This window comes from Acidobacteriota bacterium, from assembly GCA_016716715.1.
Lineage (GTDB): Bacteria > Acidobacteriota > Thermoanaerobaculia > UBA5066 > UBA5066 > Fen-183.
Map to the genome: position 1 here is coordinate 171951 of JADJVE010000019.1, position 212566 is coordinate 384516.

Consider the following 212566-nt stretch of genomic DNA (forward strand, 5'->3'; position numbering starts at 1 on the left):
TCGCGCGCGCGGCCCGGGCGGCGGTGCGCCGCCTGTCGGGAGGGGCATCGTGAGGCTGCCGAAGGGCTTCCGGGCGTCCGGCGTGTACGCGGGCGTCCGAAAGAAACCTCTGGCCGACGTCGCGCTCCTCGTGGCCGAAGAGGGCGCGAACGCCGCGGCCCTCTTCACGAAGAACCTCTTTCAGGCCGCGCCCGTCGTGCTCGGAAAGGCGGACCTTGCGGCCAGCGGCGGGCGCGTGCGCGCGGTCGTCGTCAACGCGGGCTGCGCGAACGCCGTCACGGGGAAGGCCGGCATGGCGGCCGCGCGCCGCGTGCGCGACGCGGCCGCGGGTCTGCTCGGCGTCCGGAAGAGGGAAGTTCTCGTTTCCTCCACGGGCGTCATCGGCGTCGTCCTGCCGGACGCGAAGGTCCGTGCGGCGCTGCCCGGCGCGATCGCGGGCCTCTCGGCCCGGGGCGTGGACGCCGCGTCGCGCGCGATCCTGACGACGGACGTCGGCCCGAAGGTTGCGCGCGCCACGTTCACGTGGAGGGGCCGGCAGTGCTCCGTCGTCGGGATCGCGAAGGGCGCCGGGATGATCCACCCGAACATGGCGACGATGCTCGCGTTCGTCCTGACGGACGCGCCGGCGACGCCGGCCTACCTGAAGGCCGTCCTGACGCACGCCGCGGACCGGAGCTTCCACGCGATCTCCGTCGACGGCGACACCTCGACGAACGACACGGTGCTCCTCATGGCGTCCGGCTCGATGGGCGGGCCGGAGATGACGTCCGCGAAGGACGTCGCGCCTCTCCGCGCGGCCGTCACGGAGGTCTGCCGGAAGCTCGCGTGGCTCATGGTGCGCGACGGCGAGGGGGCGACGCGCGTCCTCGACGTCTCGATCACCGGCGCGCGCACGGAGGCCGACGCGAAGGCGGCGGCGCACGCCGTCGCGACGTCGCCGCTCGTGAAGACGGCCCTGAACGGCGGCGACCCGAACTGGGGCCGCATCCTCGCGGCCGTCGGGCGCAGCGGCGCGCGGTTCTCGGCCTCGAAGGTGTCTCTGAGGCTCGGACGCCTCGTCCTCGTCGACCGCGGCCTTCCAGTGGCGTACCGGGAGAAGGACGCCGCGAAAGTGTTCGCGAGAGAGCGCGTCCCCGTCGTGGTCGACCTCGGCGCCGGGAAGGCCTCGGCCTTCAAGCTCGCCTCGGACCTCGGCCACGCCTACGTGTCCTGCAACGCGGACTACCGGAGCTGACGTCCCGACCGGAAAGCGTGGGCAGGAGGGCTCCGACGACACTATCTTGTGGTGTGGTGAAGCGGCCGATGAAGACGCGCAGGCTCCTTGCCGCGTCCTGGATCGCTCTCGTGCTTTCGATCGCGAGAGGCGCGTGCGCCCAAGGGACCGAGCTGCCTATCAGGTCTCTCGCTGCCTCGTTATCCGGTGGTCTACGCCGGAACCGCCGGAGGGGGCCTTCTTCGCTCAGGCGATCGAGGAGTCACCTGGGCGCGGTTGAACGAGGCCGCCTGCTCCGGGGGTGTCGTGAGCGACGTCGCCCTGAGCGAAGACCGGAAGAACGTGTTCGTGTCCTGCGGGGACTTCGAGGTTTTCTCGTTTGACGGAACTGGCTGGACGGTCGTAGCGGCGGGAGTGCCCAACCAGCCGGTCGATCCGGGACCCGGCCGGCCGCGGCTCCACGACGATCCCCTGAGCGACGAAAAACCCACGTATCTGACGGGGTCTTCGGGCTTCAGCTACGACGCCTACCTCGAGTACTCCTGGATTCGCACGGGGTCGACGCTCGCCGCGGGTGGCCCGTACCGATTCGGTGCTCTCCTTCCGGTACGCCTCCTCGCGCCGTCTTCGGAGTTCTCGCCTTGGGCGATCTGGACGCGCCGTAGTTCGTCGACACCCGCCCAAACGGACGTTTTGCGGAGTCTTGCGCGCCAGCATTCGGTTCTCCGTCCCCAACGTCGCGGACGAGGAGCGCATTGGGTCGATCCCCGACGACGCCGTGGTCGCTCTCGCGCGGGAGCGAGGCCGACCGGAGCGGCTCGTCGCGGGCGGCCGCGTGGGTGCCTGGATTTCTGCGGGCGAGGGACGATCCTGGACGCTCGGCCTCGCGGGCGCCGTCACGGCCGTTGCCGTCGACCGGACGGCGCCGGGCAGGTATGCCGTCGCAGGCACCGGGTTGCGCTGGACGACCGACGCCGGCGCGACATGGCGCGACGTCTCACCCGCGCCGACGGGGGTGACGGCACTGGCTTTCGACGAGGCGGAGCCGACACTCCTGTGGATCGGGCGCTCGGACGGAGGGGTGTCGTCCGTCCGCTTGCTTTCGGCACCCACGAGCGTCGCCGGCCGCCCGACGGTCATGTCCGTCAAGGAGGAATCCGGGGTCCTGACGGTCCGGTTCACGGCCCGCTCCGACGATACCTACCCGTTGCGATTGCGGGTCGAGCGCCGGCCGTATGGCACGGGAGACTTCACGCCCGTCGGGACGATCTCTCTCTTCGATCCTTTCGACCCGAAGCCGGATCCGCCGCGGGCGGGAGTTCTGCGGGATCCGGGTGCCCCGACTGACGTGTCCCTCGGTTACCGCGTCGTCGCGATTTCCTCGGTGGGTGCTGAGTCTCCTTCGGACGAGTTCTTCGCGGTTCTTCCGACCACCGAGCCGCTCCCTCCAAGCGGGCTCGAATCCGCACCCGTCGGTCCCGGCTTCCGCCTCCGGTGGTCCGACGTCAGCGGACGCGAACAGGGATACCTCGTGGAGTTCCTGGCGCAGGACGGGAGTTTCCGCCCATGGGCGGTAGTCCCTGCGAATACGACGTCGTATGGGGTGGAAGCGAGCCCGCTCTCGTCCGGCTTCTACCGGGTATCGTCGTTCAACGCCCGGGGACGTCTCGACCCCACGCCTCCGAGTGTGGCGGGCGGAACACCGCCTCCGGCTCCGGCTCTGGACGGCTACGGCGGCGCGAACGCGAACTTCCTTCGTGTTGCGCAACAGAGCGTCTATATCGACGGGGGCGTGCTCGAGAGGTCGATCGACGACGGGCCGTTCGTCGCGATCGCGGCTTTGCCGCCCGCCCGCTCCTCGACGTACTCGGACAGCTCGCTTTCTCCGGACCATGACGTCGTCTATCGCGCTCGCTTCACGAATCTCGCGGGCCCCGGTCCGTATTCGGCGCCGCTCTCTCTCGGAACCTTCAACACCGAGCCCGACCTCGTGCCGGGTTTTCAGGCGACGTACGTTCCGGGGGCGGCACTGGAGCCCGGCGTCCTTTCCACCACGTGGGGAAACGTGAGAAGGGAAGACGCCTTCGAGGTCTTCTGCCACGGGGCGCGGGATCCCATCGGGTCGTCTCCGATTGCCTGGGCGCCTCGCAACGCGACGGGCACCTCGGTGCCGGTGTTCTTCGATGGCGACTACGTGCTCTGGGTCCGCGCGCGGAACACGGCGGGCTATGCGGATTCAGCGGACTTCCGGCTGCGCGCCTTCGCCGAATGGGACGAGGCGCTCGCTCCGACACCCTACGCCCCCGGCTTCGCGTTGAACCTGACGCCGGTGATCGTGAGCGCTCCGGGCCCGAACGGCGCGTTCTTCTCGACCGCCGTGGCCGCGGCCGGTGGGATCACGCGGAGCCCTCGCATTCTCGACATGGGGTCCGATTCGCTTCTCACGAGCACGCGGCTCACGGGCCCTGGGGATGTCGTCTCGGAGCTGCGAAAGGACCATCCCGGCCTTGCGCCGGGGACGTTCGCCGGCGGGATGATCTCTTACGTCGCGTCCGGCTTCGGCGTAAATCAGATCCGCGTGACGACCCCGGTCGCGAACGGCGATCGTGTCGGACAGCCGGGCGTCGTTTTCAACTCGGTCCCTGTTCACCGGCTCGAGGGTTCGGCCGTCGTCCTCCCGGGTCTCCGGCAGGACGCTGCTTTCCGTTCGAACGTGGCCCTCGTGCATCCCGGCCTCACGGACGACCCGCTGGTCCTGCGCATCACGGCGGTCGACGGGGCCACGGGGCATCGGGTCGCGCTTCCCGACGTCACGCTCCGCCGGGCCGAGTGGAGGCAGATCCCTTCGGTGCTTGCGGCCGCGGGCTTTCCGGCTCCTGCGCAGGGATGGGTTCGCGTCGAGCGGAGCGAAGGAACGAGCCGCTTCTACGCATACGGCGTCGTGAACGAGGCGACGACCTCGGACGGGGGATTTGTCGCGCCTGCGGCGGAGGCGGGGCCGGCGGGCGTTTCCGCGACGGTCGTTCCGCTCGTCCTGGAAACCGGCGAGCACGACACGGAGATCTCGCTCGCGAACAGCGGCGATGCCCCGGTCGATCTCACCCTCGAATTCAGGCAGTCGATCCCGGAGCTGGCGACGTTCTCGACCAGGGTCGCGGTGCCGGCGGGTCGCCAGGTCTTCCTTCCGGATTTCGTGGACACGCTTCGTCGAAACGGCGCAACTCTCGGTGTGCGCGCCGCGCTCAGCCGCTATGGGAGCGTCCGAGTGCGTCGCGCCGACGGCAGGCCGATTACAGGGTTGGCTGCGTCTGCGCGCCTCGCGACGCGGGACGGCCGGTTCGGGACTTTCGTGGGGGGATTTCCCGAGGGCACGGGAACCGAGGGTGTCGTCATCGACGGGCAGACCTCCCGGCCGGACGGCACGACGCTCGTCTCGTACGTGCCGATCACGGCCGCGACGACAGGCGACGCCTTCGTGTTGAACGCGGGGCCCGACACTGTCTCCGTTTGCCCGTCGTTTCGAAGCGTCTATCTGACGACGGTGCTGCCGTGCTCGGCGGACAGGGTCCGGGCGCTCGCACCCGGGGCCTTGCTTCGGCTCGAGGCCTCGCACGAGACCGCGGGCGTCGATAGGGCGACTTTCGTTGTCGAAAGGCTCACCGGGACCGGGCCTCTCTACGCGTTCGGTCTCCTGACGGACTTCGTCACGCGTGATCCGGGCTTCTGGGAGGGCAGCGGCCGCTGAACCCAAAAGAAAAAGGCCCGCGGTTTCCCGCGGGCCCGAGGCTTCCGGGATCGGGACCGGCTCTACTTCGCGGCCGCGGCCGGGGCCGCCGGGGGAGCGGCGGGAGTCACGCCCAGGGCGGCCATCGTCTCCGTGACCTTCGCCTTGACGGCGTTCGCCTTCGCGACGGCGTCCGTCAGGGTGCCGGCCTTGAAGGTCGCGATGGCGTCGTCCGTCGCCTTCTGGATGTCGGCGAGCGTCGTCTTGGCCGCTTCGAGCTTCGCCTTGTCCATGTCCTTCGGGAGCTTCTTCATCGCGGAAAGCGCCGCGATCTTGTCCTTCACCTGCTGAATCATCGGACCCACGGAGGCCGAGAGGTCGTTGAACGACTTCGTGAGCTCGTCCTTCTTGGCGGCGGCGGCGGCGGCGGCTTCCTTGGCCTTGGCCGGAATCGCGGTGGCGGCCTCGAGGGCCATCTTGTAGTCACCCTTGTCGAAGGCCTCGCGGGCCGACGTGAGCGATGCCATCAGGGTCTTGGCCTGATCGGGCGCGTACTTGGCGGCCTCGGCCTTCACGCCGTCGACGGCGGTCTGGGCGGCGGTGAGCGCCGCCTCGGCGGGGCCCTTCTGGCTGCATGCGACGAGCGCGACGCAGCAGAGGACGAGGGCGGTCATCTTCAGGACGTTCTTCATTCGGCTTCCTCCAGTTCCTTTCGTGTGTGAAACGCCGCGGGATTCGCCCGCGGCGGGGTTCAGCGGGTGGCGGGTGCGGGCGCCGTCACGGCGGCGGCGGCGGGGTCGACGGCCCGGACCGGAAACGGCGACCTGGACTGGGCCGTGGCGATGTTCGCGCTGAGCGCCTCGGCGTCCTTCTTCCAGAGTCCGTGGATCACGACCGGCGGAGAGCCTCCCGTCGTGTCGATGACGACGTCGGCGAAGACCGGGCCGGACTTCACCTTCACGGAGGCGATCTGCCGCAGAGTGATCGAGTTTTCCGTGTGCCCGAGGAAGCGCGGGTTGTAGTTCGACACGCGGTCCGCGAAGACGGCGACCTGGACCGGGAACACCCTGTTTCCGGACGTGAAACGCGACGCGCGCACGACGGGCGCCTCGGAAGTGAAGTTGCGGTTGTAGAGCCAGAGAACGGCGGCGCAGAGGACGGCGGCCGCCACGAGAATCCCGATCGTCCAGCGCCCCGCTTTGCGGAGGAACGAGCCGCGGGCGGGAGGAGTTGGAGAGGTTTGCTTCGGAGAGTCGGGCACGAACGCGGATCATAGCGCGTGCGCGTAATCGAGACGCTTGACGGCGTCTCGATTTACGCCTATCTTGCGTCGACGAGAGGATTCGGAGAGAGAAAGAGGATTTTCTTTGAAGGTGAAGAGGGCCGGGCGCGGCCATCGCTCTGCCGGCAGCCCGCTGGGCATCCGAACGCATTACTCTCTAAGAAAATAAGGCAAAATGGCTTTGGAGCCGAATAAATTATGGCGCTGACGCTCACTCCAAGACAAAAAGAAATAGCCGACTTCATCCGTCGTTACCGGTCCAAGCACGGGGTTTCGCCCACGCAGCGCGAGATCTGCGAGGAGTTCGGTTACTCCTCTTTCGGCACCCTCCAGAAGCACATCCGGCTGCTTCTCGAGAAGGGCGTGCTCGTACGCGACTGGAACAAGCGGCGCTCCCTGGCGCTCGCCGAAGAGGACCGTCATGTGGGCGCCGTCGAGATCCCGCTCGCGGGCCGCATCGCCGCCGGCCAGCCCATCGAGGTCGAGCCCGAGGGCGAGTCCGTCGCCGTGCCGGAGGCGCTCACGCGCAAGGGCCAGAACTACGTCCTCAGGGTGAGCGGCCATTCCATGATCGACGACGGCATCCACGACGGCGACTTCGTCGTCGTGAACCGCCGCGAGAAGGCCGCGAACGGCGAGATGGTCGCGGCGCTCGTGAACGGCGAGGCGACGCTCAAGCGCATCTACAACGAGGGCGACGGCCGCATCCGGCTGCAGCCCGCGAACGACCGCATGGCGCCGATCTACGCGGCCGAGGGAGACGTCAAAGTGCAGGGCGTCGTCGTCGGGTTGATGAGGAAGTACTGAAGCTCCGACGCCTGCACATCCCGGGCGGCCTGACGGTCGCGTGCCTCGACGCGGGCGCCTCCCGCCCCGGCGGGCCGCCGCCGCTCGTGCTCCTGCACGGCATCGGCGCCGACCACGGCGAGTGGGCGCTGTCGCTCGCGCTGCTCGCGCGGAAAAGGCGCGTCCTCGCGTTCGACCTCCTCGGCCACGGGAAGAGCGACAAACCCGCCGGCTCCGGAGTGGTCTACCGCGTGCGATTCCTTGCGGAGGCGGTCCGCGGCGGCATCGAGGCGCTGCCGGACGCGCCCGAGCGCGTCGATCTCCTCGGCCATTCGCTCGGCGGCGCCGTGGCGCTGGACGTCGTGCGCCGGCACCCGCGCCTCGTCCGCCGGCTCGTTCTCGTGGATGCGCTGGGCCTTCCGGTGGCCCGGTCGATCGACCCCCTCGCGGCGTCGCTCTCCTTCGTGCCCGGTACGTACGAAGACTCGCGTCGCCTCCTGGCGACCAGCGTCAACAACCGCTTCCTCTCGCACCCGCTCGTCGCTCTTGCTGCGGCCGTCTACAAGGGGCGCCGTCGGAACCGGCCGCAGCTCCTGAAGCTCGCCGCCTCGCTCGCGGCGGGGGAGGACGCCTTCACGCCGCGCGACCTCGCGCGCATCCCTCACGAAACGCTCGTCCTCTGGGGCGACCGGGACCGCATCTTCCCGCTTGCGGCAGGCCGGGCGATCGCCCGGGCGATCCCGAACGCCCGCCTCGAGGTCATGCCGGGGTGCGGCCACGTCCCGCCGACCGAGCGGCCCGTGGCCTTCGCGCGCAGGGTCGTCGCCTTCCTCGACGCCAGATCCCGCACATAATCCCCCCATGCGCACGACACGCTTCACGGTCGCCATGCCGCGGCCCGAAACCCATCTCTACGAGATCACGATGGAGATCGACCCGCGGGGCGCGACGACTCTCGATCTCGTCCTCCCCGTCTGGACACCGGGTTCTTATCTCGTCAGGGAGTTTTCAAGGCACATAAGAGATTTTTCTGCGAAAGGGAAGAGGGGCCGCCCCCTTTCCGCCCTGAAAGTGGAGAAGAACCGCTGGCGCGTTTCTTTACCTTCTAAGAAATCCGAATCCCCCGGTCTCCTCTCCATCAGGTATCGCGTTTATGCCCACGAGCTGACCGTGAGGACGTCGCATCTCGACGCGTCGCACGGCTACGGGAACGGCGCGAACCTGTTCTTCTACGTCGAGGGCCGGAAGGACGAGCCCATGGAGGTCGCGTTCCGCCTCCCTCGCGGCTGGAAGACCTCCATGGCGCTGCCCGCGCGCGGCGGCGTCTTCCGCGCCGCGTCGTACGACGAGCTCGTGGACTCGCCGTTCGAATGCGGGACGCACCGCACGTTCGACTTCCGCGTGAAGGGCGTCCCGCATACGCTCGCGATCTGGGGGGCCGGCAACGAGGACGCACCCCGCCTCGTGAAGGACCTGAAGAAGCTCGTCGCGGAAGCGGCGTCCATCTTCGGCGGCCTTCCGTACGAGCGATACCTCTTCCTCGCGCATCTCGCGCCGGGCGCCCGCGGCGGCCTCGAGCACCGGGCCTCGCAGTCCGTCGCGATCGACCCGTGGGCGTTCAAGCCGGCAAAGGCGTACCGCGACACGCTGCTTCTCTTCTCGCACGAGCTCTTCCACGCCTGGAACGTCAAGCGCATCCGGCCGGAGGCCCTCGGACCGTTCGATTACACGAAGGAAGTCCACACACGAAGGACCTCTGGGCCATGGAGGGCGTCACCTCGTACTACGAGGTCCTCCTCGCCGTGCGCGCCGGCCTCCTGACGCCCGCGCAGGGCTTCGAGGAGTGGGCGACGTCGTGGACGGGCCACCTCGAAACGCCGGGCCGCGCGGTGCAGAGCGCCGAGATGGCCTCCTTCGACACGTGGATCCGCTTCTACCGCCCGGACGAGAACTCAGTGAACGTGGCGGAGAGCTACTACCGCCGCGGCCAGCTTCTCGGCCTCGGACTCGACCTCACGATCCGCGGCGCGACCGCGGGCCGGCGGGGCCTGGACGACGTCATGAGGCTCCTGTGGCGCCGCTGGGGCGCAAAGGGGAAGGGCTATCCGGAGGGCGCCGTCGAGGACGCCGCGGTGCGCGTGCTGGCGTCGCGGGCGAAGGCTCGCCGCTTCTTCGACCGGTACGTGCGCGGCACGGAGACGCCCGACCTCGCGAGGCTGCTGCCCGCGGCGGGTCTCGAGCTGAAGCTCGTCCCGGAGGCCGAGGAGGGCGTGACCGAAGAGAGCCCCGTGAAGACGCGGGGGGACTTCGGGTGGAAGACGAAAACGGAGAACGGCAGGCTCCTCGTCGCCGAGGTCCGCGAGGGCGGCGCCGCGATGCGCGCCGGCATGAGCGCGGCGGACGAGATCGTGGCGATCGACGGGGTGCGGGCGTCGGAGGATTTCCTTCGAAGAAAGGCGATCGAGGCCGGGCCCGGTGCGCGGATCCGGATCACCGTGTTCCGGCGCGAACGCCTCCGGGAGCTCGGGCTCGTCCTCGGGACGCGGAAGGCGGGCGTCTGGAGGGTCCGGCCGGTCCCCAAGGCGCCGGCAGCCGCAAAGAGGCTCGCGCGGCGCTGGCTGCGTGTGCCCGTGAGCGGCTGATCCTCCGTCAGCGCTTGAAGAAGCCCTGCGGGTTCCCGGGCGTCGCGGCCACGGCGGACTGTCCGCCCGTGCCGAGGAGCCTCTGGTTCAGGTCCCGGATGCGGTCGTTGAGCTGGGCGACCTTGTTCGCCATCTCCTGACGCTGGCGCTCGGCGTCCGCGCGCAGCCTCTGGATCTCGCTCTCGGCTTCCGCGCCCATCTGGGCCTTCGCCTGGACCTGGCGCTCGCGCTCCTCGATGTCGTGTTCGAGGGCGGCGATGACCTCGTCCTTCTCCGTGACGCGCTGCCGCCACTTTTCTTCCTGCTCTTCGTACAGGCGCTTGATGTCCATGAGCTCGGTGATCGCGGAGAAGTCGTTTGCGGACGCCATGATTCCTCCTCGGCCGCGCTCCTCGATCTTCGGAAAGAGCTTCCGGAGCTTGAGGGACAGGTCTTCGGGGTCGGTGGTGAGCTTCATCGCCGCGTCGACGTCGATCGCGCCGTTCACGAGAAGCGCGATGAGCGACTGGTTCATCGACTGCATCTTGAAATAGGCGACGCTGGACTCGATCTCCTCGAGAATCTCCTTCGTCTCGCCCAGCTCGATCTGCTTGGCGATCTTGGGGGAGGCCACGAGGACCTCGACGACGGGGATCAGGCCCTTGCCGTCGACCCGCTCGATGAGCTGCATCGAGACGATCGCGCGCAGGACGAGCGCGAGCTGGCGCCGCACCTGGTTCTGCTGCGACGGCGGGCAGGAGTCCATGATGCGGTCGATCGTCTGCGCGGCGCTGTTCGTGTGGAGCGTCGAAAAGACGAGGTGGCCCGTCTCGGCCGCCGTGATCGCGGTCGACATCGTCTCCCAGTCGCGCATCTCGCCGACCATGATCACGTCGGGGTCCTGCCGCATCACGTTCTTGAGCGCTTCCTGGAAGGAAATGGTGTCGGTTCCCATCTCGCGCTGCGAGACGGAGGCCATGTTGTCCTGGAAGAGGTACTCGATCGGGTCCTCGATCGTCACGATGTGGACCGGGTGGCGCTCGGTGATGAGCTTCACGAGCGCCGCGAGCGTCGTCGACTTGCCCGAGCCCGTAGGCCCGGTCACGAGAACGAGTCCGGCCGGAAGGTCCGCGAACGTTTCGAGGGCGTCCGGGAGGTTGAGGGCGGAGACCTGCGGGATCTGGAACGGAATGCGGCGGAACACGGCCGTCCACGTTCCGCGCTGGAGGTAGATGTTCCCGCGGAAGCGGGCGACGCCCGTGATCCCGTAGCCGATGTCGACGGCGTAGTTCTGCTGCAGCTTGTCCCGCTGGTAGGGCGTCAGGATCGGGAGGACCATGTCCTCGATCTCTTTCGGCTGCAGCGGGTCGGTCTTGAGGGGGACGAGCCGCCCGTTCACGCGCAGAAGGGGCGGCCGGCCGGGCTTCAGGTGAAGGTCCGACGCCTCTTTCTTCGTGACGAACTTCAGAAGCTCGGTCAGGTCCATCGTTTGGATGTCCTCTGAGGGGACTCTTTAGGGTACCAGCCGGGGCGTGTGTTTTCCAACTCCGGCGCGCGCGAGGAGCCACGCCCGTGCGGCCCGGGTGCCGCGGATCTCGCCCGATGCAAGGGCGAGATCCAGCTCGGAGAGCGCCCGGCCCAGTTCCGGGCCCTCGGCGAGGGAAAGGGCGCTTCGGATTTCTTCGAGTTGAAGAGGGCGCTCCGGCTTGAGGATCCGGCGGAGCGCGGCGGGTCGGCGCGCAATGCGCCGGGCCGCGCGCGCCAGGTCTCGCGTGCGCGCATCCCCGGCCGCGAGGAGGAAGAGAAGAGATTCTTCTGAGAATGGGGAAGAGTGCCGCAGCAGCACGGCCACGTCGCGGCGCGTGACGGGCGCGCGCCCTTTTCGCCGCAGCGGGAGCGAGAAGAGCCGGCTCGCCAACCTCTGCTCCTCCCGGCCGGTCTTCCACTTTCCAAGAAGATCTTCTGCTCTCTTCGGACCCATCGGCATCAGGAGAAGTGCGCGGGCTATGCGAGGGTCCAGAGCTCTTCAACCGGGCGACGAGAGAGATCCCGCGCCGCATGCGCGGCGCGCTGCTTCGAATGAGGGTTTGCAGGGCGCCGACCCTCTCGAGGAAGCGCAGCGCCCGCTCACGGTCCTTCGGCGGCGCCGCGAGGAGCTTGTCCATCTCGACGAGCCGCCTCTCCTCCGAAACCACTCGAAGAAATCTCCCGGCTTTCTTCACCTCCGGAAGCGCCGAAGGAGCGACGCGAAACCCGGGCAGCTGCGCGAGGAAGCGCGCGGCCCTGAGCACCCTCAACGGATCCTCCAGGAGGACGCCCGGCCGCGGCGGCCGCAAAATCCTCCTTCGAAGGTCTTCCGACGCACCCGGTGCTTCGACGAGTGTCCCGCCGGGCAGCTCGAACGCGATCGCGTTGACGGTGAAGTCGCGGCGGAGGAGGTCGCCTTCCGACCCGCCCTCCTCTTCCCACACGTCGATCTCGCGCCCGCGGAAGGGGACCTTGAGAATCCGCCGGGGCGCCGCTCCGACGGCGACGACCCGCGTGCCGGCGCGCGCCGCGAGACGCGCCGCGAACGGCGCCGCGCAGCCCGGCGCGGCGGTGAGGTCGAGGTCGCCGCCCGGGCGTCCCATCAACGCGTCGCGCACGGCCCCGCCGACGGCTCGCACGTGCTCGTTCGGATGCGCGCAGGAAGCCGCGAGGGCGAGGTCCGGCCGCAGAGCGAGGCGCCGCCAGGCGCGCGCGGTCTCGTCCGTCACGCGTTCGGCCCGGCCGCGTCCGGCGCCGGGAGCGTCCACGCCACGCTTTTCACGTTCGATCCGTCCGGCTCGGCGTGAGCCGTCAGCTCCGCGGCCATCGCGTCGGCGAGCCGGCGCGCGACCGACAGCCCGAACTCGCCGGCGCCCCGCGCCGAACCCACGTCGTCGTAGAGGTGGGCCGCCTTCTCGGGCGTGAGAGTCGGCGCGCGGTCGACGACCCTGACGAACGCGCGGCCGTCGGCCGCGGATGCGAGGAGCCGGACCTCGGGGCCGCCGCGGGGCGATCGGCGAAGCGAGTGGTCGACGAGGTTCGTGACGAGCCGCTCGACTTTTTCGCGGTCGCCCGGGACCTTCGGAAGCCCTTTCGGAATCTCGACGGAGAACCGCACGCCGCGCTTGAAGGCGGCGGCCGAGAGCGCGGGAGCAAGGCCGCGCAGGACTTCCGCGAGGTCCAGCTCGGCGAGCCGGAGCGTCGAGCGCGCGCGCCCGCTGACGGCCGCGTCGAGGACGTCGGCGATGAGGCGCTCGAGGCGTGTGAGGCTCTCGGACGCGGTCTTGAGGAGCTGGGTCGGGCGCTCGGGAAGGTCTTCGGCGAGGTCGCTCAGGACGACCTCGAGGTAACTCTGTGCGATCGCGAGCGGCGTGCGCAGCTCGTGGGCCGCGGCGGTCCAGAACCGCGCGCGCACGACGTCGCCCTCCCGCACGCTGTGCTGCAGGGCCTCGAGCTGGCGTCCCGTCTCGTCCGCATCGTGCTGGAGCGCCTGCTCGCGCGCCTCGCGGGCGTCCTCGTGTCGCCGGTCGCGGAGCGTGATCGTCGACCACCCGGCCTTGCCGGCGGTCTCGTCGGGCGTGGGAATCGAGAGGACCTCGACCGGGATCGTCTCGCCCGCGGCCGTCACGAGGCGCGCGCGCGTCGTCGCGACCGGCGTGCCGGGCTGCGGCGTCAGCGTCGTGAAGGCGTCTTCCGGCGCGAGGGGACGGAGCAAGGAGCGGATGTCGAGCCCCACGAGCTCGGATTCCAGCCGGCGCGTCATCGCGCAGAACGGCGGGTTCACGAGGAGGATCTCCCCGGACGGGCCGACCATCGCGGTCGCGTCCGGGATTCCCGTGAGGATGCGCTGGACCGTCCGCATCCGCTTGCGGTCGGGGCCTTTCTCCAGCGGCTCGGACGGGCGCGCGGCAGCGAGCGACGCATGGAGGATGCGCGCGGTGGCGGCGAGAAGCGCAACGTCGACGAGGCCGAACGGCGTGCCCTCGCGGACGGCGTGGAGGTACAGGTCGCTCCCGTCGCCGGGGACGAGCTGGCAGAGGAGAGAGCGATTCGCCTGCCCTGCGAGGTACGGGGTGGCGGCCTCCATCAGAGGGTCCCGCTCGATCTCCTCCACGAGGACGGCGCCCGACCGGGCGGCGGCCGCGCGGAGCTCGGGGTAGCGGACGATCTCGACCCTGCGCCCGACGACGCCGGGGCCGAGACTGGATCCCTCCACCGCGGCCTCGGCCGAGCCGGCCTTCCAGCGGTAGAGCGTCACGCGCGAGGCGTCGAGCGCGAGCGCGAGCGACCGAAGCGCGTGCTCGACGAAGCTGGGGGCGCCGTCGGCGACCTGCTCCCAGAGGTCGAGGAGGCCGGTGAGCTGGACACGCGAGAGGAGGAGCGCAGGCGCCGGGTCGTCGGAGCCGCTGCCGAGCGCGGCGGTCGCGCGGCTCCACGGGCCGCGCGCGATCGTCTCGAGCGCGGCGGGGCGGTGGGGGAGGCCCTCTTCTTCGAGGACGAAGATCGGCGGCGGCGAGGCAGAGTCGGGCAGCTTCGCAAGGAGCGCGGCCGCGTCCGCGACGGTGCCGGGCGGGACGACGAGGACGACCTCGGGCTGCGACGCCGCCGCGAGGGACACCGCTTCCTCGACGGTGCTCGCGACGAGCACGTCGCTGCCCGCTCGCTCGAGCGGGGCGCGCACGGATTCCGGGACTCCGCCTCCCGGACGGAACAGGAGGAAGGGCCGCATGGATCGTCTCGACTGCACGGTACGGGCGGGCGCCGCGCGCGTCAAGACGGCTGCTAGAATTTCACGGTGAAGATCGACGCGGCGCTCGTGTCGCGCGTGGCGTCCCTCGCCGCGCTCGAGTTGACCGACGCCGAGCGCGACGCCCTCGCGGGGCAGCTCACGCGCATCGTCGAGCACTTCGAGGCCCTCCGCGCCGTTCCGGAGGAGCTTCTCGCGGCCGAGCCCCCGCTGCCGCCGTCTCCTCTCCGGGCCGACGAGGCCAGGGACGGCTCGCCGGGCGCGCTCGTGGAGACGAACGCGCCCGAGTTCGCGCACGGTCACTTCGTCGTTCCGCGGGCCGTCTCGAGGGACTCGTGAGGGAGGACGCCGCCGGGCTCCTGGACGGCCCGTTCTCCGCGCTCGCGGAGGCCGTGTCGTCGGGACGCGTGGCGGCGCGGGACGTCGCCGAGGCGTCCCTCGCGCGCGCCGCGAAGGCGCGCGACCTCTACGGCGCGTTCCTCTCGATCGACGAAGCCGCGACCTTGCGCCAGGCCGAAGCCGTGGACCGGCGGGTCGCAGCCGGCGAGCGCCTCGCGCTCGCGGGCGTGCCGCTCGCGGTCAAGGACAACATCAACGTCGCCGGCCGCGCATCGACGGCGGGCTCGCGCTTCCTCGCGGGATTCGTCGCGCCGGACGACGCGACCTGCGTGGCGCGACTCGTCGCCGCAGGCGCGGTCGTCGTCGGCAAGACGAACTGCGACGAGTTCGGGATGGGCTCGTCGAACGAGAACTCCGCATACGGCCCGGTGCGCAACCCGTGGGACCCGTCGCGCGTGCCGGGAGGGTCGTCCGGAGGCTCGGCGGCTGCGGTCGCGGCGCGCGCGGTGCCCCTCGCGATCGGAACCGACACGGGCGGCTCCGTCCGCCAGCCGGCCGCGCTCTGCGGACTCGTGGGCTGGAAGCCGACCTACGGGCGCGTCTCGCGTTACGGCCTGATCGCGTTCGCGTCGTCGTTCGACCAGGCGGGCGCGCTCGCCCGGAACGTCCGAGACGCCGCGCGCGCGTTCACGGTCATGGCGGGTGTGGACCCGAAAGACGCGACGTCGCTCGCGACGCCGGTTCCGGACGCCGAGACGGGCCTCGAGTCGGGCGTGAAAGGCCGCAGGATCGGGCTCCTCGCCGAGGCGGAATCCGCGGAGGGGGGCCTGCACCCGGCGGTCGCGGAGACGTTCGCACGCACGGCCGAGGCGCTGCGCGCGGCCGGCGCTGCCGTCACCCGCGTTTCGGTGCCGCGCGCGGCGTTCGCCGTGCCCGTGTACTACCTCACGGCCACCGCCGAAGCGTCCTCGAACCTCGCGCGCTTCGACGGGGCCCGCTTCGGCGTCCGCGCGGGCGACGAGTCGCTCGCCGTGATGTACCGCGGCTCGCGCTCGGCGGGCTTCGGGCCCGAGGTGAAGCGGCGCATCCTGCTCGGGACGTTCGCGCTCTCCTCCGGCTACCACGACGCCTACTACGGCCGCGCCCAGAAGGTGCGCGCCCTTCTCTCGCGCGACTTCGCGGCGGCGTTCCGCGAGGTGGACGCGATCCTCTGCCCGACGTCGCCCGAGCCGGCGTTTCCGCTCGGCGCCAAGACCCAAGACCCGCTCGCGATGTACCTCGCGGACGTCTTCACGGTGCCGCCGAGTCTCGCGGGGCTCCCCGCGGTGTCCGTGCCGGCGGGCTTCTCGGCCGAGGGCCTGCCCGTCGGAATGCAGTTCGTCGGCCCCGCCGACGCCGAGCCTCTTCTCTTCGCGCTCTCGCGCGTCGTCGAGGCGGCGCTCGGGGCCGGAGACCGGCGTCCCCCGGGCGCGCTGAGTTGAGCGGCCGGCGGGCGTTCGCCGCCGCGGCCGCCGCCGCGCTCCTCCTGCAGGCCGTCCCGTCCCTATCCGCGGCTGCGCCGCGGCGCGTCGAGGTCTCGCGGGACTTCGCCGTCGAGCTCAAGGACGGGGCGATCACGGTCGAGGCGCGGCCGCTCGAGGGCGAGACGCCGATCCAGTTCGCGCGCCGCCTCGCGAAGGACGACGCGACCGCGCAACGCATTCTCGCGCTGCCCGGCGCGCTCGCGGGCCGCGGGGCGACGCTCTCGTGGGGCGCGCTCTCGCTCGAGAGCCGGCGCGCCGCCGTCCAGGCCCTTTTTCCCTCGGACGTCCGTGCGACGGCCGGCTGGCTCCACATCGCGGTCGAGGAGGAGAGCCTCGCGTCGCTCGCCGAGTGGTTCGCGGGTGACGCGGCGCGCGCGGCGGACCTCGCGAGGGAGAACGCGTTCGCCGGCGGCGTCGTGCCGCCCGGCGCGACCGTGAAAATCCCCGCGGAGTTTCTCGTCCCGCCGTTCCGCGACGCCGAGCCGATTCCGGAAACCGAGCCGCCGAACCTCGTCTTCGGCCAGGACGAAAAGGGCCGTTACGCCACGTACCGGCTCCGCAAGGGCGAAGCCCTCTACTCGGCCGTCGTCGTGCGTTTCACGGGCCGCCTCGACGCGGCGGACGTGAACGACCTCGCGGCGAAGCTCGCGGAGCGCTCCGGCATCGCGGACGTCCACGCGATTCCCGTCGGGTATCCCGTGAAGATCCCGGTCGAGTTTCTCTCCGACGAGTTCCTCCCGAAGGACGACCCCCGGTCCGTGGAACGGGCGCGCGAGAAGGCCGAGACCGCGCAGTTCTCGCGGCCCGGGGTCGCGCGCGGGCTCGCGGGCGTGCGCGTGATCCTCGACGCGGGCCACGGCGGGCGCGACACGGGCACGCTGCACGGCGGCGTCTGGGAGTCGACGTACGTCTACGACGTCGCCTGCCGCCTCCGGAAGCTCCTCGCCGAGCGCACGCGCGCCGACGTGGTCATGACGACGAAGGATGGCTCGATTGGCTGGACGGTGCCCAACCAGGACCGGCTGCGCCCGCGTCGCGAGCAGGTGCTCCTCACGCAGCCGCCGTACGGCCTCGCCGACCCCGCGGTCGGCGTGAACCTGCGCTGGTACCTCGCGAACAGCCTCCTCAAGCGGCCCGCGGCCGACGGGACGAAGGTCGCTCCGGAGAAGACCGTCTTCCTTTCGATCCACGCCGACTCGCTCCACCCGTCCGTGCGCGGCGCGATGATCTACGTGCCCGGCGAGCGCTACCTGCGCGACCGGTACGGCAAGTCGGGGGCGGTGTACGCCGCGTACCGCGAGGTGAAGGAGGAGCCCGTCGTCTCCTTCAACAAGAAAGAGCGCGTCGCCTCCGAAGGCGCCTCGACGGCGCTCGCCGAGGGCCTCGTCACTGCGCTGCGCGACGGTGGGCTGCCCGTGCACAGCTTCTCGCCTGTGCGCACGCACGTGATTCGCTCGGGGCGCGAGTGGGTGCCGGCGGTGCTGCGCTACAACCGCGTCCCGAATCGCGCGCTCGTCGAGGTCGCGAACCTGGGCAACGAAGAGGACCGCGCGCTCATCGTGACGAAGGCGTTCCGCGAGCAGCTCGCCGAGTCGCTCGCGTCCGGCCTCGTCGCGTTCTTCGGCGGCCCGCCGCCCGAGGTCTACGGGCCGGTGCCGCGGCCGGTCACGATGCGGGCGGCGCCCGTGCCGACGCCGAGGCCGAAGCCCGCGCCGACGCCGAAGCCGAGGAAGAACGCCCGAAAGCGCTAGCCGGCGAATCCCGACGCCGTGAGGAGACTCTCGACCTCGGCCGGTGTCGCGCCGAGTTTCGGCGCGGCCCGGCGGAGGTCGTCGGCCTCGACGGGGAACCAGTTGCGGCGGGACGTGTCGCCGAGGCCGGCGACGTCGAAGGGCGCGATCGTGCGCGCGACGTCTTCGATGAGGCGCGCGCGGGCGTCCGGATCGAGCGGCTGGCGGGCCGCGTCGCAGATTCGGCGGAGGGCGGGCCCGTAGGCGGGATTCCTCGTCAGCAGGAACGAATTCGCGAGGTGCACTTTCCCGAGGCGCCGCGCGGATTCCGAGAAGCTCGCCGCCGCGAAGTAGAGCTTCGTGAGCTCCACGAAGAGCGGGAAGTCGTCGAACGTCGCGTAGAGGGCGCCGACGAGGCGCGCGGCCGCATCGGCCTCGGCGAGCGTGGCCTCGCCGTAGTCCGCGACGCGTTCTCCGAAGCGCGGCGTGCCCCAGTCTCCTGCGAGCGCGAGGCCGAGACGCTGGATGCCCAGGAGCGCGAGCGGGAAACCCATCGAGAGGATCGGGTCGGCGAACGCGGCGGCCGACGGCAGCAGGGCCCACCCGTCGCCGGCGGCCCGCGCGCGCCGGAACCCGAGACGGGGCGCGTGGACGAACGGAAGCGCGGCTCGGGCCTCCACGAACTGGGAGCGGACGCTGGGAAAGCGCGCCAGCAGGCGCTGCCAGGCGGGCTCGCCCTCCTCGAGGCGCAGGTCGCGCGCGAGGTCGTCCTCGGCCGCGACGCCGGCGCTCGTGATCCCGTTCGAGAAGCGCAGCACCCAGATCCAGCCGCCGCGGAAGACGTGGTGGACCGCCGCGTCGTCGACGGGGTAGGGCGGAGCGGCGAACCCCGCGAAATCCCGCATCGCGTCCAGCCGCTTGACGTCCGTGAAGTGCGTGAACAGCCCCTGCGTCGCCGGCAGGCCAGCCGGCGGGGCGTCCCCGCAGCTCAGCGCCGCGGAGAGGGCCGTGTCGCGGCCCGAGGCGTCGACGAGGAAGCGCGCGCGAATCGAGAACGGCTCGCCGAGCCGGTCGCCCTCGAGCCGCCAGCCGTCTGCCTCGCGCGAGACGGCCGCGAGGCGCGACCGGTCGCGGTACGCCGCGCCCTCGGCCTCGGCCTCGCGCACGAGGAACTGGTCGAAGTCCGGCCGGTACCAGTGCGTGTCCGCGACGGCGTCGTTCGGGCTCGCGGCGACGAGGAGCTGGTCGCTCCGGTCGGGGGCGCCGCCGAAGCGCTGCCCCTCCTCGTGCAGGTAGAACGTGAAGCCTCGCTTGAGGCCGCAGCCGATCTCCGGGTAGGTGCGGCGCCAGGTCCCCCACGTCGTGAGAGGCAGGAGGCGGGGCAGCTCGAAGCGTGCCGCGATCTCCTCGAGGAGGAGATTCGCGAGCGGGGAAGACGACTCGCCGATCGCGAAGCGCGGGTGAGCCCCTTTCTCGAGGAGCACCACCGACCGCCCCGCGCGTCGCGCGACGAGCGCGAAGAGCGAGCCGGCGAACCCCGACCCCACGACCGCGACGTCGAAGGCTTCGTTCACGAGCAAGTGGGACAAGAGGGGAGAGGAGAAAGAGGACGAGGACGAGGACGAGGAAGAGGAAGATTTCTTTGAAAGGTGTTCATGGCGCGAAGGCGCTCGATGCGGGCGGCTGCACAGCATGCAGGCGCCGGGAGCGCGTCCGCATTCCACAGGTCGGCGAGAACCATTCCCCGCGCGCCGGCCGCGCGGCCCTTTCCCTCTTCACCTTCTAAGAAATCTTCCAGCGCCATTTCGAGATCGCGAAGAGTCGGAGGCGTGAAATCGCCGGTTCGCTGAAGTTCTTCCAGCGTCCCGTTGCCCATCCGCGTCGGAATGAGCGAGACGATCTCCGCGCCCGCCCGGAACGAGACGTCGATACTCGCGCGCGTCGCCGCCCCCCACTCTTCCTTTCTAAGAAAAGGAACTCCAAGCAGGACGAAGCTGCGCACCGGGATGCCGTGCGAGACGAGACGGCGGGTGCACGTCTCGAATTCGCCGACTGTCATCCGCTTGTTGAGCTTCTCGAGCGCCTGTTCGTTCGCCGTCTCGAGCCCGACAGCTACCTCGAGCTGGGGCCCCGCGAGGAGGTCGCGGAAGCGCAGGACGTTGTCGCCGACGAGGTCCGGGTGGCACTCGACGACGACGCGCTCAAAGCCGCGGACGAGCTCCGCGATCGCGGCATGGTCCTCCACGGGGATCGCCGCGCGGTCGAAGAAGCTCCCCGCGTTGTAGAGCTTGATCCGGCGCGCCGCGGGAAGCCGTTCGAGCGCCCACCGGATCTGCTCGGGGACCGCGCCCTGCGGCGTCGGGCCGTCGAGCGTGTTCTTCCAGAGGTCGCACATCGTGCAGCGGTACGCGCACTCCTTGTTCGTCAGGAAGATCGTCGCAACCGGCACCGGCACCCCGGGGGCTGCGGGCTCCTCCTCCACGAAGAAGCCGTACGGACGGTGGGCGTCGACGGCGTTCTTCTTCGGCCGGCTCACGCGGCTCCCGCGAACGCCTCGATCAGGGCGCGGCGGTAGCGGGCCTCGCCGTGCGGAAAACGCTGCGCGTGGACGGCCGCGCCGCCGGCGCCGTGCTGGAAGCGGCGCTTCGGGAATACGGGCATAGGCAGCCCCGTGACGGCCGCGACGCCTCGCGCGACGATCTCGCCCTTCAGCGCGTAGAGCTTCTCGACGCTGCCCCGCGTGAGGTCCGCGAACGGGATCCCTTCCGCCACCGCGACGACGCGCGGGCGCGTGAACGGACTGAAGCCCGTGAAGCCGAAGAGCCGGAGAGGCGCGTACGTGCGCGCGTAGGAGCGGCTCTGCCCGCCCGTGTAGGTCTGCGAGTGCTTGAGCGACCCCACGCCCCAGCCTTCCTGGTACAGCATGAGGTTGTTCACGACGCTCCGGATCGTGAGCTCGGGGTTCTCCTCGATCGGGTAGTCCTTGAGGTTCTCGTCGCCGCCGTCGCCGTCGAGGAGGTGCGTCCATTCGGGGTAGCGCGCGCGGATTCCGGAGAGGAGCGCGATCGCCATCGTCGCGGACTCGACGTCGAGCGGCTTGTAGTCCTCGATGACGCGGACCGCTTCGAAGGGATCCAGCGAGGCGGCGTCGGCCTCGACCGGCTCGAGGAAGAAGCCCATGTCGAGCGCGTCGAGAAACGCACGGGCCTGCGCGAGATCGGGCCCCTCGCCGAGCGTGAGCGTGAACGCCTTGAGGCGCGCCGGGCTCATGCCGAGCTTTCTGAGAACGTGATGGGTCACGAGGAAGACGGCGCCGCTGTCGATTCCGCCCGAGAAGCAGACTCCGAGCGGCGCGTTCGCGGGCACGCGCTCGATCCAGCCCGCGATCTCGTCCGCGAGCGCCGAGACGTAGAGGCGGCCGATCGCGTCGAGGTCGCCCGGCAGGGCGTTGCGCTCGGGCGTGAAGGTCCGCACGTAGGACGGCTCGGGATCCGGGCAGCCGACGAGGCGCACGGTCGCGAGGTGGTGGGCCGGGACCATCCGGGTGTAGCTCGGGTGGAACTGGTCCGCGTGGCCGTGCTCGCCGAGCCAGCGCTGGATGGCGTCGATCCGGTCCGCGACGACGAGGACGGGGCCCGCGGCCTCCTTGGCGAGGAAGTAGCGCAGCGGCCGGTCCATCGAGCGCGCGAGGCGAACGGCGATTCCGTCCACGCCGACGAGCGCATACGAGCCGTCGAGGGCGGCCACACCCTCGGCGTCCCCCCGGGCGACGCGCGCGCGGGCGTCCTCGAGGGACGTTCCGCGGAGGGACGTGAGCGTGGGATCGGTCAGATCGACGACCTTGGCGACGGGCTGGGACATCGAGCCTCCTCGGCGGCTGATCCTAAGCCCTCGGCTGCTATATTCCGGGGCGTTATGCTCGAAGTTCAGGGACTTTCAAAATCGTTTTACGGGACGCCCGCCGTCGAGGACGTGAGCTTCCGCGTCGAGACGGGCGAGATCCTCGGTTTCCTCGGCCCGAACGGCGCCGGGAAGACGACCACGATGCGCATGATCACGGGCTTCCTGCCGCCCACGGCGGGGCGCGTGCTCCTCGCGGACGTGGACGTCACGGAGAAGCCGCTCGAGGCCAAGCGCGAGCTCGGCTATCTGCCGGAAACGCTCGCGCTGTACCCGGAGATGCGCGTGAGGGAGTACGTCGCGTTCCGCGCCGCGCTCTGCGGCGTGCCGTCCGCCCGGCGGAAGGCGCGCGTGGACGAGGCGATCCAGAAGTGCTTCGTGGACGACGTCGCGTCGAAACCCATCGGCAACCTCTCGAAGGGCTACCGGCAGCGCGTCGGACTCGCGGGCGCGCTCGTCCACGGGCCGAAGGTCCTCGTCCTCGACGAGCCCACCGTCGGCCTCGACCCGCGGCAGATCGTCAAGGTGCGCGACCTGATCCGCGACCTGAGGAAGGACCACACGATCCTCCTGTCGACGCACATCCTTCCCGAGGTCGAGGTCCTCTGCGACCGCGTCCTCATCATCGACCGCGGACGGATCGTCGCCGCCGGCACGCCCGACACGCTCCGCCACGACCTGTCGCAGGCGCCGGCCGTCACGCTCGTGCTCAAGGGCGAGGTTTCCGAGGCCGACGCGGTCCTGCGCCAGCTCCCGGGCGTCACGCGCGCGGCGCGCATCGGCGCGGGCGGCGAGACGCGCGTCTCGCTCGCGGGCGCCCCGGGTTCCGACCTGCGCGAGAGCGTCTTCCGCGAGGTCCTGACGCGCGGCTGGACGCTTCTCGAGCTCACGCCGCGCCAGGCTTCGCTCGAGGACGTCTTCGTGCGCCTCGTGTCGCGCGACAACACCGAGGAAGACACGCTGCCGGGAGTCGATTCGAGCAACGACACGCCGGCCCTCGGAACGGAGGCCCCCCAGTGAGCGCGCTCAAGGCGTTCTTCGCGATCGTGAAGCGGGAGTTCTTCTCCTACTTCGTCTCGCCCCTCGCCTACGTCGTGCTGACGGCGTTCCTGCTCATCCAGGGCTACACGTTCTACCTGATCGTCCTCGCCCTGAACCAGCCGGAAACGCCGCGGACGGCGCTCATGTCGCTCTTCTTCACGAGCGTCTTTTACTGGATCTTCATGATGCTGATCTCGTCCGTCATCGCGATGCGCCTCCTCTCCGAGGAGCGCAAGACGGGCTCGATCGAAGCGCTTCTGACCGCGCCCGTCTCCGAGGCGACCGTCGTCGCCGGCAAGTTCGCGGCCGGCTGGTGCTTCTTCCTCTTCCTGTGGCTCCCGACGGTCCTCTACCCGGTCCTCCTCTCGCGGTTCGGGACGCTCGACTGGGGCCCGATCGCGTCCGGCTATCTCGGGATCGCGCTCGTCGGCGCGCTGTTCATCTCCGCGGGCACGTTCGCGTCGGCCCTGACGAAGAACCAGATCGTCGCGGCGATCGTCGGGTTCGTCTTCATCCTCGGCGTCTTCATCGTCGGCGTCTTCCGGGACTTCGTCATGGACCCGGCCTGGCGCGACGCCCTGTCGTACCTGAACCTCCTCGAGCACATGGACGACTTCTCGCGCGGGATCGTCGACACCCGCCGCCTTCTCTACGTCGCCTCGACCGTCTTCTTCTTCCTTTTCCTCTCGACGCGCGCCCTCGAAGCGAACAAGGGGCGCTGACATGACGACCGTGACGCCCTCCACCCGCAACACGTTCCGCGCGACGCTCGCGCTCTCCGTCGTCCTCGGGCTCGGGATCCTCGTCCTGGTGAATTACATCGGCTCGCGCCGCTACGCGCGCTTCGACTGGACGACGAGCGGGCTCTATTCCCTCTCGGAGAAGACGCGCAACGTCCTCAGGGACCTCAAGACGCCCGTCCAGGTCACGGTCTTCATGACGCCCGGGACGCCGCTCTACCCGGAGGTCGACGAGCTCCTCAAGCGCTACAAGGCCGCCGCGCCGATGCTCACGGTCGAGACGCTCGACCCGACGCGCAATCTCGTGCGGGCCAAGCAGCTCGTCGACGAATTCGGCGTCAAGAGCAGCACGGTCGTCTTCCGATCCGGAGACCGGAAGAAGTACGTCTCGGGGGAGCAGCTCGCCGAGCTGGACTACTCGCGCGCCCGGATGGGCGGAGAGCCCGGGATCAAGGCGTTCAAGGGCGAGCAGGAATTCACGTCCGCGATCCTCGCCGTCACGCAGCAGAAGACCCCGAAGGTCGTCTTCACGACGGGCCACGGCGAGCGGCGCTTCGACTCGCCGCGCGCCAAGGACGGATTCTCCGAGGCCGCCGAGTCCCTCAAGAACGACAACTGCACCGTGGAGGAGTGGGCGTCGCTGGGCGCCGCCGACGTCCCCGCGGGCACGGACCTCGTGGTCGTCGCGGGGCCGCGCACCGCGTTCACCGAGCCCGAGCGAGCCGCGCTCAAGCGGTACCTCGACGCCGGCGGGCGCGCGCTTTTCATGCTGGACGTCGAGCTGACGCCCGGGAGCCCGGCCCTCTCCGACTTCGGCCTCAACCCGCTCCTCGGCACGATGGGCCTGACGCTCGACGGCGACGTCGTTCTCGACCCGAAGAACGCGCTCCCTCTCATGGGGCCCGAGACGGTGTTCGCGAAGTCGTTCCGCCCGCACCCCGTGACGCGGCTCCTGACCGGCTCGGCCGTCGTCTTTCCGCTCGCGCGCTCCGTGAGCGTGGCCGCGGCGCCCGCTCCCGGCTGGACGGCGACGCCGCTCGTCGAGACGTCCGCCGACGGCTGGGGCGAGACGGACATTCGGGAGCTCCAGAAGACGGGCCGGCCCGCGAAGGACGAGAAGGACGTGAAGGGGCCCGTGTGCCTCGTCGCGGCCGCCGAGTCGTCCGGCGCGGCGGCCGGGCAGGAAACGAAGAGGCGCGCCCGTGTCGTCGTCTTCGGGGATTCGGACTGGGTTTCGAACGGCGGCATCGCGAACGCCGCGAACCGCCTTCTCCTGACGTCGGCCGCGAACTGGGCGCTCGAGCGCGAGGCGCTCGTGGCGATCCCGCCGAAGAACGCCGACCAGGTCGCCGTCACCCTCTCGAAACGGGACGTCGGGCTCATCGCCTTCTTCGTCCTTCTCCTCCTGCCCGCGGCCGCGGTCGGGCTGGGTCTCGCGATCTGGGTGCGGAGGCGCCGCTAGTCCCATGTCGACGCGGAAACTGCTCGTCCTGACCGGGATCTTCGTCGCTCTGCTCGCGTTCGTCGTCTTCTTCGAGAGCAAGCAGCCGACGTCCACCGAGCGCGCAAAGGCGGCGAAGCGCCTCGCGGACTTCAAGGCCGAGGACGTCGTCTCCGTGACGCTCGAGCGGCCGGACCTCCCGAAGGTGGAGCTCGTGCGAAAGGAGAAGGGGCGCTGGACGGTCGCGAACGCCCCGGCGTCCCCGGCGGACGGGTTCGGCGCCGACGCCCTCGTCTCGGACCTGGGCCGGCTCGAGGTCGTCGGCGAGACGCGCACGGCGTTCGACCCGAAGGAGCTGGGCCTCGACGCCCCGAAGGCCAAGGCGACGCTCGTGTTCCTCGACAAGTCGACGAAGGTCTTCTCCTTCGGCGCCCCGATTCCGGGCACCGACGCCGTGGCCGCCGCGGCCGGGCCCGTCTTCGGCGCGGTGAAGCAGGCGCCGCTGGCGGCCCTCACGAAGCCGGTGGACGAGTACCGCAGCAAGCAGCTCTTCGACGTCGCCGTCGGCGACGTCACGCGCGTGAGCGTGACGCGTGGCCCGAACACGGTCGTCGTGGCGCGCAGCGCGAAGGCGGCTTCGGGCGCGCCGGGCGCGTGGCGGCTCGAGAAACCGGTCGCGGACCTCGCCTCCGACTCGTTCGTCGATCGCCTCCTCGGCGACCTCGCGGGCGCACGGGTGCTGGAGTTTCCGTCGCTCGCCGACGCGGACCTCCCGCGCGTGGGCCTCGCTCCGGCCGTCGCGACCGTGGTGCTCGAGAAGGGGGCCGAGAAAGTGGCGACGATCGGCTTCGGCGCCGAGAAGGCCGAGGGGTCGGGCGGAAGGATGTACGCGAAGGTCGGCTCCCTCGCCGTCGTGATCGACGACCGGGTCCGCGAGGACCTCGACAAGGAGCTCTCGGCCTACCGCGAGAGCCGCGTGGCGCCCGTGGACACGTTCACGCTCCGGAAGGTCGCGTTCTCCGCCGACGATCTGCGCGCGGGGGCCGACAGGGTCGACGGGGCGTGGCGATCGGCGGGCAAACCCGTGACGGCGCTCCACGCCGAGGGCCTTGCGGCCGTGCTCGGCCGGGCCGAGGGCCGCGGCTTCGTGCCGGCAAAACCGGGGAAGCCCGCGCCCGAGAAGGCGCTCGCGACGGTCGACCTCGCGGGAGAGGCGGAAGGCACGGCGCGGACCGCGACGTTCTTCGCGGCGCCCGCCGGATCGGCCGCGGGCCTCGTGGCCGTCCATGTGACCGGCCGCCCGGAGCGCATTCTCGTCGAGAAGACCGTGCTCGAGGAGATCCGCCGCGAGGCGGCCGCGCTGAGGGACGAAGCCGAAGGGAAGTCGAAGGAAACGAAGAAGGTGCGGGCGCCAGCGCCCGAGCCGACCGCGGCCCCAGGCGGGCTCGTGCGGCCCCCGCCCGTCCGGTAGCGGTCAGCCCTTCTTCGGCGTGCCGGGCGACGACCGCGTGCCCGTCATCGTCATGCTGGCGGACGACTTCGACGCGCTGCCGCCGTCTTCGCGGCGGTACCCCATGGCCTTGGCCCGTTCGTCCGCCGCCTTCTCGAGCGAGGCGAGGCGCTGCAGCCGTTCGGTTTCCTTGGCTTTCTCCATCTGCTCGGTCTTCTTCTTCGCCGAGCCGAGCAGCGAGCTCGCCGCGAGGACGAACTTGAGGTGGAGCTGGCCCGTGAACTTCGCGTTCTCGCCGAAGGCGCCGACGAACGAGGAGCCGCCGAGGCGCGCCTCGGTGAAGTCGGCGCCTCCGATGTTGGCCTGCTTGAACTGGGCGCCGTCGAGCTTGGCGCCGACGAGCTGGGCGAAGCGGAGGTCGCTCGCGGAGAAGTCGGCGTTCTCGGCCTCGATGCCGAACAGGTTCGCGCCCGACAGGTTGGCGCCGACGGCGTTCGCTTCCGAGAGGCGCCCCCTCTTCAGGTTCGCCTTCCGGAGGTTCGCGCGCGCGACCTTCGCTTTCGGGAGGATGCAGCCCTCGAGGTTCGCTTCCTGGAGGTCCGCCCCGGAAAGGTCCGCCTCGGTGAAGTTCGAGCCCCGCAGGTTCGCCCGGGCCCCGAGAGCCTCGATGAGCCGCGCTCCCGTGAAGTTCACGAGCTTCATCCGCGGGGCGCGGAGGTCCATCTTGTCGAGGAAGGCGCCCGTCAGGTCGGTCTCCTCCATCTGCGCGTTCACGAACAACGCGTTCCTCATGTCCGCACGGTGGGCGCTCGTCTTGCGCATGACGGCGTCGGTGAAGTTCGAGGCCTGGAGCACCGAGCGCTCGAAGTCGGCCTCGGAGACGTCCGCCCCGGTGAAATCGGTCCCCGAGAGGTCGGAGCCGCGGAAGACCGTCCGCTGGAGTTTCGCGCCCTTGAAGGACGTGCCCGTGAGCCTCGCGTCGCGGAAAAACGCGAGCGTGAGGTTCGCCTTGTCGAAGTTGCCCTTCCGGTACGTGACGCCGTCGAAGACCGCCTGCGTGAGGTCGCAGCCCTCGAAGACGCACCGGTCGATGCCGGCGCCGCGGAAGTTCGCGTAGAGAAGGCGGCCGTAGGAGAAATCCGTCGCCGTGAAGTCCGTGCCGTCGAGCTTGGCGCCCGTGAAGTCCGCCGCTTTCATGACGGCCTCGCGGACGGTGGCGCTGCGGAGCGTCGTGTTCCGGAAGATGGCCCCGACGAAGGAGACCCGGTCGAGAAGAAGGTAGTCGAGGTCCGTGTCGGAAAGGTCGGCGCGGTCCAGCTTCGACCCGTTGAACGAGGCGCCTGTCACGTGGACGCGCATGAGGTTGGCGCCCTCGAGATTGCACCCGTCCAGGCGCGATCGCGACAGGTCGGCGCCCGAGAGGTTCTTCCCGGAGAGGTCGACTCCGGAGAGGCGCATGTCCGTGAAATCAGGGGTGAAGGAGGGGCGTGCGGCACGCCACTCGTTCCATTCCGGCGTCTGCAGCAGCTCGAGGTGTTCGGGATTCACGCACCGTAGTCTATCGAAGCCTGCTAGATTTGCTCCATGGCCGAAACACCGGTCCGGGGTCCGGAGCGTCTGAGACGCGCGCTCCTCGGCGGATATCCGCTCCTGTACGTCGTTTCGTGGGAAGAGCAGCGCGTCGAGCGCGCCGTCCAGGCGCTCGCCCAGAAGTTCTACGAGAAGCCCGTGCCTTACTCGGTGTGGACCTGCGTGGACGGCCTCGTGAGCGGCTCCGAGCGGCGGCCCGACACGGCGGACCCCATCAAGGCCCTCGACGCGATCCTCGCGGACCCCAGTCCCGGGTTCATCCTCATGAAGGACCTCACGGCCCACCTCGTCCGTCCCGAGGTCATCCGCCGGCTCCGGGACGCCTACCGGGCGCTCCGGGGGCGGGGCCGGTTTCTCATCCTCGTGTCGCCCCGGCTCGTCGTCCCCGACGACCTCCGCAAGGAGATTTACGTCCTCGACTACGACCTGCCCGACGAGACCGAGATCCTCGTTCTCCTCGGGCAACTCGGAAAGCGCTTCTTCGGCGAGAAGGGCCTCGCCGAGGCCGACGCGAAGAAGCTCGCCATGGCGCTCAAGGGGCTGACCTCCGACGAGACGGAGCACGTCGTCTCCAAGGTGTTCTCGCGGCGCCAGGTGTTCGACGACGTCGGGTACTTCGAGGTCCTCGCGGAGAAGGAGCAGGCGACGCGGAAGGACGGCGTCCTCGAGTTCGTGCCGCCGCGCTTCTCCCTCGCCGACATCGGCGGGCTCGAGAACCTCAAGGAATGGCTCATCAAGCGGAAGAACCTGTTCACGAAGGAAGCGCTCGACGCCGGCATGCCGGTTCCGAAGGGCATCCTCATGATGGGGATGTCGGGCTGCGGCAAGTCGCTCTCCGTCAAGGCGATCTCCGCGCTCTGGAACCTCCCGCTGTTCCGCCTCGACATGAACCTCGTCTTCGGGACCGACAACCCCGAGCAGACTTTCGAGCGCGCGCTCAGGACGGTCGAGTCCCTCTCGCCGGCGCTCCTGTGGATCGACGAGATCGAGATGGCCATCACGGGCGGGCGCGAGGCGGGCCAGGGCGACGCCTCGCTCGGGCGCATCTTCTCGACGTTTCTGACCTGGATGCAGGAAAAGCAGGGCCTCGTCTTCGTCGCGGCGACCGCGAACCGGATCCACCTGCTTCCGGCCGAGGTCATCCGCAAGGGCCGCTTCGACCAGGTCTTCTTCGTCGACCTGCCGAACGAGAACGAGCGCAAGCAGATCTTCAACGTGCACGTGAAGAAGGTCGGCGGGGACCCCAGCCTCTTCGACGTCGTGTTCCTCGCGAAGGCCACGAAGGGGTTCGTCGGGTCGGAGATCGAGGCCCTCGTGCAGGCCGCCGCGATCGAGGCCTACAACCAGGGCCGCAAGCTCTCCGAGGACGACCTTTCCAAGATGATCACGGACACGGTCCCGCTCTCGCGGACCATGGACGAGCAGATCAAGGCGATCAAGAGCTGGGCGCACGACCGGGCGATGCCGGCGTCGAAGGCCTGACCCAACGAAGAAGAAGTCCGCGAGGAGAAGTAGCTCAGCGCAGCGGCGGGGGCGGGGGAGAGCCCGCCTCCGGCGCCACGACGACGGCCGTCCCGTAGCAGAGCACCTCGGTGACGCCCTGCATGACCTCCGTCGCGTCGTAGCGCACGCCGACGACCGCGTTCGCGCCGACGTCCCGGGCGTGCGCGAGCATCATGTCGAAGGCCTCGGTGCGGGTCTTCTCGCAGAGCTCCGTGAAGAGCGAGATGTTCCCCCCGACGAGCGTCTGGAGCGACCCGCCGATCGTCCCGAAGATCGAGCGCGAGCGCACGGTGATCCCGCGCACGACGCCGAGCGTGCGCGCGATGCGGTAGCCGTCGAGCGTGAACGTGGTCGTGGTCATCGGGCTGGTCATGGCGGCCTCCTCAAGTCAGTTCCAACGGGGGTCTCCTGCCGGACGCCGGAACGGGGAAAGAAAGTCCAGGCGCCGCTGGACGCCCTCGATGTGCGCGAGCGTCCACTCGTAGCGCTCCTCGAGCCGATCCATCGCGAGGAGCTGATACGCCTCCTCCGGCTCGAGCCCGAGACGTCCGATCGCCTCGTTGACGAGGCCCTCGTCCGAGAGGCGCACGGGAAGCTCCCGGGCCGCCGCCCGGCCGACTCCGTCCGCGAGGCGCCGCAGGCGGTCCGCGAGCGCTCGCCGGAGGTCCCGCGGTGTCCGGCCGGCGCCGTCGGCCGGGGGCAGCGGGGCGATCGCGATCGGCGTGATCTCGGCGATGCGGTACGGCGTATCGGTGGGCGGTTCGGAGTCGATCCGGTAACGGAACGCGCCGCGGAGGAGGATGTTCGAGCGGCCGTCTTCCAGCGGCTCGTGGTGAACGACCTCTCCCGCACAGCCGATGGAATACACGGCGGGGCGCTCACCGGCGCCGGAGTCGCCGGGCTTGAGAAGCTGCATGCCGATCAGCCGGTCCGAATCGAGCGCGTCCGCCAGCATCCGGCGGTAGCGGGGCTCGAAGACGTGCAGCGGGATCGTCGTCCCGGGCAGGAGGACGACGTTCGGGAGCGGGAAGAGGCGGACGAGGCGGCGCCCGGACATGTCGTGAATGATGCATCCGAAGGGGTTCGTCGCGCGCGGGCCGTGCTATCTTCCGCGCCCATGGCGAACAAGGACGACCGCTACCCGGAAAACGCACCTGGCAAGTTCTACGTGGACACCCAGTGCATCGACTGCGACGTGTGCCGCGTTACGGCCCCGAACAACTTCACCCGGGAGGAAGAGAAGGGCTACTCGTACGTCAACAAGGCGGCCTCGACGCCCGAGGAAGAGGCCCAGTGCCAGGAGGCGATGGACTCCTGCCCGGTTGAGGCCATTGGGAACGATGGCGAATAGGGAAGAAGAGAAGAGGAAGATTTCTTAGAAGGTTAAGAGGGAGAGCCCGCCGTAAGGGCTCTCCTCGCGTGGTAGCTCGACCTGACGAGCGGCCCCGACTCGACGACGCCGAACCCCATCTCCTCGCCCTCTCTCCGGATCTCGTCGAACTCCTGCGGCGTGTAGTACCGCTCGATGGGCAGCCTTCGCGCGTGCGGCTGGAGGTACTGGCCCACCGTCACGACGTCGACGCCGCAGGCGCGTAGATCGCGGAGAGTCTCAGAGAGCTCCTCTCTCGACTCGCCCAGACCCACCATGACCCCGCTCTTAACTTTCAAAGAAATCTTCTCTTTCTCCTTCTTCTTTTCATCTCTTCTCTTCGCGGCGCGAGCCAGCAGCTCGAGCGACCGGGCGTAGATCGCATCGGGCCGGACGCGGCGGTAGAGGCGCTCGACGGTTTCGGTGTTGTGGTTGAGAACCTCCGGCGCCTCGTCGAGGACGGTCGCGAGCGCGGCGGCGCTGCCGAGAAAGTCCGGGACGAGGACCTCGACCGTCACGCCGGGCGCGAGCGCGCGAACGGCGCGGATCGTCGCCGCGAAGTGGGCGGCGCCCCCGTCTGGCAGCTCGTCGCGGTTCACGGATGTCACGACGGCGTGCGCGACGCCGAGCGTCCGCACGGCCTCGGCGACGTGTCGCGGCTCCTCGGGGTCGAGGGGCCGGCCGAGGCCCTGCGTCACCGCGCAGAAGCCGCAGTGCCGCGTGCAGACGTCGCCCATCAGCATGAAGGTGGCCGTCCGCTCCACGCTCCAGCACTCGAAGATGTTCGGGCAGCGGGCCTCCTGGCAGACCGTGTTGAGGCTCTTGTCTTCGACGAGGCGGGCGATCTCGGACTCGGACCCGCCCGCCGGCACGCGCACCTTCAACCACTCGGGCCGCGGCGTGACGCCGTACCGGGGACGTGTGTCCGCACTCACCGGCCGAGTGTACCGGGACGGGATAGGATGAGCCGAGACGTCATCTCAGTAACGAAGGAGGCCCCCATGGTGTCCATCGCCTCGCTCTGGCTGCCCATCCTGCTCTCCGCCGTCGCCGTGTTCGTCGTGAGCTCGCTCATCCACATGTTCCTCGGCTACCACTCCGCCGACTACCGAAGGCTGCCGGCCGAGGACGAGTTCATGGCGGCGGTCCGAAAGCTCGACATCTCGCCCGGCGACTACATGGTGCCGTGTCCCACGAGTCATGCCGCATTCAAGGAGCCGGCCTTCCAGGAGAAGTTCAAGGCCGGACCCCGCGCGATGATGACGGTTCTCGGCCCGTACGCGGGAATGGGCGGGCAGCTCCTGCAGTGGTTCCTGTACGCGGTCCTCATCAGCATCACCGCGGCTTACATCTCGGGGCGCGCCCTGGGCCCCGGCGCGCACTACATGAAGGTGTTCCGTTTCGCGGGCGCAACCGCGTTCTACGGCTACGCGCTCGCCCACATTCAGGCGTCGATCTGGTACAAGAAGTCGTGGGGGACGACGTTCCGAAACGTCCTCGACGGACTGATCTACGGCCTCGTGACGGCCGGCTTCTTCGGGTGGCTCTGGCCCCGCTAGAGGCCGGTCAACCAGTCGCCCGTCTCCCTCTCGAAGACCTCGGCGAAGTGAGACACGAACCGGCGCGCCACCGCGTCGAGCGGCGGCGGCGGCGCGCCGGAAGTCTTCGCGAGGGACGTCACGCCGCCGTCCGCGATGCCGCAAGGCACGAACAGGGAAAACCGCGCGAGGTCGGTCGAGACGTTCAGCGCGACGCCGTGCGTCGTGATCCAGCGCGAGAGGTGGACGCCGATGGCGGCGAGCTTGTCGTTGCCCACCCACACCGACGCCCATCGCTCCGGCGCGGGGCTGCGCGCCGCCTCGACGCCGAAGTCGCGCGCCGTGCGGATCAGGACCTCCTCGAGATCCCGCACGTACCGGCGCACGTCCTGCCGGTCGGGGGAGAGGTCGAGGATGGGATACGCGACGAGCTGGCCCGGCCCGTGGAACGTGAGCTTGCCGCCGCGGTCGGCGACGCGGAGCGCGATGCCCTTCTGCCGGAGGAAGTCCTCCGAGACGAGAAGCTCTCCGAGGCCCGCGTTGCGGCCCACCGTGACGACGTCCGCGTGCTCGAGGAGGAAGAGCGCCTCGGGCCCGCCCGCCTTCACGCGCTCGGCGGCCCGCTTCTGCAGCGCGAAGGCCGCGTCCCACGAGATGCGTCCCTCGGCGAGCAGCGAGACGACGTCTGTCCGGCGCATGGCGCATGCTACTGCGCGCCGGCGTGACTCCGGTCACGGGTTGCGTCGGATCCCGGGACCGCGGGCTGGCGCTCCCGCAGCGCCGGACCTAATTTATCCGGGACGACTCGGAGGTTTCCCATGAAGAGACTCCACTGTCTGGCGATCCTCGCGGTGTTTACTCTCGCCTCCGCGGCGCCGCGCCTCGCGGCGCAGGAGCAGGCCCGGGAGCCCGAGCCGTCGGCGCGCCTCTCGCCTCTCGCGGGGCGCACGCCGCTGATCTACGCGAGTCCGATTCACGGAGGCTGCTACGTCGCGGCTCCGGGGCAGTGCAAGATTCACGTCGAGCCGTTCACGATCGACATCGCCGCGGGCAAGAAGCTGGTGTTCTTCCAGTTGATCACGGTCCGGGGCGGCACGGGCGCTCAGACAGTCATTTACGACTGGCGCCCCGACCAGTCGAACCCCGTGCCGTACACCGGCACCGCGTACACGCCCTCCCTCGTGACGCAGGACTTCGCCGCAACGTGCGGGGCCAGCTACATGGTGAGCCTGCAGGGCCGGGACAGCGGCGACACCAGCGCCTACAACCTCGGGCTCACCGGGCAGTTCACGTGCCCGAGCGCCGCGCCCTGACGCCGATGACGAGGGCCCGTCCCGCGCTTTCCGCCGTGCTTGCGGCCGCTCTCGCGGCGGCGGCCGGCGCCGCGCGCGGCGTCGAGCCGGCTCCCGCAGTGCGCACGCCGCTGATCTTCGCGAGCCCGATCCACGCAGGCTGCAAGACATTCAACGCGCGGACCTGCCAGATCGTGGTCGAGCCGCTCGTCATCAACATCGCCGCCGGGCAGCGCCTGACGGCCTACCGGATTCTCGTCGACGGATCCATCGTCTACGACTGGCAGGCTGACCAGTCGAATCCCCCGGCCGGTCCGACGTATGCGCCGAGCCGCGTCGCGTGGGGCTTCGGCGTGCGGTGCGGCACGAGCCACACCGTGAACCTCCAGGGCCGCGACACCGGCGACTCGGGGTTCCTCAGCCTCGGTCTGACGTCCGCCATCACGTGCCCCGCACCCGTCCTTCAGCTGACGTTCTACGCGCTGCCGCCCTGCCGGGTCGTCGACACGCGGAACGCCGCCGGACCTGACGCCGGAGCGCCCGCGCTCGCGGCGGGAGAGTCGCGCGTCATCGGAACGGCGCAGAAGTGCCGCGTTCCGGCGACGGCCGCGGCGCTCTCGGTGAACGTGACCGTCACGGGGTCCGCGGCGGCCGGCCACTTCACGCTCTACGCGGCCGACGGGACGCTTCCCGTCGCGAGCCAGCTGAGCTTTGCGGCGGGGCAGACGCGCGCGGCTTCGACCATCGTTCCACTGGCCCTCGACGCGACGGGCTTCCGGGTGCAGAACGCCTCGGCGGGCTCCGCGCACGTCATCGTCGACGTGAACGGGTACTTCGAGTAGCGGCGACTACTCCAGCTCGGGCCAGGTCCCCTGTTCGAGCGTCGACTTCACGACGTTCACGAACGCGTCGCCCTCGGAGCCGTCGATCAGGCGGTGGTCGAACGTGAGAGCGACGTAGCCCATCGTCTTGATCGCGAGCGAGTCGGAGCCGTCCGGCATCTCGACGACCTTGGCGCGCTTCTCGATCGTGCCGACGCCCATGATCGCGACCTGGGGCTGGTTGATGACGGGCGTGGCGAACAGCGACCCGAAGGACCCGTGGTTCGTGACCGTGAACGTCCCGCCCGCGACCTCGTCCGGGAGGAGCTTCTTCGCGCGCGCGCGCGACGCAAGGTCGTTCGCGGCGCGCGCAAGGCCCACGAGCGAGAGGTCGTCCGCGCGGCGGATGACCGGGACGATGAGGCCCCAGTCGAGCGCGACGGCGATCCCGAGGTTCACTTCCTTGTGGAACACGACGTCGTCGCCCACGATCGAGGCGTTCACGAGCGGGCGCGCCTTCAGCGCCGCGATCGCCGCGCGGAGGATGAACGGCAGGTACGTCAGCTTCGTGCCGTACTGCTCCTCGAAGCGGCCCTTCACGCGGTTGCGGAGCTTCGCGATCCCCGAGTAGTCGACCTCGAAGACCGTCGTGACGTGCGCGGAGGTCTGCTTGGACTCGACCATGCGCTGGGCGATCTTCTTGCGCATCGGCGTCATGGGCTCGATCGAGACGTTGCCGCCCGGGAACGCGAGCGTGGACGCCGGCCGCGCCGCGAGCGGCGCTTCGACGGGACGCGCCGCGAGGGGAGCGGGACCGGGAGCGGGGGAAGGAGACGAAGAGGGGATCCTTTGAGAAGGCGCGGGGGCGGGCGCGGCGACGGGGGCCGGCGATGCCGCGGCAGGCGTGCCGCCCGCCAGGAACGCCTCGATGTCCTGCTTCGTCACGCGGCCCGAGATCCCCGTGCCGGGGATCTGCGAGATGTCGACGCCCTTGTCCTCCGCGATCGCGCGGACGACGGGCGAGGAGCGCCGCTTGAGCAGCTCTTCCTTCGACTCGCCGGGCTGGGGGGGCGCGATGGGAGCCGGGGGATATGAGGGAGAGGGGGCTGAAGAGGGTGATTTCTCAGAAGGCGCGGGAGCGGGCGCAGCAGCCTGGTAGGCCGGCGCCGCGGAGGGAGCCTGCTGCTGAACCTTCGAAGAATCTTCTCTTTGTCTTTCTTCCACTGCCGGCGCAGCCGGCGGTGCAGAAGGCGCGGGTGCGGCTGCCGCAGCCTCTCCCGTTTCCGCGAGCAGCGCCACGACGGTATTGATCGGCACCGTCTGTCCCTCAGGCACGAGGATCTCGAGGAGAGTGCCGGATGCGGGCGCGGGGATCTCGGCGTCGACTTTGTCGGTCGAGATTTCGAAGAGGGGTTCGTCGCGCTTGACCGCGTCGCCGGTCTTCTTGAGCCACTTGGTGAGCGTTCCCTCGGCGATCGACTCGCCCATCTGCGGCATGATGACGTTCGTCGGCATGTTGGTCTCCTCGAGTCAGTAGCGCGCCAGGTGCCGCGCGGCGGCCAGCAGGGTCTTCGCGTTGGGGAGGAACGCCTCCTCCAGAGGTGGAGAGTACGGCACCGGCGTGTCCGGCGCCGTCACGCGCAGGATCGGAGCGTCCAGCCATTCGAACGCCTTCTCCGTGATCGTCGCGGAGATCTCGGCGCCGATCCCCGCGGTTCGCGTGTCCTCGTGGAGGATCAGGCACTTGCCGGTCTTCTTCACGGAGGTCAGGACGGCGTCCTCGTCCCACGGCATCAGCGTGCGCAGGTCGAGGATCTCGGGCGAGATGCCGTCCACCTCGAGCGCGGGAGCGGCTTCGAGCGCCGTCCAGAGCATCGCGCCGTACGTCACGATCGTGAGGTCCGTCCCGGGACGCCGGACGGCGGCCTTGCCGAGCGTCCCGGCATCCTCGCCGGGGACGAGCCGGTCGCGCACGCGACGATAGAGGAACTTGTGCTCGAGGAAGATGACCGGGTCGTCGTCGCGGATCGAGGCCTTGAGGAGTCCGCGCGCGTCGGCGGCGGTCGCCGGCGCGACGACCTTCAGTCCCGGCGTCTTGACGAAGTACATCTCGGGCGACTGCGAGTGGTACGGCCCGCCGTGGACGCCCGCGCCCGAGGGGCCGCGCACGACGAGCGGGACGCCGATCCCGGTCCGGTAGCGGTTCTTCGCGGCGAAGTTCGTGAGGAGGTCGAACGCGCGCGAGATGAAGTCGATGAACTGCATCTCGGCGACCGGCCGGAGCCCGCGCATCGCGGCGCCGATGGCGGCGCCGACGATCGCCTCCTCGGCGAGCGGCGTGTCCAGGACGCGCGCGGGGCCGAAGCGCTCGAGGAGCCCCTCGGTCGCCTTGAATGCGCCGCCGTAAACGCCGACGTCCTCGCCGAGGACGAACACGCGCTCGTCGCGCTCCATCTCCTCGAAGAGGGCCTGCCGGATCGCGTCGAGGTACGTGGTCTCGACGCCGGAGCCGTCGCCGGTGAGCGTGTACGTGACGCCGCCTCGCGCGACGCGCGGGTCGGCCATCAGAGGCCTCCCGTGAAGACGCCCGCGCGGGCCCGCTCGCCGATCGACTCGTCGGCCCAGACTCCCCGGAAGGCGAGCGACGGGTCGGGGAAGGGCGACGCCTCCGCGAACGCGACGTCCGCGTCGAGCGAGCGCTCGATCTCCTCGTGCGCGGCGCGCAGGTCGGCGGCGGACGCGTTTCCGGACTCGACGAGGAACCTCTCGAGCCGCGGGAGCGGGTCCTTCTCCCGCCACTCGGCGAGCTCCTTCGGGTCGACGTAGGCCTGCGCGTCGTGCTCGGCGTGGCCCTTCATCCGGTACGTCTTGCACTCGAGGAGCGTCGGCCCGCCGCCCGCGCGGGCGCGCTCGACGGCCGCGCGCGTGACTTCGTGGACCGCGATCGCGTCGTTGCCGTCGACGACTTCGCCACGGATGCCGTAACCGACGGCCTTGTCCGCAAGCGTCCTGGCGGCGCACTGCTTCTCGAAGGGCGTGGAGTACGCCCATCCGTTGAACTCGACGACGAGGACGAGCGGCAGCTTCTGGACCGCCGCGAAGTTGATTCCCTCGTGGAAGGCGCCCACGGACGTTCCGCCGTCGCCGAGGTACGTCATCCCGACGACGCGGTTTCCCTTCATCCGCTCGGCGAGGAGCATCCCGGAGACCACCGGGACGAGCGTCCCAAGCATCGCGATGGGGGAATAGACGCCCTTCTCAGGAACGGAGAAGTGCAGGTTCGCGTCCTTGCCGAGGGAGGGCGACGTCGCGCGCGCGAGGTACTGCGTGAGGACGTCGCGGGCTGGAATCCCGCGCGCGAGAACCGAGCCGAGGTTGCGGATGAGCGGAGCGAGGAGGTCGCCAGGCTCCAGGGCGAACGCTGTCGCCACCGACGTCGCCTCCTGCCCGAGCGAGCGGTACAGCCCTCCGACGACCTTGCCCTGCCGATAGAGGTTCACCAAGCGCTCCTCGAGCAGCCGGTTCAGCAGCATCGTGCGGTAGAGGTCCTTCAGGCGCTCGGGGGAGAGGGACGTCGTCATTTTTCCTGGGGTCGCCGCGGAGGCGCAGCGGGGACGGTGATTATCGAAGGCGCTGCCGGGGGGGTCAAACGGGCAGATTCACGACCTGGGCGCTCAGGGACCACGACCTTTCGCGCCGGGACCAGAGATTGACCTTGCGCTGCCGCCTTTGCGGCTTAGATTGATTCTCGGTACAGATGAGAAATCAGCCCCGTGACGGGGCACAGGAGGTCCCGATGAGCGCCCCCCGGGCACCCCAGCTCTCCGCCGTCGTCGAATATCCGGTGGCCCGGCTTCTTTCTGCTCTGGTTCTTGTGGCCCTCGTCGGTGTGGTGACGGCCTTTCCTGCCGCCGCCGCGAGCCAGAGCGGGTTCGCCCGATTCGACGGAATCGCGGGCGACGGGGGCGATGCGCAGCATCAGGGCTGGTTCCAGTCGGCAAGCATCGAGTTCGCAGGCTTCGCGAGCGGCCGGTCGATTCCAGCCGGGGGCGGGACCTTCTCGTTCGGTCTCGCCCGCGACGGCGCGGGCTTCGCGTCGCTCGTCCGGGCGTGCATCGGCCAGCAACGGATTCCGAAGGCCGAGGTTGCGATCGGCCCCGATCGCTACGAGCTCTCCGGCGTCACCGTGGAGATGGTCAGTGTCGGGACCAAGGGCAGCTCGAGATCCGCGGCCGGGCCGATCGTCGTTTCGGTGCGATATCAGTCGATGCGCGATCTGCGGATGTCCGTGCCGGGTACCGGGGTCGTCGCGCCGAAGAAATGACACTTCCCCTGGATTGAAACTCGATCAAGGAGGACCCATGCGAAAGTCCGCTTTTCTGGTCATCGGCCTCGTTCTTGCCGCCGCCCTCGCCGCGCCGGCCTTCGGGGCCCCCATCTACATGCAGTACGAGGGTGTTCCGGGCGAGGCGTCGGCGTCGGGACACGACAAGTGGATCGAGATAAGCTCGATTCAGTGGGCACCGCCGCCGCCCGCCGTCCCGCGGGCGCCGGCGCCGGCCGGGGTGGCCGTCGGGGGTCCCGGCAGACTCTCCCTCGTGAAGAGAACCGACAAGGCGTCGCCGCTCCTGAGCAAGGCGGCCGCCACCGGAAAGCTCGTGCCGGCGGTCCAGATCGACGTCCCGAAGACCAGCGGCGGGGGCTCGAACGCCTACCTGCGCTACGAGCTGAAGAACGTCATGGTCAGCTCATTCAGTGTGGGTTCCGGTGGCGCCGGCGGCGCGGCCCCGACGGAATCGCTGTCGCTCAACTTCACCAAGATCGAGTTCAGGTACGACGAGCAGAAGGTCCCGCCGAAGGTCTTGGCCCCTTACAAGGCTTCCACCGTGAAGCAGTGAGTGTCCGATCGGAGGGCGACGAAGAGGACGCATGGGAATGACTTTGCTTCGACGGATTCTGGCGCTTGGGCTACTGGCCGGCCTGGTCGCCGGTCCGCCGGCCGCCGCTGCGGGCCGGAACGGCTTCATCCGGTTCGAGGGGATCGCCGGCGACGGCGGTGGTGCGACGCATCCCGGGTGGTTCTCCTCGCAGTTCCTCGATGTCGCGGGCCTCGGGGGCGGGGCCAGCGCCGGCAAGGGCGGGGGAGGGACCGGGTCGGTCTGGCTCGCGGGCGGAGGCCCCGGCTTCGAAGCGCTCGTGCGCGCGTGCCTTTCCCACAGGAACTTCGCCTCGGCCGAGGTCGCCTTCGGGCCGGACACGTACGTCCTCGAGGGCGTGGCCCTGGACGGGATCCAGCTCTACGGGGGAGGCGTGGCTTCGGGCGCGTCGGCGGGCAAGGGCGCGATCTTCGTCTCCTTTCGCTTCACGTCGCTCCGCGACCCGCGCGCGCCTGCGAAGCCGGGCGCGACGACGCGCGCGGGAAACCTCGGCACCCTCGCCGCCGCTCCGCTCCTGGTCGTACCGACGCCCACGCCACCGCGCCCGAAGTGAGGCCGCCCCGGGCCGAACGCTTCTTGACACGCGGACCCGCGTCCGCCTACGCTCCGCGCCGATGAACGCAGCCGTCAACTCCCGAAAGCGGATGACCGCGATGAAGACGACGCCGCCGTGCGGCGGGCGATGGAGCGTTCTGTAGATCGCGGAATTGCGGCGATCACCAGAAGACACCAGGGCCCGCCGGAAACGGCGGGCCTTTTCGTTTCGAAGGAGCCTTTCATGTCACGACCCGATTCCCGCATCCCCGTGGCCGTCCTCGGCGCGACCGGCGCCGTGGGGCAGCGCCTCGTTTCCTTGCTCGAAGGGCACCCGCAGTTCGTCCTCGCCGAGGTCGCCGCTTCCGAGCGGTCCGCGGGGAAGACATACGCCGAGGCGACGCGCTGGATCCTTCCGGGCGACATTCCGAAGGAAGCGCGCAGCCTCGTCGTGACGCAGGTGGACGTCGACTTTGCCTCGCCGGTGCTCCTCTCGGGCCTCGACGCGGCCGTCGCCGACACGATCGAGCCTCTGCAGGCGGGACGCGGCAAGCTCGTCGTCTCCAACACGAAGTCGTTCCGGATGCGGCCCGACGTGCCGCTCGTGATTCCCGAGGTGAACGCGGACCACCTCGCCCTCCTCGACGGTCAGCCGACGCGCGCGTCCGGCGGCGGCATCGTGACGAACCCGAACTGCTCGGTCGTGGGGCTCGCGATGGCGCTCGCGCCGCTGCACCGCGCGTTCGGCATCGAGGCCGTCGCCGTCACGACGCTGCAGGCGCTTTCGGGCGCGGGCTACCCGGGCGTCCCGTCGCTGGACTCGAACGCGAACGTGATCCCGTTCATCGACGGCGAGGAGGAGAAGATCGAGCGCGAGCCGAAGAAGATCCTCGGGCGGCTCGAGGGCGGGCGCGTCGTGGACGCGGACTTCCCGATCAGCGTCTCCGTGAACCGCGTGCCCGTGCGCGACGGCCACACGGAGTCGGTCTTCCTCAAGCTCAGGGCGAAGGCGTCCGTGCTGGACGTGAGGGCCGCCCTCGAGGAGTTCTCGGGCGAGCCGCAGCGGCTGAAGCTCCCTTCGGCGCCGGCGCGGCCCATCGTCGTGCGCGACGAGCGCGACCGGCCGCAGCCGATCCGCGACGTAGAGGCCGGACGCGGGATGACCGTGACGGTCGGACGCCTGCGGCCCGACCCCTTCTACGACGTGCGCTTCACCCTGCTCGTCCACAACACGGTCCGCGGCGCGGCGGGCGCGGCGCTCCTGAACGCCGAGCTCCTCCTGGCGCAGGGCCGCCTCGCGGCGCGAACGGCGGCGCGGTGATCATTTGACCGACGTCCTCAAGTTCGGCGGGACCTCGGTCGGAACGGCCGAACGAATCCGGGACGTCGCACGCCTCGTGGCGGGTCGCGGGGGAGATCCGTGCGTCGTCGTCGTCTCGGCGATGGGCGGGGTCACGGACGAATTGGTCGGATTGAAGATTGCTTCGAATGAAAAGGAGCGAGCGGGCGCCGAGGCCGCACTCGAGTCCCTCGCTCGCCGCCATGGCGCGGCGCTCGAAGGGCTCGGTCTGCCCGAGGAGGAAGCCTCGGCCTGCGCCGCCTCGGTCGACGAGGAACTGCGTCGCGCGCGCGTGCTTTCCACCGGGATTTCACTACTCGAAGAGATCTCTCCTCGAACCTCGGATGCGCTTCTGAGCGTGGGTGAGTTGATCTCCTCCCGCCTCGTCGCCGCGGCGCTGCACGCCGCGGGCGCCTCGGCGGTGTGGGTGGATCCGCGGGAGATCCTCGTGACAGACGCGAGCCACGGTGCCGCCCTGCCCGACGAACAGGCGACGGCGGGGCGCGTCGCCGCCCGGGTGCTGCCGGAGCTGGAGAGGGGCCACATCGTGGTCACGGGCGGCTTCGTAGGGGCGACACCGGACGGCGTCACGACGACGCTCGGGCGCGGAGGCTCGGACTACTCGGCGGCGCTCTTCGGAGCGGCGCTGAAAGATGCGGGCCGTGACGTCGGTGCGATCGAGATCTGGACCGACGTGGACGGCATCCTCACGGCCGACCCGCGCGTCGTCCCCGGCGCGCGCCTCGTGCCCGAGGTGAGCTCGGCCGAGGCGGCCGAGCTCGCGTTCTTCGGCGCGAAAGTCCTGCACCCCGCGACGATCCGCCCGGCCGTGGCGCGGGGGATCCCCGTCGCGGTGAAGAACTCGTTCCGTCCGGACGCGGCCGGAACGGTCGTGAGACGGGACGCTCCGGGCGCGGGGGTGCGCGCACTCGCGATGCGCTCGGGCGTCGCCGCCGTCTTCGTCGGAAATCCGCGCATGCTCCTCGCACACGGCTACGCGGCGCGGGTCTTCTCCGTCTTCGAGAAGCACGCCGTTCCCGTCGACGTCATCGCGACGAGCGAGGTCTCCATCTCGATCACGGTGGACGCGAAGGCGCCGCTTTCGGCCGTCGTGAAGGACCTCTCCGCGTTCGCGGAGGTGTCGGTGCTGCCGGGCCTCGCCGTCGTGTCCGTCGTCGGGAAGGCGCTGCGCACCACGGCCGGTATCGCCCGGCGCGTGTTTCAGGCACTTGGAGACGTGAACGTCTTCCTCATCTCGCAGGGCGCCTCCGACACGAACGTGACTTTCGTCGTCGCCTCGGGCGACGCCCCGGAAGCGCTGAGGCGCCTCCACCGGGAGTTCTTCGAATGAAGGCGCTCATCGTCGGATACGGGAAGATGGGAAAGGCGATCGAGGCTGTGCTTCTCCAACGCGGGCACACGGTCGTTGGGAGACTCGGAGGAAGAGAAGAGAAAGAGGAAGATTTCTTAGAAGGTAATAGAGCGGCGGGCGTCGCCGCAGCCGAATGCGACCTGGCGTTCGAGTTCACCACGCCGGAGGCCGCGCCGCGCCTGGTTCCTCTCTTACTTTCAAAGAAAATCCCTGTTCTTTCCGGCACGACAGGATGGGACGTCGGTGCGGCGATGCGCCAAGCGGTGGAGGAGGGCGTTCCCTTCCTCCACTCCGCGAACTTCTCCATCGGCGTCGCTGCGATGCGTCGCGGCGCCGCGGCGCTCGCGGCGGCGCTCGCGCCGTTTCGCGAGTTCCACCCCGGCCTCGTCGAGCGGCACCACTCGGCCAAGAGGGACGCTCCTTCGGGAACGGCGAAGGCGCTCGCGGTCGACGTCGCGCACGCGTCGGGCCGCCGCGACCTGCCGATCGTGTCGTTGCGCCAGGGCGGCGTCCCGGGAGAGCACACGCTCTACTTCGAGGGCGAGGACGAGACGGTGGAGCTCGTCCATCGCGCGCGCTCGCGGGCGATCTTTGCCCAGGGTGCCGTGCGCGCGGCGGAATGGATGCTCAAGTCCCGCCGGACGGGCCCGATCTCCTTCGACGACTTCTTCAACGACGCAAGCACCGGGAGCCATCGAGGAGACCCTTCATGACGAGGACGCCGCCGCCGCCGCTCTCTTCACCTTCAAAGAATCCGAATCCCAATCCCCCGTGTCCTTTCTCCGGCGTCTACACCGCCCTCGTGACTCCGTTCAAGGACGACGGCGCGCTCGACGAGCCGGGCCTGCGCCGCCTCGTCCGAAGGCAGATCGCGGGCGGTGTCGCGGGGCTCGTCCCGTGCGGCACGACGGGCGAGGCGGTGACGCTCGACGTCGACGAGCACGAGCGCGTCGTCGCGATCACGGTCGAGGAGGCGCGCGCGGCCGTGCGTCCGGTGCAGGTGATCGCGGGCTGCGGATCGAACGACACGCGAGAGGCGCAGCGTCTCGCGGCGCGCTGCCGGGCGGCGGGCGCCGACGCGCTGCTCGTCGTGACGCCCTACTACAACAAGCCGACGCCGCGCGGCCTCGTCGCCCACTTCTCCGCCGTTGCGGACGCGGGCCAGATCCCTGTCGTCCTCTACAACGTGCCGGGGCGCACCGGCCTCAACATGCTCCCGGACACCGTGCTCGAGCTCGCGCGGGATCCGCGCATCGCGGGCGTGAAGGAAGCTTCGGGGAGCCTCGACCAGGCTTGCGAGATCCTGCGCGCGCGCCCGGCCGGGTTCGCGGTTCTGTCGGGCGAGGACTCGCTGGCTCTCCCGATCGTGGCTTGCGGGGGCGACGGCGTGATCGCGGTCGTTTCGAACGAGGCGCCGGCCCTTCTCGTCGAGCTGGTGGCCGCCGCGCTCGCGGGCGACCGGGCGCGCGCCGCCGCGCTGCAGGCGCGCATGCTTCCTCTCATGAAGGCGAACTTCCGCGAGTCGAACCCGATCCCGGTCAAGTGGGCTTTGGAGCGGCTCGGGCTCGCGGGCGGGGCCCTCCGGCTTCCTCTCGTGCCGCTTTCGCCCGCGCATTTCGGACCGATGGAAATGGCCTTGAAGGCCGCCGGCCTCCTGGACGACGCCGGCCGGCCGCTCGAGGCGGTGGCCGCATGACGCGCGAGGACGTCTTCGCGCTGCTCGACGCCCTCGAGCGCGGGGACGTGCGGGCGGCCTCGCCCGGGGCGGACGGGTTCTGGTCCGCAAACGCCTCCGTCAAGGATGGCATTCTTGCGGCCTTCCGGCTCGGCATCGAGGAGCCGTCCAGCGCCGGACCCCTCCACTTCCGCGATCGCGACACGCTTCCGCCGCGCGCCCCGCTGCCCGAGGGCGTGCGCGTCGTGCCGGGCGGGACCGCGCTGAGGCGCGGCGCGTTCCTCGCGCGGGGCGTCGTCGTGATGCCGCCGGCGTACGTAAACGTCGGCGCATACGTGGACGAGGGCTCGATGATCGACAGCCACGCGCTCGTCGGCTCCTGCGCGCAGGTCGGCAAGCGCGTGCATCTCTCTGCGGCCGCGCAGGTGGGCGGCGTCCTCGAGCCTGCGGGAGCCGTGCCTGTCGTCCTCGAGGACGAGGTCTTCGTGGGCGGAGGGGCGGGCGTCTACGAGGGCGTGTGCGTGCGGAGGCGGGCCGTACTCGCGGCGGGCGTGATCCTCACGGCGTCGAGCGTCCTCTTCGACCTCGTGCACGAGAAGGAATACCGATCGACGCCCGAGCGCCCGCTCGTCGTGCCGGAAGGGGCGGTCGTCGTCATGGGCGCGCGCCCCGCGCCTGGTGCGTGGGGCAAGTGCCACGGGCTGTCGCTCGCGGCGCCGGTGATCGTGAAGTATCGCGACGCGAAGACGGACGCGCGGACGGTGCTGGAAAGCGCTCTGCGATGAAGGAAAGAGAAGAGAAGAGAAGAGAAGAGAAAGACTTCTTAGAAGGTGAATAGGGATTCAGGCGACTCGGTTCTTCTGCGGGCGGCGGCTCGCTTCGGGACGCCGGTGTACCTGTACGACTTCGACGTGATCGAGGCGCGCGTTCGTGCGCTCCAGCGCGCCCTCGGCCCGCGCTTCACCCTCGCCTATGCGGTCAAGGCCAACCCTTCGCTCGGGGTTCTTCACTTTCTAAGAAGATTCGGTCTCTCTTCGGACGTTGCGTCGAAGGGGGAGCTGGAAGTCGCGATCCGGGGCGGATTCTCACCTTCGAAGATTCTCGCGACCGGCCCCGCGAAGTCCGACGACGATCTCGAAGCGCTCGCGAAGGCGCGCGTCTCGATCATTCACGCCGAGGGGGAGTGGGAGCTCGAGCAACTGGAGAAAATCGGCAGACGCCTGAAGAGGCGGGTCCCCGTCGGCCTTCGCCTGAATCCGCCCTGGGGGATTGCCGAGAAGAAAGTCATCATCGGTGGCCCCGGGGCGAAGAAGTTCGGCGTCGACATTCGGACCGCCGAGAAGATTCTTCGAGCGAAAGAGAAATTCCCCCACCTCGACATTTGCGGGTTCCAGGTCTTCAACGCGTCCAACGTCCTGGACGCGCGCCTGCTCGTCGAGAACACTCGACACGTCCTGGATCTCGCTCTTTCACTTTCTAAGAAATATTCGATCTTTCTTAGCTCCGTGGATTTTGGCGGTGGCTTCGGCGTGCCCTACGCCGACGGAGAAAGACCGTTGGATCTCGGATTTCTTGGAAAGGGGTTGAGTCGGGTTGCGAGGGAGGCGCGCGCGAGCGGGCTGCTCGACTCCACCCGCCTCGTGTTCGAGCCCGGGAGGTTCCTGGTCGCCGAGGCGGGCACGTACGTCGTTCGGGTCCTCGGCACGAAGCGCACCCTCGGCGTCGACTACGTCCTCGTGGACGGCGGTGTCCACCACTTCCTCCGCCCGATCCTCCTCGGCAGCCCTCACCGCGTACGGCTCCTGCAGGCGCGGGGCAGCGGCCGCACCCGCCGCTCTTCACCTTCAAAGAAATCCCTCGTTCTTTCCGGCCCCCTCTGCACCTCTCTCGACGTGCTCCACCCGGCCGCAAGGCTGCCGATGCCCGAGCGTGGCGATCTCCTCGCGTTCGAGAATGCCGGAGCCTACGGGTACACGGAGTCGATGCCGCTCTTCCTGTCACACGAGTGGCCCGCCGAGGTAGGCGTGCGAAAGAACCGGCTTGCGCTGCTTCGGCGTCCGCCGCGCGTCGCCGAGCTGCAGGCCCGGCAGAAGACGCCCTTCTGAGGCCTCGCGCCCCGGGGGGATAATCGCCTCCCTCATGGACGTCCGCGCACTCGGGAAGAACGGCCCCGTCGTCTCGGCGATGGGTCTCGGCTGCATGGGAATGTCCGAGTTCTACGGGACCCGGGACGACGACGAGTCGATCCTCACGATCCACGCGGCTCTCGACGCCGGCGTCGATTTCCTCGACACGGCCGACATGTACGGCCCCTACACGAACGAGACGCTCGTCGGCAAGGCCCTCGCGGACCGGCCCGGGCGGGCCGTCCTCGCGACGAAGTTCGGAATCGTGCGCGACGCCGCCGACCCGGCGAAGCGCGGCGTCTGCGGGCGGCCCGACTACGTCCGGTCGTCCTGCGAGGGAAGCCTGAAGCGCCTCGGCGTCGAGACGATCGACCTTTATTACCTCCACCGCGTCGACCCGGCGACGCCGATCGAGGACACGGTCGGCGCGATGGCGAGCCTCGTGAAAGAGGGAAAGGTCCGCTGGCTCGGCCTGTCGGAAGCCTCTCCCGACACGCTTCTCCGGGCCAGCAAGGTCCACCCGATCGCGGCGCTTCAGAGCGAGTACTCGCTCTTCACGCGCGACGCGGAGGCGGCCGTCCTGCCGGCGTGCCGAGAGCTCGGAATCGGGTTCGTCGCCTACAGCCCGCTCGCTCGCGGGTTCCTGACAGGCAAGTACCGGAGCCTCGCCGATTTTCCCGAAGGCGACTACCGCCGCGTGGCGCCGCGCTTCGCCGGCGAGAACTTCGCGAAAAACCTCGCGCTCGTCGCGAGGGTCGCCGACCTCGCGCGCCGCCGGAAGGCGACGCCCGCGCAGATCGCGCTCGCCTGGGTGCTTTCGCGCGGCGCCGACGTTGTCCCGATCGTGGGGACGAAGAATCGCGAGCGCCTGGAGGAAAATCTCAACGCGACGGACCTCGTGCTCCGGCCGGCCGACCTCGCGGAGCTCGACGCGGCCTTCCCGCCCGGAGCGGCGGCAGGGGAGCGCTACCCGGCGGCCGCCATGGCGACGGTCGGCCGCTGAGTCTCCTTCGCGCCCCGCGCCCGATAGAATCGCCGGCATGAGCGTCAAGGGTTCCGAAAGTCCCGCCCTCCCCCTGACCCCCGAGCAGGAGCGTATCCGCGTCGCGAAGGAGGCCTGGCGGCAGAAGGCCGCCTCCGCGTTCGCGAAGACGCCCGCGTGGCGGAAGGACTTCACGACCGTCTCGTCGGCCGAGGTGAACACCCTCGCGACGCCCGACGATCTCGGCGGCTTCGACTACGACCGCGACCTCGGCTGGCCCGGCGAGTTCCCGTACACGCGCGGCGTGCAGCCCACGATGTACCGCGGCAAGCCGTGGACGATTCGGCAGTTCGCGGGCTTCGGCACGGCGAAGCAGACGAACGAGCGCTTCAAGCAGCTTCTCGCGCACGGCCAGACCGGCCTCTCGACGGCGTTTCACCTCCCGACGCTCTACGGCTACGACTCCGACCACCCGATGTCGGCCGGCGAGGTGGGAAAGTGCGGGGTCGCGATCGACACGCTTCGCGACTTCGAGGCGCTGTTCGACGGGATCGACCTCGGCGCCGTGACGACGTCCATGACGATCAATTCCACCGCTCCCATCGCCCTTGCGATGTACCTCGCCGTTGCCGAGAAGCACGGGACGCCGTGGTCGAAGGTCGGCGGAACGCTCCAGAACGACATCCTCAAGGAATACATCGCGCAGAAGGAGTACATCTTCCCGCCGCGGCCCTCGATGCGGCTCGTGACGGACCAGTTCGCGTTCTGCGCGAAGCACGTCCCGCGCTGGAACACGGTGTCGATCTCGGGGTATCACATCCGGGAGGCCGGCTCGACCGCGCTCCAGGAGCTTGCCTTCACGCTTCGCGACGGGATGGAGTACGTGAAGTACGGCGTCGACGCGGGTCTCGACGTCGACGACTTCGCGCCGCGACTCTCCTTCTTCTTCAACGCGCACAACGACTTCTTCGAAGAAATCGCGAAGTACCGCGCGGCGCGGCGGATCTGGGCGAAGGTCATGCGCGACCGCTACGGCGCGAAGAAGGCCGAGAGCTGGAAGATGCGCTTCCACTCGCAGACGGCCGGCGTCACGCTGACGGCGCAGCAGCCCTACAACAACGTCGCGCGCGTCGCGATCCAGTCCCTCGCGGCCGTCCTCGGCGGGACCAACTCCCTTCACGCGAACGCGCTCGACGAGACGCTCGCGCTCCCGACGGAGTTCGCCGCGAAGATCGCGGTCCGGACGCAGCAGGTCATTCTCCACGAGACGGGAGTCGTCAACACGATCGACCCGCTCGGCGGCTCGTATTTCGTCGAGGAGCTCACGAACCGCATGGAAGCGGGAGCCTTCGACTACTTCCGGCGGATCGACGCCTTCGGCGGGATGGTCGAGGCCATCGAGGCCGGCTTCCCGCAGAGGGAGATCATGGACGCCGCCTACCGGTTCCAGCGCGCGTACGACGCGAAGGACAAGGTCATGGTCGGCGCGAATGCGTTCACCGAGTCCCTTCCGGAGGACGAGGTGTCGACCCTCGTGATCTCCGAGGAGACGGCCGCGGAGCAGGTGGGCTCCCTGAACGAGGTCCGGCGGACGCGCGACTCGCGGACGGCGATGCGGACGCTCGCCGACCTGAAGGCGGCCTGCGCGAGCGGGGCCAACGTCATGCCGCCGCTCGTGGAGGCCGTGAAAGCCTACGCGACGGTCGGGGAGATCTCGGACGTCATGCGCGAGGTGTTCGCCACCTACGAAGAGCCGGCAGTCTTCTGAGGACGGGAATGCGGCCCGGTTCTTGCGGGTTAGACTCCTCGATGATGCCTGTTCGACGCGCCACCACGATCGTCGCCTTCCTGCTCGCCGCGTTAGCGGCCCTCCCGGCGCGTGCCCAGACGTCCGGACCTGCCCTCACGCCGAAGGAGGCGAAGCGCAAGGAAGCGGCCGAGCACTACATGCGGGCGCGGCTCTTCGCCCAGGACACCGAGTTCGAGCAGGCCGTCAAGGAGTTCCGCAAGGCGGTCGACCTCGACCCCGAGGACGGCGCTCTCCGCCGCGAGTACGGCGAGCTCCTGCGGGACATCCCGATCTACCCCGAGGCGGAGCGCGAGGCGCGCAAGGCCGTCGAGCTGTCGCCCGGGAGCGCCGGAGCCCATCGCCTGCTGGGGCAGGTGCTGCTCGCGACCGCGAAGGACAAGCCGCGCGTCGAGGAGGCCGCCGTCGAGCTCAGGAAGGCGGCGGAGCTCGGGCCGCCGGACCCGCAGGGGGCGATGGCCCTCGCGCAGGCGTCCATCCGGCTCGACAAGCCCCAGGACGCGGTCGCCGCGCTGGAGCCCGTCGTGGACCGGGCGCCCGGCCCGTCGTTTCTCCTCGTCTACGGCGAGGCGCTGGAGCGGGACGGCCAGTTCGAGAAGGCCGAGGACGTCTACCGTTCCCTGCTCCGGATGGACCCCGCCAACCGCGCGGCGTCGCTCGGCCTCCTCCGCGTGTACGACCGCTCGAAGCAGTTCGACAAGGAAGCCGCGCTCCTCGAGTCGTTCATGAAGGGCCAGCCCGGGAATCTCGCGGCCAAGACGCAGTACGCCACCGTGCTCCTCCGCGCGAGGCGCTTCCCCGAGTCGAGGAAGGCTTTCGAGCAGGTCCTCGCAGCCGACCCCGGCAACCGCGACGCCCTGAGGATGTACGCGGCCCTCCTCTCCGAGACGCGCGAGACGGAGAAGGCCGACGAGATCCTCCGGAAGCTCCAGTCCCTCGAACCCGACGACCCCGAGGTTTCCTACCGCCGCGCCATGAACTTCCTCGAGGCGCGCCGCCTCGCCGAGGCCGAACAGGTGCTCGAGGATCTCAAGAAGACGCTCGCGACGAAGAAGACGGACGGATCCGAGGCGGGTCAGATCGACGGCCAGCTCGCGTACATCGCCTATCTCAGGAAGGACTACGCGCGCGCAACGTCGCTCCTGACGCCCCGGCTCAAGGACGGCGACGGCGTCAACCCGCAGGCCTTCAACCTTCTCGAGCAGATCGCGCGCGACCAGGAAGACTGGGCCGGCGGCCTGCGCATCGCGCGCGAGGCGCACGCGGGGACCGGAAAGAAGACGCCGAACGTCCGCGCGACCTACGCGGAGTTCCTCATCCGCTCGTCCGCGGCCGGCGAGAAGGCCGAGGGCGAGAAAATCCTCGCCACCCTCGCCGCCGAGGACAAGCCCGGCGTCCTCGCGGCCGCCGACGCCTGGCAGCGGCTGGACCAGTACGGGCGAGCCGCCGACGCCGCCCGCGTCGGGCTCGAGCGCGCTCCGGACGACCCCGAGCTCCTGTTCCGGCTCGCCGCGTCGCTGGAACGCGACAAGAAGATCGGCGAGTCCGAGGCCGCGTTCGAGAAGCTCCTCAAGGTCAAGCCCGATCACGCGCCGGGGATGAACTACCTCGGCTACATGTGGGCCGACCGCGGCGAGAACCTGCAACGCGCGCTGGAGCTCATCCGCAAGGCGGTCGACCTCGAGCCCTCGAACGGGGCATACCTCGATTCGCTCGGCTGGGTCTACTACCGCCTCGACAAGCTCGACAAGGCGGAGGAGAACCTCGTCGCCGCCGCGACGCTGAACCCGGACGACGCGACCGTCGAGGAGCACCTCGGCGACCTCTGGAACAGGAAGGGCGACCTCAGGAAGGGCCGCGAGAGCTGGAAGCGCGCGCTCACGCTCAAGCCGGAGCCCGACGTCAAGCGCCGCCTCGAAGAGAAGCTCCGGAAGACCGACAGCCTCGACGCGAAGAAGTGAATGCGAGCACCCGTCCGCTGCGGGCTGCCGGGTCGGCTCTCGTTTCGCTTGTTCTCTTCTTAGAAGGTGCATGCAGCAGCGGGGCGCCGGCCTCTGTTTCGAGTGGCGCCAGCGCTGCGTATGAGGCGAACCGCGCGAAGGCATGGGATTCCTCCCGCCGCTTCAAGGCCCTTTTCAAGGCGGAGGTTTCTCCGAAGGCCGGCGCGATCGGCCGCGGATACCTTTCCGTATGGTGGGACGGCGCCTCCGGCTCGCTGGAATGGCGCGCATCCGCGCCGATCGCGGGAGGAGGAAGAGGGGGATCGCTTAGAAAGGGAAGAGGGGAAGCCGGCGCGGAGCCGGACTCGTCGCCTCTTCCCGGCCGACGCCGCCGCCGACCTCATCGCCTGCATCCTCGGCACGCCGGACGCACCTCCGTCGCCCTCTTCCGTCCTCGACGATCGGGGTAACGTCGTCCAGATGCGCTTTCCGAACGGCGAGGTCGTGACGTTTCAGCCCGGCGCGGGGGTGCCCCGCCGCATCGAGGCAAACGGGCCGGACGGCCGGGCCGTGCTGACGCTCGAGAGCTACGGCCCGTGGCCCTCGGGCGAAGAGGTCCCGCCGCTGTGAGCGACGCGGCCGAAGCCCTCCGCGTCACGTCGTTCGCGAAGATCAACCGCGATCTGCGCGTCCTCGGAAAGCGCAAGGACGGGTTTCATGAGCTGGACACCGTGTTCCAGACGGTCGACCTTTCGGAGGAGATAGATTTCTTAGAAGGTGAAGAGGGGAGCGGTGCGCAGGGGATCGTCTCGCTGACGGTCGATGGCGCCGACCTGCCGGCCGACGAGAGTAATCTGATCCTGCGAGCGGCGGCGGCCCTCGCGAGCCACACCGGCACTCGCCGCGGGGCCCGCATTCACCTTTCAAAGAAAATCCCCATCGGCGGTGGGCTTGGCGGAGGCAGTTCGAACGCCGCTGCGACGTTGAGGGGCCTGTCCGCGCTCTGGAATCTGGACCTCCCCGCGGCCGATCTGCAGTCTCTGGCCGCCTCGCTCGGGTCCGACGTCCCCTTCTTTCTCCTCGGCGGCCGAGCCCGCGGCCGAAGCCGGGGAGAGGTCGTGACACCCCTCCCGGACGGTCCCCAGGAGTGGGTCCTCCTCGTCTTTCCGCCCTTTTCCCTTTCCACGGCAGAGGTTTACGGGCGTCTCAAGGCCCGGTCCTTGACGGGAAGTCCTTCTGCCACTAAAGTTTCCGGCTCCGGGACCGGTGGCGGACCGGAGCGGAACGATCTCGAGCAGGCGGCGGAATCCCTCCGGGGGGAATTGCGCCGCATCCGGTCCGCGCTCGCGGGAGCCGGTGCGCGGAGCGCCCGGCTTTCCGGGAGCGGCTCGACGGTTTTCGGGACGTTTGGGACGAAAGAAGAGGCCTCGCGGGCGATGACGTCGCTCGAGGGGCTCGGAAACGAGACGAAGGCGAGGATGGCGATCGTGAAGACCGTTTCCCGGGCCGAGTTCGCGCGCCGCGCGGCTCCGGTCCGGATTGCGCAACGCGGATGAGAGCCGCCTGCGCGAGAATCCACGTGAGGCTTCCGGATGGGGAGTCGACAAGTGGTAAGTCAGCGGTCTTTGGAACCGCCTACCGGAGGTTCGAATCCTCCCTCCCCAGCCAACTCTCCTGAACGACGATGGAACGATTCGCATACGGTGACCTGAAGGTTTTCGGCGGCCGGGCCCACCCGGCGTTGACGGGCGAGATCTGCCGCAACCTCGGGCGCGAGGCGGGCCGCGTCACGCTCTACAACTTCTCGGACGGCGAGAACTACTGCCAGATCGACGAGAACGTGCGCGGCGCGGACGTCTTCATCGTTCAGCCCACGGGCCCCCCGGCGAACCACAACATCATGGAACTCCTGATCATGCTCGACGCCTTCAAGCGCTCCTCGGCGTCGCGCGTGACGGCCGTGCTCCCGTACTACGGGTACGCGCGGCAGGACCGCAAGGACAAGCCCCGCGTCCCGATCACGGCGAAGCTCACGGCCGACCTCATCACGGCAGCGGGCGCCGACCGCGCGCTCTGCATCGACCTCCACGCCGCGCAGATCCAGGGCTTCTTCAACATCCCGGTCGACCACCTCTTCGCGGCCCCGGTCCTCCTCGACGCGATCCGCGACTCCAGCCTCGACCCGCTCACGGTCGTCTCGCCCGACGCCGGCGGCGTCGAGCGCGCCCGCGCGTTCGCCAAGCGGCTCGGCGCCGGCCTCGCGATCGTCGACAAGCGGCGCAAGGGGAAGAACGAGGTCGAGGTCCTGCACGTCATCGGCGACGTCAAGGACCGCAACGTCATCGTCGTCGACGACATCATCGACACGGCCGGGACGCTCATCAACACCGTCATCGCCCTGAAGGACTCCGGCGCGCGCCGCATCTTCGCGGGCTGCGTCCACGCCGTCCTCTCCGGCCCCGCAATCGACCGCATCAACGGCAGCCCGATCGAGCGCATCTTCTGCGCGAACACGCTTCCGCTCGACGAGAAGCTCGCCCGCTGCCCGCTCCTGACGCCGCTCTCGATCGCCCCGCTCCTCGCCGAGGCGATCCAGCGCATCCACCAGGGAGCCTCCGTCAGCTCGTTGTTCGTCTAGACCCGCCACCAGGCCGGACCGCGCGCCCGGGGAATTCCCTCCGGACCGTGCGCCCGAAGAAAGGAAACATGCTCCAGGAAAACATCGTCGTCGAAGTCGAAAAGAGGGACGTCACCGGCAAGAACGCCGCGAACCGCCTCCGGGCCGCCGACCTCATCCCCGCCGTGCTCTACGGCGGCGGCAAGGGGATGGACACCTGGTCGCTCCAGGTCCCGCGCAAGACCCTCGCCACCCTCCTCAACAAGGGCCTGCACGGCAACGCGATCTTCAAGCTTCAGCTGAAGGGCACGGACCAGCAGCGCCACGTGATGATCCGCGACCTCGCGCTCGACCCGATCACCCGCTCGATGCTGCACGTGGACTTCGTCCGCGTCCTCCTCGACCGGAAGCTCCGCGTCAAGAGCGACGTCGAGGTCGTCGGGATCGCGGCGGGCGTCAAGGAAGGCGGCATCCTGAACATCGTCACGCACGAGATCCTCATCGAGTGCCTCCCGGCCGACATCCCGGAGTCGATCAAGGTCGACGTCTCCGAGATGAAGATCCACGACTCGTTCCGTGTCTCCGACCTCAAGGCCGGCGACAAGATCAAGGTCCTCGAGAAGGCGGACCGCGTCCTCGCGCACGTCGGCGTGCCGAAGGCCGAGGAAGTCGTCGCCGCCGTCGCCGCCGTTCCGGGCGCCGAGGGCGCCGCCGCCACGTCCACCGAGCCCGAGGTGATCAAGAAGGGCAAGAAGGACGAGGAGGGCGCCGAGCCCGCCGCCGGCGGAGCGAAGGCCGCTCCGGCTCCGAAGGCCGAGAAAAAGGACAAGAAATAAGCACGGACGGCCTCTTCCTCGTGGTGGGACTCGGCAACCCCGGCGACCGGTATTCCGGGACGCGTCACAACGTCGGCTTCGACGTCGTGCACGCGTTCGCCCAGAAGGCCGCCGGCGGCCCCCCGCGCCTCGACCGCCTCGACTGCCGCGCGCTCACCGGGCGCGTCCGGGTGGGGGACCGCCCGGTGCTCGTCGCAAGGCCCCAGACGTACATGAACGCGTCGGGGGAGTCGGTCAAGGGCCTCGCCGCCAAGTACGACGTCCCGCTCGACGGCCTCGTCGTCGTCTCGGACGACGCGGCGCTGCCGGTCGGGGCGATCCGAATCCGGCGGTCGGGCTCCTCGGGCGGCCAGAAGGGCCTGCAGTCCGTCATCGAGTGCTTCGGCACGAATGAGTTTCCGCGCCTGCGCCTCGGTGTGCGCGGCGACAACTTTCAGCCGGGGGAGCCGCTCGACACGTACGTCCTGTCCCGTTTCGCGAAGAAGGAGCGCCCCGCCATCGACGCCGCGATCGCGACCGCGTGCGACGCGCTCGCCGTCATCGTCACCGACGGCCTCGACGCCGCCATGAACCGTTTCAACCGTTTGCCCGAGGAATCGTCCCCGGCGAACTGATCGTCAACCTTGGCTCGGCACCGGACCCAAGGTCCACAGCCGCGCCTCGCGACGGGCGAGCCCGCCGCGATCCAGAAGGAGGAAAACCCGTGGCCACCCCGAATACGCAACGACAGTACGACATGGTCTTCCTGGTCGTCCCCGAAAAGGACGAGGCCGGCGCCCAGGGCGTCGTCGAGGAATTCCGCAAACTCCTCGTCGAACTCGGCGCCACGATCGAGAAGGACGAGACGATGGGCCGCCGCCGCCTCGCCTACACGATCAAGAAGAAGAACGAGGCGACGTACCACAACTTCCTGTTCCGCGGCTCGTCCGCCTGCGTCGCCGAGGTCCAGCGCAAGCTGCGCCTCTCGGAGGACGTCCTCCGCTACCTGACCGTCCGCATCGACGAAGAGGTCAAGCACGGCCTCAAGGTCGCCCGCAACACGAAGCCGCGCCGCCCGCGCCCCGAGATGTCGGACGCGCCGATGTCCGCCCCCGCCGCCCCCGCAGCCCCCGCTCCTCCCGCCGCCCCCGAGGCCGCGGAAGGGCGCGAGTAGGAGTCCGCCATGGCCGCACCCGTTCGCAAGCCCGCCAAGAAGAAGTTCTTCGTCCGCCGCAAGCGCGTCTGCAAGTTCACCGTCGAGAAGATCGGTTACATCGACTTCAAGGACGTGAAGACTCTCGCGGGGTTCGTCCCCGAGCGCGCCAAGATCCTCCCGCGCCGCATCAGCGGGACCTCCGCCTTCTACCAGCGCAAGCTCGCCACGGCGATCAAGCGCGCGCGGTACCTGGCGCTGCTCCCGTACGTGTCTGATTAGGAAAGCGTTCTCCGCCTTCTGGGCGGCGCTGGCCGCGGCCGTGACCGCGGCGGCGCCGCCCTTCGGCGTCTTCCTGCTGCCGTTCGCGGCGGGGCGCCTCGGCGTCGCCTCGCTCTCCACGGAGCGCCTCGCCTGGGGCTTTCTGCTGCCCGCGTGCGCGCCGCCCCTCGCGCTCGTCCTCGGCGCGATCCTCGCTCCCGGCGCTGCGGGGCCGGCGTTCGTGATCGCCGCGGCGTTCGTGTCCCTGCCCGCGGCCGCGCTCTACGTCACGGGGCAGGGCGGCTTTCGCCGCGACCGCGCGCTCCTCGTCGTCTTCGCCGTGACCGGAATCGGCGCCCTCGCGGCGCTGCTCGGCGCGGACGTCGCGACGGGGCGGGATCCGGGCGAGGTGGCGGCGGCCCGGTGGGCGGCCGCAGTCCCCGAGATGCTCGAGACGTACCGGTCCAGTGGGTGGGGAGAGTCCTCCCTCGCCACCGTCGCGCGGCTGTTCGAGATCCTCCGGGTGGCCCTGCGCGACCAGCTCCCGGGCATCGTCCTCGCGATCGCGATGGGGCACGCGGCGATCGTCGTGTACGGGTTCGCCCGGGCTTCCGGCATCGCCGGGGCCGACTGGATCGAGCCCTCCTTCAGCCGATTCCGGACCCCGCTCGCCGCCGCCGCCCTGTTCGTGCCGGCCGGCCTTCTCGCCGCGCTCGGGGGCCCGGACCTGCGCCGGCCGGCCGTGGACGTCCTGCTGCCGCTCGCCGTCTTGTTTTTTCTGCGTGGTCTGGCCATAATCCGCGCTCTTCTCGACAGGGGAAGAGCCGGCCTTCTGGGCCGGGCGCTCGTTTACGCGCTGGTCTTTCAGATGCCGTTTCCCTTCCTTCTGGCGCTCGGGGGCCTGTTCGACGAGTTCGTCGACGTCCGGGCGCGGCTCGACCGGATTCCTCCGGCCGAGGCTGGGCCGCCCGACTTCTGAGACCGGTGAAAATTCTCGAAAGAACTTTAGGAGTCCCGCGATGAAACTCGTACTGACCGACGACGTTAAGGGTCTTGGGCACCGGGGCGACGTCGTGACCGTCGCCGCCGGATACGGCCGCAACTTCCTGCTCCCGAAGACGCTCGCCTACCCGGCCACGCCCGGAAACATCAAGCGCCTCGAGCAGGAGAAGAAGCGCTACGACGTCCGTGTCGCGAAGGAAAAGGAACAGGCCGAGGCCGTCGCCAAGGGCGTCGAGGGGACGAAGATCGTCCTCCACAAGAAGGCGGGCGAGGGCGACCACCTCTACGGCTCGGTCACCGCATCGGACATCGCCGACGGGCTCGCCGCCAAGGGCGTCACGATCGACAAGCGGCGCGTCGAGCTCGAGGAGCCCATCAAGCGCCTCGGCACGCACACCGTGCACGTCAAGATCCACAAGGACGTGACGGTCGCCGTCATCGTCGAGGTCCTTCCGCTCTCCCAGTAGGCCGAACCTCCGGACGAAGACCGAAGAGCCGGGCGCGAGCCCGGCTCTTTTGCTTTCCGCTCCTCCCCCTCCCGTACAATCGAGACACGCTCTCATGACGATCGCTTCTGGAACCCGTCTCGGGCCGTACGAGATCCTCGCCCCGCTCGGCGCGGGAGGGATGGGAGAGGTCTACCGGGCGAGGGACCCGCGCCTGAACCGCGAGGTCGCGGTAAAGATATTGCCGGGAGATTTCTTAGAAGGTGAAGAGAGGCGGGCGCGCTTCGAGCGGGAGGCGAGCCTTCTTGCGAGCCTGAACCACCCCGGGATCGCCGCCATCTATTCCTTCGAAGAAATCCCCTCTTCCTCTTCTTCTTCCTCCTCGCAGCCCATTCTCGTCATGGAGCTGCTCGAGGGCGAGACGCTGCGCGCGCGCCTCGCCGGCGGCGCGCTGCCCGTGCGGAAGGCGGTCGACTACGCGGCTCAGATCGCTCGCGGCCTCGCGGCCGCGCACGAAAAGGGCGTCGTCCACCGCGACCTCAAGCCCGAGAACCTGTTCGTCACGAAGGACGGCCGGGTCAAGATCCTCGACTTCGGCCTCGCGAAGCTCGTGGGGCCGGGAACGGGCAGCGGCAGCACGAATCTCCCGACGCAGTCGAAGGGGACCGAGCCGGGCGCCGTCCTCGGGACGCTCGGCTACATGTCGCCGGAGCAGCTGCGCGGCCTTCCCGCCGACCACCGGACCGACGTGTTCAGCTTCGGCGCCGTCCTCTACGAGATGCTCTCGGGGCGCAAGGCGTTCCGCGGCGACACCGCGGCGGACACGGTCTCCGCGATCCTGCGCGAGGATCCGCCGGAGCTGTCCGCCACGAACCGTACGATTCCACCCGCGCTCGAGCGCATCGTGCGCCACTGCCTCGAGAAAAGCCCCGACGAGCGGGCACACTCCGCTCACGATCTCGCGTTCGACCTCGAGTCGTTCTCGACGGCGTCGTCGAGCACCACGGCGGCGACGGTTTCGCGGATCGCGATTCGGCGGCCTTCGGCCGCCGCGCTCTTCGCGGGGGCCGCGTGCCTCGGGGCGGGCGTTTTCGGGGGAAGGCTGCTGTGGAAGAAGCCGCCGGACGCGCCGCCGACGTTCCACCGGCTCACGTTCCGGCGCGGAAACGTCCTGAGGGCCCGCTTCGCGCCGGACGGGCGGACGATCGTTTACGGGGCGGCGTGGGGCGGAGCCTCGTCGGAAGTCTTCACCGTGAGGACAGAGGGCCCCGAGTCGCGGCCCCTCGGCCTCCCGAACGCGACCGTCGCGGCGGTGTCATCCGCCGGCGAGCTCGCGATCCTGTCGCACGAGGGCATGAAGGACACGGGGAGCTGGGGAACGCTCGCAAGGGTGCCGCTTTCCGGCGGGGCGCCGCGCCCGCTCCTCGAGGAGATCGCGGATGCGGACTGGACGCCGGACGGCAAGGATCTGGCGGTCATCCGGAACCAGGACACGGGGGGCCGGCGCATCGAGCTGCCCGCCGGAAAAGTGCTCTACCAGACCCCGAACAGGATTACGGCGCTGCGCGTGTCGCCGGACGGCGCCCTCGTCGCGTTTCACGAACTCGACGAGAAGGGCACGCTGATGCGGGTCGTCGACCGCGACGGGAAGGCCCGTACGCTCGCCGGGCCGATGTCGGCGTCGTCCGGCCGCTTCGCGTGGAGCGCGACCGGCCGCGAAATCGTGTACTTCGGCGGGCTCGACCGCCAAGACGCCGCACTCCGCGCCGTCGACCTTTCGGGCCGCGTCCGCACGCTGTACCGGTCGACGGGGTATCTCTTCGTCCACGACGTGTTTCCGGACGGGCGGATGCTCATCGAACACGCGGCAAGCATCAGGGGCCTCATCTTCGGGCGCACCTCGGGCGGACCGGAGACCGAGCAGGGATGGTTCGACGGCTCGGAGGTCCGTGCGCTTGCGGACGGGGCGAGCTCGATCCTGTTCAACGAGATCGGCGAGTCGGTCGGCGTCCAGCCGCAGGCGTTCTTTCGGAAGACGGACGGCTCTCCCGCCGTGCGTCTCGCGGACGGGGAAGGTCTCGCACTCTCGCGCGACGGGGCGCGCGTCCTCCTGCGCACGGGCGACGGCCTGACGCTCGCACCCGTCGGCGCCGGCGCGCCGACGCCCGTCGCGCTCGGGCCGATCGCCAAGGTCGAGAGCGCGGCGTTCTTTCCGGACGGGAAGCGGCTGCTGATTCAGGGATCCGAGAAGGGCAAGCGCGGCCGCTTCTGGATCGTGGATCCGCCCGCGTCCCCTCGCGCGATCGCGCCGGAGGGCACGCAGGGCAACGCCGACCTCATGTCACCCGACGGGCGCTCGGTCGTCGCGTGGGCCGCCGAGACGTCCGTCCTGTCCGTCATGACGATCGACGGGGGCGCCATCCGAATGCTCCCCGGAACCGAGTACGACGATCCTCTGGGATGGACACCCGACGGACGGGCTCTTTACGCCCGCCGCAACCCGGGCCAGGGCCGAGAGATCTATACGCTCGACGTGACCACGCTCGCGCGCAAGCCCTGGAAGGCGCTCTCGCCGCCCGACACCTCGAGTGTCTCGCTCCTGTCCCAGGTCGTATTCCCGGCGGATGGCGCCGCGTACGCTTACTCGTACCGGCGCGTCCTGACGTCGGATCTCTACGTCGTCGAAGGGCTGAAGTAGGCCTCAGCCCGGTGGTCCGCCGTCTTTGCCCGGCTTCGGGAGAGGGGCCGCGAGCTTCGGGGCGTCCGTGAGCGTGACCTCGTCGCCCTTCGTCTCGCCGCGCTTCGGCGCGTAGATCGCGCGCTGGAGGTACTGCGGGAGATTCGCGACGGCATGCGGCTGGTCGCCGCACATCTCGGTCGGCTGCGTGCCGTTCACGAACGCCATGAGAACCGTCTTCGTGCAGCCGGGGGCGGCGCGGTAGCCGGTCGCCTCGTCCACGGGCACGAGGACGACGCCCTGCGGCGCCTCGAAGTCGTCCGCCGCCGTCACGATCCCTTCGGCCTTCATCCGCTCGACGATCTTCGTGAAGACCGGGAGCGCGACCTCGGCGCCCTGCGCGTGCGAGCCGCCCGCGAGCGATCTTCGCGTGTCGTGGCCGATCCAGACGGCGATCGTGTGCTTCGGCGTCATCCCGATGAACCACGCGTCGGAGTACTCGTTCGTGGTGCCCGTCTTTCCCGCCAGGTTCAGCCCGAGCTTCGCGGCGGACGCGGCCGTTCCCCGCTGCACGACGCCGCGCATCATCCCGAGAAGCACGTAGGCCGAGGCGGGCGACGTCGCCTCCTTCGGCTCGGGCGACCACTGTTCGAGCGTGATCCCGTCCGCGTTGCGGATCTTCTCGATGAATGCGGGCTTGTAGACGAGTCCGCCGGCGGCGACCGATGCGTACGCCGCCGCCATCTCGAGCGGCGTGACCTCGAACGCGCCGAGGGCGAGCGACGGGTAGGCCAGGAGGTTCTGCCGGATCCCGAGGCGGCGCGCCGTCTCGACGACCGTCTTCGTGCCGACGAGCAAATCGACCCGCACGGTCGCGAGGTTGACCGAGTGCTCGAGGGCGTACTGGTACGTGATGATTCCGTTGTACTTCTTCTCGAAGTTCTGCGGCTGCCAGGGCTCCTGCTTCGGGTCGATCGTGATCGAGATCGGCGCGTCGAGGACCGTGTCCGCCGGCGTGAATCCCTGTTCGATCGCGGTCAGGAAGACGACGGGCTTGAACGCCGACCCGACCTGCCGCAGCGCCTGGACGGCGCGGTCGAATTTCGAACGGTTGAAGTCGTAGCCCCCGACGAGCGCGCGGACGGCGCCCGTGGCGTTCTCGAGGATGACCGCGGCGCCCTCGACGTTCGGGTCCTGCGCGACGATCGCCTCGGACTTGCCCGCCTCGTTCGTCAGGGTCTCGATCTGGATGACGTCGCCGCGCGCGACGGCCTTCGCCGGATTCTCGGCACGGGTCCACTTGAAGGCCGCGGCCGGCAGCGCGAATCTCCTGTCGCCGACGCGCACTTCGACGCCCGTCTTCGACGTCGTCAGCACGACCGCCGTGAGCACGTCGGGCGAGGAGCCCGACGTCCCGTCGAACCACGACGGGTCCTTGAATGTCTCGGGGTCGAGGCCCTCGGCGACGAGGTTGCGGGGTTTGCGGAAGCCGGATCGCCGGTCCTGGCGCCGGAGGCCCCAGCGCAGCGCGTCCTCGGCGAACCGCTGGAGGCGCGGGTCGAGCGTCGAGTCGACGCGCAGGCCCTCCCGGTAAAGCTCGGTTTCCCCGTACTGCTTCTCGAGGTACTGCCGGATCTCCTCGCAGAAGTACGGCCCCACCGTGGACTCCCGCGTTCCCTTGGAGACTTCGATCGGCGTCGCCGCGGCCGCGGCACGCTGATCTTCCGAGATGTACCCCTCCTCGCGCATTCGTCGCAGGACGAAGTCGCGGCGATTCTTCGCCGCCGCCGCGTTTCGCACGGGGGAGTAGTACGCGGGGCGCTGGATGATCCCGGCGAGGAGCGCGGCCTCGGGCAGCGCGAGGGCTTTCGCCGTGTGGCCGAAGTACCAGCGCGACGCGGCCTCGACGCCGTAGTTGCCGTGCCCGAACTGGATCTGGTTCAGGTACATCGTCAGGATCTGGTCCTTCGAGAACTGGCGTTCGATCTCGACGGTCAGGAACGCCTCGTTCACCTTACGGGCGATCGTCTTCTCGGGCGAGAGGAAGACCGCGCGCGCGAGCTGCTGGGTCAGCGTCGAGGCGCCCTGCGACATGCGGCGCGTCGCGATGTCCTTCACGAGGGCGCCGCCGATCCGCACGAGGTCGATGCCGCTGTGGTCGTAGAAGCGCGCGTCCTCGGCCGCGAGGAGCGCCTTGACCATGACGTCGGGAATGTCCTTGCGGTCTATCAGGACGCGGCGCTCGATCGCGAACCGCGCGATCGTCGAGCCGTCGGCGCCCCGGATCTCCGTGACGATGTCGGGCCGGTACGTCGCGAGCGTGGAAACCTTCGGAATCCGGATCGCCCGCGACAGGCCGTACCCGGCGGCGACACCGAGGCCCGCCACGAGCAGGACGGGGACGAGAAGGACGGCGAGGGCCGCGACGCGGCGTGCGCTCACGGCCCATTCTCGCACGCGCAAAACGCGTGGTACTTTCGTGCTTTGCGGAGGACGCATGACCGAGACCTCACCGCCGCCCGTGCCCGCGCCGCAGATTCCGAAGCTCCCCACGACGCTGCCGTTCGAGGACGAGGCCGGCCGCGCCCGCCGCGACGGCTGCCTGAAGTGGGGCCTCGTCGGCTGCGCCGGAGCCTCCGTTCTCCTGATCGTCGGGATGCTCTTCGTCCTCTCGAACGCGAAGAAGCTGATGGGTCTCGCCTTCGAAAAGATCGGCGATCAGGTCGTCGTCGCCGCGGGGCCCGAGGTGTCGCCCGTGGAGAAAGAGCGCTTCCGGGCGGCGCTCACCGCGTTCGCCGAGCGCGCGAAGGCCGGCACGGCGCCGCCCGCCGTCGTGCAGGCGTGGCAGTCGCAGGTGACGGGCGCCCTCGCGGACGGCCGCGTGACGGCCGACGAGATGCGCTCGCTGACCGCCTGGCTCGAGACGTCCGGCGCGGCGCCGCCCCCCGCCCCGGCGAAATAGGCTCGTGACGGATTTCCAGGTCCTCTCCCCGCTGACGCCGCAGGGCGACCAGCCGCGCGCGATCGAGCAGCTCGTCGCGGGCTACCGCGAGGGGCGGGAGAAGCAGGTCCTCCTCGGCGTCACGGGCTCGGGCAAGACGTTCACGATGGCGAAGGTCGTCGAGGCACTGAACCGCCCGACGCTCGTGCTCTCGCACAACAAGACGCTCGCGGCGCAGCTCTACCAGGAGTTCCGGTCCTTCTTTCCGAAGAACCGCGTCGAGTACTTCGTCTCGTACTACGACTACTACCAGCCCGAGGCGTACGTCCCGCAGTCCGACACGTACATCGAGAAAGAGACGGACATCAACGAGGAGATCGACAAGCTCCGGATCGCGGCGACCGCCGCGCTCTTCGAGCGGCGCGACGTCCTCATCGTGGCGTCGGTCTCGTGCATCTACGGCCTCGGCAGCCCCGAGTCGTTCGGGAAGATGGCGATCGAGATCGAGAAGGGCGCCCGGTACGGGATGACGTGGTACTTGAAGCGCCTCGTCGAGGCCCAGTACGAGCGCACGAACATGGACCTCTCGCGCGGCACGTTCCGCGTGCGCGGGGACGTGCTGGACGTGGTCCCGTCGTACGAGGAGCTGGGCCTGAGGGTCGAGTTCTTCGGCGACGAGATCGAGCGGATCACGCGCTTCGAGACCGTGACGGGCCGGAACGTCGGGGAGATCCCGCGCTTCGAGCTCTTCCCGAAGTCGCACTACGTCACTCCCGAGGAGGTCCGCAAGCGCGCGCTCGGGTCCATCGAGGCCGAGCTCGTCGTGCGGCTCGAGGAGCTGAAGGAGCAGAACAAGCTCCTCGAGGCCCAGCGTCTCGAGCAGCGGACGCGCTTCGACCTCGAGATGATGCGCGAGATCGGCTACTGCGCCGGGATCGAGAACTACTCGCGCCACCTGTCGGGCCGTAAGCCGGGCGAGCCGCCGCCGACGCTCCTCGACTACTTCCCGTCCGACTACCTGCTGATCGTCGACGAGAGCCACCAGACGATCCCGCAGGTGCGCGCCATGTACCACGGCGACCAGTCGCGCAAGGAGACGCTCGTCGAGTACGGCTTCCGCCTGCCGTCCGCGCTCGACAACCGGCCGCTCCAGTTCGAGGAGTGGCTGGAGCGGACCGGCCAGCGGCTATTCGTCTCGGCGACGCCCGCGCCTTACGAGCTCGAGGAGACCGGCGGCGAGGTCGTCGAGCAGGTTCTCCGCCCCACGGGCCTCCTCGACCCGCCGATCTTCGTGCGGCCGGTGAAAGGGCAGGTCGATGATCTGCTCTCGAGCGTCAAGGAGCGGACCGCGAAGAACGAGCGCACGCTCGTCACCACGCTCACGAAGCGCATGGCCGAGGACCTGACGAACTACTTCCTCGAGCTCGGAATTCGCGTGCGGTACCTCCACAGCGACGTCGAGACGCTCGAGCGCGTCCAGATCGTGGGCGATTTCCGCCGCGGCGTGTTCGACGTCCTCGTGGGCGTCAACCTCCTGCGCGAGGGGCTCGACCTGCCGGAGGTCTCGCTCGTGGCCGTCCTCGACGCCGACAAGGAAGGCTTCCTGCGGTCCGAGACGTCGCTCATCCAGACGGCCGGCCGCGCCGCGCGCAACGTCAACGGGATCGCCGTGTTCTACGCGGACAGGATCACGGATTCCATGAGGCGCGCGATGAGCGAGACCGAGCGCCGGCGGAAGATCCAGGGTGACTGGAACACCGAGCACGGGATCGTGCCCGAGTCGATCGTGAAGGCGCTCGACTCGCCGCTCCTCCAGATGGCGGACCTCGACTACCTCGAGCCCAGCGGCGTCGAGCGCCGCCCGAAGGCGAAGGACCTGCCCTCCCTCGACCGCGAGATCTCCGAACTCGAGAAGGAGATGAAGGTCGCGGCCAAGGAGCTCGAGTTCGAGAAGGCCGCGCAGCTCCGCGACCGGATCCGCGAGCTTAGGGCGATGAAGCTGTTCTGAGGTGTCGCGTCGCCGAGCGCCGCGACGCACCCCCTACCGGAAGAATCCGTTCACGTCGACGATGAAGTCGACGGTGGCGGCGGAGTTGTTGAAGACCGAGAACGTCGTGCTCGCGTTCGCGAGGGCGACGATCGCATTGTTCGCCCGTGTGCGACCCGCCCGGAAGCTGATCGAGCTCGTGTTCGGCCGCGAGACGTCCGCGGGGAAGACGACGAGCTCGCCCGGGGCTCCGACGGTCGTGACGGTCAGGTTCGCCGAGATCGCGACCGCATCGGCTGGGATGCCGCAGACGCCGGCCACGTCGAACGACCGCGTCGCATTCGGCTGCAAGGGCGGCGCACCCAGCGGTCCGGCCTGGTTCCGCGTGTCGAGGACTCGGCAGGGCGGCAACGGATAGAAGAGGCCCGCCGAACCAACGGGAGCGAACGTGGCCGTCACGGTCGTCGGTCCGTTCACCGTCACCGTCGTCGAGGCGGAGGTCTGGGAAGCGACCGGACCGGTCCATCCGGTGAAGGCGAATCCGGGATTCGGATTCGCCTGGAGGCTGACGATCGCGCCGGGGTCGTGAACGCCGCCGGACGGGGGCGAGACGGCCCCGCCTGCGGAAGGCGTGGCGGCCGTGAAGAGCTGGTAGGGGGGCAGGACGTCCTGGGTCGACAGCAGGGCCTCTCCGCTCACGGTCGTCCCGCAGGAGTTCGTGAACGCTGCCCGGTATCTGTCGCCGAGATGTGACGAGGTGACCGGGACGATCAACGGGCTGGAGGTCGCGCCGGAGACGTTGCCGAAGGGGCCGCCGTTTCGGCTCACCTGCCACTGGAGCGTCGGTGTCGGCTGTCCGGACGCCGCCGCCGCGAAGGTCGCGGTCTGACCGACGGGCAGGATCTGGTCGGCCGGCTGCGCGGTCACCGCCGGTGACGAATCTACCGTGAACGTCGCGGCATTCGAGGTCCGCGTCCCCGACGCGTTCGTGAAGACGGCGCGGTACCGGTTGCCGTTCACAGCGGGGGCCGGAGTCACGTTGAGCCCGCCCGAAGTGGCCCCGGGGATGTCGGTGAACGTCGCCCCGCCGTTCGTGCTGACCTGCCACTGGACCGTCGGTACGGGAAAGCCGTCGGCGGCTGCGCTGAACGACACCTGGTTCGTCGCGAAGACCCAGGCCGCGCCGGTCCCCCCGTGCACGAGATCGAACGAGCCGGGGCCGCCGACGATCGCCGTCGTTCCATCCGTCGAAAGGGCGACGGATGTCCCTTGCTGGGGAGTGAAGAACTCGGGGATCTCCGAACCCGTTCCGACGAGCTTCGATCCCTGCTGGGTCCAGACGCCGAGGCTGCGGCGGAACACCCAGACCGCCCCATTGCTTCCGTTGTCAGTGAAGCCGCCGAGGAGTGCGACGTTCCCGTCCCCCGACAGCGCCACGGACATGCCGATGTGCGCATTGCCGACCGCTCCCGTGCCGACGAGCTTTGGCCCCTGCTGCGTCCAGACGCCTCCACTGCGCGTCCAGATCCACGCCCCACCGGGGGGGGCCTCGTTCCACGCCCCGACGAGTGCGGTATTCCCGTCTGAGGAGAGGGCGACGCGGACTCCCTGGTTTCCCGAGAGCGAGGCACCCCAGGAACCGCTCCCGACGAGCTTCAATCCCTGCTGGGCCCATATCCCGCCGGAGCGCGTGAAGACCCAGGCCGCCCCGACGCCGTCGTTGTCGTAGTAGCCACCTTCGACCAGAGTGTTGCCGTCAGCCGACAGCGCCACGGAAGTCCCCTGAGCGTCCAGCCCGACCGCGTCGGTTCCCCTGAGGAGCGGGCCCTGCGGGCTCCAGACCCCGCCGCTGCGCGTGAACATCCACACCGCTCCATTCCAGCCGCCGCCCCAGCCTCCGCCGACGGCCGCGGTATTCCCGTCGGCCGAGAGGGCAACCGCCCTTCCGAAGACGGGGTTGTTCGGGCCCATCCCCGCGCCGGTGAGCGGCGGCCCCTGTTGCGTCCAGACCCCTCCGCTGCGGGTCCAAACCCAGGCGGCGAGCCCGAAACTCCCGATCAGCGCGGTGTTGCCGTCCGCCGAGAGAGCGACCGAGGCGCCCTGGTTGGACGCCGGCCCGCTGGCGACGAGCTTCGGCCCCTGCTGCGTCCAGGAGTCGCCGCTGCGCGTGAAGACCCAGACGGCTCCGGCTCCATAGCCGTCCTGGTTGCCACCCACGAGCGCCGTGCTCCCGTCGGCCGAGAGGGCGACCGCCCACCCCTGCGACGGGCCGCCGGAGGATCCGGATCCGATGAGTCTCCCGCCTTGCTGCAGGAACTGCGTCAACGCCCCTTGGGCGGCCTGACCAGCGCAAACCTCAACGCTTGAAGGCTGCTGGGTGATGTCGGGCGCAGCCGGCGCGGCCGTCACCGTCAGGAGGGCGGCGGTCGTGGCTGCCGTCGAGCAGGCAGACGTGAAGGCGGCAAAATACCGATTGCCGTTCATCGCCGTCGAGACCGGGAAGGCCAGGGTCGTCGAGGTCGCCCCTGCGATGGCCTCGTAGCTGGCCCCGCCGTCGGTGCTCACGTACCACCGGGCCGTTGGGGCCGGCGTGCTGGTCGCCGCGGCCGTGAACGTAACCGTCGCCCCCGTGGCGATGGACTGGCTGGCCGGGTTCGTCGTCACCGTGGGCGCCGTGGCGACGGACAGCGTGGCTGGATTCGAGGTCGTCGAGCCGAGGGAGCTCGTGAAGACGACGCGGTACTGGTTGCCGTTCACGGAAGTCGACGCGGGCAGGCTCAGCGTGACGGATGAACCCGAGACGGGCAGCGCGATGTCGGTGAACGATAGTCCGCCGTCCGTGCTGACCTGCCATTGCGCGGTCATCGCCCGCCAGCTCGCGCCGACAGCCGAGAACGTGACCGGGCCTCCGGAGCACGCGCCTTGGTTCTGTGGCTGCGTCGTCACGGCCGGCGCCGTCGCGACGTAGGCCCAAGCGGCCCCCTTGCCCGAGTGGTGTGGGTCTCCCGGAGGGTCGTCCCATGGACCGCCTACGAACGCCGTCAGGGCGTCCCCCGAGATCGCCACACGCCAGCCCTGGATGGGGATTCCGATCGAACCCGAGCCGACCAGCTTGGGTCCCTGCTGGCTCCACGACGCGCCGTAGCGGTAGAAGACCCACGCCGCCCCAACCCCGTTGTTGTCCGACTGACCCCCCACGATCGCGGTGTTTCCGTCCGAGGAGAGCGAGACGGACATCCCCTGGGTCGATGTCCCCGCGTGGTCCTCTCCCTGGAGCAGGGGCGCTTGCTGGGTCCAGGCGCCGCCGGAGCGGGTGAATACGAAAGCGGCACCCATCTTCGAATCGGTCCCGGGCCCGCCCACGAGGGCCGTGTTCCCGTCCGCCGACAGCGCCACAGCCGTGCCGAACGATCCTGTCGAAAATGCGGGCGTACCGGTCAGCTTCGGCCCCTCCTGGGTCCAGACGCCGCCGGACCGGACCCAGACCCACACCGCACCATGGATCTGTCCGGTGGGGCTCCCGGGGACCGGGTCGTCGTACGGCCCTCCGACGAGCGCCGTGTTTCCGTCCGCCGACAGCGCCACGGACGCCCCCTGCGCCGACGCTCCCGCCGCACCGGAGCCGACGAGCTTGGGTCCCTGCTGCGTCCAGACGCCGCCGCTCCTCGAAAAGACCCACGCCGCGCCCGGGTTGCCTTCGAAAGCGAAGTCGTTCGGCCCGTTGTCGTTGACCCCGCCGATGATCGCCGTGTTCCCGTCGGCCGACAGGGCGACGGAGAATCCCTGTGCGGCTCGACCGACCATCCCGGTACCCACGAGCTTGGGTCCCTGCTCGGTCCAGAGGCTTCCGGTGCGGGTCCAGACCTGGGCCGCGCCATAGGCCGCTCCGTTCGGGTCTATTACCCAGCCTACGAGCGCCGTGTTCCCATCGGCCGAGAGCGCGGCCGACCAACCCTGTTGAGTGCCGACAGCCGGATCGACGAGCTTGGCCTGCTGGGTCCACGCGCCGCCCGACCGGGTCCAGATCCAGACTGCGCCCTGGATGTTGTTGTCCCAGCCGCCACCGACGAGGGCGGTGTTTCCATCGGCGGAAAGGGCGACGGCCTGGCCCTGCTGCGCGCCGTCGGGCAGATCTATCGCCCCAGTCCCGACCAGCTTCGGGCCCTGCTGGATGTACTGCGCCAAGGCGGAAGACTGGAAAGCGCACGCGGCCAGGAGCGTCAGAATCAGGAAGAGAGCTCTCCGGCGGGACTTCGTCGAGGTCTCAATCATCATTGGCGATTGGCCCCCACATAGCATACGCGGGGAATCAATCAAGATCGGATCAACGCCGAGCACGGCGCATCAGGGAATTTGTCGAAACCTCGATGAAATGGTGGGAAGCGCGGCCCGTCCGGGCTCGCCGCTCCGGCGTCGAGGCCGCCTTCTTCGAGCTTCGCGGCTTCGGCGAGGCTCGAGAGCTCGGGCAGGGGCTCGCCGTCGCCCGCGTGGATCAGCAGGGGCGCCGAAGAGGCCGTCCGTCCGGCGGGAATGAAGATGGTGAGTGGCGTCAGATGAAGCTGTTCTGAGCCCTTGCGAAAGCGGCGGCCGGGCCCCACACCTTTGAAAGGTGCATCGACGGAAGAGGTGCGCCCCGAGGAGGGCCGCCATGACCGAGTTGCAGCTTCGCAACCGGCTGCCTTTCATTCTCGTCCTTGCCATGGCCAGCTGCGGGCTCGGCATGCGCCTTCTGGCCCCGGATTTCCGCGGCCCCGCCGCGAGCCCGAGACCGAGGGCCCTTGCCGCGCCTGAAGCTCCGCGCTCCGGTCCGGCGGTCCCGCTCCTGCAGGAACTGCCACCGGCCGCGTCGAGGGCCGCCCAGGCACTCGCCGACGTCACCGTCTTCTCGGACGACTTCGAGGGTGCGTTCCCCGGGGGATGGCAGCTCTTCTACACCGGAGGCTCGAACGGAGCGACCGTGTGGGGCCGCTCGACTTACCGTAAGGCGGGCGGCAGCGCCTCGGCGTGGTGCGCGGGCGGCGGGACGTCGCCGCGGCCGGCGGGAGGGAGCTATGCCCCGAACATGGGCGCCTGGCTCTACTACGGGCCGTTCGACCTCTCCGACGCATCGGACGCGACGATCGAGTTCGACCTGTGGAACGACTGCGAGCCCTCGGCGGCGTCACCCCCTCCCGACCTGATCACCCTGTACGCGTCGACCGACGACTTCGCGACCAACGAGCGCCAGCAGGGCGTCTACTTCGGCAACACGAACGGCCAGTGGGCGCACGTCACGAAGAAGATCAGCAGCTTCGACCTCATCGGCGCAGTCGGATCGCGCACCGTGTACCTCGCGTTCATCTTCAACTCGGACGCCGCCACGCATCTGCGGGAGGGCGCGTACCTCGACAACGTCGTCCTCCGCAAGACGACGGGCGGGGCCGCGTGTTCGCTCGGCTGCACGGCCACCGTTCCGGCCACCGGGACCTCGGGCCTTCCGGTTGCGTTCGCGGCGTCGGCGACTCCCACGAACTGTGCCGGTGCGCCGGCATTCGCGTGGACGTTCGGCGACGGCGCGACCTCCTCCGGCCAGAGCCCGTCGCACACGTACGCGAGCGCGGGCGCCTACCCGTGGACGCTGACGGCCAGCGTCGCGGGTGTCACCTGCACGAAGAGCGGCACGATCTCGATCGCCGGCCCGCCGCAGGCTTCGAATTCCGCCGCCACGGTCTACTGGCTGCCGGTCGCGAGTCACGCACCCGGGGCGCAGGGTAGCCAATGGCGGACCGACCTCGGCCTGCTCAACCTCGGAACCGCGGCGGCGAACGTCGTGACCGTGCTGCACGTGCCCGGGAATCCGGTCCAGGGAACGGCCTCGGTGGCGGCGGGCTCCCAGGGAATCTTCCCGGACGTTGTGGGCCAGCTCGGCTGGACGGGCTCGTGCCCGCTGGAAATCCGCTCCGACCAGCCGCTCTTCGTCACGTCCCGGACCTACAACCAGGCCCCGGGTGGCACGTTCGGTCAGGACACCGTGGGCATCGAGGAGGGGGCCGGAGCGTTCGCCGGGCAGGTGATGTACCTGCCGCAGCTCACGGAGAGCGCGTCCTATCGGACGAACATCTCTCTCACGAACACAGGCGAGATCCCGGCGTCGGCGCTCGTGGAGCTGCTCAACGGCTCGGGGACCAAGCTGGCCGATTACCAGGTCGCCCTGGCGCCCGGGGAGTGGAAGCAGGAGAACCGCCCGTTCCAGGCGCGGGCGGGGCAGAGCGACCTCGGGCGCGGCTTCGCGCGGGTGAGCGTGCTCTCGGGCTCCGGGATTCTTGCGTCCGCCTCGGTGATCGACAACGTCACGAACGACCCGACGAACGTGCCAATGAAAGCCGCGCCGCCGTCCGGGAACCTCATCCAGTGGCTGCCCGTGATCTCGCACGCGGCCGGGGCCCAGGGCAGTCAGTGGCGAACCGACGTCGGCCTTCTCAACCTCGGCGATTCTTTGGCCACCGTGACCATGCGCCTGCACACGGGCAGCGGAATCCTGTTTGCGGACGAGATCGTCGGCGCTCGCGCCCAGGCAATCGTGGCGGACGTGGCGAACCGCTTTTCGTTCACCGGCTCGGCGGCGCTCGAGATCTCGGCGGACCAGCCGGTCGTCGTCTCCTCCCGTACGTACAACCTCGGCACGGCGGGGACGGTGGGCCAGGACACCGTCGCCTCCATGCCCTCGGGGGGAGCGGCCACCGGTGAGGTGTTCGTGCTGCCGCAACTGATCGAGAACGATTCCTACCGCACGAACATCGCGCTCACGAACGCCGGGACGATCCCGGCGTCCGCGACGGTCGAGCTGTTCGCGAGCGGCAGCAAGCTCGCCGAGTACGCGGTGAACCTGGGGCCCGGGGAGTGGAAGCAGGACAACCGTCCGTTTCAGGCGAGAGGCGGGCAATCCGCCATGGCGGCTGGCTACGCAAAGGTCACCGTCACGTCCGGAGAGGGAGTGATCGCCCTCGCCTCCGTCATCGACAACGCGACGAACGATCCGACGGGCGTGCCCATGAAGATCGTGGGAGCGGGCACGATCACGGGGACGGTCGTGAGCCTCTCCGGAGCGCCCGTGACCGGCGCGACGGTCGCCGCGGGCGGAAGGACCGCCGTGACGGATGGAGTCGGCGGATTCACGCTCACGGGGGTGAAGGCCGGTCAGCGCGTCGCGGTCACGGGCGTGAAGAACGGCTGCGTGGGCGCGACCGAGCTCACGACGGTGAGCCGGGGCGCGGTCTCCACGATGTCGCTGACCATGGCCGTGCCCGAGGCGACGGGGTCGGTATCGGGCGCGGCCGGGGGCGCGGTCAGCGCGCCGGACGGCGGCCGCGTGACGATTCCGGCGAACGGGCTGGTGCGCCCGGACGGCTCTGCGTTTACCGGCAGCGCGACGGTCAGCGTCCTCACGCTCGATCCGACGATCGGGGCGGAACTGTCGGCGCTGCCCGGCGACACGACCGGGGTGACGGCGGCCGGCGCGCGGGTGCCGGTACAGACGTTCGGGGCGGTCGACGTCGGCATGACCGACGGCAGCCAGACGCTCCGGCTGGCGCCCGGGAAGACGGCGGGCCTGCGCATTCCGATCCCGGCGGGGCTGCGCGCGACCGCGCCCACTACGATTCCGCTCTGGTGGTTCGACCCTGCCGATGCCCGGTGGCACGAGCAGGGAACCGGAACCCGTGTGGGCGACACGTACGAGGCGTCCGTGACGCACCTGAGCACGATCAGCTGGGCCGTGCCGGGTGGCCGTTGCGAAGTCACTGGACGGCTGGTGGACCGGGACGGCAACCCACTCGGATCCGTGGTGCTCTGGCTGACGGGGTCGGGCCGCGGTTTTCAAAGCGAAATAATCAGTTCCGGGAATGACGGTCGCTTCGCGTTGATGGCGTTTTCGAGCACCACGCACGGACTCGTCGTCTCGATCGGCGGGGACGCCCGCGTGATGTCGACGTTCACGGCGTGTGAGAGCGGCGGGACCATGAGTCTCGGCGACATTCCCCTGAACGTGAAGGTGCGTTACCAGATTGCCGGGTTGCTCTACTCCGACGAGCCTGGGAAGCCGTTCGCGTCGGGCGTCAGAGTTACCGTGCGCGACTTCGCCTCGACATTCGAGGGGGGGGCCTACGCTTTCAGCGAGGTTCCCGCCGGCATCTATGAGGTGTGGCCGGACAAGCCTGGGTGCACGTTCGCCCCCGCGTCGAGAACCGTGACGGTCCCACCCGACGTATCAAACGCCTTCTTCGTTGCGCATTGCGCGACGGTGCCCGGCCCGTTCTCGCTTCTGGCGCCCGCGAACGGTACCGTGCTGATGCTCGAACCGACCGACGAGGATTACGCTTTTGTGCCGCTCCGTTGGCAGGTCTCGCAGGGTGCGACCCTTTACCTGGTCGAAGTCGACAGAGGGGGGGAGCACTATTCCGTCTTTGAAAGTGGAACGCAATTTGTCTTCTCGGTGAACGAGAGTGGCGAATACAGATGGCGGGTCACCGCCAGAAACGAACTAGGCGAAACGCCGTCGTCGAGCGGCACCTGGTCGTTCATCACGCTGCTGCGACCTCCCGCGCAGACCCCAACACCGACACCGACACCGAATCCGACACTGACGCCGACTTGGACTCCGACGCCCGGCAGCACGCTGACACCGACCCAGACGCCCACTCGGACGCCGACGACGACCAGAACCACGACGGCGACGGCTACGCCCACCGCGACCCGGACGGGCACCCCGAGTCCGACTCCAACGCGAACCCCCACCGGATCACCGGGCGGGTTCTCGGGCGCGTGGCACTACCAGCACGACTGCTACCCGACGTCTCCGCCGCCGCACCTGATGGACCTCACGGTCACCCTGACGGAAGCGAACGGCACCTTCTCGGGGACCTTCCTCTCCCCCAGCGGCTACACCGGCCTGATCGCGGGGACTTACAACGCCGGCAGCGGACAAGTCCAGGGAACCGTCACGCTGACTGTTACCTCATCGGGGGCTCTCCGTTGGATAGTCACGTTCAGCGCGACGCTGACCGCTTGGGACACGGGGTGGATGGTCACCCCATGTATCGCCGGAGACTGCCAGAACGTTTGCGGCGGGACGATCGAATGGCCCATGTACGTGCGTCTCACGAAACTCTGAGGCGCGACGGCGACGCTCGGACTTGACGGGTGGACGGCCCGGCCGACAGAATCGTACAAGAGATGAAAGCCAATTTGGTGGTGTGTCTCCTTCTCATGGCCCTGCCGGTCCGTGCGGGCGAGATCACGGGCCGCGTGACGCTGAACGACAAGCCTGTCGCGGGCGTCACGGTTTCGGCGCTTCCGGTCGAGCAGCCCGCGGAGGCGGCGCGGCGCGAGGCCCGCCGCGAGCCGCGACCCGCCGCGATCGCAAAGGCTCTCACGAACGCGAAGGGAGAGTTCCGCCTCGTCTTCGAGGCCGTGGCGGGGGAGACTGGGAAGCTCGTGAGCCTCGCGTGCGCGGGCGGCGGCGTCGCGTCGGCGTGGCTCCCGGGCCGATTCGACACCGCGGACGTCGACGACGCCGGGGAATTCGCAGCCCGCAAGGGTGTGCCTCTCGGGGGCCGCGTCGTGGATGTCGAGGGCCGGCCGCTGGCGGACGTCGAGGTCGAGCATCCCGGTGGGCCCGGTTCCGTCCGGACCGGCGCGGACGGACGCTTCGCCTTCGAGGGAGTCGCCGAGGCTTCGAGCGACGTCTTTGCGGAGAAGCCGGGCTTCGTCAGGGCCAGAGCCTCGAACGTCCGCGGCGGAGCGAAGGACGTGGCGATTGTCATGCGCCCGGGTCTGCCACTGGCCGGAGTGGTTCTCGCGGCCGACGGCACGACTCCGGTGGCCGGGGCGATCGTCCGCGTGGACGGGCGCGAAGCCTGGGCCGCCGCCGAGACGGACGCGGAGGGACGCTTCACGGTCGCCGCGTTCGCCGCGGGGCGCGTGACCGTCCTCGCCGACGGAGGCGAGCGCGGCATGAGGGAGGTCACGGGTGTGGCGCTGCCGCGTCCCGAAGGCGAACCTCTGAAGGTCATCCTCGCGCCGGCGCCGACGGCCCGGGGACGCGTGATCGACGCCCTGACGCGAAAGCCGGTGGCGGGCGCCGTCCTCGACGTGTCCGCGGGAAGGCTCCGTTTCTGGACGCGCTCAGGCCCTGACGGGACGTTCACGGTGCGTCCCGCGCCCGCGTCGGACTTCCGGATCGCGGCGAGCGCGCCGCGCTACGTGACGTCGATGCGCACGGTCGCGCGCGGCGAAGCTTCGAGGCCGATCGAGATCCTCGTGCGCCCGGCCGCATCCGTCGCCGGGAAGGTCGTCGATGACCAGCGTCGACCTCTCGCGGGGGTGAAGGTCCGCGCGTACGACGCGAGCCCGCGGCCCGTGATGGGCGCATCCTCGTCGGTCCTGACGGGCGACGACGGCTCGTTCACGCTGCGGCGGCTCGCATCCGCCGAGACCCTGAGGGTCCTCGCGAGTCACCCCGACTTCGAGACGCTCTCGGTCGGCGACCTCGGCCTCAAGCCCGGCGAGGCGCGCGCGGGCCTCTCGCTGTCCCTTCGCCGCGGCGCCGTGATCACGGGCGTCGTGAGCGCGGGCGAGGCTCCGCTTGCCGGTGCGAGCGTGAGTCTCTCGCCGGGGCGCGCGGCGTACGGCGTGCCCCCGCGCTCCCTTTCCGCGCCGCAGTGGAGCTGGCCGCGAACGGCGACGGGCCCGGACGGCCGCTTCCGGCTCGGTGGGCTCGCCCCGGGCGACTACACCGTTTCGGTCTCGAGGGTCGGATACGCGAGTGAGACACGGGAGGCCGCGGTTGCGGAGGGCAAGGGCCCGGACCCGCTCTCGATCGTCCTCGGCTCCGAGGCCGTGATCGCGGGAAGCGTGCGCGGCAAGAAGGGCAGTGGCGTCCCCGGCCAGAGCGTGAACGCCACGGCGGTCGACGCGGCAGTGCGAAGCAACGGCTTCGCCCGGACGCTCCCTGACGGCAGCTTCCGCATCGACGGCCTCAAGGCCGGCGTCCCGTACAACCTCTTCATGTACTCCAGCAGCTCGAACGCGCCGAAGAAAACCGTCACGGCTCCCGCCGACGGCGTCGAGATCCTCGCGACCGGAACGGGCCGCATCGAGGGCCGCGTCGTGGATCCGGAGGGCCGCCCCGTTCCGGAGTACCAGGTCCGCGCCCAGGGCGACCAGTCGAGCGGAGGGCCGAACTGGTGGGCCAACTCCGTCCGGCAGGACGTCTCGGCCGAGACGGGCGAGTTCGCGATCGAAAACGCTTCCGCGGGCGCCCTCGAGGTGCGCGTCGTCGCGAAGGGCTATCAGGCCGCCCGCGTCGGCGGCCTCGTCGTCGAGGAAGGTGAAACGCGGTCGGGCGTCGAGGTTCGGCTCGCCCGGGGCGCGGTCGTCCGCGGCCGCGTCGTCGAAGCCCGGAGCGGGCGGCCCGTCCCGGAGGCCGAGGTGTCCGCCGATTCCGCGCCGGCTCGCGTGACGTCCGACTCCGACGGCGCGTTCGAGCTCGAGGGCGTGATGCCCGGGAAGGTGCGGGTGACGGCGACCTCGCCCGAGTTCACGGCCGCGAGCGAGACGATAGAGGTCGGGGACGCGGGAGGCACGGTCGAGCTCAAGCTCTCGCCCGGCGGGACGATCTCCGCCGTCGTCGTCTCGGCCGGCGGCGAGCCGGTTGCGGGCGCGGAAGTGACTCTCGTGCAGGCCGGCCAGAATTCTTACGGGGGATCGAAGTCTGTCGCGGGGCCGGACGGGCGCGTCCGGTTCTCGCACCTCGTGCCGGGCCGCTTCACGCTCACGGCGGGGAGCACCGGCCGGCGCTCGAAGCCCGTCGACGTCACTCTGGAGGCCGATCAGGCACGCGACGATGTCCGTGTCGTCGTGGGCGGGGGCGCGACGGTGCTGGTGAACGTCACGGGCCTCTCTCCGGAGGATCGCCGGCAGCTCAGCGTCATGGTTACCGGAGCGGGAAGCTGGGCCCCGGCCAAGGAGCTTCCGGACGGCCGGTTCGAGGCGCGTGACGTCGCCCCGGGCCGCGGGCAGGCGTACGCGCGTGTGGCTTCGACCGGCGATCCGGGCGGCCGCTCCATCAGCCGGCCGCTGACGGTTCCCGAGGAGGGCACGGTGGACGTCGAGATCCCGTTCGAGTCCGGGTTCACGCTGACCGTAAGGGTCGTGCGCGACGGGAAGGACGTCGAGGGAGCGAACGTCTACGCGCGACCCGCTCTGGCTGAGGCCGCGACGCCCGGAATGGGCACGACCGACCCTTCGGGGATCTGCCGCCTGACGGGACTGAAGGCCGGGTCGTACAGCGTGAACGTCTTCTCGTTCGCCACGTCGGGCACCGCTCCGGAGCAGAAGATCGAGCTAACGGGCGACCGTTCGCTCGAGTTCGCCCTGCCGTCCGGCCGCGTGGCGGGCCGCGTCGTCGCGTCCGGCACGCGCCAGCCCCTCGGCGACGCGCGCGTCTCGATCAAGAGCATGAACGCGGACGGGACGTTCGGGATGACGCACGACGCGACGACGGATGACACCGGCCGGTTCCAGCTGGAGGGTCTCGAGGCCGGCCCGCTCAAGCTGACGGCGCAGAGGAGGGGCTACGTCCTCGAGACGCGCAGCGTCACCGCGGACGGCCCCGAGGATCTCGTGATCGAGCTCGCCCGCGGCGACGGCCTCGACGTGACGGGCCGCGACGGGCTCCTCGGGACGCCGCTCGGATCGCTCTCCGTGAGGGTCTCCGACGGTGTCGGAGCCGAGGTCGTGAGCACGTACGTCCGCCTCGACAGCGCGGGCCGCGGCGAGATCCCCTCGCTGAAGCCGGGCTCGTACTCGATCGTCGCGATTGCCAGCGGGTTCGCGCCGTCCGTCCATGACGGCGTGCCCGTGCCCGGTCCGGCGCTTGCCGTCGCCCTCACACCGGGCGGGACACTCGACATCGACGTGTCGGCCGATAGGCTCAAGACCGCGCCGTTAAAGTGCGTCGTCAACGGACCGCGGGGCACTCCTCTTGCGTTCCATACGTGGGGCAACCGCGGCGAGTTGTCGATCTCCATGGCCTCGATCCACCTGCCGAACTTTCCGCCCGTTTCCGGCACTCTGTCCTGCCCGGGCTCGGCACCCATCCCGTTCGCGGTGACCGAGGGCGGCACGACGCGGATCGCGGTGAAATAGCGGCGCGGAGGCGCTCCAAGCCCTACATTCCTGACAGTTCGACCGAGCGGCATCGAGTGCCGGAGGCTCGGGCACGTCGCGCGTGGCCGACCGGCACCTCCACTGAAAGGAGCGTCCCGTGCTGAAACGCGTTCTCCTCGTCCTCGTGGCTGTCCTCGTGCTCGTGATCCTCGGCTTCCCGGCGTTCTCCGCCGACCAGCCGAAGACGGTCTCGGCCTCCGCCGCCAAGCCTCAGGCGCTCACGTCGGAGCAGACGGCGCTGCACGCGAAGCTGCAGCGGCTGGCGGCGCCGAACCCGTCGCTCAAGCTGGCCCGCGGGGCGATGCCGGTCTTCAAGCCGACGACCGTCAAGAAGGAGATTTCTTGCGGGATCTTCATGTATCCGCCGACGATTAACCCGATGGCGACCTCCCAGCGGTTGTACTGGGTCAACAACACTGGCCAGGCGTTCCCGGTCGGCGTCCACGTCGAGTTCGAGGTCCAGGGGAATCCGCCCAGCTGCTGCAAGGGGGTCACGGGCGCCACGACGTCGATCTGGCCTCCGAATCCGCCGTCGCCCGTCTACTTCACGTCCATGGAGAGCGAGCTCGTGCCGCCGCAGCCCTGGACGCGGCCCTGCAGGGCGTGGGTGATCATCCCGTAGCGCCCATCGCTCATCAGACGGCCGGCGGCGCGGCGCGGAGGCTTCATAGGGACTACATTCCGGGCAGTTCGACTGAGGGGCATCGGGTGGCGGCGGATCGGGCGCTGTCGCGCGGATCCCGCCGCCCCTTTCTTTGAAAGGAGCGCTCCGTGCTCAAACGCGTTCTCCTCGTCCTCGTGGCTGTCCTCGTGCTCCTGATCCTCGCCTTCCCGGCGCTCTCCGCGAGCCTTGGACCCGCGGCTCCAGGGCGTGGGTGACGCTCCCATACTGCCTGAGCGCGGGGAGATGGTGGGCCCGACAGGGATCGAACCTGCGACAAGCGGTTTAGGAAACCGCTGCTCTATCCAACTGAGCTACGGGCCCTCGGCTGCATTCTAGCGGCGTCCGCTCGAGAGCGCGCGCTCGAGATTCATGCGCGCATGCTCGTAGTCGGGCTTCAGGCGCAGCGCCTCCCGGAAGTGCTCGATCGCCTCGGCCTCCCGGCCCTGCCGCATGAGGGCCGCGCCGAGGCCGTTGTGCGCGAGATGGTCCCCGGCGGACCCGACGCGCAGCGCCTCCCGGTACGACGCGATCGCCTCGTTCACGCGGCCGGCGCGGGCGTCCGCCTTCGCGAGGTTGATCAGGGCGGCGGCGTTCGCGGGATCGACGCGGAGGGCCGAGCGGAGCAGGGCGGCCGCGTCGTCGTAGCGGCCCCGCCGCTCGTCGATCAGCGCGAGATTGAGCAGGGTCGGGACCTCGTCCGGTTTGAGGCGGTTCGACGCTTCGAGATGCGTGGCGGCCTCGGGATCGCGGCCGTTCTCCATGAGCCAGATCCCGTAGTTCGTATGGCAGATGAAGCAGTCCGGGTTCTTCACGAGCGTCGCGCTCCAGAGAGTTTCCTCGTTGCGGTAGATCCGGCTCTGGCGGAAGGTGAGCGTCCCGAGCAGCGCGATCACGGCCACGGCGAACGCGGCGGCGGCGCGCCGCGACGGCGCCCGCCACCCCGCGGTCCACGCGGCGGCGCCGCACACGGCAGAGGCCGCGAAGACCGCGACGGCCTGATAGGCGAAATGGTCGGCGACCCACGAGAAGCGCATCGGGTAGACGTTGAAGAACCCCATCGCGGGGAAAAGGACCCCGCCGAAGAGCAGCAGGAAAGCGAACGGGCCGCGGCCGAGGCGCTCCCGAAACCGCCACGCCAGGAAAAGGGCGAGGAAGACAACCAGAGGGGGAAGCCATTGAATGGGTGCATGGGGATCGACCGTCCAACGCGGGTAGATGAACGCGAGGTCGAGGGGAAGAAGGAGTTTCTGCGAATAGAAGAGGGCCACGCGGCCCGCGAGCACGACGCGGCTCGGCAGGTCCAGCGCCCATTCCTTGCCGACGGCCATGACGGCCGTGCGCTCGAGCCACGCCGTTTGGGCGCCGAGAGCGATTCCGGCCGCGAACCACGGAACGAGCGGGAGAACGTCGGCCCTCTTGACGCGCCCGTCCCGCCACCAGACGAGGACGAGGAGAACTCCCGGGATGACGGAAGCTGTTGTCTTCGCAAACACGGAGAGAAGGAAGAGGAAAAATCCTATGAATGAAAGAAGGGGACGCCGCGCCGGCGCGCTCCCGGCAACGGACACGCCGTTGGCGGCGCGCCGCTGCCTCTTACCCTTTCTAAGAAGATCCTCGGTCTTCTCTTCCTCTCGAGGGCCCCGTGCCGCGAGGTACGCGTGCATCGCCAGGAGAGACAGGAAAAGCGACAGCGTGTTCTTGCGCTCCGTGACCCACGCGACGGATTCCACGCACATCGGGTGGAGCGCGAACGCGGCGGCCGCGAGCCACGCGCCGCGCAGTCCCAGGCGCGCGAGGAACCGCCAGAGCAGGAGGGCCGACCCGGCGTGCAGCAGCACGTTGACGAGGTGGTACCCGAACGGGTCGAGGCCCCAGAGGCGCTTCTCGACCCAGAACGACGTGAACACCATCGGATAGAACTGCTCGTTGGCACGCGGCTGCGTCCAGATGAGGCGGAGGCCGTCGAGGCCGTCCAGCGTGCGATTCGCAGTGAGATACGTGTCGTCGTTCCAGATGAAGCCCGCGGCGAGCGCCGGCAGAAAGGCCGTCGCGACCGCCGCGAAGAGGAGGAGCCCGGGGAGGACCTTTCGCGTCACCGGCCCACGATAAGCCAGGGGTCCGCTCGGCGTGGGCCCGGGAGAGTTAAACTCGGCGGGATGAAAAAGGACGAGCGGCGGACGGGGGAGCGCGCGAGAGCGGTGATCCCGATCGGCGTCCGCATCGGCGAGCGCAAGCTGACGGCCGGCTGCACGCTCGACGCAGGCCCGACCGGGGCGCTCATCCTGTGCACCGAGAACGTCGCCATCGGCACCGAGCTCCACGTCACGAATCTTCAGTCAGACGAGTGGTTCACGTGCCGCGTCGTCAGGACCGCCGGAAAGCACGAGTCGGGCCGCCACGCGCTCGGCGTCGAGATCCTCGGCACGGACGTCAAAGAGCCCGAACCGGCGGACGCAACGTCCACCACGTCCGCCAGGGTCAAGAAGCGGAAACCCGCTCACTGACGCCGGGCGGGCGCCTCGGAGGCCTGCGTCGCGAGCCGCACGCGCACGCGATCCGCGTTTGCCTTGAAGATCTTCGCATTCGGGTCGGCGCTCTTTGCGCCGAGCTCGGCGGCCCGCGAGAAGCTCGCGAGCGCCTCGTCGAGCAGGCCGCTCGCCTCCAGCGCGTCCCCGAGGCTGTCGTGGACGTTCGGGGACTCGGGATACGTGCTCGCGTTGTAACGAAAGAAGCCGAGGGCCGCCGGCAGGTTCTTCCGTACGAGCGCCTGGTAGCCGAGGCGGTTCACCGAGACCTCCGGCGGCGTCACGGTGAAGCCGAATCGATCGCTCAGGTCCGCGTACCGCTTCTTCACGTCGTCCAGCGATCCGACCAGCTGCTCCGTCTCCGGGTCCGTGGGGATCGACCAGCCGTCGAAAATCATCCGGAAGCCGGCGTAGTGGCTCTGGAGGACGACCGAGTCGTGATGCTCGCCGGGGAAGTGCGCGCTCGACCAGCGGAGGTTCTTCGGCGAGGAGGACTTCAGGGCGGCGGAGACCTGCCCGAGGACGTCGCGCATCTCCTCGCCCTCGTCGCCCGACGTGAAGAAGAGCGCGCGGGTCCTGACTCCGCCGCCCGAGAGGAATGCGGTCAGGGGCGCGAGGCCCTTGCGCTTGTCCCACACGAGCCAGGGGCTCACGGCGATGACCCCCTGGAACAGGCCCGGCCGGGTCCGCATCGCGTGGAACGCGAAGTTCCCGCCGGCCGAGTGCCCCGCGAAGATCCGGTAGGGAGCGGTCCGGTAACGCGCCTCGACGAACGGAACGAGCTCCGTCTCGAGGAAGTCCAGGAACCGGTCCGCGCCCCCGCTCGTCGGGAAGCGCGGATCGCGGGACGGCGTGAGGTCGCGGGAGCGGTCCGTGTTCACGACGCCCACGACGATGACGCCGGGCATGGAGCCGGTCCGCGCCAGGAAGCCGGCGGTCGCGCTCGTGTGGACGAACTGCGTCTCGGCGTCCGTGAGGTAGAGGACCGGGTACCGGACGTTCGAGGCCGCGTAGCCGTCCGGGACGGCGACGAGGAGCGTCCGCTCCTCTCCCAGGACCTTCGACGGAAGGGAAACGCGCTCGCCGCCCGGGATGAGCGTCGCGGCGCGAGCGACGAAAGGCGCGGCGAGCAGGACGAAGAGGGCCGTGCGCGTGATGCGGGGCATGCGTTTCCTCCGTGCGGTCCCGTGGCGACTTCGGGTTTACGCGTGGGAGGCGGGGAAGTTGCGTCCGCTCAGGCGTCGGGCTGGCGCTCGCTCCTGAGGTGCGTGATCCGGAGGACGCGGTTCGCGCGCACGGCCTCGTCCTCGCCGATCGGCAGGAAGTCGTCCTCCTGGCGCGCGACGTATTTCGCGAAGGAATCCGTGACCTCGGCGACGTCCTCGAGCTCGTGGAACATGTGGAACTCGACCGGCTCGGGGAGGCCTTCGACGACGAGGCGGAACGTGTGCAGGTACTTGTTGTCCATGAAAGGGCCTCCGTCCCCCATTGTCGCCCGGAGCGCGAAACGCCGCTCGTCGTATCGTTGGGCGGCGTGACTGCCCCTCCGACCCGCCTCACCGTGCCGCTCTGGCTCGCGGCCGCCGCGGCCGCGCTCTGTCTCGTCGCGGCGGCGGGGCGCGACTTCTGGTCGCCGGACGAGCCCGATTTCGCCGAGCACGTGCGCGAGATGCTCGAGCGAAAGAGCCTCCTCCTTCCGTACGAGAACGGAAAGCCGTACTCCGAAAAGCCGATCCTCTACTACTGGGCGGTCGCCGCGACGACGCCGTTCACGGGCGGCGACGTGTCACCCCTCGGCACCCGCGTCCCGTCCGCGCTCGCGGCGGCGGTCCTCGTCTTCGGCGCCGCGGCGCTCGCGGGGCGGCGCGGGGGGGAGAAGGAAGCCCTGATTGCGGGCGCCGCGACGGCGGTGGCGCCGATCGTCTTCTGGCAGGGGCAGTACGTGCAGGTGGACGCCCTCTTTTCAGGGTTGCTGATGCTCAGTCTGCTCGCTGTTTTTTTCTTAGAAGGTGAAGAGGGGAAGGTTCCGGCGCGCCGCTGGCTGTGGGTGCTGCGGGTGGCGCTCGCGGCGGCGGTCCTCACCAAAGGGCCCCTCGCCGTGGTGCTCGTGGGTCTGGTCGTCCTTGCCCGCTGCGCCATCGCCAGGTCCCTGCTCCTCCTCCGCCGTCTGCAACCCATTCGAAGCATCTTTGTCTTTCTCCTCCTCGTCCTCCCCTGGTATTTCTTCGCCGCCCGCGCCGGAGGCCCCGCGTACGCGTACGACCTGATCGTCAACCAGAACTGGAACCGCTTCTTCCAGGCGTTCGACCACATCCAGCCGTGGTGGTTCTATTTCGAGAGCATGTGGAGCGATTTCTTCCCGTGGACGGCGCTCGCGCTCGCCGCGCCACTCGTCCTCGTGCCGCGCGGGCTGTTTCGCGAGCGGCCGGAGCTCGGGTTCTCCGCCACCGTCGCCGCGGTCTGCTTCGTCTTCCTGTCGACGTCGCAGGCCAAGCAGGGCAAGTACCTGCTCGTCGCGTACCCGTTCGCGGCGGTCCTCGTGGCCGCGCTCGTCGCGGCGGCCGACCGCCCGCGCGACGCGCGGGATTCGGCGCGCGGGTACGTGCGGGGGTACGCCGGACTCGTGGCCGGGATCCTCCTCGCCGCGGCGATCGCGCTGGGGCCGGTCGTGGCGCGCCGGGCGCCGGCATTCTCGGGCCTCGTGCCGCTCGTTGCGATCCCGCTCGGCGTCGGGGCGCTCGGGACGTTCTTCGTCCTCTTCCGCCGGCGCGAGGCCGCGCCGGCCGTCCTCGCGCTCGCCGCGGCGGTCGCGGCGGGAGAGCTCGCCGCCGGCGCCGTCGTTCTGCCGGCCCTCGACGTGCTCAAGACCGGGCGGCCGTTCTACGAGCGCATCCGCCCGCGCGTGTCCGCGGGTCAGCCGCTCGCGTACTTCGGCGGAACGTACCGGTGTTACCCGATCCTCGTTCTGAGGCGGAAGACGGAGCACTTCAAGACCGACCGCGACCTTGCGGACTGGCTCGAGCGGACGCCCGGCGCGCTCGTCCTCGCCGACGAGAGCGAGCGGCAGTACTGGAAGGACGAGCGGCTCTCGCGTCTCGTCGTCCTCGACCGGCAGCGCGTGGGCGGAGACGTCGCGCAGCTCCTCGCGCTGCGATGACGACGCTCGCCGACTCCGTCACGTTTCCGGCCGCCGGAGTGAGGCACCCCGGGCGGCACGAGGTTCTCGAGGCGACGTTCGCACGCGGCGACGAGCACATCGCAGCCGTCGTGAAGAAGGTCCGGGTCGGCGGCGGCCGCGACCGGGCGGAGCGGTCGTGGGAGGTTGCTCGGGCGCTCGTCGCCCGCGGAATCGATACGCCCGAGCCGCTCGCCGTGGGCCGCGTCGGCGGCGAAGGCTGGTACGTCGCGCGCCGGCTCGAGGGCGCCGAGCAGATCCGCCGGTGGTTCCTCGAGCGCGACGGCGCCGGTTTGCCGGCGCCTTCGCTTCCGTACGGGTTCGAGGAGATCGTGGCGGCGCTCGCGCGCCTCGCGCGGCGCCTGCACGACTCGGGCGTTTTCTTCCGGGACTTCACGGACGGCAACGTCCTCGTCACGCGGGGAGAGTCGGGACCCCGCCTCTGGCTCGTGGATCTCGACAGGGCCCGGGTCGGGGACGCGCCGATTCCGTTTCTTTCGCGCTGCCGCGACCTCGCCCGCCCGGGACTGAACCGGCCGGAGGACGTCAAGCTCCTTCTTTCCAGGTACTTCGACCCGGAGCCCGTGCCCCCGGCCGCCGCATTCTGCGTCCCGGCCCTGCGCCGGCGGATCGTCCTCTGGGACGACTTCAAGGCCCGGGTCCGCCCCTGGCGGAAGTGACGGGGCGGCAAGGGCTTATCCTTGTAAACCCGCACGGGTTCGGCGGCGTCCAACTCCCGTGACGGCATACGCGATGGCAAAGGTCCTCAGCTTTCCTCACCGGGTGGACGGGGGCGCGGGCATGACCGACGAGCTCCGCCAGGAGGAAGAATCGCGCGCGCGCACCGAGCGCCTGGCCGCGGAGGCGGACGTCATCGCCCGCGTCGTCGCGGGGGACGTCGACGCGTTCGAGTACTTCGTGAAGACCTACCAGAAGCGGATCACGCGCTTCGTCTTCACGCTTCTGCGCGACCCTTCCGACGCCGACTGCGTCACGCAGGACGTCTTCGTCAAGGCGTTCCGCGCGCTCCCCGAGTTCAAGGGCGAGTCCGCATTCGAGACCTGGCTCACCCGCATCGCGATCAACACGGTGCGCGACCGGATCCGCCGCCGCCGCCCCGTCGTTTCGTTCTCCGACCTGCGCGACCTCGACGACGACGACGGCCCGGAGATCCCGCCGTGGCTCGACCCGGCGGACGGCACGTCGCCGGAGCGGGACCTCCTGTCGGGAGACATTCGCCGGCGCATTGCCGTCGCGCTCGTCACGCTGTCCCCACGGCAGCGCTCGATCTTCGTTATGAAGCACTACGAGGAGAAGTCCATCGCCGAAATCGGCGACGCGACCGGACTCGACGAGGGGACGATCAAGTCCCACCTCTTCCGCGCGGCCCGCAAGCTGCGCGTCTGCCTGGAGGACCTGCGATGAGCGCCACTCCCCACCTGAGCGCCGACGAGATCGCCGCGCGCGTGTTCCCCGAGGAGGGCCGTCCTGCCGCCGTTCCGGCGCACCTCGCCACCTGCGCCGCCTGCCAGGGGCGAGTCGCCCGCCTGCGCTCGGCCTGGCTCCTCGACCGCGGGGCCGTCTCGGGCTACGTGGACGGGCTGCCCGAGTCGTTCTGGTCCGCGCAGTCCGAGCGCACGATGGAGGAGATCCGTTCGTCCGCCGCGCCGAAGGCCCGGGTTTCGAGCGTCCGCCCGCGCCTCGTCCGGCACCCGTTCCTCGCGTTCGGAAGCCTCGCCGCCGCGCTCGTTCTCGTGGCGACCGCGACGGTCTCCCACTTCGCGTCCCGGCCGCCTGCCGTTCCGAGCACCATCGCCGCCAGTCCGACGCCTTCGTCCGTAGACAGCTCCGACGAGGAGCTTCTCCGCGCGATCGACCGCGTTCTCGACGACTCGTCGCTCACGCGCCTCGCGGCCGAGGAAACGCTGTGAGGATGCGCGTCGCACTGGCCGCGGCGCTCGGCGCCGCGCTCGCGCTGCCGGCGCTCTCCCAGATGCCCGAGACGCCGCCCGGCAAGTGGTGGAAGCGGCCCCGCGTCGTCCAGATGCTCAAGCTCACGCCCGAGCAGCAGGAAAAGCTCGAGGAAATTTTCGCCCGCAACCGAAAGTCCTTCGTGGACCTCAAGGCCGACGTCGAGAAGAACCAGATCGACGTCGAGGAGCTCGTCACGAAGAAGGACGCCGATCCGAAGAAGGTCTCGGCCGCGGTCGACGCGCTCGAGCAGTCGCGGATGAAGCTCCGCAAGTCGATGACGATGATGTTCCTCGAGCAGAAAGCCGTCCTCACGTCGCAGCAGTGGACGCTGTTCCTCGAGCGCCGGGACGAGTGGCGCCGCGAGCGAGGCGAGGAAAAGCGGCGCGGCGAGACGGATCGCCGCGGCGACATGTCCCCGGACGGGGCGCCCGCCCCGCCGCGTTCCTCGGCCGGTCCCCGGCCGCCGCAGTAGGGCTCAGGGCGCGGGCGACCCGAGCGCCTTCGGCGCGCCCCCGCGCCCGCGCGCAACCGCGAGGGCGGCGAGCGCGAGGATCCCGGGGAGCGCGAGGAAGACGGCGTAGGGGATCGCCGTCGAGCCCCCTGCCTGGAGCCGGTATGCCAGCGCCGTCGCGCCGCCGATCAGGAGCGCGCCCGGGATCAGGCGCAGCGGCTTCCAGCGCGCGAAGACGACGAGCGCGAGGGCGAGGAACCCGCGGCCGGCGGTCACGCCCTCGACGAACGTCGGCGACACGGTGAGGACGAGGACGGCTCCGCCCGCGCCCGCGAGCGCGCCGGCCGCGAGCGACGCGGCGCTGCGGACGCGCACGACCGAGCCGCCCAGCGCGTCGAGCGCGAGCGGATTCTCACCGGCGGCCGTCACGGCGAGGCCGGGGCGCGTCCGGGCCAGGAAGAGCTCGAGGAGGATCGGCGCGAGGAACGCGAAGAGAACCGCGGCGGGCATTCCGAGGAGGACGGGCGGCAGCGTCGCGATCTCGAGGACCGAACCCGTCGCACCCGCGAGAAGGCGGTACCCGAATGCGGTCGCGCCGTATCCGACGAGATTCCAGGCAGTGCCGACGAGGACCGGATCGGCGCGCCCGGCGACGGCGAAGAGCGCGAAGGCGGCGCCCGCGAGGACGCCCGTGAGCACCGCTGCGGCGAGCGCCCCGTGAGGGCCCGCGCCTCTCTGCGAGGCCGCGAAGGCCGCGAACGCGCCGAGCAGCATCGTGCCTTCGACGCCGATCTGGATCGAGCCCGCGCGCTCGAGCAGCAGCTCGCCGGCGGCCGCGAGGAGGAGCGGCGCCGCGAGGAGGACGGTGATCGCGAGGAATCCGCTCACGAGCCGCTCCTTCCGGCGCGGGCGCGCGCGGCGAGCACGGCGAGGACGAGGACGCCGGGGACGAGCGCCGCGAGAGCCGCGGGCACGCCGGTGTCGCGCTGCATCGCGGACGATCCGGCGCCGAGCGCGGCGAAGAAAAGGCCGGCGAATGCGGACGCGACGGGCTGCGCCTGCCCGAGCAGCGCGGCCGCGAGGCCGGTGTAGCCCGTCCCGGTCGCGAACGGGTCGTAGAGCCGCCCCGTCACGCCGAGAACCTCGAGCCCGCCGGCGAGGCCCGCGAGCGCGCCGGAACCCGCGAAGGCAAGCAGCTTCAGCCGCCCGTCCGCGAGCCCGATCGCGCGGGCCGCTTTGGGCGCGAGGCCGACGGTGCGGAGTTTCAGTCCCAGCGGCGTCGCCGCGAGCAGCACGGCGAGGATCGCCACTGCGAGCAATGCGACGAGGACGGCGGCGGTCGCCCGGCCGCCGGAGAAGAGCGGCTCCAGCCTCACGGCGTCCGGGAGCGCACGGCTCTGCGGGTAGTCCCCGGCGGGATCCCGCAGGGCGCCGCGCACGAGGCCGCCTGCCGCGGTTGCCGCGATCAGGTTCAGCAGAATCGTCGAGAGGACCTCCGGTACGTTGCGTTTCGCCGCGAGGACTGCGGCCGGCAGCACCCAGAGCGCGCCCGCGAGCGCCGCGGCGAGGAGGATCGCCGCGCGCGCGACGAACGGCATGCCGGCGAGCGCGGGGCCGACGGCGGCTGCTGCGGCGGCGCCCGCGAGAAACTGGCCCTCGAGGCCGATGTTCAGGACGCCGGCCCTCAGCGCGAGGCAGGCGCCGGCGGCGGTGAGGACGATGCCGGTCGAGCGCAGGAGCGTCTCGCCGATCGCGGCGCGCGAGCCGAGGCTGCCGAGCGCGAGCGCGCGGAGCGCGTCTAGGGGAGAGGCGCCCGCGAGGACCGCGAGCCCGGCGAGCGTCGCGAGCGCGGTCACCGCGGCGGCGGCGGGCACGAGCACGCGGCGCGGGACGCTCACGCTCCGAGCCCCGCCATGAGCCGGCCGAGCGCCGCGGGCGCCGTGCCGCCCGCGACCTCGCAGGAGAGCGCCCCGCGCGTCACGACGCGGACGCCGCCGCGGTAGTCGAAGGCCTCGTCGGGATCGGACGTCACGACGAGGACCGACGCTCCGGCCGCGCACGCCTCGGCGAGCCGGGCGCGCACGGCGGCGGAGGCGGCGAGGTCGAGGCCGCGCGTGGGGTGGATCGCGACCACGAGGCGGGGCGCTCCCGCGAGCTCGCGCGCGAGGACGAGCTTCTGCTGATTGCCGCCCGAAAGCGCACGCGCCGGAGTGGAAGGGGAGGGCGCGCGCACGGTAAACGCCTTCATCCGCTCGAGCGCGTGCGTCTGCATCGCGGCGCGGTCGAGGAAGAACCGTCCCGGAGGGTTCGGCAGCGCGAGGTTCTCGGCGAGGTCGAGGTCGAGGACGAGCCCCTCCTCGCGCCGATCCGCGGGCACGAACGCTCCGCCGGCCGCGCGGAACGCGAGCGGGTCGCCGAACGAAGGCAGCGCGGCCCCGCCGACGCGGACCTCTCCCGCGAAGGGAGTCAGCCCGGCGACCGCGGACGCGATCGTGTCCGCCCCGTTGCCGTCGATGGCGAGAAGGACGAGGAGCTCGCCGGGGGAAAGAGAGAAGGAAAGAAGCTCTTGCTTCGGAGGTGTGGCGGCCGGCCTGAAGTTGCGGACTTCGAGGCTCTTGTCAGGGCGCCTTTCTTCGAAAGTGAGTAGGGGGCGTGGCTCGCCGGGGCGCGCGCTTTCCCCGCCCCCGAGCCCGCGATCAGGAGCCCGCCGATCTCCGCCGCCGTCGTCTCGCCGATGAGGCATTGCTTCACCGTCCTGCCGCGCGCGAGGAGCGTCAGCCTGTCGGCGCCCGCGAAGACCTCGGCGAGGCGGTGCGTGATGAGGACGATCGCGGCGCCGGCGTCGGCCTGCCTGCGGAGGGCGGCGAAGAGGGTCGCCGTCTCGTCGGGGGAGAGGACGGCCGTCGGCTCGTCGAGGATGAGGATGTCCGGTTCGCCTGCGAGCGCGCCCGCGATCTCGATGCGCTGGCGGGTGCCGACCGGCAGCGCGTCGACGCGGTCGTCCGGGCCGCCGAGCTCGAGGCCGAACGCCTCCGCGAGCCGCGCGACGCGTGTGCGCCGTGCCCGCGCGCTCTCGACAAAGGGCGCGTTCCGGTCGAGAAGCGCGAGGTTGTCCGCGACGCTCACGGCTCCGACGAGGAGGTCGTGCTGCGGGACGAGCGCGAGGCCCGCGTCGCGCGCGTCCCGGGCGCCCGCGAACCGGACGGTTCGACCGCCGCGCAGGATCTCGCCGGAATCGGCCGCAAGGCGTCCCGCGGCGATCGAGACGAGAGTCGACTTGCCGGCTCCGTTCTCGCCGAGGAGCGCGTGGATCTCGCCGGGGAAGACGAAGAGGTTGGCTTCGGAAAGAGCCTGCGTCTCGCCAAAGCGCTTCGAGATCAGCCGCAGCTCGAGCGCGGGAAGCGAAGAGGAAGACGAAGATTTCTTAGAAGGTTGAATGGGCATCGGCGCAGAGGAACCGCTGGAGCCTGGCCTGTGGGCGGCGCTCACACACCCATTCGAAGGATCTCAGAAATTGCCTCTCGGGACCGTCAGAGTGCCCGCGCGAATCCGGTCCTCGGTCGCCTTCAGCTCGTCCCGCACCGGCTGCGGAACGTTCGCCGCCGGCGACAGGACGAAGGAGACGACGCCGCTTTCGAGGCCGTAACGCAGCGGCTTGCCGTCGAACGCTCCGGTCTTGACGCGCCTGGCCGTTTCGAGGAAGGCGCGCGGCATGTCGATGACCGCGGACGCGAGGACGGAAGGGGAGAGCGCGTTCTGGTCCTTGTTCGTGCCGAAGGCAGCGATCTTCCGGTCCTCGGCCGCCTTGAAGACGCCGAGCGCCGCGGCGTCCGCGTTCTGGAACAGGGAGTCGGCGCCCTTGTCCGCGAGCGCGAGCGAGGCGGCCTTCGCGCCCGCGACGTCCTCGAAAGAGCCCGTGAAGACGGACGTCGCCGTGCCTCCCTCTCTTGCAGCCTTGAAGCCGCCTTCGAAGGCGAGGAACGTGGACTTGATCGACGGGAGCTCGACGCCGCCCACCATCCCCGCCCTGCCCGTCTTCGTCGTCCGTCCGGCCAGGATCCCGCAGAGGTACGCGGCCTGCTCGAGCTCGAAGACGATCGGCGCGAGGTTCGGGGCCGTGCGCGAGCCGGACGTCGTGACGAAGACGGTCTTCGGGTACTCCTTCGCGACGCGCTCGGCCGCGTCCTGGAACTCGAACCCGTGGCCGAAGACGAGGCTCGTCCCCTTCGCCGCGTAGGCGCGGAACTGCTCCTCGAACTCGGACGGCGACTTGACCTGCACGTGCGAAACGCCGGCGCCCATTTCCTTCTCGATCGCCTTGAGCCCCTCGTACGCGCCGGCGTTCCACCCGGCGTCGGAGATCGGCCCGGGGGTCAGGAGCGCGACGGTGAACGCCGGGGCGGACGGCTTCGGCGTGTCCTTTGGCGCGACGCAGGCAGCGAGGGCGAGGGCGGCGGCGCAGGCTGCAAACGGACGCACGGAACGATCGCTCACGGGTCCTCCTCGTCGGCTCCTTATGATCATGCCATGGCGCTCGCGCTCGATTCCGCCTCGAAGGCGCGCATTCTCGACTTCGTCCGTCCGCTCTCCGTGGGACTCGACGGGATGACGAACTACGGATTTGTCGAGAGGAGAATTCGGATTTCGGATTTCTTAGAAGGTGAAGAGGGGAAGGGCCGACCGTCCGGAGACGCGGGGGTCGATCCCAACCGGCTGTTCCTGATCGCCTCGTTCGCCGGCCTCCCGTCGGCCCGCCGCATCACGCCCGACGGCCGCGAGTCCCTGCTCCTGCGTTCTCTCCATATTCCACTCGAAGAAATCCGAATCCTCGTCTCCTCTCTTTCGCGGATCGAATCCGACCCGCAATCCCCCGAAGAGCGAATCGTCCACGACGCGATGCTTCTCGAGAGCGTCGGCGCGTACGGCGTGACGCAGATCCTGGTCTCCGGCGTGCGCGAGCGGATGACGCTCGCGGAGATGGCGGGCGAGATCGACACGAAGATGGACGCCGCGCGCTTCGCGACGGAGGCGGGCCGCCGGCTCGCTGCGGGCCGGATCGCCTACGCGAAGGACTTCGCCGCGAAGCTGCGAGCGGAGGCGTCGGAGTTCGTCGGCTGACTCAGTAGATCTTGTCGATCCCGACGTCTAGCTTCACGTTCGAGAGGATCATGACGTGCCCGTTCGTGGCTCTCGCCCCGCCTTCGTCCGGCCCGGCCATCACCAGTCCGAAGTTCATCGTCGGATCTTCGATCCAGCCCTGAACGATGCCCTTCATCTGGTTCACGTCCATCAGGTTGACCGGCGTCCCCGGGCTGTTGTACATGTCCATGGAGGTCCCGTTCCACGGCGCTGTCAGCGCCCAGACGGGCCTTGCCGCGTCCGGTGTGCCGTCGTTCTTCGCGTAGCTGAGCTTCGCCCACTTCACCTTTCCCTTGATGCCCTTGAGGTCGATGAAGATGTGGCTCCGATACGTGACGCTGATCTGTCTTGGCTTGTCGTAGGCGTTCATGAAACCGACCTTGGCGGAGCCCGCCCCCGGTTCGACGTTCCCCCAGGTCGAAGACTCCTGTTGTCCGTTCGACTTGAACCAGTGGGATCCGTTCTTCGTCGTGGCCGGGATGATCGGGTTCGAGAACTTGATCGTCCTGGCGACGTGGAAAAGGCCGCTGTCGCCCTTCGTGTCGCCGTTCACGGTCTCGATGCGGATCCGGTAGTCGCCCTCGGTCAGGGCCGGCACGTCGTTCACGCCGGGGAGCTGCCAGGCGTGCTTGCCCGACTGGAGAGGCCGCTTGGTCTCGATCGTGAGCGCGATCTCGCCGGTGCTTCTCAGCAGCTGGATCCGAACGAACTCCTTCAGCAGGTTTTCCGACTGCTGCCAGGTGATGTCGTACGTTTGCGTGCGCTGCCACGTGGCGCCGGCAGCCGGGCTCGTCACCGTGATCGTCTTCGGGGCGAGGGCTCCCGGGGCGAGCGCGACGTTCGGGCGGGCCGCCGGCATCTCCGCAATGCCGAACGGCTGCGCGCTCTCGCCGACGACCGTCGGGTTCAGGGCCTCGATCCGCACCCGGAACCCGGCGCCCTTTTCCGTCAGCGACGTGTAGCCCGTCATCAGCTTGCCGACCGTCCAGGCGAACGACCCGGCGCCGGCGGGCACTTTTGCGATCAGGCCCCGGCCGAGGTTCCAGCCCTCCTGCTGGAGGCTGATCCGGACCTCGCCCGTGACACCGGACGCGTTCCAGACGATGTTCTGGGTCGTGCCGAGAACCCAGGTCTCGCCGCCCTTCGGCGAGACGAGCGTGAGCTTTGGAGTCGTGGGGGACGCGGGCTGCACGGCCAGAAGGACGAGACACGCCAGCGAGGCGAGGGCTTGCATCGAGCACTCCTCCAGAGGCGAAGGGAGGCCTCTCGATTCAAATCTAGGCCCTCGCGGCGGGAACTGCCCGTCGGCGAGCCCGGCTGCCGGCTAGATGGCGGATCGCCCGGCGTCCACGGCGACGACCTGACCGGTCATGGACCGGTTCTCGAGGATCGCGACGGCCATCGACATCAGGTCGGCGACGGCGACCGGGCGGCCGAGCGGAGTTCTCGCGACGAGCGCATCCACGGCCTCGCGGCTCATGTCGGCCGGCGGCATCACGACGCCGGGCGCAATCGCGTTGACGCGCACGCTCGGGCCGAGCGCGACGGCGAGGTTGCGCACGAGCGCGTTGATCGCCGCCTTCGCGGCCGCGTGGGGAACGTGCGTCGGCCAGGCCTGAGTGGCGGCGACGTCGGAGACGAAGAGGATCGAGCCGGACGAGCGCGCCAGCTCGGGTGCCGCGGCCTGCGCGAGGAAAAACGCGGCGCGCGGCCCCGCGCGGAACACGGCCTCCCAGTCGTCGAGCGTCACGGCGGCGACCGGCTTCGGAATCCACGGCGAAGCGGCGTGGACGAGGGCGTCGAGGCGCGGTGGCTCCGCGGGGGACGAAAGCGAGGAAGAGGGGGAGAAGAGGGAGGAAGAGAAGATTTCTTCGAATAGTTTGATCGGCGCGTCGTCGGTGGCGAAGTCGGCACGGAAGGCTTCGGCGCGGATCCCTTCTTTCCTTCTAAGAAGAAAATCCACCGCCGCATCCGCCTCGGCGCGGCTCGTGCGGTACGTGAGGGCGACCGAATACCCGGCATCCGAGAGCGCCTTCGAGAACTCGAACCCGAGCCGCTTCGCGCCGCCGGTGACGAGTGCGACCTTCATGCGCCTTCTCCTCCGGCCGCCGGGGGCACCAGCGTGGCCGCTTCGTCCATGAGCTTGTTCGTTTCCGCCATGGCGACGACCTCACGCCCGAGCGCCTGCACGTGGAGCAGGATCGTGAGGATCGAGGCCACGAGGTGGAGCCACGCGGGCACGGCGCCCGTGTGCGCGCCGGCGCCGAGGAGGCCCGCCGCGAGCGCGGACAGGGGCGCAAACGTGGCGAGGGCGGACGTTCGGGCCTTGAAGTCCCTGACCCGCCTCAGGATGTAGTCGCGGCCTTCCACGTCGGGCCGCCTGGCGGCGGCCTCCTTGAGGAGCTTGCCGGTGCCGATGAAGAAGAAAAGGACCATCGACTGGGTGAACAGCGAGAACAGGACGGCCGGGACGGCGACCACGATGTGCCGGGCCGCGGGGAGACCGCCCAGGGCGTGAGACACAGCCCAGCCGGACCAGGCCGACAGACCCAGGGCGGCGAGCGTAACGAGGGAAAGGAGCGTCAGGGCAAGCGCCACGGGTTCGTCACTATAATCCGGGTTCCCGGCACAACTTCTGGAGGAGATGCGTCATGACGCCACGCACACTGGTCGATATCTTCAGGAACCTCGAAAAAACCCCGAAGCCGGATCTCCTCCTCGTAAAAAAGTCCGGCGCGTGGACGCCCATCTCGACCGCGCAGTTCATGGACAGCGTCAAGGCGGTGTCCTGTGCTCTCGAGGGGCTCGGCGTCAAGCAGGGCGGACGCGTCGCGCTCCTCTCCGAGAACCGGCCCGAGTGGGCGATCGTGGACTTCGCCTGCCAGTGCTACGGCGCGGTTCTCGTGCCGATCTTCCCGACGATGGTGTCGGATCAGGTCACGTACCTCCTGAAGGACTCCGGCGCCGTGGTGGCGTTCACGTCGAACGAGGAGCAGGCCCGCAAGGTTCTCGCGGCGCGCGCCGCGTCGGCCGAGGTCAAGGCGTCGCTCCAGCACGTCCTCAGCTTCGACCCGTCGACGCTCGCGGGCGTCGCGCCGTTCACCGACGTCCTCGAGAAGGGCAAGTCCGCCCATGCCGCCGACCCCGCTGCGTTCGAGAAACGGGCCGACGCGCGCAAACCGGATGACCTCGCGACGTTCATCTACACCTCCGGCACGACCGGCGAACCTAAGGGCGCGATGCTGACGCAGGGGAACTTCGTCTCGAACGTCGTCGCGGGCTGCTCGATCCTGCCGTTCGACTCCTCCTGTGTCGCGCTCTCGTTTCTCCCGCTCGCACACGTCTTCGAACGGATGCTCGAGTACTGCTTCTACAGCCGCAGCGCGACGATCGCGTACGCGGAGTCGATCGACAAGCTGCGCGACAACATGGGCGAGGTGCACCCGCACCTGTTCGGCGCGGTTCCGCGCGTCTACGAGAAGATCTACGCACGCGTCCAGGAAAACGTCTCGAAGTCGTCGGCGGGCAAGCAGAAGCTCTTTGCGCAGGCGATCGACGTCGGCAAGAAGGTCGTCGCCCTCAAGGCCAAGAAGCAGACGCCCGACTTCGCGCTCGCGCTCCAGCACTTCGTCTTCGAGCGCCTCGTGTACCGCAAGGTGCGCGTGGCTCTCGGGTCGCGCTTCCGTTACGCCGTCTCGGGCGGCGCGCCGCTCGCGAAGGAGCTCGCGGAGTTCTTCTGGGCGATCGGTGTCGAGATCTACGAGGGCTACGGCCTCACGGAGACGAGCCCGGTCATCGCCGTGAACTGTCCGTCGGCCTGGAGGCTCGGCGCCGTCGGAAAGATCCTGCCCGGCGTCGAGTGCAGGATCGCGCCGGACGGCGAGATCCTCACGCGCGGGCCCCACATCATGAAGGGCTACTACAACAAGGCGAGGGAAACGGCCGACGCGATCGACTCCGAGGGCTGGTTCCACACGGGCGACATCGGCGTCATCGACGCGGACGGCTTCCTTGCGATCACGGACCGCAAGAAGGAGATTCTCGTCAACTCGAACGGCAAGAACATCGCGCCGGCGCCGATCGAGAGTTTCCTCAAGAGCCAGGACTTCGTCTCGCTGCCCGTCATCATCGGCGACAAGAGGAAGTTCCTGTCCTGCCTCATCATTCCGAACTTCGAGAAGCTCGCGGCGTGGGCGGAGGCGAACGGCTTTGCGGGACGGCCGATGGAGCAGCTCGTCAAGGAGCCGCGCGTCCTCGCACTGTTCCAGACGGGGATCGACCGGTGGAACGAAGGCAAGGCCCACGAGCAGCTCGTCCACCGCTTCGCGATCCTCCCGAAGGACCTCACGATCGAGGACGGCGAGCTCACGCCGACGCTCAAGGTCAAGCGGCGCATCATCGACCAGCACTACAAGCACCTGATCGACGAGATGTACGAGGGCTCGGGCGCGTAGGCCGCTTCCCGGTCACGGAATGCGCGTCGTCGTCGCCCTCGGAGGGAATGCCCTGCTTCGCCGCGGGGAGCCCATGACCGCGGAGAACCAGCGCGCGAACGTGCGCCGGGCCGCGGAGGCCCTCGCCCCGGTTGCGTCGGAGCACGAGCTCGTCATCTCGCACGGCAACGGCCCGCAGGTGGGACTTCTCGCGCTGCAGGCCGAGTCGGGCCTCGAAGCCGCGCACTTCCCGCTCGACGTCCTCGGCGCGCAGACCGAGGGAATGATCGGCTACATGATCGAGCAGGAGCTCGGAAACCTCCTCCCGTTCGAGAAGCCGTTCGCGACGCTCCTGACGATGGTCGAGGTCGATCCGGCCGACCCCGCCTTCCGAAACCCGACGAAGCCCATCGGTCCCGTCTATTCCGAGCAGGACGCGAAGCGCCTCGCGCAGGAGCGTGGTTGGGCGATCGCGCCCGACGGCGCCAAGTGGAGGCGCGTCGTCGCCTCGCCCCAGCCGAAGCGCCTCTTCGAGCTCCGGCCCGTGAAATGGCTCCTCGAGAAGGGCACGATCGTGATCTGCGGGGGAGGCGGTGGCATCCCGACGGTCTACGGCGAGGACGGAAAGCTCCACGGCGTGGAGTGCGTCATCGACAAGGACCGCGTCGCGTCGCTCCTCGCGCAGCAGCTCGACGCGGATTTCTTCGTGATGGCGACGGACGTGCCGGCGGTGTCGGTCGGGTGGGGAACGCCGACGGCGAGGGCGATCCGGCGCGCGTCCCCCGCCGCGATCGGGCGCTTCGACTTCGCCTCCGGCTCGATGGGTCCGAAAGTCGGAGCGGCCCGCGACTTCGCCGAGCGGACCGGCAAGACGGCCGCGATCGGCGCGCTCGAGGACATTCCGCGGATCCTCGCGGGCGAGGCGGGCACTCTAGTCTCGAACGGCGTCGCGACGCTCGAGTGGGCGCCGCCCGAGAGCCTTTCCCTGTTCACGGAGTAGAGGCCGGGGCCGCCGCCGGCGCGGCGAGTTCGAGCTTCACGGCGATGAAGGGCGGGTCGAGGCGGTGGATCGATCCGCTCGCGGCGTCCACCGCGAACATGACACCAGGCACGACGAGGGCGCCGATCAGGAGGCCCACGGCGCCGTTGCTCACCTCCTCGTAGGCGTTGCTGCTCTGATTACCGCCGATCGCAGCTCCTGCCACGAGGCCGACCGGGAGGCCGACGAAGTTGATCCACGTGTTCGGGGACGCGCCGCGCTCGAGGGGGACCTTTCGGGTGACGTATCCGTCCTTCTCGATGACGACGACGAGGCCCTTGGATGCGCGTTTCACGACCAGATCGACGGGGCTCGTCTGGCGCTCGCTGCCCACCGTAACCGTGGCGCCGGGGGGATCCGTCTCGACGTGGATCGTCTGGTTCGGCCCGTTCAGGACCGTCGCGCAGCCGAAGAGGGGAGCCAGGGCGACGGCGAGCGCGAGGAGGGGCGGGCGGCGGCGTCGCATGGGCGCTCCTTTCAACGATCCGCGGCGCCGGCGACCGGGATCGGATCCAGCCTGACCACGATGAACGGCGGGTCGAAGACGTAGTTGGCGCCCGACGCGCCGTCGACGATCAACGCCACGCCCGAGACGATCGCGCCTGCGACGGCCCCTCCGGCGGCCGCCTCTCCCGGCGTCGGCGCGAACCAGTCGGAGCTGCCCGAGGTAGCGAGCGCTCCGATTCCGGCGCCCGCGGGGATCCAGAGGAGGTTCGCCCACGTGGCGGAAGAACGCTTCCGGGCGAGAGCGACCCGCTTCGCCGCATATCCGTCCTTTTCGAGGACGAGCTCGACGTCCTTGGCCTTTCGCGGAACTTCGACGTCCACCGGGGTCGTGTAACGCTTTCCGAGAAGGGTGAACGTCGCTCCCGGCGGGTCCGTTTCCACGTGGACGGTCTGGCGGTTTCCGTGGGCGATCGTCGCGCAGCCGAAGAGGGGGGAGAGCGCGAGGAAGAACGCGAAGGGGAGCGCGCGTCGAATCCGCATGCAACGCCTCCTGCCCTCAAGGTGAGGCAACCGCCAGCGCAAATCCTCGGGAAGTTCCAGCGATTTTCCACTCTTGACTTCATGGCGCAGCGCGTCATAGCCTACTGAATGATGGCTCATTCATCGGGCCGGGACGGACTCGGCGCGGACCTGGCGGCCCTTGCGGCGGCCCCGGAAAAGGCGTCCCCGGGCGCCGATCCCGAGAAGCGCCGCCGGATCCTGGAGGCCGCGATCCGCACGTTCGGGCGCCGGGGCTTCCACGAGGCCCGCATCGCGGACATCGCGGCCGACGCGAAGGTCGCCGAGGGCACGGTCTACCTCTACTTCCGCAACAAGGAAGACCTCCTCGGGGTCGTCTTCGACGAGTCGATGGACGACGTTCTCGAGAAAGGCCGCGCGGTCGCGCGCACGGACGCGTCCGCCGCCGAGCGCCTCACGGCCCTCGTCGACCTCCACTTCCAGTTCATCGGGTCGGACCGCGACCTTGCGTCCGTGTTCCAGATCGAGCTCCGCCGAAGCGCGCGCCTCGTCGAGCGCTTCTCGCGCAGCAAGCTCGTCGAACACTTCCGCCTTCTCGGCGACGTCCTGCGCGATGGAATCGCGCGCGGCGAGTTCCGAAAGGACCTCGACCCGCGCCTGGCCGTGCGGATCCTCTTCGGCGCGGCCGACGAGATCCTCTCGGAGTGGCTGCTGGCGGGAGAGAAGAAGCCGAGCGCCGATGCCCGTCTCCTCGTGGGAACCCTTCTCAATGGGTTCGCGGCACAAGAGAAGAAGATTTCTTTGAAGGTGAAGAGAAACTCGAACAGGAGATCCCCGAAGTGAGTAAAACCGCATTCATCCTCAACGGCGCCCGGACGCCGTTCGCGCGCATGGGCACCGACTTCATGCGCGTGTCGGCGGTCGACCTCGGCCGGGCCGCTGCCGTCGAGGCGATGGCCCGCTCGGGCATCGAGCCCTCGGCCGTCGACCAGTCGATCTTCGGCAACATCGCGACGCCCGTCGACGCCGCGAACATCGCGCGGATCATCGCGCTCCGCGCGGGCGTTCCGAAGGAGAAGCCGGCGCACTCCGTCTCGCGCAACTGCGCGTCCGGGATCGAGTCCGTCGTCGAGGCCGCGCGGCTGATCGCCGTCGGCGAGGCGGACGTCGTCCTCGCGGGCGGCGTCGAGAACATGACGCAGATCCCGTTCCTCTACCGCGACAGCGTCAAGGGCGTGTTCGCGAAGGCCGGGATGGCGAAGACGGCCGGCCAGCGCCTCGGCGCGCTCTCCGGCATGCCGTGGAAGGACCTCCTGAATCCGGTCATCGGCCTCAAGGAGGGGCTCAACGATCCCGCCTGCGACCTCGGGATGGGCGACACGGCCGAGATCCTCGCGAAGGAAGGGCACCTCACGCGCGAGGAGCAGGACCACTTTGCGCTCCGCTCGCACCAGCGCGCCGCCGAGGCGCGGTCCAAGCTGGCCGCCGAAATCGTGCCGGTCCCGGTCCCGCCGGACTACGACCGCGTGCTCACGTTCGACAACGGCGTGCGCGAGAACCAGACGATGGAAGCGCTCGCGAAGCTAAAGCCGGTCTTCGACCGCCGCTACGGCACGGTCACGGCCGGCAACTCGTCGCAGATCACGGACGGCGGCGCGGCCGTCGTCGTCGCCTCGGAGGAGTTCGTCGCGAAACATGGCCTGAAGCCCATCGGCCGCGTGGAGAGCTGGGGCTTCGCGGGCCTCGAGCCCGAGCGCATGGGCCTCGGCCCGGCGCGCTCGACGCCGATCGCCCTGAAGAAAGCCGGCCTCTCGATGAAGGACATCGGCCTCGTCGAGATGAACGAGGCGTTCGCGGCGCAGATCCTCGCGAACCTCAAGGAGTTCGCCGCCTCGAAGGAGCTCGGCGAGATCCCGTTGGACATCCTGAACGTGAACGGCGGGGCCATTGCCCTCGGACACCCCGTGGGCTGCACGGGCACCCGCCTCATCCTGACGCTCCTCCTCGAGATGCGGCGGCGCAAGGTCCGGCACGGGCTCGCGACCCTCTGCGTCGGCGGCGGGCAGGGCGCGTCCGTGATCCTGGAGGCGGTGTGATGGCGACCCTCGTGGAAGAAACCGTTCCCGTGAAGAGCGCCGCGGCCCCGGCGTCCGCCTTCCGTCTCATCGTCGAGGCCGACGGCCTCGCCGTCCTCGAGTTCGACACGCCGGGGGAGAAGGTCAACAAGTACTCCCGTTCCGTCGTGATGGAGTTCGATCGCGTGCTCGATTCGCTCGCGGCACGGACCGACGTCAAGGCGCTCGTCCTGATTTCGCGGAAGCCCGGAATCTTCATCGCGGGCGCCGACGTGAACGAGATCGCGAAGGCCGACGCGGGCTCGGATCCCGAGATGATCCGGGGCCCGCACCGCACCTTCAACAAGCTCGCGAACCTGCCGTTTCCCACGGTTGCCGCGATCGACGGCGCCTGCGTGGGCGGCGGCTGCGAGACGGTTCTCTCGATGGACTGGCGCCTCGCCTCCGACTCGCCGAAGACGCAGATCGGCCTGCCGGAGATCAAGCTCGGGATCCTCCCCGCCTGGGGCGGCACGACGCGCCTGCCCCGCATGATCGGCCTCGCGGGCGCGCTCGACGTCATCCTCGCGGGCAAGGTTCTCGACGCGAAGCGCGCGAAGAAGGCCGGCCTCGTGGACGAGGTCGTCCCGGCCGCGCTCCTCGAAGAGGTCGCCAAGGGCTACGCCCTCAGGAAGATCGGCACGAAGAAGCGCTCGAACGCGGGACCGGGCGGCGGGCCTGTGCGCGTCCGCGAGGCCTCGCTCGTCGAGAAGTTTCTCGAGGGGCCCGGCAAGGGCATCGTTTTCTCGAAGGCCCGCGCCTCCGTCATGAAGGAGACGAAGGGCCACTACCCGGCGCCGCTCGCGGCGCTCTCCGTCGTCGAGAAGGGCTTCGGAGCCCCCTTCGACAAGGCTCTCGAGTACGAGGTCGAGGGCGTCGGGACGCTCATCGGAACGCCGACGATGCGTTCTCTCGTCGGCCTCTTCTTCCGCATGGAAGAGGTCAAGAAGGAGACGGGCGTCGAAGCGCTCGGCGTCGGCGTCGTCAAGCCGCGCAGGATCGGCCGCGTCGGCGTCCTCGGCGCGGGCGTCATGGGCGGCGGCATCGCGCAGCTCGCGGCCGACAAGGGCCTGCCCGTGCGCATGAAGGACATCAAGCCCGAGGCGCTCGCCCTCGGGTACGCGCAGGCCGCGCGGATCTGGAAGGAGAAGCTGAAGAAGCGTCGGATGACCCGCGCCCAGTTCGCGGGGAAGATGTCGCTCCTCGGCGGCTCGCTCGAGTACGCCGGCTTCGAGACGTGCGACATCACGATCGAAGCCGTGCTCGAGAAGATGGCCGTCAAGCACGCCGTCCTCGCCGAGTGGGAAAAGATCGTCCCGGCGACCGCGATCTTCGCATCCAACACCTCGACGCTCCCGATCACGGAGATCGCCGCGAACGCGGCCCACCCCGAGCGCGTCGTCGGCATGCACTTCTTCAACCCGGTTTACAAGATGCCGCTCGTCGAGGTCATCTACGGGACGAAGACCGACCCCGAGGTCACGGCGACGATCTTCGATCTCGCGAAGCGAATGGGGAAGACGCCGGTCGTCGTGAAGGACTCGCCGGGCTTCCTCGTCAACCGCATCCTCGGGCCGTACATCGCCGAGGGCGCGCGGCTCGTCCTGGAGGGCGTCGACTTCACGGCGATCGACAAGGCCATGCGCGCGTTCGGAATGCCCGTCGGCCCGATCGAGCTCCTCGACGACGTCGGGATCGACGTCGCCGCGAAGGCCTCCGAGACGCTCTCGAAGACCTGGCCCGACCGCATGCCGCAGGACCCGGCGCTCGACAAGCTCGTCGCGGCGGGGCGCATTGGAAGGAAAGCGAAGAAGGGGTTCTATTCCTACGAAGGAGACAGGCGCGGCGGACCGGATCAGGCGGTGTATGCCGAGCTCGGCCTCTCTTCACCTTCAAAGAATCTTTCTTCCTCCGAAATCCAGGACCGCCTCGTTCTTCCGATGATCAACGAGGCGGCGTACTGCCTTTCCGAGGGCGTCGTCGCGAGCCCAGCGAAGCTGGACCTCGCGATGATCTTCGGCACGGGCTTCCCGCCCTTCCGCGGCGGGCTCTGCGCGCATGCGGACGCGCTCGGCGCGAAAGCGGTCGTCGAGGCGCTCCAGAAGCTGGCGAAGGAAAAAGGCGGCCGGTTCGCTCCGGCTCCGCTCCTGATCGAAATGGCGCGCACGAACAAGAAATTCTTCGCATGAGGGGAGCCGAGATGTCCACAGTCAAAGAAGAAACGAAGCACGAGACCACCACCGAGGTCGAATCGTTCCTCAAGTCGCTCTACCAGGGGCACATCGCCGAGGACCTCGTCTTCCCGTATCCGGAGATCCCGGCCGACGTGAAGGAGACGGTGGGGGCGTTCGCGGACGCCTGGACCGACTTCGACGCGGCGAACCTGAACTCCGAGAAGATGGACGCGGAGCACCACTTCCCGCGCGAGGCCGTCAAGGCCATGGGCGAGCTCGGCGTCCTCGGGATGACGATTCCCGAGGAGTACGGCGGCAGCGGCTTCGGCTCCGCGGCGTACTGCCGGATGACGGAGACGGTCGCGCCGCTCGACGCGACGGCCTCCATCGTGATCGGCGCCCACCTGTCGATCGGGCTCAAGCCCCTCGTCCTCTTCGGAAGCGAGGAGCAGAAGAAGAAGTGGCTGCCCGACCTCGCGACGGGCAAGCTCGTCGCGGCGTTCTGCCTCACGGAGCCCGAGGCGGGCTCGGACGCAGGCTCGCTCAAGACGACGGCCGACTACGACGCTGCGACGGACACGTACGTCCTGAACGGGACCAAGCAGTGGATCTCGAACGGCGGCTTCGCGTCGTTCTTCTCGGTCTTCGCGCGTATCCCGTCCGGCGAGAAGGACGGCCACAAGGAAGTCTCCTGCTTCGCGGTCGTCACGAACCCGGACGGGACGCTCCCCGGTCTCACGCGCGGCCCCGAGGAAAAGAAGCTGGGCCTCTGCGCCTCGTCGACCTGCCAGATCATCTTCGAGAACTGCCGGATCCCCGCCGCCAACCTCATCGGCGAGAAGGGTCACGGCTTCAAGTACGCGCTCGAGACGCTCAACACCGGACGCACGTCGCTCGGCGCGGGTTCGGTCGGCGGCTCGAAGTGGATGATCAAGCTCGCGGTCGAGCACGCGACGCAGCGCAAGCAGTTCAAGCAGCGCATCGCCGACTTCGAGATGATCCGCCACAAGATTACGAAGATGACGGCGACGACGTACGCCCTCGAGTCCATGGTTTACCTGACCGCGAGCCTCGTCGACCGGCACATCGACTATTCGCTGGAAGGTGCCTGCTGCAAGGTGTTCGGAACCGAGGTCCTCTGGCAGAACATCAACGACGGCCTCCAGATCGCGGGCGGCAACGGCTTCATGAACGAGTACCCGTACGGGCGCGCGCTCCGCGACAGCCGCATCAACATGATCTTCGAGGGGACGAACGAGATCCTCCGCCTCCTGATCGCGCTCTCGGGCATGAAGGAGCTCGGCGACTCGCTCAAGGAGGTCCAGAGCGCGCTCAAGAGCCCGCTCGCCCAGCGCGGCATCCTGACCGAGTACGCCCACAAGCGCATGAAGGGCGTCATCACGCACGACAAGCTCACGAAGGTGCACCCGTCGCTCGCGCCCGAGGCCGACCAGGTCGGCCGGTACGCGGGCATCTTCGCGAACGCCTGCGAGACGATCCTGCGCAAGCACGGGAAGAAGGTCATCGACCGCGAGTACCAGCAGGAACGCATCGCGGACATCCTCATCGACCTCTACGCGCAGATCGCGACGCTCTCGCGCGTGACCTCCTCCATCGCGAAGAAGGGCGAGGAGAAGGCGGCCGGCGAGGTCGAGATCGCCCGGTGGTTCTGCAACGAGGCCAAGCACCGCATGGTCGCGAACCTCAAGGCGCTCGAGAAGAACCGCGACGCCGACTGCACGAAGATCAGCGACCGGGTTTACGAGGGCGGCGGGTATCCCTACGACCTCTGGGCCTGATCGCGGCTTCATCCGGACGTTGATCGTCCCGACCCCGTTCCCGGTCGGGCCGGTCAACGTCCACCTGATCCTGCGCGACCCGGTCACGATCGTCGACTCCGGCCCGCTCACGGACGCCGCGTGGGAGGTCCTCGTGGCGGGGCTCGCGGCGCACGGCCTCGCCGTCGCCGACGTGAGGCGGATCCTGCTCACGCACGGGCATCACGACCACTACGGCCTCGCCGCGAAGGTCGCGGACGCCTCCGGCGCGCAGATCTGGGGCGGCGCGCTCGACCGCAACAACTTCCGCCAGGAGCGGCACCCGAAGCTCCTGCTCGACGACATGGCGCGCTCCGGCTTCGGGGTCGCGACGCGCTTCGCGGTCGTCGCGGCGATCGCCGCCGTCGACCACTTCGCCAAGCCGCTCGAGGCGTGGGACGAGCTCCGGGGAGGCGAGACTCTCGCGGGCGACGGCTGGAGCGTCGTCGTCCGCTCGACGCCGGGCCACACGCCCGGCAGCCTCACGTTCGAGGTGCCCGAGGCCGGAATCCTCTTCACGGGCGACACCGTCCTCAAGGACATCACGCCGAACGCCGTGATCGACGAAGACCCGCTCGAGCCCGGCAAGCCCTTCAGGAGCGTCTCGACGTATTTCCGGACGCTCGAGGAGATCGGCCGGACGAATGCGGGGGAGACGCTTCTCACGGGCCACGGCGCGCCGATCCCGGACTGGCACGTCCACAAGGGCGGGCTCGACCGCCGCTACCGCCTGCGCGTCGACCAGATCCTGAGGCAGCTCGCGAAGGGCCCGGCGACGGCGCGCGACCTCGTGACGGCGATCTTCCCGCGCGTGAAGACGCTCAACGTCTTCCTCGCGTTCAGCGAGATCGCCGGCTTCCTCATGTATCTCGAGGACGAGGGCCGCGTCGAGAAGCTCGTCGAGGCGACCCGGGACCGCTACAGGCTCGTCGCCTGAGCGCGGTTCCGCGCCCGCCTCAGCGGCACCGGACCTTGAGGGACGAGACCCTGTCTTCGCCGACCGCCGTGTTCTTCAGGTTGTTGTCCCGCTCGCGGAAATCCGTGCTGCGGCCGCGGTATCCGGGAAGCTCGTAGAGCGTCACGATGCAGCCCGGCGAGACGTCGATCGAGCTCGCCATCCGCGAGCCGAAGCGCGTGCGGTCGAGATCCGGGACGTCCCGGTCGAAGAACCCGCGGGGCCCCTGCCCGTCGCGGTCGCGGTAGAGAATCGCGCCGCGCTGGCCGGACTCCCAGTGCCCCCAGCCTCCCTCTCCTCCTCCGTGCGGCGGCCGGTGCTCCGGCTGCGGGTCGGGGCGCCAGCCCGGGTAGTTTCCGCGGCAGTTCACCCGGAGAGAGGACGCAGCGTACTCGCCGACACCCGTGTTCCCGAGGTTGTTGTCGTCGTCGCGGAAGACCGTGGAGCGGCCCTTGTAGTAGGGGTACTGGTACAGGACCGCCGTGCAGCCCGGCGGCACCGCGATCGAGGCCGCACGGCGGCTGCCGAACTGCGTGTACTTCAGGTCCGGCACGTCGTCGTGAAACGTCTGGCGCGGCCCGCTCAGATAGTGATTTTGAAAAAGCGTGACGCCCTGCGCGCGGGCGTCGGGAGTGAATCCGAAGGCTCCAGCCAGGGCGAGAACGCACCCGAAGGTCGGGAAACGAGGAGTTCGCATTGAATCCTCCGATTGCGACTTTACAACGCGGCCGCGATCGCGCGGCGCACGAACGCGAGGCCGTGCTCGACGGCGTCCGGCAGCGTCTCCCCTCCCGCGAGGTATGCGGTGATGGCCGCCGAGAGCGTGTCCCCCGCGCCCGGCACCGCCCATTCCCCGAGGCGAGGCGCGGCAAAGGCGCGCCACGTCCGGCCGTCCAGCAGCCCGTCGACGACGACGTCGCCGTCTGCGTGGCCGCCCTTGATGAGGACCGCCCGCGGGCCGTACGCCTGGATCGCCCGCGCGGCGCGCTTTGCGTCTCCCTCGCCGCGGATCGGAAAGCCGGCGAGGAGGGACGCCTCCGGGAGGTTCGGCGTGACGAGAGCCGCAGAGGGGAGAAGCTCCTTCAGAAACGCCGCCCACGAGGGGGCCGCGAGCAGCCGCGGGCCGGATCGGGAGACGAGGACCGGGTCCACGACGTACGGGATGCGCCGCCGGACGAGATCGGCCGCGACGAGCCGCACGACGGGGGTCCGGGACAGGAATCCGACTTTCGCGGCGGAAGGGAGGGGGCCCTCGGCAAGGGCCTCGAGCTGTGCGCGAACCGCCGCGGCCGGCAGTTCGTGGAGTACGCCCGCCGCCCGCCCCGTCCGGGCGGCGACGGCGGTCACGACGGAGGCGCACCGGACCCCGAGGGCGGCGAAAACGGCGAGGTCGCCCTGCAGTCCGCCCGTCCCCGTCGGGTCGGCGGCGTGCACGGTGAGAGCGGTCGCGGGCGCCACGGGCCGAGCTTACTTTGGTATTCTCCGGCGCCGGAGGAATCGCGCGCATGTCCGAAGAAAACAAGGCCCCCGCGGCCCTTGCCGCCGGGTCGATCGCCCCCGATTTCACGCTTCCGGCGCGTTCCGGAAAGTCGATCTCCCTGCACGATTTCGCGGGTCAGAAGGACGTCCTCATCTACTTCTACCCGAAGGACGACACCCCGGGCTGCACGCGCGAGTCCTGCAGCCTGCGCGACGGCTGGGCCGACCTCGGCAAGGCCGGCATCGAGGTGCTCGGCATCTCGCGCGACGACGCCGCGTCGCACAACGCGTTCGCCGCGAAGTACAACCTGCCGTTCGAGCTCCTGACCGACGCCGACCATTCCGTCCACGAGAAGTACGGTGCGTGGGGCCAGAACCCGAACCCCGCATGGGGCGTCGGGCCCCTCAGGAAGTCGTTCCTCGTCGGCAAGGACGGCAAGGTCAAGCACGTGTTCGACAAGGTCGACACCGAGCGCCACGCAGACCAGGTCCTCAGGGCCGCGGGCTTCACGCCCGCTCCGAAGCCGGCCCCGGCTCCGGCCGTTGCTCCGGCCCCGAAGCCGGCGGCTCCGACCGTGTCCTCGGTCGCCGATGCGGCGAGGACGGCCGTGGCGACTGCCGTCGCGAAGGTCGCCGAGAAGGTCGAGAAGGCTGCTGTGGCGGTGGAAAAGGCAGCCCTGAACACGGCCGCCCCCGCGGCTCCCAGAATCGCCGCCGCGAAGAAAGCGGTGAAGAAGGTGGTCAAGAAGGCCGTCCGCAAGGCGAAGAAGGCCGTCGCGAAGGTGAAGGCCAGCAGGCCCGCGCGCAAGGCGAAGGTCAAGAAAGCCATCCGCAAGGTGAAGAGGGCCGTCGCGAAGGCGAAGGTCAAGAAGGCAGTCCGTAAGGTGAAGAAGGCCGCGCCGAAGAAGAAGGCCGCGAAGCGGACCGCGCGGCGCACGGCCCGGAAGGCCGTGCGGAAGGTGAAACGAGCGGTCCGGAAGGCGAAGAAGGCCGCTCCGAAGAGCCGGGCCAAGAAGACCGCCAAGCGGAAGAAGCGGTAAGGAGCCCGGTGGAGGAGACGAACCGCATCCGGGTGACGGACCGCGCCCTCGCCGCCCTCAGGGCCGAGGGATGGGAACCCGGCAGGACCTGCCTCGTCGTGCGGCACGTCCTCGGATGCGGCGGCTCCGGGTACCGGATCACTTTCTCGGAGCGTCCGCTCGAGGACGGTCGGCGCGTGGACGCCGGCGGCGGCCTCGTCGTGTGGCTCGACCCCTATTCCTACTCGCGCCTCGACGGCGCGTCCATCGACTACGACCCGGAAAAGGAGACCGAGGGCTTCCTGCTCGACCACCCGGATGCGGCATTCGCCGCGTTCTGCTGACGCGCGGCCCCGAACCCGCCATGGCCAGACTGACCAAAGACCAGCTCCGTACCGACCAGCTCCAGCACGCGCTGACCGACGCGCGCGACTACGTTTCGAGCCACCGTTCCCAGACCACCCGCTGGATTGCGCTCGGGGCGGCGGCCGTCGTCGCCGTCGTCGCGATCTGGGGCGGTCTCGTGTGGAAGAGCGGCCGCGCGGCCTCGCGCCTGTCGCAGGCCCTCGCGATCTTCGACGCGCCGCTTGCGTCCGATCCGAGCCCGGCCCCGGGCGCGAAGGTCTACAAGGACGCCGCCGAACGTTCGGCCGCCGCGCGGAGCGCGATTCAGGAGCTCGCGAAGGACAGCCCGTCCTCCGCGTCCGGCCGCGCGGCCGCCGTGCTGCTCCTCGGGATCGACGGCGGGTCCGCCGCGACGGGCACGAACCTCGACGCGGCCCGCGCATTCGCGAGGAGCGAGAAGGGCACCGTCGCCGCCGGAGTCGCCGCGGTCGCCGCGCTGGACGCCGAGTCGGCCGCCGGCCGCTCGAAGGAAGCGCTGGAAGCCGCGAAGAAGTACCTCGACTCGGCGGATGCGCCGCTGCCCAAGGACGTCCTCGTCTACACGATCGCGAAGCTCTACGAGAAGACGGGCCAGAACGTCGAGGCCAAGGGCTTCTACCAGCGCCTCGTGACGGACTTCCCGGATTCGCCGCTGCGCACCGAAGCGCAGCAGAAGCTGGCCGGACTCTAGGTGCAGCGGCGGGCCATCGTCCTCGTCTGCGACGGGCTCGGGGTCGGTGAGGCCCCGGACGCCGCCGCGTTCGGCGACGCGGGCGCGCGGACCCTCCAGCACATCCTGCGCGACGGCAAGCCCGTCATCCCGCACCTCACGAAGCTCGGCCTCCTCCACACGATGTATGGCGAGGCGCCGGCCGGGCTGCCCGCGCCTTCGGGCGCCTTCGGGCGCCTCGCGGAAGCTTCGGCGGGGAAGGACTCGACGACCGGCCACTGGGAGCTCATGGGGCTGACGGTCCCGGTCGCGTTTCCGCTCTACCCGGAAGGTTTTCCGCCCGAGGTCGTCGAGCCGTTCGAGAAGGCGGTCGGGAAGAAGGTGCTCGTCAACCGGCCCGCTTCGGGAACCGAGGTCATCAAGCAGTACGGCGAAGAGCACATGAAGACGGGCCGCCCGATCCTCTACACGTCGGGCGATTCGGTCTTCCAGATTGCGGCGCACGAGGGTGTCGTCCCGATCGAGACGCTCTACCGCTGGTGCGAGATCGCCCGCGAGATGCTCGACGGCAAGCACCGCGTGGGCCGTGTCATCGCGCGGCCGTTCGTCGGTCAGCCGGGCTCGTTCACGCGCACGCACCGGCGGCACGACTACACGGTCCCGCCGGACGGCCCGACGCTTCTCGACGAGCTCGAGGCCCAGGGCAAGCGCGTCTACGGGATCGGGAAGATCGAAGATCTCTTTTCGGGGCGCGGCGTCGCCAGGGCCGTCCACACGGAGTCGAATCGCGACGGGCTGGAGAAGACGGTCGCGGCTCTCGCGGGGCAGGGCGACGACTTCGTCTTCGCGAACCTGAACGACTTCGACACGAAGTTCGGGCACCGGAACGACCCGGGAGGCTACGCGCGGGCCCTCGAGGAGCTCGACGCTTTCGTCCCGGCCCTGCTCGCGGGCCTCGGCGAGGGCGACGTCCTCATGATCACGGCCGACCACGGCGGAGACCCGTCCGACGTCTCGACGGACCACACGCGCGAGTTCGTGCCGATGGTCGCCGCGGGCCCGCGCGTTCGCGCCGGCGTCGACGTGGGGACGCGCGCGACGTTCGCGGACCTCGGGGCGACGGTTGCCGAGCATCTCGGCGTCGCGCCACTCGCGGGCGCGAGCTTCCTCTCCGCGATCCTGCGCGGCTGACGCGCCGCGCGCGCCCGTATACTGAGACCGAACTCCAACATGACGATTTCCTCAGGCACACGCCTCGGCCCCTACGAGATCCTTGCGCCCCTCGGGGCCGGGGGAATGGGAGAGGTCTACCGGGCCAAAGACACGCGCCTCGCGAGAGAGGTGGCGATCAAGGTACTGCCGGAAGAGTTCTTTGAAGGTGAAGAGAGGAGAACGCGCTTCGAGAGGGAAGCGCGACTGCTCGCAGCGCTCAATCATCCCGGAATCGCGGCGATCTACTCATTCGAAGAAATTCCCTCTTCCTCCTCTTCTTCTTCGCGCCACCTCCTGGTCATGGAGCTCGTCGAGGGCGACGACCTTGCCGTGCGCGTCGCCCGCGGTCCGATCCCGCTCGAAGAATCTCTTTCCTTCGCGAGGCAGATCGCCGAGGCGCTCGAGGCCGCGCACGAGAAGGGGATCGTCCACCGCGACCTCAAGCCCGCGAACGTCAAGATCACGCCCGACGGGCGCGTGAAGCTCCTCGACTTCGGCCTCGCGAAGATCTTCGAGAGCGAGGCGACGGTCTCGAACCCGTCGATCTCGTACTCGCCCACGCTCACGGCCCGCGGCACGGCGGCGGGCGTGATCCTCGGGACGGCGGCCTACATGTCGCCCGAGCAGGCGCGCGGAAAACCGGTCGACAAGCGGACGGACGTCTGGGCTTTCGGGTGCGTGCTCTTCGAGATGCTCGCGGGCAAGAAGGCCTTCGAGGGCGAGACGGTCTCCGACACGCTCGCCGCGATCCTGCGCGGCGAGCCGGACTGGGCGGCTCTGCCGGAGCAGACGCCGCCCGCCGTAAGAAAGATTCTTAGAAGGTGTCTGCAGCGAGATGCGCGCGCCCGGCTTCACGACATCGCCGACGCGCGCCTCGACCTCGAAGAGCTGGGCGCGGCCGGCGCATCGGGCACTTCTTCTTACTCTTCATTCACCTTCCAAGAAGATCCCGCGGCGTCGAACTCGGCCGCAGGTCGAATTGCTTCGTCGGCGTCCGCGCGAGGGAGCAAGAAATTTCTCTATTTCTCATGGGCGATCGCGGCCGCGTGCGCGGCCGCCGCCGGGGCGCTTGCGCTGCGCGCTCGCGCCCCGCGCGCGCCGGCTCCGGTCGTCCAGTTCGAGGTGCGCGTGCCGGAAGGGGTGACGTTCGGCAACTCGATGGCGCTCTCGCCCGACGGCCGGCGGCTCGCGTTCATCGCGACCGACGAGAAGGACATCGAGCGGCTGTACGTGCGCTCGTTCGACACGGTCGGCGCCCAGGTCTTGTCGGGCACCGAAGGCGCCCGATTCCCGTTCTGGTCGCCGGACGGCACGGCGATCGCCTACTTCACCGGTGACCGTCTCGCGCGCGTGAGCGCGGCAGGAGGCCCGCCCCAGACGATCTGCCCGGTCACCGACGGCCGTGGCGGAACGTGGTCCACGCGGGGCGTCATCGTCTTCGCGCCCGGAACCCGGCTGCCCCTTCACCGCGTGAGCGCGACCGGCGGAATCCCCGTCGCGGCGACGACGTTCGGCACGAAGGACTACTCGCACCGCTGGCCGAGGCTGCTCCCCGACGGCGTCCACTATCTCTACCTCTGCCTGAGCGACGACCCGGCCCGCCTCGGCACGCGCGTGGCGTCTCTCGACTCGGGAGGCGACGCGTTCGTCGTCTCGACGCGCGGCAAAGCGGAGTACGACGCGGGCCGCCTCCTCTACGTCCGCGAGAGCGCGCTCTACTCCCAGCCGTTCGACGCGGACCGCCGCAAGCTCTCCGGCGAGCCCGGACTCGTCGCCGACGGGGTCGTCGTCGAGGGCGAGAGCGGGTGGACGGGTCTCGCGGCCTTTTCGGCGGCCGACGGCACCCTCGTTCACAGGCGTCGCGCGAACCCGCGACAGAGGCTCACCTGGTTCGACCGTTCGGGCAAGCCGCTCGGAACCGTCGGGGACGCCGGCGTCCTGTCGGAGCCGTTCTGGTTCCCGGGGGCGCAACGCCTCGGGCTCAGCGTGATGGACCCGCGGACCGAACTTTATGACCTCTGGCAGGTGGACCTGGCGCGCGGCACGTGGACGCGGCTCACGTTCGGGCCCAAGGCCAACAACACGGGCATCGCGTCGCCGGACGGAAAGAACCTCTACTTCTCGTCGAACCGCGCGAGCCGCATGGGCCTCTTCCGCCGCCCCCTGGACGGAACCGGAGGGGACGAGTCGATTCTGTCGACGACCCTCGACAACTACGGCGACTTCATCTCGCCGGACGGGGCGTGGCTGGTTTTCGAGACGATGAGCAGCGTGGGCCGCCCCGAACTCTGGAGGCTTCCGCTCTCGGGCGGGCGAAAGCCCGAGCTTCTCCTCGCGGTGCCCCAGGCGGCGACGGCCCACGCGTCCGGGTCGCCCGACGGGAAGTTCTTCGCGTACACGTCGGACGAGACGGGCCGCCCGGAGGTGTACGTGCAGAGGTTCCCGCCGTCGGGCGGGAAGTGGCAGATTTCGAAGGACGGCGGCGACCAGGCTCTCTGGCGCGCGGACGGGAAAGAGCTGTACTTCCTCTCGATCGACCGGAAGATCATGGCGGTCGAGCTCTCTCTCGCCGGAGACGCGCAGATCGGAGCGCCGAAAACACTCTTCCCGGTGCGCGTGCCCGCCAACGGAATCTCCGACAACCGGTCCCAGTACGTTCCGGCTCCGGACGGAAGTCGGTTCCTCGTTCTGGCGACCGCGGACGAACGGCAGGAACAGCCCGCCGTCGTCGTCCTGAACTGGCCCGCGACGGCCGCGCAGGGACGATGAGGGCCTCTTCGCAGCACCCGTCCATGACAGGAGCAGCATCATGAAACTGACGGTCGCAATCCTCCCGGCGTTTCTCGCGTACTCCTCTCTCTTCGCCCAGGCTCCCGACCCGCACGCCGAGCACGCGAAGGAGGCCGCGGCGAAGCCGTCGCCCGCCTCGGCTCCCGCCGCGCCCGCGCCGCGCAACGAGGCGATCCCGCCCGACGCCGACCAGGTCAAGGACGCGCTCGCGAAGTCGCCGCGCCATGGCGAGTGGGTGGACGTCGCGCTGCCGGGCGGCGGCAAGCTCGTCACGTGGGTCGTCTACCCGGAGAAAAAGGAAAAGGCCGGGATCGTGATCGTGATCCACGAGATCTGGGGCCTCACGGACTGGGCGCGCGGCGTCGCGGACCAGCTCGCGAAGGAAGGGTTCATCGCGCTCGCGCCGGACCTCTTGTCGGGCATGGGTCCGAACGGCGGCGGCACGGACTCGCTCGGCGCGGACGCCACGAAAGTGATCCGGAACCTGACGCCGGCCGACGCGGCGGCGCGACTCGACGCCGTGCGGGCCTATGCGCTCAAGCTGCCGGCGGCAAACGGCAGGGTCGGAAGCGTCGGCTTCTGCTGGGGCGGGTCGACGAGCTTCGGTTACGCCGTGGCGCAGCCGAAGCTGGACGCGGCGGCGGTGTACTACGGCTCGTCGCCCGAGGACGCGGAGGCCTACGCGAAGATCGGCGCGCCCGTCGTGGGTTTCTACGGCGGAGACGACGCGCGCGTGAACGCCACGATCCCGCGCGCCGAAGAGGCCATGAAGAGGCTCGGCAAGCGCTACACGGCGAACGTGTACGAGGGCGCGGGCCACGGCTTCCTCCGGCAGCAGACGGGGCGCGACGGCGCGAACGCCCGCGCCTCCGCGAAGGCCTGGGCCGCGACGGTCGCGTTCCTCAACGAGAGACTGAAGTAGTGCCGTCGCGCCCGCGACACCGTCGCAGCTAGAATCTGTCCATCACATGACGCTTGCCGCCGGGACGAAGCTCGGGCCTTACGAGATCCTTGCGCCGCTCGGGGCGGGCGGGATGGGCGAGGTCTACCGGGCGAAGGACGCGCGCCTCGCGAGAGAGGTCGCGGTCAAGGTATTGCCGGAGGAGTTCTTCGAAGGTGAAGAGAGGAGGCAGCGGTTCGAGCGGGAGGCGCGGCTGCTCGCAGCGCTCAATCACCCCGGAATCGCCGCAATTTACTCATTCGAAGAAATCCCCTCTTCCTCTTCTTCTTCATCCCGCCACCTCCTGGTGATGGAGCTCGTCGAAGGCGAGGGCCTCGACCAGAAGGTCGCCACCGGCCCTCTTCCGCTCGAAGAATCTCTTTCTTTCGCGAAGCAGATCGCCGAGGCGCTCGAAGCCGCCCACGAGAAGGGCATCATCCACCGCGACCTCAAACCCGCGAACGTCAGGGTGACGCACGACGGGCGGGTGAAGCTCCTCGACTTCGGCCTCGCGAAGATGTTCGAGGGGGAGGGCGGCCCCGGCTCCTCCGCGGGCGTCACGCACTCTCCGACGCTGACGGCGCGCGCGACGGCGGCGGGCGTGATCCTCGGGACGGCCGCGTACATGTCGCCCGAGCAGGCGCGGGGGAGGCCGGTCGACAAGAGGACGGACGTCTGGGCGTTCGGTTGCGTGCTCTTCGAGATGCTGGCGGGAAAGAGAGCCTTCGAAGGGGAGACCGTCTCCGACACGCTCGCGGCGGTCCTGATGAAAGAACCGGATTGGAGCGCGCTGCGCGCGCCGATTTCCTTGAAGGTGAGAGAGCTGATGCGCCGGTGTCTCCAGCGCGACGCAAAGCAGCGCCTGCGCGACATCGGAGACGCGCGCATCGCCCTCGAAGAGGAGATCGGCGCTTCGGGCAGCTCCTCCGGCCAATTACCCTTCGAAGAAAATCCCGCGTCGCCTGACCCCGCTGCAGGTCGAAGCGCACCGGCGAGTCGCGAGCGAGGGAGCAGGAATCTCCTCTCTCTCTATCTTCCCTGGGTGCTCGCGGCTGCGTTCGCGGCCGCGGCGGGGGCTCTCGCGCTGCGCGTTCGCGACCCGCAGGCGCCGATCGCATCGACGGGCCTTACGGCGGCTCTGCTCCCGCCCGACGGTTGGACCTTCGACATGCTGAGCGGCCCCCCCGTCCTTTCGCCCGACGGGACCCGCCTCGCGTTCGTCGTGACCGACGGAAAATTGAGGAGCCAGATCTGCGTCCGTTCGCTCGCCACAGGCGAGGCGCAGGTCCTGCCCGGCACGGAAACGGCGCGAAACCCGTTCTGGTCGCCGGACAGCAAGGTGGTCGCATTCTTCGGGCAGACGACGGGCCTCGACGTCGTCCCGGCGTCGGGCGGCGCCGTCGAGCTCGTCGCCGCGAGCGGACCGGGCCGGGGGGGCACCTGGGGGTCGGATGGCACGATGCTTTACTCGCCTGCTCTCCTGAGCTCCATCTTCCGCATCGTGCCGGGGCGCAAGGAACGAGTGCCCGTGACGACGCTGGACGAGCCCCGGGGAGAGAGTGCGCACCAGTGGCCGCAGTTCCTTCCGGACGGAAAGCACTTCCTGTTCGTCGTCCAGCGCGTCGACCCGGTGACCCGCCGAAACGAGACCGAACTGTGCGTCCAGGCGCTCGGCGAGACGGAGCGCAGGGTCCTCCTGAAGGGCGTGACTCGCGCCGTCTACGTGATCGGTCACCTCCTCTTCGCGCGGGGCGGAGCCCTGATGGCGCAGCCGTTCGACGCGACCCGGCTGGAGACGTCGGGCGATCCCTTCGTCGTCGCGCCCCGTGTCCAGTTCCTGGCGGACGGCGGCACGGGGATCTTCACGGCCTCCGCGAACGGGCTCCTCGTCTACGCTTCGGGCGGGACCATCGGCAACGCGCAGCTCGTCGTGTACGACCGCTCCGGGAAGGCGCTCCGGACCCTCGGCGAGGTCGGCAACTACTGGACGCCACGCGTGTCCCCCGACGGAAAACTCGTGGCGTCGGAGGTGATCGACGCCGTGAGCAACAACCGCGACGTCTGGACGTTCGACGCCATCGGCGCCGAGCCGCCCGTGCGGCGCACGTTCGACCCGGGCGAGGACTACACGCCCCTGTTCTCGCCCGACGGCAAGCGCCTCGCTTACGCGTCGTACCGGAAGGGGTCGTGGTACATCCACGAGAAGACGCTTTCGGGCTCGGACGAGGAGAGGCTTCTCGCCGCGACGCCGGATGCGCCCCTTCCCGCCGGCACAGCGCCCTCGGCGCACCTCCAGATCGTGGCCGGCTCGAAGTTCCTGACGAGCTGGTCGCCGGACGGGCGCTTCATCGCCTTCAACGGGTCGACGCGGGAAACGTCCGACGACATGTGGCAGCTCTCCGCTGAAGGCGGCAAGGCCGAGCTCATCCTCCGGACGCCCGCGTCGGAACGAGACACGGCGTTCTCGCCCGACGGGCACTGGATCGCCTATCTCTCGTCCGAGAGCGGCAGCCCCGAGGTCTACGTGCGCTCGTACCCGGGCCCCGGCGGGAAATGGCAGGTCTCGACCGGCGGCGGCGTCCAGCCGCGCTGGAGCCGCGACGGGCGCGAGCTCTTTTACCTCGCGACGGGCTTCCGCCTCACGTCCGTCCCGATCCGCGCGGGCACCACGTTCGAGAAGGGCACGCCGCGGGAACTCTTCCAGGTGTCGAGCCGCCGGACGAACATCCCGCAGTTCGACCCGTTCCCGGACGGGCAGAGGTTCATCGTGAACACGGTCGTCACCGAGAAGGCCTCGACGCCGCTGACGCTCGTCCAGAACTGGACGTCGATGGTGAAGGCGAAATGAGAGCTGTTGCACTCGCTCTTCTGCTGGCGGGCGCAGTGCCGGCGGCTGCCGACGATCTCCCGGCTCTCTCGCGCGACTTCTGGGCGTGGCGCGCCGTCACGAAGCCGGTGGACCGCGACGACGTCAACCGCGTCGTCCGGCCGCACGGCTGGACTCCCGACTGGTCGCTGGAGTCCATCGAGACCCGGCGCCGGACGCTCGCGCTCTTCGAGGAGCGCTGGGTGAAGCTCGCGGACGCGTCGAAGCCCGTCCCGTGGCAGGTGGACCGGCGGCTCATCGGCTCGGCGCTCGCGCGCGTGCGCTGGGAGCTGGACGTAAAGCGCTCGTGGCGCCGGGACCCCACGTTCTGGGTGGACCAGACGGTGCCGGCGGTGGTGGACGCTCTGATGTCGCCGCCGCCGTTCGAAAAGGAACGCAGCGAGGACGTCGCGGCAAGGCTCGAGTCGATCCCGCGGACGCTCGAGCAGGCGCGCGCGGCGCTCGACGAGGCCGCGGCGCCGTTCGCGGCGCTCGCGATCGAGGATCTCCGCGGGATCGGCCCGAGGCTGAAGGCGTCCATGACGGCGCTCTCGCCGCTTCTCGCGCCCGACGCGCGGGGGCGCGTCGCCCCGGCCACCGGAGCGGCGGTCGCGGCGCTGGAATCCTTCCGGGTCTGGCTCGAGGCGCGCCTGCCGCTGCTTCCGGACCGCAGGCCCGTCGGCCGCGACGGCTACCTCTTCTTCCTCCGGAATGTCGCCCTCATGCCCTTCACGCCGGAGGAGCTTCTCCTCATGGGCCGTCAGGAGTACGAACGCGCCGTCGCGCTCGAGATCGTCGAGCGGCAGCGCAACGCGGGCGTGCCGGAGATCCCGATGGTCGCGGATCAGGCCGCCCAGTCGGCCATGACGAGTCGCGCGGAGGCCGAGATCCGCCGATTCCTCGAAGAGAAGGGGATCCTCTCCGTGCCGGGCTGGATGCCGCACTACGTGGACCTTCCGGTGCCGGCGTACCTCGAGGCGCTGGACGGGTTCGGCGAGTGGTCGCTCTTCGCGAACACGGCCCGGCCCGGCGAGCCGTCGCTGCGCTGGATCCCGAAACCGTCGCCGAGGCTCGGATACTTCGCGGGCTCGATGGCGAAGGACCGCCGCCCGCACATGTCGCACGAGGGAATCCCGGGGCACGCGTTCCAGCTCGCGCTCGCCGGGCGGCACGAGGACGAGATCCGCCGTGCGTTCTACGACTCGGGCCCGATCGAAGGGCTCGCGTTCTATTCCGAGGAGCTGCTCCTCTCGGCCGGGCTTTATGCGGACGCGCCGAAGACTCGCGAGATGGTCGCGAACTACATGCGCCTGAGGGCCCTGCGCGTCGAGGTGGACGTGAAGCTCGCCCTCGGAACGTTCACGATCCCGCAGGCGGCGGAATACCTTCGGACGGCCGTCCCGATGGATGCCGAGACCGCGCGCGCCGAGGCGGCCGCGTTCGCGTCGTCGCCCGGGCAGGCGATCACGTACCAGATCGGCAAGCTGCAGGTCCTGCGCCTCCTCGCCGAGGCGAAGCGCGTGCAGGGCGACGCCTTCCGCCTCCGGGCGTTCCACGACTTCGTCTACCGTAACGGCAACGTTCCGCTCTCGCTGCAGCGCTGGGAGCTTCTCGGACTGGAGGACGACCTGAAATGACGCTTGCCGCCGGGACCCGCCTCGGGAACTTCGAGATCGTCGCGCAGATCGGCGCCGGCGGGATGGGAGAGGTCTACAAGGCCCGGGACCCGAAGCTCGACCGCTTCGTGGCGATCAAGGTCCTGCCGCCGTCCCTCGCCGAGAGCTCGGACTTCCTCACGCGCTTCGAGCGCGAGGCGAAGGCCGTCGCCGCGCTGAACCATCCGAACATCCTCGGCATTTACGACTTCGGCAAGTCCGGCGACCACACGTACGCCGTGATGGAGCTGCTCGAGGGCGAGTCCCTCCGCGACAAGCTGCGGGCCGGAGCTTTCGCGCCCAAGAAGGCCGTCGAGCTGGGCGTGCAGCTGGCCGACGGGCTGGCCGCGGCGCACGCCCGGGGCATCGTCCACCGGGACGTGAAGCCCGAGAACATCTTCCTCGGCAAGGACGGCCGCGTGAAGATCCTCGACTTCGGCCTCGCCAAGCAGCTGCCGAAGTGGACCGGCGCGAGCGGACCGCACACGAACCTGCCGACCGAGGTCCCGGCGGGAGCCCGCACCGAAGCCGGCGTCGTCATGGGGACGGTCGGCTACATGAGCCCCGAGCAGGTGAGGGGCGAGCCCGCGGACCACCGGAGCGACGTCTTCAGCTTCGGCGCGGTGCTCTACGAGATGCTTTGCGGGCGGAAGGCGTTCGAAGGCGCTTCCGGCATCGAGACGATGAACGCGATCCTCGTCGAGGACCCGGCCGCTCTCGTCGTCACGAAGGGCCAGATGCCGCCGGCCCTCGAGCGCGTCGTCCTGCACTGCCTCGAAAAATCGCCAGACAACCGCTTCCAGTCGATGAAGGACATCGCGTTCGACCTGGGCTCGCTCTCGACGATCTCCGCCGTGGACGGGGGCAAGACGGGGGCGCGGCCGCGGCGCGCGCGCGCCGGATGGGCGGCCGCAGGCCTCGCCGCCGCGGTCCTCGCCGGGCTGGCTTCGTGGGCGACCGGCGTCCTGCACGTGGGCCGCCACGAGCAGCCCGTCTTCCACCAGGTGTCGTTCCGTCAGGGGCGCATCGCGAAGGCGCGCTTCGCGCCCGGCGGGCAGGACGTCATCTACGACGCGAGCTGGCAGGGCGAGCCCTGGCAGCTCTTCGCGACGCCGATCGTCGACCCGAAGGAGAGGCCGCTCGGCCAGCCCGACGTCCAGCTGCTCGACCTGTCCCGCACCGGAGACCTCGTGCTACGGCTCAAGGGCAAGGTCGCGGACACGTGGCAGTTCGAGGGCACGCTGGCCCGGTCGGCGCTTGGGGGGGACCTCGCGCCGAAGGCGATCCTCGGCGGCGTCCTCCAGGCGGCGTGGGCGCCGAAGTCCGAGTTCGCCGTCGTGCGCGCGACGGGCGGGCGGTCGCTCCTCGATTTCCCGCCCGGCAAGGTCCGCGTCGAGTCCGCGGGGTGGATCGGCGACCTGCGGTTCTCGCCGGACGGCTCGATGCTCGCGTACGTCGACCACGCGAACGCGGGCGACGACGCGGGGCGGGTCGCGCTCCTCGATGTCGCCGCGGGGAAGACCCGGTTCCTGTCGAAGGAGTGGGGCACGCTCCGCGGCCTCGCCTGGAAGGGCAAGGAGATCTGGTTTACGGCGGGCACGCACATCCTGAACCGCGCCCTCTACGCCGTGGACCTCTCGGGGAAGGAGCGCGGCGTCTTCACGCAGGCCGGCGGCCTTCACCTCCACGACGTCGCGCCGGACGGCCGCGTTCTCATGAGCCGCGAAGAGATGCGCGGCGGGCTCCTCGCGCAGACCGAAGGAGTGGTGCAGCCGCTCGACCTTTCCTGGAGGACATGGAGCTACCTTCTCGACACCTCCGCCGACGGGAAGACGCTGCTCTTCGAGGAGGAAGAGGGCGATCCCGCCGGCTACGACCTGTTCCTCCGGCCGACGTCGGGCGGCCATGCGACGCCTCTCGGGAAGAGCGCTGGCTACGGCGCGCTCTCGCCGGACGGCACGCTCGCCGTGGCGTGGCTCGCCAAGCCGGCTCCGCGCTGGGTCCTCTATCCGACCGGGACGGGCGCTCCGCGCGAGATCCCGGCCCACGGCATCCGGAGCATCAAGTCCGTTTCGTTCTCGAAGGACGGCAAGAGCCTGATCTTCATCGGGCCGGAGGGCGAGAAGGAGGACCGGGTCTGGTCGCTGGCGCTCGACGGCAAGGAGCCCAAGCCCCTGACGCTCGAAGGCGTCACGGGCCTCGAGACGTGGCCCCTGCTGAGTCCGGACGGCAAGAGCTTCCTCGCGCGCGAAAAGGGCGGCTGGGCGATTTTCGACCTCGCGAAGCCGGATGCGCCGGCGAGGCGCGTCGCTGGCCTCGAGGACGGCGAGGTCCTGACGCAGTGGCGCGAGGACGGCCGGTTCTTCGTCACGAGGCCCGGCGCGTTTCCCGTCGAGATCTGGACGCTCGACCCCGCGAGCGGGAAGCGCCAGCCCTGGAAGACGGTCAGCCCGGCGGGCTACGTGGGCGCCGACTGCTCGACGATCCGGTTCAGCGAGGACGGCAAGCGCATGGCCGCGCGGTACATCCTCCAGCGCAGCACGCTATACGTCGTCGAAGGGCTGAGGTAGGGCTCAGGCGGCGCGCATCGGCGCCGGCACGACCTCCGGAAGGGCGGCGAGGAAGGCTCCGACCTCGTCGCGCCTTCCGACCGTGACGCGCAACCAGTTCGGGAGCGACGGGAACTTCCGCCCGACGAGGATCTTCTTCGCCCGGAACGCCTGGATGACGGGAGCGACGTCGCCGCCCACGTCCACCATCACGAAGTTGGCCTCGGACGGCATCGTCCGGTAGCCCTGCTTCGTCAGCTCCGAGACGAGCCACTTGCGCGTGTCGTTCAGGAGCTTCTTCTGCCGCGGGACGAGGTCGGGATCCGCGAGGCTCGCCGCCGCGGCCGCGAGGACCCCCGCGTTCGCGTTGCTCCACGACGCGTGGGGCGCCATGGCCGCGATCGTCTCCTTCGACGAGACGGCGTACCCGAGCCGCATGCCCGCCATCCCGTAAATCTTGGAGAACGTGCGCGCGACGACGACGTTCGGGCGCTTCGCGATCAGCTCGAGGCTGGAGCGGTAGCGCGGATCCTCGACGAAGTGGTGGTACGCCTCGTCCACGAGGATCGTCGCCGCCGCCGGGACCGCGGCCGCGAAGGCCGCCATCTCGTCGCCCGTCACGATCGTCGCCGTCGGGTTGTTCGGGTTGCACACGTAGACGAGGCCCGTCGAGGCGTCGCAGGCGGCGGCCATCTTCACGAGGTCGTGCCGGAAGTCGGGCGTGAGCGGCACCCTGACCCCGTCGGCCCGGACGACCTTCGCGTACGCGAGCACCGCCTCGAACGTCGGCTCTGCGGCGACGACCTTCCTTCCCGGCCCGCTGAACGCCTCGTCGGCCATCTGGAGAATCTCGGAAGAGCCGCAGCCGAGGAGGACCTGCTCGGCGGCGACGCCGTGATGCCTCGCGATCGCCTCGACGGCCGCGTTCTCGAGCGCGTCGGGGTAGCGGTTCGAGGCGGCCTTCGCGGCCGCCTCGAGCGCCGTCGGCGACGGCCCGTACGGGTTCTCGTTCGAGCTCAGGATGACGGCGTCCGACGGGCGCGCGCGCTTCGTCGCGGCCTCGGCAACGCGGCTCACGAGCGGGGCGTCGAGAAACGCAACACCGGCAGCGGCGCCGAGGGATCCGGCGAACGCGCGGCGGGAGATCGGGAGCGGCATGGGGCCTCCTCGTCGAAGATGCGGCGCATCATCTCGCATTCGGCGCGAATCGCGCACATGCGACTCTTTCGCGGATAGAATCCGGTCAAACAAATGACGATCGCCGCCGGAACCCGCCTTGGCCCGTACGAGGTCCTTTCGCTCCTCGGCGCCGGGGGGATGGGAGAGGTCTACAAGGCCCGGGACACCCGCATCGACCGAGAGGTGGCCCTGAAGGTGCTGCCGGAAGAGTTCTTCGAAGGCGAAGAGGGGAGAGGGCGGTTCGAACGCGAGGCTCGGCTGCTGGCAAGCCTCAATCATCCGGGAATCGCCACCCTCTACTCGTTCGAAGAAGTCCCCTCTTCCTCCTCTTCTTCCTCCCGCCACCTCCTCGTGATGGAGCTGGTCGAGGGCGAGACGATTTCGAGCCGCCTCGCGAGAGGTCCCATCCCGCTCGAGCAGATGCTCCCGATCGGGATCCAGATCGCCGACGCCCTCGACCGGGCGCACCGGCAGGGAATCGTGCACCGCGACCTCAAGCCCGCGAACGTCATGCTCACGAAGGGCGGCGTGAAGCTGCTCGACTTCGGCCTCGCCAAGACGCTGGCTCCGCAGGCGGCCCCGTCGGGCGTCACGTCGCTCCCGACCATGGCGTCGCCCCAGCACCTCACGCAGCAGGGGACCATTCTCGGGACGTTCCAGTACATGGCGCCCGAGCAGCTCGAAGGCGGCGACGCCGACGCGCGGAGCGACATCTTCTCGTTCGGCGCCGTTCTCTTCGAGATGGCGACGGGGAGAAGAGCCTTCGACGGCAAGAGCCAGGCGAGCCTCATCGGCTCGATCCTGAAGGACACGCCGCCCGCCGCCTCGTCGCTTGCGCCCATGACGCCGCCGGCCCTCGACCGCGTCATCGCGACCTGCCTCGCGAAGGATCCCGACGACCGCTTTCAGACGGCCCACGACGTCCGGCTCCAGCTCCAGTGGATCACCGAGGGCGGATCGCAGGCGGGTGTCCCCGCGCCGGTCGCCCACCGCCGGAAGAGCCGCGAGCGCCTCGCCTGGACGATCGCCGCGGCTGCGCTCGTCCTCGCGGCGGGCCTGGCGGCGGTCGTCGTGAGAGCCGGCCGGAAGCCCGAGCGAATCTTCCGGTCCGCTCTTCCGCCTCCGGAGGGCACGAACTTCTGGCTCGATTCGAACGGCCCCGGACCGGCCGTGATTTCCCCGGACGGCCGCCAGGTCGCGTTCACGGCGTCCAACGCGTCCGGCAAGGTCAACCTCTACGTGCGCACACTGGACGCGGCCGAGGCCCACGTGCTTTCGGGAGCGGAGGGAGCGCAGTACCCCTTCTGGTCGCCGGACGGCCGTTCGCTCGGCTACTTCGCGGCCGGAAAGCTCAGGACGATCGACGCCACGGGAGGCTCGCCGCTGACGCTCTGCGCCGCTGCGGAGGGAAAGGGCGGGACCTGGAGTCCGGCCGGGGTCATCGTCTTCACGCCCGGCCCGACGTCGCCTCTCTTCAAGGTCTCCGAGAAGGGAGGCGAGGCCACGCCGCTCACGAAACTGGACGTCGCGCGCGGGGACGACTCGCATCGGCACCCCCGGTTCCTGCCGGATGGGAAGCACTTCCTCTACATCGCGCGCTCGCTGAAGGCCTTCTCCGACGGTCATCCGGTCCTTGCGGCCTCCGTCGACGGAGGAACGGAAAAACTCATCCTTCGGTCGCCGGCCATGGCCCTGTACGCGTCGGGCCACCTCCTCTATCTGCGCGAGTCGACGCTCATGGCGCGGCCGTTCGACGCCAGGCGTCTCGCCTTCACGGGAGACGCCGCTCCCGTCGCGGAGAAGATCCTCATGCCCGCGATCGGAACGGGGATCGGCGTCTTCTCGGCCTCGCAGAACGGGATCCTCGTCTACCAGACCGCGCGCGGCGAGCAGACGGCGAGGCTGCAGTGGTTCACGCGCGACGGAAAGCCGGACGGGACGCTCGGCGAGCCCGCCGACTACGCGGATGTGGCCCTGTCGCCGGACGGCAAGCAGGCCGTCGCGACGATCCGGGACCAGGCGACGGGAACGCGCGACCTCTGGATCTTCGACCTCGCCCGCGGCGTGCGCACGCGCTTCACGTTCGATCCCGCCGACGACGTGTCCCCTCTCTGGTCTCCCGACGGCGGCGCGGTCGTCTTCTCGTCCAACCGCAAGGGGCACTACGACCTCTACCGCAAGGCGCTCGACGGATCCTCCGAGGAGGAGGCGATCTTCGCGTCCGACGCCGACAAGTACCCCTCCTCCTTCACGCCCGGCGGGCGCTCGCTCGTCTTCCAGGAGCCGGCGAAGGACGTGGGCATCGAGATCCGGATCCTCGCGCTGGACGGCTCCCGCAAGCCGGAGCCCTGGCTGCGGACGAAATTCAACGAGTTTCCGTCTCCGCTCTCTCCCAATGGAAAGTGGCTTCCGTACAGCTCGGAGGAATCGGGCCGGTGGGAGGTCTACGTGACGTCCTTTCCGCGGCAGGGGCGCAAGTGGCAGATCTCGACCGAGGGAGGGGCGTACGCGTACTGGAGCACGGACGGCAGGGAGATCCTGTATCACGACCTCGGCGGGATGATCCACGCGGTCACCGTCGCGGAGCGCGGCGAGACCCTCGAGGTCGGGCAGAGCCGGCCTCTCTTCCGCGCCCCCGGGCCGAACCCGTCGGGCGCGTCGTTCAGCCCTACGGCCGACCACCAGCGCTTCCTCGTCGTGGGCGAGGGCCAGAAGCCCAACGCGCTCCTCGACGTGGTCGTGAACTGGACGATCGCGAAGGGGTCGAGATGACGATCGCGGCGGGCACGCGCCTCGGGCCGTACGAGGTCCTGTCGCTCCTCGGAGCCGGGGGCATGGGGGAGGTATACCGGGCGAGGGACGCGAAGCTCGCGAGGGACGTCGCGGTCAAGGTCCTGCCCGAAGATCTCTTCGAAGGTGAAGAGAGGAAGCAGCGGTTCGAGAGAGAGGCGCGCCTGCTGGCGAGCCTGAACCATCCGGGGATCGCCGCCATCTACTCATTCGAAGAAATCCCCTCTTCCTCTTCGAACCGGCATCTCCTCGTCATGGAGCTCGCCGAAGGCGAAAGCCTCGACAAGAAGATCGCGTCGAGCGCTCTTTCGCTCGAAGAATCCCTTTCTTTCGCGCGACAGATCGCCGAGGCGCTGGAGGCGGCGCACGAGAGGGGCATCGTCCACCGCGACCTGAAGCCGGCGAACGTCGTCGTCTCGGGCGAGGGACGGGTGAAGCTTCTCGACTTCGGCCTCGCGAAGGCATTCGAGACCGAGGCGACCACCTCTTCTCCCTCCATCTCCATTTCGCCGACGCTCACGGCGCGGGCGACGGCGGCCGGGATGATCCTCGGAACGGCGGCCTACATGGCGCCCGAGCAGGCGCGGGGCAAGCCTGTCGACAAGAGGGCCGACGTCTGGGCGTTCGGCGTCGTGCTCTTCGAGATGCTGACGGGCAAGCGGCTCTTCCAGGGCGAGACGGTGAGCGACACGCTCGCGGCGGTCCTGCGCGACCCGGTGGACTTCGGGAAGCTGCCCCCGTCGACGCCGCCGTCCGTGAGGGTGCTCCTCGAGCGCTGTCTCGAGCGCGACCCGAAACAGCGCCTGCAGGCGATCGGCGAGTCGCGCATCGCCCTCGAAAGGACGATCGCGGGGACCTCGGGAGCCATGAGCGCCGGAACGGATTCGGGCTCAGCCGTCGGCGTCGCGGCTCCGTCCCCCGAGCGCCGCGCGTTTCCGTGGGCGGTCGGCGTCGCGATCGGCGCCCTGGCCGTCTTAGCCGTCTGGATGCCGTGGAAGAAGGCGCCCCGGCCGGCACCCATTCGAATCAGCGGCGAGCTCGGGGCCGACGCCTCTCTCGTGACCGAGCTCGGCCCCGGCGCCGTGCTCTCGCCGGACGGGACGCTCCTTGCATTCGTCGCCCAGAAGACCGGCGGCGGGTCGGCGCAGATCTGGGTGCGGCGGCTCGACCAGCTTCCCGCCGCGCCGCTCGCCGGGACCGAGGGTGCGCGGGAGCCCTTCTTCTCGCCGGACGGAAAGTGGATCGGCTTCTCCGCGGACGGGAAGCTCAAGAAGGTTTCCGTGACCGGCGGCGCCGCCGTCGTTCTCTGCGAGGCTCAGAACCTGCGTGGCGCCTTCTGGACGGAGGACGGGTCGATCGTCTTCCTTCCGAATTCCGGGCCCGGCGTCGCGCTGCTGAGGGTCCCCGCCGCGGGCGGGAAGCCCGAGCCGTTCACGAAGCTCGAGGAGGGAGAGGTCACTCAGCGCTGGCCGCAGGTCCTTCCGGGCGGCAAGGCCATCCTCTATACGGGGCACGCGACGACATCCTCGGGGTTCGAGGACGCGAACATCGTCGTGCAGCCGCTGCCGAAGGGGCCGCGGAAAATCCTCCAACGCGGCGGGTATCACGGCCGGTACCTCCCGAGCGGGCACATCGTCTACGTCCACGAGTCGACGCTCTTCGCGGCGCCGTTCGATCTCGGGAGGCTCGAGCTGACCGGTCCGCCGGTGCCCGTCGTCGAGGGAATCGCCTCGACGCCCAACAGTGTGGGCTCGAACTTCGCCTTCTCGGACGACGGCACGCTCGTGTATCTGCCGGGGAAGAGCGTGGGCGCGGCCTCGCCGATCCACTGGATGGACCGGGAGGGCAAGACGTCGGTGCTCCGCTCCGCGCCGTCCGCCTGGAACGACATCCGTTTCTCGCCAGACGGCCAGAAGATCGCGCTGGACGTGACCGACGGCGGGCAGACCGACATCTGGGTGTACGAATGGGCGCGGGACACGATGTCCCGCTTCACGTTCGACCTCGCCGAGGATTCGCATGCGGCGTGGGCGCCGGACGGCAAGCGCATCGCATTTGCTTCCGCGCGAGCCGACAAGGCCGTGACGAACCTCTACTGGCAGCGAGCCGACGGGACCGGAGACGTCCAGCGGCTCACCGAGAGCAAGGTCCGGCAGATCTCCACGTCCTTCCATCCCGGCGGGCGCTCTCTGGCGTTCATGGAGCAGGATCCCAAGACGAGCTGGGACATCATGATCCTCCCGATCGAGGGGGACGAGGCCGCCGGCTTCAAGCCCGGGAAGCCCACCGTCTTCCTCAACTCGCCGTTCATCGAGGTCTGGCCGGAGTTCTCGCCGGACGGCAGGTGGCTCGCCTACATGTCGAACGAGTCGGGACGGTACGAGGTCTACGTCCGCCCCTTCCCGGGCCCGGGCGGGAAGTGGCAGATCTCGACCGAGGGCGGCGGGTTCCCGACCTGGTCGCGGGCGAGCCGCGAGCTCTTCTTCGGACAGGACGGGAAGATCATGGCCGTTCCGTACTCGGCGGACGCCGCTTCTTTCCGCGCCGAGAAGCCGCAGCCCTTGAGCGGAGGGCGGTACAGCCCCACCGGCCCGTTTCGCGCATTCGACCTGCATCCGGACGGGAAGCGCTTCGCGATCCTGAAGCCGCCGGATTCCCAGGCCGACGTCCGGCACGACAAGGTCGTCTTCGTCTTCAACTTCTTCGACGAGCTCAGGCGCGTCGCGGGGACCGGGAAGAAGTGACGATCGCCGCCGGAACCCGCCTCGGACCGTACGAGGTCCTCTCGCTCCTCGGCGCCGGGGGGATGGGGGAGGTCTACCGGGCGAAGGATCCTCGCCTCAATCGGGAAGTCGCGGTCAAGGTCCTGCCTGAAGATCTCTTCGAAGGTGAAGAGAGAAAGCAGCGCTTCGAGAGAGAGGCGCGCCTCCTCGCAGCGCTCAATCATCCCGGAATCGCCGCGATCTACTCATTCGAAGAAGTCGCCGGGCGGCATCTCCTCGTCATGGAGCTCGCCGAAGGCGAAAGCCTCGACAAGAAGATCGCGTCGGGCGCTCTTCCACTCGAAGAATCTCTTTCTCTTGCCCGGCAGATCGCCGAGGCGCTGGAGGCGGCGCACGACAGGGGCATCGTCCACCGCGACCTCAAGCCGGCGAACGTCGTCGTCTCGGGCGAGGGACGGGTGAAGCTCCTCGACTTCGGCCTCGCGAAGGCGTTCGAGAACGAGAACGGATCATCGCCGGAGATCTCCGCTTCGCCGACTCTCACGGCGCGCGCAACGGCCGCCGGCGTGATCCTGGGGACGGCGGCGTACATGTCGCCCGAGCAGGCGCGCGGCAAAGCGGTGGACAAGAGAGCCGACGTCTGGGCGTTCGGGGTCGTCCTGTTCGAAATGCTCACGGGAAAGCGTCTCTTCCATGGCGAGACGGTGAGCGACACGCTCGCGGCCGTCCTGCGGGATCCGGTGGACTTCGGGAAGCTGCCGCCGTCGACGCCACCGTCCGTGCGGGTCCTGCTCGAGCGCTGCCTCGAGCGCGACCCGAAGCAGCGCCTGCAGGCGATCGGCGAATCGCGCATCGCCCTCGAAAGGACGATCGCCGGAAGCTCGGGCGTGCGTGCCGGGAGTCCACGTGAGACCGCACCGGCGCCGCGAGCGAGCCGGATTCCTCTCTATCTCTCCTGGGCGATTGCGGCCGCGTGTGCGGCCGCGGCGGGGGCGCTCGCGCTGCGCGCCCGCGCCCCCGAGGAGCGCGTCTACCGCGCGACGATCAACCCGCCCGAAGGAACGGTCTTCGCGGTCGACACGACGCAGCCGGGGCCGGCCGTTCTCTCGCCGGACGGGCGCAAGCTCGCGTTCACGGCCCGCGGGGCCGACGCGAAGGTGCGGCTGTACGTCCGGTCGCTCGATTCCGTCGAGGCGCGGCTGCTCGCGGGGACCGAGGGCGCGCAGTTCCCGTTCTGGTCGCCCGACGGGCGCTTCATCGGCTTCGGTGCGGACCAGAAGCTCAAGCGGATCGAGGCTTCGGGTGGTCCGCCGTCCGTCATCTGCGCGACGACCGACTTTCCCAAGGGAGGAGCCTGGAGCCCGGCCGGAGTCATCGTCTTCGCGCCGGCGTCCGGCGGCCCGCTCCACCTGGTTTCCGAGAACGGCGGCGAGTCGAAGCCGATCACGAAGCTCGACGTAAAACGGGGCGACAACTCGCACCGGATGCCGTTCTTCCTTCCGGATGGAAAACACTTCCTCTATCTCGCGCGCATCGCGAGCGCGCTTCCCGCGGAAGGCCATCAGCTCCTGGTGGGCTCGGTCGACGGCGGCGAGTCGAGGGCCATCGTCCGCTCGCCGGCGGCCGCGGAATACGCGTCGGGGCACCTCCTCTTCCTGCGCGACCGGGCGCTGATGGCACAGCGCTTCGATCCCTCTCGTCTGACGCTGGAGGGCGAGCCGCACCCCGTGGCCGAGAACATCAGCGTGCTCACGGGCGCTGCCAAGGCTCTCTTTTCCTCCTCTCAGGCCGGGGTCCTCGTCGCCCAGGTCGGAGCGGCCGTCGTCCTGGGGGCTCAGCTCGACTGGGTGGATCGTGGCGGCAAAGTGCTGGGCTCGCTGGCCGATCGCGCGCCCTACGACGAGGCCAGCATCTCGCCCGACGGCAGGAGCGTCGTCGTGTCGGCCCTCGACCTGAAGGCAGGTACGCACGATCTCTGGATCTGCGACGTCGCGCGGAACCTCAAGACGCGGTTCACGTTCGAGCCGGGGGAGGAGCTCACGGCACGCTGGTCCCCGGACGGGCGGTCGCTGGCCTACGTTTCCAATCGCGGCGCCCAGCAGGGCCTCTACCGCAAGCAGGTCGAGGGCTCAGGCGTGGAAGAGCTGCTGTACGCGTCGGAATCCGTGAAGCTCCCGAGCGGCTTTTCGCCGGACGGAAAGCTCCTCGCCTATCAGGAGCTTGGTACCGAGACGAACTTCGACATCTGGATCCTGCCGCTGACGGGAGACCGGAAGCCGTATCCGTTCCTCAAGACCAGCTTCAACGAGGCCAACGCCGCTTTTTCTCCCGACGGGAAGTGGCTGGCGTACGACTCGAACGAGTCCGGCCGGAACGAGGTCTACGTGGCCCCGTTCCCCGGCCCCGGCCGAAAGTGGCAGGTCTCGGCCCAGGGCGGGGGGTATCCCTCCTGGCGTCAGGGCGGGAAGGAAATCCTCTATCAGGAGCTGCAGACGAACAGGGTCTTCTCCGTTCCCGTGACCCTCAAGGGCGATACGCCGGACTTCGGGCGGGCCGCGGAGCTCTTCGTGGCGCCGCAGCCCCTCGCGGGAATCGCGTCGCGATGGGACGCGACGGCAGACGGAAAAAAGTTCATCGTGATCCGGCCGAATCAGACGCGGGAGACAGGGTCGTTGACCCTCGTCGTGAACTGGACGGCGGAGCTGAAGGGGAAGAAATGAGCCCGATTACGCTCGCCGTCTTCGAGGCCAGCCTGAAGCGCTGCGAGGCGCGTCCCGACTTCTTCGACGTGTTCTACGCGAGGTTCCTTGCGTCCTCCCCGGACGTGGCCGAGAAGTTCAGGGGCACGAACTTCGAACGCCAGAAGGAGCTGCTGCGCATTTCGCTCCATCACCTTCTTCTCGTCGCGCGCGATTCCAAGCAGGGACCGGACCCATATCTCGAGGACATCGCCGTCAAGCACGGGTCCGGCCATCTCGCGATCGGCGCCCACATGTACGACCTCTGGCTGGACAGCCTGCTCGAGACCGTTCGCGAGTGCGACCCCGAGTGCTTCCCGGAGGTCGAGACCGCCTGGGAGGAAGTCATGATGGTCGGGATCCACTACCTGTGCGCGAACTACGAGGGGCGGCACCGCAAGTGACGCTCGCCGCCGGCAGCCGCCTCGGGTCGTACGAAATCCTCTCGCCGCTCGGCGCGGGAGGGATGGGCGAGGTCTATCGTGCGACCGATTCGCGACTCGGGCGGTCGGTTGCGATCAAGGTGCTGCCGGAAGATTTCCTCGAAAGTGAAGAGAGCAAGCTCAGGTTCGAGCGGGAAGCGCGCACGCTTGCGTCGCTGAATCATCCGAACATCGCCCATCTCTATTCATTCGAGGAAATCCCCGGCTCTTCCGCGTCGTCTCCGCGCCACCTTCTCGTCATGGAGCTCATCGAGGGCGAGACGCTCATGGAGCGCCTCGCCGGCGGCCCGCTCCCGCCCGAGCAGCTCCTGAAGGTCTCGGTCGAGATCGCGGCCGCGCTCGAGGCGGCGCATCACGCCGGCATCATCCACCGCGACCTCAAGCCCGGGAACGTCATGCTGACGAAGTCCGGCGTGAAGCTCCTCGACTTCGGCCTCGCGAAGGTGGCGGCGCCGGCGGTGAAATCGTCCTCGGTGACGTCGCTCCCTACCGAGATGCCGCGGGCGATCACGCAGCAGGGGACGATCCTCGGGACGTTCCAGTACATGGCGCCCGAGCAGCTCGAGGGCAAGGAATCCGACGCGCGCAGCGACATCTTCTCCTTCGGAGCGGTGATCTACGAGATGGCGACCGGGAAGAAGGCCTTCGACGGGAAGAGCCACGCCGCCCTGATCTCGTCGATCCTCAAGGACGAGCCGCCTCCCGTCTCGGCGGCCGCGCCCATGACGCCTCCGGCGCTCGACCGCGTCGTGAAGACGTGCCTCGCGAAGGATCCCGAGGACCGGTTCCAGACGGCTCACGACATCAAGCTGCAGCTGCAGTGGATCGCGGAGGGCGGCTCGCAGGTCGGCCTTCCCGCCCCGGTCGCTCACCGCCGGAAGAGCCGCGAGCGTCTCGCGTGGGGCCTTGCCGCGGCGGCGACGGCGGCGGCGGCCGTTCTCGCATTTGGATTCGTCCGCCGCGCGCCCGCGCGCCCCAAGCTCGTCCGATTCGAGATCGCGAACCCGGACGGGATCACGTCGATCGACGCGCCCCGCATCTCTCCGGACGGCCGGCACCTCGCGTTCAACGCGACGGATTCATCCGGCAAGAGCCGCATCTGGGTGCGGCCGCTCAACGCTCTCGTCGCCCAGCCTCTCGCCGGCACCGAGGACACCACGCGACCCTTCTGGTCGCCCGACAGCCGGTACCTCGGCTTCTTCGCGGAGGGCAAGCTGAAGAAGATCGACGTCTCGGGCGGGCCGCCCCAGAAGATCTGCGACGCCCCGGGGGGCGCCGACGGCTCGTGGGGCGCCGAGGGCGTCATCCTGTTCGACGGGACCGGCACCCAGCCCATCAACCGCGTTTCGGCCGCGGGGGGAATTCCCGTCGTCGCCATCAAGCCCGACGCCTCGCGCAAGGAGGGCCAGGTCGGCTGGCCGGAGTTCCTCCCGGACGGAAAGCACTTCCTCTACATGGCGATCGGCCAGAAGGCGGAAGACAGCGCGTACCGCATCGGGACCCTCGATTCGGCGGAGACGAAGCTCCTCGCGCCGGCGCAGACGATGGTCACGTACGCGCCACCCGGATATCTTCTCTTCGTGCGGGACAAGACGCTCGTCGCCCAGCCCTTCGACGCGAAGGCCCTCAAGACGACCGGCGAGCCGACTCCGCTGGCCGAGCACGTCGGGACCGACAACGTCGGCCTCGCGCTCTTTTCGGTCTCGCGCGACGGGACCCTCGCGTATCGCACGGGCGAGCGGGGAGACCGGTTCCTCTGGGTGGACCGCTCGGGCAAGGAGGGCGAGGTCGTGGGCGACCCTGGCGACGCCCACAACCCGGCGTTTTCTCCGGGCGGCGACCGCCTCGCCTTCGACCTCGCGGATCCGCGGAGCGCGCGGACCGACGTCTGGATCCGGGACCTCAAGCGCAACGTCAGCTCCCGGTTCACGTTCGGCGCCGAAGGGGCCTCCCTGCCTCTGTGGTCGCCCGACGGCCGGCGCATGGTCTTCGCCGTGGGCGACGACCTTTTCGAGAAAGCCGTCGAGGGCCAGGGAGAGGAGAAGGTCCTCCTGAAGTCCGGCGAGAGCAAGTTCCCCGGCGACTGGAGCCGCGACGGGGGAACGATCGCATTCTCGAGCCTCGGCAAGGACACCAACTGGGACATCTGGATCCTGCCGATGTCCGGCGACAGGAAGCCGGCCCCGTTCCTCAAGACCCAGTTCTCCGAGCTGAATCCGGCGTTCTCTCCGGACGGCCGATTCCTGGCGTACCAGTCGAACGAGTCGGGGCGCATGGAGATCTACGTCCAGAGCTTCCCCGGTCCGGGCGGCAAGTGGCAGGTTTCCACCTCGGGCGGCCGGGAACCGCAGTGGCGGGCCGATGGCAAGGAGCTCTTCTACCGCGGTCTCGACCAGAAAGTCATGGCCGTCGACGTCCAGACGGGAAGCAGCCTCACGGCGGGGACTCCGCAGCCGCTTTTCCAGGGACGTTTCGACACGGCGGTCTCGCGCAGCCGCTTCGTCCCGACCGCCGACGGGAAGCGATTCCTCACCGTTGCTCCGCTCGGGCGCGAGGCGATGACGCCGACGACGATCGTGCTGAACTGGTTCGCGGAAATGGGGAAGTGACGTGACGCTGACCGCCGGCATGAAGCTCGGTTCCTACGAGATCCTCTCCCCGCTCGGCGCTGGAGGGATGGGAGAGGTCTACAGGGCGAGAGACTTGCGACTCGGGCGGGAGGTGGCGCTCAAGGTCCTGCCGGAAAATTTCCTGGAAGGTGAAGAGAACAAACAGCGCTTCGAGAGAGAGGCCCGGGTGCTCGCGAGCCTCAATCATCCGGGGATCGCCACTCTCTACTCATTCGAAGAAGTCCCGTCCTCCTCTTCCTCTCACTCCCGCCATCTCCTCGTCATGGAGCTGATCGACGGCGAGACGCTCGCGAGCCGCCTCATGAAGGGTGCGCTGCCGCTCCCGCAGGTGATTGCTTTCGGGGTCCAGATCGCGGACGCCCTCGACCGGGCGCACCGGCAGGGGATCGTCCACCGCGACCTCAAGCCGGGAAACGTCATGCTCACGAAGAGCGGCGTGAAGCTGCTCGACTTCGGCCTCGCCAAGACGCTGGCGCCGCAGGCGCAGACCTCGGGCCTCACGTCGATGCCGACGATGGCGTCGCCCCAGAACCTCACGCAGCAGGGGACGATCCTCGGGACGTTCCAGTACATGGCGCCCGAGCAGCTCGAGGGGGGCGAGGCCGACGCACGCAGCGACATCTTCTCCTTCGGGGCGGTCCTCTACGAGATGGCGACCGGGAAGAAGGCCTTCGACGGGAAGAGCCAGGCGAGCCTCATCGGCTCGATCCTGAAGGACAGCCCGCCGCCCGTCTCGTCGATCGCGCCGATGACGCCGCCGGCCCTCGACCGCCTGGTCGCGACCTGCCTCTCGAAGGACCCGGAGGACCGCCTCCAGACGGCGCACGACGTGAAGCTCCAGCTCCAGTGGGTCGGCGAGGGCGGCTCGCAGGCCGGACTTCCGGCGCCCGTCGCCGCCCGGCGCAAGAACCGGGAGAAGCTCGCGTGGGCGCTCGCGGCCGCGGCCGCGGTCGCCGCGCTCGTCTTCGCGATCGGATTCCTCCGGCGCGCTCCGCGCGTCGTCACGCCGATCTCCGCCGCGATCCCGCTTCCCGAGAAGACGTTCGTCGAGTCGATCGCGCTCTCTCCCGACGGGAGAACGCTGGCGTTCACCGCCGGGAAAACGGGCGCTCAGCCCGGTCTCTGGGTCAGGACCCTCGGGTCCCCGGCGGCGCACCCGGTAGTCGGCGCCGAGGAAGCCAGCTTTCCCTTCTGGTCTCCCGACAGCCGGTTCATCGGTTACTTCACACAGGGATCCCTGAAGAGGATCGACCCGTCCGGCGGGCCGGCACTCACCGTCTGCGATGCGGCGCGGGGCGTCGGCGGCACCTGGAACCGCGACGGCACGATCGTCTTCGGTCCGGCGCCGACGTCGCCCCTCTTCCGCGTCCCGGCATCGGGCGGCAAGCCGGAGCCGGTCACGCGGCTCGACGCGTCCCTGCGCGTCACCGCGCATCGATACCCCTGGTTCCTGCCGGACGGGCGGCACTTCCTCTACATGGCCGCCAACCTGTCGGGGAACACGGGCGATCCCGCGAACTCGATTCGCGTGGGCTCGCTCGACGGGAAGACGGACAAAGCCGTGGTCGCCGGGATCGCGTCGAATCCTTCGTTCGTCGCGGGACACGTTCTCTATCCCAGCGAGGGAGCGCTGCTCGCGGTGAAGATGGATCCCGCGCGGCTCGAGGTGCGGGGAGACCCCGTCCCCGTCGCGCAGCGCCTGAACGTCACGAATTGGTACGGCTATGTCCAGTTCACGGCCTCGGACGACCTCCTCCTCTCGACCCCGGCCTTCGCCATCCCGTCGCAGCTCGCCTGGTTCGACCGGAACGGCCGGCCGGCCGGGACGATCGGCGAGCCCGGTCTCTGGTTCGCGCCACGCCTCTCGCCCGACGGCCGGAGGATCGCGGTCGGTATGCTCGATCTCGGCCGGAATACGTCCGACATCTGGCTCTTCGACGCTGCCGGAGGAGCCGGTACGAAGTTCGTGTTCGGCAGCGGCAATAACTTCTCGCCCGTGTGGGCTCCCGGCGGCGACCGGCTCCTCTTCGGGTCCGACCGGAAGGCGAAGGGGTCGCGGCAGGATCTCTGGACGAAGTCTCTCGACGGGAGCGCCGAGGAGATCCTGCTCGAATCGCCCGACGCCCGGATCCCCGAGGATTGGTCTCCGGACGGGAAGTCTCTCTCGATCGACAACGTCCCGGCGCAGGGAAAGAGGAACAACCAGCTCTGGATCATCGAGACGGCGGGAGAGAAGAAAGCCCGTCCGTTCGCGACGGAAGCGAACTACCAGGGATACAGCCGGTTCTCTCCCGACGGGCGATGGCTCGCCTACGATTCCGACGAGTCCGGACGGTCCGAGGTCTACGTTCGGCCGTTTCCGGGGCCCGGCGGCCGCTGGCAGATCTCGACGGCGGGGGGCGGCCAGCCGCACTGGCGCCGCGACGGCAAGGAGCTCGTCTTCCTCACCCCCGAGAACAAACTCATGGCGGTCCCGGTCGGCACGACCCCGGGATTCCAAGCCGGGCCGCCCGCGCTCCTGTTCGCGATCCATCCGAGCCTGAACGGGGCGGCCTACGACGCCACCGGAGATCACCAGAAATTCCTCGTCAACACCGTCCCTGACGAACAGGGCTCGCCCCCCCTGAGCCTGCTCGTCCACTGGACGCGGCTCCTCGAGAAGCACGAGGAATCGCGCCGATGACGCTCGCCGCCGGAACGAAGCTCGGTGCGTACGAAGTCCTCGCCAAGATCGGCGCGGGCGGGATGGGGGAGGTCTATCGGGCGAAGGACACGCGCGTCGACAGGCAGGTGGCGCTGAAGGTCCTGCCGGAAGAGTTCTTCGAGAATGAAGAGCGCAGGGCGCGCTTCGAGCGCGAGGAGCAGGCTCCTCGCGAGCCTCAACCACCCGGGCATCGCCGTCCTCTACTCATTCGAAGAGGTCTCGGCCGCCACTCCTCGTCCAGGAGCTTCTCGAAGGCGAGACGCTCGCGGGGCGCTCGCGGCGGGGAAACTCTCGCAGCGAAAGTCTCTCGACTACGCGCTGCAGATCGCGCACGGTCTCGCCGCCGCGCACGAGAAGGGGATCGTCCACCGGGACCTCAAGCCCGAGAACCTGTTCGTCACGAAGGACGGCCGGATCAAGATCCTGGACTTCGGCCTGGCCAAGCTCAACCAACCGGAAGACGGCCACAAGGCGACGGACCTGCCGACGGCATCGGCGGGAACGGAGCCCGGCGTGGTGATGGGGACGCTCGGGTACATGTCGCCCGAGCAGGTCAAGGGCAAGCCGGCGGACGCGCGGAGCGACATCTTCTCGTTCGGGGCGATCCTCTACGAGATGCTCTCGGGGCAGCGGGCGTTTCACCGCGACTCGGCGGCCGAGACGATGTCGGCGATCCTGCGCGAGGACCCGCCGGATCTTTCCGTCACGAACCAGAACATCCCGCCCGGCCTCGAGCGGATCGTCCGCCACTGCATCGAGAAGAATCCCGAGCAGCGGTTCCACTCCGCGCACGACGTCGCGTTCGCCCTCGAGACGCTCTCGACGGAGTCGGGCGCGAGCCCCGTCGCCCTTTCGTCCCGGCGCCCGGCGCGACGCTTCGGAGCGGCGTCGCTCGCGGCGCTCGTCGTGGCGGCTCTCGCGGTGGGCCTTTTCGCCGGCCGCGCGATCTGGAGGAAGGGTCCCGCCGCCCCGCCCGCCTTCAAGCGGCTGACGTTCGGCCGCGGACCCATCGCGTCCGCGAGGTTCGCTCCCGACGGCCAGGTCATCGTCTACGCGGCGTCCTGGGACGGCGCCCAGAAGCCGCAGCTCTACACCGTGAGGCCCGAGAGCCCCGAGTCGCTGCGCCTCGCCCTCCCCACGGGGCGCGTCGACTCGATCTCGAGCAAGGGCGACATGCTCCTCCTGAACCTGCTCAAGTTCGGGGCGGGTTACGCGCGGATCGGCACCCTTTCGCAGACTCCCTTGTCGGGCAGCGCGGCCCGGGAGCTCCTCGAGGACGTGGGCGACGCCGACTGGGCGCCGGAAGGCGGATCTTTCGCGGTCGTGCGCGCACCGGAATGGCGCTACCGGCTGGAGTACCCGGCGGGAAAGGTCCTCTACGAGACGACGGGCTGGATCAGCTTCCCGCGGATCTCCCCGAAGGGAGACGCCGTCGCGTTCCTCGACCACCCCCTCTTCGGGGATGACCGCGGCTCCGTCGCGATCGTGGATCGCTCGGGCAACAAGAAAACCCTTTCGACCGGATGGGAAAGCATGCAGGGCGTTGCGTGGTCGCCCTCCGGCGAGGAGATCTGGTTCACGGCGGCGCGGGCCGGCAACTCCCGCGCTCTCTACGCCGTCACCCCGTCGGGACGCCAGCGCCCGATCGCGACGACCCCTTCCGGGATGACGCTTCAGAGCATCTCGCGCGACGGGCGCGTGCTCTTCGTCGAGAGCAACGCGCGCCTCGGGTTCCTGGGGCTCCTGCCGGGCGAGACGAAGGAACGGGACCTCTCGGGCCCGGAATGGTCGTTCTCGCCGATCCTGTCCGCGGACGAGAAGTCGGTCGTCTTCTCGGAGCAGGGAGAAGCGGGAGGCGCGGGCTACTCCGTGTACCTGCGCAGGGTGGACGGGTCGGCCGCCGTGCGACTGGGCGAAGGCGTGCCGCTCGCGATGTCACCCGACGGGAAATGGGTGCTCACGGCGCTCATCCAGTCCGCGCCTTCGCAGATCGTTCTCCTTCCGACCGGAGCCGGGGACCCGAGGCCGTTTCCGAAGGACCAGATCGAGCACGCGAACGGCTTCTTCGGGGCGTTCCTTCCGGACGGAAAGCAGATCGTCTTCAACGGAAACGAGCCCGGCCGCCGGCCGCGCGTCTTCGTCCAGGATCTCGCCGGAGGCACGGCGAAGCCCGTCACTGTCGAAGGCGTCGAGGGAGTGCTCCTTTCGCGGGACGGCAGGACGCTCGTGACCCACGCGCCGGACGGAAGCTTCGCCCTCACGGGCCTCGAGGGCGGCGCCTCCCGCCCGATTCCGGGAGTCAAGACCGGCGACGTCCCGCTGCGCCTCACCGCCGACGGCCGGCACATCTTCCTGCGGGACGAGTCGAAGGACTTCCCCGCGCGCGTCTTCCGGCTGGATCTCGCCACGGGCCGGCGGGAGACGTGGAAGGAGCTCACGCCTGGCGACCCGGCCGGCATCACCCTGCTGCAGCCCGCGACCCTCTCCGACGACGGCAAGACCATCCTCTTCATCTACTCGCGGGTTCTCTCCGACCTTTATCTGGCGGAGGGGCTGAAATGATCGCTCCCGGCACGAAGCTCGGCCCGTACGAGATCCTCGGCCAGATCGGCGCCGGGGGGATGGGAGAGGTCTACAAGGCGAAGGACACTCGCGTCGACCGGACGGTCGCCGTGAAGGTCCTGCCGGAAGAATTCTTTGAAGGTGAAGAGAGGAGGCAGCGGTTCGAGCGCGAGGCGAAGCTCCTCGCGAGCCTGAATCACCCCGGCATCGCCACCCTCTACTCATTCGAAGAGATCGGGGGGAGGCATCTTCTCGTCATGGAGCTCGTCGACGGGGAGACGCTGCGCGAAAGGATCACGGCGGGCGCGCTGCCCGTACGGAAGGCCGTTGAGCTCGGTGTGCAGATCGTGCGCGGCCTCGCGGCCGCGCACGAGAGCGGCATCGTCCACCGGGACCTCAAGCCGGAAAACGTCGTCCTCACGAAGGACGGGCGCGCGAAGATCCTCGACTTCGGCCTCGCAAAGCAGCGCGCCGTCGCAGCCGGAGAGGACACGAAATCGCCGACGATGGCGAAGGCGACGGACGCAGGGACCCTCCTCGGGACCGTCGGCTACATGGCGCCCGAGCAGGTGCGCGGGCTGCCGGCCGACGCCCGCTCCGACATCTTCGCTTTCGGGTGCGTTCTCTTCGAGATGCTGACGGGCAAACGCGCGTTCAAGGGCGACTCGGCGATCGAAACGATGAACGCGATCCTGAAGGAGGAGCCGGCTGAGCCGGACCTCTCGGGCGCGAAGATCCCGCCCGAGCTCGACCGCCTCGTACGGCACTGCCTGGAGAAGAATCCGGCCGAGCGCTTCCAGTCGGCCCGCGACCTCGCGTTCGACCTCGAGGCGTCGGCCGGGAGCTCCGCGACCGGCCGCGCCGCACCGCTGGCGTCGGCGCCCGGTCGCCGGACGATTCCGGCCGTCCTCGCCGCTGCGCTCCTCGCCGCTGCAGCGTTTGGCCTCGGGCACTGGAAGGGGAAGAGCTCGATCGCCGCTGTCCCCTCGTTCGCCCAGCTCACGTTCCGGCAGGAGCCGATCTTCAAGGCCCGGCTCGCTCCGGACGGAAAGACGGTCGTTTACAGCGCGGCACCCTCAGGGAACACGCCGGAGATCTTCTCGCTGCGGTCGGACTTCCCGGGAGCGAGCCCGCGCTTGCTGCGTTCCGGCCAGCTGCTTGCGATCTCGTCCAAGGGTGAGCTGGCGGTCCTGACGCGATCCCGGTACATCGGCCACAGCCTGTTCGAAGGAACGCTCGCGCGCATGCCTCTGGAAGGCGGCGCGCCAAGAGAAATCCTGGACGGAGTGCGGGAGGCCGACTGGTCTCCGGACGGGGTGGATCTCGCCGTGATCCGCGACATCGGCGGGAAGGACCGGCTGGAGTTCCCGGCCGGGAAGATCCTCGCCGAAACCGGCGGCTACTTCAGCGAGCCGCGCTTTTCGCCGCGGGGGGACCGGATCGCGTTCTTCGAGCACCCGTTCAAGTACGACGATCGGGGAGAGGTTGCCGTGGTGGACCTCGCGGGGAAGAAGACCGTCCTGTCAGAGGGCTACTGGGGCGAGGAAGGACTGGCCTGGTCTCCCTCGGGAGACGAGGTCATGTTTTCCGCGGGAAACGCCTACAACAACTTCCGGGTCTACGCGGTCGGCCTTTCGGGCAAGCGCCGGGTTGCGCTCGAAAGCGCGGGTGGCCTCACGATCCACGACATCCGGGCCGACGGGCGCTGGCTCGCGACGAGGGACGACTTCTTCCGCGAGATGCAGGTCCTCGCTCCCGGCCAGTCCCGCGAACGCGACCTCTCGTGGCTCGACCTCTCCGATCCGGCGGCGTTGAGCGCGGACGGCAAGACGCTGCTCTTCATGGAGGAAAGCGGGAGCGTCGGCGTGAACTATGCCGTCTGCCTGCGCCAGACCGACGGGTCGCCGGTCGTGCGGCTCGGAGAAGGTGCCGCCAACGACCTTTCCCGGGACGGGAAGTGGGCGCTCGCGAACGTGCCGTCGAAGCCACCGCAGCTGCTGCTGTACCCGACGGGCGCCGGCGAGCCCCGCAAGCTCGAGCGCGGGGGCCTCGTCAGCTACGAGTCGGCGCAGTTCTTTCCCGACGGCAAAAGAGTCCTTGCCTGCGGCCCCGAGGAGGGAAAGGGCGTCCGGTGCTACGTGCAGGACGTGGCGGGCGGGAAGCCCCGTCCGGTGACGCCCGAAGGCACGAGCCAGGGATTCGTCTCGCCCGACGGCCGGCAGGTCCTCGCGAAGGCGAGCGGCGGCGCTCTCGTTCTTTACCCGGCGGAGGGGGGCGAGGCGCGGCCCCTGCCGGGAGCGGTCTCGGAGGACTCGGTCATCCGGTGGAGCGCGGACGGCCGTGCGGTCCTCGTCTCTCGCCGTGGAGAGGTCCCCGCGCGCATGGAGAGGCTCGACGTTGCGACGGGCAGACGGGAGGCGATGCGAACGGTCGGGCCCACGGACCTCGCCGGCGTCCTGAGCGTAGGCCCGTTCGTCTTCAGCAACGACGGCAAGAGCTACGCGTACGCCTGCCGGCGCATGTCGTCTCATCTCTTTCTCGTGGAGGGCGCGCGATGAGCCTCGCTCCCGGCACGAAGTTCGGCCCGTACGAGATCCTCGCGCCGCTCGGCGAGGGCGGGATGGGCGAGGTCTACCGGGCGAAGGACGCGCGGCTGGGCCGCGAGGTCGCGTTGAAGGTGCTCTCCGCGCGCGTCGCGACGAATGCGTCCGCGCGCGAGAGGTTCGAGCGCGAGTCGAAGGCCGTGGCCGCCCTCTCGCATCCCAACATCCTCGCCCTCTACGATGTGGGCCTCGAAGGCGAGACCGCCTACGCGGTCACGGAGCTTCTCGAGGGGCAGACGCTCAGGAAGGCGCTCCAGCCGGGAAACCTCCCGATCCGCAAGGCCCTCGACTACGCGATGCAGGTCGGGAAGGGCCTCGTGGCGGCGCACGAGAAGGGGATCGTCCACCGGGACCTCAAGCCCGAGAACCTCTTCGTGACGCGGAGCGGCCACGTCAAGATCCTCGACTTCGGGCTCGCGAAGCTCTCGCTGGCCGAGAGCGACGACTCCGGCCCCGCGGGCATCTCCAACGAAGGGCAGACAGAGCCCGGTCGCATCCTCGGCACCGTCGGATACATGTCGCCCGAGCAGGCGCGGGGCCAGACGGCGGACGCGCGCTCGGACATCTTCAGCCTCGGGGCGATCCTCTACGAGATGCTCTCGGGCAAGAGGGCGTTCCACAAGGACTCGGGGATCGACACGCTCTCCGCGATCCTCAAGGAAGAGCCGCCCGATCTCGTCCTCACGAATCAGCTCGTCCCCGCGGGTCTCGACCGCCTCGTGCGCCACTGCCTCGAGAAGGATCCGGCGCTCCGCTTCCAGACGGCGCGGGACCTCGTGTTCGATCTCGAGACGCTCTCGGGCGAATCGCTGTCCGGGTCGCTCGGGATCGCGGCGCCGGAGGAGCGTCCATCGGTCTGGAGACGGTCGCGCCTGTTCCTCGCGGCGGCGCTGGTCGCGCTACTCGCTGCTGGAGCCGCGTGGGTCCTCGCCACCCGCGTGCGGGGCAGGGCCCAGGGAGGAACGCTCTGGCCGACCTTCCAGCGCCTGACGTCGCAGCCTGGCGGTGAGACCAAGCCCGCCGTCTCGCCCGACGGTGAGACCGTCGCCTTCGTCGGCACGGCCTCGGGCCATCGGGACATCTGGATCCAGCGCGTCGGGAGCGACAAGGCGATCAACCTCACCGCGGACTCCTCCGTCGACGAGATGGACCCCGCGTTTTCGCCCGACGGGTCCCTCATCGCCTTCCATTCCGACCGCGAAGGCGGAGGGCTCTTCGTGATGGGCGCACTCGGCGAGTCGGTGCGGCGCGTGACGACGGGCGGCTTCTCTCCGGACTGGACGCCGGACGGGAAGGAGATCGTCTATGCGGACGAGGAGATTACCTCGCCGCTCCTGCGCAGCCGGAGCAAGCTCTGGGCGGCGAACGTGGCCTCGGGCCAGAAGAGGCTTCTGCTCGCGACGGATGGCGTCGAGCCCGCGGTCTCGCCGCACGGCCTGCGCGTGGCGTTCTGGGGCCTCAAGGGCGACACCGCCCAGCGCGACGTGTACACGATCCCGCTCGCGGGCCTCAAGGACGGAGAGACCGCCGTTCCCGTGACCGACGACGCCGCGGTGGACCTCAGTCCGTTCTGGTCGCCCGACGGGAAGACGCTCTACTTCGGCAGCGACCGCGGGGGAAGCTTCAACCTCTGGCGGGTTCCGATCGACGAGAAGTCCGGGCAGACCCGTGGCGATCCCGAGCCCGTGACGCTCCCGACGACGTGGGCCGGGGTCTTCCCCGGTTCCTTCCGCGGCGCGAGATCCCGCTCGCGCATCGCCTTCACGGCGCCGGCGGAGCTGATGACCATCGAGAAGGTGACGCTCGACCCCGCGACCCTCGCTCCCGCGGGTCCGCCGGCCGTCCTCCGCCGCGGCTCGGCGATGTTCCTGGACCTCGAGCTTTCGGCCGACGGATCGACCCTCGCGACTCGGACGCAGGGCGCCACCGAAAACCTCTGCGTCCTCCCTGCGGACGGCACGAGCCTCCGCCAGCTCACGCGCGACTCCTTCCGGAACCGCTGGGCGCGCTGGTCGCCGGACGGGCAGAGGATCTTCTTCTACTCGAACCGCAGCGGCGCTTACGGCGTCTGGACGATCAAGCCCGACGGGAGCGACATGACGCGCATCGCCGGCCTGCCCGAGGCGAGCTGGGCCGCGCCCGTCCCGTCGCCGGACGGCGCCCTGATCGCGCTCGGAAGGCCGTCTACGGCCCACGTCGTCGTGGTCCCGCTCGCGCCGGCTGCTGCGGGGTCGGGCGGGGCGCCGGCGCTGCTGCTCGAGATCGAGGGGAAGTGGGCATGGGACTGGTCTCCCGACGGGCGCCAGCTGCTCGTATCGCGGAGGGGGGCCGTATCCGCGTCCGGAGTGCTCCTGTGCGGAGTGCCCGGCGGCCGATGCGAAGTCCTCGCGCCGAATGCCGAGCAGGGGCGGTTCTTCCCCGACGGGCGGCGCGTCGGCTACGTGGAACGCGGCGAGATTCACGTGCGCGACCTCGCAACCGGCGGGTCGTGGGTGCTGGTCTCCGCGAACGCGGACTCCCCGATCACCCGCTTCTGCATCTCCCGCGACGGTCGGACGCTCTATCTCCTCCGTGACGTGAGCGAGGGCGACATCTGGGTCGCGACGTTCCCGTGACGCTCGCGTCCGGCACGAAGCTCGGTCCGTACGAGATCCTCGCTCCGCTCGGCGCGGGGGGAATGGGAGAGGTCTACCGGGCGCGGGATGCGCGCGTCGACCGGGCGGTCGCGTTGAAGGTATTGCCGGAAGAGTTCTTTGAAAGTGAGGAGAGGAGAGGACGCTTCGAGCGCGAAGCGCGAACGCTCGCGAGCCTGAACCATCCCGGGATCGCCCATCTCTACTCATTCGAAGAAATTCCTTCTCCCTCCTCTTCCTCTTCGCGCCACCTCCTCGTCATGGAGCTGGTCGAGGGCGAGGGCCTCGACCAGCGCATCGCCTCGGGCTCCCTCTCGCTCGAAGAAACACTCTCCGTTTCCCGGCAGATCGCCGAGGCGCTGGAGGCCGCGCACGAGAAGGGGATCGTCCATCGCGACCTCAAGCCGGCGAACGTCAGGGTCACGCCCGACGGGCGCGTGAAGCTGCTGGATTTCGGCCTCGCGAAGATCTTCGATGGCGACGCGGGGCCCGGTTCGTCGCCGTCGGTCACGCATTCGCCGACCCTGACGGCGCGCGGGACGGCAGCAGGCGTGATCCTCGGGACTGCGGCGTACATGAGCCCCGAGCAGGCGCGCGGCAAGCCCGTCGACAAGCGGACGGACGTCTGGGCGTTCGGGTGCGTGCTGTTCGAGATGCTGACGGGAAAGCGCGCCTTCGAGGGCGAGACCGTCACGGACGTCCTCGCCGCCGTTCTCACCAGAGACCCGGACTGGGCGGCACTGCCGGCAGGGACACCGGAGAGAGTCAGAGAGATCCTTGGAAAGTGCCTGAGGCGCGACGCAAAGCTGAGGCTGCGCGACATCGGCGACGCGCGGCTGGATCTCGAGGAGGTGGGCCCGCCCGGACCTTCGGGCGCATTCACCTTAGAAGAAAAGACCGCGGTGCCAGACCCCACTGTAGCAAGTGCGGAACGAACGAAACGTGAGAGAGGGAGCAAGAGACGTCTCTATTTCTCCTGGGCGATTGCGGCCGCGTGCGCGGCCGCGGCGGGAGCGCTCGCGCTGCGCGCGCGCGCACCGCGAGTGGCACCCGCGCTCACCTGGCACCGCCTCACGTTCGAGAACGGCACCGTGCTGTCGGCCGGCTTCGCCTCGGGCAGCAAGGTCGTCTACAGCGCGGCCTGGGGCGGCGCGCCTTCCGCCGTGTACTCGACGGGGATCGACTTCTCCGAGTCGAAGGTGCTGGTCCCGGCGCCTTCGAAGCTTCTCTCGGTTTCGAAGAGCGGCGAAATGGCGGTGCTGCTTCGGGCCAAGCCGCTCGGTTGGTTCGCGATGGAGGGGACGCTGGCCCGGGTCCCGGCCGACGGCGGGGCGCCGCGCGAGCTGCTCGAAAAGGTCATGGACGCGGCGTGGTCACCCGACGGGTCGCAGCTCGCGATCGTCCGGCGCGCGGGCGGAAAAGTCCGGCTGGAGTTTCCGCCGGGGCGGGTCCTCTACGAGACGTTCGGCGAGATCACATCTCCCCGGTTCTCACCGAAGGGGGACCGGATCGCCTTCGCGGATCACCCGGCCAAGCGCGGCAACTGGGGAACCGTTTCCGTCGTGGATCTGGAAGGCCGAAGGTCCGTCTGGTCGCCGATCTACGAAGTCATCGAAGGGCTCGTCTGGGCCCCCTCCGGGCAGGAAGTCTGGTTCGGGGCCGAGGGGGCACGGAATGCCATCCAGCTCTTCGCCGCCAGCCCCGGCCAGAAGCCGCGGCTGGTCGCCGAGGTCCCCGGCGACCTGGCGCCGCTGGCGATTGGTCCGGACGGCCGCATGCTCGTCAACCGTCTTTCGCACCGGTCGCAGATCGCCTGCGCTCTCGGCGGGGATTCCCGCCCGCGCGACCTTGCATCGCTGGGCTCATCCCTTCTCGGAGATCTTTCCCCGGATGGAAAGAAAGTCCTGCTCACTTACCGGGGGCCAGGCGCGCAATCGAGCGAAGGGGACGTCGTTCTTCGCCCGACCGACGGCGACTCGTTCGTGCGCCTTGGGAGAGGGGCGGGCATGGCGCTCTCCCCGGACGGCCGGTGGGCCGCCGCCGTCCTGTGGGGCAACGACGCCTTCACGAGAATCTGGGCGAGCGAAAAACCATCGGGCGCGCCGCCTCGCACCGACTCCCCGCCCGTGGTCGTGGATTCGATTGTCCTTTTGCCGACCGGCGCCGGCGACTCCCGCACCCTCCCGATGGGAGGGCTCGCCATCATTCGCGCGATCGGATTCCACCCGGACCACCGCCGTTTGATCGTCTCCGGAAGCAATCTGGGAGAGGCCGAACGAATCTGGTCGCGGGAGATGGAAGGCGGCGCGCCTCCCCGTCCCATCTCGCCGCCCGGGTTGTATGCGCTCTCGTCTGCCTTTCTGTCTCCCGACGGCCGCTGGGCGGCCGCGGTGGACGGGGACGACGCCCTCTGGCTCGTTCCGGTGGACGGAGGCGAACCGAAGCGGATGCCGGGTGTCGAGGACGGCGAAATGTTCGCCGGCTGGGCAGGAGACGGCAAGGCGATCCATGTCTTTCGCTACTCGGGAAAACTCATCATCCACCGCGTGGAATTTCCGACCGGCGTCCGCCGGCAGTGGAAGGAAGCGTTTCTCCCCGACACGATCAGCGCGCAGGAGCCGTCCAGGGTCGTCGTCGCGAGAGATGCCGACGCCTGGGCCGCCGGCTACGAGAGCCTTCTGGGCGAGCTTTACGTCGTGGCAGGACTGAAATGACCCTCTCACCCGGCACCAAGCTCGGCCCCTATGAGGTGGTCGCCGCTATCGGGGCGGGCGGGATGGGCGAGGTCTATCGGGCGAGGGACGCGCGCCTCTCGAGGGACGTCGCGGTGAAGGTGCTTCCGGAAGAGCTCTTTGAAGGCGAAGAGAGGAGACAGCGGTTCGAGAGGGAAGCGCGGCTGCTCGCAGCGCTCAACCATCCGGGAATCGCCGCCATCTACTCATTCGAAGAAATCCCCTCTTCGGCTTCCTCCGCGTCGCGCCACATTCTCGTGATGGAGCTGCTCGAAGGCGAGACGCTCCGCGCGAAGCTGGCGGGCGGCGCGATCGCGCCGCGCAAGGCGGTCGATTTCGCGCAGCAGATGGCGCAGGGTCTTGCCGCCGCGCACGACAAGGGGATCGTCCACCGCGACTTGAAGCCCGAGAACGTCTTCGTCACGAAGGACGGGCGCGTCAAGATCCTCGACTTCGGGCTCGCCCGCCAGGCGGAGCGGAAGCTCGCCGAGGACGAGACGAGCGCGCCCACGGCTGCCCGGCACACCGATCCGGGAACCGTGATGGGAACGGTTGGCTACATGTCGCCCGAGCAGGTGAAGGGTCTCCCGGTCGACAATCGGTCGGACCTCTTCGCGTTCGGCGCGATCCTCCACGAAATGCTTTCGGGCAGGATCGCGTTCAAGCGCGACACGCCTCCCGAGACTCTGACGGCGATCCTGCGCGAGGAGCCCGCCGACCTCTCGGGCCCGAATCGCATCGTCGACCCCGCGCTCGAGCGGCTCGTGCGCCACTGTCTCGAGAAGAGCCCGGAGGAGCGCTTCCAGTCCGCGCGGGATCTCGCGTACGCCCTCTCGACGCTGACGTCCTCGTCCGGCGCGCTCAGCGGGGCGACGGGCGCCGTGAGCGCTCGAGCAGCTGGCCGGCGCTTCCGGCCGGCGATCCCTGCTGCCGTCGCCGCAGGCATCCTCCTCGGTGCCGTTGCGACGGGCGTCCTCCTCCGGCCGAGGCCGATCGCGCCGCCCGAGTTCCAGGTTCTCACGTACTCGGGGAGCGACGGGCAGCCGTCGGTGTCGCCGGACGGAAGAACGATCGCCTTCGTCTCCTCCCGTGACGGCCGGCCCCGCGTCTGGGTCAAGCAGGTCGTCGGCGGCGCCGAGGCGGTCCTCACCGAGGGTCCGGACGCCCAGCCGCGTGTCTCTCCGGACGGCTCATCCGTGCTTTTCCTCCGATCGTCCGCCGCGGAGGCGTCCGTCTACCGGGCTGCCCTCGTGGGCGGCGAGGCGCGGCGTGTCGTCGGCCCTGCGGTCGCAGCCGACTGGTCGCCGGACGGGAAGGAGATCGTCTTCCTGAGGACGAGCGCCTCGGGGGGCACGATCGACTCGTCGCTCCGGCGCATTGCGCTGGATGGCACGAACGAGCGTACCGTCGCGAACGTGCCCGGCCGGCTCCTGACGGCGCCGCGCTGGTCGCCCGACGGCACGACGATCGCCGCGCTCGAGAGCCCGGGGACCGGAACGGCCACGCCGAAACTCGTGCTCTTCCCCGTCGACGGCTCGGCCCCGACGCGTGTCGAAACGCCGGAGACACGCGCCGTGCTCGGATACGCCTGGAACGGGGACAGCCGGCGTGTCGTCTTCCTGGGCGGCGCCTCGTCGGACGCCAACAGCCGCTCCCGGACGGCGAAGGTCTTCCTGAAAGATGTCCGGACGGGAACCTCTCGCGCCGTGATTTCGGGGATCGACTTCGGCGGAAGCCTGGACGTCTTCGGGAACGGCGCTCTCATCCTCGTCACGCTCGCGCGCCGCTCGAACTTGCGGGAGGTCTCGGCGGCGGGCGCCCCGGGTCCCGGCCGGTGGCTCACGCGAGGCGGCAGCATCGACCGCCAGCCCGTATACGCCCCGGACGGCGAGTGGGTGGCGTTCACGTCGAACCGGAGCGGGAACCAGGACATCTGGGAGCTCTCCACGAAGACGGGCGCCGTCCGCCGGCTCACGGAGGATCCCGCCGACGACTTCGATCCTGCGTTCACGCGGGACGGCAAGAGCCTCATCTTCAGCTCCAACCGCGGCGGCCACTTCGAGATCTGGATTGCGACCCGCGATGGGAGCGGCGCGCGCCGCGTGACGGACGACGGCCTGGACGCCGAGAACGCATCCGCCACGCCGGATGGGAAGTGGCTCGTTTACTCGTCCGGCAATCCGGACAAGCGCGGCATCTGGAAGATCCGGCCCGACGGGACGGGCGCAACGCGGCTCGTTGGGGGTCCGGTCATTCTCCCGGAGATCTCGCCAGACGGGCGGGTCGTGTCGTTCGTCACCGTGAGCGGGCCGGACGGGTCCACGAGCGTCTCGGGCGGAGCGAACAGCGCGATCGGCGCCGTGCGCCTCGACGACGGCACGCCCGTCCCGTTCGAGGCCATCGCCACGGGCGCGATCGCCAACCGCGGCCGCCACCGCTGGACGCCGGACGGCGCCTCACTCGTCTTCCTGACGGGCGACCGAAAAGAGACTCTTGGCCTTACGGCCCAGCCCTTCATTCCCGGCAGGGACACATCTTCGGCGCGGCGGTCCGTGGCGGGCTTCATGCCGGACTCCCTCACCGAGTCCTTCGGCATCTCGCCCGACGGCTCGCGCATGACGATCAGCGAGTTCCAGGTCTCCCTCGGCCTCCTCCTGGCCGAAGGAGTCGAGGGCATCGTCGCCAGGCCCGCGCACGGAGTGAAACCATGAGCATCGCAGCCGGCACGAAACTCGGCCCGTACGAAATCCTCTCGCCACTCGGGAAGGGCGGGATGGGGGAGGTCTACCGGGCGCGGGATGCGCGCGTCGATCGGGTGGTCGCACTGAAGGTACTGCCGGAAGAGTTCTTTGAAGGTGAAGAGAGGAGGCAGAGATTCGAGCGAGAGGCTCGAATGCTCGCGAGCCTCAACCATCCAGGGATCGCCGTTCTTTACTCATTCGAAGAAATCCCCTCTTCCTCCTCCTCTTCTCGTTCTTTGGTGTCGCGCCACGTCCTCGTCATGGAGCTCGTCGAGGGCGAAGGCCTCGATGCACGCGCCGCCGCCGGCCCTCTTCCACTCGAGGAGACTCTTTCGTTCGCCCGTCAGATCGCCGAGGCGCTGGAGGCCGCGCACGAGAAGGGGATCGTCCACCGGGACCTCAAGCCCGCAAACGTCATGGTGACGAAGAGCGGGCGCGTCAAGGTGCTCGACTTCGGCCTCGCGAAGATCGCGACGTCCGGCGACGGAGCGCAGGTCGACTCGGAGCTTGCGACGGACATGCGGACCCAGGAGGGCGTCGTGGTGGGGACGGTACCCTACATGTCGCCCGAGCAGGCCCAGGGCCGGCCGCTCGACCACCGGACGGACATCTTCTCCCTCGGAGTCATCCTCTACGAGCTCGCGACAGGGCAGAGGCCGTTCCGGGGTGATTCGTCCGCCGAGCTTCTCTCGTCGATCCTGCGCGACACGCCGCGCCCGCCGGGCGAGCTGCGCCCGGGGCTGCCGGCGGGCCTCGATCGGCTGATCGGGCGTTGCCTCGAGAAGGATCGCGACCAGCGATACGCCACGGCCCACGATCTCACCGTGGACCTCGGCGAGCTGCAGCGCGATCCGACTTCGCCGACGAGGCCCGCGGCGGCCGCTCCGCTCCGCGCGTCGAAGAAGCTCATCCTCCTCGGTGCGGCCGCGCTCGTCGTGGTTCTCGCCGCGGGCGCGTTCGTGGCGATCCGCAGGGCCGGCCGCGGCGCCTCGATCGAATCGGTGGCCGTGCTGCCGTTCGAAAATGCGTCGAACGACCCCGCAATCGAGTACCTCAGCAACGGGATCTCCGAAAGCCTGATCAGCACCCTCTCGCGACTGCCCGGTCTCCGGGTCATCTCGCGAAAGTCGGCCTTCGCCTTCAAGGGCATGAAGCTGGACCCGAAGGAGATCGGCAAGAAGCTCGGCGTCGACGCCCTTCTCCTCGGCACTCTCGAGCAGCGGGGCTCGGACCTGGCCATCACCGCCGAGCTCGTGAGCGTCCGAGACGACACGCAGCTTTGGGGCGAGAAGTACAGCCGGCGGGCGGACGACGTCCTCCGGGTCGAAGGAGAAATCGCCGCCACGATCGCGCGGACCCTGCGCCGCCAGCTGAGCGGGGAAGAGAAGGCGAAGCTCGCCCGCGGCAGGACCGAAGACCCCGAAGCCTATCGCCTCTATCTGAAAGGGCGCGACTATCTCCTGGGCAACCAGCAGGAGATGGACAAGAGCGTCGACTACTTCAAGCAGGCCGTGGCGCGGGCGCCCGACTACGCTCTCGCCTACGCCGGGCTCGCCGAGGCTCACACCCGCCAGGCTTACCTGAGCGGGAGCGGCCGCGCGGAGCCGGCGGGCAAGGCGCGGGCGGCCCTGAGTCGTGCGCTCGAGCTCGATCCGGATCTCGCCGAGGCCCACGCCGTGCTGGGACTCGTCAGTTTCTTCTTCGAGTGGGACTGGGCGGGCGCGGAGGCCGAGTTCCGGCGCGCGCTCGAGCTCAATCCCGGCAGCGGCACGGTTCAGGGTCAGTACGGTTGGTATCTGACCGCGATGGGCCGCCTCGACGAGGGGCTCGCGCACTTGCGGAAGGCCGCCGAGCTCGACCCGCTTTCGGTCGGCCCCATCCACGACATCGCGATCAACTACATGGTCCGGGGAGACCTCGAGCAGGCCGCGACGAACTTCCGCCGCGCGATCGACATCGACCCTAACTGGACCTGGGGCTACGTCAAGCTGGGCCGGACGCTGGCACGCCAGAAGAAGTTTCCCGAGGCGCTCGCCCAGGCCGAGATCGCCGAGAGGAGGATCGCGGGCGGCGCCGCGGCGCTGATGCGCTCGTGGCTCGGAGTCATTTATGCGCTGTGCGGAGAAACCGCGCGTGCCCGCCAGAAGCTCGACGAGCTCCACTCCTTCTCGAAGAGCCAGTACGTGGACCCGGTGACATTCGCCGACGTACACAGCGCCCTGGGCGAGATGGACGAGGCGCTGCACTGGTACGAGAAGGCCTTCGAGGATCGGACGCCGAACATGGCCTACGCGTCCATCGCGCCCGGAATCACCCCCGGGCTCGCCGGTATCGCGCGCTACGAGGCGATCGTCCGCAAGATGAACTTCCCGGGGCCGGCGCGTTGATCGTCATTGATCCCGCAGATATGTTCCTCCATAATGGAGGAACTTAGGAGTAAGTCCATGGCGACGCTGAACGTCAAGAATCTCCCGGATTCCCTGTACAGGAAGCTGCAGAAGCAGGCGAAGCGGCGGCACCGCTCCGTGGCGCAGGAGGTCACGCTGATTCTCGACGAGGCTCTCGAGAGGCCCGTTCCCGTCTCGATCCTGACGCTGCGCGGTCTCGGCAAGGAGCAGTGGTCGGGACTCGACGGCGCGCGCCACGTCGAGGCCGAGCGCAAGGCATGGGACTGATCGGCGAGATCGGCGCCGGCCCGGTGGCGCTCGACACGGTGGCCTTCATCTATTTCATCGAAGAGAACCCCAGGTTTCTGAGGGCCCTGGAGCCCGTCTTCGAAGCGGTCGACGAGGGGCGGCTCGCGGCCGTCACGTCGAGCTTGACCCTGCTCGAAGTCCTCGTCGTTCCGCTTCGCGCGGGCAATGTCGCCCTGGCGGATCGATATGAGCAGGCGCTGACGCGAGGCCGCGGCCTCACGTTGATCGACGTCGATCGCGGGCAGCTTCGCGCGGCGGCACAGCTGCGCTCGGTGTTTCCGAAGGTCCGGACGCCGGATGCCCTCCAGCTTTCGGCGGCACTGTCCGCCGGATGCTCCGCCCTGCTGACGAATGACCGGCAGCTCCCGGTGATTCCCGGTTTGCGCGTCCTGCAGCTCGAGAACTATTCGAGATGACGCTCGCGTCCGGCACGAAGCTCGGCTCGTACGAAATCCTCTCCCCGCTCGGCGCGGGCGGGATGGGGGAGGTCTACCGGGCGAGGGACCCGCGCCTCGCGAGAGAGGTCGCGGTCAAGGTGCTGCCGGAAGAGTTCTTTGAAGGTGAAGAGAGGAGACAGCGGTTCGAGAGGGAGGCGCGGCTGCTCGCAGCGCTCAATCATCCCGGAATCGCCGCCATCTACTCATTCGAAGAAATCTCTTCCTCTTCATCTTCCTCTTCTTCGACGCGTCACCTCCTCGTCATGGAACTGGTCGAAGGCGACGACCTCGCGGTGCGTCTCGCGTCCGGCCCTCTTCCACTCGAAGAATCTCTTTCTCTCGCCCGCCAGATTGCCGAGGCGCTGGAAGCGGCGCACGAGAAGGGGATCGTGCACCGCGACCTCAAGCCCGCGAACGTGAAGGTCACGCCCGACGGGCGCGTGAAACTGCTCGACTTCGGCCTCGCGAAGATCTTCGAAGGTGAAGGGGATTCTTCGAAAGGGGGTTCGGGGGGAGGGCTGACGAAATCTCCGACGCTCACGGCGCGCGGGACGGCGGCGGGGATGATCCTCGGCACCGCGGCGTACATGAGCCCCGAGCAGGCGCGCGGCAAGCCGGTGGACAAGCGGACGGACGTCTGGGCGTTCGGGTGCGTGCTCTTCGAGATGCTGGCGGGAAAGCGCGCCTTCGAGGGCGAGACCGTCACGGACGTTCTCGCCGCCGTTCTCACCAGAGACCCGGACTGGGCGGCGCTGCCGGAGGAGACGCCACCGGCCGTAAGAAGAGTTCTTAGAAGGTGTCTGCAGCGGGATGCACGCGGCCGTCTTCGCGACATCGCGGACGCGCGCCTCGAGCTCGAGGAACTTGGATCGGCGTCGGCATCACGCTCCGGCGCCCAATTACCATTCGAAGGAAATCCCCCGTCGCCCGAGCCCTCGGCAGGTCGGATCACTCCGGCGACGTCTGCGAGAGGGAGCAAAAGATCTCTCTATCTCTCATGGGCGATTGCGGCCGCGTTCGCGGCCGCCGCGGGGGCGCTTGCGCTGCGCTCTCGCGCCCCGCAGCGCGCCTCGGTGATCCAGGGCCAGATTTTGCTCTCGTCCGACGACCTGATGGACGGTGGTGGTGCCTCCGTCGTGGTCTCCCCGGACGGAACGCAGCTCGCGTACGCGACGCGCGGCTCCCGCGCCCGTCTCTACTTGAGGAGGCTCGATCGCCTCGTCCCTTCGGAGGTGCCGGAGTCGGACGGCGCCCTCAGCCCCTTCTTCTCGCCGGACGGGAAGTGGATCGGCTTCTTCTCGCGCGGCAAGCTCCGCAAGGCGCCCGTCTCGGGAGGGGCGCCGTCCACGATCTGCGACGCGCCGCTCCCGCGCGGCGGCGCGTGGGTCTCGGACGACGCGATCGTGTTCGCCCCGCAGACGACCGGCGGCCTCTCGGTGGTGCCGGCGTCCGGAGGCGACCCCCGTCCCCTGACGAAGGCGGACGTCGCCGCCCGCGAGCGCTCGCACCGCTGGCCCGTGGCGCTCCCCGGCGGAAAAATGGTTCTGTTCTCGGCGCAGCTCTCGGGCAGCGACTACGACGAGGGGATCGTCGAGGCCGTCGAGCTCGCGACGGGGAAGAGAACCGTCGTCCACAAGGGAGGCGCGTTCCCGCGCTGGGCTCCGTCGGGCCACGTCCTCTTCGCCCGGAAAGGGACGATCTACGCGCTGCCCTTCGACGCGCGCCGGCTCGTTCCGACCGGGCGTCCCGTGCCGGTCCTCGAGAAGGTCATGTCGTCCACGGGAGGGGAGGCCCCCTCCGACGGCAGCGCGCAGATCGACGTGTCGGCCTCGGGGTTCTGCGCGTACCGGACGGGCGAGAACGAGACGGTCTACAGGCTCGCAATCCTCGACCGGAAGGGCACGGTCGTGAGGAAGTCGGCGGCGCCGCGCGGCTTCTCGTGGGCGCGCTTCGCGCCCGACGGGAGTCGCGCCGCCGTCGTGATCAGCACGGGGACGCAGAGCGACGTCTGGATCTACGACGCCGCCCGCGACGCCTTCTCGAAACTCACGTTCGAAGGCGACAGCCAGACGGCCGTGTGGAGCCCCGACGGCCGCGACGTCGCCTTCACGTCCGACCGGTCGCTCGGGCTCGTGACGAGCCCCGGAGGCTCTCCCTCGACGATCCGCGGCGTCTATCTGAAGCGCGCCGACGGCTCGGGGACAGCGCGTCTGCTCTTCAAGATGTCGGGGACACTCGGCGTCACGGGTTTCGCGCCGGACGGCCGCACGCTCGCCTTCCAGGTCACGTCGCCGGCGACCCAGCTCGATGTCGGCGTGATCCGGCTCAAGGACGGCCAGGCCGAGGGAGAACCCTCGATCGTGGTCGCCGGTCCCGCGAACGAAGGTGGATGCGCCTTCTCGCCGGACGGCCGCTGGCTCGCGTACGACTCCACCGACGGCGGCCTCGGGCACGTCTTCCTCCGGAGCGCGGCGGGCGGGGACGCGCAGTGGCAGGTCTCGGAGCAGATGGGGTCGAACCCAAGGTGGGCGCGGGACGGAACGCTGTATTTCCTGCGCCAGGACGCGTGGGTCGTGGCGACCCGTGTCACCGCGGACGGAGGCGCGCCCGTCTTCGGAAAAGAAGAAGCGCTTTTCCGGCTCGAGTCGTACGACATCGGCAGCCGGATTACCAACGGATGGGACGTTTCGCCGGACGGACAGCGGTTCGTCGTCCTGCTGCGCGAGGGAGCCGCAAACCCGCTGGAGGCGAATCACGTGACGCTCGTCTCGGATTTCGCGGAGGGGCTCGGGCGCCTGACACCCACGAGCGCGAAGTGACGCGGGCTGCCTGAACGTGCTCGTCGTTCTGCTGAAGATCGTCCTCGCGCTGTGGGTCCTTCGGGCCCTGAACGCAGCGCTGTCGCTCGCGCTCGTCCGGAGTCTCGCGCCCGCGTCGCGGCGAAAGGACGGGTCGCCGCTCGTTTCGATCGTCGTCCCCGCGCGGGACGAGGAGCGCGCGATTGGAGCCGCGACACGCAGCAAGTGCCTGCAGGACGACCCGGCGTTCGAGGTCGTCGTCGTGGACGACCGCTCGTCGGATGGAACGCGGGAGATCCTGCGGCGCCTCGAGGCGGAGTTCCCGGGGACGCTGGGCGTCGTGGACGGCGTCGAGCCGCCGCCCGACTGGCTCGGGAAGCCCCACGCGCTCGACGCGGGCGCGAAGGTCGCGCGGGCGACGCGGCCGGGCGACTGGCTCGTCTTCTCGGACGCGGACGTCGTCTTTGCGCCCGACCTCCTCGCCCGGGCGCTCGCGCACGCGGAGAGGAACCGCCTCGACTTCCTGACGCTCCTTCCGCAGATGGACGCTCACGGGTTCGGCGAGAGGCTCATGGTCCCGACGATCCCGGCGGCCGCGTTCTGCTACCTGCCGGGCTGGCTCATGAACGTCCCGTCCGCGCGGCCGTTTGGGGGCGGGGGAGGCGTCTTCAACCTCATCCGCCGGGACCTCTTCGACCGCATCGGCGGGCACGTGGCGCTGAAGGCGTCTGTCGTGGACGACATCCAGCTCGGCCGCAACGCGCGCCGGGCGGGCGGCCGCACGGGCATCGGCCTCGCGCTCGACTCGATCTCCCTGAGGATGTACCACGGCTTCGCGGAGATCTCGAAGGGTCTGGAGAAGAATGGCTTCTTCGGACTGCTCGCAAGCCTGCCACTGGCCGTCTTGTCGCTCGGGTGGGTTTTCTTTGAAGGTGAATTGCCCTTCGCCGTCCTCGCCGGCGGCGCGCTCGAGCGGGCCGTGGGACGCGGCGCCGCCGCGACCCCTGCCTTCTTTACGCTCGAAGAAATCTCTTTCTCCCTCTTCATCCTCCTTGCGATCCTCGCCGTCCGCGGCGTCCTGGACCTTCGCCTGCGCCTCGGGCTGCTGTCGACTGCCCTGCATCCGATCTGGGTGGCATGCCTGACGTGGATCTTCGCGAAGTCCACGTTCGTCAACGGTGTCCTGCATCGGAACGAGTGGCGGGGGAGGGTGCGGGACGCGCGGACGCTCCGCACCTGACGGGACTGCGAACCGGTCCCTCCCGAGGGTATGCTGGGCCACGGTGAATCCCGGACTCAGTCGTGGCTCGAGAGGGGCGCCGTGACGCTCGCCGCCGGCACGCGCCTCGGCCCGTACGAGATCGTGAGCCTCCTGGGCGCGGGCGGCATGGGGGAAGTCTACCGGGCGCGGGATTCTCGCCTCGCGAGAGACGTCGCCATGAAGGTCTTGCCGGAAGAATTCTTTGAAGGTGAAGAGAAAAGGCAGCGGTTCGAGCGGGAGGCGCGGCTCCTCGCGGCGCTCAACCATCCCGGGATCGCCGCCATCTATTCCTTCGAAGAAATCCCTTCTTCTTCCTCTTCGACACGACATCTCCTCGTGATGGAGCTGGTCGAGGGCTCCGACCTCGCGGCGCGCCTCGCCACGGGCCCTCTTCCACTCGAAGAATCCCTCTCGGTCGCCCGGCAGATCGCCGAAGCGCTCGAGGCGGCGCACGCGAAGGGGATCGTGCACCGGGACCTCAAGCCGGCGAACGTCAAGGTCACGCCCGAGGGCCGCGTGAAGCTCCTCGACTTCGGCATCGCGAAGGCGATCCAGGCGGCGCCGGCCGAAACGCAGGCGCCGACGGCGACCGCTTCGCCCACGCTCGCGGGCGTCGTTCTCGGGACCCCGGCGTACATGAGCCCCGAGCAGGCTCGCGGCGACGCGGTGGACGCGCGCACGGATGTCTGGGCGTTCGGGTGCCTCGTCCACGAGATGGTCACGGGACTTGCACCGTTCCGGCGGCGCACGACGGCGGAGACGCTCGCGGCGGTCCTCGGCGAGAAGCCGAGCTTCGACGAGAGCGGCTGGCGGGCCGCTCCGGCGGCACTGCGCGCGCTCGTCTCGCGTTGCCTGGAACGCGACGCCCGCCTCCGGCCCGCCTCGGGCCGCGATCTCGCCCGTGCCCTCGAGGCGCCCGCGCCTGCCGCCCGCCGAACGCGGCTCCTCGCGTTCCTGGCGGCTGCGTGTGTGCTTGCGGCCGTCCTCCTTGTCGTGCAGGCCCTGCGCCGCGAGACGCGGCGCGCGAGCCCCCCGTCCCCTCCCGGGGCCCTGCCCGCCTCCGTGTCGGGCCCTGCACCGTCGGCGTTCGACCTCTACGAGAAGGCGCTCGCCGCCTATCAGGCGAACACAAAGGCGGAGAACACACGGGCGATCGCGCTCTACGACGAGGCGCTCCGCGTCGAGCCGAAGTACGCGCCCGCCTGGGCGGGGCTCGCCTTCGCGTGCGCCCGGTACAGCTTCCAGTACTTCGACGGGGACCCCAAATGGGCAGGCCGCGCCGAAGAGGCGGCCGCGAGGGCGCTCGAGTACGGTCCGTTCCTCGCGGAGGCGCATCAGGCGCGGGCGCAGGTCCTCTCGTCCCAGCACCAGAACTTCGACTTCCGCAGGGCGCTGCCGGAGGCTCGCCGCGCGCTCGAACTTTCTCCGAAGTTCGCCATTGCGCACTACTGGATGGGTGTCGGTTACGGGCTGCACCTCGGGCTCTTCGACGAAGGCGTGCGCGCCCTCGAGCGGGCGGCGGAGATCAACCCGAAGTGGGCGGCGCCCGTCGCGTCGATGGGGGTTATCCGCCTCCAGCAGGGCCGGTACGACGACGCGCTCACGTTCGCGCGCAAGGCGGTCGAGATGGCGCCGGGCTACAGCGTCGCGTACGTCCCGCTCGTGGAGGCGCTCCTGAGGCAGGGGCGCGACGCCGAGGCCGACGTCGAGATCACCCGCGCACTCGAGAAGGAGCCGCGCAACACGTGGGCCCTGAGCCTCAGAGCCGTCCTCGTGGCGAAACGCGGCGCCTGGGGCGAGGCCGACGCGCTGATCGAGAAGGCCGCCGGTCTCTACGACGACCACCACGTCCAGTACAACGCGGCGCTCGTCGCGGCAGTGCGCGGCGACGCCGCTGGGGCTGTCGAACGTCTCCGGAGGGTGGTCGCCGGCAACTTCAACCCGCACGGCTGGTTTGCCGCCGACCCGCTCCTCGCACCCGTCCGAAACGACGCGGCTTTCCGCGCGTTTCTGGAGGAGTCGCGGCGGACGTTCGAGGCCGACCGCGCGGCGTTCACCGCCCGCTGAGGTGTGCTCGAGGCACCTGATCGAGGTATTCTTCCGGCCCATCCCCTTGGAACGGAGGTTTCGTGGAGCGATTCACCGGACTGATCGGACTCGCGATCGTGTGGGCCGTCGCGCTGCTCCTGTCGAAGAACCGCAAGGCGATCCGCTGGCGGACGATCGGCTGGGCGTTCGCGCTTCAGATGGTGTTCGGCGTCCTGGTCCTCTACTGGGAGCCCGGCAAGCAGGGCCTCGAGTCGTTCTCGAACGGCGTCTCGCACGCGATCGGCTACGCGGACCAGGGGTCGTCCTTCCTGTTCGGCTGGCTCGCCGGTCCGATGGACGCCCTCGGCGAGAAGACGGGCCTCGGCTTCCGGGGGATCATCTTCGCGTTCAAGGTCCTCCCGATCATCATCTTCATCTGTTCGTTCTTCTCGATCCTGTACTACTTCGGGATCATCCAGATCATCGTCAAGGGCATGGCGTGGGTCATGCAGAAGACGATGAAGGTTTCCGGCGCCGAGTCGCTGTGCGTCGCGGCGAACGTGTTCATCGGGCAGACGGAGGCCCCGGTCCTCATCGCGCCCTACATCGTCACGATGACGACCTCGGAGCTCTTCACGATGATGGTCGGCGGCATGGCCCACGTCTCGGGCGCCGTCATGCTCGCGTACGTGCTCATGGGCGCGCCGCTGAAGTACCTCATCACGGCGTCCGTCATGGCGGCGCCGGGCACGTTCCTCATCACGAAGATCATGTGGCCGGAGACGGAGAACCCCGTGACGATGGGCACCGTCAAGATGCAGATCGAGAAGCACGACGCGAACTTCATCGACGCGGCCGCGACGGGCGCCTCGCAGGGCATGACGCTCGTCCTGAACATCGCGGCGATGCTCATCGCGTTCGTCGCCCTCATCGCGATGATCAACGGGTTCCTCGGCTGGGCCGGCGGCCTCGTCGGGTACCCGACGTTCTCGCTCCAGACCGTATTCGGCTGGGTCCTCGGGCCGCTGGCCTGGGCGCTCGGCGCGCCGAAGCAGGACATGGCCACCGTGGGCAACCTCATCGCGAACAAAACCGTCATCAACGAGTTCTTCGCGTTCTCCATGTTCAAGGACGTCGTCGGGACGCTGTCCGAGAAGGGCAAGATCATCGCGACGTTCGCTCTCTGCGGCTTCGCGAACTTCTCGTCCATCGGCATCCAGATCGGCGGCATCGGCGGACTCGCGCCCACGCGCAAGTCCGATCTCGCCCGTCTCGGCTTCCGGGCTCTTCTCGCCGGCTCGCTGGTCAGCTTCATGACGGCCGCCATCGCCGGCATCCTGATGTCCTAGGAGAACACGCGCATGGATCCCAGGCTTTCGGCCGCCGCGGAGTGGCTCCGCGAACGTCTCCCGCACCCGCCGCTCGTCGGCGTGATCCTCGGCTCGGGCCTCGGCGATTTCGCCGACGGCGTGGACGAGGCCGTCGTCGTGCCCTACGGGAAGATCCCGGGCTTCCCGGCCTCGGCAGTGGTGGGCCACGCGGGGGCGCTCGTCGGCGGGAGAGTACACGGCGTTCCGACCGTCGTCCTGTCCGGCCGCGTGCATTTCTACGAGGGCCATCCGATGGCGTCCGTGGTTTTCCCGGCGCGTGTGCTCGGTCTCCTCGGCTGCCGCACGGTGATCGTGACGAACGCCGCGGGCGGCATCGACACGTCCTTCAAGTCCGGGAACCTCATGTTGATCGAGGACCACATCAACGGGTTCGGGACGAACCCGCTCGTGGGCGCCAACGAGGAGGACCTCGGGCCGCGGTTCCCCGACATGTCCGACGCCTACCGCAAGGACCTCCGCGCGATCGCGCTCGCGGTGGCCCGGAAGGAGCGCGTCGTCCTGAAAAAGGGCGTCTACATCGGCGTCCACGGCCCGTCCTACGAGACGCCGGCCGAGATCCGCGCGTTCCGCCGCTGGGGCGCTCACGCCGTGGGGATGTCCACCGTCCCCGAGGTCGTCGCGCTGAACCAGATGAGCGTCGGCGTCATCGGGATCTCCTGCATCACGAACATGGCGGCCGGCGTCCTCAAGAAGCCGCTCGTCCACACCGAAGTCCTCGAAACCACGCAGCGCGTCAAGGGCGAGTTCGTGCGGCTCCTGACCGCGCTCGTGCGCGCGCTCGGCGAGGGCCGGTCCGGGGCAACCGAGGATGCGCTTGCGCCGACGAAGAGGCCTGCGAAGAGGCCCGCGAAGGCGCCGAAGTCGAAGGGAAAGGCACGCCGATGAGCCCGCGGCCGCTGACGGCCGACGAGGTGGCCCGGCTCGTGGCCGCCGCTACGGCGGTCCGCGAGAACGCGGCGGCTCCGTACTCGAAGTTCCGCGTGGGCGCCGCCCTCCTCGCCGAGGACGGGCGCATCTTCACGGGCTGCAACGTCGAGTCCGCGTCGTACGGGCTCACCGTCTGCGCCGAGCGAACGGCCGTCTTCAAGGCGATCTCCGAGGGCGCGAAGGGGTTTCGCGCCGTCGCCGTCGTGACCGACGCCGAGCCTCCGGCCTCGCCCTGCGGCGCCTGCCGCCAGGTGCTCTGGGACCAGTGCCGCGACATCGACGTTCTGATCGCGACGCCGCGCGGCATCGCGACGCGCACGCGACTCGCGGCGCTGCTGCCGATGGCGTTCGAGTTCTAGGGCCAAGAGAAGAGAAGAGGAGATTTCTTTGAAGATGAAGAGGGGAGAAGAGGGAGAAGAGAAGATTTCTTTGAAGGTGAATATGGCAGGGGTGCTGCCGACGCTCGCGAGGCGCGCCTTGGTTCTCGCGGTGTTCTGCATCGCCTTCTCCCTCGCGGCGCCGCCGGCCGCCGCCGCCGATACCCCTCACGCGCCTTTTAAGAAATCCCCCTCTTCCTCTTCGGTCTCTTCGGTCGACACACTGGTCACTGCCGCTCATGTCCTGACGATGGACGGTACCGATCGCGTCTTCTCTCCCGGCGCGGTTGCGATCAAAGGTGGCGCAATTGTGGCGGTGGGGAAGCCTTCCGATCTCCTCGCTCTGTATTCTCCGAAGCAAAGAATTCTTCGTCCGAACGCGGTCGTCCTGCCGGGCCTGGTCAACACGCACACGCACGCCGCGATGAACCTCCTGCGCGGCATCGCAGACGACCTGCCGCTCATGGACTGGCTCACGAAGTACATCTTCCCGGCCGAGGGCAAGAACGTCTCGCCGGGCTTCGTGAGGGCGGGGACGCTCCTCGCCTGCGCCGAGATGGTGCGCGGGGGGACCACGACGTTTGCGGACATGTACTACTTCGAGTCCGACGTCGCCTCGGCGGTGGACCAGTGCGGGATGCGCGCCGTCCTCGGAGAGACGTGGCTGGATTTCCCCGTGCCCGCCCACAAGGACCTTCCAGAGTCGATCTCCATGACGCGGGCGTTCCTCGAGAAGTGGAAAGGCCACCCCCGCGTGATCGCGGCGGTCGCGCCGCACGCGCCGTTCACGAACTCGAAGGAGTCGCTGCTCGCGGCGCGGGACCTCGCGCTCGAGTTCAAGGCGCCGCTCCTGATACACGTCTCCGAGACGAAGGACGAGCAGAAGCAGATCGCCGAGAAGTACGGCACGACGCCCGCGAAGTGGCTGGATTCGATCGGCTTTCTCGGCCCGAACGTCCTCGCGGCCCACGGGGTCTGGCTGGACGCCGACGACATGCGCCTCTTCGCGGAGCGCCGCGTGGGGCTCGCGCACAACCCCGAGTCGAACATGAAGCTCGCGTCGGGTGCGGCGCCCGTCGTCGCGGCGCGGAAGGCCGGGATCAGCGTCGGTCTCGGGACGGACGGCGTCGCGGGCTCGAACAACGACCTCGACATGTGGGAGGCGATGGACTTCGCCGGGAAGCTGGCGAAAGTCTCGACGATGGACCCGACCGCGCTGCCCGCGAAGGACCTCCTCCGGATGGCGACGATCGAAGGCGCCCGCGCCATGAAGCTGGACGACCGGATCGGCTCCCTCGAAGCCGGGAAGCGCGCCGACCTCGTGGCCGTGGACCTCGGGAAGGCGCGGACGCATCCCGTGTGGGATCTGTACTCGACGCTCGTCTACGCGGCGAAGGAAAGCGACGTGACGCTCACGATGGTCGAGGGCCGGGTCCTCTGGAACGGGATCCGCGTGACGACGCTGGACGAGGCGAAGGTCATCCGGGACGCCGAGGAATGGCGGAAGAAGATCGCGGCGTCGCTCGCGCCGGCCGGAGCGAAATGAGCCTCTTCGTCCGCACCATCATCAAGAAGCGCGACGGCCAGGAGCTGGGAGAAGGGGAGATCGCCGACTTCGTCGGGGGCGTGACGTCCGGCGCGATCACGGACGAGCAGGCGGCGGCGTTCCTGATGGCGGTCTGCATCCGCGGAATGACGACCCGTGAGACCGCCGCGCTCACGTTCGCGATGATGCGTTCCGGCGAAACGTGGGATCTCTCCCGCCACGGCTTCGTCGCCGACAAGCACTCCACGGGCGGCGTCGGCGACAAGGCGACGCTCGTCCTCGCGCCGCTGCTCGCCGCCGTGGGCGTGAAGGCCGGAATGATGTCGGGCCGCGGCCTCGGCCACACGGGCGGCACCCTCGACAAGCTCGAATCGATCCCCGGCTTCAAGACGGGCCTCCCGAAGGCGGAGTTCGACCGGCTCCTCGACACGGTCGGGTGCGCTCTCATCGGCCAGACGGACTCGATCGCCCCCGCGGACCGGCGCCTCTACGCGCTGCGCGACGTGACGGGCACGGTCGAGTCGATCCCGCTCATCACGGCCTCGATCCTGTCCAAGAAGCTCGCGACCGGAGCGCAGGCCGTCGTGTTCGACGTGAAGACGGGGAACGGCGCCTTCATGGCCGACCCGAGGGACGCCGAGAAGCTCGGGCGCGCCCTCGTGGACACGACGCGCGCGACGGGGCGCAAGGCCTCGGGCTACCTCACGGCGATGGACCGCCCGATCGGCGAGGCGGTCGGGAACGCGAACGAGGTCGAGGAGTCGATCCGCATGCTCGCGGGCGAGGGCCCGGCGGACCTGCGGGAGAACACGCTCCTGCTCGGCGCCGACCTGCTGCTCGCGGCGGGCGTCGAGACGAACCCGAAGGACGCGCGCCGGCGGCTCAACGCGGCGCTCGCCGACGGACGCGCGCTCGAGGTCTTCGCAAAGCTCATCGCGGCGCAGGGCGGAGACGCGACCGTCTGCGACGACCCGAAGCGCCTTCCGCAGCCCGCCTCCCGGCGCGACGTGCCGGCGCCCGAAGCCGGCGTCGTCACGCGGATCGCGACGCGCGAGGTGGGAATGCTCGCGATCGAGCTCGGCTGCGGCCGCTCGAAGAGGGAAGACGTGATCGACCCGGCCTCGGGCTTCCGCGTGAAGAAGAAACCCGGCGATGCGGTGGCGGCGGGGGAGCCGCTCCTCGTCGTCGAGCTGGGCCCGACCGCGAAGCCGAGGGCGGATTTCTTCGAGAGGCTCGCGGCCTGCTGGACGATCGCGCCGCCGGGCGCTGCCGTCGAGTCCCTGCCGTTCGTCGTCGGCACGCTCTGACGCCGCGTGTGCCCTGCCGTAGGCGCTAAACTCACGGGAGATTGAGTCTCCAATCGGGAAGCCGGCTCGGTTCCTACGAGGTTCTCGGTCCGCTCGGCGCGGGCGGAATGGGAGAGGTCTACCGGGCGAAGGACCCGCGCCTCGCAAGAGAAGTCGCGATCAAGATCCTGCCGGAAGAATTCTTTGAAGGTGAAGAGAGGAGGCAGCGGTTCGAAAGGGAGGCGCGGCTCCTCGCGGCGCTCAACCATCCCGGAATCGCCGCGATCTACTCATTCGAAGAAATCCCCTCTTCCGCTTCCTCTTCGTCCCGCCACATCCTCGTGATGGAGCTCGTCGAGGGCGAGACGCTCCGCGAACGGATGAAAACCGGCGGGATCTCGTCGCGCGAGGCGCTCGACGTCGCGGCGCAGATCGCGCGCGGCCTCGCGGCGGCCCACGCGAAGGGGATCGTCCACCGCGACCTGAAGCCCGAGAACGTCGTCGTTGCGAAGGACGGCCGCGTGAAGATTCTCGACTTCGGCCTCGCGAAGCTCTCGCCGCAGGCCGGGGCGGCCGACGAGCTCTCGTCGGCCGGAACCCGGTCGCTTCTGACCGAAGCGGGCGCGGTCTTCGGGACGGTCGGTTACATGTCGCCCGAACAGGTGCGCGGCGAGCCCGTCGACGGGCGTTCGGACATTTTCAGCTTCGGGACGCTCCTCTACGAGCTGCTCGCGGGGAAGAACCCCTTCCGGGCCGCGACGCCGGCCGAGACGATGACCGCCATCCTGAGGCACGACGCGCCGCCGCTCGCCGGGGTGACGCCGGCGCTCTCGCAGATCGTCGCGCGCTGTCTCGAGAAGAAGCCGGAACGGCGATTCCATTCCGCGGAGGACCTCGCGTTCGCGCTGGAAAGCTCCTCGGGGTCGACGGTGGCGCCGGCCGTTCCGGGTGCCGACGCCCGCTCGACACGGCGCGCCCGCGCCGCGCTCGCGGCGGCGTGCGCAGCCGGCCTCGTTCTCGGCGCGTCGGCCGTGTTCCTACTGGGGACGCGCGCCGCGCGCAACGCCCGCGAAGGCGGTGAGGTTCACGATCCAGCCTCCGGAGGGCGGAAACTTCGTGAACGCTCTCGAGGCGACGGCGTTCGCGTTTTCGCCGGACGGGACGCAGCTTGCCTACGTCGCGAGGGAGCCGAAGGGTGGGCGCCGTGTTTGGCTTCGGGCCTTGTCCGACTTCGAGGGCCGGCCGCTTGCGGGCACGGAGGGGGCTTCGTCGGTGTTCTGGTCGCCGGACGGACTCGCGCTCGGGTTCTTCGCCGGAAGCAAGCTGAAGCGCGTCGATCTTCCGGCAGGTGCGCCGGTCTCGATCTGCGAGGCCGCCGGCGGAGGAGGCAAGTCGGGTACGTGGGGGACTGGAGGCGACATCCTCTACGCGAATGTTCAGGGCGACGCGATTTACCGGGTCCCGGCATCCGGCGGGACGCCGAGCGTCGTCCTGAAGCCTGACGCGGCGGCAGGCGAGGAGCGGGTGGTCTGGCCCTGGTACCTGCCGGACGGCAGGAGGTTCCTTTTCTATTCGCGCTTCAAGGACACGGGAAGAGTCATGCTGGCCGAGCCGGGGAAGCCCCCCAGACTCGTGCTGGCGGCCGCGTCGACGGTCCAGTACGTGGATCCGGGCTATCTCGCCTTCGTGAAAGAGGGGAGTCTCCTCGCCCAGCGCTTCGACCCGCGGAGCGGGACGTTGTCCGGTGTTCCGTTCTCGGTCGCCGAGCGGGTCCGGTACTTCATGTCGACCGCTTCCGGCTCGTTCGCGACGTCGCGCGGTGGCTCGCTCGCGTACCAGGTCCACGACGACGTCCATCGCCTCGTCTGGTTCGACCGCTCAGGCCGCGAGGTCGGGACGGTCGGTGTGCCCGCGAAGCACCACGACGTCCGGGTCTCCCGCGACGGCCGCCCGATTCTCTTCGACCGCGCCGTGGAGGATCTCGGGACCTACGACGTCTGGTCTTTCGACGCCGGGCGAAACGTGGAAACTCGTGTGACGTCCACGCCGGACAGCGAGTTTTCGCCCCTCTGGCTGCCCGGGGGGAAGGGCCTCCTCTACTCGGCCGTCCGGGGGTCGAATCCGCGCCTCGTGCGCCGGGACCTCGCGACGGGACACGAGGAGGTCGTGCTCCCGGAGGGCGGCTTTCAGATAGCCGGCGACATCTCGCCCGACGGGAAGACGCTCGTCTACTTCGCGAGAGCCGCGAAGGGCTCCTTCGACATGTGGGAGGTCGGGCTCGAGGGCGCCGGCTCGCCCCGCCTGCTCCTCGAAGGGACTTCACTGGGTACGATCGTGCGGTTTTCTCCCGACGGTCGCTTTCTCGCGTTCACGTCCGGTGAGGCGGGGCAGCCCGAGGCCTACGTGATGCCGTACCCGGGGCCCGGGGAGAAGACCCGCGTTTCGTCGGAAGGCGCGAGCGGAGTGCGCTGGAGCCGGGACGGAAGCGAACTCCTCTATCTGACCCGTGATCTGCACCTCATGTCGGTGCCGGTTCGGACGTCTCCGTCGCTCCATCTGGGCGTTCCGAAGTCCCTCTTCCAGGTCAAGGGCCGTTCCGGCGGCTGGCTGGCCTTCGAGGTTTCGACGGACGGGACGCGGTTCCTCGCCATCACGACGGAATCGGTCGCCGACGAGCGTCCCCTGAACGTCGTCGTGAACTGGCCGGCCGAGGCTCCGAAGTAGCCGGTCGTTTATCCTCCCCGCGGTGCTGTACCGCCTCGAAAGCGTCCGCAAGAGCTTCGGGACGAAGGACGTCCTCGTAGAGGCCACGTGGCAGCACGATCCGGGTCGGATCGTGGGGCTCGTGGGGCGTAACGGGGCGGGGAAGTCGACCGTCCTGAAGATCGTCCAAGGCACTGTCGAGCCCGACGGGGGGAAACGCCATCTCGCTGGCGGGACTACCTTTGCGTCGCTCGATCAGGCCGTCGAGCCCGAGGGCGACGAGCCCCTCCGGGCCTTCGTCGCCCGCGCCCAGGAGCCGCTCCTCGACCTCGAGCGGACGATGCGGCGGCTGGAGGAGGAGATCGCCACGCACGGCGCCGACGGCGACCGGACGGCTCTCGACGCTCTTCTCGCCGAGCACGACGACGTGCGTGAGCACTTCGAACGCTCGGGAGGGTACGAGGCCGATTCCCGGATCGACCGCGTCCTCGAAGGCGTGGGCCTCGCGCGGACGATGTGGGACCGTCCCGTCGGCGACCTCTCGGGCGGGCAGAAGCACCGTGCCCAGATCGCGCGCCTTCTGCTGACCGACGCGTCCGTCCTCCTCCTCGACGAGCCCACGAACCACCTCGACGTCTCGGGCATGGAGTTCCTCGAGGGCTGGCTCGTCGAAAGGAAGACGTCCGCGAACCTCTCGGCGCTCGTCGTCTCGCACGACCGCCGCTTCCTCAACGCGGTCGCGGACCGCATCGTCGAGGTCGCGAACGGCCGCCTCGAGGACTACCCGGGCGACTACGCGACGTACCGCAAACTGAAAGCGGAGCGGGACCGCGTGCGGGCGAAGGAGGCCGAGAAGCAGCGGCAGATGATCGAGCGGACCGAGGACTTCATCCGCCGCAACATCGCGGGGCAGAAGACGAAGCAGGCGCAGGGGCGACGGAAGATGCTCGCGCGGATCGAGCGCATCGAGGCGCCCCGGGAGGACGCGAACGACGTTTCGATCCGGTTCGAGGAGGCGCGCGTTTCGGGCGGGCGCGTCCTCGAGGCGAAGAAGATCGTCCCCGGCTACCCGGAGACCGGACCCCTCACGCAGCCCGTCTCGTTCCTGCTGCGCCGCGGCGACCGCATGGCGCTGTGGGGGCCGAACGGCTGCGGCAAGACGACGCTCCTGAAGAACCTGGCCCGGGTTCTCCCTGCGATATCGGGGTCGGTCGCGCCCGGCGTCGGCGTCCTGATCGGTTACTACGACCAGGAGATGGCCGACCTCTCGCCGAACGCGTCCGCGCTCGACGTCGTGATGGATCTCGACCCCTCGATGAAGGAGGGCGAGGCGCGCGACTTCCTCGCCCTCTTCGACTTCCGGGGCGACGAGGTCTACCAGAAGATCGCGACGCTCTCCGGCGGCGAGAAGGGCCGGCTCTCGCTCGCGCGCATCGTCTTCGGCGGCGCGAACCTGCTCCTCCTCGACGAGCCCACGAACCACCTCGACCTCGACGCGCGCGAGGCGCTCGAGGACGCGCTGCTGGAGTTCGAGGGCGCGATCGTCTTCGTCTCCCACGACCGCTGGTTCGTCGACCGCATCGCGACGCAGATCCTCGAGATCGCGCCGGGCGGCGCGGTCGAAGTGCACGACGGGAACTACTCGGAGATGCTCAGGAGAAAGAAGGAGCAGGAGAGAAGAAGAGGGGAAGACAAAGAGAAGATTTCTTTGAAAGGTGAAGAGGCGGGCGGCGCCTCCCGTGGCGGCGGTGCGCGCTCCGGCGCAGCCCGCACCGCGGGGGCGCAACCCGGCGCTGCGGCCACACACACACCTTCTAAGAAGTCTTCGTCTTCTTCTTCCTCTCCGGACCGCGCCGCCGAGAGGCGGCGCGCCAAGAACCAGAGAATCCTCTCCGATCTCGAGGAAGTCATCTCTCGTCTCGAGCAGGAGATCCGAACTCTGGACGTCTCGCTCGCCGATCCCGACGTCTACCGCGACGGGGAGAAGGCGCGGGGCGTCTCGGCCGCCCGCGACGCGGCCCGTAAGGCGCTCGAGGCGAAGCTGTGGGAGTGGGAAGAGACGTCGCGCAAACTCGAGACGCACGAGGTGACGGCGTGACCGCGCCCGCCGGCGGCCCGCGCACGGCCTCGATTCTCGCCATCGGAAGCGAGCTTCTCGGGACGACGCGCCTCGACACGAATTCGCTCTTCCTCACGGGCCGCATGGAAGCCCTCGGCATCTCCACCGTCCGAAAGGCCTGCGTCGGAGACGGGTGGGACGACCTCCTCGCCGAGATCGCCGCCGCCCTCGAGCGCGCACCCCTTCTCGTGACGTCCGGCGGTCTGGGCCCGACCGACGACGACCGGACCAAGGAAGCCGTTGCGGCGGTGCTCGGCCGCCCGCTCGTGCGGGACGAGGAGATCCTGCTTCGGCTCAGGGAGCGCTTCCGGAAGCGCGGCTACGAAATGCCCGAGGTGAACGCGAAGCAGGCGGACGTCATCGAGGGCGCGACCGTGCTCGCGAACCGGCGCGGGAGCGCGCCGGGCTTTCTCGTCGAGCAGGGCGGGAAGACCGTCGTCCTCCTGCCGGGCGTCCCGCACGAGATGAAGGCGATGTGGGACGACGCGGCCGCGCCGCTCCTCGCGCGCGCGGCCGGGGCCGGCCTCCACCGGCGCATCCTGAAGGTGGCCGCGATGCCGGAGAGCGTCGTCGAGACGCTGATCAAACCCGTCTACGCGGCGTATCCGGACGTGCCCATCACGATTCTCGCCTCGCCCGGCGAGGTGCAGCTGCACTTCGCGGCGCAAGGCACGCCGGCCGAGGCCGGCGCCGCCCTCGACGGGATCGAGGCCGCGTTTCAGAAGGCTCTCGCTGGCGAGATCTTCGGGCGGGACGACGAGACGCTCGAGGGCGTGGTCGGAGATCTCCTGCGCCGCGGGCAGAAGACGCTCGCGCTGGCGGAGTCCTGCACGGGCGGCCTGCTCGCCGGGCGCCTCACGGACGTCGCGGGCTCGTCGGACTACTTCCTCGGATCGGCCGTCACCTACGCGAACACGGCGAAGGCGGAACTCGTGGGCGTGTCGGCCGGCACGCTCGAGCGCTTCGGCGCCGTCTCCGAGGAGACCGCCGGCGAGATGGCGCTCGGCGCGCGGCTCCGGTTCGGAGCGTCGATCGGCCTCTCCGTCACGGGGATCGCGGGTCCGGGCGGCGGCACACCCGATAAGCCGGTGGGAACGGTCCACTTCGCCCTCGACGACGCCGGCGGCGCGCGCCTGCACCAGAGGCTCCTGATGCCGGGCGATCGCGCGCTGGTCCGCCGCTGGAGCACCTCGTCGGCGCTGTCGATGCTGCGCCACCACCTGCTCGGGACGGCGGGGTGGCGCCCGTGACGCGCGAGCTTCTCGCCCTCGCGGCGGCGTACCTCCTCGGCTCCGTGCCCTTCGCGATCGTCCTCGTGCGTCTCTTCAAGGGCGTCGACGTGCGGACGCAGGGTTCGGGCAACGCGGGCGCGACGAACGTCCTGCGCACGGCGGGGAAGGGTCTCGCGGTCGGAACGATGCTCCTCGACGTCGGCAAGGGCGTCGCCGCGGTCCTCGTCATGATGTCCGTCACGTACGACCCACGCTGGCTCGGAGCGGCGGCCGTCGCCGCGGTTCTCGGCCACGTCTTCCCGGTCTGGTTCTCGTTCCGCGGCGGCAAGGGGGTTGCGACGGCGATCGGCGGCTTCGGTGTCCTCGCCCCGTGGGCGGTCCTGGCCGTCGTCGGGGCCTTCGTGGTCGTCGTCGCGGCGACGCGGCTCGTCTCCCTCGGTTCGATCACCGCCGCATGTCTCCTGCCGCTCGCGATGCGGCTCCTCATCCACGCACCGGACGCCGAGGTCGTCGCCGCCGCCGCGGTGACGCTGCTCCTCGTCGTCTCGCATCGGTCCAACATCGTGCGGCTCCTCGCGGGCACCGAGCGCCGCCTCGGACGGAGGGACTCGTGACGCAGATCGCCATCGTGGGAACGGGCGCGTGGGGAACGGCGCTCGCCGTCCACGCCGCCAACGCCGGGCACGACGTCCGGCTGCTCGGGCGGCGTGGCGACGTCGTCGAGCGGCTGCACGCGACCCGCCAGCACCCCGCGCTCAAGGGCGCGCCGCCGATCCCGGATCGGGTCCGCATCACGACGGACCCCGCGGATGCCTTCCCGGGCGCGGCCGCAGTCCTCTGGTCCGTGTCGGTCCAGGCGACGGCGGCCGAACTCGCGCGTCTCAAGGACGTGCTTCCCGCTGCGCCGCTCGTTGCGACGTCAAAGGGCATCGAGATCGGGACGCGTCGCCGGACGACCGAGATCATGGCGTTCGTGACGGGCCGGACGTCCGGCCTCGCCGCGCTCTCGGGCCCGACGTTCGCGGCCGAGGTGGCGCGCGCGCTGCCGGCCGCCGCCGTCGTCGCGTCGCCGGACCCGGAGGTCTCGCGTTTCCTGCAGGGCCTCCTCTCGTCGCCGACGCTGCGGCTTTACCGGTCGAGCGACGTCGTCGGCGTCGAGATCGCCGGCGCGGCGAAGAACGTCATCGCGATCGCGGCGGGACTCGTGGACGGCCTGAAGCTCGGGCACAACACGCGCGCCGCGATGCTCACGCGGGCGCTCGCGGAGATCCGGCGGCTCGGCACTCAGCTCGGCGGGCAGCCCGAGACGTTCTCCGGCCTCGCCGGAGTCGGGGACCTCATCCTCACGGCCACGGGCGACCTCTCGCGCAACCGCCGCGTGGGCCTCGCGCTCGCGTCCGGGAAGTCGCTGCCCGAGGCCATCGCGGCGCTCGGCGGAGAGGTCGCCGAGGGCGTCGCGACGGCTCCGGCCCTTCTCGAGCTCGCGGCGGCCGCGGGCGTCGAGATGCCCATCTCCGAGATGGTGCGTGGCATCCTCGCGGGGGAGACGTCGCCGGCCGACGCCGTTCGGCGGCTCATGACGCGCTCGCTGAAGGAGGAGAAGTCCTGAACGAGGTGAAGCTCCCGCCCGAGCGGCCGCCCGCGCCCGGCACGCAGATCGTCGTCCCGGAGGGGCTGTCGCTCTTCTACGCGCGCGTGCATACGCCCGCGGACGAACCGCCGCCGGTGCCCGGCGTCGTGGACGTCGCCGTTCTCGACATGCACCACGGGTACGCGAACCTCGGGCACGCCTCGATCGTCGAGAGCATCCTGAACTACGCGCACGACGAGCGCGCGAGGCGGAACGGAAGCGCCCCCGCCGTGCGCGTGCTCAGCTACGACGTCCGCGCGGGGCACGCGATCCCGACGTCGGTCGCGCGGTTCCCGCTCATCGTCGGGACGGGCGGGCCGGGAGCCCTCGATCCTCGCGAGAACGACGGCGTGTCGCCGGGCTCTCAGGGCGTCCACGAAGACCCCGCCTGGGAGGCGCCTCTCTTCCGGTTCTTCGACGCCGTGATCCGGACGGAGGGCACCGCCCTGCTCGGGATCTGCCACTCCTTCGGGATCCTTTCGCGCTGGTCGGGAGCGGCGCGCTCGGAGCTGCGCTCGGAGCGCAAGGGCGGCAAGAGCGCGGGCATCGTCACGAACGTCCTCACCGACGAGGCGTGGGCGCACCCGTTCTTCGCCGACTACTTCGCCGAGAACGGGGGCCCCGAGGTCAAGGTCCTCGACAGCCGCCTCTACGACCTGCTGCCGACGGGGAACGGGTTCGCGCGCCCCCTCGCGTTCGAGTGCGAGCCCGGGGGCACGCGGCCGGGCGAGGCCGTCACGATGCTGGAATTCGCGCACGCTTTGGGCAGCGCGCTTCCCCGGGTGTGGGGCGTGAACCACCACCCGGAGATCGGCGACGTCGGCCTCCAGCGCGAGAGGCTGCAGCGGCTCTGGGAGAACGGCGGCCTCACCGAGGCCTGGTTCAAGGAGCGCCTGAGCGCGCTCGAAGCGTGGAACGCTTCGGCGGCCGCGGAGCACGGGCTCCAGAAGACGACGTCGTGGACCTTCGAGAGGCCGATTCGCCTTCACCTCGCCCGGATCTTCGACGAGAGGGAGTGAGCTACAGCTTCCCGTGCAGGTCGCAGTGCGACCCGTGCGGGTGATGGAGCGCGCCGTTCACGTCGTAGTCCACGTGGTCGCCGTGCGGGACGGCCGCGTGCCCGGCGCTCGCGTGTCCTTCCGGGCAGGTGCACTCGACCGGCGCGCAGGCGCCGGGGCGCCGACGGCTCACGTCGAGGCGGTGCTCGTCGGCGTGGCCCTCGTGCGGAGCGTGCAGGTGCCCGTCGTGGAGGTAGTCCGCGTGGTCGCCGTGGCGGACGGCCTTGTGGCCGCAGCCGTCGCCGTGGCGGTGGGCGTGGTCCCCATGCTCCTTGCAGCTCACGCGTGCATCGTCTCGCGCCGCGGGGGCCGCGGTCAACCGTGGGATAATTGTCCAGATGCAATCGCGTTGCATGAAGGGCGTCGCGCTCCTCGCCTGTTCCATCGCCGCGGGTGCCGCGGGCGCCGCGGCGGCCGAGCCGCGCCCCGTCGCGGCCGCGACGATCGCGCCGCTCGCGAGCCTGACGGCGCAGGTGGCGGGCAGCGGCTGGGACGTCGTGACGGTGGTCCCGCCCGGCGTCTCGCCGCACGTGTTCGAGCCTGGCCCACGCGACGTGAAACGCCTCGCGAAGGCCCGTCTCGTCGTGACGGTCGGTGCGGGGTACGACGACTGGGCGGCCCGGCTCGTGGCGGCCTGCGCCGCGCGGGCCGTCATCCACGACGCCGGGGCGAGCGTCGGAGTCCTGGCGGACGCAGGACCGGAGGGGAAGCACGACCACGACGGTGAAATCGGCCGCGATCCGCATTGGTACCTCTCGCCGCGCCGCGCGGCCGCGGCTCTCGCCCCCCTCGCCGAAGCGTTCGCCCGGATCGACCCGCCCGGTGCGGAGGGCTACCGTGCCCGCGCCGCCGGGGCGGCCCGGTCGCTCGAGGCGCTCGACGCCGAGATCGCGGCGATGCTCGCGCCGCTGCGAGGGCGATCGGTCGTGTCCACGCACAACTCCTGGACGTACTTCCTGGCCGACTACGGGCTCGTGAACGGCGGCTCCGTCGAGCCGGTGCCCGGGCGCGAGCCCACCCCGCGGCAGCTGCGCGACCTCGTCGACCTCGTGCGCGCAAGGCGGATTCCGGCCCTCTTCACGGAGCCGCAGTTTCCGCCATCCGCGGCCCGCGTCGTGTCCCGGGACGCGGGTATCCCTCTCGTTCTCGCCGACGCACAGGGCGGCGTGCCGGGCCGCGAGACGTACGCCGAGCTGCTGCGCTTCAACGCGCGCGCGTTCCGGGAGGGCCTCCGGTGAGCGTCGGCGTCAGGTTCGAAGGCGTCTCCGTATCCCTGGGCGCGAGGCCCGTCCTGACGAATGTGTCTTTCGAGATCCCGGCCGGGGAGCGCACCGCGTTCGTGGGCCCCAACGGGGGAGGCAAGACGACGCTCGTCAGGGCCCTCCTCGGAATCCTGCGCCCCGACAGCGGACGCGTCGTTTTCTTCGAAGGTGAAGAAAGCGAGATTGTTCGCCCGCGGATCGGGTACCTCTCCCAGCGTTCGACGCTCGCGTTCGACGCGCCGCTCTCCGCGGTCGACCTCGTCGCGTTCTCCCTTTCGCCGAAGGCCGGATTCCGGCGCGGAGCGCGCGCCGGCGAGGAAGCGCGGTCCGCGCTTCTCCGGGCCGGCCTGCACGAGAACCTCCTCGACGTCCCCGTCGGGCTCCTTTCCGGCGGGCAGCGCCAGCGCGTCCTCCTCGCCCGGGCGATCGCGGGCTCGCCGGCGCTCCTCGTCCTCGACGAGGCCGACACGGCGCTCGACACGGCGGGCCTCGCGACGCTGCGACGCCTCGTCGCGGAGGAGACCGCGGCGGGCCGCACGGTCGTGTACGTGACGCACGACAGCGACGCGATGGGCGGGGCGGACGCCGTCTTCCGCGTGGACGGAGTCGTCGTCGAGGAGCCGGTGGACGCGTGATCGAGTTCCTCGCCTACCCGTTCTTCCAGCGGGCCCTCGCCGCGGGCGCCCTCGCGGCCCTGCTCTGCGGCGCGCTGTCGTTCTTCGTCGTCCTCCGGCGCCTGGCTTTCGTCGGGTCGGGCGTCGCGCACGCCGCATTCGGCGGCGTCGCCGTCGCGACCCTCTTCGGCTTCCCGCCGCTCGCGGGCGGCCTCGTGGCGGCGCTCCTCGTGGCGGGGGCGGCGGCGCGGGCCGAGGGCTCGTCGGTGAGCGAGGACTCCGCCGTGGGCGTCTTCACGGTCGCAGCCATGGCGCTCGGCGTCGTGGCGCTGGGTTTCGTGAAGACGAACGTCGACCTCTTCGGCCTCATGTTCGGGAACATCCTGACCGTCGCGCCCGGAGACCTCGTCGTGCTCGGCGTCGCGACGGCGGCCGTCCTCGCCGCGCTCGCGTTCTTCTTCCGCCCGCTCCTCCTCGCGTCCGTGGACGAGGAGGGGGCCGGGGTTGCGGGCGTGAATACGGGCGCGATGAGGCTCCTGGTCCTCGTCCTCGTCGGCGTCGCGGTCGTCGTCGCGCTGAAGGTCGTCGGGATCCTGCTCGTCTCGGCGCTCCTCGTCCTGCCGGGCGCCGCGGCGCGGCCGCTCGCGGCGCGCTGGCCGGCACTCCTCGCGGGCTCGATCGCGGTGGCCCTCGTCTCGGTCGTGGGCGGCCTGCTCCTCTCGGTGGCGATCGACGTCGCCCCGGGCGCGGCGATCATCCTCGTGGGGGCGGCGATGTTCGTCGGGGCGCTGGCCCTCGGCCGCGCCCGGCGGAACTGACCGCCCGGTTTATGCTCCCCGGCATGAGCACCGCGCTACCGAACAGACTCGTTCTCGTCCGGCACGGCGAGAGCACGTGGAACCTCGAAAACCGCTTCACGGGCTGGGTGGACGTCGGCCTGTCGTCGAAGGGCGTCGAGGAGGCGCACGCGGCCGGGACGCTCCTCAAGGCCGAGGGCTTCGCGTTCGACCGCTGCTATTCGTCGCTCCTCAAGCGTGCGATCCTCACGCTCCAGATCGTCCTCGAGGAGCTCGACCAGCTGTGGATCCCGGTCGAGCGGTCCTGGCGGCTGAACGAGCGGCACTACGGCGCGCTCCAGGGCCTCAACAAGAAGGAGACGGCGCAGAAGTACGGCGACGAGCAGCTCCACAAGTGGCGCCGGGGCTTCGCGATCACGCCGCCGCCGCTCGACGCGAACGACGCCGGCCACCCGCGCTTCGACCCGCGCTATGCGGGGATGCCGCCCGAGATTCTGCCGGCCACCGAGAGCCTCGCGATCGTCGTGGACCGCTTCCTCCCGTACTGGTACGACGCGATCGTCCCGCGCCTCGCGCGCGGCGAGCAGGTGCTCGTCGCGGCGCACGGGAACAGCCTGCGCGCCCTCGTGAAGCACCTCGACGGCATCTCGGACGAGGCCATCCCCGAGCTGAACATCCCGACGGGCATCCCGCTCGTCTACACGCTCGACGCGTCGTTCCGGAAGGTGGACAGCCGGTACCTCGGCGATCCCGAGGCCGCGAAGAAGGCCGCCGAGGCCGTCGCGAAGCAGGCGAAGGCGTAGGCGCCCGGCGTCAGCGGCCCGGGGTCGGAGCGTGCGCGGGGCCCGCCGGCAACTGCTGGAGTTGCTTCGAGGCGAGCGATTCGCACGTGATCTTCACGGCGAGCTGACTGGATTCGCGCACGCGGCCTGTCTTCCACGGGTCCACCTGCAACTTCACCCAGCCGTCGAAGCTCGTCTTGAAGGAGCGGTGGCCTTTCACCGTCGTCTCCCTCCGGTCGGCGGACCACCCCTCGGCTTCGCTCGGGTTCACTGTCCAGTCGCTCCAGATGAACTGGCCCGGGTACTTGTTGGGGGTCTGGGAAACGTCCGTCTTGTACGTGCCCCGCAGACCCACGTCGACGGACGAGCAGACACCGCGGAAGGTCGTCGGCGTCGTGGCGGCGAGCGTCACGCTCGTGATGCGGCCGGCCGGCACGGGCGTCGGAGTCTGCGCGGCGGCCCCGGCAGACACGGCCAGGACGGTGCCGAGGGCGAACGCCTGCGCGCGAGTCATGTTCATGGTGACCTCTGGCGGCTAATGTGCGCCGGAAAGGACGCGTCCGCAATGCCCGGGCATGGTCCAGGGGCGCGAATCGCTTGCCCGGAGGCGCCAGACAGCCTAGAACATCACGCCGAGACGCATCTTCCAGACGAACTGGTTTCCCGCGTCCGTGAGCCCCCAGCCGGCCCCCACGTTCAGGACCGCGTCTTCGGAGAGATGGATGTCGGCCCCCGGATAGATCTGGTGGACCGGCTCGCCGCCCGAGAACGGGATTGCGCCGTAGTACTCGACGGAGAGGTCCAGCTTCTTCGAGACCTCGTAGGCGACACGCACGCCGGGCTCGAAATCCCACTCGCCCTTGCCAGGACCGCTGAGCGCGGTCCCGACGACGGGATTGAAGTCGATCTGCCAGTTCCCGAACTTCTTTTCGAGGATCGGCCGTATTTCGAGCGTCGTCCCGTTCTCCTCGAAGACTTTCGTCGGGAAGCCGAACTCGACGCTGAACGAAACGCCTACCGGCCAGTCCCACTCCTTCGGGACGCTGACCCGCGGGCGGATGCGCATGCCCGCGTACTGGAAGTGGCTGCCCGTGTACGAGCCGAGGAGGAGGTACCCCGCGAGCTCGAAGTTGTCGGTGATGCCGCGCGTGAGCTCGAACGTCGTGTGGAACTGGCCCTCGGTGGGCGCCATCGGGCCCTCCCACGTGGTCGTCCCCTTCGAGACGTAGTTCACGTGCGTCTCGAGGTTCCACTTTCCCTTCGGGACGGTTTCGTACTCGTAGACCTGTATCTCGAAGGGGTCCTGGGCACGGAGCGATCCCTCGGCGCACAGGAGGGGAAGGAGGAGGGCGAGGCTGCGTGTGCGACTCATGTGCGGCAATGTACCTGTTTCCCCGCAACCCCCTCGTTTCCAGCGGGTTGCCGAATTCTTTATCTTCTGGTAGGCTCATCGGCTCTGGGTCGAAGGAGTTTCGAGATGTCCGGAATCTGTCAGGTCACGGGGAAGCGGGCGACGACTGGCAACAAGGTGTCGCACGCCAACAACAAGACGAAGCGCCTCTTCAAGCCGAACCTGCGCACGCAGCGGTTCTGGGTGGAGAGCGAAGGGCGCTGGGTGCGCCTCCGCGTGTCGACGGCTGCCATGCGCACCATCGACAAGAAGGGCATCGACGCCGTCGTCGCCGAGATGCGCCGCGAAGGGAAAAAGGTCTAACCCATGCGCGAGAAGGTCAAGCTCGTCTCGACGGCGGGCACCGGGTACTTCTACACGATCACGAAGAACAAGAAGATCCATCAGGACAAGATGGAAGTGAAGAAGTACGACCCCAAGATCCGCAAGCACGTCCCGTTCAAGGAATCGAAGATCTAGGGCGCGGGCGCCGGTCTCGGCGCCCCCCACGTATCCACCTCGATCGGCGCCGGTAATCCTGCCTCCTTGATCTGGGGAGGATTGTCGCCTTGTCGCCCACGAGGACGAGGACGGACCGGTCCAGCGGCAGTGCGGTCTTCGCCTGTGCGTTGAGCGCCGCGGTGCTCATCTTCTCCATCGCGGCGAGGTCCTCGCCGAGCGTCTCGAACGGCGCTCCGTTCTCGACGTAGCCCGCCGCGGTCCCGACGATCCCGGAGAGCCCGGAGAACGCCCCGACCGCCCCGTTCTTGACGAGGCCGCGTGCCTTGCCGGCCTCTTCGTCCGTGACGTCGCCCTTCGAGATCCGTTCGAACTCGGCGAGGAACTCCTTGACCGCGGCACCCGTGTCTTTCGCCGTGATCTCGGCCCCGGCGGAAAACGTCCCGAGGACGGGCCCGGGCGCGAAGCGCGCCGACGCCCCGTACGTGTAGCCGTGCTTCTCGCGCAGGTTCTGGTTCAGGCGGCTCGTGAAGCTGCCGCCGAGGACGGTGCCGAGAAGGCGCAGCGGGACTCGCGAGGGGTCGGCGAAGCGCGGCGCGGGCGCGAGGAAACGCACGCTCGTCTGTGCCGCGTCGGGCCGGTCCACGAGGTAGACGCGCAGGCCCTTGTCCGCGGCCGCGTAGCTCGCGGGAACCGCTGCTCGCTTCGGAGCGGGGCCGGCGGCCTTCCAGTCGCCGAAGGACTTCTCGAGCGCCGCCTTGATCTCGGCCGGTGGCAGGCTGCTCGCGACGAGAAGCGTCGCGGCCTCGGGCCTCACGAGAGCCGCGTGGGCCGCCTTTGCCTCGTCGAGCGTGATGGCGCCGACGGAGGCCTGCGTGCCGTCGGCCGGCCAGGCGTAGGGGTGCGCGTCACCGAAAAGCGCGCGGGCGGCGACGCGGTCCGCCACGACGGGCGCCTCGTCCTCGCTCTGCGCGATCTCGTCGAGCGTGAGGCGCTTGACGCGCTCGAAGTCCTTCGGGTCGAAGCGCGGATGCCGGACGGCGTCCGCGAGCAGCGGCACTCCCTGCCCGACGTTGCGGGAGAGGATCGTGAGGCTCGCCTGCACGGAGCGGCGCGACGCCCCCGCCGAGAAGCTGGCGCCGAGGCTCGCGACGGCCTCGCCGAACGCGATGGCGTCGCGCGTGCCGGCGCCCTCGTCGAGCATTTCCGCGGCCATCGAGGCAAGGCCCGCGCGCGCGGCGGATGCGTCCAGCGCTCCCTCGGACCGAAACAACGCAGCGACCCGCGTGAGCGGCAGGTCCGGCGTCTTCCAGAGCTCGACGGGGATGCCGTTCGCGAGCTTGAAGCGCTCGGGGGACGGCGGGCGGAACGGGACGGGCGGGCCGTCCGCGGGCCGCGCGTCGCGCGCCGACGGCGCGCGCTTCGGCTGCTCCGGGAGGACGCGGTAGACGACGCGGGCGTCCTGCGTGAGGACCTGCTTCGCGGTCGCGAGGACGGCCGCGGGAGTCGCGTCTCGGTAGCGGTCGAGGTCGCGCTTGAACCCGTTCGGCTCGCCCCAGGCGTCCTCGTAGAAGTTCAGGAGGTCCGCGCGGGTTTCGAGGCGCTGGAGGGCCGAGAGCTTCGCGAGCTCGGTGGTCTCCTTGCGCTGGGAAAGCTCGCCCGGCTGGATGCCGCCGGCGAGCAGGCGCGCGATCTCCTCGTCCACGATTTTCTCGATGCGGCCGAGGTCCGCGTCGGGGCGCCCCTGGACGTCGATCCTGAGGACGGACCCGAGGGTGGCGCTCGCATTCGAGGCCGAGACGGCCGCCGCAAGCTTGTCGTCGATCACGAGCCGCTTGTACAGGCGGCTGCTCTTGCCGTCCGCGAGGACGGAGGCGAGGAGGTCGCACTCGGCGTCAGCCTGCGTGAGTGCGGGCGGGGTGTGGTACGCGAAGGCGACGAGCGGGAGCTGCACCTTGTCGAACATCGCGCCGCGCCTGGCGCCGTCGAGCTTGACGGCGGGGATTGCCTTTCTCGGCGGCTCGGCTCCCCGCGGGAGGTTGCCGAAGAGCTTCTCGACGAGGGGCTTGATCGCCACCGGGTCGAAGTCGCCCGCCACGACGAGGCTCGCGTTGTTCGGGACGTAGTACGTCGCGAAGAAGTCCTTCACGTCGGCCGCGACGGCGGCCTTCAGGTCCTCGGCCGTCCCGATGGTCGGGAAGTGGTACGGGTGCGACGGCGGATAGAGCATCTGCTGGATCGCGAGGTCCGCCCGTCCATAGGGCTGGTTCTCGTAGCTCTGGCGCAGCTCGTTCAGGACGACGTCGCGCTGCAGGTCGACCTTTTTCTGGTCCATCGCGCGGGGCAGATCCTCGAGGCGCTCGGCGTCGAGCCAAAGCAGCGTCGGCAGGAGCGACGCGGGACCCGACGAGTAGTAATGCGTGCCGTCCGAGCCGGTCGAGGCGTTGTTCGACCCGCCCGAGGCCTCCATGAGCCGGTCGAATTCGCCGTTCGGGACGCGCTCAGTGCCCATGAACATGAGGTGCTCGAAGAGGTGTGCGAAGCCGCTGCGCCGGGCCGGCTCGTCCTTGCTCCCGACCCGGTACCAGATGCTGATCGTCGCGACGGGCAGCGTGTGATCCGGGTAGAGGATCACCGTCATCCCGTTCGGGAGCTTGTACTTCTCGACCGCGAAGCTCTGGGCGGGGGCGGGGGAGGAGACGAAAACAGCAAGGAAGACGACCAGAGCGGCAGCGGCACGAACTCTCTTCATGGGAAGAGGATACGAAGATTTTCTTAGAATGGTTATGGGGCTGGGGCGCATTCGTCACAGAGGCCTTTGACCAGGATCTCCACCGCATCGTCCTTCAGCGCGCGCGGGACGCGCGCGCCGCGGCGGAGCGAGACCTTGAGCGTGTCGAGGCAGGCGAGGGAGCCGCAGGACGTGCAGAGGAAGTGCGGGTGATCCTTGCCGCCGGGACGCGCGCCCGCCGCTTCGAACCGCCAGACGTGGTCGCCGAGGTCCCTGCGGCGGGCGAGTCCGGCCTTCACGAGCTCGACGAGGTTCCGGTAGACGGTCGCCCGGTCCGGGACGGCGTCTTCGAGCTCCGAGGCGAGGTCCGCGTGGCTCGCCGGCGCCAGCCGGGCGCGCAGTGCGGCGAGCACCGCGAGGCGGGCGGGTGTCACCCGCAGGCCGGCTCGGCGCAGGTCCGTCGTTTGGTTGGTTTCCGGCGGGATTCGCGGGGCGCGCGGGCGCACGCCGGAAGCGTAGCAGGAGCAGAATGGAGGGTCGGAGGATCCCATGACTGCTCCCGCGATCGCGACAAGCACCACCCCCATCACGCTTCCCGCCCTGCCCTGGGCCGAAAACGCGCTCGAGCCCTTCATCTCGAAGAACACGATCGGCTTCCACTACGGCAAGCATCACAAGACCTACGTCGACAACCTCAACAACCTCGTGGCCGGAAAGCCCGAGGCGGATCTCTCGCTCGAGGCAATCGTCAAGGGCGCCGCGGGCAAGGCCGATCAGGCGGCCGTCTTCAACAACGCGGCGCAGATCTGGAACCACACGTTCTACTGGAACAGCCTGCGGCCGAAGAGCGACGCGAAGGTCCCGAAGGAGATCGCGGATCTCGTCGGTGCCTCGTTCGGAAGCCACGAGGAGTTCGTCAAGCAGTTCTCTGCCGCCGCGATGGGGCAGTTCGGGAGCGGCTGGGCGTGGCTCGTCGCCGAGGGCGGCAAGCTGAAGGTCGTGAAGACGCCGAACGCGGAGACGCCGCTCACGACGTCCGCGACGCCGCTCCTGACGCTCGACGTCTGGGAGCACGCGTACTACCTCGACTACCAGAACCGGCGGAAGGACTACGTCGCCGCCGTCGTCGACAACCTCCTGAACTGGGACTTCGCCCTCAAGAACCTGCCGAAGGCCTAGGGCCGCCCTCCTGTCAGGCTCTCTCGCTCTCGAGGCGGCGGATGTACCAGTCCACGCCGTCCTCGAGGGCGACCGGCTTTCGCGCGAAGCCCTGCTTCCTCAGGCGGTCCATCTTCGCTTCCGTGAAGTACTGGTAGCGCTCCCGGATGCCCTCGGGCGTGTCGACGAACTCGATGCGCTCCGGGACGGCGAGCGACGCGAAGACGGCCTTCGCGAGGTCGAGGAACGTGCGCGCCTTGCCGGCCCCGACGTTGAAAATGCCGCCCGTGATCGGGCGCTTCAGCGCGAACCACATCGCCTCGACCGTGTCCGAGACGTCCACGAAGTCGCGCGACTGATGGCCGTGGGCGACGCCGTCCTTGTGGGACCGGAAGAGGCGGATCTCGCCGTTTGCCTTCACCTGGTCGTAGCCGTGGAGGACGACGCTCGCCTGCGGGCCCTTGTGCCGCTCCCCGAAGCCGTAGACGTTGAAGAAGCGGAATCCGGCCCAACCGGGCGGCGTGCGGCCGGCTGCGGCCTCCTCCAGCGCCCAGAGGTCGAAGCGCCGCTTGGACTCGCCGTAGGGGTTGAGGGGCCGGAAGTTCGGGACGAGCGCGTCGTCGTCGTCGAAGCCGTGGGCGCCGTCGCCGTAGACGGCCGCGCTCGACGCGTAGACGTACGGGATCCCGAGCCGCCGGGCCTCGTTCCAGAGGTTCTTCGAGTAATCGACGTTCAGGCGCTTGAGGATCGCCTCGTCGAGCTCGGTCGTGGCCGAGATCGCGCCCATGTGGACGATGCCCGCGAGGGCCGGGCGGCCGTCCGCGATCCACCCGGGCAGCTCCTCGATGTCGAGGATCGTCCCGAAGTCGTGGCGACGGTGCTCGGGGCGGGACGTGAACGCTTCCCGGCGGTCCACGCTGACGACGGGGACGCCGCGGGCGTTGCAGGATTCGACGAAGCGGGCGCCGATGAAGCCGGCGGCCCCGGTGACGAGAAGCGTGTCGGTGCTCACCCCCCGATCCTAAGGGATGGCGCTTGTCGTCTTCACGTCTTCTTCCTATGCTCCGGCCCTATGACGATCACTTCGTTCGTGAAGCACCACTTCCGCCATTTCAACGCCGCGACGGTCGTGGACGCGGCCGAGGCCTGGAACGACCTCCTGAAGGGCGGCGGCAAGATGTTCCTGACGATGGCGGGCGCCATGTCCACCGCCGAGATCGGCCTCTCGCTGGCCGAGATGATCCGGCAGGACAAGGTCCACGCGATCACCTGCACGGGGGCGAACCTCGAGGAGGACGTCTTCAACCTGGTCGCGCACGATCACTACGTGCGGATTCCTCACTACCGGCAGCTCAGTCCGGCCGAGGAGGAGGCGCTCCACGCGCGCCACCTCAACCGCGTGACGGACACGTGCATCCCCGAGGAGGAGGCGATCCGCCGCATCGAAAAGGCCGTCCTCGAGGAGTGGCAGGCCGCCGACCGCGCGGGCGAGCGCCGGTTTCCGCACGAGTTCCTCTACCGCATCCTCCTCTCGGGGAGGCTCGAGGAGTCCTACCAGATCGACCCGAAGGACTCGTGGCTCCTCGCGGCCGCCCGGAAGAACCTCCCGATCATCGTTCCCGGCTGGGAGGACTCGACGCTCGGCAACATCTTCGCGGCGCATTGCATGGAAGGCGACATCAAGAACGTCCACACGGTGAGGACCGGAATCGAGTACATGCAGTTCCTCGCCGAGTGGTACACGAAGACGGCCCCGAAGAGCCCGGTCGGCTTCTTCCAGATCGGCGGCGGCATCGCGGGCGACTTCCCGATCTGCGTCGTCCCGATGCTCCATCAGGACCTGCGCCGCGAGGGCATCCCGCTCTGGGCGTACTTCTGCCAGATCAGCGACTCCACGACGAGCTACGGAAGCTACTCGGGCGCCGTCCCGAACGAGAAGATCACGTGGGGGAAGCTGGCCGGCGACACCCCGAAGTTCATCATCGAGTCCGACGCCGCCATCGTGGCGCCGCTCGTCTTCGCTGTCGTGCTCGGATGGTAAGGGGTGCTCGGATGGTGAGAAAGCTCGTCCTCGCCGCCGGCCTCGCGGCCGCCCTCGGCTGCGGCAAGTCCGAGGCCCCGAAGCCCGCGCCGCCCGCCGCCGAGAAGCCGTACCCGCTCAGGGGCGTCGTCGTCTCCGTGGATCCTGCCGCCTCGAGGGTCATCGTCCGGCACGAAGAGGTCCGCGGCTATATGGACGCGATGACGATGCCGTTCAACGTCGCCGAGCCGAAGATGCTGGCCGAGCTCAGGCCCGGCGACGAGATCGAGGCGAAGCTCGTCGTCGGCGAGAAGTCCTCGCGGCTCGAGGGCATCGTCGTCTCCCGCCACGGCGCCTCGACGTCCACGCAGACGATTCCCGAGCAGGGCCCGTACGGCAAGCCCGGCGACGCCGCGCCCGCGACGGTGCTCACCGGGCAGGACGGCAAGCCGCTCGCGCTCGCGGATTTCAAAGGCAAGGCCGTCGCCCTCACGTTCATCTTCACGCGCTGCCCGCTGCCGGAGTTCTGCCCGCGCATGAACGCGCAGTTCGCGGAGATGGAGACGCTGCTCGCGAAGGAGCCCGCGCTCTACGCGAAGACGCAGCTCCTTTCGGTCAGCTTCGACCCCGAGCACGACACGCCCGAGATCCTCCGGGACTACCGCGAGCGCTTTCTGAAAGGCGTCAAGGGCGTCGCGCCCGCCCACTGGAAGTTCGCGACCGGGACGACCGACCGCATCAAGGAGTTCACGGCGTTCTTCGGGCTCACGTATCTCAAGTCCGGCGAGCAGTTCGTCCACAGCCTCGCGACGGCGGTGATCGGGCCCGACGGCAAGCTCTGGTCGATCCGCCGTGGGAACGACTGGGAGCCCCCCGCCGTGATCGAGGACCTACGCAAGGCCGCCGCGGGCGAGAAGCCGAAGGCCGCGCCGTGATCCGGCCCCTCGTTCTCGCGGCTGCGCTCCTCCTCGCCGGAGGCGCCGCGGCGCAGCCCGCGACGCGGAAGGACGGGCGGGGCGAGAAGGCGCCGGACTTCACGCTCGTCACGCAGGACGGCAAGGTCTTCACGCTCGGCACGGACGGGCGTGGGCGGCCGATTCTCCTGACGTTCATCTTCACGAGCTGCCCCGGCGCGTGTCCGCTCGTCGTCGACGAGTGCCTCGAGGCGGCTCGGGCGGCCGGGAAGGGCCGGCCGTCCAAGGACCGGCCGCTCGTCGTCGCCCTTGTCGTTCGACCCGGACGTGGACACGCCGAAGCGCCTACGCGAGCACATGGTGGAGAACAAGTTCAAGCGCTCCGAGATCGTCTTCCTGACCGGCAGCAAGGACGCCGTGGACCGGGCCGTTCACGACTGGGAGGTCAACGTCGGCCGCGACGAGAAGGGCGACATCTTCCACGGCTTCCAGACGGCCGTCATCGACCGCGGAGGAACGATCGTCGCGCGCTACTACGGGGCCGGGATCGACGTGAAGCTGCTCGCGGCGGACGCGCGGACCGCGGCCCGCTGACGCGGCCGTTCCCTATACTCGACCTGTGGCGATTCTCGAGGCGCGCTCCCTCACGAAGACGTATCGCCTCGGCGAGGAGAGAGTCGTCGGCGTCGTCGAGGCCTCGCTGACGCTCGAGAAGCAGTCGTTCGCCGTCCTCGCGGGCCCCTCGGGCAGCGGGAAGACGACTCTCCTGAACCTCCTCGGCCTCCTCGACACCCCCGACGCAGGGTCGCTGCGCTTCGAGGGGACGGACGTCTCGACGCTCGACGAACGCGGCCGCGCGCGCGTGAGGCGCGAGCGGCTCGGCTTCGTCTTCCAGGCGCACCAGCTCGTGCCCGTCCTCTCGGCCGAGGAGAACGTCGCGCTCGCGCTCTGGATCCGCAAGGTCCCCGACGGGGAGTGCCGCGCGCGGGCGCGCGCCGCGCTCGACGCCGTCGGGCTCGGCGGCCTCGAGGCGCGGCGCCCGGACGCGCTCTCGGGCGGCCAGCGCCAGCGCGTGGCCGTCGCGCGCGCGATCGTGGGAGAGCCTGCGCTCGTCCTGGCCGACGAACCCACCGCCTCGCTCGACTCGGAGACGGCCGTAAGGCTCCTCGACCTCTTCGCCCGGATCCACGAGGAGCGCGGCGTCGCGTTCCTCTTCTCGAGCCACGACCCGCGCATCGTGGAGCGCGCGGACCGCCGCATCCGGCTCCTGGACGGCCGGATCACCGCCGACGAGCGCGCCGCGGCCGGGGTGCGCGCGTGAATCGCTGGGTTCTTCTCGCCGCGCGGAATCTCCTGCGCCACAGGCGCCGGACGCTCCTCACGGGCTCGATCGTCGTCGTGGGCTTCGTGGCCGTCACGATGACGGCGGGGTTCGTCTCGCAGACCTTCTCGGCGCTCAAGGCCGCCACGATCCGCGGCGCCGGCGGCCACCTCCGCATCCTCGACGCCCGCGCCGCGGGCAAGACCGACGACGAGGCCGCGACGATCCTGCTCGACGACTGGCCGGGCCTTTCCAGCCTCCTGGCGCGGGATCCACGCGTCGCGCAGGCGATGCCGAAGCTCTCGTTCTTCGGCCTCGCCGTGAAGGGCGACAAGAGCGCGGCTTACCTCGGGACCGGGACGATCCCGGCGCTCGAGAAAAAGGCCTCGCTCGCGGCGGAAACCGTGCAGTCCGGCGCCTTCTTCGAGAACGCGGAGGCGAACGAGATCATGCTCGGCACGGGGCTCGCGCGCGCGATCGACGCGAAAGCGGGCGATCTCGTGACGGTCATGACGACGACGCCCGAGGGCGGCATCAACGCGGTGGACGCGACGGTCGCCGCCATCCTCGCGTATCCGATCAAGGAGCTGGACGACCGGATTCTCTACATGCCCTTCGCCGCGGCCGCGCGCCTGCTGAAGGCCGAGGGCAAGGCGAACTCCGTCGTCGTGCTGCTCAAGGACGACCGCGACACGGAGCTCGAAGCCGTGGAGATCCCAAAGGCGCTCGCGGGGCAGGGCCGGCCCGTGGCTCTGAAGACGTGGCTCGACACGGCCACGTTCTACAAGCAGGTGAAGCTCCTCTACATTTCGATCTTCTTCTTCATGGGACTCGTCCTCTCGGTCGTCGTGATCCTCGCGACCGCAAACACCATGACGATGTCCGTGTTCGAGCGCACGCGCGAGATCGGGACGCTCCTCGCCATCGGGATGGAGCGAGGGTCGATCCGGACCCTGTTCCTGCTCGAGGGCATCCTGCTCGGGTTGATCGGATCGGGGGTCGGAGCGGTGCTTTCGGTGCTGCTGAGGGCCGCGCTGAACGCCTCGGGGATCATGCTGCCGCCGCCTCCGGGCGCGACGCGCGGCAACGTCCTGCACGTGGACTTCATCCCGCTCGCCTACGGCATCGGCTTCGCCGTCATGTCGATCACGCTCCTCGTCGCGGCGTGGTGGCCCGCGCGCCGCGCGGCGCGCCTGAACCCGGTCGAGGCGCTCGGGCATGTTTGATCTTCTCCTTCTAAGCAGCATTCTTTTCTTCCCTCTTCCGGCCGACGACCCCGCGGCGCTGCTGCGCCGCGCCGACCGCATCCGGGAGGCGTGGCCGGAGGTCGTGATCACGCTGCGCGTCACCGTCACAAAGCCGGGGGCGCCGCCGTCCGGCGGCACGTTCAGGGTGGAGGCGAAGGGGCGGAATTCGCGCCTGACGTTCCAGGACCCGGCGGACGCGGGGAAGTCCGTCGTCTCGAAAGGCGACGATTCGTGGCTGATCCTCCCCGGCACGCGAAATCCGATCCGGATCCCGAAGAGCCAGCGCCTGTCCGGCGGGTTCTCGGCGTCCGAGATGTCGAAGACACGGTTCTCCGAGGACTATGACGCCGTCCTGGAGCGCGCCGACGTATTCGACGGACGAGAGTGCTCCGTCCTGCGCCTGACCGCGCGGAAGGGGCGAACGCCGACGTACCCGGTCGCACGCGTCTGGATCGACGGAAAAGAGGGCCTCTACCGCAAGGCCGTCTTCCTCGTCGCGTCCGGCAAGACCGCGAAGGAGACGACGTTCGACGACTACCGCGTCGTCAGGGGCACGCTGTCGCTGTCGAAGATGACGATCGTGGACGAGCTCCGCCCCGGAACCACGGTCGTCGAGTACCTCGACTACGAGAAGGCGAGCCTGCCGGACGCGACGTTCGAGCCGAAAGCGGCTCCCTAGGGCGTCGCCGGAGCGGCGCGTGCCCGGAGACGTGCGGCGTCCGCGGGCCGGCCGGATCTCTCGTAGGCGTCCGCCAGGGACTGCCGCATCTGAGGCGCCTCCGGGTCCAGGCGGTGGGCCGTCTCGAGGTGCGGGAGCGCCTCGGCGACGCGCCCTTCCTCGAGGAGGAATCGGCCAAGCTCCCACTGCGCGTTCGGCAGGTTCGCGTCGAGCTCGACCGCCCGGCGGAACTGCTCGAGGGCGAGCGCCCGCTCACCCTTTGCGCGGTAGTGCTCGCCAAGGTGGACGTTCCAGTAGCCCATGGGGTCGAGCTCGAGGAGGCGCTTGCTCATCGCGAGCGACTCGTCCCACCGCTTCTGCTTCACGAGAAGGTGCGAATACCAGTGGAGCGCGCTGACGTTGTTCGCATCGAGCTCGATGGCCCTCTTGAAGCCCCGTTCGGCCTCCTTCGCGTCACCGGTCAGGAACGTCGCGTGGGCGAGGACCGCGTGGGCGTCCGCGAGGTCGGGGTCGAGCTCGAGCGCCTTGCGGGCGGCCGCCTTGGACCTTTCGAAGGCCTCGGGCGTCGGGCGCCGTCCCGTGTAGCCGAGGATGTCCCAGGCCTGCGCGACTCCCGCCCACGCCCGCGCGAACTGCGGATCGGCGTCGATCGCCTTCTGGAAATCCACGAGGGCGCCCCCGAGGTCCGACTCCGTCCGTCGCGACACGCGCTGCCGGCCGCTGAGCCAGAGCTCGTAGGCGTGGCCGTTCTCGGTCTCCTTCCGCGCGAGACGCGCGCGGTCCGGACCGCTCAGGTGGAGCCGGAGCCGGGCGGCGAGGGCCGCGGAAATCTCCGTGGGCAGCGAGGCGATCTGGGCGAGAGGCCTCTCGTACCGCTCGCCCCAGAGGCGGCGGCCGTCCCGCGCGTCCACGAGCTCGGTCGAGACGACCACCCGCCCCGCGCGCCCCACGGCCCTGCCGGTTAGAACGGCGCGCACGCCCAGCTCCCGGGCGGCGGCGAGCGCGTCGACGTGCGCTCCCGAGAAACGCTCAACGGCGCCCGAGGCCATCACACGGAGGTTCGGCGCCTGCGAGATCCGCGCGAGGACCCCTTCCGACAGCGACGCGCACACGTCTGCGAGGTCGGCGTCGCTCCCGGTCGACGAGAAGGGCAGGACGGCGAGCGAGTCGATCGGCGCGCCGGAACCCCGGAGGAACCAGAGGGCCGCTCCGGCGGCAAGGAGCGCGACGAGGGCCGCGAGGCCGACGGCAACGTGCCGCCGCCGCGAGTTCGGAGGGGCCGGCACAGGAGCGGTCGTCAGGGTCCCGCTCGAGAGGATTTGTGCGACGGCGGCCGCGTCCGAGAGCCTCGAAATCGGATCCTTTTCGAGGAGGCGCTCGAGCAGGGCGCGAAGCTCCGGTAGAACGTTCGGCGGCAGGGCGGCGAAGTCAGGCGGCTTCGAGAGGGTGGACGCGAACGTCTCCTGCGCCGTACGCCCCGAAAAGGCGCGCCGTCCGGACAGGCACTCGAAGAGGACACAGCCGAGCGCCCAGAGGTCGGCGGCGGCGGCCGGAGGCTCGCCTCGGAGCTGCTCCGGGGCCATGTATCCCGCGGTCCCGAGGACGTGACCGGCCTCCGTGAGGAGAGAGGCCGTCGCCTCCTCTTCGGCGGCGGTGCCGGCCGAGCCCGACCGGGCGAGGCCGAAGTCGAGGATCTTCGCTCCTGTCGCGGTGAGGAACACGTTCTGCGGCTTGAGGTCGCGGTGGACGAAGCCGAGCTCGTGGGCGCGGGCGAGCCCTCGCGCGACGTCGGCACCGATCCGCCGGGCCTCCTCCTCGGCGATCGGGCCGCGGGCGATCCGGGAGGCGAGCGTCTCGCCCTCGAGGAGCTCCATGACGAAGTACGCGACCTCGCCGTCGGTATCCGCGTCGAAAAGAGTGCAGACGTTCGGGTGCGTGAGGCGCGCGGCGATCTTGGCCTCCCGTGCAAACCGCCGGAGGGCTTCGGGGGCGTCGCCGTGCCGGGCGGCGACCACCTTCAGCGCGACCTCCCGGCCGAGGCGCGTGTCCCGCGCCCGGTACACCTCGCCCATGCCTCCGGCTCCGAGCGGAGCGAGAATCTCGTACGGTCCGAGGCGCGTTCCGGGTCCGAGCGTCACGTGGGGCGCGCTCTCAGCGTGGCGCCCCGAGCCACCTCACGAACCACTTCACGAGCGTGACGTTCGACCTGATCCGGTTCGGGAGCTTCTGGAAGCCGTGGCCCTCGTCGGGGAAGAGGACGTACTCCACGGGGATGCCGCGCTTCTTGAGGCTGTCGACGACCTGTTCGGCCTCGATGACGGGCACGTTCGTGTCGTTCGCGCCGTGGAGGACGAGAGTCGGGGCCTTGACCCGGTCGATCCGTGTGAGCGGCGAGAGGCGGTCGAGCATGTCGCCCTCGGTAGCCGGGTCGCCGTACTCGACCTTCGAGACCGCCGCCATCCACGCCTCGGTGTGCTTGAAGAACGTCTTGAAGTTCACGACGCCGAAGAGGTTTGCGCCCGCGGCAAACATGTCGGGGTAGTCGACGAGCCCTGCCATCGTCATGTAGCCGCCGTAAGAGCCTCCCATGATCCCGAGACGCTTCGGGTCCGCGACGCCCGCCTTCACCACGGCGTCGACGCACGAGACGATGTCCTTGACGGCGTTCACGCGCAGCGCGCCGTTGTCGAGGTTCACGAAGCGCTTGCCGAAGCCGGACGAGCCGCGCACGTTCGGCGCGAAGACGGCGATGCCCTGCGCGACGAGCGCCTGGTAGTCGGCGCGGAACGACGGGACCTCCTGCCCCTCGGGGCCGCCGTGGAACGACAAGACGACGGCTCCCGGCCCCTTCGCGCCACGGGGGCGGTACAGCCAGCCGGAGAGCGGCTCGCCGTCGTGGGCGGAAAACTTGAGCAATTCGGGGGAGACGAGAGAGGAGAGATCGACGCCCGGGTGAGGAGATTCGGTGATGCGCCGGAAGCGAGCAGGGGAGGAGGAAGAGAGGAGATTTCTTCGAGTAGGAAGATGTTGGCCGGAGCAGCGGCGCCCGAAGCGGTCATGGCGAGGGCGCGACCGTCGCGCGACCACGTCATGCCCGACGCGAGGTCGCCGGGGAGCTTCGGCCCCGGCCGCATTTCCTTTCTAAGAAGATCTTCAAACGCCAGTTCGTGTCGCCCCGCCACGTTCCATAGAAGAGCGGCCTTGGCCCCGCTGTCGTCGATCGCGAAGGACTGCAGCTCTGCGTCCTCGCGCGCCGCGAGGATTTCGATGGGGCCGGGCTTGCCGTCCGCCGCGAGGACGATCCTTCCGAAGGCGAGCCGATCTCTTCCCCCATTCGACGAAATCCAAACGGTACTTCCGTCCGGCGAGAAGACGCCGTCATAGGTGCCAGGTCCCTCGTGGGGCGTGAGCAGCGTCTCTTTCTTCGTCGCGAGGTCCACGAGGTAGAGGTCGTTGCTGCCCCGGTAACGGAGCCGGTTCAGGAGGGCGCGCTTCCCGTCGCGCGAGAGGTCCTCGAAGCCTCCGGTGCCCGCGATCTCGCTCACGAGGTCGAGGCGCCCCGCCTCGACGTCGTAGACGTAGGCGTCGATGCCGACGCCCGTGCGGCGGTTCGAGCCGAGGACGAGGCGCTTGCCATCGTGCCTGAACGCGCCCAGGCGGTTGGTCTCCTTGCCGCCGTCGGTCAGGCGCTTGAGACCGGTGCCGTCGGGCTTCACGAGGAAGACCTGCGTGTTCATGCCGCCGCCGGGCGCGAGGGTGAACGCGATCCAGGTGCTGTCGGGCGACCACTCGACGCCGCCCACGGGGTCGTCGAAGGACGTGACCATCCGCGGGAAGCCGCCCGCGGCGGGAACGGTCCACACCTGCGGCAGGCCGCTGAGGTTCGAGACGAAGGCGACCGTCTTGCCGTCGGGCGAAAAGCTCGGCGACCGCGAGAAGCCGACGCGCGACATGCGTGAAACGGCGATCTCGAGGTCGTCGGCGGGCGACGCCGCAAGGAGAATTTCCTCGAGTGTGATGAGCGGGGCAGCCGCCGCAGCGAGGAAGCCCGGGAGGAGCAGCCGCGCCGCCGCTTTCCTAACCTTCAATGAGATCTTCATTCTTCTCTCCCAGCGGCGTGACGGGCCGCACGTGCATCAGCAAAGCATAGACGCCGCCCGAGGCGAAGAACCCGACGAACCACGCGTAGTCGTAAAGGGGTCTCAGGAACGGGATCACGAGGCCGCCCCACGCGAGGAAGCAGCCCGCGAACGTCGCGACGACCGCGGCGGGGTTCCACCCTCCGTACGCGCCGTCCTTGAGGTAGAGCGCCTTCAGGTCGAGCTTCTTCTCTCTCACGATCCAGTAGTCCGCGACGAGGACGCCCGCGATCGACCCGAGGCCGCCCGAGTACCCGAGGAGCCACGTGAAGATGTAGCCCTTCGGGTCCGCGAGGAGGCGCCATGGCTGCATCGCGATGCCGACGAGGCCCGTGATGAGGCCGCCCGTCTTGAAGCTGATGAGCTTCGGCATCGCGTTCGCGAAGTCGTTCGCAGGGGAAACGACGTTCGCCGCGATGTTCACGGCGAGCGTCGCGACGACGACCGAGAACATCGCGACCGCGACGACGAGAGGATTCGTGAACTTCCCGACGAGCTTGACGGGATCCCAGATAGCCTCGCCGAAGATGATGGCGCTCGCGCTCGTGATGAGGACGCCCATCGCCGCGAACGCGAACATCGTCGTCGGGAGCGCGACGACCTGGCCGACGACCTGCTCCTTCTGGCTGCGGCCGAAGCGCGTGAAGTCCGGCATGTTTAGCGACAGCGTCGCCCAGAATCCGATCATCGCCGTGAGCGATGGGATGAAGACGGGGAAGAACTCCGAGAACGTCCGGAACTTCCCGGGCTGCGCGAGGAGAGGTCCGAGGCCCTTGGCCTCGCGGACCGCCCAGACGAGGAGGACGAGCGTCACGACGAGGACGTACGGCGCCGCCCAGTTCTCGACCTTCCGGAGAAGATCCATTCCGCGATAGATCACGAAGACGTTCAGGCCCCAGAAGAGGAGAAACGAGAGCCACTCCGTCGTCGTGTGGCCCGAGAAGCCGGCGCCGAGGAGCGTCGGCCAGCCGGGAATCACGGCCGCGAAGAACGTGTGGAGGGCCTCGCCGCCGATCCACGCCTGGATCCCGAACCACCCGCAGGCGACGAGCGCGCGCATGAGCGCGGGGAGGTTCGAGCCGGCCGTCCCGTACGCCGCGCGCGCGAAGACGGGGAAGGGGATGCCGTACTTCGTGCCCGGGTGCGAGTTCAGGAGGATCGGGACGAGGACGATCGTGTTGCCGAGGAGGATCGTGAAGAGTGCCTGCCGCCAGTCCATCCCCGAGTTCATGAGGCCGGAGGCCAGCATGTACGTCGGGATGCAGTGCGCCATCGAGATCCAGAGCGCCGCGAAGTTGTACGTCGTCCAGTTGCGCTTCGCGACGGGGACGGGGGCGAGGTCCTCGTTCCAGAGCGGGCTCGCCGCGAGGGCGGACGCATCCGCCAGCTCCACCCGCCCGTCGGCGTGGACGATCTCGCCTGGATTTCCGGCCATGCTGATGGCTGAATCGTACCGCCGCTCGCGTTCGAGTCTCAATCGTCTTATGCTGGCGGTTCACCTTTCCAGGCGATTCACGAGGGGAGGACGCGATGGCCGCCGATCTTTCGGTCGTCTTCACGGGCATCCGGTTCGAGAACCCGTTCCTCCTTGCGTCGGCTCCGCCGACGGAGTCCGACGTGAACATCCTGCGTGCCTTCGAGGCCGGGTGGGGCGGAGTCGTCACGAAGACCATCGGCCTGCACCCCGTGTCGAACGTCGCCGGACCCAAGACGAAGTTCCTCAGGACGGACACGCAGTCGCCGCGCATCTCGATGAAGCCGCGACCCGAATCGGTCCTCCACTCGTCGTGGAACTGGGAGCTGATCTCCGACAAGCCGCTCGACTGGTGGGTCGGGCGCCTCTCGCGGATCAAGAAGGCGCACCCGACGAAGGTGCTCGTGGCCTCGATCATGGCCGGCTCGGGGAACGACAAGGAGCTCGCCAACTGGCAGCTCCTCGCGAAGACCTGCCAGGACGAGGGCGTCGACGCCCTCGAGCTGAACTTCTCGTGCCCGCACATGGACCGCGAGGACATGGGCTCGAACATCGGGAAGTCGAGTGGCCTGACGTCGATCGTCACGAAGGCCGTCAAGGAGGTCGCGAGAGTCCCCGTCTGGACGAAGCTGACTCCGTCGACGACGGACATCGCGGTCGAGGCGGGCGCGGCGTTCCGGGGCGGCGCGGACGCGATCAGCTCCTCGAACACGTTTCCGTCGATCCCGCTCATCGACCCCGAGACGCTCGATTTCGAGATCCACGTGGACGGTTACACCTCGAGCGGCGGGCTCGGCGGGCCCGCGATCCTTCCCCTCGCCCTCGCGAAGATGGCGCAGCTCACGCACGCCTTCCCCGACGGGTCGTTCTCGGGGATCGGCGGCGTCTCGGACTTCTCGCACGCCCTCAACTACTTCCTCCTCGGCTGCGGGACGGTCCAGGTCTGCACCGCCGCGATGCTCGACCACGCGATCGGCCCGAACGTGATCAAGACGCTCAAGGACGGCATGGCGGCGTTCCTCGAGAAGAACGCCGCGCGGGGCTGGACGTCGCTCGAGAGCTTCCGCGGCATGAGGCGCGACCACGTGATCCCGCAGTCGCAGATCCGCCGCCCGAACCCCGGCGAGTACCACGGCGGCCGCGAGGCCGAGGGCTACGCGGCGAGCGAGCCGGCGCCTGCGGGCGATCGCACGAAGTAGCGGGCCGTCCTAGCTTCTAATCGAGAGGCTTTCGTAAAGAACGATCGGCTGGCCGAAGCCAACGCGCAGGCCTTCGACCTCGGGGCGCGCGAACCGGTAAACCTGCTCGTGGAAAAGCGGGATCATGACGGCGTCGCGAGCGATGATGTCCTCGACCTCGCGGTAGATCGATTCGCGCGTCCGTGGGTCGATCTCGCCGCGGGCGCGCTCCGTCAAGGCGTCGATCGCCGGCATTCCGCAGTAGCGGCCGTTGACGCCTTCAACGGAGTGGAGAACGCCTTGCGTGAACGTGTCGGCGTCCGGATAGTCGGCGATCCAGCGCCCGATCATGATGTCCGTCGGCGCGTCTTTCTGGGCGCCGAGAAACTCCGCCATCGTCTTGTTCGTGACGCGGATGGAGTAGCCCATCTCGCGAAACGCCTGTGTGAGCTCCTTCGTGAAACCGCCGAACTCGCCGAACATGATGGGATTCACCACGGCCGTGACTTCGGTCGTTTCGCGGGAGACGGTGTGGGCGCCCGAGACCTGGCCCGACGCCTGCGCGCGGACCCTCGGCTTGGCGACGTAGCCGAGCAGGCCCGGCGGGATGAGGCCGTTCGCCGGGATCGCGTGCCGGCCGAGCGTCCGCCGGACGATGCCGGCGGCGTCGATCCCCTGGGCGACGGCCCGGCGCGCTCGCGCATCGGCGAAGACGCCCTTGTGGGTGTTGAACATCACGAAGTACGTCACGAGGCTCGGGCTCTCGCGGTACGTCGCGCGGAAGCGCGGGTCCTGCCGCAGGGCCTCGGCGTCCGCCGGAAGAAGATCCGAAGCGAGGGAGAGCCGGCCGGCGAGGAACTCGGACCGGATCTCCTCGGGGGGAACCCCGAAGCGGAAGACGACGCCCTCGTTCTTCGGATACCCTTCGCGCCAGTAGGCGGGGTTCCGCTCGAGCTCGAGCCGCTTGCCGGGCTCGAAGCTCGCGACGCGGTATGGCCCCGTCCCGATGCAGCCCCTCCGCCAGCTTTCTCCGACCACGTCGGTGCCTTCGGGCAGGATGCCCGCGCCGGGCCACGACACGAGGACCGGGAAGAACGACAGCGGCTTTTCCAGCTCGATGACGAACTCCGAAGGGCTGACGATGTGGAAGCCCTCGAGATCCGAGGCCTTCCCATCGATCAGGCTCTGGGCGCCGCGGATCGGGGCGAGGAGGAACCGACCGGCGCTCGTTCCCTTCTGGAGGATTCGCTCGAACGTATAGCGGACGTCGCGGGCGGAGACCGCACGTCCGTCGTGAAAGCGTACCCCCCGCCGGAGGCGGAAGCGGAAGCGCGCCCCGCCGTCCTCGGGGATCACCTCCGAGGCGAGCCACGGGACGACGCGCCCGCCTTCGAGGTCCCGTGTGAGCGTCTCGAAGACGAGGGGCATCGTCTCGGCCTGCTCGAGGATCGCCATCGTGGCCGGATCGAAATCGTGGACGCCGCCGCCGATCGGCACGTGGATGACGCCGCCGCCCCACTCGTGCGCGGCGTTGACGGAAGGCGCCTCCGTCTTGCCGATCTCGGGGTAGTTCACGAACGGCGGGCTGCTGCGCAACGCGACGCCGCGCACGCCCGGCCCCGCGATCCGGTAGTCGACCTCGTGGAAGAGGGGGATGACGACGGGCGAGTCGAGGAGCAGGCCCTCGAACTTGCGGTAGAGGCCCTCGCGGACCGCGGGCCGGCTCTCGATCCGCGCCTCTTCGGCGATGCGGTCGGCCTCGTCCGACGAGAAGAAGGCCTGGAAGTAGCCGACGCCCGAGCGGAAGAGGTTGAACGTGAAGTCGTCCGGATCCTCGTAGTCCGCCATCCACCGGGAAATCAGGATGTCGATGTTCCCCGCGGCCTGCGCCTCGAGGTACGACTTCATGTCGGTCGTCGTGATGCGGACCTCGACGCCCAGCTCTTCCCAGATCGCGAAGAGCGCCGCCGTGAGCGCCTTGTGGCGGTCCCGGAGAATGGGATGGACGGCTGCCGTCAGGGTGATGGGCGGCATCAGGCCGGCGCCCTCGAGGAGGGAGAGCGCCTCGTCGCGGGACATGAGCGGCCGGCGCCGGCCGGCGTCGTGCCCGAGGATTCCGGGCGGCAGGATCCCCGTCGCCGGGACGGCGAACCGCCCGAGCGCGGCCCACACGAAGTCCTGGCTGCGCGTCACGCCCGCGAGGGCGCGCCGGAGCGCGGCGTTCCCTCCGAGCGTGCTCTTCGTGTTGAAGAGCGCGAAGTACGTGCCCTTCTTCGGCGTCTCGACGAGGCCCGCGCGCAGGCGCGGATCGCGGAGAATCGAGTCGAGGTCCTGCGGAGACAGGTCGCGCGCGAGCTCGATGTCCCCCGTGCGCAGCCCCGCGCCGATCGCCGACGCGTTCATCCCGGTCCGGAACTCGATCGCGTCGAGGCGCGCGGGCTCCTTCCAGTGGTGAGGGGTGCGCTCGAGGACGATGCGGTCGGCGGTCCGCCGCGCGACGACGAAGGGGCCGGTGCCGATGGCGGTCTCGAGCCGTTCTCGCCGGGAACGATCCGGACGATCGCGGTGAGGACGTCCGAGAGAAGCGCGGGAAAGATCGGAAGCGGCTCGACGAAGTCGAACTCGAGGCGGCCCTCGGAGACCGATCGAATCCCGGGAGACGTCCGGGCCTCGTCCTTCCGGTGCGCCGCTGCGCCCCGGACCGCCGCGAGCGCGGCGGGCATCCCTTCGACGCGGACGCGGACCGCACGCTCGAGCGAGGCCTTCACGGCCGCGGCCGTCAGAGGGGAACCGTCCGAAAAGCGCACCCCGGGCCGGAGCCGCAGCAGGGCCGACTTTCCCCGGTCGGTGAGGGACCACTCCTCGCACAGCGCCGGCACGATCCGGCCGTCGGCGTCGGTGGTCAGCAGCGTTTCGAAGACCGTGGAAAGGAACTCGGTTTCCTCGACGATGTGCCGCATCGCGGGCTCCGTCGCCGCGACGGGGCTCGTCATGGCGACCACGAGGCGGCCGCCGGACGCAATCGTCTCGGCCGCCTTCTTCGTCTCGCCGCCCAGCCGCTCGAGCTGCGCGCCGTAGGCGGCCGCGCGCGCGTAGTCGCCGCGCAGGTTCGCGACCGTGGCCGCGAGGGAAAGCAGCTTCGGCAGATGGGTCGTGTCGTGCGCGGCTCCGGCCGCTTCGATCCCGCGCTCCACGAGCCGCCGCGCCTCGTCCACCTTCCGGCCGTTCCATGCCGTCTCGGCGGCGAACAGGACGGCCTCGACGGCGCGCACGGGCTGCTTCTCGCGTTCGAAGATCTTCCCGGCCGCCTCGGCCTCGCGGAGCGCGGCGTCGGCGTGGCCCGACATGCGCGAGGCCTGGGCCAGGAGGAGTCGCGCGTCTCCTTCCAGCGCCTTCTCGCCTTCCCACTCCTCGTCGCCGAGGTAGTCGAGGGCAGTCCTCGCCACGCGCGCCGCTTCCTCGGGGCTGAACGCGTCGAGGGACTTCTTCGCGAGCTTCAGGCTGTAGTCCACGGCCTTCACGGGGACGTCGCCCTCGGAGAAGTGGTGGACGAGCTCGGGGTACACGCGGTCGAGCCGGCCCTGGTGGCGCTTCTCCAGGAGATCGGCGTACGTGCGATGGAGCGTGCGGCGCTTTCTCCGCGAGAGCGCGCCGTAGAGGACGTCGCGCACGATGCCGCTCGAGAACGCGAGCCGGTCGCCGCGCGACTCGCGCTCCTCCTCGAGGATGCCCTCCTTGACGAGCTTGTCGATCGCCTCGTCGAGGCCCTTCGCGTCCTCGGAGACCGACTCGAGATCCTTGAACTCGAAGCTCTTGCCGAGGACCGACGCGATCTGGAGGACGTCGCGCAACTCCTCGGGCAGGCGCTCGATGCGGGCCTCGACGGCCTGCTGGATCGTCTCCGGCAGGGCGTCGGACGAAATGCCGGTCGCTCCGGAGAGGTTCAGGGCGCCGGAGTCGTCCTGCGCGATTCCGCCCGAGTCGAGCAGCGAGCGCACGAGCTCCTTCGTGAAGAGCGGGTTTCCCTCCGTCGCCGCGAGGAGCCGCGTGGCGAGGTCGTCCGAGAGCTTGCCGCCGCCCGCGGAGAGCTCCACGAGGGCCCGGTGCTCGGACGGCGTCAACGGCCCGAGCGTGAGCGCCGCGAAGCGGGGGTCGCCGCGGAACGACTCGAGCATCTTCACGAGCGGATGGCGCTTGTCGACTTCCGTCTGGCGATAGGTGCCGACGATGAGCGTCGGCGTCGGGCCGAGGCGGCGCGCGACGTACTGAAGGGCTTCGATCGAGAGCTGCGCTCCGTGCAGCTCCTCGAGGGCGAGGAGCAGCGGCTTGCCGCCCGCGATCCGCGTGAGGGTCCTCGCGATCAGCTCGAAGATCGCGATCTTGTCCTCGGCCTTGCGCCCGTCGCCGGCCTTGACGGCTCCCGAGTCGCTGCTCGCGGCGGCGCGCAGCTCGCCGATCTCCGAGAGGACGGGGAAGAGCGCGATGAGGTCGCCCGCGAGGTCTGTGAAGTCGGGGCGCGAGGACTCCGAGAGGCCCGTGTCCTTCGACCGGAAGTAGTCCTGGATCAGCTCGCAGAACCCCTGGTGGGCGAACGCGCGGTCGTGCTCGACGAAGCGCCCCGACAGCACGCGGACCTTGCGCGCCCGCGCGAGGGCCTTGAGTTCCTCGACGAGGCGGCTCTTGCCGATGCCGGGCTCGCCCGCGAGGACGACGAACTCGCACTCGCCCGCGAGGGCGGCGTGGAGACGGCGCTGCAGCTCGGCCATCTCCCTCTCGCGCCCGATGAACGGCGCCGCGGCCGCGGGGCGCGGGAGCATCCGGCTGGCCGTGAAGACGACGGATTTCCCGAAGTCCTCCTCGCGCAGCTTGCTCCGGTAACGCCGGAGCGCCTCGGCGAGGTGCCCGGCGCGCTTCGGCCGCTTCTCGGGATCCTTCGCGAGGCACTGGAGGACGGCGGCCTCGAGCTCCTCGCTCACGTCGGCGCCGACGCTCCGCATCGGCTGCGGCAGCTCGTGGACGACGCGGTAGAGGACGGACTGCACCTCGCCCGTGAACGGCGGCTCGCCGGCGAGGCACTCGTAGAGGACCGTCCCGAGCGCGTAGACGTCCGAGCGCCCGTCGAACGAGCGCGACGTGACCTGCTCGGGGCTGAAGTAGACGACGGTTCCGACGAGCGTCCCGGTCTTCGTGAGGCGGTCCTCGCTCGTCGCGAGCGCGAGGCCGAAGTCCATCACGCGCGCCCGGATGTGGCCCGTGTCGTCGCGCGAGGTCATGATGTTCTCGGGCTTGATGTCGCGATGGACGATGCCGCGCGAGTGGCTGTAGTCGAGCGCGTCGGCGACCTGCGTCCCGACGTCGAGCACGTCGCCGAGCCGGAGCGAGCCCTCGCGGAGGAGCTGCCGCAGGTTCGTGTTCGCGAGGACCGGCATCACGAAGAAGAGCGACCCCTCGTGCCGGCCGAGGTCGTAGATCGGGACGATGGACGGGTGGTCCATCTGCGCGACGATCTGGGCCTCGCGCTGGAAGCGCTCCTCGGCGTCCTTCGTGAGGTTGCCGGGCGGGATCAGCTTGACCGCGACGTCGCGGTTCAGAACCGGGTCTTTCGCGCGGTAGACGACACCCATCCCGCCGCGCCCCAGCTCGGAGAGGATTTCGTACCGGTCTGCGAGCTTCGTACCGATCACGTCGGGGTGACGCTCCTCATCTGCTTGAGACTGATGCGCAGGATGATACTCCGGGCGTCAGGCCCAGCCGGCGAGGGACTCGTCGAGCGTCTTCAGGGCGTCGTCCACCTCGGACGCCGAGACGATCAGGGGCGGGGAGATCCGGATGACGTTGCCGTAGAGGCCGCCCTTGCCGATCAGGAGCCCGCGGGCTTTCGTCTCCTCGAAGAGGCGGGCCGCCTTCTCCGGGGCGGGTGTCCGGTCCTGCACCGTCTCGTCCGCCACGAGCTCGAGGCCCTGCATGAGGCCCATGCCGCGCACGTCGCCGATCGTCTTCGGATATTTCTTCCTGAGCCCGTCGAGCCCGGCCCTGAGGCGCGCGCCCATCTCGGCCGCGCGCTTCCGGACGTCGATTTCCTCCATGACGGCGATCGTCGCGTTCGCGGCCGTCGAGGAAATGGGGTTCCCGCCGAACGTCGAGATCGTGAGCGCCTTGAACGAGTCCGCGACTTCCGGTGTCGCGATCGTCACGCCGAGCGGCATCCCGTTCGCGACGCCCTTGGCCATCGTCATGATCTCGGGCTCGACGTTCCAGTGCGAGATGCCGTACCAGTGGGTCCCCGTCCGGCCGAAGCCGGTCTGCACCTCGTCGCAGATGAAGACGCCGCCGAATTTCCGGACGATTCCGACGGCGATCTCGAAGTACTCCTTCGGAGGCGTGATGAAGCCGCCGACGCCCTGGATCGGCTCGGCGAGGAAGCCGGCGATCTGGCCCGTCGTCGTCGTCCGGACGATCTCCTCGATGTCCTTCGCGCAGGCGACGCCGCAGGAGGGGTAGGTGAGCTTGAGCGGGCACCGGTAGCAGTACGGCGACGGCGCGTGCTTGATCCCGGCGACCTGGGTCGGGACCGCGCGCCACGGGGCGTGCGCCGTGAGCGACTGCGCGAGGATCGAGCGGCCGGAGTAGCCGTGGCGCAGCGCGATGATCTCGAGCCGGCCCGTGTAGACCTGCGCCAGCACGACGGCGGTCTCGTCGGCCTCGGTGCCCGAGCCCGTGAAGTACGACTTCCGGAGCCGGCCCGGCGTGATCCGCGCGAGCGTCTCGGCGAGCTGGACGATCGGGAGCGTCGGGTAGAGCGTCGAGACGTGCCCGAGCCGGTCCACCTGCGCCTTGACGGCCGCGTTCACCTTGTCGTTCGCGTGCCCGACGGAGACCGTGAGGATCCCGCCGAAGAAGTCGAGGTACTTCTTCCCGTCGGCGTCCTTCAGGTACATCCCCTTGCCCGACTCGAGGACGACCGACTCCTTGTAGTAGTTCGTGACCGACGGGAAGAGAAATTCTTTGTGCTTTGCGCGGACGTCGGCGGACGTGGCGGTCTTGGCGTCGGAAATCGTGCTCATGGCGGTGAATTATGCTCTCCGGCGTGTACTTCAAGCAGTTCTACCTCGGGTGCCTCGCGCACGCCTCCTACCTCATCGGCGACGCCGGCGAGGCGGCCGTCGTGGACCCGCGCCGCGACGTGGACGAGTATCTCGACGAGGCCCGCGCGCAGGGCCTCACGATCAAGTGGGTCCTCGAGACGCACCTCCACGCGGACTTCGTGAGCGGCCACCGGGAGCTCGCGGCGCGGACGGGCGCCACGATCGTCTTCGGCGACAAGGCCCGCGCGGCCTTTCCGCACCGCGGGGTGAACGGCGGCGAGGAGATCGCTCTCGGCGGCCTCGTCCTGCGCTTTTTAGAGACCCCCGGCCACACGCCCGAGAGCATCTCGATCCTCGTCCTCGACCCCGAGCCGCGCCTCGTCTTCACGGGCGACACGCTCTTCATCGGCGACGTCGGCCGGCCCGACCTCGCGGCCTCGCCGGGCGGCGTCACGCCGCAGGACATGGCCGGCGCGCTCTACGACTCGCTGCACGGCAAGCTCCTGACGCTGCCGGACGACGTCGCCGTCTACCCGGCGCACGGCGCGGGCTCGCTCTGCGGCCGGAACATCTCGAGCGAGACGTCCTCGACGATCGGCGTGCAGCGCCGGACGAACTACGCGCTCCGCCCGATGCCGAAAGAGGACTTCGTGCGCCTGATGACGGCGGATCTCCCGGAGGTCCCCGCGTACTTCCCGCGCGACGTCGAGCTGAACCGCGCCGGCGCGCCGCCGCTCGAGACGCGCGCCCCCGCCGCGCTCGACGCCTCCGAGGTGCGCCGCCTCGCGGAGGCTGGCGCGACCGTCCTCGACGTCCGTCCGCCCGCAGCCTTCGGCGCCGGGCACCCCGAGAGTGCCGTGCACATAGGCCTCTCGGGACAGTTCGCGTCGTGGGCGGGAGCGCTCCTCCCGCCCGAGAAGCCGATCGTCCTCGTCACGGAAGACGCGGCGCAGGCGCAGGAGGCGGCGACGCGCCTCGCGCGCGTCGGCCTCGAGAACGTCGCGGGCTACCTGGACGGTGGCGTCGCGGCGTGGGACCGCGGGGGCTTTCCGGTCGCGCGCCTGGAGCAGATCGACGTCGCCGAGCTGGAGGCGCGGCGGCTGGAGGATCCCGGCCTGAAGATTTTCGACGTGCGGCGCCCAGGCGAGTACTCCGCGGGCCACGTGCCCGGCGCGGTGCCGGTCCCGCTCGACCGGCTCGCGCGCGAGATCGACACGATGCCGGTCGCTGGCCGCATCGCGATCATCTGCGCGAGCGGCTACCGGTCGAGCGTCGCGGGCAGCCTGCTGCTCCACCGGAAGGGCGCCGAGCCGATCAACGTCGTCGGCGGCACGAACGCCTGGGTCGCCGCGGGATATCCGGTCGGTAAGGGGAGGAGAGAGAGAGGGGGGATTTCTAGAAGGTGAAGAGACGCGCGTCTTCCTTCGCAGGAAATCCCCTCTCCCGGGTTTTCCTCTGAATACCCCGTCTTTAACGATGATCTCGCCCCGCGAGATCACGACGTCCGCCGCGCCCTGTACGACTCTTCCTTCGTAGGGCGTGTAGTCGACGCGCTGGTGGAGAGTCTTCGCGCTGAGCGTGACCTTCCGGTTCGGGTCGAAGACGACGATGTCGGCGTCCGAGCCCGGCGCGATCGTGCCCTTCTTCGGGAAGAGGCCGAAGATCTTCGCGGGCGAGGTGGACGTCAGCTCGACGAAGCGGTTCGGCGAGATGCGGCCCTTCACGACGCCGCCGTCCCAGAGGAGCGACATGCGCGTCTCGATGCCGGGAGCGCCGTTCGGGATCTTCGAGAAGTCGTCCTTCCCGAGGAGCTTCTGGTCCTTCATGCAGAACGGGCAGTGGTCGGTCGAGACGGCCTGCAGGTCGTTCATCTTCAGCCCGCGCCAGAGCGCCTCCTCGTTGCCCTTCGCGCGGAGGGGCGGCGACATGACGTACTTGGCGCCCTCGAACCCGGGCTCCTCGTAGTTGTCGTACGAGAGGAAGAGGTACTGCGGGCAGGTCTCGGCGTGCATCGGGAGGCCGCGATCGCGCGCCTCGGCGATCTTCTCGAGCGCCTCGGCGGCCGAGAGGTGGACGACGTAGAGCGGGACGTTCGCCATCTCGGCGAGGCAGATCGCGCGGTACGTCGCCTCGGCCTCGGCGCGCGGCGGGCGCGTGAGGGCGTGCCACTTCGGGGCCGTGTGGCCCTCGGCGATCGCGCGCCGGACGAGGACGTCGATGACGTCGCCGTTCTCGGCGTGCATGCAGATCGTGCCGCCGTTCTCGCCCGTCTTGAGCAGCGCGCGGAAGATGGACCCGTCGTCCAGCATGAGAACGCCGCGGTAGGCCATGAAGAGCTTGAACGACGTCACGCCTTCCTTCACGAGGACGTCCATCTCCTTTTCGACGGCGTCCGGAAGGTCCGTGATGATCATGTGGAAGCCGTAGTCGATCGCGGCCTTGCTCTCGGCCTTCTTCATCCAGGCGTCCCGCGCCTCGCGCAGCGTCTGGCCCTTGTACTGGATCGCGAAGTCCACGATGGACGTCGTTCCGCCGTGCGCGGCGGCGATCGTCCCGGACTCGAAGTCGTCCGCCGAGGTCGTGCCGCCGAACGGCATGTCGAGGTGCGTGTGCGCGTCGATGCCGCCGGGGATCACGAGCTTGCCCGTCGCGTCGAGGACGGGCGCGTCGATTGCGGGAGCGGCCCCGTGCGCGAAGATCGCGGAGATCGTGGGGCCGTCGACGAGGACGTCGCCGAGGTAGTCGTCGACTGCCGTGACGATGCGGCCGCCCTTGATGAGGAGCTTGTTCACAGGGCCACCAGCGGCCCGTAGGTCTCCGGCCGCCTGTCCCGGAAGAACTGCCACGTCCGCCGGACCTCCTCGATCATGTCGAGGTCGCACGTCGCGACGAGGAGCTCGTCTTTGTGCTCGCTCGCGGTCGCGAGGAAGTTGCCGCGCGGGTCGACGACGTACGACGAACCGTAGAAGCGGCCGATGTTCCACGGGGCCTCCGTGCCGACGCGGTTGATCGCGCCCACGAAGTACCCGTTGGCGACCGCGTGCGCGGGCTGCTCGAGCTTCCAGAGGTACTGCGAGAGACCGGCGACCGTCGCGGACGGGTTGAAGACGATCTCGGCGCCGTTCAGCCCCAGCGCGCGCGCGCCCTCGGGGAAGTGGCGGTCGTAGCAGATGTAGACGCCTACCTTCGCGTAGCGCGTCTGGAAGACGGGGTAGCCCATGTTCCCCGGCTTGAAGAAGTACTTCTCCCAGAAGCCCGACGTGTGCGGGATGTGGTTCTTGCGGTACTTGCCGAGGTACGTTCCGTCCGAGTCGTACACGGCGGCGGTGTTGTAGTAGACGCCGGCGTCCTCGCGCTCGTAAACGGGCACGACGACGGCCATGCGGTACTTCTTCGCGATCTTCGCGATGGCCTCGGTCGTCGGCCCGGGCACGGGCTCGGCGGCGTCGTACCAGCGGGGATCCTGCGACGGGGCGGAAGTACGGCCCGTTGAAAATCTCCTGCAGGCCGAGGATCTGGACGCCCTTTTTGCCGGCCTCGTGAATGAGCTTCACGTGCAGGTCCATCGCGGCCTTCTGCACCTTCGCGAGCGAGGCCTTCGGGTCCGAGACGGGGTTGTGCGTCTGGATCAGGCCGACCGTGACCTTGCGCGGCATTAGAACCACCTCTCGATGACGACCTTCTGGTCCGTGTAGAACGCGATGCCGTCGCGGCCGTGCGCCTTCACGTCGCCGAAGAAGCTCTCCTTCGACCCGCCGAACGGGAAGAACGACATGGGCGCCGCGACGCCGACGTTCACGCCCACCATCGCCGGCGGCGCCTGCGACGCGAACGTCCGCGCGGACTTGCCGCTCCCCGTGAAGATCGACGTCGCGTTCGCCTGCGGGTGGTCGTGCAGGAGCGCGAGCGCCGAAGCGAGGTCCGGCACGTTCATGAGCGACAGCACCGGCCCGAAGATCTCCTCGCGTCCGATGGAGGACTCGGCGAGACCTTGTCGAAGACGGACGCCCCGAGGAAGAACCCGTTCTGGCGGCCTTTCACGGTGACGCCGCGGCCGTCGAGGACGAGCTCGGCCCCCTCGGCGAGGCCCTTGTCGATGAGGAGAGACGCTGGCGCGCCGCCTCGCGGATGACCGGGCCCATCGTGACGCCCGGCTCGAGGCCGTCGCCGACCTTGATCGCCTTCGCGGCCGCGACGAGGCGCTCGCGCACGTCCGCGTGGTGGCTCGCCGCCCACCGTGACGACGATCGAGCCGGCGAGGCACCGCTCGCCCGCGCAGCCGTAGCAGGACTCCGAGACGATGCCGATCGACTTGTCGAGGTTCGCGTCCGGCATCACGACGATGAAGTTCTTCGCGCCCCCGAGCGCCTGCACGCGCTTGCCGGCGTGCGACGCCGTCCGGTAGACGTGCCTCGCGACGGGCGTCGAGCCGACGAACGACACGCCCTTCACGTCCGGATGCTCGCAGAGCCCGTTCACGACGTCCGCTCCGCCGCGTTCACGAGGTTCACGACGCCGGGCGGGACGCACTTCGGAGAGCAGCTCGTGCATGCGTTTTCTGCGAAAGCGGGACGAGCTCGGACGGCTTCACGACGAACGTGTTGCCCGTCGCCACCGCGAACGGCAGGAACCAGAGGGGGACCATGGCGGGGAAGTTGAACGGCGCGATCGCCCCGAAGACGCCCATGGGCTGGCGGTGGACGTCGCAGTCCAGCCCGCGCGCGATGTCCTCGAGGCCGTAGCCCATCATCATCGAGGGCATCCCGCACGCAACCTCGACCGCCTCGATGCCGCGCCGGACGGACCCGCGCGACTCGTCCAGCGTCTTGCCGTGCTCGGTCGTGACGATGCGGGAGATCTCCTCGAAGTGCTCCTCGAGCCGGTTCTTGAACGCGAACATCGCGCGCGCCCTCTCCACGACGGGCGTCGCGCGCCATCCGGGGAAAGCCGCCTTCGCGGCGGCGACGGCCGCGTCCACGTCGGCGCGCGTCCCGAGCGGTGACTTCGCGATGACGGCGCCCGTGGCGGGTTGTAGACGTCGCAGGACGACGTCGCGCGCGAAGTCGATCCACGCGCCTCCGACGAAGTCGCGCAGGAGGGAGCGTTCGTCATCCGGCACCTCCGATAAAGCGGGAGCGCCGATTCTAGACCGGGGAGAGCGAATCTCAGCTGCGGCTACCGGTAGTAACCGTTCACGTCGAGGACGAGGTTCAGCGAGCCGTTCGTGTTGTTCCGCACGGTCACGCGGCCGGTGCCGTCGCTCGAAAGGAAGAGGTGCGCGTTGTTCGCCCGCGTCCGGCCGGCCCGGAAGCTGACCGTCGAGACGGCTGGCGGAGACACGAGCGTCGCGGGGTAAATCACGAGGTCGCCGGCGGCGGCCGGGCTCACGATCGTGACGTTCGCCGAGACCGTCTGCGTCCCGGCCGGAACGCCGCACGAACCGACGAGCGTGAACGTGCGCGAGGCCCCGGCGCCGAGCGCGGGTCCCGTCGAGGGGGCCCGCCGCGTTGCGGCGTGTCCACGAGGCGGCAGGGCGTGAGCGTGAAGAACGTCGTGGCCCCCTGCCGCGTCGGGGTCGGCGTAGGCGTCGGCGTTCGCGTCGGGGTCACGGTCGGAGTCGGGGGGCGGGGTGGGCAGGTCGTGGGCGTCGGGGTTCGCGTCGGGGTCAGGGTCGGGGTCCTGGTCGGCGTCGGGGTCGGCGTGCCCGGCAGGAACGTCGGCGTCTGGGTCGGGGTCGCGGTGGCCGTCGGCGTCAGGGTCGGTGTGATCGTCGGCGTCGCCGTCCGCGTCGCCGTCGCCGTCGGGGTGGGCGTCGGCGTCGGCGGGATGCCGGTTCCGTACGTGTAGAGGGGACGTCGCGGTGTAGCCCTGGTTGGATGGGTTCCGGACGGTCACTTCGACGACGCCGTCGGCGTGCGCGCCCGTCGTCGCGTTGATCGTCGTCGCGTTCACGAAGGCGACGCCCGTCGCGGCCACGCCGCCGATCGTGACGGTCGCGCCCGAGACGAACCCCGTGCCCGAGATCGTGACCGCGGTGCCGCCGGCGGTCGGGCCCGCGTTCGGGGCGACGTCCGTGACGATGGGGCCCGCGACCGTGCCGAAGCAGCTGGGGCGGCCCTCGACGTACGTCCGGATGCGCGCCGTGACGGCCTGGCTCGTCTCGCCCGGCACGCCGAGGAACATCTTGATGTTCGAGTATCCGCCGGAGCAGTGCGTGTGGGGCGAAGCCGAAATTGTGCCTTCCGAGCTCGTGCGCCACGACCATGAAGTCCCAGTACGTGAACGAGATGTTCGTCGGAGCGACGCCCGAGAGGCTCGCGCTGACGCCGTACCCGGCGCCGCCGCAGAGCGCGTTCAGGTAGGCGATGCCGCCGCCGAGGCCCTTCCCCGAGAGCATGTGCGCCGTCGCCCGGGGAACGGTGCCGCGGTTCGTGCTCCAGTACGAAACGAACTCCGACAGCGCGGCGGACGTGCCGCTCGTCGCGTTCCACGGGTCCGCCGCCGTCGTCCAGATGGAGAGGTGGTTCACCTGGAGCGTCACGAGAACGTCGCGCTGGTAAACCGCCGAGACGAAGGCGGAAGAGGTCGCCGACGTACTTTCGTGAGGTTCGTCGTGGAGTTGAACTTCGCGTAGAGCTCGTAGTCCGTCTCCACGGCGATTCCCGCGAAGTACATGACGTTGCTCAGCGCGCGCCGGTTCAGCGAGGCGGGCGGGTTTTCGTCTCGGGAACGGGAAGCGAGTCCGTTCCGCACGTGAAGGTCCGCATCGCGTCGGGACGTCGGTCTCGGGGTCCGGCGTCCGGACGAGGGTGCGGCCGGGAGGTCCGTCGCCGTAAGGGTGACGCTCCGGCCCGAGGACCGAGACGCGCCGCCCGTGATCACGAAGCCGCGGGCGAGCGTCCCGCGCGCGAGGACGACGACGGACGACGGATCGCCGATGACGCGCCCCGTGAACCAGCGGTCGGTGGAGCCGGGGCGAGGGGTGTCGCCGAACGGCCGTGGACGACGATCTGGGCGTCCGGCGCGAAGACCTGCCGCTGGAAACCTCGAATTCCACGCTCGTTCCGTCGTCGAGCGTGACGGGCTGGGTCGTGATCCGGGCGTCCGGCCCGAAGCGGCCCGTCGAGAACCGGAACGTCCTGTCGTCCACGACCCGCTCGGCGTCGGCCCGGGCGGCGCCGAAGAGGCCGAACGCGGCCAGCGCGGCGGCCGCAAGGACACGCCCACCCGTACGCCCGCGCGAAACCCGGTTCATGGACACACTTCCTGACAAGTAGTGTCGAGGCCCCCACGGCGAGTGCGCGATCATGCGGGGGTGACCCGGTCCGAACGCTTCGCAGCGTGCGCCGCCGCCGCCGCCTGGTCGCGTGGGGCTGGCCGGCCCTGACGTCGTCGGGTACGAGGGCCCGTACGACGAGGGCAACACGCTCTGCGCGGCCACGCGGTTCTCGCGGGCGAGACGCCGTACCGCGACTTCTGGGCCTTCACCCCCCGGGACGACGTGGCTTCTCTCGCCGGCGCGTTCCCGGGTCTTGGCGCCACGCTCGGCGTCGAGCGCTGCCGTGAAGATCGGCGTCGTCGCGCCCGCGGCCGTCCTCCTATTCCTGCTCGCGCGGCCCGCGGCGCGGAAAGGATGGGCCGCCGCGTCCGCGCTGCTCTTCGTCGTCCTCCCCGACGCAGACGCCCTCGCTGCGGTCGCGCGACGCCGGCCTGCGTCCTCGTCCTCGCCACGCTGCGCGCCGCGTGCGCGCCCACGGACCGCCCGCGCCGCCGCGCGCTCGTCTCGTCGCCGGGCTCTCGCGGGCCTCACGTTCTGGTTCAAGCAGGGATTTCGTCGGGGCTGCGGCGGTGGCGGGAGGCGATCGCCGTGGGGACGTCCGCCGCCCTGAGTGCGCCGTTAGGCGGAAGCTTCGCGCGACTCTCTTCGACGCTCTCATCCCCTTCGCCGTCGGGCTTTCACCGGCCTGACCCACTCTGGCGGCGACATGGCCAGAGAGGACCTTCAAGAATTTCTTCGAACAGGCGATCCTGTTCCCGCCTTCGTCGTTCGGGCGATTCCGCTCGATTCCCCTTTCCTTGCGGTTCGAGCAGGTCACCGGAGCCTTCGGACGGGATTTCTTCGAATGTGGCTCTGAATGCGGCCGCGGTGCCGATCCTCTTCGTGCGGTTCTTGTGGCGCTGGCAGGCGGCATGCGGGAGTGGCTCTGCGGCGAGGCGCGAAGCGGCACGGCTGCGTCCGCGTCCGTCCTGCTGGCTTCTTCCGTCGCCGGTTTTCTTCTCCTCGCGGCGCCTTGGCAACGGGCGGATCTCGAGCACCTGAACCCCGCCCTCGCGCTCGCGCTCGTGGCGCTGGCGGCTCTCGCGGGGCCGCGCGGGGATCGCCGCTCCGCGGCGCTGCGTGCCGCAGGCGCGGCGCTCTTCGCCGCAGTGGCGCTCGCCCAGCTCTCGTAGCTCTCGCGGCGCCTCGCGGGGCGCGAGGGACTACGTTTCCGTCCGACCTCGCGGAGCGGGCGCGCTTCGTCACTGGCGGGTCGAAAGCCAGGCGAGCGCATTTCGTCGGGAACGAGCGTCACGATTGGCTCGTCTACAACGCGCCCCTCGTCTACTTCCTCGCAGGCCCCTTCTTGAACGCGACGCTTCGCTAAAACAATCCCACCCGCGTCATCACGGCGCGTACCGTGCAGGAGGAGATCGTCCGGTCGCTGGAGGCCTCCGGCGCGCGCTGGATCATCCTGAGCGCAGGGCCGCCTCCCGGCGGAGAGCCGAACGGAAGCTCGCTTTCGAGCGGCGTCGTCGTCCTCGACAGCGGGAGTGGATCGCGCGCCGCGCGCGCGAAGGCAGCGCAGTTCCGGGAGCACTCGCGTGATGAGGATCGAGGAACCGGCTACGCGGCGCTGACGCCGAGGGCCGGCGGCGAAGCCTTCGTCCAGCGTCCTCGGGCGATATCCACGCACGCCGCGGCGAACGGCCCGCGGGGGTGGTCCGCGTCCTGGTTCAGGCCGAGGGAGCGCCTCGGGCGTAGGGAAGAAGGAGGGCGAGACCTTCACGGCGAGCGAGGCCGCAGCCATCGCAAGCGGCAGCCGGGACGTGGAAAATGCGGCGCCGCTGCCCCAGCGCGGTCGCGATGCGCGCGACGAGGTCGATCGAACGACAGCACCGTCGCGCCCGACACGCCCCACGTTCCACCGGCTGCGGCCGCGCTCGAGCGCGATCTCGACGGCGGCCGCCACGTTCTCGACGTGGACGGGCTGGACAACCCCGCGGTCCCGGGGCCGAAGACAGGGGAAGACGCCGGGCGCGTTCTTCACGAAGCTCGACGAGGCGCGCGAAGTGGAGGCCGCCGCCCTCGCCGTAGACCATGATCGGCCGGGCGACAGACGCCCAGGATCCCGGAAGCCGCGACGAGCGCCTCCGCATCGACCTTCGACTGCCTGCCGTAGCGCTGTTCTTCTTAGCGTACGCGGCCGAGACCGCCGAGACGTAGACGACGCGCGCCGCCGCCCGCAGCGCGCCGCCACTGCGGGAACGTTGCGCGTCCCGTCGACGTTCACGGTGCGGATCTTTTCCGGCAGGTTTGGAAGCATCGCGGCCGCTGGCGTGGACGACGGCGGTGACGCCCGAGCCGAAACGGCTCGGCTGCCAGGGTCGAGGATGTCCCCCCACGAGGTCGACGCGCCCGGCAGGTCGGCAGGAAGACCTTCGGCGGCAGGAACTAGGCCGCGGACCCGAAGGCCCAAGGCGGTGAGACGGCGCGCGACGCGGCGGCCGACTGAGCCAGCCATGACTCCGGTGAGAAAGATCATGGGCCGGGTTTGCCTGACGCCCCCACGCAGGGAAGTCCTTCTGCAGTTCCGGCGCTCCCGTC

The 212566-nt window shown here is 69.7% G+C and carries 160 protein-coding genes, 2 tRNA genes and 6 pseudogenes (1 of these 168 running past the window's edge); 115 read left to right on the top strand and 53 right to left on the bottom strand.

The features are described 5' to 3' along the window. The 3 genes from argH to IPL89_18315 all read left to right on the top strand — a co-directional run. A protein-coding gene (argH, locus tag IPL89_18305) for an argininosuccinate lyase (protein MBK9065104.1) crosses the window boundary here: on the top strand, nucleotides 1–53 show its end. 1321 nt of this gene lie to the left of the window's left edge; only the last 53 of its 1374 coding nucleotides appear in the window; the start codon falls outside the window, past its left edge; it ends in the stop codon at nucleotides 51–53. Then, nucleotides 50–1234: a bifunctional glutamate N-acetyltransferase/amino-acid acetyltransferase ArgJ gene (gene argJ, locus IPL89_18310; protein MBK9065105.1), complete on the top strand. Its 1185-nt coding sequence runs from the start codon at nucleotides 50–52 to the stop codon at nucleotides 1232–1234. The genes argH and argJ overlap by 4 nt, the downstream gene beginning before the upstream one ends. Nucleotides 1235–1916: 682 nt before the next feature. Further along, the gene (locus IPL89_18315; GenBank protein MBK9065106.1) at nucleotides 1917–4958 is read left to right on the top strand and encodes a hypothetical protein; all 3042 of its coding nucleotides are present in this window, start codon (nucleotides 1917–1919) and stop codon (nucleotides 4956–4958) included. Between the two features lie 62 nt (nucleotides 4959–5020). On the opposite strand, the gene IPL89_18320 is transcribed toward IPL89_18315, so the two are convergent. Together IPL89_18320 and IPL89_18325 are read right to left on the bottom strand one after the other, a co-directional pair. Then, complete coding sequence (locus tag IPL89_18320) at nucleotides 5021–5629, bottom strand: hypothetical protein (protein MBK9065107.1); 609 nt, start codon at nucleotides 5627–5629, stop codon at nucleotides 5021–5023. Nucleotides 5630–5688: 59 nt separating this feature from the next. After that, a complete protein-coding gene (locus IPL89_18325; GenBank protein MBK9065108.1) occupies nucleotides 5689–6198 on the bottom strand; it encodes a hypothetical protein in 510 nt (169 codons plus the stop codon). A 219-nt stretch (nucleotides 6199–6417) separates the two neighbouring features. Here IPL89_18325 and lexA point away from each other — a divergent pair, with 219 nt between their 5' ends. From lexA to IPL89_18345, 4 genes are all read left to right on the top strand, one after another. Beyond that, nucleotides 6418–7026: a transcriptional repressor LexA gene (lexA, locus tag IPL89_18330; protein MBK9065109.1), complete on the top strand. Its 609-nt coding sequence runs from the start codon at nucleotides 6418–6420 to the stop codon at nucleotides 7024–7026. A gap of 86 nt (nucleotides 7027–7112) precedes the next feature. Then, nucleotides 7113–7859 (top strand): alpha/beta fold hydrolase, encoded by a 747-nt coding sequence (locus IPL89_18335; protein MBK9065110.1) that lies wholly within the window; start codon nucleotides 7113–7115, stop codon nucleotides 7857–7859. A 7-nt stretch (nucleotides 7860–7866) separates the two neighbouring features. Further along, nucleotides 7867–8826 carry a M61 family metallopeptidase gene (locus IPL89_18340; protein ID MBK9065111.1) on the top strand — a complete coding sequence of 320 codons (960 nt, stop codon included), beginning with the start codon at nucleotides 7867–7869 and terminating at the stop codon, nucleotides 8824–8826. Beyond that, entirely contained in the window at nucleotides 8769–9647 is an 879-nt protein-coding gene (locus tag IPL89_18345; GenBank protein ID MBK9065112.1) for a PDZ domain-containing protein, read from the top strand. The genes IPL89_18340 and IPL89_18345 overlap by 58 nt, the downstream gene beginning before the upstream one ends. Before the next feature lie 7 nt (nucleotides 9648–9654). Here the strand turns inward: IPL89_18345 and IPL89_18350 are convergent, their stop codons facing one another. From IPL89_18350 to IPL89_18365, 4 genes and pseudogenes are all read right to left on the bottom strand, one after another. Continuing rightward, entirely contained in the window at nucleotides 9655–11112 is a 1458-nt protein-coding gene (locus IPL89_18350) for a PilT/PilU family type 4a pilus ATPase (GenBank protein ID MBK9065113.1), read from the bottom strand. 27 nt (nucleotides 11113–11139) lie between these two features. Beyond that, the gene (locus IPL89_18355; GenBank protein ID MBK9065114.1) at nucleotides 11140–11544 is read right to left on the bottom strand and encodes a hypothetical protein; all 405 of its coding nucleotides are present in this window, start codon (nucleotides 11542–11544) and stop codon (nucleotides 11140–11142) included. 412 nt (nucleotides 11545–11956) lie between these two features. After that, nucleotides 11957–12256, bottom strand: a pseudogene (locus IPL89_18360) (CCA tRNA nucleotidyltransferase). Between the two features lie 122 nt (nucleotides 12257–12378). Then, a complete protein-coding gene (locus IPL89_18365) occupies nucleotides 12379–14382 on the bottom strand; it encodes a PAS domain-containing sensor histidine kinase (GenBank protein ID MBK9065115.1) in 2004 nt (667 codons plus the stop codon). A gap of 66 nt (nucleotides 14383–14448) precedes the next feature. Between IPL89_18365 and gatC the strand changes: the two genes are divergently transcribed. The 3 genes from gatC to IPL89_18380 are packed head-to-tail and all read left to right on the top strand — an operon-like array spanning nucleotide 14449 to nucleotide 18013. Continuing rightward, nucleotides 14449–14739, top strand: coding sequence for an Asp-tRNA(Asn)/Glu-tRNA(Gln) amidotransferase subunit GatC (gene gatC, locus IPL89_18370; protein ID MBK9065116.1), 291 nt, complete (start codon nucleotides 14449–14451; stop codon nucleotides 14737–14739). Further along, nucleotides 14736–16220, top strand: a complete 1485-nt coding sequence (gatA, locus tag IPL89_18375) for an Asp-tRNA(Asn)/Glu-tRNA(Gln) amidotransferase subunit GatA (protein MBK9065117.1) — start codon at nucleotides 14736–14738, stop codon at nucleotides 16218–16220. Before gatC ends, gatA begins: the two co-directional genes overlap by 4 nt. Further along, a complete protein-coding gene (locus IPL89_18380) occupies nucleotides 16217–18013 on the top strand; it encodes an N-acetylmuramoyl-L-alanine amidase (protein ID MBK9065118.1) in 1797 nt (598 codons plus the stop codon). The genes gatA and IPL89_18380 overlap by 4 nt, the downstream gene beginning before the upstream one ends. On the opposite strand, the gene IPL89_18385 is transcribed toward IPL89_18380, so the two are convergent. From IPL89_18385 to IPL89_18395, 3 genes are read right to left on the bottom strand one after another with little or no spacing between them, the layout of a single operon-like run. Next, nucleotides 18010–19572 carry an FAD-dependent oxidoreductase gene (locus tag IPL89_18385; GenBank protein ID MBK9065119.1) on the bottom strand — a complete coding sequence of 521 codons (1563 nt, stop codon included), beginning with the start codon at nucleotides 19570–19572 and terminating at the stop codon, nucleotides 18010–18012. The two genes, IPL89_18380 and IPL89_18385, sit on opposite strands and share 4 nt — an antisense overlap. Then, nucleotides 19563–20528, bottom strand: coding sequence for a radical SAM protein (locus tag IPL89_18390; GenBank protein ID MBK9065120.1), 966 nt, complete (start codon nucleotides 20526–20528; stop codon nucleotides 19563–19565). The genes IPL89_18385 and IPL89_18390 overlap by 10 nt, the downstream gene beginning before the upstream one ends. Continuing rightward, complete coding sequence (locus IPL89_18395; GenBank protein ID MBK9065121.1) at nucleotides 20525–21853, bottom strand: asparagine synthetase B family protein; 1329 nt, start codon at nucleotides 21851–21853, stop codon at nucleotides 20525–20527. The genes IPL89_18390 and IPL89_18395 overlap by 4 nt, the downstream gene beginning before the upstream one ends. Before the next feature lie 54 nt (nucleotides 21854–21907). Here IPL89_18395 and IPL89_18400 point away from each other — a divergent pair, with 54 nt between their 5' ends. Genes IPL89_18400 through IPL89_18415 form a run of 4 tightly spaced genes read left to right on the top strand, consistent with a single transcriptional unit; the run spans nucleotide 21908 to nucleotide 26585 of the window. Next, nucleotides 21908–22912 (top strand): ATP-binding cassette domain-containing protein, encoded by a 1005-nt coding sequence (locus IPL89_18400; GenBank protein MBK9065122.1) that lies wholly within the window; start codon nucleotides 21908–21910, stop codon nucleotides 22910–22912. Beyond that, nucleotides 22909–23655, top strand: coding sequence for an ABC transporter permease (locus IPL89_18405; GenBank protein MBK9065123.1), 747 nt, complete (start codon nucleotides 22909–22911; stop codon nucleotides 23653–23655). Before IPL89_18400 ends, IPL89_18405 begins: the two co-directional genes overlap by 4 nt. A gap of 1 nt (nucleotide 23656) precedes the next feature. After that, nucleotides 23657–25135, top strand: a complete 1479-nt coding sequence (locus tag IPL89_18410) for a GldG family protein (protein ID MBK9065124.1) — start codon at nucleotides 23657–23659, stop codon at nucleotides 25133–25135. A 4-nt stretch (nucleotides 25136–25139) separates the two neighbouring features. Beyond that, nucleotides 25140–26585, top strand: a complete 1446-nt coding sequence (locus IPL89_18415; protein ID MBK9065125.1) for a DUF4340 domain-containing protein — start codon at nucleotides 25140–25142, stop codon at nucleotides 26583–26585. A 3-nt stretch (nucleotides 26586–26588) separates the two neighbouring features. On the opposite strand, the gene IPL89_18420 is transcribed toward IPL89_18415, so the two are convergent. Continuing rightward, the gene (locus IPL89_18420; protein MBK9065126.1) at nucleotides 26589–28112 is read right to left on the bottom strand and encodes a pentapeptide repeat-containing protein; all 1524 of its coding nucleotides are present in this window, start codon (nucleotides 28110–28112) and stop codon (nucleotides 26589–26591) included. Nucleotides 28113–28148: 36 nt separating this feature from the next. Between IPL89_18420 and IPL89_18425 the strand changes: the two genes are divergently transcribed. Further along, on the top strand, nucleotides 28149–29636 hold the full coding sequence (locus tag IPL89_18425) for an AAA family ATPase (GenBank protein MBK9065127.1): 1488 nt from the start codon (nucleotides 28149–28151) through the stop codon (nucleotides 29634–29636). Nucleotides 29637–29670: 34 nt separating this feature from the next. On the opposite strand, the gene IPL89_18430 is transcribed toward IPL89_18425, so the two are convergent. Beyond that, nucleotides 29671–30030 (bottom strand): YbjQ family protein, encoded by a 360-nt coding sequence (locus IPL89_18430; protein MBK9065128.1) that lies wholly within the window; start codon nucleotides 30028–30030, stop codon nucleotides 29671–29673. Between the two features lie 15 nt (nucleotides 30031–30045). Continuing rightward, entirely contained in the window at nucleotides 30046–30714 is a 669-nt protein-coding gene (locus tag IPL89_18435; protein ID MBK9065129.1) for an LON peptidase substrate-binding domain-containing protein, read from the bottom strand. A 60-nt stretch (nucleotides 30715–30774) separates the two neighbouring features. On the opposite strand from IPL89_18435, the gene IPL89_18440 reads away from it, so the two are divergent. After that, on the top strand, nucleotides 30775–31008 hold the full coding sequence (locus IPL89_18440; protein MBK9065130.1) for a ferredoxin: 234 nt from the start codon (nucleotides 30775–30777) through the stop codon (nucleotides 31006–31008). Nucleotides 31009–31040: 32 nt separating this feature from the next. On the opposite strand, the gene lipA is transcribed toward IPL89_18440, so the two are convergent. Then, nucleotides 31041–31961 carry a lipoyl synthase gene (gene lipA, locus IPL89_18445; GenBank protein ID MBK9065131.1) on the bottom strand — a complete coding sequence of 307 codons (921 nt, stop codon included), beginning with the start codon at nucleotides 31959–31961 and terminating at the stop codon, nucleotides 31041–31043. A gap of 66 nt (nucleotides 31962–32027) precedes the next feature. Between lipA and IPL89_18450 the strand changes: the two genes are divergently transcribed. After that, on the top strand, nucleotides 32028–32585 hold the full coding sequence (locus IPL89_18450; GenBank protein ID MBK9065132.1) for a hypothetical protein: 558 nt from the start codon (nucleotides 32028–32030) through the stop codon (nucleotides 32583–32585). On the opposite strand, the gene lipB is transcribed toward IPL89_18450, so the two are convergent. After that, nucleotides 32582–33262 carry a lipoyl(octanoyl) transferase LipB gene (lipB, locus tag IPL89_18455; GenBank protein ID MBK9065133.1) on the bottom strand — a complete coding sequence of 227 codons (681 nt, stop codon included), beginning with the start codon at nucleotides 33260–33262 and terminating at the stop codon, nucleotides 32582–32584. The genes IPL89_18450 and lipB overlap by 4 nt on opposite strands. 120 nt (nucleotides 33263–33382) lie before the next feature. Between lipB and IPL89_18460 the strand changes: the two genes are divergently transcribed. Together IPL89_18460 and IPL89_18465 are read left to right on the top strand one after the other, a co-directional pair. Further along, the gene (locus IPL89_18460) at nucleotides 33383–33877 is read left to right on the top strand and encodes a hypothetical protein (GenBank protein ID MBK9065134.1); all 495 of its coding nucleotides are present in this window, start codon (nucleotides 33383–33385) and stop codon (nucleotides 33875–33877) included. Nucleotides 33878–33882: 5 nt separating this feature from the next. Beyond that, the gene (locus tag IPL89_18465) at nucleotides 33883–34698 is read left to right on the top strand and encodes a hypothetical protein (GenBank protein MBK9065135.1); all 816 of its coding nucleotides are present in this window, start codon (nucleotides 33883–33885) and stop codon (nucleotides 34696–34698) included. A 6-nt stretch (nucleotides 34699–34704) separates the two neighbouring features. Here the strand turns inward: IPL89_18465 and IPL89_18470 are convergent, their stop codons facing one another. From IPL89_18470 to IPL89_18480, 3 genes are read right to left on the bottom strand one after another with little or no spacing between them, the layout of a single operon-like run. Beyond that, on the bottom strand, nucleotides 34705–36192 hold the full coding sequence (locus IPL89_18470) for a 2-oxo acid dehydrogenase subunit E2 (GenBank protein ID MBK9065136.1): 1488 nt from the start codon (nucleotides 36190–36192) through the stop codon (nucleotides 34705–34707). Between the two features lie 15 nt (nucleotides 36193–36207). Beyond that, complete coding sequence (locus tag IPL89_18475; protein ID MBK9065137.1) at nucleotides 36208–37242, bottom strand: alpha-ketoacid dehydrogenase subunit beta; 1035 nt, start codon at nucleotides 37240–37242, stop codon at nucleotides 36208–36210. Further along, a complete protein-coding gene (locus IPL89_18480) occupies nucleotides 37242–38258 on the bottom strand; it encodes a thiamine pyrophosphate-dependent dehydrogenase E1 component subunit alpha (GenBank protein ID MBK9065138.1) in 1017 nt (338 codons plus the stop codon). The genes IPL89_18475 and IPL89_18480 overlap by 1 nt, the downstream gene beginning before the upstream one ends. Nucleotides 38259–38473: 215 nt before the next feature. Here IPL89_18480 and IPL89_18485 point away from each other — a divergent pair, with 215 nt between their 5' ends. The 23 genes from IPL89_18485 to IPL89_18595 all read left to right on the top strand — a co-directional run bounded on the left by IPL89_18485 (nucleotide 38474) and on the right by IPL89_18595 (nucleotide 60381). Further along, the gene (locus IPL89_18485; GenBank protein ID MBK9065139.1) at nucleotides 38474–39001 is read left to right on the top strand and encodes a hypothetical protein; all 528 of its coding nucleotides are present in this window, start codon (nucleotides 38474–38476) and stop codon (nucleotides 38999–39001) included. Between the two features lie 37 nt (nucleotides 39002–39038). Then, entirely contained in the window at nucleotides 39039–39575 is a 537-nt protein-coding gene (locus IPL89_18490) for a type VI secretion system tube protein Hcp (GenBank protein ID MBK9065140.1), read from the top strand. Between the two features lie 31 nt (nucleotides 39576–39606). Continuing rightward, nucleotides 39607–40167, top strand: a complete 561-nt coding sequence (locus IPL89_18495; GenBank protein ID MBK9065141.1) for a hypothetical protein — start codon at nucleotides 39607–39609, stop codon at nucleotides 40165–40167. Nucleotides 40168–40392: 225 nt separating this feature from the next. Further along, nucleotides 40393–41469, top strand: a complete 1077-nt coding sequence (gene asd, locus IPL89_18500; GenBank protein MBK9065142.1) for an aspartate-semialdehyde dehydrogenase — start codon at nucleotides 40393–40395, stop codon at nucleotides 41467–41469. 4 nt (nucleotides 41470–41473) lie between these two features. Beyond that, nucleotides 41474–42838: an aspartate kinase gene (locus IPL89_18505; protein MBK9065143.1), complete on the top strand. Its 1365-nt coding sequence runs from the start codon at nucleotides 41474–41476 to the stop codon at nucleotides 42836–42838. Next, nucleotides 42835–43572, top strand: a complete 738-nt coding sequence (locus IPL89_18510) for a hypothetical protein (GenBank protein MBK9065144.1) — start codon at nucleotides 42835–42837, stop codon at nucleotides 43570–43572. The genes IPL89_18505 and IPL89_18510 overlap by 4 nt, the downstream gene beginning before the upstream one ends. Continuing rightward, complete coding sequence (locus IPL89_18515) at nucleotides 43569–44555, top strand: 4-hydroxy-tetrahydrodipicolinate synthase (protein ID MBK9065145.1); 987 nt, start codon at nucleotides 43569–43571, stop codon at nucleotides 44553–44555. The genes IPL89_18510 and IPL89_18515 overlap by 4 nt, the downstream gene beginning before the upstream one ends. Then, nucleotides 44552–45319, top strand: a complete 768-nt coding sequence (locus IPL89_18520) for a 2,3,4,5-tetrahydropyridine-2,6-dicarboxylate N-succinyltransferase (protein MBK9065146.1) — start codon at nucleotides 44552–44554, stop codon at nucleotides 45317–45319. The genes IPL89_18515 and IPL89_18520 overlap by 4 nt, the downstream gene beginning before the upstream one ends. Before the next feature lie 45 nt (nucleotides 45320–45364). Then, nucleotides 45365–46639 carry a hypothetical protein gene (locus IPL89_18525; protein ID MBK9065147.1) on the top strand — a complete coding sequence of 425 codons (1275 nt, stop codon included), beginning with the start codon at nucleotides 45365–45367 and terminating at the stop codon, nucleotides 46637–46639. A gap of 34 nt (nucleotides 46640–46673) precedes the next feature. Then, complete coding sequence (locus IPL89_18530; GenBank protein MBK9065148.1) at nucleotides 46674–47663, top strand: aldo/keto reductase; 990 nt, start codon at nucleotides 46674–46676, stop codon at nucleotides 47661–47663. 37 nt (nucleotides 47664–47700) lie between these two features. Then, a complete protein-coding gene (locus IPL89_18535; protein MBK9065149.1) occupies nucleotides 47701–49410 on the top strand; it encodes a methylmalonyl-CoA mutase family protein in 1710 nt (569 codons plus the stop codon). A gap of 44 nt (nucleotides 49411–49454) precedes the next feature. Further along, a complete protein-coding gene (locus IPL89_18540) occupies nucleotides 49455–51410 on the top strand; it encodes a tetratricopeptide repeat protein (GenBank protein MBK9065150.1) in 1956 nt (651 codons plus the stop codon). A 459-nt stretch (nucleotides 51411–51869) separates the two neighbouring features. Next, nucleotides 51870–52019, top strand: coding sequence for a hypothetical protein (locus tag IPL89_18545; protein MBK9065151.1), 150 nt, complete (start codon nucleotides 51870–51872; stop codon nucleotides 52017–52019). Beyond that, nucleotides 52016–52945, top strand: a complete 930-nt coding sequence (gene ispE / locus IPL89_18550) for a 4-(cytidine 5'-diphospho)-2-C-methyl-D-erythritol kinase (protein MBK9065152.1) — start codon at nucleotides 52016–52018, stop codon at nucleotides 52943–52945. Before IPL89_18545 ends, ispE begins: the two co-directional genes overlap by 4 nt. A gap of 37 nt (nucleotides 52946–52982) precedes the next feature. Next, nucleotides 52983–53057: transfer RNA gene (locus IPL89_18555), tRNA-Gln, on the top strand. Between the two features lie 16 nt (nucleotides 53058–53073). Further along, the gene (locus tag IPL89_18560) at nucleotides 53074–54027 is read left to right on the top strand and encodes a ribose-phosphate pyrophosphokinase (GenBank protein ID MBK9065153.1); all 954 of its coding nucleotides are present in this window, start codon (nucleotides 53074–53076) and stop codon (nucleotides 54025–54027) included. A 68-nt stretch (nucleotides 54028–54095) separates the two neighbouring features. Further along, nucleotides 54096–54842, top strand: coding sequence for a 50S ribosomal protein L25 (locus IPL89_18565; protein ID MBK9065154.1), 747 nt, complete (start codon nucleotides 54096–54098; stop codon nucleotides 54840–54842). 20 nt (nucleotides 54843–54862) lie between these two features. Next, the gene (locus tag IPL89_18570; GenBank protein MBK9065155.1) at nucleotides 54863–55456 is read left to right on the top strand and encodes an aminoacyl-tRNA hydrolase; all 594 of its coding nucleotides are present in this window, start codon (nucleotides 54863–54865) and stop codon (nucleotides 55454–55456) included. Nucleotides 55457–55545: 89 nt separating this feature from the next. Beyond that, nucleotides 55546–55995 carry a 30S ribosomal protein S6 gene (gene rpsF, locus IPL89_18575; GenBank protein ID MBK9065156.1) on the top strand — a complete coding sequence of 150 codons (450 nt, stop codon included), beginning with the start codon at nucleotides 55546–55548 and terminating at the stop codon, nucleotides 55993–55995. 9 nt (nucleotides 55996–56004) lie between these two features. Next, nucleotides 56005–56256, top strand: coding sequence for a 30S ribosomal protein S18 (locus IPL89_18580; protein MBK9065157.1), 252 nt, complete (start codon nucleotides 56005–56007; stop codon nucleotides 56254–56256). A 40-nt stretch (nucleotides 56257–56296) separates the two neighbouring features. Further along, nucleotides 56297–57214, top strand: coding sequence for a DUF2232 domain-containing protein (locus IPL89_18585; protein MBK9065158.1), 918 nt, complete (start codon nucleotides 56297–56299; stop codon nucleotides 57212–57214). 40 nt (nucleotides 57215–57254) lie between these two features. After that, the gene (locus tag IPL89_18590) at nucleotides 57255–57704 is read left to right on the top strand and encodes a 50S ribosomal protein L9 (protein ID MBK9065159.1); all 450 of its coding nucleotides are present in this window, start codon (nucleotides 57255–57257) and stop codon (nucleotides 57702–57704) included. A gap of 94 nt (nucleotides 57705–57798) precedes the next feature. Continuing rightward, nucleotides 57799–60381, top strand: coding sequence for a protein kinase (locus IPL89_18595; protein ID MBK9065160.1), 2583 nt, complete (start codon nucleotides 57799–57801; stop codon nucleotides 60379–60381). Between the two features lie 3 nt (nucleotides 60382–60384). On the opposite strand, the gene IPL89_18600 is transcribed toward IPL89_18595, so the two are convergent. Further along, nucleotides 60385–62802: a PBP1A family penicillin-binding protein gene (locus IPL89_18600; protein ID MBK9065161.1), complete on the bottom strand. Its 2418-nt coding sequence runs from the start codon at nucleotides 62800–62802 to the stop codon at nucleotides 60385–60387. Between the two features lie 55 nt (nucleotides 62803–62857). Between IPL89_18600 and IPL89_18605 the strand changes: the two genes are divergently transcribed. Together IPL89_18605 and uvrB are read left to right on the top strand one after the other, a co-directional pair. Further along, the gene (locus IPL89_18605; protein MBK9065162.1) at nucleotides 62858–63322 is read left to right on the top strand and encodes a hypothetical protein; all 465 of its coding nucleotides are present in this window, start codon (nucleotides 62858–62860) and stop codon (nucleotides 63320–63322) included. Between the two features lie 4 nt (nucleotides 63323–63326). Next, nucleotides 63327–65309: an excinuclease ABC subunit UvrB gene (gene uvrB, locus IPL89_18610; protein MBK9065163.1), complete on the top strand. Its 1983-nt coding sequence runs from the start codon at nucleotides 63327–63329 to the stop codon at nucleotides 65307–65309. Nucleotides 65310–65342: 33 nt separating this feature from the next. On the opposite strand, the gene IPL89_18615 is transcribed toward uvrB, so the two are convergent. After that, a complete protein-coding gene (locus IPL89_18615; GenBank protein MBK9065164.1) occupies nucleotides 65343–69560 on the bottom strand; it encodes a hypothetical protein in 4218 nt (1405 codons plus the stop codon). 376 nt (nucleotides 69561–69936) lie between these two features. Between IPL89_18615 and IPL89_18620 the strand changes: the two genes are divergently transcribed. The 3 genes from IPL89_18620 to IPL89_18630 all read left to right on the top strand — a co-directional run bounded on the left by IPL89_18620 (nucleotide 69937) and on the right by IPL89_18630 (nucleotide 79116). Beyond that, nucleotides 69937–74436: a PKD domain-containing protein gene (locus IPL89_18620; GenBank protein ID MBK9065165.1), complete on the top strand. Its 4500-nt coding sequence runs from the start codon at nucleotides 69937–69939 to the stop codon at nucleotides 74434–74436. A 62-nt stretch (nucleotides 74437–74498) separates the two neighbouring features. Further along, complete coding sequence (locus IPL89_18625; protein ID MBK9065166.1) at nucleotides 74499–78473, top strand: carboxypeptidase regulatory-like domain-containing protein; 3975 nt, start codon at nucleotides 74499–74501, stop codon at nucleotides 78471–78473. 118 nt (nucleotides 78474–78591) lie between these two features. Further along, on the top strand, nucleotides 78592–79116 hold the full coding sequence (locus IPL89_18630) for a hypothetical protein (protein ID MBK9065167.1): 525 nt from the start codon (nucleotides 78592–78594) through the stop codon (nucleotides 79114–79116). 286 nt (nucleotides 79117–79402) lie between these two features. Here IPL89_18630 and IPL89_18635 read toward each other — a convergent pair. Both IPL89_18635 and IPL89_18640 read right to left on the bottom strand, forming a co-directional pair. Next, nucleotides 79403–79479: transfer RNA gene (locus IPL89_18635), tRNA-Arg, on the bottom strand. A gap of 11 nt (nucleotides 79480–79490) precedes the next feature. After that, nucleotides 79491–81254: a tetratricopeptide repeat protein gene (locus IPL89_18640; protein ID MBK9065168.1), complete on the bottom strand. Its 1764-nt coding sequence runs from the start codon at nucleotides 81252–81254 to the stop codon at nucleotides 79491–79493. Between the two features lie 60 nt (nucleotides 81255–81314). On the opposite strand from IPL89_18640, the gene IPL89_18645 reads away from it, so the two are divergent. Continuing rightward, nucleotides 81315–81662 (top strand): PilZ domain-containing protein, encoded by a 348-nt coding sequence (locus tag IPL89_18645; GenBank protein MBK9065169.1) that lies wholly within the window; start codon nucleotides 81315–81317, stop codon nucleotides 81660–81662. On the opposite strand, the gene IPL89_18650 is transcribed toward IPL89_18645, so the two are convergent. Together IPL89_18650 and IPL89_18655 are read right to left on the bottom strand one after the other, a co-directional pair. Then, on the bottom strand, nucleotides 81656–82849 hold the full coding sequence (locus IPL89_18650) for an alpha/beta hydrolase (protein ID MBK9065170.1): 1194 nt from the start codon (nucleotides 82847–82849) through the stop codon (nucleotides 81656–81658). The genes IPL89_18645 and IPL89_18650 overlap by 7 nt on opposite strands. Before the next feature lie 68 nt (nucleotides 82850–82917). Then, a complete protein-coding gene (locus IPL89_18655; protein ID MBK9065171.1) occupies nucleotides 82918–83151 on the bottom strand; it encodes a hypothetical protein in 234 nt (77 codons plus the stop codon). Between the two features lie 66 nt (nucleotides 83152–83217). On the opposite strand from IPL89_18655, the gene IPL89_18660 reads away from it, so the two are divergent. From IPL89_18660 to IPL89_18680, 5 genes are all read left to right on the top strand, one after another. Then, a complete protein-coding gene (locus IPL89_18660) occupies nucleotides 83218–84840 on the top strand; it encodes a phospholipid carrier-dependent glycosyltransferase (protein MBK9065172.1) in 1623 nt (540 codons plus the stop codon). Next, complete coding sequence (locus tag IPL89_18665; protein ID MBK9065173.1) at nucleotides 84837–85538, top strand: phosphotransferase; 702 nt, start codon at nucleotides 84837–84839, stop codon at nucleotides 85536–85538. The genes IPL89_18660 and IPL89_18665 overlap by 4 nt, the downstream gene beginning before the upstream one ends. Nucleotides 85539–85611: 73 nt before the next feature. Then, on the top strand, nucleotides 85612–86283 hold the full coding sequence (locus tag IPL89_18670; protein ID MBK9065174.1) for a sigma-70 family RNA polymerase sigma factor: 672 nt from the start codon (nucleotides 85612–85614) through the stop codon (nucleotides 86281–86283). Beyond that, nucleotides 86280–86789, top strand: a complete 510-nt coding sequence (locus IPL89_18675) for a hypothetical protein (protein ID MBK9065175.1) — start codon at nucleotides 86280–86282, stop codon at nucleotides 86787–86789. Before IPL89_18670 ends, IPL89_18675 begins: the two co-directional genes overlap by 4 nt. A gap of 2 nt (nucleotides 86790–86791) precedes the next feature. Further along, on the top strand, nucleotides 86792–87304 hold the full coding sequence (locus tag IPL89_18680; protein ID MBK9065176.1) for a periplasmic heavy metal sensor: 513 nt from the start codon (nucleotides 86792–86794) through the stop codon (nucleotides 87302–87304). A 3-nt stretch (nucleotides 87305–87307) separates the two neighbouring features. On the opposite strand, the gene IPL89_18685 is transcribed toward IPL89_18680, so the two are convergent. The 5 genes from IPL89_18685 to IPL89_18705 form a co-directional block, all read right to left on the bottom strand. Further along, entirely contained in the window at nucleotides 87308–88171 is an 864-nt protein-coding gene (locus IPL89_18685; protein MBK9065177.1) for an ABC transporter permease, read from the bottom strand. After that, complete coding sequence (locus IPL89_18690; GenBank protein ID MBK9065178.1) at nucleotides 88168–89181, bottom strand: ABC transporter permease; 1014 nt, start codon at nucleotides 89179–89181, stop codon at nucleotides 88168–88170. Before IPL89_18690 ends, IPL89_18685 begins: the two co-directional genes overlap by 4 nt. Continuing rightward, the gene (locus IPL89_18695; protein ID MBK9065179.1) at nucleotides 89178–89660 is read right to left on the bottom strand and encodes a hypothetical protein; all 483 of its coding nucleotides are present in this window, start codon (nucleotides 89658–89660) and stop codon (nucleotides 89178–89180) included. Before IPL89_18695 ends, IPL89_18690 begins: the two co-directional genes overlap by 4 nt. 89 nt (nucleotides 89661–89749) lie before the next feature. Continuing rightward, nucleotides 89750–90772 carry an ATP-binding cassette domain-containing protein gene (locus tag IPL89_18700; protein ID MBK9065180.1) on the bottom strand — a complete coding sequence of 341 codons (1023 nt, stop codon included), beginning with the start codon at nucleotides 90770–90772 and terminating at the stop codon, nucleotides 89750–89752. Nucleotides 90773–90790: 18 nt separating this feature from the next. After that, a complete protein-coding gene (locus IPL89_18705; GenBank protein ID MBK9065181.1) occupies nucleotides 90791–91777 on the bottom strand; it encodes a BMP family protein in 987 nt (328 codons plus the stop codon). Between the two features lie 33 nt (nucleotides 91778–91810). Here IPL89_18705 and IPL89_18710 point away from each other — a divergent pair, with 33 nt between their 5' ends. Beyond that, nucleotides 91811–92401, top strand: coding sequence for a hypothetical protein (locus IPL89_18710; GenBank protein MBK9065182.1), 591 nt, complete (start codon nucleotides 91811–91813; stop codon nucleotides 92399–92401). A gap of 1 nt (nucleotide 92402) precedes the next feature. On the opposite strand, the gene IPL89_18715 is transcribed toward IPL89_18710, so the two are convergent. The 3 genes from IPL89_18715 to IPL89_18725 form a co-directional block, all read right to left on the bottom strand. Continuing rightward, the gene (locus IPL89_18715) at nucleotides 92403–93656 is read right to left on the bottom strand and encodes a hypothetical protein (GenBank protein ID MBK9065183.1); all 1254 of its coding nucleotides are present in this window, start codon (nucleotides 93654–93656) and stop codon (nucleotides 92403–92405) included. Between the two features lie 90 nt (nucleotides 93657–93746). Beyond that, nucleotides 93747–94511 carry an SDR family oxidoreductase gene (locus IPL89_18720; protein MBK9065184.1) on the bottom strand — a complete coding sequence of 255 codons (765 nt, stop codon included), beginning with the start codon at nucleotides 94509–94511 and terminating at the stop codon, nucleotides 93747–93749. Then, nucleotides 94508–95020, bottom strand: coding sequence for a hypothetical protein (locus tag IPL89_18725; protein MBK9065185.1), 513 nt, complete (start codon nucleotides 95018–95020; stop codon nucleotides 94508–94510). Before IPL89_18725 ends, IPL89_18720 begins: the two co-directional genes overlap by 4 nt. 53 nt (nucleotides 95021–95073) lie before the next feature. Between IPL89_18725 and IPL89_18730 the strand changes: the two genes are divergently transcribed. Both IPL89_18730 and arcC read left to right on the top strand, forming a co-directional pair. Beyond that, nucleotides 95074–96876, top strand: a complete 1803-nt coding sequence (locus tag IPL89_18730; protein MBK9065186.1) for a long-chain fatty acid--CoA ligase — start codon at nucleotides 95074–95076, stop codon at nucleotides 96874–96876. A 19-nt stretch (nucleotides 96877–96895) separates the two neighbouring features. Further along, entirely contained in the window at nucleotides 96896–97855 is a 960-nt protein-coding gene (gene arcC / locus IPL89_18735; GenBank protein ID MBK9065187.1) for a carbamate kinase, read from the top strand. Here arcC and IPL89_18740 read toward each other — a convergent pair. Continuing rightward, complete coding sequence (locus IPL89_18740) at nucleotides 97845–98360, bottom strand: PEGA domain-containing protein (GenBank protein MBK9065188.1); 516 nt, start codon at nucleotides 98358–98360, stop codon at nucleotides 97845–97847. The genes arcC and IPL89_18740 overlap by 11 nt on opposite strands. 11 nt (nucleotides 98361–98371) lie before the next feature. Further along, complete coding sequence (locus tag IPL89_18745) at nucleotides 98372–98881, bottom strand: PEGA domain-containing protein (GenBank protein ID MBK9065189.1); 510 nt, start codon at nucleotides 98879–98881, stop codon at nucleotides 98372–98374. 111 nt (nucleotides 98882–98992) lie between these two features. On the opposite strand from IPL89_18745, the gene IPL89_18750 reads away from it, so the two are divergent. The 5 genes from IPL89_18750 to IPL89_18770 are packed head-to-tail and all read left to right on the top strand — an operon-like array spanning nucleotide 98993 to nucleotide 105902. Then, nucleotides 98993–99703 (top strand): TetR/AcrR family transcriptional regulator, encoded by a 711-nt coding sequence (locus tag IPL89_18750; protein MBK9065190.1) that lies wholly within the window; start codon nucleotides 98993–98995, stop codon nucleotides 99701–99703. Nucleotides 99704–99750: 47 nt separating this feature from the next. Continuing rightward, nucleotides 99751–100956, top strand: a complete 1206-nt coding sequence (locus IPL89_18755; GenBank protein MBK9065191.1) for a thiolase family protein — start codon at nucleotides 99751–99753, stop codon at nucleotides 100954–100956. Next, the gene (locus IPL89_18760) at nucleotides 100956–103163 is read left to right on the top strand and encodes an enoyl-CoA hydratase/isomerase family protein (protein MBK9065192.1); all 2208 of its coding nucleotides are present in this window, start codon (nucleotides 100956–100958) and stop codon (nucleotides 103161–103163) included. Before IPL89_18755 ends, IPL89_18760 begins: the two co-directional genes overlap by 1 nt. 11 nt (nucleotides 103164–103174) lie before the next feature. Further along, on the top strand, nucleotides 103175–104947 hold the full coding sequence (locus IPL89_18765) for an acyl-CoA dehydrogenase family protein (protein MBK9065193.1): 1773 nt from the start codon (nucleotides 103175–103177) through the stop codon (nucleotides 104945–104947). A 19-nt stretch (nucleotides 104948–104966) separates the two neighbouring features. Then, nucleotides 104967–105902, top strand: a complete 936-nt coding sequence (locus IPL89_18770; GenBank protein ID MBK9065194.1) for an MBL fold metallo-hydrolase — start codon at nucleotides 104967–104969, stop codon at nucleotides 105900–105902. Between the two features lie 19 nt (nucleotides 105903–105921). On the opposite strand, the gene IPL89_18775 is transcribed toward IPL89_18770, so the two are convergent. Both IPL89_18775 and IPL89_18780 read right to left on the bottom strand, forming a co-directional pair. Then, the gene (locus tag IPL89_18775) at nucleotides 105922–106617 is read right to left on the bottom strand and encodes a hypothetical protein (protein ID MBK9065195.1); all 696 of its coding nucleotides are present in this window, start codon (nucleotides 106615–106617) and stop codon (nucleotides 105922–105924) included. 20 nt (nucleotides 106618–106637) lie between these two features. Then, a complete protein-coding gene (locus IPL89_18780; protein ID MBK9065196.1) occupies nucleotides 106638–107378 on the bottom strand; it encodes a hydroxymethylpyrimidine/phosphomethylpyrimidine kinase in 741 nt (246 codons plus the stop codon). Nucleotides 107379–107425: 47 nt separating this feature from the next. Here IPL89_18780 and bcp point away from each other — a divergent pair. The 9 genes and pseudogenes from bcp (at nucleotide 107426) to IPL89_18825 (ending at nucleotide 121505) form a co-directional block, all read left to right on the top strand. Next, nucleotides 107426–107893 (top strand): annotated as a pseudogene (gene bcp / locus IPL89_18785) (thioredoxin-dependent thiol peroxidase). A gap of 554 nt (nucleotides 107894–108447) precedes the next feature. Beyond that, a complete protein-coding gene (locus IPL89_18790; protein ID MBK9065197.1) occupies nucleotides 108448–108762 on the top strand; it encodes a hypothetical protein in 315 nt (104 codons plus the stop codon). A gap of 20 nt (nucleotides 108763–108782) precedes the next feature. Then, nucleotides 108783–109493 (top strand): hypothetical protein, encoded by a 711-nt coding sequence (locus IPL89_18795; protein MBK9065198.1) that lies wholly within the window; start codon nucleotides 108783–108785, stop codon nucleotides 109491–109493. Continuing rightward, the gene (locus IPL89_18800) at nucleotides 109494–110663 is read left to right on the top strand and encodes a phosphopentomutase (protein ID MBK9065199.1); all 1170 of its coding nucleotides are present in this window, start codon (nucleotides 109494–109496) and stop codon (nucleotides 110661–110663) included. A gap of 39 nt (nucleotides 110664–110702) precedes the next feature. Beyond that, the gene (locus tag IPL89_18805; protein ID MBK9065200.1) at nucleotides 110703–113453 is read left to right on the top strand and encodes a protein kinase; all 2751 of its coding nucleotides are present in this window, start codon (nucleotides 110703–110705) and stop codon (nucleotides 113451–113453) included. Nucleotides 113454–113493: 40 nt separating this feature from the next. Continuing rightward, a complete protein-coding gene (locus IPL89_18810; protein ID MBK9065201.1) occupies nucleotides 113494–114396 on the top strand; it encodes a dienelactone hydrolase family protein in 903 nt (300 codons plus the stop codon). A gap of 46 nt (nucleotides 114397–114442) precedes the next feature. Then, nucleotides 114443–117262 carry a serine/threonine-protein kinase gene (locus IPL89_18815; GenBank protein MBK9065202.1) on the top strand — a complete coding sequence of 940 codons (2820 nt, stop codon included), beginning with the start codon at nucleotides 114443–114445 and terminating at the stop codon, nucleotides 117260–117262. Then, nucleotides 117259–118917, top strand: a complete 1659-nt coding sequence (locus tag IPL89_18820; protein ID MBK9065203.1) for a DUF885 family protein — start codon at nucleotides 117259–117261, stop codon at nucleotides 118915–118917. The genes IPL89_18815 and IPL89_18820 overlap by 4 nt, the downstream gene beginning before the upstream one ends. Further along, on the top strand, nucleotides 118914–121505 hold the full coding sequence (locus tag IPL89_18825) for a protein kinase (GenBank protein MBK9065204.1): 2592 nt from the start codon (nucleotides 118914–118916) through the stop codon (nucleotides 121503–121505). The genes IPL89_18820 and IPL89_18825 overlap by 4 nt, the downstream gene beginning before the upstream one ends. Before the next feature lie 3 nt (nucleotides 121506–121508). Here the strand turns inward: IPL89_18825 and IPL89_18830 are convergent, their stop codons facing one another. Continuing rightward, nucleotides 121509–122642: an aminotransferase class I/II-fold pyridoxal phosphate-dependent enzyme gene (locus IPL89_18830; protein MBK9065205.1), complete on the bottom strand. Its 1134-nt coding sequence runs from the start codon at nucleotides 122640–122642 to the stop codon at nucleotides 121509–121511. Nucleotides 122643–122735: 93 nt separating this feature from the next. Between IPL89_18830 and IPL89_18835 the strand changes: the two genes are divergently transcribed. The 28 genes from IPL89_18835 to IPL89_18970 all read left to right on the top strand — a co-directional run bounded on the left by IPL89_18835 (nucleotide 122736) and on the right by IPL89_18970 (nucleotide 173412). Next, the gene (locus tag IPL89_18835) at nucleotides 122736–125435 is read left to right on the top strand and encodes a serine/threonine-protein kinase (GenBank protein ID MBK9065206.1); all 2700 of its coding nucleotides are present in this window, start codon (nucleotides 122736–122738) and stop codon (nucleotides 125433–125435) included. Beyond that, nucleotides 125432–128197 carry a serine/threonine-protein kinase gene (locus IPL89_18840; protein MBK9065207.1) on the top strand — a complete coding sequence of 922 codons (2766 nt, stop codon included), beginning with the start codon at nucleotides 125432–125434 and terminating at the stop codon, nucleotides 128195–128197. The genes IPL89_18835 and IPL89_18840 overlap by 4 nt, the downstream gene beginning before the upstream one ends. After that, a complete protein-coding gene (locus tag IPL89_18845) occupies nucleotides 128194–130896 on the top strand; it encodes a serine/threonine-protein kinase (protein ID MBK9065208.1) in 2703 nt (900 codons plus the stop codon). The genes IPL89_18840 and IPL89_18845 overlap by 4 nt, the downstream gene beginning before the upstream one ends. Further along, complete coding sequence (locus IPL89_18850; protein ID MBK9065209.1) at nucleotides 130893–131318, top strand: globin; 426 nt, start codon at nucleotides 130893–130895, stop codon at nucleotides 131316–131318. Before IPL89_18845 ends, IPL89_18850 begins: the two co-directional genes overlap by 4 nt. Then, nucleotides 131315–133966: a protein kinase gene (locus tag IPL89_18855; protein ID MBK9065210.1), complete on the top strand. Its 2652-nt coding sequence runs from the start codon at nucleotides 131315–131317 to the stop codon at nucleotides 133964–133966. The genes IPL89_18850 and IPL89_18855 overlap by 4 nt, the downstream gene beginning before the upstream one ends. Nucleotide 133967: 1 nt before the next feature. Then, nucleotides 133968–136670 (top strand): protein kinase, encoded by a 2703-nt coding sequence (locus IPL89_18860; GenBank protein ID MBK9065211.1) that lies wholly within the window; start codon nucleotides 133968–133970, stop codon nucleotides 136668–136670. A gap of 144 nt (nucleotides 136671–136814) precedes the next feature. Next, on the top strand, nucleotides 136815–139253 hold the full coding sequence (locus IPL89_18865) for a protein kinase (GenBank protein ID MBK9065212.1): 2439 nt from the start codon (nucleotides 136815–136817) through the stop codon (nucleotides 139251–139253). Then, on the top strand, nucleotides 139250–141811 hold the full coding sequence (locus tag IPL89_18870) for a serine/threonine-protein kinase (GenBank protein MBK9065213.1): 2562 nt from the start codon (nucleotides 139250–139252) through the stop codon (nucleotides 141809–141811). The genes IPL89_18865 and IPL89_18870 overlap by 4 nt, the downstream gene beginning before the upstream one ends. Next, a complete protein-coding gene (locus tag IPL89_18875) occupies nucleotides 141808–144471 on the top strand; it encodes a serine/threonine-protein kinase (protein ID MBK9065214.1) in 2664 nt (887 codons plus the stop codon). Before IPL89_18870 ends, IPL89_18875 begins: the two co-directional genes overlap by 4 nt. Further along, the gene (locus IPL89_18880; protein ID MBK9065215.1) at nucleotides 144468–147203 is read left to right on the top strand and encodes a protein kinase; all 2736 of its coding nucleotides are present in this window, start codon (nucleotides 144468–144470) and stop codon (nucleotides 147201–147203) included. Before IPL89_18875 ends, IPL89_18880 begins: the two co-directional genes overlap by 4 nt. Further along, nucleotides 147200–149932 (top strand): serine/threonine-protein kinase, encoded by a 2733-nt coding sequence (locus IPL89_18885; GenBank protein MBK9065216.1) that lies wholly within the window; start codon nucleotides 147200–147202, stop codon nucleotides 149930–149932. The genes IPL89_18880 and IPL89_18885 overlap by 4 nt, the downstream gene beginning before the upstream one ends. Continuing rightward, the gene (locus IPL89_18890; protein ID MBK9065217.1) at nucleotides 149929–152349 is read left to right on the top strand and encodes a protein kinase; all 2421 of its coding nucleotides are present in this window, start codon (nucleotides 149929–149931) and stop codon (nucleotides 152347–152349) included. Before IPL89_18885 ends, IPL89_18890 begins: the two co-directional genes overlap by 4 nt. 57 nt (nucleotides 152350–152406) lie before the next feature. Beyond that, the gene (locus IPL89_18895) at nucleotides 152407–152637 is read left to right on the top strand and encodes a hypothetical protein (protein ID MBK9065218.1); all 231 of its coding nucleotides are present in this window, start codon (nucleotides 152407–152409) and stop codon (nucleotides 152635–152637) included. Then, nucleotides 152628–153074, top strand: a complete 447-nt coding sequence (locus IPL89_18900) for a PIN domain-containing protein (protein MBK9065219.1) — start codon at nucleotides 152628–152630, stop codon at nucleotides 153072–153074. The genes IPL89_18895 and IPL89_18900 overlap by 10 nt, the downstream gene beginning before the upstream one ends. Beyond that, nucleotides 153071–155914 carry a protein kinase gene (locus IPL89_18905; protein ID MBK9065220.1) on the top strand — a complete coding sequence of 948 codons (2844 nt, stop codon included), beginning with the start codon at nucleotides 153071–153073 and terminating at the stop codon, nucleotides 155912–155914. The genes IPL89_18900 and IPL89_18905 overlap by 4 nt, the downstream gene beginning before the upstream one ends. Nucleotides 155915–155930: 16 nt before the next feature. Further along, on the top strand, nucleotides 155931–157133 hold the full coding sequence (locus IPL89_18910; GenBank protein ID MBK9065221.1) for a glycosyltransferase: 1203 nt from the start codon (nucleotides 155931–155933) through the stop codon (nucleotides 157131–157133). Between the two features lie 81 nt (nucleotides 157134–157214). Then, on the top strand, nucleotides 157215–159221 hold the full coding sequence (locus IPL89_18915) for a protein kinase (protein MBK9065222.1): 2007 nt from the start codon (nucleotides 157215–157217) through the stop codon (nucleotides 159219–159221). Between the two features lie 62 nt (nucleotides 159222–159283). Further along, nucleotides 159284–160531 carry a NupC/NupG family nucleoside CNT transporter gene (locus tag IPL89_18920; protein MBK9065223.1) on the top strand — a complete coding sequence of 416 codons (1248 nt, stop codon included), beginning with the start codon at nucleotides 159284–159286 and terminating at the stop codon, nucleotides 160529–160531. 12 nt (nucleotides 160532–160543) lie between these two features. Further along, nucleotides 160544–161458: a purine-nucleoside phosphorylase gene (locus IPL89_18925; protein ID MBK9065224.1), complete on the top strand. Its 915-nt coding sequence runs from the start codon at nucleotides 160544–160546 to the stop codon at nucleotides 161456–161458. After that, on the top strand, nucleotides 161455–161859 hold the full coding sequence (locus IPL89_18930; GenBank protein ID MBK9065225.1) for a cytidine deaminase: 405 nt from the start codon (nucleotides 161455–161457) through the stop codon (nucleotides 161857–161859). The genes IPL89_18925 and IPL89_18930 overlap by 4 nt, the downstream gene beginning before the upstream one ends. 82 nt (nucleotides 161860–161941) lie before the next feature. Further along, nucleotides 161942–163423: an amidohydrolase family protein gene (locus IPL89_18935; GenBank protein MBK9065226.1), complete on the top strand. Its 1482-nt coding sequence runs from the start codon at nucleotides 161942–161944 to the stop codon at nucleotides 163421–163423. Next, nucleotides 163420–164730: a thymidine phosphorylase gene (locus IPL89_18940; protein MBK9065227.1), complete on the top strand. Its 1311-nt coding sequence runs from the start codon at nucleotides 163420–163422 to the stop codon at nucleotides 164728–164730. The genes IPL89_18935 and IPL89_18940 overlap by 4 nt, the downstream gene beginning before the upstream one ends. Before the next feature lie 1095 nt (nucleotides 164731–165825). Next, complete coding sequence (locus tag IPL89_18945) at nucleotides 165826–167433, top strand: PD40 domain-containing protein (GenBank protein MBK9065228.1); 1608 nt, start codon at nucleotides 165826–165828, stop codon at nucleotides 167431–167433. Nucleotides 167434–167455: 22 nt separating this feature from the next. Next, on the top strand, nucleotides 167456–169510 hold the full coding sequence (locus IPL89_18950; GenBank protein ID MBK9065229.1) for an ABC-F family ATP-binding cassette domain-containing protein: 2055 nt from the start codon (nucleotides 167456–167458) through the stop codon (nucleotides 169508–169510). Then, on the top strand, nucleotides 169507–170781 hold the full coding sequence (locus IPL89_18955) for a competence/damage-inducible protein A (GenBank protein MBK9065230.1): 1275 nt from the start codon (nucleotides 169507–169509) through the stop codon (nucleotides 170779–170781). The genes IPL89_18950 and IPL89_18955 overlap by 4 nt, the downstream gene beginning before the upstream one ends. Continuing rightward, nucleotides 170778–171377 carry a glycerol-3-phosphate 1-O-acyltransferase PlsY gene (gene plsY / locus IPL89_18960; protein MBK9065231.1) on the top strand — a complete coding sequence of 200 codons (600 nt, stop codon included), beginning with the start codon at nucleotides 170778–170780 and terminating at the stop codon, nucleotides 171375–171377. The genes IPL89_18955 and plsY overlap by 4 nt, the downstream gene beginning before the upstream one ends. Further along, on the top strand, nucleotides 171374–172372 hold the full coding sequence (locus IPL89_18965) for an NAD(P)-dependent glycerol-3-phosphate dehydrogenase (protein ID MBK9065232.1): 999 nt from the start codon (nucleotides 171374–171376) through the stop codon (nucleotides 172370–172372). Before plsY ends, IPL89_18965 begins: the two co-directional genes overlap by 4 nt. Nucleotides 172373–172377: 5 nt before the next feature. Beyond that, the gene (locus IPL89_18970) at nucleotides 172378–173412 is read left to right on the top strand and encodes a hypothetical protein (protein ID MBK9065233.1); all 1035 of its coding nucleotides are present in this window, start codon (nucleotides 172378–172380) and stop codon (nucleotides 173410–173412) included. 1 nt (nucleotide 173413) lies between these two features. Here the strand turns inward: IPL89_18970 and IPL89_18975 are convergent, their stop codons facing one another. Then, entirely contained in the window at nucleotides 173414–173734 is a 321-nt protein-coding gene (locus IPL89_18975) for a hypothetical protein (GenBank protein MBK9065234.1), read from the bottom strand. A 55-nt stretch (nucleotides 173735–173789) separates the two neighbouring features. On the opposite strand from IPL89_18975, the gene IPL89_18980 reads away from it, so the two are divergent. The 4 genes from IPL89_18980 to gpmA are packed head-to-tail and all read left to right on the top strand — an operon-like array spanning nucleotide 173790 to nucleotide 176927. Continuing rightward, complete coding sequence (locus IPL89_18980; GenBank protein MBK9065235.1) at nucleotides 173790–174689, top strand: zinc ABC transporter substrate-binding protein; 900 nt, start codon at nucleotides 173790–173792, stop codon at nucleotides 174687–174689. After that, nucleotides 174686–175348, top strand: a complete 663-nt coding sequence (locus tag IPL89_18985; protein ID MBK9065236.1) for an ATP-binding cassette domain-containing protein — start codon at nucleotides 174686–174688, stop codon at nucleotides 175346–175348. The genes IPL89_18980 and IPL89_18985 overlap by 4 nt, the downstream gene beginning before the upstream one ends. Then, nucleotides 175345–176145, top strand: coding sequence for a metal ABC transporter permease (locus IPL89_18990; GenBank protein MBK9065237.1), 801 nt, complete (start codon nucleotides 175345–175347; stop codon nucleotides 176143–176145). The genes IPL89_18985 and IPL89_18990 overlap by 4 nt, the downstream gene beginning before the upstream one ends. A 23-nt stretch (nucleotides 176146–176168) precedes the next feature. Next, nucleotides 176169–176927, top strand: coding sequence for a 2,3-diphosphoglycerate-dependent phosphoglycerate mutase (gpmA, locus tag IPL89_18995; protein MBK9065238.1), 759 nt, complete (start codon nucleotides 176169–176171; stop codon nucleotides 176925–176927). Nucleotides 176928–176937: 10 nt separating this feature from the next. Here gpmA and IPL89_19000 read toward each other — a convergent pair whose 3' ends face one another. Further along, nucleotides 176938–177426 (bottom strand): hypothetical protein, encoded by a 489-nt coding sequence (locus IPL89_19000; protein MBK9065239.1) that lies wholly within the window; start codon nucleotides 177424–177426, stop codon nucleotides 176938–176940. A gap of 99 nt (nucleotides 177427–177525) precedes the next feature. Beyond that, on the bottom strand, nucleotides 177526–178278 hold the full coding sequence (locus IPL89_19005; protein ID MBK9065240.1) for a hypothetical protein: 753 nt from the start codon (nucleotides 178276–178278) through the stop codon (nucleotides 177526–177528). A 105-nt stretch (nucleotides 178279–178383) separates the two neighbouring features. On the opposite strand from IPL89_19005, the gene rpmB reads away from it, so the two are divergent. Then, nucleotides 178384–178620, top strand: a complete 237-nt coding sequence (gene rpmB, locus IPL89_19010) for a 50S ribosomal protein L28 (GenBank protein ID MBK9065241.1) — start codon at nucleotides 178384–178386, stop codon at nucleotides 178618–178620. A gap of 3 nt (nucleotides 178621–178623) precedes the next feature. After that, a complete protein-coding gene (gene rpmG / locus IPL89_19015) occupies nucleotides 178624–178776 on the top strand; it encodes a 50S ribosomal protein L33 (GenBank protein MBK9065242.1) in 153 nt (50 codons plus the stop codon). On the opposite strand, the gene IPL89_19020 is transcribed toward rpmG, so the two are convergent. Together IPL89_19020 and IPL89_19025 are read right to left on the bottom strand one after the other, a co-directional pair. Next, a complete protein-coding gene (locus IPL89_19020) occupies nucleotides 178757–181507 on the bottom strand; it encodes an insulinase family protein (protein MBK9065243.1) in 2751 nt (916 codons plus the stop codon). The genes rpmG and IPL89_19020 overlap by 20 nt on opposite strands. A gap of 32 nt (nucleotides 181508–181539) precedes the next feature. Beyond that, nucleotides 181540–182037: a transcriptional repressor gene (locus IPL89_19025; protein MBK9065244.1), complete on the bottom strand. Its 498-nt coding sequence runs from the start codon at nucleotides 182035–182037 to the stop codon at nucleotides 181540–181542. On the opposite strand from IPL89_19025, the gene IPL89_19030 reads away from it, so the two are divergent. Continuing rightward, the gene (locus IPL89_19030; GenBank protein ID MBK9065245.1) at nucleotides 182036–182665 is read left to right on the top strand and encodes a superoxide dismutase; all 630 of its coding nucleotides are present in this window, start codon (nucleotides 182036–182038) and stop codon (nucleotides 182663–182665) included. The genes IPL89_19025 and IPL89_19030 overlap by 2 nt on opposite strands. Nucleotides 182666–182678: 13 nt before the next feature. Here the strand turns inward: IPL89_19030 and rfaD are convergent, their stop codons facing one another. After that, nucleotides 182679–183656: an ADP-glyceromanno-heptose 6-epimerase gene (rfaD, locus tag IPL89_19035; protein MBK9065246.1), complete on the bottom strand. Its 978-nt coding sequence runs from the start codon at nucleotides 183654–183656 to the stop codon at nucleotides 182679–182681. A 60-nt stretch (nucleotides 183657–183716) separates the two neighbouring features. On the opposite strand from rfaD, the gene IPL89_19040 reads away from it, so the two are divergent. The 7 genes and pseudogenes from IPL89_19040 (at nucleotide 183717) to IPL89_19070 (ending at nucleotide 188825) form a co-directional block, all read left to right on the top strand. Further along, nucleotides 183717–184685 (top strand): deoxyhypusine synthase family protein, encoded by a 969-nt coding sequence (locus tag IPL89_19040; GenBank protein ID MBK9065247.1) that lies wholly within the window; start codon nucleotides 183717–183719, stop codon nucleotides 184683–184685. An 11-nt stretch (nucleotides 184686–184696) separates the two neighbouring features. After that, nucleotides 184697–185599 (top strand): SCO family protein, encoded by a 903-nt coding sequence (locus IPL89_19045; GenBank protein MBK9065248.1) that lies wholly within the window; start codon nucleotides 184697–184699, stop codon nucleotides 185597–185599. Further along, a pseudogene (locus IPL89_19050) lies at nucleotides 185503–185850 on the top strand (SCO family protein). Before IPL89_19045 ends, IPL89_19050 begins: the two are co-directional and overlap by 97 nt. Nucleotides 185851–185887: 37 nt before the next feature. After that, nucleotides 185888–186172 carry an SCO family protein gene (locus tag IPL89_19055; GenBank protein ID MBK9065249.1) on the top strand — a complete coding sequence of 95 codons (285 nt, stop codon included), beginning with the start codon at nucleotides 185888–185890 and terminating at the stop codon, nucleotides 186170–186172. Between the two features lie 25 nt (nucleotides 186173–186197). Further along, nucleotides 186198–186899, top strand: coding sequence for an ABC transporter ATP-binding protein (locus IPL89_19060; protein ID MBK9065250.1), 702 nt, complete (start codon nucleotides 186198–186200; stop codon nucleotides 186897–186899). Beyond that, entirely contained in the window at nucleotides 186896–188125 is a 1230-nt protein-coding gene (locus IPL89_19065) for an ABC transporter permease (GenBank protein ID MBK9065251.1), read from the top strand. The genes IPL89_19060 and IPL89_19065 overlap by 4 nt, the downstream gene beginning before the upstream one ends. Then, nucleotides 188118–188825, top strand: coding sequence for an outer membrane lipoprotein-sorting protein (locus IPL89_19070; protein ID MBK9065252.1), 708 nt, complete (start codon nucleotides 188118–188120; stop codon nucleotides 188823–188825). Before IPL89_19065 ends, IPL89_19070 begins: the two co-directional genes overlap by 8 nt. Here IPL89_19070 and IPL89_19075 read toward each other — a convergent pair. The 4 genes from IPL89_19075 to IPL89_19090 are packed head-to-tail and all read right to left on the bottom strand — an operon-like array spanning nucleotide 188822 to nucleotide 194399. Continuing rightward, the gene (locus IPL89_19075; protein MBK9065253.1) at nucleotides 188822–190963 is read right to left on the bottom strand and encodes a protein kinase; all 2142 of its coding nucleotides are present in this window, start codon (nucleotides 190961–190963) and stop codon (nucleotides 188822–188824) included. The two genes, IPL89_19070 and IPL89_19075, sit on opposite strands and share 4 nt — an antisense overlap. A 13-nt stretch (nucleotides 190964–190976) precedes the next feature. Next, nucleotides 190977–191555: a S9 family peptidase gene (locus IPL89_19080; GenBank protein ID MBK9065254.1), complete on the bottom strand. Its 579-nt coding sequence runs from the start codon at nucleotides 191553–191555 to the stop codon at nucleotides 190977–190979. Further along, nucleotides 191519–192913, bottom strand: coding sequence for a PD40 domain-containing protein (locus IPL89_19085; GenBank protein ID MBK9065255.1), 1395 nt, complete (start codon nucleotides 192911–192913; stop codon nucleotides 191519–191521). Before IPL89_19085 ends, IPL89_19080 begins: the two co-directional genes overlap by 37 nt. Continuing rightward, a complete protein-coding gene (locus IPL89_19090) occupies nucleotides 192903–194399 on the bottom strand; it encodes an NCS1 family nucleobase:cation symporter-1 (protein ID MBK9065256.1) in 1497 nt (498 codons plus the stop codon). The genes IPL89_19085 and IPL89_19090 overlap by 11 nt, the downstream gene beginning before the upstream one ends. 95 nt (nucleotides 194400–194494) lie before the next feature. Between IPL89_19090 and IPL89_19095 the strand changes: the two genes are divergently transcribed. Continuing rightward, on the top strand, nucleotides 194495–195637 hold the full coding sequence (locus IPL89_19095) for an NAD-dependent dihydropyrimidine dehydrogenase subunit PreA (GenBank protein ID MBK9065257.1): 1143 nt from the start codon (nucleotides 194495–194497) through the stop codon (nucleotides 195635–195637). A gap of 9 nt (nucleotides 195638–195646) precedes the next feature. On the opposite strand, the gene IPL89_19100 is transcribed toward IPL89_19095, so the two are convergent. The 3 genes from IPL89_19100 to IPL89_19110 form a co-directional block, all read right to left on the bottom strand. Next, nucleotides 195647–197071 carry an ABC transporter substrate-binding protein gene (locus tag IPL89_19100; GenBank protein MBK9065258.1) on the bottom strand — a complete coding sequence of 475 codons (1425 nt, stop codon included), beginning with the start codon at nucleotides 197069–197071 and terminating at the stop codon, nucleotides 195647–195649. 944 nt (nucleotides 197072–198015) lie between these two features. Then, on the bottom strand, nucleotides 198016–201300 hold the full coding sequence (locus IPL89_19105; GenBank protein MBK9065259.1) for a protein kinase: 3285 nt from the start codon (nucleotides 201298–201300) through the stop codon (nucleotides 198016–198018). Between the two features lie 57 nt (nucleotides 201301–201357). After that, complete coding sequence (locus tag IPL89_19110) at nucleotides 201358–202680, bottom strand: aspartate aminotransferase family protein (protein ID MBK9065260.1); 1323 nt, start codon at nucleotides 202678–202680, stop codon at nucleotides 201358–201360. 23 nt (nucleotides 202681–202703) lie between these two features. Here IPL89_19110 and IPL89_19115 point away from each other — a divergent pair, with 23 nt between their 5' ends. After that, nucleotides 202704–204107: an MBL fold metallo-hydrolase gene (locus IPL89_19115; GenBank protein MBK9065261.1), complete on the top strand. Its 1404-nt coding sequence runs from the start codon at nucleotides 202704–202706 to the stop codon at nucleotides 204105–204107. A gap of 15 nt (nucleotides 204108–204122) precedes the next feature. Here the strand turns inward: IPL89_19115 and hydA are convergent. The 4 genes and pseudogenes from hydA to IPL89_19135 form a co-directional block, all read right to left on the bottom strand. Next, a pseudogene (gene hydA, locus IPL89_19120) lies at nucleotides 204123–206267 on the bottom strand (dihydropyrimidinase). Between the two features lie 89 nt (nucleotides 206268–206356). Continuing rightward, nucleotides 206357–207820: pseudogene (gene mmsA / locus IPL89_19125) on the bottom strand (CoA-acylating methylmalonate-semialdehyde dehydrogenase). A 56-nt stretch (nucleotides 207821–207876) separates the two neighbouring features. Continuing rightward, nucleotides 207877–208884 (bottom strand): IPT/TIG domain-containing protein, encoded by a 1008-nt coding sequence (locus IPL89_19130; GenBank protein MBK9065262.1) that lies wholly within the window; start codon nucleotides 208882–208884, stop codon nucleotides 207877–207879. A 37-nt stretch (nucleotides 208885–208921) separates the two neighbouring features. Continuing rightward, nucleotides 208922–210010, bottom strand: a pseudogene (locus IPL89_19135) (hypothetical protein). Nucleotides 210011–210873: 863 nt separating this feature from the next. Between IPL89_19135 and IPL89_19140 the strand changes: the two are divergent. After that, nucleotides 210874–211152, top strand: a complete 279-nt coding sequence (locus tag IPL89_19140; protein ID MBK9065263.1) for a hypothetical protein — start codon at nucleotides 210874–210876, stop codon at nucleotides 211150–211152. The last annotated feature ends 1414 nt before the right edge of the window (nucleotides 211153–212566 follow it).

Coding starts and splice junctions, on each gene's coding strand:
- IPL89_18320 (MBK9065107.1), bottom strand. CDS start 5,629: ATGAAGAACGTCCTGAAGATGACCGCCCTCGTCCTCTGCTGCGTCGCG.
- lexA (MBK9065109.1), top strand. CDS start 6,418: ATGGCGCTGACGCTCACTCCAAGACAAAAAGAAATAGCCGACTTCATC.
- IPL89_18340 (MBK9065111.1), top strand. CDS start 7,867: ATGCGCACGACACGCTTCACGGTCGCCATGCCGCGGCCCGAAACCCAT.
- IPL89_18345 (MBK9065112.1), top strand. CDS start 8,769: ATGGAGGGCGTCACCTCGTACTACGAGGTCCTCCTCGCCGTGCGCGCC.
- IPL89_18350 (MBK9065113.1), bottom strand. CDS start 11,112: ATGGACCTGACCGAGCTTCTGAAGTTCGTCACGAAGAAAGAGGCGTCG.
- IPL89_18365 (MBK9065115.1), bottom strand. CDS start 14,382: ATGCGGCCCTTCCTCCTGTTCCGTCCGGGAGGCGGAGTCCCGGAATCC.
- IPL89_18395 (MBK9065121.1), bottom strand. CDS start 21,853: ATGTCCCAGCCCGTCGCCAAGGTCGTCGATCTGACCGATCCCACGCTC.
- IPL89_18400 (MBK9065122.1), top strand. CDS start 21,908: ATGCTCGAAGTTCAGGGACTTTCAAAATCGTTTTACGGGACGCCCGCC.
- IPL89_18410 (MBK9065124.1), top strand. CDS start 23,657: ATGACGACCGTGACGCCCTCCACCCGCAACACGTTCCGCGCGACGCTC.
- IPL89_18415 (MBK9065125.1), top strand. CDS start 25,140: ATGTCGACGCGGAAACTGCTCGTCCTGACCGGGATCTTCGTCGCTCTG.
- IPL89_18425 (MBK9065127.1), top strand. CDS start 28,149: ATGGCCGAAACACCGGTCCGGGGTCCGGAGCGTCTGAGACGCGCGCTC.
- IPL89_18430 (MBK9065128.1), bottom strand. CDS start 30,030: ATGACCAGCCCGATGACCACGACCACGTTCACGCTCGACGGCTACCGC.
- IPL89_18435 (MBK9065129.1), bottom strand. CDS start 30,714: ATGTCCGGGCGCCGCCTCGTCCGCCTCTTCCCGCTCCCGAACGTCGTC.
- IPL89_18440 (MBK9065130.1), top strand. CDS start 30,775: ATGGCGAACAAGGACGACCGCTACCCGGAAAACGCACCTGGCAAGTTC.
- IPL89_18450 (MBK9065132.1), top strand. CDS start 32,028: ATGGTGTCCATCGCCTCGCTCTGGCTGCCCATCCTGCTCTCCGCCGTC.
- lipB (MBK9065133.1), bottom strand. CDS start 33,262: ATGCGCCGGACAGACGTCGTCTCGCTGCTCGCCGAGGGACGCATCTCG.
- IPL89_18460 (MBK9065134.1), top strand. CDS start 33,383: ATGAAGAGACTCCACTGTCTGGCGATCCTCGCGGTGTTTACTCTCGCC.
- IPL89_18465 (MBK9065135.1), top strand. CDS start 33,883: ATGACGAGGGCCCGTCCCGCGCTTTCCGCCGTGCTTGCGGCCGCTCTC.
- IPL89_18470 (MBK9065136.1), bottom strand. CDS start 36,192: ATGCCGACGAACGTCATCATGCCGCAGATGGGCGAGTCGATCGCCGAG.
- IPL89_18475 (MBK9065137.1), bottom strand. CDS start 37,242: ATGGCCGACCCGCGCGTCGCGCGAGGCGGCGTCACGTACACGCTCACC.
- IPL89_18480 (MBK9065138.1), bottom strand. CDS start 38,258: ATGACGACGTCCCTCTCCCCCGAGCGCCTGAAGGACCTCTACCGCACG.
- IPL89_18485 (MBK9065139.1), top strand. CDS start 38,474: ATGAGCGCCCCCCGGGCACCCCAGCTCTCCGCCGTCGTCGAATATCCG.
- IPL89_18490 (MBK9065140.1), top strand. CDS start 39,039: ATGCGAAAGTCCGCTTTTCTGGTCATCGGCCTCGTTCTTGCCGCCGCC.
- IPL89_18495 (MBK9065141.1), top strand. CDS start 39,607: ATGGGAATGACTTTGCTTCGACGGATTCTGGCGCTTGGGCTACTGGCC.
- asd (MBK9065142.1), top strand. CDS start 40,393: ATGTCACGACCCGATTCCCGCATCCCCGTGGCCGTCCTCGGCGCGACC.
- IPL89_18510 (MBK9065144.1), top strand. CDS start 42,835: ATGAAGGCGCTCATCGTCGGATACGGGAAGATGGGAAAGGCGATCGAG.
- IPL89_18515 (MBK9065145.1), top strand. CDS start 43,569: ATGACGAGGACGCCGCCGCCGCCGCTCTCTTCACCTTCAAAGAATCCG.
- IPL89_18520 (MBK9065146.1), top strand. CDS start 44,552: ATGACGCGCGAGGACGTCTTCGCGCTGCTCGACGCCCTCGAGCGCGGG.
- IPL89_18530 (MBK9065148.1), top strand. CDS start 46,674: ATGGACGTCCGCGCACTCGGGAAGAACGGCCCCGTCGTCTCGGCGATG.
- IPL89_18535 (MBK9065149.1), top strand. CDS start 47,701: ATGAGCGTCAAGGGTTCCGAAAGTCCCGCCCTCCCCCTGACCCCCGAG.
- IPL89_18540 (MBK9065150.1), top strand. CDS start 49,455: ATGCCTGTTCGACGCGCCACCACGATCGTCGCCTTCCTGCTCGCCGCG.
- IPL89_18545 (MBK9065151.1), top strand. CDS start 51,870: ATGCGCTTTCCGAACGGCGAGGTCGTGACGTTTCAGCCCGGCGCGGGG.
- IPL89_18560 (MBK9065153.1), top strand. CDS start 53,074: ATGGAACGATTCGCATACGGTGACCTGAAGGTTTTCGGCGGCCGGGCC.
- IPL89_18565 (MBK9065154.1), top strand. CDS start 54,096: ATGCTCCAGGAAAACATCGTCGTCGAAGTCGAAAAGAGGGACGTCACC.
- IPL89_18580 (MBK9065157.1), top strand. CDS start 56,005: ATGGCCGCACCCGTTCGCAAGCCCGCCAAGAAGAAGTTCTTCGTCCGC.
- IPL89_18590 (MBK9065159.1), top strand. CDS start 57,255: ATGAAACTCGTACTGACCGACGACGTTAAGGGTCTTGGGCACCGGGGC.
- IPL89_18595 (MBK9065160.1), top strand. CDS start 57,799: ATGACGATCGCTTCTGGAACCCGTCTCGGGCCGTACGAGATCCTCGCC.
- IPL89_18605 (MBK9065162.1), top strand. CDS start 62,858: ATGACCGAGACCTCACCGCCGCCCGTGCCCGCGCCGCAGATTCCGAAG.
- IPL89_18615 (MBK9065164.1), bottom strand. CDS start 69,560: ATGATTGAGACCTCGACGAAGTCCCGCCGGAGAGCTCTCTTCCTGATT.
- IPL89_18620 (MBK9065165.1), top strand. CDS start 69,937: ATGACCGAGTTGCAGCTTCGCAACCGGCTGCCTTTCATTCTCGTCCTT.
- IPL89_18625 (MBK9065166.1), top strand. CDS start 74,499: ATGAAAGCCAATTTGGTGGTGTGTCTCCTTCTCATGGCCCTGCCGGTC.
- IPL89_18645 (MBK9065169.1), top strand. CDS start 81,315: ATGAAAAAGGACGAGCGGCGGACGGGGGAGCGCGCGAGAGCGGTGATC.
- IPL89_18650 (MBK9065170.1), bottom strand. CDS start 82,849: ATGCCCCGCATCACGCGCACGGCCCTCTTCGTCCTGCTCGCCGCGCCT.
- IPL89_18655 (MBK9065171.1), bottom strand. CDS start 83,151: ATGGACAACAAGTACCTGCACACGTTCCGCCTCGTCGTCGAAGGCCTC.
- IPL89_18665 (MBK9065173.1), top strand. CDS start 84,837: ATGACGACGCTCGCCGACTCCGTCACGTTTCCGGCCGCCGGAGTGAGG.
- IPL89_18670 (MBK9065174.1), top strand. CDS start 85,612: ATGGCAAAGGTCCTCAGCTTTCCTCACCGGGTGGACGGGGGCGCGGGC.
- IPL89_18675 (MBK9065175.1), top strand. CDS start 86,280: ATGAGCGCCACTCCCCACCTGAGCGCCGACGAGATCGCCGCGCGCGTG.
- IPL89_18680 (MBK9065176.1), top strand. CDS start 86,792: ATGCGCGTCGCACTGGCCGCGGCGCTCGGCGCCGCGCTCGCGCTGCCG.
- IPL89_18710 (MBK9065182.1), top strand. CDS start 91,811: ATGGCGCTCGCGCTCGATTCCGCCTCGAAGGCGCGCATTCTCGACTTC.
- IPL89_18715 (MBK9065183.1), bottom strand. CDS start 93,656: ATGCAAGCCCTCGCCTCGCTGGCGTGTCTCGTCCTTCTGGCCGTGCAG.
- IPL89_18720 (MBK9065184.1), bottom strand. CDS start 94,511: ATGAAGGTCGCACTCGTCACCGGCGGCGCGAAGCGGCTCGGGTTCGAG.
- IPL89_18730 (MBK9065186.1), top strand. CDS start 95,074: ATGACGCCACGCACACTGGTCGATATCTTCAGGAACCTCGAAAAAACC.
- arcC (MBK9065187.1), top strand. CDS start 96,896: ATGCGCGTCGTCGTCGCCCTCGGAGGGAATGCCCTGCTTCGCCGCGGG.
- IPL89_18740 (MBK9065188.1), bottom strand. CDS start 98,360: ATGCGACGCCGCCGCCCGCCCCTCCTCGCGCTCGCCGTCGCCCTGGCT.
- IPL89_18745 (MBK9065189.1), bottom strand. CDS start 98,881: ATGCGGATTCGACGCGCGCTCCCCTTCGCGTTCTTCCTCGCGCTCTCC.
- IPL89_18750 (MBK9065190.1), top strand. CDS start 98,993: ATGGCTCATTCATCGGGCCGGGACGGACTCGGCGCGGACCTGGCGGCC.
- IPL89_18755 (MBK9065191.1), top strand. CDS start 99,751: ATGGGCACCGACTTCATGCGCGTGTCGGCGGTCGACCTCGGCCGGGCC.
- IPL89_18760 (MBK9065192.1), top strand. CDS start 100,956: ATGGCGACCCTCGTGGAAGAAACCGTTCCCGTGAAGAGCGCCGCGGCC.
- IPL89_18765 (MBK9065193.1), top strand. CDS start 103,175: ATGTCCACAGTCAAAGAAGAAACGAAGCACGAGACCACCACCGAGGTC.
- IPL89_18775 (MBK9065195.1), bottom strand. CDS start 106,617: ATGCGAACTCCTCGTTTCCCGACCTTCGGGTGCGTTCTCGCCCTGGCT.
- IPL89_18795 (MBK9065198.1), top strand. CDS start 108,783: ATGGCCAGACTGACCAAAGACCAGCTCCGTACCGACCAGCTCCAGCAC.
- IPL89_18805 (MBK9065200.1), top strand. CDS start 110,703: ATGACGATTTCCTCAGGCACACGCCTCGGCCCCTACGAGATCCTTGCG.
- IPL89_18810 (MBK9065201.1), top strand. CDS start 113,494: ATGAAACTGACGGTCGCAATCCTCCCGGCGTTTCTCGCGTACTCCTCT.
- IPL89_18815 (MBK9065202.1), top strand. CDS start 114,443: ATGACGCTTGCCGCCGGGACGAAGCTCGGGCCTTACGAGATCCTTGCG.
- IPL89_18820 (MBK9065203.1), top strand. CDS start 117,259: ATGAGAGCTGTTGCACTCGCTCTTCTGCTGGCGGGCGCAGTGCCGGCG.
- IPL89_18825 (MBK9065204.1), top strand. CDS start 118,914: ATGACGCTTGCCGCCGGGACCCGCCTCGGGAACTTCGAGATCGTCGCG.
- IPL89_18830 (MBK9065205.1), bottom strand. CDS start 122,642: ATGCCGCTCCCGATCTCCCGCCGCGCGTTCGCCGGATCCCTCGGCGCC.
- IPL89_18835 (MBK9065206.1), top strand. CDS start 122,736: ATGACGATCGCCGCCGGAACCCGCCTTGGCCCGTACGAGGTCCTTTCG.
- IPL89_18840 (MBK9065207.1), top strand. CDS start 125,432: ATGACGATCGCGGCGGGCACGCGCCTCGGGCCGTACGAGGTCCTGTCG.
- IPL89_18850 (MBK9065209.1), top strand. CDS start 130,893: ATGAGCCCGATTACGCTCGCCGTCTTCGAGGCCAGCCTGAAGCGCTGC.
- IPL89_18865 (MBK9065212.1), top strand. CDS start 136,815: ATGAAGAGCGCAGGGCGCGCTTCGAGCGCGAGGAGCAGGCTCCTCGCG.
- IPL89_18870 (MBK9065213.1), top strand. CDS start 139,250: ATGATCGCTCCCGGCACGAAGCTCGGCCCGTACGAGATCCTCGGCCAG.
- IPL89_18875 (MBK9065214.1), top strand. CDS start 141,808: ATGAGCCTCGCTCCCGGCACGAAGTTCGGCCCGTACGAGATCCTCGCG.
- IPL89_18885 (MBK9065216.1), top strand. CDS start 147,200: ATGACCCTCTCACCCGGCACCAAGCTCGGCCCCTATGAGGTGGTCGCC.
- IPL89_18890 (MBK9065217.1), top strand. CDS start 149,929: ATGAGCATCGCAGCCGGCACGAAACTCGGCCCGTACGAAATCCTCTCG.
- IPL89_18895 (MBK9065218.1), top strand. CDS start 152,407: ATGGCGACGCTGAACGTCAAGAATCTCCCGGATTCCCTGTACAGGAAG.
- IPL89_18900 (MBK9065219.1), top strand. CDS start 152,628: ATGGGACTGATCGGCGAGATCGGCGCCGGCCCGGTGGCGCTCGACACG.
- IPL89_18905 (MBK9065220.1), top strand. CDS start 153,071: ATGACGCTCGCGTCCGGCACGAAGCTCGGCTCGTACGAAATCCTCTCC.
- IPL89_18925 (MBK9065224.1), top strand. CDS start 160,544: ATGGATCCCAGGCTTTCGGCCGCCGCGGAGTGGCTCCGCGAACGTCTC.
- IPL89_18930 (MBK9065225.1), top strand. CDS start 161,455: ATGAGCCCGCGGCCGCTGACGGCCGACGAGGTGGCCCGGCTCGTGGCC.
- IPL89_18935 (MBK9065226.1), top strand. CDS start 161,942: ATGGCAGGGGTGCTGCCGACGCTCGCGAGGCGCGCCTTGGTTCTCGCG.
- IPL89_18940 (MBK9065227.1), top strand. CDS start 163,420: ATGAGCCTCTTCGTCCGCACCATCATCAAGAAGCGCGACGGCCAGGAG.
- IPL89_18980 (MBK9065235.1), top strand. CDS start 173,790: ATGCAATCGCGTTGCATGAAGGGCGTCGCGCTCCTCGCCTGTTCCATC.
- gpmA (MBK9065238.1), top strand. CDS start 176,169: ATGAGCACCGCGCTACCGAACAGACTCGTTCTCGTCCGGCACGGCGAG.
- IPL89_19000 (MBK9065239.1), bottom strand. CDS start 177,426: ATGAACATGACTCGCGCGCAGGCGTTCGCCCTCGGCACCGTCCTGGCC.
- IPL89_19005 (MBK9065240.1), bottom strand. CDS start 178,278: ATGAGTCGCACACGCAGCCTCGCCCTCCTCCTTCCCCTCCTGTGCGCC.
- rpmB (MBK9065241.1), top strand. CDS start 178,384: ATGTCCGGAATCTGTCAGGTCACGGGGAAGCGGGCGACGACTGGCAAC.
- rpmG (MBK9065242.1), top strand. CDS start 178,624: ATGCGCGAGAAGGTCAAGCTCGTCTCGACGGCGGGCACCGGGTACTTC.
- IPL89_19020 (MBK9065243.1), bottom strand. CDS start 181,507: ATGAAGAGAGTTCGTGCCGCTGCCGCTCTGGTCGTCTTCCTTGCTGTT.
- IPL89_19030 (MBK9065245.1), top strand. CDS start 182,036: ATGACTGCTCCCGCGATCGCGACAAGCACCACCCCCATCACGCTTCCC.
- IPL89_19025 (MBK9065244.1), bottom strand. CDS start 182,037: ATGGGATCCTCCGACCCTCCATTCTGCTCCTGCTACGCTTCCGGCGTG.
- IPL89_19040 (MBK9065247.1), top strand. CDS start 183,717: ATGACGATCACTTCGTTCGTGAAGCACCACTTCCGCCATTTCAACGCC.
- IPL89_19045 (MBK9065248.1), top strand. CDS start 184,697: ATGGTGAGAAAGCTCGTCCTCGCCGCCGGCCTCGCGGCCGCCCTCGGC.
- IPL89_19070 (MBK9065252.1), top strand. CDS start 188,118: ATGTTTGATCTTCTCCTTCTAAGCAGCATTCTTTTCTTCCCTCTTCCG.
- IPL89_19090 (MBK9065256.1), bottom strand. CDS start 194,399: ATGGCCGGAAATCCAGGCGAGATCGTCCACGCCGACGGGCGGGTGGAG.
- IPL89_19095 (MBK9065257.1), top strand. CDS start 194,495: ATGGCCGCCGATCTTTCGGTCGTCTTCACGGGCATCCGGTTCGAGAAC.
- IPL89_19100 (MBK9065258.1), bottom strand. CDS start 197,071: ATGGCGATCCTCGAGCAGGCCGAGACGATGCCCCTCGTCTTCGAGACG.
- IPL89_19110 (MBK9065260.1), bottom strand. CDS start 202,680: ATGAGCACGATTTCCGACGCCAAGACCGCCACGTCCGCCGACGTCCGC.
- IPL89_19130 (MBK9065262.1), bottom strand. CDS start 208,884: ATGTTCCTCGGCGTGCCGGGCGAGACGAGCCAGGCCGTCACGGCGCGC.